Origin of the sequence: Achromobacter spanius, from assembly GCF_029637605.1 — a bacterium.
Lineage (GTDB): Bacteria > Pseudomonadota > Gammaproteobacteria > Burkholderiales > Burkholderiaceae_B > Achromobacter > Achromobacter spanius_E.
The window spans coordinates 5,478,445-5,700,697 of record NZ_CP121261.1; the positions used below are offsets into that span (position 1 = coordinate 5,478,445).

General features: G+C 63.6%; 222 protein-coding genes, 4 tRNA genes, 4 pseudogenes and 1 riboswitch (2 of these 231 running past the window's edge). Of the genes and pseudogenes, 138 read left to right on the plus strand and 92 right to left on the minus strand.

Annotated elements, in window-relative coordinates:
* From pdxH to P8T11_RS24410, 3 genes are all read right to left on the minus strand, one after another.
* Positions 1 to 613, minus strand: partial view of a pyridoxamine 5'-phosphate oxidase gene (gene pdxH, locus P8T11_RS24400; protein ID WP_268079636.1) — the 5' portion only. The gene continues 17 nt to the left of window position 1, outside the view; only the first 613 of its 630 coding nucleotides appear in the window; the start codon lies at positions 611 to 613; its stop codon lies off the left edge, out of view.
* 118 nt (positions 614 to 731) lie between these two features.
* The gene (locus P8T11_RS24405) at positions 732 to 1,394 is read right to left on the minus strand and encodes a gamma-glutamylcyclotransferase (protein WP_418910274.1); all 663 of its coding nucleotides are present in this window, start codon (positions 1,392 to 1,394) and stop codon (positions 732 to 734) included.
* A 4-nt stretch (positions 1,395 to 1,398) separates the two neighbouring features.
* Positions 1,399 to 2,607, minus strand: a complete 1,209-nt coding sequence (locus P8T11_RS24410; RefSeq protein ID WP_268079634.1) for an MFS transporter — start codon at positions 2,605 to 2,607, stop codon at positions 1,399 to 1,401.
* A gap of 384 nt (positions 2,608 to 2,991) precedes the next feature.
* On the opposite strand from P8T11_RS24410, the gene P8T11_RS24415 reads away from it, so the two are divergent.
* From P8T11_RS24415 to P8T11_RS24430, 4 genes are all read left to right on the plus strand, one after another.
* Positions 2,992 to 4,179, plus strand: coding sequence for an efflux RND transporter periplasmic adaptor subunit (locus tag P8T11_RS24415; RefSeq protein ID WP_268079633.1), 1,188 nt, complete (start codon positions 2,992 to 2,994; stop codon positions 4,177 to 4,179).
* Between the two features lies 1 nt (position 4,180).
* Complete coding sequence (locus tag P8T11_RS24420) at positions 4,181 to 6,139, plus strand: MacB family efflux pump subunit (protein WP_268079632.1); 1,959 nt, start codon at positions 4,181 to 4,183, stop codon at positions 6,137 to 6,139.
* A 5-nt stretch (positions 6,140 to 6,144) separates the two neighbouring features.
* Positions 6,145 to 7,560 (plus strand): efflux transporter outer membrane subunit, encoded by a 1,416-nt coding sequence (locus P8T11_RS24425; RefSeq protein WP_268079631.1) that lies wholly within the window; start codon positions 6,145 to 6,147, stop codon positions 7,558 to 7,560.
* A 61-nt stretch (positions 7,561 to 7,621) separates the two neighbouring features.
* Positions 7,622 to 8,461, plus strand: coding sequence for a tRNA threonylcarbamoyladenosine dehydratase (locus tag P8T11_RS24430; RefSeq protein WP_268079630.1), 840 nt, complete (start codon positions 7,622 to 7,624; stop codon positions 8,459 to 8,461).
* A 66-nt stretch (positions 8,462 to 8,527) separates the two neighbouring features.
* Here the strand turns inward: P8T11_RS24430 and P8T11_RS24435 are convergent, their stop codons facing one another.
* From P8T11_RS24435 to P8T11_RS24445, 3 genes are read right to left on the minus strand one after another with little or no spacing between them, the layout of a single operon-like run.
* Complete coding sequence (locus tag P8T11_RS24435; protein WP_268082509.1) at positions 8,528 to 8,839, minus strand: non-heme iron oxygenase ferredoxin subunit; 312 nt, start codon at positions 8,837 to 8,839, stop codon at positions 8,528 to 8,530.
* A gap of 25 nt (positions 8,840 to 8,864) precedes the next feature.
* Complete coding sequence (locus tag P8T11_RS24440) at positions 8,865 to 9,338, minus strand: aromatic-ring-hydroxylating dioxygenase subunit beta (protein ID WP_268082508.1); 474 nt, start codon at positions 9,336 to 9,338, stop codon at positions 8,865 to 8,867.
* 2 nt (positions 9,339 to 9,340) lie between these two features.
* Positions 9,341 to 10,579 carry an aromatic ring-hydroxylating dioxygenase subunit alpha gene (locus tag P8T11_RS24445; protein ID WP_268079629.1) on the minus strand — a complete coding sequence of 413 codons (1,239 nt, stop codon included), beginning with the start codon at positions 10,577 to 10,579 and terminating at the stop codon, positions 9,341 to 9,343.
* Between the two features lie 110 nt (positions 10,580 to 10,689).
* Here P8T11_RS24445 and P8T11_RS24450 point away from each other — a divergent pair, with 110 nt between their 5' ends.
* Positions 10,690 to 11,622 carry a LysR family transcriptional regulator gene (locus P8T11_RS24450; protein WP_268079628.1) on the plus strand — a complete coding sequence of 311 codons (933 nt, stop codon included), beginning with the start codon at positions 10,690 to 10,692 and terminating at the stop codon, positions 11,620 to 11,622.
* A gap of 79 nt (positions 11,623 to 11,701) precedes the next feature.
* Here the strand turns inward: P8T11_RS24450 and P8T11_RS24455 are convergent, their stop codons facing one another.
* The 3 genes from P8T11_RS24455 to uvrA form a co-directional block, all read right to left on the minus strand.
* Positions 11,702 to 12,334: an aminotransferase class IV family protein gene (locus P8T11_RS24455; protein WP_268079627.1), complete on the minus strand. Its 633-nt coding sequence runs from the start codon at positions 12,332 to 12,334 to the stop codon at positions 11,702 to 11,704.
* A 324-nt stretch (positions 12,335 to 12,658) separates the two neighbouring features.
* Positions 12,659 to 13,795 carry an aminodeoxychorismate synthase component I gene (locus P8T11_RS24460; RefSeq protein ID WP_268079626.1) on the minus strand — a complete coding sequence of 379 codons (1,137 nt, stop codon included), beginning with the start codon at positions 13,793 to 13,795 and terminating at the stop codon, positions 12,659 to 12,661.
* A gap of 5 nt (positions 13,796 to 13,800) precedes the next feature.
* Positions 13,801 to 19,587 carry an excinuclease ABC subunit UvrA gene (gene uvrA, locus P8T11_RS24465; protein WP_268079625.1) on the minus strand — a complete coding sequence of 1,929 codons (5,787 nt, stop codon included), beginning with the start codon at positions 19,585 to 19,587 and terminating at the stop codon, positions 13,801 to 13,803.
* 252 nt (positions 19,588 to 19,839) lie between these two features.
* On the opposite strand from uvrA, the gene P8T11_RS24470 reads away from it, so the two are divergent.
* From P8T11_RS24470 to P8T11_RS24485, 4 genes are all read left to right on the plus strand, one after another.
* Entirely contained in the window at positions 19,840 to 20,625 is a 786-nt protein-coding gene (locus P8T11_RS24470) for an IclR family transcriptional regulator (protein ID WP_268079624.1), read from the plus strand.
* A 22-nt stretch (positions 20,626 to 20,647) separates the two neighbouring features.
* A complete protein-coding gene (locus tag P8T11_RS24475; RefSeq protein WP_268079623.1) occupies positions 20,648 to 21,295 on the plus strand; it encodes a bifunctional 4-hydroxy-2-oxoglutarate aldolase/2-dehydro-3-deoxy-phosphogluconate aldolase in 648 nt (215 codons plus the stop codon).
* Positions 21,288 to 22,220 (plus strand): sugar kinase, encoded by a 933-nt coding sequence (locus P8T11_RS24480; RefSeq protein ID WP_268079622.1) that lies wholly within the window; start codon positions 21,288 to 21,290, stop codon positions 22,218 to 22,220. The genes P8T11_RS24475 and P8T11_RS24480 overlap by 8 nt, the downstream gene beginning before the upstream one ends.
* A gap of 188 nt (positions 22,221 to 22,408) precedes the next feature.
* Entirely contained in the window at positions 22,409 to 22,537 is a 129-nt protein-coding gene (locus P8T11_RS24485) for a hypothetical protein (RefSeq protein ID WP_006226408.1), read from the plus strand.
* Positions 22,538 to 22,621: 84 nt separating this feature from the next.
* Here the strand turns inward: P8T11_RS24485 and P8T11_RS24490 are convergent, their stop codons facing one another.
* Positions 22,622 to 23,581 carry a LysR family transcriptional regulator gene (locus tag P8T11_RS24490; protein ID WP_268079621.1) on the minus strand — a complete coding sequence of 320 codons (960 nt, stop codon included), beginning with the start codon at positions 23,579 to 23,581 and terminating at the stop codon, positions 22,622 to 22,624.
* Between the two features lie 224 nt (positions 23,582 to 23,805).
* Here P8T11_RS24490 and P8T11_RS24495 point away from each other — a divergent pair, with 224 nt between their 5' ends.
* A complete protein-coding gene (locus P8T11_RS24495) occupies positions 23,806 to 24,741 on the plus strand; it encodes a glycosyltransferase family 2 protein (RefSeq protein WP_268079620.1) in 936 nt (311 codons plus the stop codon).
* On the opposite strand, the gene P8T11_RS24500 is transcribed toward P8T11_RS24495, so the two are convergent.
* The 14 genes from P8T11_RS24500 to P8T11_RS24565 form a co-directional block, all read right to left on the minus strand.
* On the minus strand, positions 24,738 to 25,508 hold the full coding sequence (locus tag P8T11_RS24500; RefSeq protein ID WP_268079619.1) for an ABC transporter ATP-binding protein: 771 nt from the start codon (positions 25,506 to 25,508) through the stop codon (positions 24,738 to 24,740). The genes P8T11_RS24495 and P8T11_RS24500 overlap by 4 nt on opposite strands.
* Positions 25,508 to 27,301 carry a branched-chain amino acid ABC transporter ATP-binding protein/permease gene (locus tag P8T11_RS24505; RefSeq protein ID WP_264615434.1) on the minus strand — a complete coding sequence of 598 codons (1,794 nt, stop codon included), beginning with the start codon at positions 27,299 to 27,301 and terminating at the stop codon, positions 25,508 to 25,510. Before P8T11_RS24505 ends, P8T11_RS24500 begins: the two co-directional genes overlap by 1 nt.
* Entirely contained in the window at positions 27,298 to 28,338 is a 1,041-nt protein-coding gene (locus P8T11_RS24510) for a branched-chain amino acid ABC transporter permease (protein ID WP_100852972.1), read from the minus strand. The genes P8T11_RS24505 and P8T11_RS24510 overlap by 4 nt, the downstream gene beginning before the upstream one ends.
* A gap of 18 nt (positions 28,339 to 28,356) precedes the next feature.
* Positions 28,357 to 29,508 (minus strand): ABC transporter substrate-binding protein, encoded by a 1,152-nt coding sequence (locus tag P8T11_RS24515; protein ID WP_268079618.1) that lies wholly within the window; start codon positions 29,506 to 29,508, stop codon positions 28,357 to 28,359.
* A gap of 186 nt (positions 29,509 to 29,694) precedes the next feature.
* On the minus strand, positions 29,695 to 30,423 hold the full coding sequence (locus P8T11_RS24520) for an SDR family NAD(P)-dependent oxidoreductase (RefSeq protein ID WP_268079617.1): 729 nt from the start codon (positions 30,421 to 30,423) through the stop codon (positions 29,695 to 29,697).
* 35 nt (positions 30,424 to 30,458) lie between these two features.
* Positions 30,459 to 31,244, minus strand: coding sequence for a cyclase family protein (locus tag P8T11_RS24525; RefSeq protein WP_100852969.1), 786 nt, complete (start codon positions 31,242 to 31,244; stop codon positions 30,459 to 30,461).
* A gap of 58 nt (positions 31,245 to 31,302) precedes the next feature.
* Positions 31,303 to 32,544: an SDR family NAD(P)-dependent oxidoreductase gene (locus P8T11_RS24530; RefSeq protein ID WP_268079616.1), complete on the minus strand. Its 1,242-nt coding sequence runs from the start codon at positions 32,542 to 32,544 to the stop codon at positions 31,303 to 31,305.
* Positions 32,541 to 33,710 (minus strand): thiolase family protein, encoded by a 1,170-nt coding sequence (locus P8T11_RS24535; protein WP_268079615.1) that lies wholly within the window; start codon positions 33,708 to 33,710, stop codon positions 32,541 to 32,543. Before P8T11_RS24535 ends, P8T11_RS24530 begins: the two co-directional genes overlap by 4 nt.
* The gene (locus P8T11_RS24540; protein WP_268079614.1) at positions 33,707 to 35,341 is read right to left on the minus strand and encodes an AMP-binding protein; all 1,635 of its coding nucleotides are present in this window, start codon (positions 35,339 to 35,341) and stop codon (positions 33,707 to 33,709) included. Before P8T11_RS24540 ends, P8T11_RS24535 begins: the two co-directional genes overlap by 4 nt.
* A gap of 9 nt (positions 35,342 to 35,350) precedes the next feature.
* A complete protein-coding gene (locus P8T11_RS24545; protein WP_268079613.1) occupies positions 35,351 to 35,842 on the minus strand; it encodes an aromatic-ring-hydroxylating dioxygenase subunit beta in 492 nt (163 codons plus the stop codon).
* Positions 35,839 to 37,158 (minus strand): aromatic ring-hydroxylating dioxygenase subunit alpha, encoded by a 1,320-nt coding sequence (locus P8T11_RS24550; protein WP_268079612.1) that lies wholly within the window; start codon positions 37,156 to 37,158, stop codon positions 35,839 to 35,841. The genes P8T11_RS24545 and P8T11_RS24550 overlap by 4 nt, the downstream gene beginning before the upstream one ends.
* Before the next feature lie 31 nt (positions 37,159 to 37,189).
* Positions 37,190 to 38,167 carry a PDR/VanB family oxidoreductase gene (locus P8T11_RS24555; RefSeq protein WP_268079611.1) on the minus strand — a complete coding sequence of 326 codons (978 nt, stop codon included), beginning with the start codon at positions 38,165 to 38,167 and terminating at the stop codon, positions 37,190 to 37,192.
* 35 nt (positions 38,168 to 38,202) lie between these two features.
* The gene (locus P8T11_RS24560; protein WP_268079610.1) at positions 38,203 to 39,747 is read right to left on the minus strand and encodes an indolepyruvate oxidoreductase subunit beta family protein; all 1,545 of its coding nucleotides are present in this window, start codon (positions 39,745 to 39,747) and stop codon (positions 38,203 to 38,205) included.
* Positions 39,748 to 39,760: 13 nt separating this feature from the next.
* On the minus strand, positions 39,761 to 42,028 hold the full coding sequence (locus P8T11_RS24565; protein WP_268079609.1) for an indolepyruvate ferredoxin oxidoreductase subunit alpha: 2,268 nt from the start codon (positions 42,026 to 42,028) through the stop codon (positions 39,761 to 39,763).
* A gap of 369 nt (positions 42,029 to 42,397) precedes the next feature.
* Here P8T11_RS24565 and P8T11_RS24570 point away from each other — a divergent pair, with 369 nt between their 5' ends.
* The 6 genes from P8T11_RS24570 (at position 42,398) to P8T11_RS24595 (ending at position 48,618) form a co-directional block, all read left to right on the plus strand.
* On the plus strand, positions 42,398 to 42,901 hold the full coding sequence (locus P8T11_RS24570) for a MarR family winged helix-turn-helix transcriptional regulator (protein WP_268079608.1): 504 nt from the start codon (positions 42,398 to 42,400) through the stop codon (positions 42,899 to 42,901).
* 203 nt (positions 42,902 to 43,104) lie between these two features.
* Complete coding sequence (locus tag P8T11_RS24575; RefSeq protein ID WP_268079607.1) at positions 43,105 to 44,676, plus strand: ABC transporter substrate-binding protein; 1,572 nt, start codon at positions 43,105 to 43,107, stop codon at positions 44,674 to 44,676.
* Positions 44,677 to 44,740: 64 nt separating this feature from the next.
* Positions 44,741 to 45,730: an ABC transporter permease gene (locus P8T11_RS24580; protein WP_100852959.1), complete on the plus strand. Its 990-nt coding sequence runs from the start codon at positions 44,741 to 44,743 to the stop codon at positions 45,728 to 45,730.
* On the plus strand, positions 45,730 to 46,644 hold the full coding sequence (locus P8T11_RS24585) for an ABC transporter permease (protein ID WP_268079606.1): 915 nt from the start codon (positions 45,730 to 45,732) through the stop codon (positions 46,642 to 46,644). The genes P8T11_RS24580 and P8T11_RS24585 overlap by 1 nt, the downstream gene beginning before the upstream one ends.
* 7 nt (positions 46,645 to 46,651) lie before the next feature.
* Complete coding sequence (locus P8T11_RS24590; RefSeq protein ID WP_268079605.1) at positions 46,652 to 47,632, plus strand: ABC transporter ATP-binding protein; 981 nt, start codon at positions 46,652 to 46,654, stop codon at positions 47,630 to 47,632.
* Complete coding sequence (locus P8T11_RS24595; protein WP_268079604.1) at positions 47,629 to 48,618, plus strand: ABC transporter ATP-binding protein; 990 nt, start codon at positions 47,629 to 47,631, stop codon at positions 48,616 to 48,618. The genes P8T11_RS24590 and P8T11_RS24595 overlap by 4 nt, the downstream gene beginning before the upstream one ends.
* Before the next feature lie 24 nt (positions 48,619 to 48,642).
* Here P8T11_RS24595 and P8T11_RS24600 read toward each other — a convergent pair whose 3' ends face one another.
* Entirely contained in the window at positions 48,643 to 49,164 is a 522-nt protein-coding gene (locus tag P8T11_RS24600; protein ID WP_268079603.1) for a hypothetical protein, read from the minus strand.
* Between the two features lie 330 nt (positions 49,165 to 49,494).
* Here P8T11_RS24600 and P8T11_RS24605 point away from each other — a divergent pair, with 330 nt between their 5' ends.
* The 4 genes from P8T11_RS24605 (at position 49,495) to P8T11_RS24620 (ending at position 53,399) form a co-directional block, all read left to right on the plus strand.
* A complete protein-coding gene (locus P8T11_RS24605; protein ID WP_268079602.1) occupies positions 49,495 to 50,421 on the plus strand; it encodes a DMT family transporter in 927 nt (308 codons plus the stop codon).
* An 86-nt stretch (positions 50,422 to 50,507) separates the two neighbouring features.
* Positions 50,508 to 52,181 (plus strand): energy-dependent translational throttle protein EttA, encoded by a 1,674-nt coding sequence (ettA, locus tag P8T11_RS24610; RefSeq protein ID WP_268079601.1) that lies wholly within the window; start codon positions 50,508 to 50,510, stop codon positions 52,179 to 52,181.
* Positions 52,182 to 52,450: 269 nt separating this feature from the next.
* The gene (locus P8T11_RS24615; protein ID WP_268079600.1) at positions 52,451 to 52,984 is read left to right on the plus strand and encodes an isochorismatase family protein; all 534 of its coding nucleotides are present in this window, start codon (positions 52,451 to 52,453) and stop codon (positions 52,982 to 52,984) included.
* 190 nt (positions 52,985 to 53,174) lie between these two features.
* On the plus strand, positions 53,175 to 53,399 hold the full coding sequence (locus tag P8T11_RS24620; protein ID WP_268079599.1) for a glycine zipper 2TM domain-containing protein: 225 nt from the start codon (positions 53,175 to 53,177) through the stop codon (positions 53,397 to 53,399).
* A gap of 74 nt (positions 53,400 to 53,473) precedes the next feature.
* Here the strand turns inward: P8T11_RS24620 and minE are convergent, their stop codons facing one another.
* From minE to P8T11_RS24640, 4 genes are all read right to left on the minus strand, one after another.
* Positions 53,474 to 53,731 (minus strand): cell division topological specificity factor MinE, encoded by a 258-nt coding sequence (minE, locus tag P8T11_RS24625; protein ID WP_050448917.1) that lies wholly within the window; start codon positions 53,729 to 53,731, stop codon positions 53,474 to 53,476.
* 3 nt (positions 53,732 to 53,734) lie between these two features.
* A complete protein-coding gene (minD, locus tag P8T11_RS24630; RefSeq protein WP_100852948.1) occupies positions 53,735 to 54,550 on the minus strand; it encodes a septum site-determining protein MinD in 816 nt (271 codons plus the stop codon).
* 141 nt (positions 54,551 to 54,691) lie between these two features.
* Positions 54,692 to 55,582 carry a septum site-determining protein MinC gene (minC, locus tag P8T11_RS24635; protein ID WP_268079598.1) on the minus strand — a complete coding sequence of 297 codons (891 nt, stop codon included), beginning with the start codon at positions 55,580 to 55,582 and terminating at the stop codon, positions 54,692 to 54,694.
* 26 nt (positions 55,583 to 55,608) lie between these two features.
* Entirely contained in the window at positions 55,609 to 57,378 is a 1,770-nt protein-coding gene (locus tag P8T11_RS24640) for a glutamine--tRNA ligase/YqeY domain fusion protein (RefSeq protein ID WP_268079597.1), read from the minus strand.
* A gap of 136 nt (positions 57,379 to 57,514) precedes the next feature.
* Between P8T11_RS24640 and P8T11_RS24645 the strand changes: the two genes are divergently transcribed.
* Together P8T11_RS24645 and P8T11_RS24650 are read left to right on the plus strand one after the other, a co-directional pair.
* Positions 57,515 to 58,858 (plus strand): cytochrome ubiquinol oxidase subunit I, encoded by a 1,344-nt coding sequence (locus tag P8T11_RS24645; protein ID WP_268079596.1) that lies wholly within the window; start codon positions 57,515 to 57,517, stop codon positions 58,856 to 58,858.
* Positions 58,855 to 59,910, plus strand: a complete 1,056-nt coding sequence (locus P8T11_RS24650; RefSeq protein ID WP_268079595.1) for a cytochrome d ubiquinol oxidase subunit II — start codon at positions 58,855 to 58,857, stop codon at positions 59,908 to 59,910. Before P8T11_RS24645 ends, P8T11_RS24650 begins: the two co-directional genes overlap by 4 nt.
* Before the next feature lie 322 nt (positions 59,911 to 60,232).
* Here P8T11_RS24650 and recQ read toward each other — a convergent pair whose 3' ends face one another.
* Positions 60,233 to 62,062, minus strand: coding sequence for a DNA helicase RecQ (gene recQ, locus P8T11_RS24655; RefSeq protein ID WP_268079594.1), 1,830 nt, complete (start codon positions 62,060 to 62,062; stop codon positions 60,233 to 60,235).
* Positions 62,063 to 62,196: 134 nt separating this feature from the next.
* Complete coding sequence (locus P8T11_RS24660) at positions 62,197 to 63,510, minus strand: fimbrial protein (protein WP_268079593.1); 1,314 nt, start codon at positions 63,508 to 63,510, stop codon at positions 62,197 to 62,199.
* A 226-nt stretch (positions 63,511 to 63,736) separates the two neighbouring features.
* Here P8T11_RS24660 and P8T11_RS24665 point away from each other — a divergent pair, with 226 nt between their 5' ends.
* The 5 genes from P8T11_RS24665 (at position 63,737) to P8T11_RS24685 (ending at position 69,313) form a co-directional block, all read left to right on the plus strand.
* The gene (locus P8T11_RS24665; RefSeq protein WP_050448961.1) at positions 63,737 to 64,438 is read left to right on the plus strand and encodes a response regulator; all 702 of its coding nucleotides are present in this window, start codon (positions 63,737 to 63,739) and stop codon (positions 64,436 to 64,438) included.
* Complete coding sequence (locus P8T11_RS24670; RefSeq protein WP_268079592.1) at positions 64,438 to 66,048, plus strand: sensor histidine kinase; 1,611 nt, start codon at positions 64,438 to 64,440, stop codon at positions 66,046 to 66,048. Before P8T11_RS24665 ends, P8T11_RS24670 begins: the two co-directional genes overlap by 1 nt.
* Before the next feature lie 53 nt (positions 66,049 to 66,101).
* Positions 66,102 to 67,175: a Holliday junction branch migration DNA helicase RuvB gene (gene ruvB / locus P8T11_RS24675; RefSeq protein ID WP_100852941.1), complete on the plus strand. Its 1,074-nt coding sequence runs from the start codon at positions 66,102 to 66,104 to the stop codon at positions 67,173 to 67,175.
* A 97-nt stretch (positions 67,176 to 67,272) separates the two neighbouring features.
* Positions 67,273 to 68,238 carry a threo-3-hydroxy-L-aspartate ammonia-lyase gene (locus tag P8T11_RS24680; protein ID WP_268079591.1) on the plus strand — a complete coding sequence of 322 codons (966 nt, stop codon included), beginning with the start codon at positions 67,273 to 67,275 and terminating at the stop codon, positions 68,236 to 68,238.
* Between the two features lie 148 nt (positions 68,239 to 68,386).
* Positions 68,387 to 69,313, plus strand: a complete 927-nt coding sequence (locus P8T11_RS24685) for a complex I NDUFA9 subunit family protein (protein ID WP_268079590.1) — start codon at positions 68,387 to 68,389, stop codon at positions 69,311 to 69,313.
* On the opposite strand, the gene ruvA is transcribed toward P8T11_RS24685, so the two are convergent.
* The 6 genes from ruvA to P8T11_RS24715 form a co-directional block, all read right to left on the minus strand.
* Complete coding sequence (ruvA, locus tag P8T11_RS24690) at positions 69,310 to 69,882, minus strand: Holliday junction branch migration protein RuvA (RefSeq protein ID WP_268079589.1); 573 nt, start codon at positions 69,880 to 69,882, stop codon at positions 69,310 to 69,312. The genes P8T11_RS24685 and ruvA overlap by 4 nt on opposite strands.
* Before the next feature lie 140 nt (positions 69,883 to 70,022).
* Positions 70,023 to 70,571, minus strand: coding sequence for a crossover junction endodeoxyribonuclease RuvC (ruvC, locus tag P8T11_RS24695; protein WP_268079588.1), 549 nt, complete (start codon positions 70,569 to 70,571; stop codon positions 70,023 to 70,025).
* On the minus strand, positions 70,571 to 72,160 hold the full coding sequence (purH, locus tag P8T11_RS24700) for a bifunctional phosphoribosylaminoimidazolecarboxamide formyltransferase/IMP cyclohydrolase (RefSeq protein WP_268079587.1): 1,590 nt from the start codon (positions 72,158 to 72,160) through the stop codon (positions 70,571 to 70,573). Before purH ends, ruvC begins: the two co-directional genes overlap by 1 nt.
* A 105-nt stretch (positions 72,161 to 72,265) precedes the next feature.
* Complete coding sequence (locus P8T11_RS24705) at positions 72,266 to 72,505, minus strand: helix-turn-helix domain-containing protein (protein WP_006217670.1); 240 nt, start codon at positions 72,503 to 72,505, stop codon at positions 72,266 to 72,268.
* 36 nt (positions 72,506 to 72,541) lie between these two features.
* A complete protein-coding gene (dusB, locus tag P8T11_RS24710) occupies positions 72,542 to 73,567 on the minus strand; it encodes a tRNA dihydrouridine synthase DusB (protein WP_167401075.1) in 1,026 nt (341 codons plus the stop codon).
* 165 nt (positions 73,568 to 73,732) lie between these two features.
* Positions 73,733 to 74,899 (minus strand): UbiH/UbiF/VisC/COQ6 family ubiquinone biosynthesis hydroxylase, encoded by a 1,167-nt coding sequence (locus tag P8T11_RS24715; RefSeq protein WP_268079586.1) that lies wholly within the window; start codon positions 74,897 to 74,899, stop codon positions 73,733 to 73,735.
* Positions 74,900 to 74,997: 98 nt separating this feature from the next.
* On the opposite strand from P8T11_RS24715, the gene P8T11_RS24720 reads away from it, so the two are divergent.
* On the plus strand, positions 74,998 to 75,462 hold the full coding sequence (locus P8T11_RS24720) for a TM2 domain-containing protein (protein ID WP_268079585.1): 465 nt from the start codon (positions 74,998 to 75,000) through the stop codon (positions 75,460 to 75,462).
* 41 nt (positions 75,463 to 75,503) lie between these two features.
* Here P8T11_RS24720 and P8T11_RS24725 read toward each other — a convergent pair whose 3' ends face one another.
* The gene (locus P8T11_RS24725) at positions 75,504 to 76,847 is read right to left on the minus strand and encodes an aminopeptidase P N-terminal domain-containing protein (protein WP_268079584.1); all 1,344 of its coding nucleotides are present in this window, start codon (positions 76,845 to 76,847) and stop codon (positions 75,504 to 75,506) included.
* A gap of 135 nt (positions 76,848 to 76,982) precedes the next feature.
* A riboswitch (yybP-ykoY riboswitch) is annotated at positions 76,983 to 77,148 on the plus strand.
* Positions 77,149 to 77,227: 79 nt separating this feature from the next.
* Here P8T11_RS24725 and P8T11_RS24730 point away from each other — a divergent pair.
* From P8T11_RS24730 to P8T11_RS24750, 5 genes are all read left to right on the plus strand, one after another.
* A complete protein-coding gene (locus P8T11_RS24730) occupies positions 77,228 to 78,235 on the plus strand; it encodes a sodium:calcium antiporter (RefSeq protein WP_268079583.1) in 1,008 nt (335 codons plus the stop codon).
* A gap of 458 nt (positions 78,236 to 78,693) precedes the next feature.
* Positions 78,694 to 79,032, plus strand: coding sequence for a hypothetical protein (locus tag P8T11_RS24735; protein ID WP_050447311.1), 339 nt, complete (start codon positions 78,694 to 78,696; stop codon positions 79,030 to 79,032).
* Between the two features lie 433 nt (positions 79,033 to 79,465).
* The gene (gene mgtA / locus P8T11_RS24740; RefSeq protein ID WP_268079582.1) at positions 79,466 to 82,270 is read left to right on the plus strand and encodes a magnesium-translocating P-type ATPase; all 2,805 of its coding nucleotides are present in this window, start codon (positions 79,466 to 79,468) and stop codon (positions 82,268 to 82,270) included.
* A 50-nt stretch (positions 82,271 to 82,320) separates the two neighbouring features.
* Positions 82,321 to 83,427, plus strand: coding sequence for a porin (locus P8T11_RS24745; protein WP_268079581.1), 1,107 nt, complete (start codon positions 82,321 to 82,323; stop codon positions 83,425 to 83,427).
* Positions 83,428 to 83,525: 98 nt separating this feature from the next.
* On the plus strand, positions 83,526 to 84,398 hold the full coding sequence (locus tag P8T11_RS24750; RefSeq protein ID WP_127183631.1) for a cytochrome c oxidase assembly protein: 873 nt from the start codon (positions 83,526 to 83,528) through the stop codon (positions 84,396 to 84,398).
* 13 nt (positions 84,399 to 84,411) lie between these two features.
* Here the strand turns inward: P8T11_RS24750 and galU are convergent, their stop codons facing one another.
* Complete coding sequence (gene galU / locus P8T11_RS24755) at positions 84,412 to 85,263, minus strand: UTP--glucose-1-phosphate uridylyltransferase GalU (protein ID WP_100852926.1); 852 nt, start codon at positions 85,261 to 85,263, stop codon at positions 84,412 to 84,414.
* Positions 85,264 to 85,320: 57 nt separating this feature from the next.
* Here galU and P8T11_RS24760 point away from each other — a divergent pair, with 57 nt between their 5' ends.
* A complete protein-coding gene (locus P8T11_RS24760; RefSeq protein WP_326494512.1) occupies positions 85,321 to 86,844 on the plus strand; it encodes a M48 family metalloprotease in 1,524 nt (507 codons plus the stop codon).
* A gap of 43 nt (positions 86,845 to 86,887) precedes the next feature.
* Here the strand turns inward: P8T11_RS24760 and P8T11_RS24765 are convergent, their stop codons facing one another.
* From P8T11_RS24765 to P8T11_RS24775, 3 genes are read right to left on the minus strand one after another with little or no spacing between them, the layout of a single operon-like run.
* Positions 86,888 to 87,988 (minus strand): YheT family hydrolase, encoded by a 1,101-nt coding sequence (locus P8T11_RS24765; protein ID WP_268079580.1) that lies wholly within the window; start codon positions 87,986 to 87,988, stop codon positions 86,888 to 86,890.
* Positions 87,989 to 88,005: 17 nt separating this feature from the next.
* On the minus strand, positions 88,006 to 88,428 hold the full coding sequence (locus tag P8T11_RS24770; protein ID WP_268079579.1) for a YybH family protein: 423 nt from the start codon (positions 88,426 to 88,428) through the stop codon (positions 88,006 to 88,008).
* A 52-nt stretch (positions 88,429 to 88,480) separates the two neighbouring features.
* Positions 88,481 to 88,699, minus strand: coding sequence for a zinc-finger domain-containing protein (locus P8T11_RS24775; protein WP_268079578.1), 219 nt, complete (start codon positions 88,697 to 88,699; stop codon positions 88,481 to 88,483).
* Between the two features lie 313 nt (positions 88,700 to 89,012).
* Here P8T11_RS24775 and P8T11_RS24780 point away from each other — a divergent pair, with 313 nt between their 5' ends.
* The 3 genes from P8T11_RS24780 to P8T11_RS24790 all read left to right on the plus strand — a co-directional run bounded on the left by P8T11_RS24780 (position 89,013) and on the right by P8T11_RS24790 (position 91,965).
* On the plus strand, positions 89,013 to 89,762 hold the full coding sequence (locus tag P8T11_RS24780; protein ID WP_268079577.1) for an AzlC family ABC transporter permease: 750 nt from the start codon (positions 89,013 to 89,015) through the stop codon (positions 89,760 to 89,762).
* Positions 89,759 to 90,094: an AzlD domain-containing protein gene (locus P8T11_RS24785; RefSeq protein ID WP_100852923.1), complete on the plus strand. Its 336-nt coding sequence runs from the start codon at positions 89,759 to 89,761 to the stop codon at positions 90,092 to 90,094. The genes P8T11_RS24780 and P8T11_RS24785 overlap by 4 nt, the downstream gene beginning before the upstream one ends.
* 383 nt (positions 90,095 to 90,477) lie before the next feature.
* A complete protein-coding gene (locus P8T11_RS24790; RefSeq protein ID WP_268079576.1) occupies positions 90,478 to 91,965 on the plus strand; it encodes a DEAD/DEAH box helicase in 1,488 nt (495 codons plus the stop codon).
* A gap of 68 nt (positions 91,966 to 92,033) precedes the next feature.
* On the opposite strand, the gene P8T11_RS24795 is transcribed toward P8T11_RS24790, so the two are convergent.
* Positions 92,034 to 92,417 carry a thioredoxin family protein gene (locus tag P8T11_RS24795; RefSeq protein WP_268079575.1) on the minus strand — a complete coding sequence of 128 codons (384 nt, stop codon included), beginning with the start codon at positions 92,415 to 92,417 and terminating at the stop codon, positions 92,034 to 92,036.
* A gap of 63 nt (positions 92,418 to 92,480) precedes the next feature.
* Here P8T11_RS24795 and P8T11_RS24800 point away from each other — a divergent pair, with 63 nt between their 5' ends.
* The 3 genes from P8T11_RS24800 to P8T11_RS24810 all read left to right on the plus strand — a co-directional run bounded on the left by P8T11_RS24800 (position 92,481) and on the right by P8T11_RS24810 (position 95,122).
* The gene (locus P8T11_RS24800; protein WP_268079574.1) at positions 92,481 to 93,290 is read left to right on the plus strand and encodes an EI24 domain-containing protein; all 810 of its coding nucleotides are present in this window, start codon (positions 92,481 to 92,483) and stop codon (positions 93,288 to 93,290) included.
* Between the two features lie 28 nt (positions 93,291 to 93,318).
* The gene (locus tag P8T11_RS24805) at positions 93,319 to 94,134 is read left to right on the plus strand and encodes a competence/damage-inducible protein A (protein ID WP_268079573.1); all 816 of its coding nucleotides are present in this window, start codon (positions 93,319 to 93,321) and stop codon (positions 94,132 to 94,134) included.
* 124 nt (positions 94,135 to 94,258) lie between these two features.
* Positions 94,259 to 95,122 carry an IclR family transcriptional regulator gene (locus P8T11_RS24810; RefSeq protein ID WP_100852918.1) on the plus strand — a complete coding sequence of 288 codons (864 nt, stop codon included), beginning with the start codon at positions 94,259 to 94,261 and terminating at the stop codon, positions 95,120 to 95,122.
* 107 nt (positions 95,123 to 95,229) lie between these two features.
* Here P8T11_RS24810 and P8T11_RS24815 read toward each other — a convergent pair whose 3' ends face one another.
* Positions 95,230 to 96,207, minus strand: a complete 978-nt coding sequence (locus P8T11_RS24815; RefSeq protein ID WP_268079572.1) for a tripartite tricarboxylate transporter substrate binding protein BugD — start codon at positions 96,205 to 96,207, stop codon at positions 95,230 to 95,232.
* A 383-nt stretch (positions 96,208 to 96,590) separates the two neighbouring features.
* Between P8T11_RS24815 and P8T11_RS24820 the strand changes: the two genes are divergently transcribed.
* The gene (locus P8T11_RS24820; protein ID WP_268079571.1) at positions 96,591 to 97,169 is read left to right on the plus strand and encodes a phasin family protein; all 579 of its coding nucleotides are present in this window, start codon (positions 96,591 to 96,593) and stop codon (positions 97,167 to 97,169) included.
* 183 nt (positions 97,170 to 97,352) lie between these two features.
* On the opposite strand, the gene P8T11_RS24825 is transcribed toward P8T11_RS24820, so the two are convergent.
* The 5 genes from P8T11_RS24825 to P8T11_RS24845 all read right to left on the minus strand — a co-directional run bounded on the left by P8T11_RS24825 (position 97,353) and on the right by P8T11_RS24845 (position 101,530).
* Complete coding sequence (locus tag P8T11_RS24825; protein ID WP_268079570.1) at positions 97,353 to 98,396, minus strand: quinone-dependent dihydroorotate dehydrogenase; 1,044 nt, start codon at positions 98,394 to 98,396, stop codon at positions 97,353 to 97,355.
* A gap of 64 nt (positions 98,397 to 98,460) precedes the next feature.
* A complete protein-coding gene (locus P8T11_RS24830; protein WP_268079569.1) occupies positions 98,461 to 99,195 on the minus strand; it encodes an arginyltransferase in 735 nt (244 codons plus the stop codon).
* A gap of 40 nt (positions 99,196 to 99,235) precedes the next feature.
* Positions 99,236 to 100,009, minus strand: coding sequence for a leucyl/phenylalanyl-tRNA--protein transferase (aat, locus tag P8T11_RS24835; RefSeq protein WP_268079568.1), 774 nt, complete (start codon positions 100,007 to 100,009; stop codon positions 99,236 to 99,238).
* Positions 100,006 to 100,587 carry an NUDIX hydrolase gene (locus P8T11_RS24840; RefSeq protein ID WP_268079567.1) on the minus strand — a complete coding sequence of 194 codons (582 nt, stop codon included), beginning with the start codon at positions 100,585 to 100,587 and terminating at the stop codon, positions 100,006 to 100,008. Before P8T11_RS24840 ends, aat begins: the two co-directional genes overlap by 4 nt.
* A 10-nt stretch (positions 100,588 to 100,597) precedes the next feature.
* Positions 100,598 to 101,530 carry a LysR family transcriptional regulator gene (locus P8T11_RS24845; RefSeq protein WP_268079566.1) on the minus strand — a complete coding sequence of 311 codons (933 nt, stop codon included), beginning with the start codon at positions 101,528 to 101,530 and terminating at the stop codon, positions 100,598 to 100,600.
* A gap of 129 nt (positions 101,531 to 101,659) precedes the next feature.
* Between P8T11_RS24845 and P8T11_RS24850 the strand changes: the two genes are divergently transcribed.
* Complete coding sequence (locus P8T11_RS24850; RefSeq protein ID WP_050447291.1) at positions 101,660 to 102,061, plus strand: DoxX family protein; 402 nt, start codon at positions 101,660 to 101,662, stop codon at positions 102,059 to 102,061.
* Between the two features lie 21 nt (positions 102,062 to 102,082).
* Here the strand turns inward: P8T11_RS24850 and P8T11_RS24855 are convergent, their stop codons facing one another.
* Complete coding sequence (locus P8T11_RS24855) at positions 102,083 to 102,673, minus strand: DUF2946 family protein (protein ID WP_268079565.1); 591 nt, start codon at positions 102,671 to 102,673, stop codon at positions 102,083 to 102,085.
* Positions 102,674 to 102,675: 2 nt separating this feature from the next.
* The gene (locus P8T11_RS24860) at positions 102,676 to 103,035 is read right to left on the minus strand and encodes a hypothetical protein (RefSeq protein ID WP_418910273.1); all 360 of its coding nucleotides are present in this window, start codon (positions 103,033 to 103,035) and stop codon (positions 102,676 to 102,678) included.
* Between the two features lie 159 nt (positions 103,036 to 103,194).
* Here P8T11_RS24860 and P8T11_RS24865 point away from each other — a divergent pair, with 159 nt between their 5' ends.
* From P8T11_RS24865 to P8T11_RS24920, 12 genes and pseudogenes are all read left to right on the plus strand, one after another.
* Positions 103,195 to 103,965 (plus strand): IclR family transcriptional regulator, encoded by a 771-nt coding sequence (locus P8T11_RS24865; protein WP_268079564.1) that lies wholly within the window; start codon positions 103,195 to 103,197, stop codon positions 103,963 to 103,965.
* Entirely contained in the window at positions 103,958 to 105,103 is a 1,146-nt protein-coding gene (locus P8T11_RS24870; protein WP_268079563.1) for a thiolase family protein, read from the plus strand. Before P8T11_RS24865 ends, P8T11_RS24870 begins: the two co-directional genes overlap by 8 nt.
* Entirely contained in the window at positions 105,103 to 105,444 is a 342-nt protein-coding gene (locus P8T11_RS24875) for a Zn-ribbon domain-containing OB-fold protein (protein ID WP_268079562.1), read from the plus strand. The genes P8T11_RS24870 and P8T11_RS24875 overlap by 1 nt, the downstream gene beginning before the upstream one ends.
* Positions 105,445 to 105,501: 57 nt before the next feature.
* A complete protein-coding gene (locus P8T11_RS24880; protein ID WP_268079561.1) occupies positions 105,502 to 106,473 on the plus strand; it encodes a tripartite tricarboxylate transporter substrate binding protein in 972 nt (323 codons plus the stop codon).
* A gap of 37 nt (positions 106,474 to 106,510) precedes the next feature.
* Positions 106,511 to 108,658 (plus strand): acetate--CoA ligase family protein, encoded by a 2,148-nt coding sequence (locus P8T11_RS24885; protein WP_268079560.1) that lies wholly within the window; start codon positions 106,511 to 106,513, stop codon positions 108,656 to 108,658.
* 36 nt (positions 108,659 to 108,694) lie between these two features.
* Entirely contained in the window at positions 108,695 to 109,672 is a 978-nt protein-coding gene (locus P8T11_RS24890; protein WP_268079559.1) for a Bug family tripartite tricarboxylate transporter substrate binding protein, read from the plus strand.
* Between the two features lie 22 nt (positions 109,673 to 109,694).
* On the plus strand, positions 109,695 to 111,053 hold the full coding sequence (locus P8T11_RS24895) for an acyclic terpene utilization AtuA family protein (protein ID WP_268079558.1): 1,359 nt from the start codon (positions 109,695 to 109,697) through the stop codon (positions 111,051 to 111,053).
* Positions 111,054 to 111,063: 10 nt separating this feature from the next.
* A pseudogene (locus P8T11_RS24900) lies at positions 111,064 to 111,411 on the plus strand (AtuA-related protein); the annotation flags it as partial.
* An 81-nt stretch (positions 111,412 to 111,492) separates the two neighbouring features.
* Positions 111,493 to 112,254 (plus strand): SDR family NAD(P)-dependent oxidoreductase, encoded by a 762-nt coding sequence (locus P8T11_RS24905; RefSeq protein ID WP_268079557.1) that lies wholly within the window; start codon positions 111,493 to 111,495, stop codon positions 112,252 to 112,254.
* Between the two features lie 30 nt (positions 112,255 to 112,284).
* Positions 112,285 to 113,511, plus strand: coding sequence for an acyl-CoA dehydrogenase family protein (locus P8T11_RS24910; protein WP_268079556.1), 1,227 nt, complete (start codon positions 112,285 to 112,287; stop codon positions 113,509 to 113,511).
* On the plus strand, positions 113,508 to 114,584 hold the full coding sequence (locus tag P8T11_RS24915) for a phosphotransferase family protein (RefSeq protein ID WP_268079555.1): 1,077 nt from the start codon (positions 113,508 to 113,510) through the stop codon (positions 114,582 to 114,584). Before P8T11_RS24910 ends, P8T11_RS24915 begins: the two co-directional genes overlap by 4 nt.
* Before the next feature lie 9 nt (positions 114,585 to 114,593).
* On the plus strand, positions 114,594 to 116,216 hold the full coding sequence (locus P8T11_RS24920) for an acyl-CoA synthetase (RefSeq protein WP_268079554.1): 1,623 nt from the start codon (positions 114,594 to 114,596) through the stop codon (positions 116,214 to 116,216).
* Positions 116,217 to 116,424: 208 nt separating this feature from the next.
* Here P8T11_RS24920 and P8T11_RS24925 read toward each other — a convergent pair whose 3' ends face one another.
* From P8T11_RS24925 to P8T11_RS25000, 17 genes and pseudogenes are all read right to left on the minus strand, one after another.
* On the minus strand, positions 116,425 to 117,411 hold the full coding sequence (locus P8T11_RS24925; RefSeq protein ID WP_268079553.1) for a tyrosine-type recombinase/integrase: 987 nt from the start codon (positions 117,409 to 117,411) through the stop codon (positions 116,425 to 116,427).
* A gap of 56 nt (positions 117,412 to 117,467) precedes the next feature.
* Positions 117,468 to 117,566: pseudogene (locus P8T11_RS29265) on the minus strand (hypothetical protein); the annotation flags it as partial.
* A gap of 86 nt (positions 117,567 to 117,652) precedes the next feature.
* The gene (locus P8T11_RS24930; RefSeq protein WP_268079552.1) at positions 117,653 to 118,108 is read right to left on the minus strand and encodes an HAD domain-containing protein; all 456 of its coding nucleotides are present in this window, start codon (positions 118,106 to 118,108) and stop codon (positions 117,653 to 117,655) included.
* Entirely contained in the window at positions 118,105 to 118,281 is a 177-nt protein-coding gene (locus P8T11_RS24935) for a hypothetical protein (protein ID WP_268079551.1), read from the minus strand. Before P8T11_RS24935 ends, P8T11_RS24930 begins: the two co-directional genes overlap by 4 nt.
* The gene (locus tag P8T11_RS24940) at positions 118,278 to 118,550 is read right to left on the minus strand and encodes a hypothetical protein (protein WP_268079550.1); all 273 of its coding nucleotides are present in this window, start codon (positions 118,548 to 118,550) and stop codon (positions 118,278 to 118,280) included. The genes P8T11_RS24935 and P8T11_RS24940 overlap by 4 nt, the downstream gene beginning before the upstream one ends.
* Positions 118,551 to 118,847: 297 nt before the next feature.
* Positions 118,848 to 119,129 (minus strand): hypothetical protein, encoded by a 282-nt coding sequence (locus tag P8T11_RS24945; protein ID WP_268079549.1) that lies wholly within the window; start codon positions 119,127 to 119,129, stop codon positions 118,848 to 118,850.
* Between the two features lie 80 nt (positions 119,130 to 119,209).
* Positions 119,210 to 120,502, minus strand: a complete 1,293-nt coding sequence (locus tag P8T11_RS24950) for a hypothetical protein (RefSeq protein ID WP_268079548.1) — start codon at positions 120,500 to 120,502, stop codon at positions 119,210 to 119,212.
* 9 nt (positions 120,503 to 120,511) lie between these two features.
* Complete coding sequence (locus P8T11_RS24955; RefSeq protein WP_418910272.1) at positions 120,512 to 121,282, minus strand: DNA cytosine methyltransferase; 771 nt, start codon at positions 121,280 to 121,282, stop codon at positions 120,512 to 120,514.
* Positions 121,279 to 122,007: a hypothetical protein gene (locus P8T11_RS24960; protein ID WP_268079546.1), complete on the minus strand. Its 729-nt coding sequence runs from the start codon at positions 122,005 to 122,007 to the stop codon at positions 121,279 to 121,281. The genes P8T11_RS24955 and P8T11_RS24960 overlap by 4 nt, the downstream gene beginning before the upstream one ends.
* A gap of 224 nt (positions 122,008 to 122,231) precedes the next feature.
* Positions 122,232 to 122,732, minus strand: coding sequence for a single-stranded DNA-binding protein (gene ssb, locus P8T11_RS24965; RefSeq protein WP_268079545.1), 501 nt, complete (start codon positions 122,730 to 122,732; stop codon positions 122,232 to 122,234).
* Positions 122,732 to 123,403, minus strand: coding sequence for a hypothetical protein (locus P8T11_RS24970; RefSeq protein WP_268079544.1), 672 nt, complete (start codon positions 123,401 to 123,403; stop codon positions 122,732 to 122,734). Before P8T11_RS24970 ends, ssb begins: the two co-directional genes overlap by 1 nt.
* Complete coding sequence (locus P8T11_RS24975) at positions 123,396 to 124,145, minus strand: ERF family protein (protein ID WP_277549612.1); 750 nt, start codon at positions 124,143 to 124,145, stop codon at positions 123,396 to 123,398. Before P8T11_RS24975 ends, P8T11_RS24970 begins: the two co-directional genes overlap by 8 nt.
* Positions 124,146 to 124,152: 7 nt before the next feature.
* A complete protein-coding gene (locus P8T11_RS24980; protein ID WP_277549611.1) occupies positions 124,153 to 125,250 on the minus strand; it encodes a hypothetical protein in 1,098 nt (365 codons plus the stop codon).
* Between the two features lies 1 nt (position 125,251).
* Positions 125,252 to 125,425: a hypothetical protein gene (locus tag P8T11_RS24985; RefSeq protein WP_268079542.1), complete on the minus strand. Its 174-nt coding sequence runs from the start codon at positions 125,423 to 125,425 to the stop codon at positions 125,252 to 125,254.
* The gene (locus P8T11_RS24990; RefSeq protein WP_268079541.1) at positions 125,422 to 125,625 is read right to left on the minus strand and encodes a hypothetical protein; all 204 of its coding nucleotides are present in this window, start codon (positions 125,623 to 125,625) and stop codon (positions 125,422 to 125,424) included. The genes P8T11_RS24985 and P8T11_RS24990 overlap by 4 nt, the downstream gene beginning before the upstream one ends.
* 1 nt (position 125,626) lies before the next feature.
* Positions 125,627 to 125,899: a hypothetical protein gene (locus P8T11_RS24995; protein ID WP_268079540.1), complete on the minus strand. Its 273-nt coding sequence runs from the start codon at positions 125,897 to 125,899 to the stop codon at positions 125,627 to 125,629.
* A gap of 487 nt (positions 125,900 to 126,386) precedes the next feature.
* Entirely contained in the window at positions 126,387 to 126,932 is a 546-nt protein-coding gene (locus tag P8T11_RS25000; protein WP_268079539.1) for a hypothetical protein, read from the minus strand.
* Positions 126,933 to 128,397: 1,465 nt separating this feature from the next.
* On the opposite strand from P8T11_RS25000, the gene P8T11_RS25005 reads away from it, so the two are divergent.
* Positions 128,398 to 128,928, plus strand: coding sequence for a hypothetical protein (locus P8T11_RS25005; RefSeq protein ID WP_268079538.1), 531 nt, complete (start codon positions 128,398 to 128,400; stop codon positions 128,926 to 128,928).
* A gap of 41 nt (positions 128,929 to 128,969) precedes the next feature.
* Here P8T11_RS25005 and P8T11_RS25010 read toward each other — a convergent pair whose 3' ends face one another.
* Positions 128,970 to 129,908 (minus strand): hypothetical protein, encoded by a 939-nt coding sequence (locus tag P8T11_RS25010; protein ID WP_268079537.1) that lies wholly within the window; start codon positions 129,906 to 129,908, stop codon positions 128,970 to 128,972.
* A gap of 66 nt (positions 129,909 to 129,974) precedes the next feature.
* Entirely contained in the window at positions 129,975 to 131,081 is a 1,107-nt protein-coding gene (locus tag P8T11_RS25015) for a S24 family peptidase (protein ID WP_268079536.1), read from the minus strand.
* Positions 131,082 to 131,150: 69 nt separating this feature from the next.
* Here P8T11_RS25015 and P8T11_RS25020 point away from each other — a divergent pair, with 69 nt between their 5' ends.
* Positions 131,151 to 131,366, plus strand: a complete 216-nt coding sequence (locus P8T11_RS25020; protein ID WP_268079535.1) for a hypothetical protein — start codon at positions 131,151 to 131,153, stop codon at positions 131,364 to 131,366.
* Between the two features lie 2 nt (positions 131,367 to 131,368).
* Here the strand turns inward: P8T11_RS25020 and P8T11_RS25025 are convergent, their stop codons facing one another.
* Together P8T11_RS25025 and P8T11_RS25030 are read right to left on the minus strand one after the other, a co-directional pair.
* Positions 131,369 to 131,533 (minus strand): hypothetical protein, encoded by a 165-nt coding sequence (locus tag P8T11_RS25025; RefSeq protein WP_268079534.1) that lies wholly within the window; start codon positions 131,531 to 131,533, stop codon positions 131,369 to 131,371.
* The gene (locus tag P8T11_RS25030; RefSeq protein ID WP_268079533.1) at positions 131,530 to 131,688 is read right to left on the minus strand and encodes a hypothetical protein; all 159 of its coding nucleotides are present in this window, start codon (positions 131,686 to 131,688) and stop codon (positions 131,530 to 131,532) included. The genes P8T11_RS25025 and P8T11_RS25030 overlap by 4 nt, the downstream gene beginning before the upstream one ends.
* Before the next feature lie 63 nt (positions 131,689 to 131,751).
* Here P8T11_RS25030 and P8T11_RS25035 point away from each other — a divergent pair, with 63 nt between their 5' ends.
* The 11 genes from P8T11_RS25035 (at position 131,752) to P8T11_RS25085 (ending at position 136,531) form a co-directional block, all read left to right on the plus strand.
* A complete protein-coding gene (locus P8T11_RS25035) occupies positions 131,752 to 132,270 on the plus strand; it encodes a hypothetical protein (RefSeq protein WP_268079532.1) in 519 nt (172 codons plus the stop codon).
* A 2-nt stretch (positions 132,271 to 132,272) separates the two neighbouring features.
* Positions 132,273 to 132,794, plus strand: a complete 522-nt coding sequence (locus tag P8T11_RS25040; RefSeq protein WP_268079531.1) for a DUF1367 family protein — start codon at positions 132,273 to 132,275, stop codon at positions 132,792 to 132,794.
* Positions 132,791 to 133,150: a Ref family recombination enhancement nuclease gene (locus P8T11_RS25045; RefSeq protein ID WP_268079530.1), complete on the plus strand. Its 360-nt coding sequence runs from the start codon at positions 132,791 to 132,793 to the stop codon at positions 133,148 to 133,150. The genes P8T11_RS25040 and P8T11_RS25045 overlap by 4 nt, the downstream gene beginning before the upstream one ends.
* Positions 133,147 to 133,503: a GIY-YIG nuclease family protein gene (locus P8T11_RS25050; protein ID WP_268079529.1), complete on the plus strand. Its 357-nt coding sequence runs from the start codon at positions 133,147 to 133,149 to the stop codon at positions 133,501 to 133,503. The genes P8T11_RS25045 and P8T11_RS25050 overlap by 4 nt, the downstream gene beginning before the upstream one ends.
* Positions 133,490 to 134,251, plus strand: coding sequence for a YdaU family protein (locus tag P8T11_RS25055; protein WP_268079528.1), 762 nt, complete (start codon positions 133,490 to 133,492; stop codon positions 134,249 to 134,251). The genes P8T11_RS25050 and P8T11_RS25055 overlap by 14 nt, the downstream gene beginning before the upstream one ends.
* Positions 134,193 to 134,990 carry an ATP-binding protein gene (locus tag P8T11_RS25060; RefSeq protein WP_268079527.1) on the plus strand — a complete coding sequence of 266 codons (798 nt, stop codon included), beginning with the start codon at positions 134,193 to 134,195 and terminating at the stop codon, positions 134,988 to 134,990. Before P8T11_RS25055 ends, P8T11_RS25060 begins: the two co-directional genes overlap by 59 nt.
* A complete protein-coding gene (locus tag P8T11_RS25065) occupies positions 134,987 to 135,154 on the plus strand; it encodes a hypothetical protein (protein WP_268079526.1) in 168 nt (55 codons plus the stop codon). The genes P8T11_RS25060 and P8T11_RS25065 overlap by 4 nt, the downstream gene beginning before the upstream one ends.
* Complete coding sequence (locus tag P8T11_RS25070; protein WP_268079525.1) at positions 135,148 to 135,513, plus strand: endonuclease; 366 nt, start codon at positions 135,148 to 135,150, stop codon at positions 135,511 to 135,513. The genes P8T11_RS25065 and P8T11_RS25070 overlap by 7 nt, the downstream gene beginning before the upstream one ends.
* Before the next feature lie 133 nt (positions 135,514 to 135,646).
* Complete coding sequence (locus P8T11_RS25075; RefSeq protein ID WP_268079524.1) at positions 135,647 to 135,853, plus strand: hypothetical protein; 207 nt, start codon at positions 135,647 to 135,649, stop codon at positions 135,851 to 135,853.
* Entirely contained in the window at positions 135,846 to 136,238 is a 393-nt protein-coding gene (locus P8T11_RS25080) for a hypothetical protein (protein ID WP_268079523.1), read from the plus strand. The genes P8T11_RS25075 and P8T11_RS25080 overlap by 8 nt, the downstream gene beginning before the upstream one ends.
* Positions 136,235 to 136,531, plus strand: a complete 297-nt coding sequence (locus P8T11_RS25085) for a hypothetical protein (protein ID WP_268079522.1) — start codon at positions 136,235 to 136,237, stop codon at positions 136,529 to 136,531. Before P8T11_RS25080 ends, P8T11_RS25085 begins: the two co-directional genes overlap by 4 nt.
* Positions 136,532 to 136,595: 64 nt before the next feature.
* Here P8T11_RS25085 and P8T11_RS25090 read toward each other — a convergent pair whose 3' ends face one another.
* Positions 136,596 to 137,063, minus strand: coding sequence for a hypothetical protein (locus P8T11_RS25090; protein ID WP_268079521.1), 468 nt, complete (start codon positions 137,061 to 137,063; stop codon positions 136,596 to 136,598).
* An 83-nt stretch (positions 137,064 to 137,146) separates the two neighbouring features.
* Complete coding sequence (locus P8T11_RS25095; RefSeq protein WP_268079520.1) at positions 137,147 to 137,455, minus strand: hypothetical protein; 309 nt, start codon at positions 137,453 to 137,455, stop codon at positions 137,147 to 137,149.
* A 164-nt stretch (positions 137,456 to 137,619) separates the two neighbouring features.
* Between P8T11_RS25095 and P8T11_RS25100 the strand changes: the two genes are divergently transcribed.
* From P8T11_RS25100 to P8T11_RS25210, 24 genes and pseudogenes are all read left to right on the plus strand, one after another.
* Positions 137,620 to 137,919, plus strand: coding sequence for a hypothetical protein (locus P8T11_RS25100; RefSeq protein WP_268079519.1), 300 nt, complete (start codon positions 137,620 to 137,622; stop codon positions 137,917 to 137,919).
* Complete coding sequence (locus P8T11_RS25105) at positions 137,906 to 139,153, plus strand: PBSX family phage terminase large subunit (protein WP_268082505.1); 1,248 nt, start codon at positions 137,906 to 137,908, stop codon at positions 139,151 to 139,153. The genes P8T11_RS25100 and P8T11_RS25105 overlap by 14 nt, the downstream gene beginning before the upstream one ends.
* A complete protein-coding gene (locus P8T11_RS25110) occupies positions 139,154 to 139,351 on the plus strand; it encodes a hypothetical protein (protein WP_268079518.1) in 198 nt (65 codons plus the stop codon).
* 2 nt (positions 139,352 to 139,353) lie between these two features.
* Entirely contained in the window at positions 139,354 to 140,721 is a 1,368-nt protein-coding gene (locus P8T11_RS25115; RefSeq protein WP_268079517.1) for an anti-CBASS protein Acb1 family protein, read from the plus strand.
* 43 nt (positions 140,722 to 140,764) lie between these two features.
* Entirely contained in the window at positions 140,765 to 141,619 is an 855-nt protein-coding gene (locus P8T11_RS25120; protein ID WP_268079516.1) for a phage minor head protein, read from the plus strand.
* 2 nt (positions 141,620 to 141,621) lie between these two features.
* Positions 141,622 to 142,860, plus strand: a complete 1,239-nt coding sequence (locus tag P8T11_RS25125) for a hypothetical protein (RefSeq protein WP_268079515.1) — start codon at positions 141,622 to 141,624, stop codon at positions 142,858 to 142,860.
* A gap of 12 nt (positions 142,861 to 142,872) precedes the next feature.
* The gene (locus tag P8T11_RS25130; RefSeq protein WP_268079514.1) at positions 142,873 to 143,340 is read left to right on the plus strand and encodes a hypothetical protein; all 468 of its coding nucleotides are present in this window, start codon (positions 142,873 to 142,875) and stop codon (positions 143,338 to 143,340) included.
* Positions 143,341 to 143,351: 11 nt separating this feature from the next.
* Complete coding sequence (locus P8T11_RS25135) at positions 143,352 to 144,407, plus strand: major capsid protein (RefSeq protein ID WP_268079513.1); 1,056 nt, start codon at positions 143,352 to 143,354, stop codon at positions 144,405 to 144,407.
* A gap of 9 nt (positions 144,408 to 144,416) precedes the next feature.
* Positions 144,417 to 144,728, plus strand: a complete 312-nt coding sequence (locus P8T11_RS25140) for a hypothetical protein (protein WP_268079512.1) — start codon at positions 144,417 to 144,419, stop codon at positions 144,726 to 144,728.
* A 67-nt stretch (positions 144,729 to 144,795) separates the two neighbouring features.
* Positions 144,796 to 145,185 carry a DUF7370 family protein gene (locus P8T11_RS25145; protein ID WP_268079511.1) on the plus strand — a complete coding sequence of 130 codons (390 nt, stop codon included), beginning with the start codon at positions 144,796 to 144,798 and terminating at the stop codon, positions 145,183 to 145,185.
* Entirely contained in the window at positions 145,182 to 145,520 is a 339-nt protein-coding gene (locus P8T11_RS25150) for a hypothetical protein (protein ID WP_268079510.1), read from the plus strand. The genes P8T11_RS25145 and P8T11_RS25150 overlap by 4 nt, the downstream gene beginning before the upstream one ends.
* 1 nt (position 145,521) lies before the next feature.
* Entirely contained in the window at positions 145,522 to 145,959 is a 438-nt protein-coding gene (locus P8T11_RS25155) for a hypothetical protein (protein WP_268079509.1), read from the plus strand.
* Positions 145,952 to 146,320, plus strand: a complete 369-nt coding sequence (locus tag P8T11_RS25160) for a phage tail termination protein (RefSeq protein WP_268079508.1) — start codon at positions 145,952 to 145,954, stop codon at positions 146,318 to 146,320. Before P8T11_RS25155 ends, P8T11_RS25160 begins: the two co-directional genes overlap by 8 nt.
* Before the next feature lie 13 nt (positions 146,321 to 146,333).
* Positions 146,334 to 147,332, plus strand: coding sequence for a phage tail tube protein (locus P8T11_RS25165; protein ID WP_268079507.1), 999 nt, complete (start codon positions 146,334 to 146,336; stop codon positions 147,330 to 147,332).
* 3 nt (positions 147,333 to 147,335) lie between these two features.
* A complete protein-coding gene (locus P8T11_RS25170) occupies positions 147,336 to 147,965 on the plus strand; it encodes a DUF6246 family protein (protein WP_268079506.1) in 630 nt (209 codons plus the stop codon).
* 11 nt (positions 147,966 to 147,976) lie between these two features.
* Positions 147,977 to 150,937 carry a tape measure protein gene (locus P8T11_RS25175; RefSeq protein WP_268079505.1) on the plus strand — a complete coding sequence of 987 codons (2,961 nt, stop codon included), beginning with the start codon at positions 147,977 to 147,979 and terminating at the stop codon, positions 150,935 to 150,937.
* A gap of 2 nt (positions 150,938 to 150,939) precedes the next feature.
* The gene (locus tag P8T11_RS25180) at positions 150,940 to 151,401 is read left to right on the plus strand and encodes a hypothetical protein (RefSeq protein ID WP_268079504.1); all 462 of its coding nucleotides are present in this window, start codon (positions 150,940 to 150,942) and stop codon (positions 151,399 to 151,401) included.
* The gene (locus tag P8T11_RS25185; protein WP_268079503.1) at positions 151,398 to 151,880 is read left to right on the plus strand and encodes a DUF1833 family protein; all 483 of its coding nucleotides are present in this window, start codon (positions 151,398 to 151,400) and stop codon (positions 151,878 to 151,880) included. The genes P8T11_RS25180 and P8T11_RS25185 overlap by 4 nt, the downstream gene beginning before the upstream one ends.
* Positions 151,877 to 152,107: pseudogene (locus tag P8T11_RS29270) on the plus strand (hypothetical protein); the annotation flags it as partial. The gene P8T11_RS25185 and the pseudogene P8T11_RS29270, both read left to right, overlap by 4 nt.
* A 16-nt stretch (positions 152,108 to 152,123) precedes the next feature.
* Positions 152,124 to 154,925 carry a host specificity factor TipJ family phage tail protein gene (locus P8T11_RS25190; protein ID WP_268079502.1) on the plus strand — a complete coding sequence of 934 codons (2,802 nt, stop codon included), beginning with the start codon at positions 152,124 to 152,126 and terminating at the stop codon, positions 154,923 to 154,925.
* Between the two features lie 58 nt (positions 154,926 to 154,983).
* Positions 154,984 to 157,179: a glycosyl hydrolase family 28-related protein gene (locus tag P8T11_RS25195; protein ID WP_268079501.1), complete on the plus strand. Its 2,196-nt coding sequence runs from the start codon at positions 154,984 to 154,986 to the stop codon at positions 157,177 to 157,179.
* Positions 157,180 to 157,289: 110 nt separating this feature from the next.
* Complete coding sequence (locus P8T11_RS25200) at positions 157,290 to 157,577, plus strand: hypothetical protein (protein WP_268079500.1); 288 nt, start codon at positions 157,290 to 157,292, stop codon at positions 157,575 to 157,577.
* A complete protein-coding gene (locus P8T11_RS25205) occupies positions 157,574 to 158,068 on the plus strand; it encodes a lysozyme (RefSeq protein WP_268079499.1) in 495 nt (164 codons plus the stop codon). The genes P8T11_RS25200 and P8T11_RS25205 overlap by 4 nt, the downstream gene beginning before the upstream one ends.
* Positions 158,047 to 158,553, plus strand: a complete 507-nt coding sequence (locus tag P8T11_RS25210; protein WP_268079498.1) for a lysis system i-spanin subunit Rz — start codon at positions 158,047 to 158,049, stop codon at positions 158,551 to 158,553. The genes P8T11_RS25205 and P8T11_RS25210 overlap by 22 nt, the downstream gene beginning before the upstream one ends.
* 41 nt (positions 158,554 to 158,594) lie before the next feature.
* On the opposite strand, the gene P8T11_RS25215 is transcribed toward P8T11_RS25210, so the two are convergent.
* The 4 genes from P8T11_RS25215 to P8T11_RS25230 form a co-directional block, all read right to left on the minus strand.
* Positions 158,595 to 159,242 carry a CatB-related O-acetyltransferase gene (locus P8T11_RS25215; protein WP_268079497.1) on the minus strand — a complete coding sequence of 216 codons (648 nt, stop codon included), beginning with the start codon at positions 159,240 to 159,242 and terminating at the stop codon, positions 158,595 to 158,597.
* Positions 159,239 to 160,606 (minus strand): hypothetical protein, encoded by a 1,368-nt coding sequence (locus tag P8T11_RS25220; RefSeq protein ID WP_268079496.1) that lies wholly within the window; start codon positions 160,604 to 160,606, stop codon positions 159,239 to 159,241. The genes P8T11_RS25215 and P8T11_RS25220 overlap by 4 nt, the downstream gene beginning before the upstream one ends.
* An 83-nt stretch (positions 160,607 to 160,689) precedes the next feature.
* Positions 160,690 to 160,998, minus strand: coding sequence for a hypothetical protein (locus P8T11_RS25225; protein WP_268079495.1), 309 nt, complete (start codon positions 160,996 to 160,998; stop codon positions 160,690 to 160,692).
* Positions 160,999 to 161,052: 54 nt separating this feature from the next.
* Positions 161,053 to 161,742: an SOS response-associated peptidase gene (locus P8T11_RS25230; protein WP_268079494.1), complete on the minus strand. Its 690-nt coding sequence runs from the start codon at positions 161,740 to 161,742 to the stop codon at positions 161,053 to 161,055.
* Between the two features lie 79 nt (positions 161,743 to 161,821).
* Between P8T11_RS25230 and P8T11_RS25235 the strand changes: the two genes are divergently transcribed.
* Together P8T11_RS25235 and P8T11_RS25240 are read left to right on the plus strand one after the other, a co-directional pair.
* Positions 161,822 to 162,199, plus strand: a complete 378-nt coding sequence (locus P8T11_RS25235) for a hypothetical protein (protein ID WP_268079493.1) — start codon at positions 161,822 to 161,824, stop codon at positions 162,197 to 162,199.
* Positions 162,196 to 162,642: a hypothetical protein gene (locus tag P8T11_RS25240; protein ID WP_268079492.1), complete on the plus strand. Its 447-nt coding sequence runs from the start codon at positions 162,196 to 162,198 to the stop codon at positions 162,640 to 162,642. The genes P8T11_RS25235 and P8T11_RS25240 overlap by 4 nt, the downstream gene beginning before the upstream one ends.
* A 204-nt stretch (positions 162,643 to 162,846) precedes the next feature.
* Here the strand turns inward: P8T11_RS25240 and P8T11_RS25245 are convergent.
* From P8T11_RS25245 to P8T11_RS25255, 3 genes are all read right to left on the minus strand, one after another.
* A tRNA-Cys gene (locus tag P8T11_RS25245) sits at positions 162,847 to 162,920 on the minus strand.
* 55 nt (positions 162,921 to 162,975) lie between these two features.
* Positions 162,976 to 163,051: transfer RNA gene (locus tag P8T11_RS25250), tRNA-Gly, on the minus strand.
* A 143-nt stretch (positions 163,052 to 163,194) separates the two neighbouring features.
* The gene (locus P8T11_RS25255; protein ID WP_268079491.1) at positions 163,195 to 164,322 is read right to left on the minus strand and encodes a GlxA family transcriptional regulator; all 1,128 of its coding nucleotides are present in this window, start codon (positions 164,320 to 164,322) and stop codon (positions 163,195 to 163,197) included.
* Between the two features lie 291 nt (positions 164,323 to 164,613).
* Between P8T11_RS25255 and P8T11_RS25260 the strand changes: the two genes are divergently transcribed.
* The 10 genes from P8T11_RS25260 to P8T11_RS25305 all read left to right on the plus strand — a co-directional run bounded on the left by P8T11_RS25260 (position 164,614) and on the right by P8T11_RS25305 (position 176,775).
* Entirely contained in the window at positions 164,614 to 165,891 is a 1,278-nt protein-coding gene (locus P8T11_RS25260) for a serine hydroxymethyltransferase (RefSeq protein WP_277549610.1), read from the plus strand.
* Positions 165,892 to 165,916: 25 nt separating this feature from the next.
* Positions 165,917 to 166,903, plus strand: coding sequence for a dipeptidase (locus P8T11_RS25265; protein ID WP_268079490.1), 987 nt, complete (start codon positions 165,917 to 165,919; stop codon positions 166,901 to 166,903).
* 12 nt (positions 166,904 to 166,915) lie between these two features.
* Positions 166,916 to 167,437, plus strand: coding sequence for a 4-vinyl reductase (locus P8T11_RS25270; protein WP_268079489.1), 522 nt, complete (start codon positions 166,916 to 166,918; stop codon positions 167,435 to 167,437).
* Positions 167,438 to 167,445: 8 nt separating this feature from the next.
* Positions 167,446 to 169,509, plus strand: coding sequence for an NADH:flavin oxidoreductase (locus P8T11_RS25275; RefSeq protein WP_268079488.1), 2,064 nt, complete (start codon positions 167,446 to 167,448; stop codon positions 169,507 to 169,509).
* Positions 169,510 to 169,511: 2 nt separating this feature from the next.
* The gene (locus tag P8T11_RS25280; protein WP_268079487.1) at positions 169,512 to 171,410 is read left to right on the plus strand and encodes a (Fe-S)-binding protein; all 1,899 of its coding nucleotides are present in this window, start codon (positions 169,512 to 169,514) and stop codon (positions 171,408 to 171,410) included.
* A complete protein-coding gene (locus P8T11_RS25285; protein ID WP_268079486.1) occupies positions 171,410 to 172,516 on the plus strand; it encodes an electron transfer flavoprotein subunit alpha/FixB family protein in 1,107 nt (368 codons plus the stop codon). Before P8T11_RS25280 ends, P8T11_RS25285 begins: the two co-directional genes overlap by 1 nt.
* The gene (locus P8T11_RS25290; protein WP_268079485.1) at positions 172,509 to 173,270 is read left to right on the plus strand and encodes an electron transfer flavoprotein subunit beta/FixA family protein; all 762 of its coding nucleotides are present in this window, start codon (positions 172,509 to 172,511) and stop codon (positions 173,268 to 173,270) included. Before P8T11_RS25285 ends, P8T11_RS25290 begins: the two co-directional genes overlap by 8 nt.
* 9 nt (positions 173,271 to 173,279) lie before the next feature.
* Positions 173,280 to 174,557 (plus strand): aromatic ring-hydroxylating oxygenase subunit alpha, encoded by a 1,278-nt coding sequence (locus tag P8T11_RS25295; RefSeq protein WP_268079484.1) that lies wholly within the window; start codon positions 173,280 to 173,282, stop codon positions 174,555 to 174,557.
* A gap of 9 nt (positions 174,558 to 174,566) precedes the next feature.
* Positions 174,567 to 175,682, plus strand: a complete 1,116-nt coding sequence (locus P8T11_RS25300; RefSeq protein ID WP_268079483.1) for a hybrid-cluster NAD(P)-dependent oxidoreductase — start codon at positions 174,567 to 174,569, stop codon at positions 175,680 to 175,682.
* Positions 175,683 to 175,782: 100 nt separating this feature from the next.
* Positions 175,783 to 176,775: a GlxA family transcriptional regulator gene (locus P8T11_RS25305; RefSeq protein ID WP_268079482.1), complete on the plus strand. Its 993-nt coding sequence runs from the start codon at positions 175,783 to 175,785 to the stop codon at positions 176,773 to 176,775.
* 20 nt (positions 176,776 to 176,795) lie between these two features.
* Here the strand turns inward: P8T11_RS25305 and fdhA are convergent, their stop codons facing one another.
* Positions 176,796 to 177,992 carry a formaldehyde dehydrogenase, glutathione-independent gene (fdhA, locus tag P8T11_RS25310; RefSeq protein WP_268079481.1) on the minus strand — a complete coding sequence of 399 codons (1,197 nt, stop codon included), beginning with the start codon at positions 177,990 to 177,992 and terminating at the stop codon, positions 176,796 to 176,798.
* A 246-nt stretch (positions 177,993 to 178,238) separates the two neighbouring features.
* Between fdhA and P8T11_RS25315 the strand changes: the two genes are divergently transcribed.
* The 7 genes from P8T11_RS25315 to P8T11_RS25345 all read left to right on the plus strand — a co-directional run bounded on the left by P8T11_RS25315 (position 178,239) and on the right by P8T11_RS25345 (position 185,246).
* The gene (locus P8T11_RS25315) at positions 178,239 to 179,483 is read left to right on the plus strand and encodes a sarcosine oxidase subunit beta family protein (RefSeq protein WP_268079480.1); all 1,245 of its coding nucleotides are present in this window, start codon (positions 178,239 to 178,241) and stop codon (positions 179,481 to 179,483) included.
* 15 nt (positions 179,484 to 179,498) lie between these two features.
* Positions 179,499 to 179,777, plus strand: coding sequence for a sarcosine oxidase subunit delta (locus P8T11_RS25320; RefSeq protein WP_268079479.1), 279 nt, complete (start codon positions 179,499 to 179,501; stop codon positions 179,775 to 179,777).
* On the plus strand, positions 179,774 to 182,794 hold the full coding sequence (locus P8T11_RS25325) for a sarcosine oxidase subunit alpha family protein (RefSeq protein ID WP_277549609.1): 3,021 nt from the start codon (positions 179,774 to 179,776) through the stop codon (positions 182,792 to 182,794). Before P8T11_RS25320 ends, P8T11_RS25325 begins: the two co-directional genes overlap by 4 nt.
* The gene (locus P8T11_RS25330) at positions 182,784 to 183,389 is read left to right on the plus strand and encodes a sarcosine oxidase subunit gamma (RefSeq protein WP_268079478.1); all 606 of its coding nucleotides are present in this window, start codon (positions 182,784 to 182,786) and stop codon (positions 183,387 to 183,389) included. Before P8T11_RS25325 ends, P8T11_RS25330 begins: the two co-directional genes overlap by 11 nt.
* 166 nt (positions 183,390 to 183,555) lie before the next feature.
* Complete coding sequence (locus P8T11_RS25335) at positions 183,556 to 183,897, plus strand: helix-turn-helix domain-containing protein (RefSeq protein ID WP_268079477.1); 342 nt, start codon at positions 183,556 to 183,558, stop codon at positions 183,895 to 183,897.
* 33 nt (positions 183,898 to 183,930) lie between these two features.
* Positions 183,931 to 184,563, plus strand: coding sequence for a hypothetical protein (locus P8T11_RS25340; RefSeq protein ID WP_278072152.1), 633 nt, complete (start codon positions 183,931 to 183,933; stop codon positions 184,561 to 184,563).
* A gap of 23 nt (positions 184,564 to 184,586) precedes the next feature.
* Positions 184,587 to 185,246, plus strand: coding sequence for a type II toxin-antitoxin system HipA family toxin (locus P8T11_RS25345; RefSeq protein ID WP_278072153.1), 660 nt, complete (start codon positions 184,587 to 184,589; stop codon positions 185,244 to 185,246).
* A 102-nt stretch (positions 185,247 to 185,348) separates the two neighbouring features.
* On the opposite strand, the gene P8T11_RS25350 is transcribed toward P8T11_RS25345, so the two are convergent.
* Together P8T11_RS25350 and P8T11_RS25355 are read right to left on the minus strand one after the other, a co-directional pair.
* A tRNA-Gly gene (locus P8T11_RS25350) sits at positions 185,349 to 185,424 on the minus strand.
* Positions 185,425 to 185,491: 67 nt separating this feature from the next.
* Entirely contained in the window at positions 185,492 to 186,154 is a 663-nt protein-coding gene (locus tag P8T11_RS25355; protein WP_268079475.1) for a cytochrome b, read from the minus strand.
* Positions 186,155 to 186,493: 339 nt separating this feature from the next.
* Between P8T11_RS25355 and gspG the strand changes: the two genes are divergently transcribed.
* The 14 genes from gspG to P8T11_RS25425 all read left to right on the plus strand — a co-directional run bounded on the left by gspG (position 186,494) and on the right by P8T11_RS25425 (position 197,963).
* On the plus strand, positions 186,494 to 186,922 hold the full coding sequence (gene gspG, locus P8T11_RS25360) for a type II secretion system major pseudopilin GspG (protein WP_268079474.1): 429 nt from the start codon (positions 186,494 to 186,496) through the stop codon (positions 186,920 to 186,922).
* A complete protein-coding gene (locus P8T11_RS25365; protein ID WP_268079473.1) occupies positions 186,912 to 187,394 on the plus strand; it encodes a lytic transglycosylase domain-containing protein in 483 nt (160 codons plus the stop codon). The genes gspG and P8T11_RS25365 overlap by 11 nt, the downstream gene beginning before the upstream one ends.
* Position 187,395: 1 nt before the next feature.
* The gene (locus P8T11_RS25370) at positions 187,396 to 188,589 is read left to right on the plus strand and encodes a type II secretion system F family protein (RefSeq protein ID WP_268079472.1); all 1,194 of its coding nucleotides are present in this window, start codon (positions 187,396 to 187,398) and stop codon (positions 188,587 to 188,589) included.
* A 41-nt stretch (positions 188,590 to 188,630) separates the two neighbouring features.
* Positions 188,631 to 190,229 carry a GspE/PulE family protein gene (locus P8T11_RS25375; protein ID WP_268079471.1) on the plus strand — a complete coding sequence of 533 codons (1,599 nt, stop codon included), beginning with the start codon at positions 188,631 to 188,633 and terminating at the stop codon, positions 190,227 to 190,229.
* Complete coding sequence (locus P8T11_RS25380) at positions 190,210 to 190,965, plus strand: hypothetical protein (protein ID WP_268079470.1); 756 nt, start codon at positions 190,210 to 190,212, stop codon at positions 190,963 to 190,965. Before P8T11_RS25375 ends, P8T11_RS25380 begins: the two co-directional genes overlap by 20 nt.
* The gene (locus tag P8T11_RS25385) at positions 190,953 to 191,480 is read left to right on the plus strand and encodes a hypothetical protein (RefSeq protein ID WP_268079469.1); all 528 of its coding nucleotides are present in this window, start codon (positions 190,953 to 190,955) and stop codon (positions 191,478 to 191,480) included. The genes P8T11_RS25380 and P8T11_RS25385 overlap by 13 nt, the downstream gene beginning before the upstream one ends.
* Positions 191,477 to 192,049, plus strand: coding sequence for a hypothetical protein (locus P8T11_RS25390; RefSeq protein WP_268079468.1), 573 nt, complete (start codon positions 191,477 to 191,479; stop codon positions 192,047 to 192,049). The genes P8T11_RS25385 and P8T11_RS25390 overlap by 4 nt, the downstream gene beginning before the upstream one ends.
* An 11-nt stretch (positions 192,050 to 192,060) precedes the next feature.
* Positions 192,061 to 192,516 carry a hypothetical protein gene (locus tag P8T11_RS25395; protein ID WP_268079467.1) on the plus strand — a complete coding sequence of 152 codons (456 nt, stop codon included), beginning with the start codon at positions 192,061 to 192,063 and terminating at the stop codon, positions 192,514 to 192,516.
* A 49-nt stretch (positions 192,517 to 192,565) separates the two neighbouring features.
* Positions 192,566 to 194,401, plus strand: a complete 1,836-nt coding sequence (locus tag P8T11_RS25400) for a secretin N-terminal domain-containing protein (protein ID WP_268079466.1) — start codon at positions 192,566 to 192,568, stop codon at positions 194,399 to 194,401.
* 9 nt (positions 194,402 to 194,410) lie between these two features.
* Positions 194,411 to 194,887: a type II secretion system protein gene (locus P8T11_RS25405; RefSeq protein WP_268079465.1), complete on the plus strand. Its 477-nt coding sequence runs from the start codon at positions 194,411 to 194,413 to the stop codon at positions 194,885 to 194,887.
* Entirely contained in the window at positions 194,862 to 195,251 is a 390-nt protein-coding gene (locus tag P8T11_RS25410; RefSeq protein WP_268079464.1) for a type II secretion system protein, read from the plus strand. The genes P8T11_RS25405 and P8T11_RS25410 overlap by 26 nt, the downstream gene beginning before the upstream one ends.
* A 40-nt stretch (positions 195,252 to 195,291) precedes the next feature.
* Positions 195,292 to 195,714, plus strand: a complete 423-nt coding sequence (locus tag P8T11_RS25415) for a type II secretion system protein (RefSeq protein ID WP_268079463.1) — start codon at positions 195,292 to 195,294, stop codon at positions 195,712 to 195,714.
* Between the two features lie 235 nt (positions 195,715 to 195,949).
* Positions 195,950 to 196,636, plus strand: coding sequence for a response regulator transcription factor (locus tag P8T11_RS25420; protein WP_268079462.1), 687 nt, complete (start codon positions 195,950 to 195,952; stop codon positions 196,634 to 196,636).
* Between the two features lie 292 nt (positions 196,637 to 196,928).
* The gene (locus tag P8T11_RS25425; RefSeq protein ID WP_268079461.1) at positions 196,929 to 197,963 is read left to right on the plus strand and encodes a sensor histidine kinase; all 1,035 of its coding nucleotides are present in this window, start codon (positions 196,929 to 196,931) and stop codon (positions 197,961 to 197,963) included.
* Here P8T11_RS25425 and P8T11_RS25430 read toward each other — a convergent pair.
* Positions 197,947 to 198,261, minus strand: a complete 315-nt coding sequence (locus P8T11_RS25430) for a hypothetical protein (protein WP_278072154.1) — start codon at positions 198,259 to 198,261, stop codon at positions 197,947 to 197,949. The two genes, P8T11_RS25425 and P8T11_RS25430, sit on opposite strands and share 17 nt — an antisense overlap.
* Positions 198,262 to 198,292: 31 nt before the next feature.
* Here P8T11_RS25430 and P8T11_RS25435 point away from each other — a divergent pair, with 31 nt between their 5' ends.
* From P8T11_RS25435 to P8T11_RS25445, 3 genes are all read left to right on the plus strand, one after another.
* Positions 198,293 to 199,723 carry a lytic polysaccharide monooxygenase gene (locus P8T11_RS25435; protein WP_278072155.1) on the plus strand — a complete coding sequence of 477 codons (1,431 nt, stop codon included), beginning with the start codon at positions 198,293 to 198,295 and terminating at the stop codon, positions 199,721 to 199,723.
* 269 nt (positions 199,724 to 199,992) lie between these two features.
* Positions 199,993 to 201,480: a lytic polysaccharide monooxygenase gene (locus P8T11_RS25440; RefSeq protein WP_268079459.1), complete on the plus strand. Its 1,488-nt coding sequence runs from the start codon at positions 199,993 to 199,995 to the stop codon at positions 201,478 to 201,480.
* Positions 201,481 to 201,613: 133 nt separating this feature from the next.
* Positions 201,614 to 204,229: a S8 family peptidase gene (locus P8T11_RS25445; protein WP_268079458.1), complete on the plus strand. Its 2,616-nt coding sequence runs from the start codon at positions 201,614 to 201,616 to the stop codon at positions 204,227 to 204,229.
* 222 nt (positions 204,230 to 204,451) lie between these two features.
* On the opposite strand, the gene P8T11_RS25450 is transcribed toward P8T11_RS25445, so the two are convergent.
* Positions 204,452 to 204,527, minus strand: a tRNA-Gly gene (locus P8T11_RS25450).
* Positions 204,528 to 204,747: 220 nt separating this feature from the next.
* On the opposite strand from P8T11_RS25450, the gene murB reads away from it, so the two are divergent.
* Entirely contained in the window at positions 204,748 to 205,794 is a 1,047-nt protein-coding gene (murB, locus tag P8T11_RS25455) for a UDP-N-acetylmuramate dehydrogenase (protein WP_268079457.1), read from the plus strand.
* A 65-nt stretch (positions 205,795 to 205,859) separates the two neighbouring features.
* On the opposite strand, the gene dapB is transcribed toward murB, so the two are convergent.
* Positions 205,860 to 206,651, minus strand: coding sequence for a 4-hydroxy-tetrahydrodipicolinate reductase (gene dapB, locus P8T11_RS25460; RefSeq protein WP_268079456.1), 792 nt, complete (start codon positions 206,649 to 206,651; stop codon positions 205,860 to 205,862).
* A gap of 18 nt (positions 206,652 to 206,669) precedes the next feature.
* Positions 206,670 to 207,206, minus strand: a complete 537-nt coding sequence (locus P8T11_RS25465) for an outer membrane protein assembly factor BamE (protein ID WP_268079455.1) — start codon at positions 207,204 to 207,206, stop codon at positions 206,670 to 206,672.
* Positions 207,207 to 207,362: 156 nt separating this feature from the next.
* Here P8T11_RS25465 and fur point away from each other — a divergent pair, with 156 nt between their 5' ends.
* Positions 207,363 to 207,782, plus strand: coding sequence for a ferric iron uptake transcriptional regulator (fur, locus tag P8T11_RS25470; RefSeq protein WP_259252181.1), 420 nt, complete (start codon positions 207,363 to 207,365; stop codon positions 207,780 to 207,782).
* A 138-nt stretch (positions 207,783 to 207,920) separates the two neighbouring features.
* Here the strand turns inward: fur and recN are convergent, their stop codons facing one another.
* Both recN and P8T11_RS25480 read right to left on the minus strand, forming a co-directional pair.
* Entirely contained in the window at positions 207,921 to 209,582 is a 1,662-nt protein-coding gene (gene recN, locus P8T11_RS25475; protein WP_268079454.1) for a DNA repair protein RecN, read from the minus strand.
* Between the two features lie 14 nt (positions 209,583 to 209,596).
* Positions 209,597 to 210,496, minus strand: coding sequence for an NAD kinase (locus P8T11_RS25480; RefSeq protein ID WP_050447241.1), 900 nt, complete (start codon positions 210,494 to 210,496; stop codon positions 209,597 to 209,599).
* A gap of 141 nt (positions 210,497 to 210,637) precedes the next feature.
* Between P8T11_RS25480 and hrcA the strand changes: the two genes are divergently transcribed.
* The 7 genes from hrcA (at position 210,638) to dnaJ (ending at position 217,390) form a co-directional block, all read left to right on the plus strand.
* The gene (gene hrcA, locus P8T11_RS25485; protein ID WP_268079453.1) at positions 210,638 to 211,642 is read left to right on the plus strand and encodes a heat-inducible transcriptional repressor HrcA; all 1,005 of its coding nucleotides are present in this window, start codon (positions 210,638 to 210,640) and stop codon (positions 211,640 to 211,642) included.
* A 45-nt stretch (positions 211,643 to 211,687) separates the two neighbouring features.
* The gene (gene hemH, locus P8T11_RS25490; RefSeq protein WP_268079452.1) at positions 211,688 to 212,812 is read left to right on the plus strand and encodes a ferrochelatase; all 1,125 of its coding nucleotides are present in this window, start codon (positions 211,688 to 211,690) and stop codon (positions 212,810 to 212,812) included.
* A complete protein-coding gene (locus tag P8T11_RS25495; protein ID WP_268079451.1) occupies positions 212,802 to 213,038 on the plus strand; it encodes a hypothetical protein in 237 nt (78 codons plus the stop codon). The genes hemH and P8T11_RS25495 overlap by 11 nt, the downstream gene beginning before the upstream one ends.
* Before the next feature lie 123 nt (positions 213,039 to 213,161).
* Positions 213,162 to 213,719, plus strand: coding sequence for a nucleotide exchange factor GrpE (gene grpE, locus P8T11_RS25500; RefSeq protein ID WP_268079450.1), 558 nt, complete (start codon positions 213,162 to 213,164; stop codon positions 213,717 to 213,719).
* Between the two features lie 17 nt (positions 213,720 to 213,736).
* Positions 213,737 to 214,141, plus strand: a complete 405-nt coding sequence (locus tag P8T11_RS25505; RefSeq protein WP_268079449.1) for a thioredoxin family protein — start codon at positions 213,737 to 213,739, stop codon at positions 214,139 to 214,141.
* Between the two features lie 80 nt (positions 214,142 to 214,221).
* A complete protein-coding gene (gene dnaK / locus P8T11_RS25510) occupies positions 214,222 to 216,147 on the plus strand; it encodes a molecular chaperone DnaK (RefSeq protein ID WP_268079448.1) in 1,926 nt (641 codons plus the stop codon).
* Between the two features lie 109 nt (positions 216,148 to 216,256).
* On the plus strand, positions 216,257 to 217,390 hold the full coding sequence (gene dnaJ, locus P8T11_RS25515; protein WP_268079447.1) for a molecular chaperone DnaJ: 1,134 nt from the start codon (positions 216,257 to 216,259) through the stop codon (positions 217,388 to 217,390).
* A gap of 267 nt (positions 217,391 to 217,657) precedes the next feature.
* Here the strand turns inward: dnaJ and P8T11_RS25520 are convergent, their stop codons facing one another.
* Together P8T11_RS25520 and P8T11_RS25525 are read right to left on the minus strand one after the other, a co-directional pair.
* A complete protein-coding gene (locus P8T11_RS25520; RefSeq protein ID WP_268079446.1) occupies positions 217,658 to 218,047 on the minus strand; it encodes a DUF4148 domain-containing protein in 390 nt (129 codons plus the stop codon).
* A gap of 286 nt (positions 218,048 to 218,333) precedes the next feature.
* Complete coding sequence (locus P8T11_RS25525) at positions 218,334 to 221,090, minus strand: M16 family metallopeptidase (RefSeq protein ID WP_268082504.1); 2,757 nt, start codon at positions 221,088 to 221,090, stop codon at positions 218,334 to 218,336.
* A gap of 180 nt (positions 221,091 to 221,270) precedes the next feature.
* Between P8T11_RS25525 and P8T11_RS25530 the strand changes: the two are divergent.
* Together P8T11_RS25530 and P8T11_RS25535 are read left to right on the plus strand one after the other, a co-directional pair.
* Positions 221,271 to 221,788, plus strand: a pseudogene (locus tag P8T11_RS25530) (GNAT family N-acetyltransferase).
* Between the two features lie 250 nt (positions 221,789 to 222,038).
* Positions 222,039 to 222,253, plus strand: partial view of a hypothetical protein gene (locus P8T11_RS25535; RefSeq protein ID WP_268079444.1) — the 5' portion only. The gene runs 163 nt beyond the window's last position; only the first 215 of its 378 coding nucleotides appear in the window; its start codon is at positions 222,039 to 222,041; its stop codon lies beyond the right edge, outside the window.

Here is a 222,253-nt window from a genome sequence, read left to right on the forward strand (position 1 = left end):
CGATCTTCCAGGCCGAGCCGTCGGCAACATAGCGCAGACGGTCGTGCAGGCGCGAGGGCCTGCCTTGCCAGAATTCAATGGCGGTGGGCTTCAGGCGGTAACCGCCCCAGTGCGGCGGACGCGGCGGCTCTTCGCCGAAGCGTTCGCGGAATTCCTTTTCACGGGCTTCCAGCGCTTCGCGGGTAATGGGCTGGCTCTGGGGCGAGGCCCAGGCGCCGATGCGCGAACCGGCGGGGCGGCTGTGATAGTACGCATCCGATTCCTCGGGAGCGACCTTCTCCACCACGCCTTCGATGCGGACCTGGCGTTCCAGCGGCTGCCAGAAAAACAGCAGGCTGGCGCGCGGTTCGGCCAGCAGGTCCTGGCCCTTGCGGGATTCGTAGTTGGTGAAGAACGTGAAGCCGCGCTCGTCAAAGCCCTTGATCAGGACGATGCGGGCGCTGGGCTGGCCACTGGCGTCAACCGTGGCCAGGGTCATGGCGTTGGGTTCCGGCACCTTGGCGGCCAGGGCTTCGTCGAACCAGCGGGTGAATTGCTCGAACGGCGAGGCGGCGGCCTGGCTTTCCAACAGGACGTTCTTTTCGTAGCTTTGACGCAGATCGGAGACGGACATGGAGGCGTGGGATTCAGCGTGGATAACAGGGAGTTTATACCGCCCGGGCGGTCGCTCCCTTATTGACCCCGCGCAGACTCGGGCATGTTTTCCGCCTGGGGGGCGGCCAGTGACGCGCTCAGGCGCCTTCAGGCAGGGTGTGTCCGTCTTCTTCCAGCAGCCGCGCGATGGCGTCCAGCCGGGCGTCATGGATGCCGGCGGCGCGCAGCGCCTGGGCCGTCTGCACCACGTAATCGGTGCAGGGGCCGTACCGGCCGGCCGCGCGGCGCACGATGGCCAGCAGCTCGGCGTCGGGAAGTGCGCGGATGTAGGCGGGATTGTCGCGGTTCATGATGAAGACCAGCGCGCGGACGGGGCCGGCGTCGGTCGTGCAGTTGATCCAGCGAGGCAGGTAGGCGCCAGTGGACATTTCGCGTTCCCACAGCGCCGGGAAGTAGGTGGGCACCTGGCTGCCGGCCAGGCGGTAGACCACGCCCCGACACGAGCCGCCACGGTCCAGACCGAATACCAGGCCCGGGCATTCCGGCGTGCCCCGGTTCACGCGCGACCACAGACACAGCGCCCGGTGATGGCCGCGCAAGGTCGCCAGCCGGCGCTCCATGAAGTCGAAATCAGGGCGCCAGATCAGTGATCCGTACCCATATACCCAGACGTCTTCTCCGGCTTGCCAATGGCGCAGCGCGTCATCCAGCGATGCCTGCCTTTCCTCTGGTGTCCAAAGACGGAAGGGCAAGCTGGCGCCGGCGATGCCGGAGGCGGGGGGAGTGGACTGCATGGTCAAGGCTCTACGGTTTCCGGTCAGATTCGAGCGGGGGATTGCGATTGGCCCAGCCGCCGGCCATCAAGGCCAGCGCATAGGCCCAGAACAACGGGGCGACGCCAATTACCGCACCCAGCGCGCCGAAGGTCAACGGCAGGGAGACCTGCGAGCCGTTGATCAGCGCCATGCGCAAACCCACGGCTTCAGCCGCGCGCCCGGGCGGGCTGTGCTGGTGCAAGAGGGAAAGCATACTCGGTTGGCAGCACCCCAAGGCAAGCCCCAGGATGAACGACAGCACGACCAGGACGCTAACGTCGGTGAACAGCGGGTAAAGCATGAAGTCGATGGCGGCGGTAGCCATCGCCACCCGTACCAGCGTCCACGAGCGCACCCGGCGCATGATCAGCGGCAATACCAGGCGGATAACGAACGTTGCCGCCGCGAAGGACGCCAGAATGACGCCGATGGTCGTCGCGGACAACCCGATCGCCACGCCAAAGATCGGCACGACGAACAAGTGCGTGTCCCACGCCCCGGACAAAATGGTGTTGACCATCAGGATGCGGCGCAAGGCGGGAACGGCCAGCAGTTCGGTCACGCGGCGGCGCTGCGCTTCCTTGGCGCCAGATAGTTGCGAATCCACCGCCTTCAATTGGTGACGCAAGGCGTACAACCCGATGCCGGACAGGATGGGCCCCAGCGCCAGCAGGCCGAAGGCGGTGCGCGTGCCCAGGTTGTCGATGGCCAGCCCGGCGATCAGCGGCCCCGAAAATCCGGACGCGGCCAGCGCCAAGGACAGGAAGGAGAAGTTGCGCATCCGTTGCGCGGGTTCAGCATGGCCCAGCAGGTCCTGCGTGGCCACCTGGTGCAGCATGAAACCAATGCCGATACAGCAGGAAGCAATCAGCAAGGCCGTTTGAGTCTGCGAGATAAACGGCAAAGCAGTACCGATCGCCACCAATGACGTACCGATGACGAGCGGACGCACGATGCCTACCCGGTCGACCCAGCGTCCCGCGCGTACCGAAAACAGCATCGGCAGCACCGCGAACACGGCAACCAGCATGCCTACCTTGAACGTGGACAGCCCCATCTGCAGGGCCGTCAGGGATACGGTGATGCGTCCCCCTGTCAGCGCCACGTGGTTCATCATCGCCAGCAGGCACAGCAGCACCGCCCCGGAAAATTCAGGGGAACCAGAGGGCGAGGAGGGGGATCTGTTGGAGGTAGACACGGCGTTAACTGCATTCATTCTGTGCGTATCGTCCCCCTATGTCGAGGCGCGCTTTTTTTGCAGCGCCGCATAATGTTCCTGCGCGTGTTAACAAGATAGGCGCCATCTAACGGCCAAGTTGCGCGCTTACGATGCAAGATCGCGGCAGGTTGGCGGCATGATGGCGGCGAGCGCCCGGGGCGGGTTTCACGCACGGGTCGTTGACGTTGTATCGTTCACGCAACGGAACAATCCGAATGCGTGCCGCGCCGCGCCGTGCGGCCTTAGTGTTTTTTTCCCGTTTCAACCGACGACATCTCGCCGGTTGGCCATCCAGCCCGTTTAGGATGGCGTCCTGGTATCCGCAATACGGGCGGCGTGGCTCGCCCCTTATCCCCTGGTGCAATGAAAAAGTCCCGCAGTAAGTTCAAACGCTACGCAATCATCGCCGTCGTCATCCTGTTGGGGGTGCTGGGCCTGCGAGCCGCGTTCTTCTCGGCGCCGCCGCCGCCCACTTTCGCGGTGGCGGAAGTGACCCGGGCCAATCTGGAAGACAGCGTGCTGGCCAGCGGCACCATCGACGCCATCGAACTTGTCAGCGTCGGCGCCCAGGCCACAGGCCAGTTGAAGTCCTTGAAAGTGGAGCTGGGCGACCGGGTCAAGAAAGGCCAACTGGTTGCCGAGATCGACGACCTGACCCAGCAGAACGACTTGCGCAACGCCGAAGCCGCCTTGCAGACCCGGCGCGCCGAGCGGGCCGCCAAGGTCGCCATGCTGAAACAGGCCGAACTGGCGTTCAAGCGCCAGCGCCAGATGCTGGCGGCCGACGCCAGCTCCCGCGAAGCCTATGAATCCGCCGAAGCCACGCTGGGCGTGACCCGTGCCGAGATCGCGTCGCTGGACGCCCAGATCGCGCAGGCTGAAATCCAGGTGGATACGGCCAAGGTCAACCTGGGGTACACACGCATTGTTTCGCCGATTGACGGCATGGTGGTGGCGGTGGTGACCAAGGAAGGCCAGACCGTCAACTCGATCCAAAGCGCGCCCACCATCATCAAGGTGGCCCAGGTGGACACCATGACGATCAAGGCGCAGATTTCGGAAGCCGACGTTACCCGGGTCAAGCCCGGGCTGCCGGTGTACTTCACCATCCTGGGCGAACCCGACGAGCGCTATCACGCCACCTTGCGCGCCGTGGAACCCGCGCCGGACTCCATCCAGAAAGACGACGCCACCACATCGCTGACCTCGTCCAGCAGCAGCTCCACCACCGCCGCCGTGTACTACAACGGCCTGTTCGATGTGCCCAACCCCGACGAAAAGCTGCGCATCTCGATGACGGCGCAAGTGTTCATCGTGCTGGGCGAAGCCAAGGATGCCGTGGTGGTGCCGGCCTCGGCGCTGGGCAAGCGCGGTGAAGATGGCCGCTATGCAGTGCGCGTGGTCCTGCAAGACAACAAGACCGAGGTGCGCCAGGTCAAGATCGGCATGAACAACAACGTCCAGGCGCAGGTGCTGGAAGGGCTGGAGGTGGGCGACCGGGTCGTGTCGGCGGATTCCACCCCAGCCGTTGGCGCAGCGCCGGGTGCCTGACATGAGCGGTCCGCTGATCGCGCTGTCCGGGGTGCGCCGCGAGTTTCCCGCGGGCGACCAGACCATTGCCGTCCTGAAAGACGTCAACCTGACCATCGAGGCCGGCGAAATGGTCGCCATCGTGGGAGCGTCCGGTTCGGGCAAGTCCACGCTGATGAACATCCTGGGCTGCCTGGACCGCCCGACCCGGGGCGACTACCGCGTGGACGGCCGCAGCACGGGCGAGCTGGACCCGGACGAACTGGCCGAACTGCGCCGCGAGCATTTCGGCTTCATCTTCCAGCGCTATCACCTGCTGTCTGACCTTAGCGCGCAGGGCAACGTCGAAATGCCCGCCGTTTACGCCGGCAAGCGCCGCGAGGCGCGCATCGACCGCGCCGATCAGCTGTTGGAGCGGCTGGGCCTGGGCGACCGCTCGGAACACCGCCCCGGCCAGTTGTCCGGGGGCCAGCAGCAGCGCGTGAGTATCGCGCGCGCGTTGATGAACGGCGGCGACATCATCCTGGCCGACGAGCCCACTGGCGCGCTGGACACGCACACCGGCCAGGAAGTGCTGCGCATTCTGGAAGAGCTGAACGCCGCCGGGCACACCATCATCATCGTCACGCACGACATGAACGTGGCGCGCCATGCGCAACGCATCATCGAGATCAGCGACGGCGAGATCGTGGCGGACAAGCGCAACCCCGACGCCCCACACCGGGACGCCACGCGCGATGCACCGCCCGAACTGCCCAGGCGGCCCGCCTGGCAGTCGTACCTGGACCGCTGCGGCGAAGCCTTGCGCATGGCGCTGCTGTCGATGAACGCGCACCGGCTGCGCACATCGCTGACCATGCTGGGCATCATCATCGGCATTGCCGCCGTGGTGTCGGTGGTGGCGCTGGGCGAGGGCTCGCGGCGCAAGATCCTGGAAGACATCAGCGCCATCGGCACCAATACGGTGGAGGTCTTTCCCGGCAAGGATTTCGGCGACGAGAAAGCCGTGAATATCCGCACGCTGGTCGCGGCGGACGCCGATGCCCTGGCGCGCGAACCCTATGTGGACAGCGTCACGCCGGAAGTGGCCACCAGCAACACGCTGCGCTATCGCAACGTGTCGGTCAACGGATCCATACAGGGCGTGGGCGAACAGTACTTTCGCGTGCGCGCCATCAAGCTGGAACAGGGCAAGTTCTTCGACGAAACCAGCGTGGTGCGCCGGGCGCAGGAAGTGGTGATCGACGACGGCACGCGGCGGGCGCTGTTCGGCTCGCACACGGAGCCCATCGGGCAGGTCATCTTCCTGGGCTCCATGCCGGCGCGCGTGATCGGGGTGACCGCCAAGAAGGACTCGGTGTTTGGCAACAACGAGTCCCTGAACGTCTGGATTCCGTACACCACGGCCTTGTCGCGCGTACTGGGGCAGCAGCACCTGAAAAGCATCACGGTGCGTGTCAGCGACGCCACGCCGCCCGCCGCCGCCGAGAAGGCCATCGAGCGTGTGTTGATGCGCCGCCACGTGGTGAAGGATTTCTTCGTGTTCAACACGGACGCCATCCGCAAGACCATCGAACGCACCACCGCCACGATGACGCTGCTGGTGTCGCTGATTGCGCTGATCTCGCTGATGGTGGGCGGCATCGGCGTCATGAACATCATGCTGGTGTCGGTCACCGAGCGCACCCGGGAAATCGGCGTGCGGATGGCGGTGGGCGCACGGCGCAGCGACATCATGCAGCAGTTCCTGATTGAAGCCGTGCTGGTCTGCCTGATTGGCGGGGCGCTGGGCATCATTCTGTCGCTGGCCCTGGGCGTGCTGGTGTCCAAGGCCACGGGTGGCTCGTTCCAGATGATTTATTCCACGGCATCGATGGTGGCGGCATTTACGTGCTCGACGCTGATCGGTGTGCTTTTTGGCTATTTGCCGGCGCGCAACGCAGCGCGCCTGGATCCCGTCGAGGCGCTGGCCCGGGAATGAGGACAATGAAAGCGGTTTCCCTGATTCGAAAACCTGTCGCGCGGGCCTTGGCGCTGGCTTTGCCTTTGGTGCTGGCCGGCTGCGGCAGCCTGCTGCGCACCGACTACGAACCTCCGCTGACCCAGACGCCCGCCGCGTGGACCTACGGTGGAGCGGCAGGCGGACAGGCCGGCGCGCAAGCGCCTCTGGCAGACGGCGGCGCCTGGTGGCGCAATTTCAACGACCCGGTGCTGAACGGCCTGGTCGACGCCGTTCTGGCGCGCAATAACGACCTGGCGGCTGCCGCCATCCGCGTGCGCCGCGCGCAATACCAGGCGGGCCTGACCGAAGACAAGCTGATCCCGCAGCTAGGCGGCGATGCCAACGTGACGCGCAACCGCAACCTGTATGGCGACCGCGCCATCACGCGCGCCAACCAGGCCCAACTGACCGTCAGCTACGAAGTGGACCTGTGGGGCAAGCTCTCGCGCCAGCGCGACGCGGCGCAATGGGAAGCGCTGGCCACCGAGCAAGACCGCCAGTCCGCCGCCTTGTCGCTGGTGGGCACCACCGCCACGCTGTATTGGCAGACGGCCTTCATCAACCAGCGTATTGCCAGCAGCGAGGAAAGCATCGCCTACGCGCGCCGCACGCAAGACCTGGTGCGCGCGCAGTACGCCGCGGGCGGCGCGTCGGCATTGGAACTGGCTGAAGCCGAGCAGACCGTGGCCAGCCAGCAGGCGGCGCACACCTTGCTGGTGCAGCAGCGCGTGGAATACACCAATGCGTTGACGATTCTGTTCGACGGTCCTCCCGACCGCAGCATGGCCAACCCGCCCCGGCTGCCGGAATATCCGCTGCCCGAGGCTCGCGCTGGCGTGCCGGCGGACCTGCTTGGCCGCCGCCCCGACCTGCGCGCCACCGAGCTGCGCCTGCGCGAAGCGCTGGCCACCGTGGATGCCACCCGCGCCAGCTTTTATCCGCCGGTGACGCTGACGGGCGCGGTGGGCAGCGCCAGCCCCACGCTGTCGAACATGCTGCAAAACCCCGTCGCCACGCTGGGCGTGGGCCTGACGCTGCCGTTCCTGCAATGGAACCAGATGCAGCTGAACATCAAGATCTCGAAGGCCGATTACGAAGAGCGCGTCGTCAATTTCCGGCAGTCGCTGTATCAGGCCATGGCCGATGTGGAAAACGCGCTGTCGAACCGAACCCAGCTGGCCTTGCAGGCCGAGCAGCTGGCGCGGTCACTACGCGCGGCGCGCGAGGCCGAGCGCCTGTATGAGGTTCGGTATCGGGCGGGGGCGGTGTCCTTGAAAGACTGGCTGGACGCGCAGGAAAAACGGCGCACGGCCGAGATTGCCCGCGACGAGAACGGCCTGAACCGCCTGGTAAACCAGGTGACGGTGTATCGGGCGCTGGGCGGGGACGATGCGGGCTGAGATTTCGCGCTAAGGTCTCGGACTGGCGTTTCAGTTTGATGCCTGCCCTAAAATAGCCGCCATGAACTCCCCCGACCACCCAGCCCCCTCCGCCGACCTGGACCGCCGTTTCGGCGGTCTGTCCCGTTTGTATGGCCCCCAGGCGCCCGCCCGGCTTCAACAGGCGCACGTTGCCGTCGCCGGACTGGGCGGCGTGGGTTCCTGGACGGTCGAGGCCTTGGTGCGTTGCGGCGTGGGCGCGTTGACGCTGATCGACCTGGACCACATTGCCGAATCCAACGTCAACCGTCAGATCCATGCGCTGACGTCCACGCTGGGGCAGTCCAAGGTCGACGCAATGGCCGAGCGGGTCTTGGAGATCAACCCCGAATGCCGGCTGACGCGCATTGACGACTTTGTGTCGCCCGAGAACGTAGCCGAGGTGCTGCCCGGCCCCTATACCGTCATCATCGATTGCACCGACCAGGCCGAGGCCAAGATCGCGATGATTCTGCATGCGCGCGCGCTGGGCGTGCCCATGCTGCTGTGCGGCGGCGCGGGCGGCAAGACCGACCCGCTGGCCTTGCGGGCGGGCGACCTGTCTGCGGCGGTGAACGACGCCCTGCTGGCCAAGCTGCGTAACAAGCTGCGCCGCGAGCACGGCTTTCCCCGCGCGTCCGACCAGAACGGCAAGGCGCTCAAGCGCGTGCCGAAGATGGGCGTGCATGCGCTGTGGTTCGACCAGCCGGCCATTCTGCCCGACGCCTGGACCCGCCCCACCGAGGGCGAAGACGATATGGGCGCGGCGGCGCAGAGCCCCGCGCCGCAGGGTTTGTCTTGCGCCGGCTACGGGTCGGTGGTGACGGTGACCGCAGCCATGGGCATGGCGGCGGCCAACGAAGCGTTGCGAATGGCAATCTGAACGCGGGCCGCGCGGCTTGCCACGCGGTGACCACTTTGGCTGCGGCATTGATGGTCACAGCGGCCGCTACATCCCCACGAACACCATCCCGTCCTCGATCCTGACCGGGTAGGTCGCCACATTCTCGCGCAAGGGCGAACACAGCGCCCGCCCGTCGCGCACGTCGAAGCGGCCCTGATGCAGCGGGCATTCGATTTCATGGCCGGTTAAAAAGCCGTCGCACAGGCGGGCGTTGCCGTGGGTACAGAGGTTGTCGGTGGCGTAGACCTGGCCTTCCACGCCGTATAGCGCGATTTCGTGGTCGCCCACCTGCACGGCGATCACGTCGTCTTCGGGCACATCGGCATGGGCGATGGCCTTGATCCAGTGGGTAGTCATAGTCATGGCGGTGATCCTGGCTAGGCTAGATGGGGTAGATAAGCGAATTGGGCACCAGCTCGCTGTCGAAGATGCACAGCCGCGATTCAAACTTCAGGCCGTCCGGCGTGCTGCGCACCACGTCCAGGTAGCGGCCCACGTTGAACACCGTGGTGAACTGGTTGGGCTTGGTGCGAAAGACGGCGTAGTTGGCTTCGGATTCGATGCGGTCGCCTTGCACCGACAACACGCGCGGTGCGCCCACCACATGGCGCTGGTAGTAGGGGTCGTGGAAGATGGTTTCCGTGGCGCCGTAGATGCGGTCTTTCAGCATGGCGCGGCTTTCGAATGCCATGGTGGCCAAGGGGTAGCCGCGTTCGTGGTTCTCGCGGGGCAGCACCTTGTAGGTGCAGTCTTCCAGGAAGAAGTCCGGCCATTTCTCCCATTGCTCGGCGTCCAGCGCGGCGGCGTAGTCGGTGTACAGGCAGGTCAGGCGGTAGTAGAGCGGAAAGTCCAGCATCGTCATGCCTCCATCACACGGCGCCAATACGCATACATGCCGCGTATCAGCGTTTCGGTCACCATGTGGTCGGTGTTCTCGGCGGTCTTGCCGCCCAGCTCCGCCACGCTGCGATGCCAGGGCTTCTGTTCAAAACCCGATTGCGAAAACTCGATCACTTCGCCATCGTCCGCCGATACGAAGCCGGCCGGGCCGAACAGATTGGCCTGGCGCAGCCGCCGGCGCGTCATCTCGGGCGTGTCCTCGGCAAAGCCGAAGTGCGTCCAGACAAAGTCGAAGGCGTCGTGGCCCACGGGCTGGATGTGGCGGGTGGACAGCGAATTGACCTGCTGCTGGATGATCACGCTGGGAAACAGCGTCATCAGCACGGCGGTGGGTCCGTTCCACCAGGGCTCCGGCACGATGTCCAGGAAACGGTCGTCGTTCAGCGACATCTGCTCCTTGAAGCTGGACACGCCGCTGGTGACGCTGCCCTTGCCGCCCTGGCCGCGCGTGGAAATCATGGCGGCGTGGCGGAAATGGCGGTCCATCTTCAGTTCCGACCGGTTGTCCGCGCGCCACAGGCCGAAGGTGACGAACCAGGTGTGCAGCAGGCCGGGGTGATAGGGGTCCTTGATGTTCTCCTGCATCAGCTTCCAGTTGCCCGGGATGCGCTGGCGGCTGTAGCCATGGATGACCAGTTCACGGCCATCGAAGACTCGGTCGAAATAGTGCAGGATGTCTGGTCCCAGATAGTCTTCCAGCGGCTCGGCGTCGTGGTCGAACGAGGCGAACACCACGCCGTTTCGACAGGCCACCGCCAGCTTGGTCAGACCGTGGTCTTCGGTCTTGAAATCGGGCGGCATGCCGCCGTTGACCTTGCCGTCTTGTTTGACGCCGCGCCGGAAGGGCACGCCGATCAGGTTGCCTTCCAGGTCGTAATTCCATTGGTGATAGGGGCAGACGAATTCGCTGCGGTTGCCGGCGCGTTCACGGCAGAACTGCACGCCGCGATGGGCGCACACGTTTTCCACCACGCGCACCTGGCCGGACTGGTCGCGCAGCAGAATCACCGAGCGTTCGCCGACGGCGGTGCGCTTGAAGTCGCCCGGGTTGGGAATTTCAGCTTCCAGGCCGACGTAACACCAGTGCGCCCGGTAGAAGAAGCGTTCCAGCTCGCGCTGGTGCAAGGCGGCGTCGGTGTAGACGCCGAAGGGAATACGGTGGGAACCGTCGCTCTGCCAGGGCGGGTCGATGTGCATGGTTTGTCTCCTATTTTTATCGCTCCATCATCGGGCAGGCGATGAAATAAATAAATAGAATCTGGTCAATAGAAGAAATCACCAACATCAATATTGGTGGAGACAAGCGCATGAACCTGAAAGATGTGGACCTGAACCTGCTGGTCGTCTTCAACGAACTGCACAAGCATGGCCGGGTGTCGGCCGCCGCGCACAGCCTGGGTATCTCGCAACCCGGCGTCAGCAATGCGCTGAGCCGCTTGCGCAAGCTGCTGGGCGATGAATTGTTCCTGCGTACCTCGCGCGGAATGGTGCCCACGCCTTATGCCGAAGCGCTGGCGCAACCCATTGCGGATGCCTTGGGGGCGTTGCATGGCACGCTGAACGCACACGCCGTGTTCGACCCGGCGCGCAGCGAACGGGCGTTTGTGATTGGCGTGAACGATGTGGGCGAAACCTATTTCCTGCCTCGCTTGATGCGGGCGCTGGACACCGCCGCGCCGGGGGTCACGATACGCACGGTGCGCACGACCTCGATCGACGTGCGTGACGAGATGGAACGCGGCCGTATCGATCTGGCCATGGGCTTTCTACCTGGCCTGCAAAGCGGATTTTTTCAGCGCAAGCTGTTCAGCCAGCCCTATGTGTGCATCTTTCGGCGAGACCATCCGCTGGCGCGCTCGGGGGTGACGGCCAGGCAGTTTCGCGCGGCCGAGCACGTGGCGATCGTGTCCGAAGGCACGGGGCATGGGGTGGTGGACGAGGTGATTGCCCGCGCCGGCATCCGCCGCCGCTTGCGGCTGACGGTGCCGCACTTCATGGCGGTGGGGCCGGTGCTGCAAGCCACCGACATGATCGCGGTGGTGCCGCGGCGCTTTGCCGACTGCGCCTGTACGCCCTTCGGGCTGGCCACGGCGCCCTGTCCGGTGAAGATTCCGGAGTCGGTCATCAATGTGTTCTGGCATGCGCGCAACCACCGCGAGCCCGCCAATCAATGGCTGCGTCAGGTGGTGGTGGAACAGTTCGCGGATCAGGACGGGGGAGTGAGGCCTCCCGCAGCGTAACGGTGAACGCCAGGACGGGGAGTCGGGTGTGGCGCAGCGTAACGGTGAATGTCAGGACGAGGGAGTCAGGACGAGGGAGTCAGGTTTCCCGCAGCGTGACGGTGAACCAGCCGCGCAGCGCGTTGGACAGGCGGATTTCCTTGGCCTCGTGCAGGTCGGCCAGCGTCAGCACGCGCTCGCTCGCGTTGGCGGTGTCCAGCAGTTCGCCGCGTTGCACGCCGGGCAGGCAGCCACTGGCCACGGGCGGCGTGTACCAGCGGCCGTCCAGCAGCAGATAGACGTTGCTGCGGCTGCCTTCACACAGCTCGCCGCGTTCGTTCAGGTAGAGCAGATCAAAAATGTTGGGATGCGCGGGCAGCCATTCGATGGTCTTGGTGTACCAGGGCCGGTGCGTGGTCTTGTAGCGCAGCAGCGGTTCGGACGACCGCAGCGTTTCAGGCGCCAGCATCACTTCCTGCACGGCGGGCAGCGGGGGCAGCGGGGCCGTCTGGATGTGGCGGCTGCCGTCGCGGGCCACCAGCAGGCGCAGCCGGTGCGGGCCCGGCGTGACCAGGCCCATGGCCGCGATCATGATGTCGCCTTCAATGGCGCGCCCGGCCCATGCGTAACCCAGATCCTTGCAAGCCGCCTCCAGCCGCTTCAGGTGACGCGCAAGCAGCGGCACACGCTGTTCGGCATCGACCAGGATGGTCTCGATCAATTCAGGTTGCATGGGACTCTCCTGGAAAATCGCGGTTGTGGACCGCGCTCTATGCTACTACCGAGTGGTGGATCGCGGGGGCGTGGGCGTGGCGGGTCGCGGGACATGGTCGTAGGATGGGTGAAGCGCGGCACGCCCGCCCCAAGAACGCCATCGCCGATCGCGCGCAACCCATCAAGCAGCGCCGGATACATCACAGACGTTGCATGATGGGTTACGCGCGGCAGATGTTCGCGTTCTTGCGCACACCATCGCGCGCTTCACCCATCCTACGATTGCGGATCGCGGATTGCGGATTGCGGATTGCGGATTGCCGGCATGCGTCGCCCCCCCCATTCACCCCCGCAAAATCCGCGCTTTCCAATGGCATTCCTGCCATTCCTCCGCGGGGTCGGAATCATGCACGATCCCGCCGCCTACGCTATACACACCGTGGCCGTGGTCATCCAGCACCAGCGTGCGGATCGCGACGTTCAGTGAAAAATCGCCATTGGGCGCGAGCCAGCCCACGCTGCCGCAATACAGACCACGCGGGGCGGTTTCCATTTGGCGGATTCTCCGCATCGCGGCGACCTTCGGGGCGCCGGTAATCGACCCGCACGGAAACAGCGCATGCACCACCGCTTGCAACCCGGCCCCCGGCGCCTCGGCGGAGACCGTGGACGTCATGGTCCACACGGTGGGGTAGCGTTCCAATGAAAACAACGCATCCACCCTGACCGAACCCGGCTGTGCCAGGCGACCCAGGTCATTACGCAGCAAATCCACGATCATCAGGTTTTCGGCGCGGTTCTTCTCGCTGGCCAGCAAGCCCTGGCCCAGGCGCGCGTCTTCGATGGGGTCGGCATGGCGCGGCGCGGTGCCCTTCATCGGGCGGGTCGTCAGCCGCGAACCCTCACGTCGCACGAATAGTTCAGGCGAAAACGACAGCACCGTGCGCGCCCCGTCTTGAATGAACGCGCCATGCGCCACCGGATTGCGCGCGGCAATGCGTCGGTACAAGGTTGCCGGGTCGCCCTGGTATTGCAGGTCCAGCGGCTGGGTGTAGTTGACTTGATACAGTTCGCCCTCTTCGATCAGTCCGCGTATGGCGTCGATCTGGCGCACGTAGTCGGCCTCGGTCATGCGCGGCGTGGGCAGGCTGATGGCGGCGGGGGGGCTGGCCGCATCGGGCGCGTCCCAGGGCGCTTCGTCCACCTTGCGTTCGAACACCAGCGCCGTCAGCCGGGGGCGGCCGTCGTCTTGCGGGGGAGTCCAGGGGCCGGCCGGCGCGGGCAGCGTGGCTTCGGGCAGCAGCCATTCACCCAGTTCATAGTTCAGCAACAGGGCCACCCAGCGCCCCTGTTGCCGCGCGGCCTCGATGGCCGCCAGCGCGGGGGCGACGTCGGCGGCGGTGCGCGCTTCGATCCGGGAGCAAAAGCCCTCGAACCGAAACGCGCGGCCGGCCAGCCGGTCTTCAAAACGACAATCCATGCTTGCTACCGCGCTTGATGTGCCAGGAATTCCGTCAGGACGCGCCCGGTGTGGGAATGGTCGGCCAGGCTCATCACATGTTCCGGCGCGCCTTCGGCCACCAGTTGGCCGCCGCCCGTGCCGCCTTCGGGGCCCAGGTCCAGCAGCCAGTCGGCTTCGGCGATGACGTCCAGATTATGCTCGATCACCACCACTGTATTGCCGGCTTCCACCAGGCGATGCAGCACGTGGATCAGCTTTTCAACGTCGGCCATCGACAAGCCCACCGTCGGTTCGTCCAGCACGTAGAGCGTGTGCGGAATGCGCGAGGCGCGGCCGGTCTTGATCAGCCCGTCGGTCAGACGCGCCTTGGACAGTTCGGTCACCAGCTTGATGCGCTGCGCCTCGCCGCCGGACAGCGTGGGCGACGGCTGGCCCAGCGTCAGGTAACCCAGGCCCACGTCTTGCATCAATTGCAGCGGGCGATGGATTTTCGGATGCGCCGCGAAGTAGCCGATAGCGTCGTCCACTTCCATGGACAGCAGCTCGCCGGCGTTCTTGCCACGCATCTGCACGCTAAGGGTGTCGCTGTTGAAGCGCGCGCCGTTGCAGGCATCGCACGGCACTTTGACGTCGGGCAGGAAGTTCATTTCGATGGTGCGCATGCCCTGGCCTTCGCAGATGGGGCAGCGGCCGTCGCCGGTGTTGAACGAGAAGCGCGCCGCCGTCCAGCCGCGCATGCGGGCTTCGCGGGTGTCAGCGAACTGCTTGCGCACGTCGTCCCAGAAGCCCACATAGGTGGCCGGGCACGAGCGCGGCGTCTTGCCGATGGGGGTCTGGTCCACTTCCAGCACGCGGTCGATGGCTTCCCAACCCTTGATGCTTTCGCAGCCGGCCCAACCCGGCGCCTTGCCTTGGGACACAGCTTGCATCAGGTTGTCCAGCAGCACTTCGCGCGCCAGCGTGGACTTGCCGGAACCGGACACGCCGGTCACGACGCTCAAGCGGCCCACCGGAATCTTGGCGTCCACGCTGCGCAGGTTGTGCAGGCGCGCGCCACGGATCTCGATCATGGGCGTGTCGGCCTCGACCGGGCGGCGGCCTTGCAGCGGATGCGCAAGCGGCGTCTTCAGATAGCGGCCGGTGATGGATTCCGGCGCGTTCATCACGTCTTCCACCGTGCCTTGCGCCACGACCCGGCCGCCACGGATGCCCGCGCCCGGTCCGATGTCGATCACGTGCGAGGCGCGGCGGATGGTGTCGTCGTCATGTTCCACCACCACCAGCGTGTTGCCGTTGCCTTCCAGGCGCGCCAGCGCGTCCAGCAGGATGCGGTTGTCGCGCGGGTGCAGGCCGATGGTGGGCTCGTCCAGCACGTAGCACACGCCTTGCAGGTTGGAACCCAGTTGCGCGGCCAGGCGGATGCGCTGCGCTTCGCCACCGGACAGCGTGGGCGCGGCGCGGTCCAGCGCCAGGTAGTTCAGGCCCACTTCCTGCATGAAGTTCAGGCGGCCGCGGATTTCGGTGAGGATGTCGCGGGCGATCTCGCCTTCGCGGCCGCGCGCCACCAGTCCGGTGAAAAAGGTGTGCGCGTCCGACACCGGCAGCGACGCCAGTTCGGCGATGGATTTATCGCGCCAGCGCACGGCGCGCGCCACACGGTTCAGCCGCTGCCCGTCGCATTGCGTGCAGGCCTTGGCTTCGCCTTCATACCAGGCGTTCCAGGCGGTTTCCTCGCCGGTCTGTTCTTCGTCAAAGCCTTGCAATTGCAGGCCCGTGCCAAAGCAGCCCGTGCACCAACCGTGCTTGGAGTTGTACGAGAACAGGCGCGGATCGGGTTCGGGGAAGCTGGTACCGCAAGACGGGCACGCGCGCTTGACCGAAAAATGCTGCTGCTGCAAATCGCTGTTCAGCGCTTCGTGCAGCTTGTTCACCGGCCACACCACCGACATCACGCCCTGGCCGTTTTCCAGCGCGCTCTTGACGGCGGCGCGCAGGTCGGCTTCGTTGGCCGGGTCCACCACCACGTCCGCCACGGGCAGTTCAATGGTGTGTTCCTTGTAGCGGTCCAGGCGCGGCCACGGGGCCACGGGAATGAACTCGCCGTCCACGCGCAAGTGCGTATGGCCCTTGGAACCCGCCCACTTGGCCAGGTCCGTGTAATAGCCCTTGCGCGCGGTCACCAAGGGCGACAGCAGCCCGATGTGCACGCCCTTGTGGTCGCGCAGCAGGCGGGCCACGATCTGGTCCGTGTTCTGCGGCTCAACGGCCACGTTGCAATCCGGGCAGTACTGCGTGCCCAGCTTCACATAGAGCAGGCGCAGGAAATGGTGGATTTCCGTCATCGTGGCCACGGTGGACTTGCGGCCCCCACGGCTGGTGCGCTGTTCGATGGCCACGGTGGGCGGAATGCCGAAGATGGCGTCCACGTCGGGCTTGCCGGCCGGCTGCACGATGGCGCGCGCGTAGGCGTTCAGCGATTCCAGATAGCGGCGCTGGCCTTCGTTGAACAGAATGTCGAACGCCAGCGTCGACTTGCCCGAGCCGGACACGCCGGTGATCACGGTGAACTTGTCGTGCGGGATTTCAACGCTGATGTTCTTCAGGTTGTGCTCGCGCGCGTTGCGGATTTCGATCGCCATATTGCCTTGGCGACGCGCGCGCATCACGGATTGCAGCGGTGTGCCGTCGCCCGCGCCGGAGGCCTCGGTGTCGTTGTACACGGCGGAGGGTTCGGCGATGCGGGCGGTCAGGCCGGCTTGCTCGACTTCTTGCGCGTCGATGTCGCTGGTGACCACCACGTCAGCCGGCAGGATGCTGACTTCGTAGTCGCGCAACGCCGCGCCGGTGTGCGACTTGGGGTTGTCCATCAAGTCCTGCGGCGTGCCCACGCCGATCAGCAGGCCGCCGGCGTCGCCGCCTTCGGGGCCCAGGTCGATCAGCCAGTCGGCCGCGCGGATCACGTCCAGGTTGTGTTCGATGACCAGCAGCGTGTGGCCGGCGGCTAGCAGCTTGCGGAAGGCGCGCATCAGGCGAGCCACGTCGTCAAAGTGCAGGCCGGTGGTGGGTTCGTCGAACAGGAACAGGCTGCCCTTCTTGGCGACCTTGGCCGTGGAAATACCGCTGCGGGCCGCTTCGGCCAGGTGGCCGGCCAGCTTCAGGCGTTGGGCCTCGCCACCGGACAGCGTGGGCACGGGTTGCCCCAGCCGCACGTATTCCAGGCCCACGTCGGCCAGCGGCGCCAGGCCGGTCTGCACGTCGCGCAGGCCCTTGAAGAAGTCCAGCGCCTCGCTGACCGTCATGGCCAGCACTTCGTCGATGGATGCGCTCTTGCCCAGGTGTTCAACACGCACTTCCAGCACTTCGGGGCGGAAGCGCTTGCCGTCGCAATCCGGGCAACGCAGGTAGACGTCGGACAGGAACTGCATTTCGACGTGTTCGAAGCCGGTGCCGCCGCACGTGGGGCAGCGGCCGTCGCCGCCGTTGAAGCTGAATGTGCCGGCCGTGTAGGCGCGTTCGCGCGCCAGTGGGGCCTGGGCGAACAGCTTGCGGATGGCGTCAAAGGCGCCCACGTAGCTGGCGGGGTTCGAGCGCGCGGTCTTGCCAATAGGGGTCTGGTCCACCATGACCACGTCGGCAATCTGTTCGGCGCCCAAGAGGCGGTCGAACGCGCCGGGCGATTCCGACGGTTTGCCCTTTTGCTTCAACAGCGCCGGGTACAGCACGTCTTGCACCAGGGTGGACTTGCCCGAACCGGACACGCCGGTCACGCAGACCAGCCGGCCCAGCGGCAGCTCCACCGACACGTTCTTCAGGTTGTGCGCGTTGACGCCTTCCAGCAGCAGGCGCGGCGTGTTTGCCGCCACCGGCATGGGGCGCGGCGCTTCCACACGCTGGCGCCCGCCCAGGTAGTTGCCCGTTAGCGTGTCAGCCGCGCGCAGTTGCTTGGGCGTGCCGTCAAACACGATGTAGCCGCCGCGTTCGCCGGGGCCGGGGCCGATGTCGATGATGCGATCGGCCGCCACCATGACCTGCGGGTCGTGCTCGACCACCACGAGCGTGTTGCCGGCGTTGCGCAAGCGGTGCATGACTTCGACCACGCGGTGCATGTCGCGCGGGTGCAGGCCGATGGACGGCTCGTCCAGCACGAACAGCGTGTTCACCAGCGAAGTGCCCAGCGCGGTGGTCAGGTTGATGCGCTGCACTTCGCCGCCCGACAGCGTGCGGCTCTGGCGGTCCAGCGTCAAATAACCCAGGCCCACGTCGCACAGGAACTTCAGGCGCGCGCGCACCTCGGTCATGAGCAGGTCGGTGGCCGCGTCCAGCGCGCCCGAGAACGACAATTCGTCAAAGAAACGCCGCACCCGTTCAATGGGCAGCAGCATCACGTCATGGATAGACAGGCCGCCGATGTTGTTGAGTTGGTCGCGCGACCAGTTGGCGCCGACGGGCATGAAGCGCTGATAGCGACCGTCTTCGGGCGGCAGCACGGTGTCGGCTTCTTCTTTCGTGCCCAGGCGCCACAGCAGCGCGTCAGGTTTCAGGCGCGCGCCGTTGCAGGTGGGGCAGGGCGTGTAGCTGCGGTACTTGGACAGCAGCACGCGCACGTGCATCTTGTAGGCCTTGGTTTCCAGCCAGTCAAAGAAGCGCTGCACGCCGTACCACTGGTGCTTCCAGGCGTCGTTGCCTCCCTTCCAGTCGGGCGTGCCGTACAGCACCCAGCGCTTGTGTTCTTCGCTCAGGCTTTTCCAGGGCACGCCCAGCGGCACGCCCGCGCGCGGCGCGTACTTTTGCAGTTCGTCCTGGCATTCCTTGTAGGACGGCGTGGTCCACGGCTTGATGGCGCCTTCCATCAAGGTCTTGTTTTCGTCGGGGATGACCAGGCCGAAGTCGATGCCGATCACGCGGCCAAAACCCCGGCACGCTTCGCAGGCGCCCAGCGGGGAATTGAACGAGAAGCTGCTGGGCAGCGGGTCGGTGTATTCGATGTTGCAGTCGGCGCAGTGCAGGCGGTCGCTGTATTTCCAGATGTGCGCGTTGTCGCCGTCGGCGTTCACGACGTAGACGGCCAGGTGCCCGGCGCCCATGCGCAGCGCGGTGTCCAGCGCTTCCATGACGCGCTCGCGTTCCGTGCCGGCAAAGCGGAAGCGGTCCTGGATGACGTGCAGGATGCGGCGTTCTTCGCCGGCGTCCTTGGCGGCCTTGGCCTTCTTGGCGCCTTTCGCCGGCTTGGCGACGGTGGCGCGGGGCACGGCGGTTTCCTCGGCGTGCACGCGGGTATAGCCCTGCTGCTCAAGAAAGCCGCGCACTTCGTCTTCGGTGAAGTTGGCGGGCACGGCAATGGGAAAGGTCACCACCAGACGCGGGTCGCCGGCTACGGCGGCGCGTTCGGCCAGCGAGTGGTAGATGGAGTCGGGCGTATCGCGCCTGACCACCTTGCCGCAACCCCGGCAATACAGGCGGGCACCGCGCGCGAACAGCAATTTCAGGTGGTCGTTCAGCTCGGTCATTGTGCCGACTGTGCTGCGCGAGCTGCGCACCGGGTTGGTCTGGTCAATGGCGATGGCGGGCAGGATGCCTTCGATGCGGTCGACCTGCGGCTTGTCCATGCGGTCCAGGAACTGGCGCGCATAGGGCGAGAAGGTTTCCACGTAGCGCCGCTGCCCCTCGGCGTACAGCGTGTCGAACGCCAGCGAGCTTTTGCCGGATCCCGACACGCCGGTCACAACGACCAGTTCGCCGGTGGCAAGGGTAAGGTCCAGGTTCTTGAGGTTGTTCTGGCGTGCGCCAACAATGCGGATTTGGGAGCTCATGGACGGTATCGTAGCCTGAGGTAGGCGCCTGCCCGAGCGATAACCCTTCGCTGGTTCCAAGCGCGGCGATATGGAATAATTGCCTATATTGTGAGGCGTTTGTCCATAATATGGACAAGTTTAGGCAGTGTAGCTGTACAAATAAACAGTATCGCAGATTCGTCTGATATTCGTGCTGTCAGCCTTGCAAATTCTGCGGATTCTGTGGATGGCGCTTTGTCATCACGCATGGGTCTTGTTTTGGGGACGAACTTGTTGGAAACCAAGGTCGCGGGTGCCGCGGCGTTTGCGAAATTCATGGCGGTGCTGCAAGCCGTGGCCGATGCGCCCGAGCCGCCCACGGCCGCGCTGCTCGCGCGCACTTGCGGCTATCCGCGTCCCACCGTCTACCGCATCGTGGCCGCGCTTGCCGAGCAGGGCATGCTTACCGAGTCGGGCGGCGTCTATCGCCTGGGCACGCGCCTGATGTCTCTGGCCAGCCGCGCATGGTCGCAATTCGACCTGCGCGCCGCCTTGGCGCCCGACCTGCAGGCGCTGCGCGACGCCACCGGCGAAACCGTGCATCTGGCCGTGCCGGCCGGCCACGAAATGATCTATATCGACAAGCTTGAAAGCCCCGGTCCGGTGCGCATGGTGTCGCGCGTGGGCTCGTCGGTGGCCTTGCATTCCAGTGCGGTTGGCAAGGCGTATCTGGCCGCGCTGGATGAGGCCACCCGAGAACGCCTGCTGCGCGGCCTGCCGCTGCCGGCGCGCATGCCTGGCACCGTTACCAGCCTGCCTGCCTTGCGCGCCGTGCTGGACGAAGCGCGCGGCCGTGGCTACGCCATGGATGACCAGGAAAATGAACCCGGTATCGTCTGCTATGGCGTGGCGCTGTGTGACGCGGCCGGCCGGCCGGTGGCGGGCGTCAGCGTCAGCACGCTGCTGTTCCGGCGGCAGCCCGAGCCGCAATCCGCCTATATCGATCCCTTGCTGCGGCTGCGCGATGCCGCCGTGGCCAAACTTGCCGTCTTGCCGGTGTCAGCCGGCGGCGCCTGACCGTCAGCCCCAGAGGAATTCCATGACTGCATCCGCTCCCCTCGCATCCAAGCTTTCCGCCCTGCTGGCAGCCCGGGTCGTGCCCGTGCTGCGCTATACCGACGCCGCCACCGCCGCCTATGCCGCCGAAGTGGCCGTGGCGGCGGGGTGCACCACCTTGGAACTGACCTGGACGATTCCCGGGGTGACCGACCTGGTGCGCGCGCTGCGCGACAAGCACGGCCCCAACCTGTTGCTGGGCGTGGGCACGGTATTGGACGAAAACCAGGCGCGCGACGCGCTGGTGGCCGGCGCCGACTTCCTGGTGTCTCCCGCCCTGGCCACCGACATCGTCGACCTGGCCCATGCCGCCGATGCCCTGTGCCTGCTGGGCGCCTTCACGCCCACCGAAGTGCTGGCGGCTCGCCGCGCGGGCGTGGACGTGGTGAAGGTGTTTCCGGCCGACACCGGCGGCCCCAAGCATCTGGCCGCGCTCAAGTCGGTTTACCCCGACACCATCTTCTGCCCCACGGGCGGCATCACGCAGGACAACATGGGCACGTATTTCGCGGCCGGCGCCGGGCTGGTGGGCATCGGCAGCAATCTGTATGACAAGGCCGCGTTCGCCGCGCGCGACACCGCCGCCCTGGTGGCGCAAATCACCCGCACCCGCGAGGCCGCCCATGGCTGACTTCGACATCGTCGCGCTGGGCGAGCCGCTGGTTGAACTGAACCAGACTCACAAGGGCCAGCAACAGTACCTGCAAGGCTTTGGCGGCGATACGTCCAACGCCGTCATCGCGGCGGCCCGCCAGGGCGCGCGCTGCGCCTATCTGACGCGAGTCGGCAACGACGCCTTCGGCGCGCAATTCCTGGATCTGTGGAAAACCGAAGGGGTGGATACCTCGGGCGTGCAAAGCGATGACGACGCCCACACCGGCCTGTATTTCGTGCAGCACGGACCAGACGGCCACGCCTTCAGCTACCTGCGCCGGGGCTCGGCCGCCAGCCTGATGACGCCGGCGCTGCTGCAAAGCGGGCTGATCGAGCGCAGCCACTTCCTGCACGTGTCCGGCATCAGCCTGGCGATCAGCACCAATGCCTGCGACACGGTATTCGCCGCCATTGAACGGGCCCACGCCGCGCAAACGCAGGTCAGCCTGGATTCCAATCTGCGACTGCGCTTGTGGCCGGTTGATCGCGCCCGCGCCATTCTGCGCGAAACCATGCGCCAGGCCGACCTGTTCCTGCCCAGCATGGACGACATGCAGCACCTGACCGGCAACAACGACCCCGAACGCACGCTGGACTGGATCCGCGACGGCGGTGCAACCGGTGTGGTCGTGCTGAAACTGGGCAAGGACGGTTCCATCATCGACGACGGCAAGACCCGCACTCCGGTGGCGGCCCTGCGCGTGGACGCGGTGGATGCCACCGGGGCGGGCGACTGCTTCGCGGGCAGCCTGCTGGCTCGGCGCTGCCAGGGCGACAACTGGGAAGACGCGGTGCGTTACGCGAACGCCGCGGCGGCGCTGTCCACGCTGGGCTATGGCGCGGTCGACCCGCTGCCGCGTGCGGAGCAGGTTTGGGAACGGCTGAAATCCCTGGGCGGCTGAACGACGTTCAGCGGGGGAGGGGCATAGCGGGGACAGATTAAGTTCCGCCGCTGATGGTCCTTTTCCCCTGCCATTGGCGCAGCCTTTGAATTTCAGGCTAAAATGCCAAGTTATCCGAATTTTTCCGCCAGCCAGGTTTTCAGGTTGTGCGGTGACTTTACTTCCGCAAAATCAACAGGAGAATCAACATGGCTGAACGCAAACGCGTGCGTCGTAACACCCTGGAACGCCGTTGCCTGGGCAAGGCCTTCAAGCGCTTGTTCGTCAAGTCGCCCAAGGGTGTTTTCAAGATGCTGGAAAAGATCAAGCGCGTCTAATCAACGCTCCTGGTTTTGAAAAATCCCCGCAGGGCTCGCGCCTTGCGGGGATTTTTCTTTGTGGAAACGCTGGGGCGTTTCGCGTCAACCGCCCGCCGGCCCCAGCTTCGGGGTGATGAAGTCCATGAACGCGCGCGTCTTCGCGGGTTGGATGCTGGACGGGAACACCACGTAAATCGAGATCGGGTCCACGGACCAGCCCGGCAGCACCCGCTTGAGCGAGTTGCGCTTGATGATAGGGTCCAGCGCCTGGCAGTGCGGCATGCGCGTAATGGCCAGGTCCAGCCCGGCAAGCATGCCGGCGATGCTCATGTTGTTGGCCGCCAGATGGCCGTTGACCGCCACCACTTCGCTGACGGTGCCGTTGTGCAGCGTCCAGTGCGAATGGGCGTCGTCGATGGTGGTGCGCAGGCACTGGTGCTGCGTCAGTTCGCCCGGGGTCTTGGGTTCGCCGTGGCGTTCCAGGTAGCGGTCGGACGCATACAGGTAGTTGTCCAGCGACACCAGTTCCTGCACCACGGCGCCCGCCGGACGCCCGGCGCCGCCGCCATTGCCCGTGTCCATCGCGGCGCTGGAAAAGTCCGAGTCGCGGCCAAAGCGCAGCACTACGTCAAACGGCGTGCCTTGCGCGTCGGACGCGGTCATCATGCTCAGATCAAATTCACATTCCACGTCCGGGTAGCGGTCAGTGAAGTCCTTGATGGTTTCGGGCAGCAGCCAGATGGCCAGGCTGAAAGGCATGGACACGCGCAGGTTGCCCGACGGGCCGCCCGACAGCGACAGCAGTTGTTCATGCGCCAGCCGTGCTTCGTCGATCAGCCCCTGGCAGCGCTGCATATAGGCCGCGCCAGCTTCAGTCAGGTCCAGCCGGCGCGTGTTGCGGTTGATCAGCCGCAGCCCGATGGCGCGTTCCAGTTCGCTGATGCGCCGCGATAGCGTGGACGTGGGCATATCCAGCGCGCGCGCCGCCAGGCTGAAGCTCTTGCGCTTGGCAACCTCTACGAACAAGGCGATGTCATTGAGCTGGACGGTCGAAGCTTCCATAGGCATTCCGGTTTTTGGCCGCACGAGTTTACGCCACTCCCGCCCGCCTCCCCATGCAAAAAAAGCGCGAATAGCGCCCAAAAAATCCACGGGTTGACAGATTTGATTGCAAATTTGCATGCGATGGCATCGGTTCGGGTGGGCATATCCCCTACACTTCAGGCGAAAAGAAGCAGACCAAGACCGCAGCGGTGGCACGTCGATCGCAAAGGGGCATAGCAGGCATGACCGATACACCAACGTTTTTCACCGTTCTTACGCCCACCTACAACCGGGCGGGCACGCTGCACCGGGTGTATGAATCGCTTTCCCGGCAGACTTTCAGGGACTTCGAATGGGTGGTGGTGGACGACGGTTCCACCGACAACACGCACGAGTCGATTCTGGCCTGGCAGGCGCGCGCGGATTTCCCCATCCGCTATATCTGGCAGAACAACCAGCACAAGAAAACCGCCTTCAACCGGGGCGTGCGCGAAGCGCAAGGCCAGATGATCGTGGCCCTGGACAGCGATGACGAAATGCCGCCCGACGCGCTGGCCATTTTCAAACAAGCGTGGGACGCCATCCCGCCCGCGCGCCGCGAGTCCTACGTGGCCATCACGGGCCTGTGCGCGCGGCCCGATGGCAGCATCGTGGGCGACCGTTATCCGCAGGACGTGTTCGACAGCACGGCGGTGGACGTGTATTTCCGCTATCGCATCAAGGGCGAGAAATTCGGCTGTATGCGTACCGACATCCTCAGGAAGTTTCCGTTTCCCGAAGACGTCGCCGGTTTCGTGCCGGAAAGCCTGGTGTGGTGGGCGGTGGCGCGCGCGGGCTATCTCAGCCGTTTCATCAATCGCGTGGTGCGCACGTATCACGATACGCCGGGCGGCCTGTCCCAAGGCGCCGTGTCCGTGGGCAGCAACGCGCAGGGCCTGTATCTGCTGGCCTGGGACATGCTGCAGCACCACCTGGAATTCTTCCGCTACCGGCCGCGCGAATTCATCATGGCGGCCGCGCGGTACACGCGCTTTCGCCTGCACCTGAAGCACTCCGGCGTGCCCACCGCGGTGGGCGCGTACCGGCTGACCAACCCCATGGCGACCTTCATGGTGGCGGCGATGTGGCCCCTGGGCTATGCGCTGTACCGCCGCGACCGGCGCCGCGGCGTGGCTTAGGGCGCGGTGGGCGCGGCGGCAGCAGGCGCAGGCGCGGACGCGCCATGCCCCAGGCCCAGATACACCTCGACCACGCGCGGGTCCACCGCCACCTCGGCGGCGGGGCCTTCCAGCGTGACGGCGCCCGTTTCCAGCACATAGGCGTAGTCGGCCACTTGCAGCGCCGCGCGCGCGTTCTGCTCGATCAGCAATATCGACACACCCATCTCGCGCAGCCGTGCAACGATGCGGAACACTTCGCGCACAATGCGCGGCGCCAGCCCCAAGCTGGGTTCATCCAGCATCAGCAGGCGCGGCTTGGCCATCAGCGCGCGGCCCACCGCCAGCATCTGGCGTTCGCCGCCCGACAAGGTGCCAGCCAGTTGGGCATGGCGCTCTTGCAGGCGCGGAAACAGCTCATAGACTTCCGCCAGCGTTTTGTCCTGGTCACGCACTCCGCTGCGAAAGCGGTGAAAGCCGCCCAGCATCAGGTTGTCTTCCACTGTCATTTCGGCGAACAGCTCGCGCTTTTCGGGCACCAGGTTCATGCCGGCCGCCACCATTTCCTCGATCTCGGCATGTTCTTGCGGCTTGCCGCCGAAGACGATGCGGCCGGTGGACGGCAGCACGCCCATGATGGCGGACAGCAAGGTGGTCTTGCCCGCGCCATTTGGGCCGATCACGGTCACGATCTGGCCTTCGCCCACCGTCAGGCTGACGCCCGATATTGCTTCCACCTTGTCGTAGGCCACGCGCAGGTCGCGCACTTCCAGCAGATTCGCGCTCATCATTCCACTCCGCCCAGATAGGCCTCAAGTACCGCGGGGTTGTTCTGAATCTCGGCGGGCAGGCCCTCGGCGATCTTCTCGCCAAAGTCCATGACCACCACGCGGTCCACCAGGCCCATCACGAAGTCCATGTCGTGTTCAACCAGCAAGATGGCCATGCCTTCCGCGCGCAGCTTCTTCAGCAGTTCGGCCAGTTCGCATTTTTCTTGATAGCGCAGTCCGGCCGCGGGTTCGTCCAGCAGCAGGATGCAGGGGTCGGACGCCAGCGCGCGCGCAATTTCCAGGATGCGCTGTTGTCCCAGCGCCAGCGAGCCCGCCTCGTCGTGCAGGTGCTTGCCCAGCCCCACCCGTTCGACCTGGCGCGCGGCTTCGGCCAACAGGCGTGCCTCTTCGGCCCGGTCCAGGCGCCAGGCGGCCGGCAGCACGCCGCGATGGCCGCGCAGGTGCGCGCCGATGGCCACGTTTTCCAGCACGCTCATGCGGCCCAGCAAGCGCACGTGCTGGAAGGTGCGGGACAGGCCCAGCCGCGCAATCTTGCGCGCACCCGCGCCAGCCACGGACTGGCCCAGCAGCGTCACTTGCCCCGACGTGGGCGTGTCCACCCCCGAGATCTGGTTGAACATGGTGCTCTTGCCCGCGCCATTGGGGCCGATCAGCGCCAGGATTTCGCCCGCGCGTATCTCCAGGTTCATGGCGTTGTTGGCAACCAGGCCGCCGAACTTGCGCGTCACGTCCACCGCCTTCAACACCACCTCGCCCCGCGCCGGCATGGGTTTGCGCGGCAGCGGTTCGGCATTCATGTCCAGGCGGCGCACGGGTTTCTTCACGCGGATCCAGCGCGTCAACAGCGGCCACAAACCGGTACGGGCGCGGTGCAGCAGCAACACCATGCCGAAGCCGAAGACGATGACTTCAAAGTTGCCCGTCTGGCCCAGCAGTTTGGGCAGCCAGTCTTGCAGCCATTGCTTGGCCACCGTGAACACGCCCGCGCCGACCAGCGCGCCCCAGACCTGGCCCGCGCCGCCGATGACGGTCATGAACAGGTATTCGATACCCATCTGCAAGCCGAAAGGGTTGGGGTTCACGAAACGCTGCATGTGGGCGTACAGCCAGCCCGATGCGCAGGCCTGCAAGGCCGCGATGATGAAGATCACCATGCGCGAACGCGCCGTGTCCACGCCCATGGATTCCGCCATCACGCGCCCACCCTTGAGCGCGCGGATGGCGCGGCCTTCGCGCGAATCCAGCAGGTTCTGCGTGGACCAGACCGCCATCAGCAGAAAGGCCCATATCAGGTAATAGATGCTGCCGCCTTCATGCAGCGTCCAGCCGAACAGGCTGATGGCGGGAATGTCGGGAATGCCGGTGTGGCCGCCCAGCCCTTCGACGGAGCCGAAAGCAAAGTACAGCGACAAGCCCCAGGCAATGGTGCCCAGCGGCAGGAAGTGGCCGGACAGCTTGAGCGTGATGGCGCCCAGCAGATAGGCGATGACCAGCGTCAGCACCAGCCCCGCCAGCAGCGTCAGCCAGGGCGAGGCGCCCAGCCACGCCAGCCACGACGGCAGGGAGTCGGCGCGCGTGGTCAACAGCGCCGTGGTGTAGGCGCCCACGCCCACGAAGGCGGCCTGGCCGAAGCTGGTCAAGCCGCCCACGCCGGTCAGCAGCACCAGGCCCAGCGCCACCAGCGCGTACAGCCCGATGTAGTTCAGCAAAGTCACATAGAACGGCGGCAGGGCCAGCGGCCCCAGCGCCAAAAGCGCCAGGAACACGAAGAGGATGATGCGGGGATTCATTCGTCTTCTTCCTCGACGTGGTGGCTTTTTAACGAGCGCCAGAGCAGCACGGGGATGATCAGCGTGAAGACGATGATTTCCTTGTAGGCGCTGGCCCAGAACGACGAGAACGCTTCAATCAGGCCGACCAGCACCGCGCCGGCCGCGGCCAGCGGGTAGCTGACCAGGCCGCCGATGATGGCGCCCACAAAGCCCTTCAGGCTGACCATGAAGCCGGAATCGAAATACATGGTGGTGATGGGGGCGATCAGGATGCCCGACACCGTGCCGATCAGCGCAGCCAGAAAGAACGTGGCGCGGCCCGCGAAGATGGGCGAAATGCCCATCAGCCGCGCGCCCAGCCGGTTGAATGCCGCCGCCCGCAACGCCTTGCCGTACATCGATCGTTCAAAGAACTGATACAGCACGATGATCAGCAAGGCCGACACCGCCACCACCCACAGCGCCTGGCTGTTGACGTTGATGGGGCCCAGCGCCAGGCTGGCGTCGGAAAACGGCGCGGTGCGCGCGCCCTCGGCGCCGAAGGCCAAGAGCCCCAGGCCCACCAGCGCCAGGTGCACGGCAATGGACACGATCAGCAGCACCAGCGTCGAAGCCGACGCAATCGGCTGGTAGAACAGCCGGTACAACTGCGGCCCCATCGGCACCACCAGCAACAGTGTCAGCAAGGCCTGCACGGCCATTGGCAGTTGCGCCAGCGGCAGCCGGTACAGCAAGGCCGCCAGGATCAGCGGGTAGATCGCCTTGGCCGCGATGCGCCAAAGCCCACGGGACCGGCCCGGGCGCTTGGCCCGGGCCATGAGGTCGGCCACGGCTTCGGCCAGCGCGAACGCCAGCAGCAACCAGACCAGCAGCACGGGCTTGCCGGCCTGGATGGCCGCCATGGTCAGCGCGCCGAAGGCGACGAACTCGCCCTGGGGGATAAACAGCACGCGGGTAACGGTGAAGACCAGCAGGATCGACAACGCCAACAACGCATAGATCGCGCCGTTGGTGATGCCGTCCTGCCCGAGTATCAAGGCGATCTGAGCATTCATGCGAAAAGGTCCAAGCCGTTACTTCACGAGCGTCCAGTTGCCGTCCTTGACGGTGATGAGTTCGCGGCCGCGGTCATCGAAGCCGCTGTGGTCGGCGGCGCTCATGTTGTAGACGCCTTGCGTGCCCACCAGCTCCTTGGTTTGTTCCAGCGCGTCGCGCAATGCGCTGCGGAATTCCTTGGTGCCCGGCTTGCCGGCCTTTTCCGCGATGGGTACGGCCTTTTCCAACAGCAGGCCGGCGTCGTAGACGTTGGCGCCAAAGGTGGCGGGCTTGGAACCATTCAGCTTTTCGTACGCGGCGATATAGTCGGTGGCGACTTTCTTGGACGGGTTGCTGTCGGGCATTTCCGGCAGCACCAGCATCAGGCTGGCGGCCAGCACCGTGCCTTCGACCTTCTTGCCGCCCAGCTTCAGGAAGTCGGGCAAGGCCGCGCCGTGGGTTTGATAGAACTTGCCCTTGTAGCCTTGATCGAACAGCGTGGTTTGCGGCAGCACGCTGGCGGCGCCGGGGGCGGCCACCAGCACGGCGTCGGGCTTGGCGGCCAGGATCTTCAGCGCCTGGCCCGTTACCGAGCTGTCAAAGCGCAGATAGCGTTCGTTGGCGGTGATCTTGATGCCCTTGGCGGCGGCCAGGCCCGAAAAAACCTTGTACCAGTTCTCGCCATACGGGTCGTTCAGGCCGATGAATCCCACCGTCTTGATGCCGGTCTTGGCCATATGGTCGACCAGCGCGCGGGCGATGATGTCGTCGTTCTGCGTGGTCTTGAATACCCACTTCTTCTGTTCGTTCATGGGCAGCACCACGGCCGCCGTGCCCACCGGCGCCAGCATCGGCACGCCAGCTTCGGCGGCGAACTGGATCACGCCCATGGCGTTGGGCGAACCCGACGGGCCGATCAGCGCGTCCACGTTCTGTTCCGAAATCAGCTTCTTGAACGCCGTGACCGAGTTGGTGGAGTCGCTGGCGTCGTCCAGCGAGATGTATTCCACGGTCAGGTCGCCGATTTTCTTGGGCAGGAGCGGCACGCTGTTCTTCTGCGGAATGCCAACCAGCGCGGTTGGGCCGGTGGATGACGTGACGACGCCGACTTTCATTTGTGCCAGCGCGGGCAGGGCGAACAGGGCGGCAACGGCGGCGGCCGTGACCAGGGGGAGTTTCTTCGACAGCATGGCAAAACCTCCGGATAGGGAGCAGAGTGGGGGTGCAGCTGAAAAGCGGAGAAAACGGGAACAGCGTGGGGACTGCGGGAATTACTTGTTGCTTAAAATTTCTAACCTGCAAGGATCAGCACTGTAGACGGGCTCTTGGTGCTTACCTATCCGTCAAAACCCGAAGCAAGCATGGCGCAAGGCTCACTAGATGGTGATGGAGCTGACGCTGGCGCCGCCGCAAACAAACAGCGTCTGGCCGGTGACGAAGCTGTTGGCGGGGTCGGCAAAGAACATCACGGCGCGCGCCACGTCGTCGGACCGGCCCAGGCGTTTGACCGGAATGCCGTTGGCCAACTGCTTCTCGCGTTCGCTGCCGGGTTCGATCACTTCGTAGAACATGTCCGTCTGGATGGGGCCGGGCGCCACCACGTTGACCGTGATGCCATAGGGCGCCAGCTCCAGCGACCAGGTGCGCGCCATGCCGACCATGCCAGCCTTGGTGGCCGAATAGGCGGTGCGGGTGGGCAGGCCCAGCGCGCCGCGTGACGACATCATCACGATGCGGCCAAACTTGCGTTCCTGCATGCCGGGCAGCGCCGCCTGCACCAGGCTGATCGCCGCGCCCAGGTGAATCTGGGTCAGGCCGTGCAGTTCTTCCTGCGTGACTTGCGGCAGCAGATTTGGCCAGATGACGCCCGCGTTGTGGATAACGTGGCTGATGGGGAATTTGGCGGCTGCCTCCTGGCCCGCCTGCGCCGTGGCGTCGGCGTCCAGCAGGTCCACCTGCATGTTGTGCAGGCGCGGGTGGCTGAAGTCGGCGGCGCGGCGCGCCATCGAAATCACTTCATAGCCGGCATCCAGCATGCTGCGGCAGATCTCGGCGCCAATGCCGGCGCTGCCGCCGGTGACCAGCGCTACGTGTGGTTGAGTCATGCGTGTCCTTGGTTGCGTTGCCGTCTTCGACCGGCTCAGGCTTTCGGCGCCAGCGCCAGCACGCGCAGCGGGCTGCCCGAGCCGCTGCGGATCTTCAGCGGTGCCGAGAAAATCACGGCACCTGTCGGCGGCAACTGGTCCAGGTTGGTCAGGCATTGCAGGCCGTAGCGGTTGTTGCCGTGCATGTAGTAGTGGCAGGGGTAGGGCGGGTTCAGGTGGTGGGCCTGGCCGGCGTCGGTGCCGACCGATTCCGTGCCGAAGCCGTGTACGTCGCGCTCCTTGATCAGCCACGGCACCACGTCCGCGTCGGGGCCGGGCGAGTGGGCGCCGTCTTCCTGCATGTTCAGGTATTCAACGGGCTTGGCGCGCTTGGACCAGTCGGTGCGCATCAGCACCCACGAACGCGCGGGGATGCGGCCATGCTTTTCTTCCCAGGCCTTGACGAAGTCGATGGTGAGCAGGAAGTCGGGGTTGTCGCGGGCCTCGGCGGAACAGTCGATGACGCAGGCGCTGGCGATGAAGGCATCGATGGGTATGGTGTCTACCGTGTTGTCGGGCTGGTCCTTGCCGCTGACCCAGTGGGCCGGCGCGTCGAAGTGGGTGCCCGTATGTTCGGAGCACGAGAAATTGTTCCAGTACCAGGCGGGGCCACGCTCGTCATAGCGCGAGATCTCTTCCATGCGGAACGGCCAGGCCTGGCCGAACTCCGGCGGCAGCACGATGGTGGGGAATTCCGGCGTCAGCGTCTCGGTCAGGTCCACCAGGCCGATGCGGCCGGTGACGAGTTCCGTCATGAATTGGGCAAGAATGTTCTGGCTCATGCTGCGGCTCCTATTGGTTCACGGTGTGGCGATATGGCGTTGTCGGGGGCGCGGGGCATCAGCCGCCCAGTTCCCGTTCCAGTCCCTTGGGGTTGTCGGCCAGGCGCGCGCGGAATTCCTGCGCCACATCGCCCACATAGACGTCTTCGATCCCGTCTTTCAGCGCGCGCACAATCGCGGCGGCAATCGCCGCGGGTGCCACGCGGGGCGGCGGCGTGCGCTGTTCCCATTCATGGTCAACGGGGCCCGGAAATACGTTCACCACCCGCACGCCCGCGCCGCGCATTTCAGCGCGCAGGCATTGGGCCAGCGACAGCGCGGCGGCCTTCGATGCCGACCACATGCCGCGCGACGGCAGGTTCATGTGCGCATAGATGGACAGCACGTTGACCCAGGCGGTGGCGTTGTTCACGCCGTCGGCGGCGCGGCCGCACAGGGCGGGGCCGAAACTCTGCGCCAGGCGCATCAGCCCCAGCACGTTCACGTCCATGGCGTCGCGCGCGGTGTTCACGTCCTTGCGGTAGAGCAGCCCGCCTTCGCGTTCCAGGTCGGCCGTGTTCACCAGGATTTCAACCTTGCCGCCGATGGAGGCGGCAAGCCGGTCCACGGAGTCGGAGTCGGTCACGTCCAGGGCCACCGACTGCACGCGCGGGTCGGCGGCCAGCGCGTCAAAGGCGGCGTTGCGCTTCCAGGACTGCGCGTCGCCCAGGAATACCGTGGGGCAGCCCGCGTCCAGCAAGGCCCGCGCCACGGCCTGGCCCACGGCGGTCTTGCCGTCGGTGACCAGCGCGCGGCGGAATTTCGGGTCGCACGAGGTTTCGCGCAGTGTCTTGTCGTCTTCCATGTTGGGCGTGTTCCTTTCAGGCAGGGCGATCATCACGGCTTGGCCGCTGCGGTCCAGTTTCAGGGCCAGCCGCACGCGCGCGCCGTCGGCGCAATCCTGGTGCACATGCGCCACGACCGACGGGCCGGCGTCCATCACGACGGTGCCGACGCGCCAGGGCAGGCGTTCGCGGAAATACAGGTCGTTGCTGTGATGCAAGGTGGTGCTGACCAGCAGCACGCCGTTGGGGTTGGCCGGACGCCAGGGCAGGTTCTCAGACAGGCAGTGGCCGCAGACTTCGCGCGGCGGGTACTGCACCGCGCCGCAATCGGCGCAGGTTTGCAGGTCGAAGCGGCCTTCGGCGGCGGCGGCCGTCAGCCCCAGCGCCGTGCGGCTGCGCGAGCCGGGCGGCAAGGTGGGCTGGCGGGTGCGCGCAACCGGATTCTTCCGGGGCGGCTTGGCTAGCGGCTCGGTCATGCGTCGCTCCTTGCCAGGATGGCCGCGGCGGTGCACAGCCCGCGGTCGTAATTGATCATGCCGAAACCGCTGACCATGCCGATGCGGGCATCCGGAACTTGCGTGCCGCCCGCCGTGCCCGTCAATTGGCGCAGCGCCTCGACCATGCCCAGGTAGCCGCCGGCGGCGCCTGCCTGGCCCACCGACAACTGGCCGCCGTTGGTGTTGAAGGGAAAGCTTCCGTCCACGGTGAACGTGTGCTCGCGGACGAATGCCGGCGCGGCGCCTTTTTCGCAAAAGCCCAGGTCTTCAATCTGCATCAGGTTGATGACGGGGTAGTCGTCATAGGCTTGCAGGAAGTCCATGTCGGCCGGCGTGGCGTTGGCCTGGCCGTAGAGTTCGTCCACGTCCATTGTCCAGCCGCCGCGCGTCTGGATCGGGTCGTCGATCCAGGCGTTGTGGCGTTCGATGGTGGACAGGATGCGGGCGTAGGGCAGGTTCAAGGCGCGGGCCTGCTCCTCGCGCATCACCAGAAAGGCATCGGCACCCGCGCAGGGCATCACGCAGTCGAACAGATGGATGGGGTCGGTGATGACGCGCGCGTCCAGGTATTGCTGCAACGTCAGCGGCTTTTTCATCAGCGCGTGCGGGTAGCGCAGCGCGTTGTCGCGTTGAGCCACGCACAGCTTGCCGAAGTCTTCGCGCGTGGCGCCCGTCGCGCGCATGTAGTGCGCGGTCAGCAGGGCGAAGCTGGCGTTGGGGCCGCCCGCGCCATAGGGGTAGACGGCGTCCTGCGCAAAGCGCGAGAACTGGCTGACAGTGTTGCGAAACGAGTCCACGTGGTTGGTGTCGCCCGCGATGCAGGCCACGATGTTCGCGTCGCCCGCCTGCACGGCGCGGGCCGCGCGACGCAAGGCCACCACGCCGCTGGCGCCGCCCATGGGGATGTGGTCCAGCCAGCGCGGGCTCATGCCCAGGTGCTGGACCAGGCCGACGGCGGTGTCGGGCGCCAACGTGAAGCTGGACACGCACAGGCCGTCGACATCGGTCTTGGCCAAGCCGGATTGCCGGATCAACGCGCCCAGCGCGCGGCCCAGCCACCAGTGCGCGGCGTGAGTGGAATAGCGCTCGTACGGAATGGTGACGGGCAGGGCCGCCACGACGCCGTCGTATCCCAGGCGGCTCATTGGGCAGGCTCCTGGCGCTTTTTCATGGCGTTGGTGTCGATGCAGCGTGCCGTGCCGGGCAAGGTCGGCGCCAACGCCTTCATTTCGCCGCGCTGGATTTTGTTGGTGGTGGTCAGCGGCAGGCTGTCCACAAAGGCCACATAGCCGGGCGCCTTGTAATAGGCCAGTTGTTGCAGGCACCACTGCACGATGCCGCGCGCGGCCTCGGCCATGGCGGCGTTGTCAGCAGGCAGGGTTTCGGGCACGACGCAGGCCAGCACTTCATCGCCGCGCACCGGGTCGGGCACGGCGGCCACCGCCACGGCCTTGACCAGAGGATGCTGCATCAGCACGCTTTCCACTTCCACGGCCGAGATGTTTTCGCCGCTGCGGCGGATCACGTTTTTCTTGCGGTCCACGAAGCGCAGCGCGCCGTCGGCTTCGCGGCGCACGATGTCACCGGTGTGGAACCAGCCGTCCTGCCAGGCTTCATCGGTGGCGGCTTGGTCTTTCAGATAGCCGGCAAAGAAACCGTAGCGCGGGTCGTCGCCCGCGTGGCGCACCAGCAGCTCGCCGGGTTCGCCCACGGCGGCGGGCTGGCCGGCGTCGGTCACGATGCGGACCTGCACATCGTCTTCCTCGCGGCCGAAGCTGCTGGTGCCGATGTAGCGGGGTTCCTGGTTGGCAATGATGACGGCGCCCGCACCGGTCTCGGTCATGGCCCAGGCTTCCAGCAAGGGAAAGCCGAAGCGCGCTTCAAACGGCGCGTGCAGGGTGCGGTCCACGCCCGCGCCAAAGCCGAAGCGGATGGCGGGCTGCAAGTCACTGTCGGACGGCGTGGCTTTCATCAGGATGGCGGGCATCACGCCCAGGTAATGCAGCACGGTGGCGCCGGAATCGCGCACGCTGTCCCACCAGGTCTTGGGGTGGAAGCGGTCCAGCGGAATCAGGCAGCCGCCCGTCAGCACCATGGCCATGGCCGAATACGCCATGGCGTTCATGTGCACCAGCGGCAGCGGAGTCAGCATGCGTTCCTGGCCGGGGCGCAGGGCGGCCAGGCCGCCAATGCGCGCATACCAGCCGCCCGCGTGCAGGAAATAGCGGTTGGGCAGGATGCAGCCCTTGGGGCGGCCGGTGGTGCCGGACGTGTACAGCAGCGCGCATTCGCTCAGTTCGGTGGGCGTGGTGTCGGCCAGCGGCGCGGCGAAGGGCGCGGCTGGGGGCGCGTCGTCCGGGCCCATCACGCGCAAGGGGCGGCCCGCGCGCTCGGCGGCGGCCAGCAGGTCGGCGTGGCGCTTGGGCAGGGCGACGGCCAAGGCGATCTCGGAGTGGCCCGTCAGGTATTCGAGTTCGGCCGCGCGCAGGTCCGGGTTGATCGGCACGACCGACACACCCAGCGCGTTCAGCGCGAACCAGTGCAGGAAGAAGGCGGGGCGGTTTTCCAGCAGCAGCCCCACGCGATGGCCGTGGCCGTAGCCGGCTGCCGCATAGGCGGCGCGCAGCGTTTCAATGGCGTCGGCCGCGCGGCCATACGAGAGTTCGCCGGCGTCTATGCCATAGACGCCGGCTGTTTCCGGCAGGATGCACAAGAAGGGTTGTGCGCCGTAACGGGCGGCGGTGTCGCTGAAAGCCTGATGGACGGTGGTGTTCACACGCCGCTCCTACATGAACAATTGGATGTTGCCGAAGGCGGCGTCGCAGTTGACGAGGTCAACGCGCTTCAAGCGGATGCGCAGCGCACCGTCCTGTTCCACCAGGTGGTGCGTGGTCCAGCCGGCGAAGAGCGTCTGCGTGTCCTGCCGGGTTTCAACATAGTGAAAAGCGGTGCGCACTACGTGACGGCCTTCAGCGGGCGCGGCGTCAGGGTGGTCGTGCTCCACCGTGGGCGCTTGCAGCAGGTGGTGGCAGCGGCTTTTCGGCTGCTGCGAAAACGTGCGCTGGCCGGCCAGCCGTTCCACGCGCACGCGCAGCAACAGCTTGTCTTCGTACATCAGGGAAGCGTGCAGCTTCGCGTCCGTCTGGCCATGGGCCAGTGGCATCCAGTAGTAGCCGTCTTCGGTGTACAGATTCAGCCAGTCCTCAAAGCGCAGCTCGTCCAGCAGGCGCGCTTCGGCGTAAACAAAATCGATCAACTCGCGGTCGCTTGCGCTCATACCGACTCCGGTCCGGTCATGTAGCGGCCCCATGCGCGGTATTGGTTGCGCATCTGCCATTCGTTGGTGCCGTTGGTGGTGACGTTTTTCTGGCCGGCCTCATCGGGCGTAAACAGCCGGCCCACGTTGACCCAGTCACGCGCGCGCGAATTCAAGCCGTCCTGCGCGCGTTCGTACATTTCCAGGTCGTCATGGCCAACGACGGAGGTGGGCGCGTTGATCAGCCGGTTGTACATCAGCGTGCGTTCCAGCAGCAGGTCGGGCGCGCCCACCAGGCGGAACGTCCAGGATTCGACCAGCGTGCGGTCGGCGGCGATGGGCTTGAAGATGCGCAGCGTCTGGATCGGGCCTTTCACCATGATGTTGGGGAAGTACACGGTGTTGTGGCGCACGTCGCCCAGGATCTGCTTGGCGCGTTCCTCGCCGTAGGCGGCAACCATCGAATCCCAATAGCCCGGCACGCCGGAGTACGAGGCATGGATGGAGTCCGACACGCCGGTATGGCCGTGGCCGTTTTCCCAGACGCGGATGCCCATGTTCTCAAAGAATTCATAGGGCGAGATAAACGGTGCGAACAGTTCCACCGCCATGGGCTTGGGCGTGCCTTCGGGCGCCTGCTCCCACACCTTCACAGCCGTGCCGGCCGACGATTCATGCGCCACCATCGGGTGGCAGGTGTCGGTCTGGTTGTCGACCAGCATTTTCCAGTTGCAGCGGTGCATGTAGCGCAGCACGCCGCCGGCCACTTCCAGCCGGCCCTCGGGCGAGCGGTCCACCATGTTGTCCAGCGTGGACAAGGATTCGCCGAAGAAGTCCTCGAACGACTGGCCTTCCGGATTCAGGCGGCAGAACACAAAGCCGCGATGGTTCTTCACATCCTTGACGGCGGCCATGCCCTGGCTGGCTTCGCAGTTTTCCAGGCCGGTGTTCTCGTAGCCCTTCTTCAGCGGTATCGACAGCAGGCTGCCGTCGGTCTTGAACGTCCAGGCGTGATAGGGGCAGCGGAAGAACTTGCCGGTGTTGCCGCAGGCCTCGCCCGCCACCATGGTGCCCTTGTGCGGGCAGCGGTTGTGCAGCACGCGCACGGTCTTGTCGCTATGGCGCACCATCACCACGGGCTGGTTGCCGACGGTGGTGGTGATGTAGTCGCCGTTGTTCGGTACCTGGCTGTCGTGGCCGACGTAGACCCAGGTGTTGGCGTACAGGCGCTCCATTTCCAGGTCGAACAGTTCCTGGTCGATGAACAGGTCCTTGTGCACTTCCGTGTCGCGCAGCAGGGCGCGGATGGCGTCGGGGTTGTCGCGGTATTTGGCCATGGTCGCTTCCTTGTCGTCGGGGCCGGCGGCCTTACAGGTCCAGCACCAGGCGCTGCGACTTCGCGCGCGAGATGCAGATCTGGATGATCTTGCCGCTGGCCTTCTCGGTGTCCGAGAGGTAGTAGTCGCGATGGTCAGGCTCGCCTTCCAGCACGGTTGCCTGACAGACGCCGCATTCGCCGCGCTTGCAGTCGTACATGGGGTCGCAGCCTTCTTCTTCCATGACGTCGACGATGGTCTTGTCGGCGGGGATGGTCAGCGTGCGGCCGGACTGACGCAGTTCCACTTCAAAGGCTTGGTCGCCGGCTTGCGCGGCGGCGGTGACGAAGAGTTCGAAGTGAATGTGGGCTTCCGGCCAGTGGCGCGCCTTGGCACCGGCGATGACGGCGTCGATCAGGCCCTTGGGGCCGCACACGTACAAGTGCTGGCGGGGGTTGGAGGCGGCCAGCAGCGCTTGCAGGTCGAAGCGGCAGGACGGGTCGTCATCCGCGTGCACGGTCAGGCTGCTGCCCGCCAGCGCTTCGAGTTCGGGCAGGAAGGCCAGTTGGTCCTTGCTGCGGCCACAGTAGTGCAGATGAAAGTCGCGGCCGGCGGCTTTGAGCGCGGCGGCCATGGAGGCCACGGGCGTGATGCCGATGCCGCCCGCGATCAGCACCACGGGCTCGTCGCCTGCCGGCGATTCATGCAGCGGGAAATCGTTCTTGGGGCCTTCGACGTCGAGCGTGTTGCCTTCGGCCAGCGCGTGCATGTGGCGCGATCCGCCCTGGCTGGCTTCCTCCAGCCGCACACCCAGCCGGTATTCCGTGGGCTGCGCGAACTGGCCAGCATCGGGCGTCAGTTGCACCAGCGAATAGCAGCGCGGCTCGCGCAAGCCCGGCACCGTCACTTTCAGGTGCGCGCCGGGGCCGAAGGCGGGCAGGGGGCCGGCGTCTTCGCGCGCCAGGCGGAAGGATCGGATCAGCGGCGACTCTTGCCGGACTTCGCGGATGATGAGTTTCAGTGTCTGCACGGCGTTTGTCTCTATCGGTATTCGGGTCTTTTGGATCAGGCCGCCAGCTTTTCAGCCATCTGGCGTTCCATGGGGGCGCAGCTTTCGCTGGCCAGCGCGGTCTCGCGCAAGGCGCGCAACGAGGCGGCGGCGTCCGGCCGACCCACCAGTTGCTCGGCCGCCGCAAGCAGTTGGCGATACTTGCCGCCACCGCGCACATGCGTGTCGCTATAGCCCTTGACCAGGCGGCGGCAGTTGACGGTTTCAACCGCCAGCGCGTAGTCCCGTGGCGCGAGCCGGGTGATCAGGTCCAGCCATTGCCGCAAGCCTTCGGCTTCGATCTGATGGCGCAGCGTGCGGCGGCGAAAGCGGCGCATGCCGGCCAGCGAATACAGCATCAGAAAGCCGCTTAGCGTGCCGCTTTGCATCAGCCGCCCCTTGCCCAGACGGCGTTCCACAAAGCCGCCAAAGGCCTTGGAGCCTTCAAGCCAGCGGCCCAGGCTCGTGGGCATCGTGCCGCAGATTTCTTCCAGGCGCGGATGCATGTAGTCGGTGGTCATCACCAGTTGATCGGCACGCGCGCCCACTTCGCGGCGCACCCGTTCAAAGCGCGTGCCGCGTGTTTTCAGATCGGCCACCCGGATCACGTCGTCATACGCCATGGCGGTGGCCACATAGCGCGCGGCGGCACAGGTCAGCGCCCATTGCTGAGCGTCGCCGCCGTGTTGCGCATCCAGGTCGCGCAAGGCTTTCATGTGCCGCAGATAGTCGGCGGCATAGGCGGCGTCCTGGAATTCAAGCTGGCGGCGCACGCCGGCCGTCAGCATGGGCTGTGCACAGGCGGGGAAGTCGCGCTTGATGGTGTCCAGCAGCGCTTGCGTCTTCGGGCTGGCGGCGCGTTCGGGCACGTCGGCCACGGGGCGCGTCAGGTCGATGGCGGCGGGTTGGGCGGGCGCCTGATGCGCCGCGTCGAAGCCCAGCGCGAAGGCGCGCAGGCTGGCGTCCACGCCCAGGCCGGCGCGGCGCACGGTGGCTTCGAAATCTTCGCGCGTGAAGGGCAGCGCGCCGCTGCCGGCCACCGCGCCAAACAGGCTGGCGCTGATGACGCTGCCGGCGCGGTCGGCCAGGTCTTGCAAGTCAAAGCACAGGAAGCGCTTGGCGGCGGCGCGGCCGGCTTCCAGCACTTTGTTGGGGTCCGCAATGCCGTTGCCCGGCGCGGACTTTTCGCTGACGGCGTAGCTGCGATGTGATGACGACAGCAACACCGTGCGTTCCGGCGTGACCAGGCCGCGCTGGATGGCGCGGCCGCCTTCCATCAATTCGGCGGCTACGACCAGATCCACGTCGCCGGGCGTGGGCATCAAGGCCAACGCGGGCGCGCGGCCGGCGCGTGCCACGTCGGCTTCGGGCAGCAATTCCAGGTAGTAGATCGTGGCGCCGGTGCGTTGCGCCACGCCAGGCACGGAAGTCGTCTGCGCCCACCAGCCGGCGTGCTCGGCCATGTCGACGATCCAGTCGGCCAGCACGCCGCCGCCCTGGCCGCCCATGGCCAGGATGGCGATCTTGATCGGGTTGCCTTGCTGCATTGCCACCGGGTTCATGAAGGGCTAGTCCTTACAGGGCGTATTGAGCCAGCCGCGCGGCGCGGCGGCGTTGCAGGAAACCGATGACCGCGCCGCGCATGCGCGCCAGGAAGCGGTCGGTGCCGGTTGGGTTGTGCACGATGTCGGCGCGGTAGAAAGACGGGCACAGCACGGCGGCATGCGCGACTTCGCCGCAGTTGCCGCAGCCCACGCAACTGCTTTCCACGTGCGCCACGGGGTCTTCCTTCAAGGGGTCGCCACTGTCCTTGACCGACAGCGACGGGCAGCCCGACAGCCGGATACAGGCGTGGTCGCCGGTGCAGACGTCGGGGTCCACGCCAAAGCGTTCCTTCACCATGCGGCGGCCTTCCTTGACCGCCTTGTTGAACAGCGGCTTCACGCGGCGCTGCTTGTTCAGCATGCATTCCGACTGCGCGATGATGACCTTGGGACCCTTGATGTCGGTGGTCAGCGCTTCTTCCAGCGTGGCGCGTACCTTGGCCACGTCATAGGTGCGGTCCAGCGTGCGTACCCACTTCACGCCCACGCCGCGCACGGCATGGTCGATGGGGTTGTTGGTGGAGCGGTCGGGGTTGTCGGCGCGCGACGACAGAATGTCCTGCCCGCCCGTGGCCGAGGCGTAGAAGTTGTCGACGATGACGATGACGCCGTCGTACTTGTTGAAGACCGCGTTGCCGATACCGGACGACAAGCCGTTATGCCAGAAGCCGCCATCGCCCATGATGGAGATGGGCCGCTTGGCGGCGGGCACGTTGAAGGCCGCCGCGCTGGACGCGCCCAGTCCGTAGCCCATGGTGGTGGCGCCCAGGTTGAAGGGCGGCAGAATGGAAAACAGGTGGCAGCCGATGTCGCACGAAATATGGTGCTGACCCAGCGTTTCCTGCGCCAGCGTCAGCGCGGAAAAGATGGGGCGTTCGGGGCAGCCCGTACAGAAACCGGCGGGGCGTGGTGGCACCACCGACGCCAGGCCCTGCACCTGCTTGTGAAAGGTGATGGGCTGTTCGGTGGGCTTGGCGGCGGGCGGGGTTGCGGGCTTCGGCCGCGAGACTTCCGTGATTTCCAGTTGGCGGGTGGCGGCTTGTGCCTCGGCTTCGGCCTGGGCTTCAGCCTGTGCATCCACCGCCACTGCCGCATGCGTCTGCAGCGATTCGGGGCGATGGCGCTTCAAGAATTCGCGCAGGCCGTCACGCATCACCTGCGTGGTGTATTCGCCCGCCATCGGCAGCACGTCCTTGCCGGACAGATGCGTGTCGATACCCGCCTTGCGCAGCACGGCATGCAGGTTCTGTTCGATGTAATCGGGCTGGCCTTCTTCCAGCAGCAGCACGGCGCGCTTGCCACGGCAGAATTCGGTGACCTCGTCTTCGATGACGGGGTAGGTCACGTTCATGACGTAAAGCGGAATTCGGCTGTTGCCGAAGTTGTCGGCCAGGCCCAGGAGTTGCAGCGAGCGGATGACGCCGTTGTACAAGCCGCCTTGCAGGATCAGGCCGATATCGTCCTGGTCACCGTCGAAGTGCTCGTTCAGCTTGTGCTCTTTGATGTAGCGGATGGCGGCGGGCCAGCGGTCCTTGATCTTTTCCTGTTCGTGCAGGAAGGACGCGGGCGGCAGCACGATGCGGCTGGTGTCGCGCGCCGGGCTTTCCAGCGCCTGGGCCAGCGAGAACGTGGGGCGCTTGTTTTCCTTGGCGATGAAGCGGCCATGCACGTGGCAACCACGAATGCGCAGTTGCAGCATGACCGGCGTCTTGCTGGCTTCCGACAATTCAAAACCGTCTTCCACGGCCTTGACCATGCTTTCCAGGTTGGGGCGCGGGTCCAGCAGCCAGATCTGCGATTTCATGGCAAACGCATGCGAGCGTTCCTGCATGATGGACGAGCCTTCGCCGTAGTCTTCGCCCACGATGACCAGCGCGCCGCCCGTGACGCCGCCTGATGCCAGATTGGCCAGCGCGTCCGAGGCCACGTTGGTGCCCACGGTGGATTTCCACGTGACGGCACCGCGTATCGGGTACATGACGGACGCGGCCAGCGTGGCGGCGGCGGTGGCTTCCGAGGCACTGGCCTCGAAGTGCACGCCGAGTTCCTGGAGGATTTCGTTGGCGTCCGCCAGCACGTCCATCAGGTGCGAGATGGGTGAGCCCTGGTAGCCCGCCACATAGCCCACGCCCGATTGCAGCAAAGCCTTCGTGACGGCAAGTATGCCTTCGCCGCGAAACTCTTCGCCGGCGCCAATTCGCAACTGCTGGACTTCTTTCTTGAAAGACCTTTCAGCCATCTCGAACTCCTGGTTGGGCCGGTTTGCCGGTCCTCAAGCCTTGCTGCCGTGCAGCATCGTCGTGTCACGAAATTTTCGTCTTAAAAATACTTTAGGAGTCAACGTTTTAGCTGTCAACAAAAAAGATGAAATTTCATGGAAATCAAAAAATACCACGCAAAAACAAGGGTGTATATACTGGTTGTTCTCTAGCTACCTGCCGGGATTTCGTCCCTGGCATGGTGCAAAAACGGGTTGCGATTCGGGGTATACCCTGTGCTGCGCAACAGCATTGCGGCACATCATGGCGCGCGTTTGCGCCGTCGTGGTGCAATGCGCTTTCCGGCCATGGGCCGTTCACGAAATTCCGGTGCGTGGGGGCACAGCAACATGCGGTTGGACAAGCAGCGGGACACCCTTTTGACAGGTCGCGGTACGTCGGGGCCGCGTTTCGTCGACGGCTATCTGGCCTATCTGCTGGCGCAGGCCAGCCAGCGCATTTCGGCTGAATTCCATTTGCAGGTGAAGGCGGCCGGCTTGTCGGTCACGGAATGGCGGGTGTTGGCCAGCCTGGAAGGCAGCCCCGGCGAAACCATCGGCACCCTGGCGGTATTGGCCATCACCAAGCAGCCCACCTTGAGCAAGGTGGTGCAGCGCATGGAGGCCGATGGGCTGGTGGCGCGCACGGGCGTGCGGGCGGATCGCCGGCAAACGCGGGTATGCATCACCACCAAAGGCACCAACTTGATCGCGGCGTTGTGCGAGCAGGCCTTGCAGCATCAAAAGGCGGTGCTGGCGCCGTTCGGTGAAGAAAAAGCGGCGCTGCTGATCGACATGCTGGAAGTGTTGATGACCGAGCACGTGCCGCTGGAGCTGCCGATCGACGACGAGTAATGAGCGCCAGACATCCATGTCCGTGGCATCGGCGCACTCGAACGCTGTTCGATCCAATTATTTTGTTACTTGCATATACGTCCCTTAATAGTTCTTCCTCTGTGAAAAGGGGTAACGGTACGCATAAACCCTGAATTGACGGGGGTCTTGGGGCTAGGCACACTCGCGCCGGTATTCAGACTAATGTCAGGAGTTAACCCACTATGCGCCGCACTTTGATTGCTATCGCGATCGCCGCCGCCGTGGCCGTGCCCTCGATCGGGCAGGCCAAGACTTTCCGTTGGGCCGCCCAGGGCGACATTCTTACGTTCGACCCGCACTCGCAAAACGAGGGCATGACCATCGCCGCCAACAGCTACATCTACGAGCCGCTGGTGGACTACGACAAGACATTCAAGCTGGTGCCGCGCCTGGCCACGGAATGGGAACAGGTGTCGCCGACCCTGTACCGATTCAAGCTGCGCCCAGGCGTGAAGTTCCATGACGGCGCGGCCTTCACGGCCGACGACGCGGTGTTCTCGATTCACCGCGCCATGGCGCCCACCTCGAACTACAAGGCCTACACAACCGGCATCAAGGAAGCGCGCAAGGTCGACGACCTGACGATCGAGATCGAAACCTCGGCGCCCAATCCGGTGCTGCTGCGCCAGCTGACCAACGTGTTCATCATGAACAAGGCCTGGTCGGAAAAGAACAACATCGCCAAGCCGCAGGACTACGTCAACAAGGAAGAGACCTTCGGCGCGCGCAACACCAACGGCACGGGCCCGTACAAGCTGAAGACGCGCGAAGTGGACGTGCGTACCGTTTTTGAAGAAAACAAGGACTGGTGGAACAAGGCCGGTAAGGTCGGCAACGTGACCGAAGTGGTGTTCACGCCGATCAAGCAGAACGCCACCCGCACCGCCGCGCTGCTGTCGGGCGAAATCGACTTCGTGCTGGACCCCGCCGCCCAAGACCTGCAACGCCTGCGCCAGGCGCAGAAGGTGGTGGAAGGCAACGAATACCGCACCATCTACCTGGGCCTGGACCAGAAGCGTCCGGAATTGCAGTATTCCAACATCAAGGGCAAGAACCCGTTCCAGGACATCCGCGTGCGTGAAGCGCTGTATCGCGCCATCGACGTGGACGCCATCAAGCGCGCCGTGATGCGCGGCCTGTCCGCGCCCACCGGCACGATGATCGCGCCGCAGGTTCACGGCTGGGCGGAATCGGTGCACAAGCGCGTGCCCTACGATCCCGAAAAGTCCCGCGCGCTGTTGAAGGAAGCCGGCTACGACGGCACGCTCAACTTCACGCTGGACTGCCCCAACAACCGCTACATCAACGACGAAGCCATCTGTCAGGCCGTGGTCGGCATGTGGGCCAAGGTGGGCGTGAAGGCCACGATGAACGCCATGCCGCGTTCCACGTACTTCCCCAAGGTGCAGTCGTTTGACACCAGCGCCTACCTGTTCGGCTGGGGCGTGCCCACGTTCGACGCCATGTACACGCTGCAGAACCTGATCCGCACCAAGGGTGAGGGCGCCGACGGCATGTACAACCTGGGCGGCTACAGCAACAAGGAACTTGACGTCATCATCGATCGCATCAAGACCGAAACCGATCCGGCCAAGCGCGACGCCGACATCATCACCGTGCTGCAAGGGCACGCCAAGGACTTCGGCCATATCCCGCTGCATGACCAGGTCATCCCCTGGGCGATGCGCAAGAACGTCACGGTTATCCACCGTGCCGACAATCGCCTTGTTGCCGATTGGGTCAAGGTTGACTGATCCCGGCTAACCAGACGGCGCGGAGCCCACCCGGCTCCCGCCGTCTTGTTTTGGTTGTTCCCCTATGTTTGCTTTCATACTGCGTCGCCTGTTGCAGGCCGTAGCGGTGATGCTCACCGTCGCGCTACTGGCCTTTGTGCTTTTTCAATACGTCGGCGACCCTGTCACCATCATGCTGGGGCAGGACGCCACCGATGCCGAGCGCATCGAGCTGCGTGAGCGCCTGGGCCTGAACGAGCCCGCCATCGTTCAATTCGGCCATTTCGTGGCCAACGCCGCGCAAGGAAATTTCGGCATTTCCCTGCGTCAGAGCGAACCCGTTTCCACCCTGTTGAAATCCCGCTTGCCGGCCACGCTTGAGCTGTCCATGGTGGCTGCCTTGCTGGCCCTGGTGGTGGGCGTGCCGCTGGGCGTATACACCGCGCTCAAGCGCAACAGCCTGGTATCCCAGATGCTGCTGGCCGGTTCCTTGTTGGGCGTGTCGCTGCCCACTTTCCTGATCGGCATCCTGCTGATTCTGGTGTTCTCCGTGCAACTGGGCTGGCTGCCCAGCTACGGGCGAGGCGAAACCGTCGCCGTGGGCTGGTGGACGTCGGGCCTGTTCACGGCCACCGGCTGGAAGCACCTGATCCTGCCATCCATTACCTTGTCGCTATTCCAGATGACGCTGGTGCTGCGCCTGGTGCGTTCGGAAATGCTGGAAGTGCTGCGGTCGGACTACATCAAGTTCGCCCGCGCCCGAGGCTTGAAGCGCCGCGCCATCCACTTCGGCCATGCGCTGAAGAACACCATGGTGCCCGTCATTACGATTACCGGCTTGCAGTTGGGCGGCATCATCGCCTTTGCCATCGTCACGGAAACCGTGTTCCAGTGGCCGGGCATGGGCTTGCTGTTCATCCAGGCGGTGCAATTTGCCGACGTCCCGGTCATGGCCGCGTACCTGTGTTTGATCGCGCTGGTGTTCGTGGTGATCAACCTGGTCGTCGATCTTCTGTATTTCGTCGTAGACCCGCGCTTGCGTTCGGGAATGACTCGCGCCGGGGGGGCTCATTGATGCGCGCCGTACTCAAACGCTGGTGGGACAGCGACATTGCCTGGGCCTGGCGCCGGGCGCCCGTGGCCATTCTGGCGACGCTGCTGTTGGCCGTCTTGCTGATCGGCTCGTTCGGCGCCGGCTGGGTCGCGCCGCACAACCCCTTCGACCTGACCACCGTGGAACTGCTGGACGCCTTGTTGCCACCCGCCTGGGAGGACAACGGCCAGGCCAACTACCTGCTGGGCACCGACAGCCAGGGCCGCGATCTGTTCTCGGCCATTCTGTACGGCACCCGCGTATCGCTCTTGATCGGGCTGGCGTCGGTGCTGCTGTCGATGCTGATCGGCATTGTGCTGGGGCTGATATCGGGCTATGCGGGCGGACGCATCGACGCCTTCATCATGCGCGTGGCGGACGTGCAGTTGTCGTTCCCCGCCATTCTGATTGCGCTGTTGATCGATGGCGTGGCGCGGGCCGCGGTGCCGCGCGACATGCACGAGCTGATCGCGTTTCCCGTGCTGATCGGCGCCATCGCGCTGGCCGGCTGGCCCCAGTACGCACGCACGGTGCGCGGCTCCACGCTGGTGGAGAAGAACCGCGAATACGTGCAGGCGGCGCGCGTGATCGGCGTGGCCTCGCCCGTCATCATGTTCCGCCACGTGCTGCCCAACGTGCTGGGGCCCGTGCTGGTGCTGGCCACGGTGCACCTGGCCACCGCCATCATCACCGAAGCCACCCTGTCGTTCCTGGGAGTAGGGGTGCCGCCGACCGCGCCGTCGCTGGGCACGCTGATCCGTATCGGCAACGACTTCCTGTTTTCCGGCGAATGGTGGATCACCATTTTCCCGGGCGCGGCGCTGGTGCTGCTGGTGCTGTCGGTCAACCTTCTGGGTGACTGGCTGCGCGATGCGCTCAACCCGCGGCTGAATTGAGGTAACCATGAGCGCACTACTGGAAGTCCGCAACCTGCGCGTGGAATTTCCCACGCGTCGCGGCACGCTACGCGCCCTGGACGACGTGTCCTTTTCCATCCAGGCCGGCGAAGTGTTGGGCGTGGTGGGCGAATCGGGCGCGGGCAAATCGCTGACCGGCGCGTCCATCATCGGCCTCTTGGAACCCCCGGGGCGCATCGCCGCGGGTGAAATCCTGCTGGCGGGCCGCCGCATCGACAACCTGCCCGACGAGCAGATGCGCCGCGTGCGCGGCCGCGAAATCGGCGCGGTGTTCCAAGACCCGCTGACGTCCTTGAACCCGCTGTACACGGTGGGCCGGCAGTTGGCCGAAACCATCGTCACGCACCTGGACATGACGTGGTCGCAGGCGCGTAACCGCGCGGTGGAGTTGCTGGCGTCCACCGGTATCCCGGCCGCGCGCGAACGTATCGACCACTATCCGCACCAGTTCTCGGGCGGCATGCGCCAACGCGTGGTGATCGCGCTGGCGCTGGCGGCCGAGCCCAAGCTGGTGGTGGCCGACGAACCCACAACGGCGCTGGACGTGTCCATTCAGGCGCAGATCATCGAATTGCTGAAACGCCTGTGCCGCGAGCACGGCACGGCGGTGATGCTGATCACGCACGACATGGGCGTGATCGCGGAAACCGCCGACCGCGTGGCGGTGATGTACGCGGGCCGTGTGGCCGAGATCGGGCCGGTGGCGGACGTGATCCACAAACCGCGCCATCCGTATACGTCGGGGCTGATGGGGTCGATTCCGTCCATGGACGGGCATACCGAACGGCTGGTGCAGATTGACGGCAGCATGCCGCGGCTGAATGCCATTCCGCCGGGCTGTGCGTTCAACCCGCGTTGCGGCCAGCGCTTGCCGCGCTGCGCGACCGAGCGCCCCGAATTGATGCCGGCGGGCACGTCCCGCGCGGCCTGTTGGTTGCATGACGATAAAACGATGGTGGTCGCATGAGCACGCCCTTGGTGGAAGTTAAAGACGCGGCGCGCTGGTTCGATGTGTCGCCGCCCTGGCTGGAGCGCAAGCTGGCCGGCAAGCCGCGCGTGATGCTGCGCGCGGTGGACGGCGTGTCGTTCGACATCGCGCGTGGCGAAACGCTGGCGCTGGTGGGCGAATCGGGCTGTGGAAAATCCACGGTCGCGCGCATGCTCGTGGGCCTGTACGGGCTGACGCGCGGCGATATCCATTTCGACGGCCAGCCGCTGTCGCGGATGTCTGAAAAGGGCGGGCGCAACTTGCGCAAGCGCTTGCAGATGATTTTCCAGGATCCCTATGCCAGCCTGAACCCGCGTTGGCGCGTGGGCCGCATCATTGCGGAGCCGATGCTGACGCATACGCAGATGACGGCCGACGAGCGCGTGGCGCGCGTCAGCGAACTGCTCAAGCAGGTGGGCCTGGACCCGGCGGACCAGGGCCGCTATCCGCACCAGTTTTCAGGCGGCCAGCGCCAACGCATTTCGATTGCGCGGGCGCTGGCGGTAAACCCGGAATTCCTGGTGTGCGACGAGCCCACCTCGGCGCTGGACGTGTCGGTGCAGGCGCAGGTGCTGAACCTGATGAAAGACCTGCAGCGCGAGCTGGGGCTGACCTACCTGTTCATTTCGCACAACCTGGCGGTGGTGCATCACGTGGCCGACCGGGTGGGCGTGATGTACCTGGGCCGCATGGTGGAAGTGGCCCCGCGCGACGAGCTGTTCGCGCGACCCCGGCATCCGTATACGCGCATGCTGCTGGAAGCGATTCCGGACATCAACGGGGCCGGAAAGTCGCGCACGGCGGTGGCGGGGGAGGTGCCGAACCCGTTGAATCCGCCCTCAGGGTGTACGTTTCATCCGCGCTGCCCGCATGCGAATGACCGGTGCCGGGCCGAAGCGCCGGTGGCGATGCTGACGGGGGTGTCAGTCGTGGCGTGCCACGCGGTGGAGGAAGGCCGCGTGTAACGGGAGCAGCAGCCCCGACCTGTCTCAGTGGCGGGGCTCGTGCACCGAGTCATACGGCGTGTCGTCGTCCTCGTCATCTTCATCGTCTTCGTCGTCTTCCTCTTCCTGCGCGGTGGGATCCGGCTGCGGTTCCTCGGTCAGGGCGAAGGGCAGGACGTCTTCCAGATTGTCGGACCACGCGGACTCTTCGCCATCGTGGTCCAGCTTGATGAAGCGTTCGCCTTCGTTCAAGGAAATCTGCACGGCCCACAGGTAGAGGCAATCGTAGGTGTCGTCGTCGGCATGCGGCAGGCCGCCGCGGTTACCCAGCAGGCGCGAGCCCGCGCCGCCCATCTGGACGTGGGTCTGCTCTTCGTCCGCTTCGGCGCTTTCGTCCAGCGGGACACCAAACGTGACCCACTCCGTGCCTTCATCGCCCAGGATGACTTCGGCCAGCACGGGCTTGCCCAGGTAGGCGCTGAGCGCGTCGGCGGTCTTGGCCAGCATGTCCAGTTCGGATGTACTGAAATGGGTCACGGAGGCGGGGGGAGTGGCAGAGGCGGACATGAAGGGGATTCCTGGGCGCGATGAAGCCGCGACGGCACGGCAAGATACATAAAGTCAGGCGCTATTGTCGCGCGATCGGCCTTGCGTTGCATCAGACGCTTGGATGACGCGGCGTGACAAGGCTGTCAGGCCGGCGCGGGCGTGAGCCGGAAGCGTGAGCCGGAAGCGTGATTCGGGCGTAATGCCCTTCGCCTTCACCCTTGCCTTCCTTCTGGCGGTATTGCCAGGCTTGCGGCGGTATCCAGATGGCGGATGGCGGCAACACACCGTCATTCGGACTGGGCCTACACTTGCGGCCTGTTCCTATATTCCCATTACGCATCACCGCCCATGACGCGCTCCGAACCTTCCGCCATTCCTGCCCGCTATTTGCTGTTTCCGCTGCTGGCGGCCCTGATCTGGTCGGTCAATATGATCGTTACCAAGATGGCCGCCGGGGTCATTTCGCCTGCCGTCATCGGGTTTTACCGCTGGGCCCTGGCCGGCGCCGTGCTGACCCCGTTTGCCCTGCGGGGCGTGTGGACGCAGCGCAGGCTGATCTGGCCCTATCTGCCGAAATTCGCCGTGCTGGGCGGCTTGGGTATGGCGCTATACCAGGGGCTGGCCTATGTGGCCGCGTCCAGCACCACGGCCACCAACATGGGCATCATCACCGCCATGATCCCGCTCTTGACCATCGCGGTGGGCACGGTGGTGCTGCGCCAGCGGCCCACGCTGATGGCGATGCTGGGCGGCCTGGTGTCGCTGGCGGGCCTGGCGCTTCTGATCGGCGAAGGCGACCCGGCCCGCTTGCTGTCCGTGGGCGCCAACCCCGGCGACCTCTTGATGGGGCTGGCCGCGCTGGCCTATGCGCTATACGGGGTGTTGCTGCGCCGCTGGGGTTTGCCGGTGGGGCCGTGGGTGTCGCTGTATGTGCAGATCGGTTTCGGCGTGCTGTTCCAGCTGCCCGCGTTCCTGATGGCCGCGCCGTCGCCGCTGAATGCCGACAACGTGCCGCTGGTGTTGTATGCCGCGATCTTCCCGTCCCTGTTTGCGCCCTTCCTGTGGATGCAGGGCGTCAAGCACCTGGGCCCCAACCGCGCCAGCATTTTCCTGAACCTGATGCCGGTGGGCACGGTGGCCATCGCGTCTGTCTTCCTGGGCGAAAAGCCACATCTGTTCCACATCGTGGGCGGTTTGCTGGCGCTGGCGGGCGTGATGCTGGCGCAGATGCGCACGCCTCGCCTGGGCGCGCGCGCGGGCAAGGCGGCGGGTTGAACGGGCGGTTCCGTCCCTGACGCGCGCCTGTCAGGGTTCCGGCCTACAATCGACGGTTCATCAGCTTTCTTTCCCTATACGAGCCCATGGCCCAATACGTCTACACCATGAACCGCGTCGGCAAGATCGTGCCGCCCAAGCGGCAGATTTTGCGTGATATCTCGCTTTCGTTTTTTCCTGGCGCCAAGATCGGCGTGCTGGGCCTGAACGGCTCGGGCAAGTCGACGCTGCTGAAGATCATGGCTGGCGTCGATAAAGAGATCGAAGGCGAAGCCATCCCCATGCCGGGCCTGAACATCGGCTACCTGCCGCAGGAACCGCAACTGAACCCCGAGCACACGGTGCGTGAATCGGTCGAAGAGGGCCTGGGCGCCGTCGTTACCGCCAAGAAGCGCCTGGACGAGGTCTATGCCGCGTACGCAGAACCGGATGCCGACTTCGACGCGCTGGCCGCTGAGCAAGCCGACCTGGAAGCCATCATCGCCGCCGCCGCGTCCAGCGGTTCGGACGACATCGAACACCAGATGGAAATCGCCGCCGACGCACTGCGCCTGCCGCCCTGGGACGCCATCGTCGGCAACCTGTCCGGTGGTGAAAAGCGCCGCGTGGCCCTGTGCCGCCTGCTGCTGTCCAAGCCCGACATGCTGCTGCTTGACGAACCCACCAACCACTTGGACGCCGAAAGCGTGGAATGGCTGGAGCAATTCCTGCACAAGTTCTCCGGCACCGTGGTCGGCGTGACCCACGATCGCTACTTCCTGGATAACGCCGCTGAGTGGATTCTGGAACTGGACCGTGGCTACGGCATTCCCTGGAAGGGCAACTACAGCTCCTGGCTGGAACAGAAAGAAGACCGCCTGAAGCAGGAAGAGTCCTCGGAATCGGCCCGCCAGAAGACCATCAAGAAAGAACTGGAGTGGGTGCGCCAGAACCCGAAGGGCCGTCAGGCCAAGGCCAAGGCGCGTCTGGCTCGCTTCGAGGAACTGTCGTCTTACGAATACCAGAAGCGCAACGAAACCCAGGAAATCTTCATTCCGGTGGGCGAGCGCCTGGGCAACGAGGTCATCGAATTCAACAACGTCAGCAAGGCCTATGGTGACCGCCTGCTGATCGACGACCTGAGCTTCAAGATTCCGCCTGGCGCCATCGTCGGCATCATCGGCCCCAACGGCGCCGGTAAGTCCACGCTGTTCCGCATGATCGCGGGCCGCGAGCAACCGGATTCGGGCGAAGTCACCATCGGCCAGACCGTGAAGCTGGCTTATGTGGACCAGTCGCGCGATGCGCTGGAAGACAAGAAGACAGTGTTCGACGCGGTGGCCGACGGCGCCGACATCCTGACCGTGGGCAAGTTCGAAATGTCGTCGCGCGCCTATCTGGGCCGCTTCAACTTCAAGGGCGGCGACCAGAACAAGGTAGTGGGCCAACTGTCGGGCGGTGAACGTGGCCGTCTGCACATGGCCAAGACGCTGATCGCCGGCGGCAACGTGCTGCTGCTTGACGAACCGTCCAACGACCTCGACGTTGAAACGCTGCGCGCGCTGGAAGACGCCTTGCTGGAGTTCCCCGGCAGCGTCATGGTCATCAGCCACGATCGCTGGTTCCTGGACCGTATCGCCACGCACATCCTGGCATTCGAAGGCGAGTCGCAAGTGGTGTTCTTCGACGGCAACTACCAAGAGTACGAAGCCGACAAGAAGCGCCGCCTGGGCGAAGAAGGCGCCAAGCCCAAGCGCCTGCGCTACAAGGCACTGAAGTAAGCCCAAAAATCCCGGCGACGCCGGGATTTTTTTGTGGGCCTGCCTCTTGTAGGATGGGTGAAGCGCGGGCTGGCTTGCACAAAAAACCCGCCGCCCAACGCGCGCAACCCATCACGCAACCGCTGCGTTATGGCCAATCTCCCTCATGATCCACCGTCGCTTGATGGGTTGCGCGCGTTCTATATCGCATTCTTTTCTTTGTCGTATCGCGCTTCACCCATCCTACGACCTGCTGTAGATTCTAGGCATCCACTTGGGAGCCACTCATCATGCTGCTGCAAGCCTCCGATTCCACTTTGCTCATCGTCGATATGCAGGGCAGGCTGATGCCCGCGATTCACGATAACGAAGCCGTGCTGCATACCGCGCACAAGCTCGCGCAAGCCGCGCGGATACTCGATGTGCCGGTTGTCGCCACGGAACACCACGGCAAGATGCTTGGCGTTACCGTGGATCCGTTGCGTGATCTTGTGCAATCCACGTTTCAGAAAATGCACTTCTCTTCCGCGCGCGAACCTGGCTTTGAAGCCTGGTTGCCGGCGGCGCGCAAAACAATTCTGGTGGCCGGTTGCGAAGCGCATATCTGCGTGCTGCAAACGGTAATCGGCCTGGCGGACATGGGCTACCACGCGGTGCTGGTGTCGGACGCCGCGGGTTCGCGCAAGCCCTCGGATCACCATGCGGCGCTGCGCCGCGCGCGGGCGCATGGCGCAGAGATCGTCACATCGGAAATGGCGATATTCGAATGGATGCAAACTTGCGAACATCCGCGCTTTCGCGAGGTGTTACGTCTCGTCAAATAGCCGACGCGTCCTGCAACATCGTCCCTGGGGCACGCAATTATTCTCTCGCCGTTTGACACAATTCCTGGGCAAACCTAACACCGTGCGCCGCGATATTTTGAGATCCTGAAGCTTCTAAACCCATATGGGGACCGCGCGCTCGCGTCAGGTCCATGGTGCGGCCCCGGGGTACAAGAATAGGAGCCTCATCATGAAAATCGCATCTCTTTCCAAAGTCTGTGTCGCACTGGCGATGACCGCCGCCATGGCGGGCTGCTCGTCCTGGGACGGCATGAGCCATCGCCAAAAAAGCACGGTGGGCGGGGCCGCCTTGGGCGGTGTCGCGGGCGCCGTGATCACCAATGGTGGCGTCCTGGGTACGGTGGGTGGAGCGGCGATCGGTGGCGTTATCGGCGATCAGGTCGGCAAGCACTAAACGCCTGCCTCAGATGCAAAACGCCCGGCATTGCCGGGCGTTTTTTTGTGGCCGCGTGGGGCAGCCACGCCACATCACGGTTCGTTTTGCGGCATCTCGATCTTCACTTCCAACACTTCTAGTGTGTCCTGGCGTTCCAGGTGCACCTTGATGTCTTCAGGGTTGATTTTCACGTATTTTGAAATCACCGCGATAAGTTCCTGCTGCAACTGCGGCAGGTAGTCGGGCGAGTCGCCGCGGCCCCGCTCGTGGGCCAGGATGATCTGCAACCGTTCCTTTGCAACGGAAGCGGAAGTTTTCTTTTGACCAAGCAGAAACGACAGGAAGGACATTGCTTACTTGCCTCCGAACAGGCGTTTCAGGAAACCGGGCTTTTCGTAATCGGTAAAGCGCAGCGCTTTGTCTTCGCCCAGGTAGCGGGCCACCACGTCCTTGTAGGCTTCGGAGACGTCGGTCTCTTTCAAGTGAATGGCCGGCAAGCCTTGGTTCGACGCTTGCAGCACGGCTTCCGATTCGGGAATGACACCGATCAGCTTGATGCGCAGGATGTCTTCGATATCGCCCAAGGACAGCATTTCACCGTCGACCACGCGCTTGGGGTTGTAGCGCGTGAGCAGCAGGAATTCCTTGACGGGTTCACCGCCATCCACCGCGCGCTTGGACTTGGCCGCGAGGATGCCCAGGATGCGGTCGGAGTCGCGCACCGACGAAACTTCCGGGTTGGTCACGACCAGCGCGTCGTCGGCAAAATAGGCGGCCATCAGCGCACCCGTTTCGATACCAGCGGGGGAGTCGCAGATGATGTATTCGAAACCCATTTCCTTCAGGTCGTTGATGACCTTTTCCACGCCTTCCTGCGTCAGCGCATCTTTGTCGCGCGTTTGCGAGGCGGGCAGGATGAACAGGTTTTCAAGCTGCTTGTCCTTGATCAGCGCCTGGTTGAGGGTGGCTTCGCCCTGAATCACGTTGACGAAGTCGTACACCACGCGACGCTCGCAGCCCATGATGAGGTCGAGATTGCGCAGGCCGACATCGAAGTCGATGACAGCGGTCTTGTGGCCCCGCATCGCGAGGCCCGCGGAAAAACTGGCGCTCGTCGTGGTTTTACCCACGCCGCCTTTGCCGGAAGTCACCACAACAATGCGTGTCATGACGATCAAACCCTTATGTTCGAAGAAACCGCGTTATCGTAAAGCAAAAAGCCCGTGTAAGGCTTCTTACAGAATGTGTTGAGACTTGATGTTCGATGCTGAACTGCCGCGCTGGCGCGCACGCCGGCAGCGGCCACTGCTTCAGCTTTTCAAGGCTTCGATCCGCAGCGTGTCGCCATCCAGGCGCACCAGCGCCGGCTGGTTGTGCAACGTGCGGTCAAGCTTGTCTTCCACGACTCGGTACACCCCGGCCACGGCCAGCAGCTCCGCGTCCAGATGCGTCGTGAAAATGCGGGCCGATGTGTCGCCGCGCGCACCCGCCATGGCCTTGCCGCGCAAGGGGCCATAAACGTGCACATTGCCATCGGCAATGACTTCGGCGCCCTGGCTCACCATGCCGATCACGACCAGGTCGGTATGTCGCGCGTACACGCGCTGGCCCGATCGCAAGGGTTTGGTGATGACAAGTGCGGACGCCGAATGCGGCGCGGCCTGCGTGGGCGTGGCGGCCGAGGTGGTGCTGCTGGCTTCGCGCGCGGGCATGGGCTCGGCGGCGGGCTTGGCGGGCGTGTCCGTGGTGGAGGTGTCGTTTGACGTAGCGTCGGTAGCCGACGTGTCGGTGGGCGCGGGCGCGGTTTCAACGGCGGCGGCCGGCACCGACGGCACGGGCGTCGACATATCGTTGGGCGGCGCCGTATCGACGACGGGAGCAGGACGCGCGGGCGGGGTGGAAAGCTCTACCGGCGCCAGGCCGGCTTCGCGCGCGGCCACAAGGTTGGCGCCTTCGGCCACCACCCCTATCGCGGGCAGGTTGTGCGCGCGCAGCGCCGCGACTAGCGCGTTCCAATCGATGGCTTCTTCGACGCGGCTGGCGTCGATAACCACGGGTTCGTTTTCAAAGAAGCTGCCGGCGTCGGCCATGCGCTTGGCAAGGGCGGCGGCGAGCCGTTCGGGGTCCGCGCTGTGCAGAACCACCCGGATGGCATAAAGCGTGGCGCTTTTGAAGTCCAGGGCTAGGGATTCAGTGTTCATCTTGATGTCGGCTGCGTGCGGATGCCTTAGCCCTGAGCCCAGGAGTCGCGCAGGGTCACGATGCGGTTGAGCACCGGAGCGGCTTCCGTGGAGTCCTTGAGGTCGGCCGTGAAATAGCCCAGGCGCTCGAATTGCCAGGTGGCGCCCGGCGTGGCGACGGTGCCCGGCTCCAGCCAGGCCGTGACGGTCTGCTTGGAGTTCGGATTCAGGCAGGTCAGGAAGTCCTTGTCACCGCCGTCGGGACGCGCGTCGGCGAACAGGCGGTCGTACAGGTGGATCTGGGCGGCTACCGCATGGGCCGCGCTGACCCAGGTGATGTTGCCCTTGACCTTGACGCTGTCCGCGCCCGGGGTGCCGCTCTTGGTCTCGGGCAGGTATTCGGCCTGGACTTCAACGACTTCGCCCGCTTCGTTCTTGGTGAAGCCGGTGCAGCGCACCACGTAGCCGTACTTCAGGCGCACGGTGTTGCCCGGGAACAGGCGGAAATACTTCTTCGGCGCTTCCTCGCGGAAGTCGTCGCGTTCAATCCAGAGCTCGCGCGACAGCGGGAATTCACGCACGCCGGCTTCCGGATCGTGCGGGTTGCGCGGGGCGGTGCAGAGCTCGGTCTGGCCTTCCGGGTAATTGGTGATCACCAGTTTGATCGGATCCAGCACGGCCACGGAGCGGGCGGCGATGGGGTCGAGGTCGTCGCGCACGGCTTGTTCGAGCAGGCTGTAGTCGATGCGCGAATCCGACTTGGATACGGCGGTGCGGTCGCAGAACAGGCGGATCGAGGCCGGCGTGTAGCCGCGGCGGCGCAGGCCGAAGATGGTCGGCATGCGCGGGTCGTCCCAGCCGTCCACATGGCCTTCGCGCACCAGTTGCAGCAGCTTGCGCTTGCTGGTGACGACGTAGCTCAGGTTCAGGCGGGCGAATTCATATTGGTGCGGCAGCGGCTGGGCCAGCTTGCCCAGCTCGGCCAGGCGCGCCAGGATCCAGTCATAGAACGGGCGCTGGTCTTCGAATTCCAGCGTGCACACGCTGTGCGTGATGCCTTCCAGCGCGTCTTCCACCGGGTGCGCCCAACTGTACATCGGGTAGATGCACCATTGGTTGCCAGTGCGGTGGTGGGTGGCGTGGCGCACGCGGTACATGACCGGGTCGCGCAGGTTGATGTTGGGCGACGCCATGTTGATCTTCGCGCGCAGCACCAGGCTGCCGTCCGGATGCTTGCCGTCGCGCATTTCGCGCAGCAGGGCGATCGATTCCGCGGCCGGGCGGTTGCGCCAGGGCGAATCGGTGCCGGGTTCGGTCAGCGTGCCGCGGTTGGCGCGGATTTCTTCGGGGCTTTGCGCGTCGACGTAGGCGTGGCCGGCTTCGACCAGGGCTTCGGCGAATTCATACATATAGCCGAAGTAGTCGCTGGCGAAGTACAGGTTTTCCTGGCCATCGGCGGCCTTCCAGTCAAAGCCCAGCCAATGCACGGCTTCGATGATGGCGTCGACGTATTCCTGGTCTTCCTTTTCGGGGTTGGTGTCGTCAAAGCGCAGATGACAGACACCGCCGAAGTCGCGCGCCAGGCCGAAATTCACGCAGATGCTCTTGGCGTGGCCGATGTGCAGATAGCCGTTGGGCTCCGGCGGAAAGCGCGTGCGGATGCGGGCCGGATCGGCCACCCCCTGCGCCTGCGCGTCGGCCGGGCCAGGCTTGCCCGCCCAGCGTTTGCCCTGGAAGCGGTTGGCTTCGAGGTCGTCCTGGACGATGTTAAGCAGGAAATTGGATGCAGCTGGGGTCGGCGTCGTGGCGGAGGTCATTCTTGAAAGAATAGGAAAAAGCGGCGACAAAGCGTCAATTTTGCCACGTTCCGCAGCGGGGGCCTTTTTGAACCTCGTGCAACCGGTTTCAAACTGTCCCCACAGCCATGTAACTGGCTCTACACTACGGGCCATCATGGACATATCCACCCTTTCCCTGGCCCGTGCGCAGTTCGTGGCCAGCTTGAGCTTTCTGGCGCTGTTCCTGGCGGTTTCCCTGGCCCTTGCCTGGGTGCTGCTGTTTTTCAAGGTGCGCGCCCGCTGGTCCGGCCGGCCCGGCTGGACCGCCGCCTACCGCTTCTGGGTGCGCATTTTCGCCCTGGCTTTCGTCCTGACCCTGGCCGCGAGCGTGCCCGTGCTGATCCAGATCGGCAGCCTGTGGGCCGGCCTGATGGACAAGATCGGTAATGTGGCTGGCCCCTTGCTGGGCTACGGCATCCTGTCGGTGTTCATCCTGAAGTCATGCTTCCTGGGCGTGATGTTGTTTGGCCAGCGCCGCGTCTCCGATGCCGCGCACACGCTGGCGGTGCTGATGGTGGCGGTGGGCCAGTTGGTGGCGGTGTTCTGGGTGCTGGCCTTGCAATCCTGGATGCAGACGCCCGACGGCGCCATTCTTGTCGACGGGCGCTACCAGGTCTACGACTGGGCGGCCGTGGTGCTGAACCCGTCGGTGGGCTGGCGCATGGCCATGGTTGCGGTGGGGGCGGCATTGGCCGTTTCGTTCCTGATGATGGGCGTGACTGCGTTGCAGGCCTTGCGCCGCCCGCTGGGCGATGGTGAGCGCAATACGTTCAAGACGGCGCTGGTTATCGGTGTGGTGGCGGCGTTCATGCAGATTCCGGTCGCCACCGGCGCCGGTCATGTCATGGCCAAGCTGCAACCCGCCAAGGCCGCGGCGGTGGCGGGCTTCTGGCAAAGCGGCGCCGAACCGCAACTGGTGTTGTTCGGCTGGCCCGACGCGGGCGCCCACACCAATGTGTCGGACCTGACCCTCCGCAATGCGGGTGGGGCCTGGCTGCATCGCAATGCGGAAGGCACCTACGAAGGGATGGACAAATATTCCGGCATGCTGCCGCCCGTGGCCCTGACGTTCTGGTCGCTGCGCGTGGCCGTCGCCTTGGGCCTGCTGATGCTGGCTGTGGCGTGCGTGACGTTTCTGTGGACGTTCCGGCGCGGGATGGACCCGTCGACCCTGCCGGTGTGGTGGCAGCGCGTGCTGTGCGGCATGATGTTTTCGGGCGGCATCGCCGTGGTGGCGGGCTGGTGGGTATCCATCATCGGCCTGCAACCGTTCGTGGTGAATGGCACCATTACGCAATCCGAAGTGCTGGGGCAGGTGCCGGCCAGCACGGTGCTTTACGGATTGGTGGGCTATGGCCTGCTGTATGCCCTGCTACTGGCCGCGTTCACGGGCATGCTGTTCCACGCGGCGCGCTACGGCGTGGTGCCGGTGCGTAAATTGGGCGGAGGTGCGCCATGATCGCCATGCTGGCCGCGTCGCAGGGGCTCAGCCCCGAAGACCCTTCATTCTGGATGCCACTGGCCTTCATGGGGCTGTTGTTCGTGGTGATTGCCGCGGGCATGGTGCTGGATGGCTTTGACCTGGGCGTGGGCATCCTGCTGCAACTGGCGCCCGAACATGAGCGCGGCCGCATGATGTCGCTCTTGAGCCCCTGGCGCGACGCCAACGAATTCTGGTTGCTGCTGGGCATGGGCCTGTTCGCATCGGCTTTTCCTTTTGCGTGGGGCGCGGTGCTGGGCAAGCTGTACGGGCCGCTGACCTTCATGGTGCTGGGCGTGGTGCTGCGCAGCGTGTCGTTCGAATTCCGCATCCGCGCGCGCAACGAGATGAAGCCGCGCTGGATCTTCGGGTTCTGGGCCGGCTCCATCATTACGGCGTTCGGTCAGGGGATGCTGCTGGGGCGTATCGCCACCGGCTACCAATCCGACGCGGGCTATGGCTGGTTCGCGCTGTTCGTGGGCCTGTGCGCCGTGGCGGCCTACGTGCTGCTGGGCGCAACGTGGCTGGTCATGCGGGTGGATGGCGACCTTCAACGCCGCGCGGCCTACTGGGCCCGCCACGCCATCCGCTGGACGGCGGTGGGCATGGTGGCGATTGCGGTGACGCTGGGGCTGGCCAATGCGGGCATCTTCTACAAGTGGAGCAACATCGCCCACCTGAGCCTGGCCGCAACCGTGTGGGTGCTGATGCTGGCGGGGTATGTCGCGGCCGAGATGTTGCTGGCCCGCTTGCCCGGCCGGGCCGAGCGTTTCAGTTGGCTGCCGTTCGTGCTGTGCGTGGGGCTGTTCTTGCTGATGCTGAGCGGTCTGGCCTACAGCCTGTTCCCGTATCTGATCCTGGACGACATGACGCTTTGGGACGGCGCGGGCGCGCTCGGTTCGATGCGCCTGGTCATGGCTGGCGCGGTGGTGGGGGTACCGGTGGTGTTGGTGTTCAACATCCTGGCGTACCGGTCGGTTTTCGGCAAGGAACGCGCCCCGGTCCCGCTATTGCCGCCGCCATCGTATTGATATCGTCCGAACAGTAGGATGGGTGTAGCGCGAGAAGGTCGATGCAAAATCCCCGGCATCGATCGCGCGCAACCCATCATGCAACGCCCCGAATTTTTTGCAATGCGGGCTACGGTGGGGCGGCCGCCTGATGGGTTACGCGCGATTCAGGTCGGCATTCTTCTATGAGGCCTGCCGCGCTTCACCCATCCTACAATCAACGATCACGATCACGGATCACGACCGCGGATCACGGACCACGGCCACGGATGACATCCCGGACCACCCCCCCACACCGCATGACGACCCATCCACGTCCGCACACTCCGCGGAAGTCCCACCGTCACAACACCGGTCTGGCCACCCGCTGCAGAATCTCTTCGCCGTAGGCTTCCAGCTTGCGGGCGCCTACGCCGCTGATGTGGCTCAGGGCATCCATTGACTCCGGTTGGGCCAGGGCGATTTCGCGTAGCGTGGCGTCGTGGAAAATGACATAGGCGGGCACGCCGTGGCTCTTGGCGACTTCGCCGCGCCAGGCGCGTAGCGCTTCAAACACCGGTTGCAATTCAGCCGGCAGGTCAATCGCCGCCGCCTTGGGACGGCCACTGCCCGTTTTGCCCGACTTTGTCTTCTTTTCGGATTCCCGGCGCAGCATCAACTGGCGTTCGCCCTTGAGTACGGCACGGCTGCCTTCCGTCAGCGCCAGGGTGCCGAAGCCTTCGTTGTCGACGGTCAGCAAGCCTTGCGCCAGCAACTGGCGCAGCACGCCGCGCCAGGCGGTGTCGCTCAGGTCTTCGCCCACGCCGAACACGCTCAGGGTTTCATGGCCGTGCTGCTTGGTGCGGTCGGTGACCTTGCCGCGCAGGATGTCGATGATGTGGCCCGCGCCGTAGCGCTGCCCCCGTTCCTTCCACAAGCGATAGACGGCCGACAGCACTTTTTGCGCGGCCACGGTGCCGTCCCAGGCCTGCGGCGGTTCCAGGCAGACGTCGCAGTTGCCGCAGGCGGTGATCTGCTGGCCGAAGTACGCCAGCAGCCGCACCCGCCGGCATTCCACCGTTTCGCACAGGCCCAGCATGGCGTCCAGTTGCTGGCCCAGGCGTCGGCGATAGGACTCGTCGCCGGGGGATTCGTCGATCATGCGGCGCTGCTGCACCACGTCTTGCAGGCCGTAGGCCAGCCACGCCGTGGCGGGCAGGCCGTCGCGGCCGGCGCGGCCGGTTTCCTGGTAGTAGCCTTCAACGGATTTGGGCAGGTCGATGTGCGCCACGAAGCGCACGTCCGGCTTGTCGATGCCCATGCCGAAGGCAATGGTGGCCACCATGACCACGCCGTCTTCCCGCAGGAAGCGGGACTGGTTGGCCGCGCGCACCTGCGGGCTGAGGCCGGCGTGGTAGGGCATCGCGTCTATGCCCTGGTTGCACAGGAATTCGGCCGTCTCTTCGACCCGCGCCCGCGACAAGCCATACACCACGCCGGACTCGCCGTCGTGTTCGGTGCGGATCATCTCCAGCAGTTGCTTGCGCACCTCGTTCTTTTCGACGATGCGGTAGCGGATGTTGGGGCGGTCGAAGCTGGACACGAAATGCCGGGCATCGTCCAGCGACAGGCGCTGTGCGATCTCGGTGCGTGTGTCCGCCGTGGCCGTGGCGGTAAGCGCGATGCGCGGCACATCGGGCCAGCGCTCGTGCAGCATGGACAGGCCCAGGTATTCCGGCCGGAAATCATGCCCCCATTGCGACACGCAGTGCGCTTCGTCGATGGCGAACAGGGCGATGCGGCCGCGCTCAAGCAATTGCAGGCAGCGGTCGGTCAATAGCCGTTCGGGCGCGACGTAAAGCAAATCAAGTTCGCCGGCCAGGAACGCTTGTTCAACGTCGCGGGCCACGCGCCAGTCTTGCGTGGAATTCAGGAAGGCCGCGCGCACGCCAAGTTCCGTCAGGGCGTCGACCTGGTCCTGCATCAGCGCGATCAGGGGCGACACGACGATGCCGGTGCCTTCACGCACCAGGGACGGAATCTGGTAACAAAGCGATTTCCCTCCGCCCGTGGGCATGAGGACCAGCGCGTCACCACCGTCGATCACTTGTTCGACAATGGCTTGCTGGTCGCCGCGGAAGGATTCGTAACCGAAAACGCGCTGCAGGACGCCAAGGGCGCGCGCGTCAGACATGGGGGTAGGCCGGAAGCATCATGGCGGGGATTTTAAGCCGCAATTCCAGGCCGGTTCTTTTCAGGGGGATATTTCCGTCCGCCTTGCGGCCCGGCGCCCCGTGGCACCCCCGTGACCACCAGTTCACTGACTGCCTACCAGCTCAACCAGGTGCCGCGCATGAAGGTGTCCACGGGCATGCTGAGGTTGGCGCGCCATTCGTAGTTGCCCGACACAATGTCGCGGTCGGCGCCCACCGCCAGTTGCACCTTGGGCGCCACGAACATGCTGTGCGACAAACCCACGCGCTGCTCGGCAAGGGCCGAGCCTTCGCGCAGCCCCGAATAGGTGCCGCTGAAGGTGCCCCAGCCGCTGATGGGCACGCCGGCCGAGAAGGTGTTGCGCGACTGGGCGGCCGAGGCCACGCCGCCGGAATAGGTGGACAGGTCACCGAAGCCCGCGCCAATCTGTTCGTTGGTGTAGCCCAGGCTGACCATGTCCGCCACGTCCACGTTGTAGCCAAAGCGGTAGCGCCAGGCGTTGGAAGCGTCGAACGAGCTTTGCGTGGCGCCCGCCTGGAATGTGCCGTATTCGCCCGCGGCATAGGTCGTGCCCAGGCCGCGCGTGGTCAACGCGGGTGCGCTCTGCATCTGGCCTTCCAGGGTGAGCGCCGGGGTCAGCCCGTAGCGCACGGTGCCGGACCCCACCGACGCGCCATAATCCACCGCGCCCGACTGCGCGGTGGGATCCATCCGGTTCAGCTTGCCGACCGACGACGAATAGCCGAAGCTGCCTTCCGGCACCGTGGCGGCCGAGCCTGCCCAGTTGGCAATCTGCAGCCCGCCCACTGGCGCGCTGCTGCCCCAGACGGGCGCATTGGCGTTGATATTGCCCACGGTGAGCGACGGGCCGGACGTGTTCCGGTACACCCAGTTGCGGTCGCCGCCATAGCGCAGGCCGTCCTGGCCGCTGACCGACGCGAACCAGGGGCGGCTCGGGCGCGATACGCCCGAGATCACCACCACCGGCACGCGCGGGATGTCGCTGTCTTCCAAGGCGAAGGAATAGTCGGGCGTGCTGTCTTCAACAACCGCCTCGGGGGCGTTCTCGCATTCCAGCGGGATGTCTTCGCCGTTTCCTGACAGGCTGGATCCCAGTCCGGGAATCGTGGCGGAGTCCCAGCCGTCACCCACGCTGTCCTCTTCACCCCCGCGCACACTGGTGTCCATGGCCGGCTCGGCGACCAGCATCCCGCACAAGGGCGGGTCCAGCGGAACGGCGCGCGCCGCGATCGAGGGCGCGGGACGCACGGGAATCGGCTGTACCGGCGACAGCACGCCGATGCCGCGCGCCACCAGCACTGGCGCGTCCCGCGCGGGCAAGGGGGCAGAAAAGGGGGGCGCATCAACTGGGTCGGCAAGCGCGGCCGACAGCGGGCAAGCCACTCCCGCCGTCAGCGTCGCGTGCAACAACCGTTTGCGCCAGATTGCAGGGGCGACCATAAAATCAGTGTAGAGAGGGGACTTTGCCGTAGCTGTAAACGATTTTTAGTAAACCGGACCAGCGGCAAGACCAAGGGCCCCATTTTAGGGCCGATCAAGCGCGCCAACACACGCCGTACATCATGCAACAGGTCTATTTCAGTTGATTTCTTGCCCCTTGCGGTTGGACGCGCCGCGCCGCACTATGGCGTCCATGGACAATCCTCATACCAAGCTGCTGGTCGTCGACGACGACCCGGCCCTGCGTCAGTTGCTCGCCGACTACCTGAATCGGCACGGCTACGACACCTTGCTGGCGCCGGATGCCACCGATCTGTCGACGCGCATCACCCGCTATGCCCCCGACCTGCTCGTGCTGGACCGCATGCTGCCCGGCGGCGATGGGGCCGACGCCTGCCGCCGCCTGCGCGAGCAAGGCGAAGACATCCCCGTCATTCTGCTGACCGCGCGCGACGAAGCCGTGGACCGCATCATCGGCCTGGAAGCGGGCGCCGACGATTACGTCGGCAAGCCGTTTGACCCGCGTGAACTGCTGGCCCGCATCGAAGCCGTGTTGCGCCGCAAGCGCGGCCCGTCCGCCTTGACCAAGGACGCGCCGGTCACCTTCGGCCCGTTCCTGTTCGACCCGTCCACCCGGCAGTTGTCGCGCGATGGCACGGTGGTCAAGCTGACGGGCGGCGAGATCAATCTGCTGGAAGCCCTGGTGCGCAACGCGGGCAAGCCCCTGTCGCGGGAACGCCTGCTGGCGCTCGCGCGCGATGATGACGCCGGCGAACGCAACGACCGCGCCATCGACATCGCCATCCTGCGCCTGCGCCGCGTGATCGAAGACGACCCGAAACAGCCGCGCTGGATCCAGACCGTTTGGGGCATTGGCTACCGGTTCTCGCCCTGATGCGTTTTCTTGCCCGTTTCCTGGTGCCGCGCTCGTTGCGGGCGCGCTTGATTCTGCTGATCCTGGGCTCCGTCCTGCTGACGCAAGCGGCCACGTTGGTGACGGTGTCGTACTTCCGGCACAAGTTCATGGAAGACGTGGCCATCGGCTACATCGTCACCACCATCCGCACCCTGCGCGCCGCCTTGTCCGAAGTGCCCGCCGAGGACCGTGCCGATTTCGTGCGCACGGCGTCTCAGAACCAATGGCGCCTGTGGTCGCGCGTGCTGCCCGCCGAAGCCAGGCTGCAACGTTTCAATGGACGGCGTCCGCCGCCGCCCCCCCGAGCCTCGCCCCGACCGCCCCCCCCGCCGCCGTCGGACGCCCGCCCGGGCGACCGGCCGCCGCCGGATGGGCATGACGGCGAGCGCGGCGACGAGCGCGGCGATGAGCGCGGCGGCGAGCACGAGATGGGTGTCGATCAGGAAGATACCCGCACCGCCCAGCAACGCGAGGCCGACCGAGTGGCGCACGAAGAGCGCATGCGGCGCCACAACAAACCCGAGCCCGACGACATTCGCCGCGACCTCAAGGCGTTGGTGCAGTTGCTGAACGAACGGCTGAACGATGGCACCCGCGTGGCGCTGTCGCGCGGCCCCGCGCCCGAGATCTTTATCTCGCTGGCGCCCAATTCGGCCAGCGAAGACGTGCCGCGGCTGCGGGAATGGCTGGTGATTCCGCTTGAACGGCTAGACCCCCCCGTGGCCACGCCCTTCATCGCCGCCTGGCTGGGGGGACTAGGCCTGTTGCTGTTGCTGGCCGTGGGCTTCTCCTGGCACATCACGCGCCCCATCACTCGGTTGGCGGATGCCGCTGACCGCTTGGCGGCGGGGCAACCGCAGCGCGTGGAGCCTTCGGGTCCCCACGAGACCCGTGCCTTGGGCGAACGCTTCAACGCCATGCTGGACGCGCTGGCCGAATCCGACTCGGTGCGCCGCACGCTGTTGTCCGGCTTGCCGCACGACCTGAAAGGGCCGTTGTCGCGCATGTGGCTGCGGATTGAAATGGCCGACGATTCCAAGCTGAAGGAAGGCCTGCGTACCGATCTTCAAGACATGCAGCACATGGTGGACCAGTTCATCGGTTTCGTGCGCGGCACGGATCCGGCCGCCTACCGCTATGCGCCTATCGTGTTGTCCGAATGGTTGGCCGAGCGCGTTGGCGCCTGGCATGGCGCCGGTACCGACATCCACCTGAAGTCGGTGGACGACGACGCACCGCTGGTGGTGCAGGCCGACGCGGTGGCCTTGGGCCGCCTGCTGGACAACCTGATCGGCAATGCCCTGAACCACGGCGCCCCGCCGGTAAACGTCAGCCTGCGCCGCGTAGAGCGCGAGGCGGTGCTGGATGTGGCGGACCATGGTCCCGGCATCGTGCCCGAACGCCGCCAGGAGGCGCTACGCCCGTTCAGTCGGCTGGACGATGCGCGCACGCGCACCGGCAGCGTGGGGTTGGGCCTGGCGCTGGCCGAGGCCATTGCGCGCGCGCACGGCGGTTCGCTGGAGCTTCGCCAAGCCGAATCCGGCGGCCTGTGCGTGCGGGTAAGGCTGCCGCTGTCGGAAAACGCCTAGCCCCACCATACGGTACGATGCATCCTGCTTCGTCCCTTGTCGTTTTTCGCACCATGGCCATCCAGTCCGATTCCCTTTCCTCTCGTCCCGACGCCCCCCGCATTGTGGCGCCGCAGCCGGTATCGCCCAACGAGGAATCGATCGAGCGCGCCTTGCGGCCCAAGGCGCTGCAGGAATATGTAGGCCAGCAGCGTGCGCGCGAACAGCTCGAGATCTTCATCGCCGCGGCGCGCAAGCGCGGCGAAGCCCTGGACCACGTGTTGCTCTTCGGCCCGCCCGGGCTGGGCAAGACCACGCTGGCCCACATCATTGCGCACGAAATGGGCGTGCAACTGCGCCAGACTTCCGGCCCCGTGCTGGAACGCCCGGGCGACCTGGCGGCATTGCTGACCAACCTGGAAAAGAACGATGTGCTGTTCATCGACGAAATCCACCGCCTGTCGCCCGTGGTTGAAGAAATTCTGTATCCGGCGCTGGAAGATTTCCAGATCGACATCCTGATCGGCGAAGGCCCGGCCGCGCGCAGCGTCAAGCTGGACCTGCAGCCGTTCACGCTGGTGGGCGCCACCACGCGGGCGGGCATGCTGACGAACCCGCTGCGCGACCGCTTCGGCATCGTGTCGCGGCTGGAGTTCTACAACGCCACGGACCTGGGCCATATCGTGACCCGCAGCGCGGGCTTGCTCAACGCCGTCATCACGCCCGACGGCGCGGCGGAAGTGGCGCGCCGTGCACGTGGCACCCCGCGTATCGCCAACCGCTTGCTGCGTCGCGTGCGCGACTACGCCGAGGTCAAGGCCAGCGGCACCATCGACGCCGACGTCGCCGGCCGCGCGCTGGCGATGCTGGAAGTCGACCCGCAGGGCCTGGACCTGATGGACCGCAAGCTGCTGGAAGCCATCATCCACAAGTTCGATGGCGGCCCGGTGGGCGTGGACAGCCTGGCCGCGGCGATCGGCGAAGAGCGCGACACCATCGAAGACGTGATCGAGCCCTACCTGATTCAGCACGGCTATCTGCAACGCACGCCGCGTGGCCGCACCGCCACGCTGTCCACCTGGCGCCATCTGGGCCTGGCGCCTCCCGCCGGCGCGGCCACCGGCACCGGCGAGCTCTTCAACAAGTAGGCCGGGCGGATACCGGGCAGCAGCTACGGCGCAATCGGCGTGGCGGGTTTATGATCCTGGGGTTTCGACATCCCCGCGATCAAAGGACCGGATTCCCATGCTGCCCGAATTGCCTACCTATGATGACGTCGTGCGCGCCAGCGAGCGCCTGGCCGGCAACGCCCACCGCACGCCCGTCTTGACCTCGGCCACGGCCGACGCCATCAGCGGCGCGTCGATCTTCTTCAAGTGCGAGAATTTCCAGCGCATGGGCGCCTTCAAGTTCCGCGGCGGCTACAACGCCATCGCGCGCCTGACGCCCGAACAGCGCGCCGCCGGCGTGGTGACGTTTTCGTCGGGCAACCATGCGCAAGCCATTGCGCTGGCGTCCAGGCTGCAGGGCGTGTCGGCCACGATCATCATGCCGCTGGACGCCCCGGCGGCCAAGCGCGCCGCCACCGAAGGCTACGGCGGCAAGATCGTCACCTATGACCGTTACACCGAAGACCGCGAACAGATCGCGCGGCGTATCCAGGCCGAAACCGGGGCCACGCTGATTCCGCCCTACGACCATGAAGACGTGATCACGGGGCAGGGTACGGCTGCCAAGGAATTGTTCGAGGAAGTCGGCGAACTGGACTATCTGTTCGTCTGCCTGGGCGGCGGCGGGCTGTTGTCGGGATCCGCCTTGTCAGCCTTTGCGCTCAGCCCGCGCTGCCTGGTGTACGGCGTTGAGCCCGAAGCCGGCAACGACGGCCAGCAGTCGCTGCGCAAGGGTGAAATCGTCCGAATTCCCGCCCCCAAGACCTTGGCGGACGGTGCGGCCACCACCCACCTGGGCAACCTGACCTTCCCGCTCATCCAGAAATATGTGCGCGACATCGTTACGGTGTCGGATGACCAACTGGTCACCACCATGAAGTTCTTTGCCGAACGCATGAAGATGGTGGTGGAGCCCACGGGCTGCCTGGCCGCAGCCGCGGTCATGCAGAACGCGGTGCCGGTGCAAGGTGCACGGGTCGGGGTCATCATCAGCGGCGGCAACGTCGACCTTCCGGCCTACGCCAAGCTACTGGCGTCCTGACCGCCAGCATGGCAGGCGAATGACACGCGCATGACGTTCCTATGACGCGCATCAAGCGGCCCGCACGCCGGGCCGCCGATGCGTGCTTGCGGTTGTTGTCCGTGCAGGGCAGAATCGGGTCTCGATCTTGACGAACAGGGGCTGCGGCATGCGTATCCTTGTCATCGGCGGCACGGGTTTCATCGGCCGTCACCTGATTGCCCGGCTTTCCGGCGACCTGCACCAGATCATCGTGCCGACCCGCCTGTTGGCGCGCGGCAGCGAACTGCAAGTCCATCCCACCACCACGCTCATCCAGACCGACATCCATGACGATGCCGCGCTGGACGAACTGGTCACGGGTTGCGACGTGGTGGTGAACCTGGTGGGCATCCTGCACGGCAACGTCGGCAAGCCCTACGGCTCGGATTTTGCGCGCGCGCACGTACATCTGCCGCAACGCATTGCGCGGGCCTGCCAGCGCCATGGCGTCCGCCGCTTGCTGCACATCAGCGCGCTAGGCGCCGATTCGCAGGGCGACAGCATGTACCAGCGTTCCAAGGGCGATGGCGAAGCCGCCATCAAAAGCGAATTTTCATCCGGCAACGACGGCGGCTGGACCATTTTCCGTCCGTCGGTCATCTTCGGCCCGGACGACAATTTCACCAATATGTTTGCATCACTGGCTCGCTGGCTGCCGGTCTTGCCCTTGGCCGGCGCGCACTCGCGCATGCAACCGGTGTATGTGGGCGACGTGGTGGCAGCCATGGCGACGGCGCTGGGCGATACCCACACCTGCGGCAAGACGTACGAGTTGGGTGGGCCGCAGATCTACACGCTGGGCGAGATCGCCCGCTTGTGCGCCGCCTGGAGCGGTAACCCGCGGCCCGTGATTCCCGTGCCCATGGGGGTGGGGCGCATGCAGGCGCGCCTGTTCGAGTGCATGCCGGGCGAACCCCTGATGTCGCGTGACAACCTGGATTCCTTGCGCCGCGACAACATCTGCGTGGGTCCGATCGCGCCCGAATTGCATGTGGTGCCGACGGGCCTGGAGGCCGTGGCGCCACGTTATCTGCAGCGCACTACCCAGGCTTAGCGCGCCAGTGCCTTGAGCGCCTGCTTGATGCCGTCGGACACGCCCACGCCTTCGGGCAGCGTCTTCAACGCCGACAGCGATTCCTTTTCCGAATAGCCCAACGCCAGCAGCGCGTTCAGGATGTCCGACTGGTTGTCCGGCGTGGCGTGCGAGCTGGCGCCGATGTCCGCGCCAAGCTTGCCGCGCATTTCCAGCAACAGCCGTTCGGCGGTCTTCTTGCCGATGCCGGGCACGCGCGTCAGGCGACCGGTTTCCTGCAAGGTGATGGCCTGCGCAAGGTCAGCCACCGACATGCCGGACAGCACCGACAGCGCCGTGCGCGCGCCGATGCCGCTGACCTTGATCAGCTCGCGAAACGCGCTGCGTTCGCTGGCGGTGCCAAAGCCGTAAAGGATGTGCGCATCTTCACGCACCGTCAGGTGGGTATAAAGCGTGACGCGCGCGCCAGTCTCCGGCAGCGAATACAGCGTGCTCATGGACACGTCGATGTCATACCCCAAGCCGCCCACGTCCACGCAGATGGTGGGAGGCAGCTTTTCGATCAGGGTTCCGGTAATGCGTCCGATCATGGTGATGATGGCCTGGTAGCAATGGCGCGCGCGGAATGCGCGGCGAATGCGGGCATTCTATACGCGCAAGAGGCAGTGCGAGGCGGGTGGGTGACTTGTCCGCGCGCAGTACTTGAATGCCGCGCGGCACTTGGCGGGAATCAGCCGATCAAGCGGCCGTTGCGAAAGCGGGTCTTGCCGCCCATGCGCAATGCCGTGCCCAGCTGTTCCAGCTTGTCCTGCAAGGGGCCGACGTGCGCGTGGCAGATGGCGCAGGCCAGGGCGTCGGCAGAGTCGGGCGCGGGCACGCCGTCCAGCGACAGCAGATGCTGCACCATCATCTGCACCTGCTCCTTGGCGGCGCGGCCGGTGCCCACCACGGCCTTCTTGATCTGCAAGGCCGTGTACTCATGCACCGCCAGCGAACTGTCCGCCAAGGCGCACAGCGCCGCGCCCCGGGCCTGGCCCAGCAGCAGCGTGGACGCGGGGTTGGTGTTCAAAAAGACGATTTCAAGCGCGGCGACGTCGGGTTGCGTGTCGCGCGCCACTTCGCGCAGATTGTCCAGAATGACTTTCAGGCGCTCGGCCAGCGTCAGCGCCGGCGGGACCACGATGGTCCCGCTGGCCACGTAGCGCAGCCGCGAGCCCTCGGCATCGATCACACCGAAGCCGGTGCGGCGCAAGCCGGGATCGATGCCCAGGACGCGCATCAGTGGCGGAAGTGGCGGGTGCCGGTCAGCACCATGGCGATGCCGTGCTCGTCGGCCGCCGCGATGACTTCATCGTCACGCATGCTGCCGCCGGGCTGGATGACGCAGGTCGCGCCCGCCGCCACCACCACGTCCAGGCCATCGCGGAACGGGAAGAAAGCGTCCGACGCCACGGCCGAGCCTTGCAGCGTCAGGCCGGCGTTTTCCGCCTTGATCGACGCAATGCGCGCCGAGTCGATGCGGCTCATCTGGCCGGCGCCCACGCCCAAGGTCATGCCGCCGCCCACGAAGACGATGGCGTTGGACTTGACGTATTTGGCAACCTTCCAGGCGAAAGCCAGGTCGTTCATTTCCTGCTCGGTGGGCTGGCGCTTGCTGACCACCTTCAGGGCATCGCGCGGCACGTTGTAGGCGTCCGGGCTTTGCACCAGCCAGCCGCCACCCACGCGCTTGATGTCGAAGGCGTTCTGGCCCACGCCCATCGGCACTTCCAGCACGCGCACGTTCTTCTTGGCGGCCAGGATGGCCAGCGCGGCGCCGTCATAGGCCGGGGCCAGCAGCACTTCCATGAACTGGCCGCTGACGGCTTCGGCCGTGGCCGCGTCCACCGGGCGGTTGAAGGCGATGATGCCGCCGAACGCGGACGTCGGGTCGGTCTTGAACGCTTGCTGGTAGGCGCCCAGCGTGTCGGCTGCCACGGCCACGCCGCAGGGGTTGGCGTGCTTGACGATGACGCAGGCGGGCGCGTCGAAGCTGCGCGCGCATTCCCATGCGGCGTCGGCGTCGGCGATGTTGTTGTAGGACAGTTCCTTGCCCTGCAGTTGGCGGTAGTTGCCCAACAGGCCGGCCGGACGCTGCGCGTCCACATAGAAGGCGGCGGTCTGGTGGGGGTTTTCGCCATAACGCAGCGCTTGCTCTTGCTTGACCTGCAAGGTCAGCGTGCCGGGCCATTCGTTACGGGCCGGCACGGCTTCCTGGGCCGGCTCGGCTTCGGCGAGGCTGGTCAGGTAGGCGGCGATGGCACCGTCGTAGGCGGCCGTGTGGGCGTAAACCTTCGAGGCCAGCGCCAGGCGCAGGCCATAGGACGTGCTGCCGTTCTTGTCCATTTCGGTCAGCACGCGCGAATAGTCCACCGGGTCGATCACGACCGTCACGCCCCCCGCTTCGGTGCCGTGGTTCTTGGCGGCCGCGCGCAGCATGGCCGGGCCGCCGATGTCGATGTTCTCGACCGCGTCGGCAAACGTGCAATCAGGCTTGGCCACCGTTTCACGGAACGGGTACAGGTTGACCACCAGCATGTCGATGCGATCGATGCCCGCTGCCTTGATGGTGTCCATGTGCTCGGCGCTGTCGCGACGGGCCAGGAGGCCGCCGTGAATCTTGGGGTGCAGCGTCTTGACGCGGCCATCCAGGATTTCCGGCGAACCGGTGTGGGCGGCCACTTCGGTGACGGTCAGGCCGGCGTCGGCCAGCAACTTGGCGGTGCCGCCGGTTGACAGCAGGCGCACGCCACGCGCGGCCAGGGCGCGGGCAAATTCAACGATGCCGGTCTTGTCGGACACCGAAAGCAGGGCGGTTTCGATTTTCATGGTGGGGGACGGGAGTCGGGCGGTGCGCCTTTCTCGTTCAGGTCAGGATGGGAAATCGGCGTGGGAGAGGGTGGCGCCCGCCGGGGGGCCGCCCTCGCGGAAAAGCTATACCTGGATATTGTGCGCCAGCAACTTCTTGCGCAGGGTGTTGCGGGTGATGCCCAGCATTTCAGACGCGCGCGACTGGTTGCCGCCTGATCGCTCCAGCGCCACTTCAAGCACCGGGCGTTCAACGCAGCGCATCACCATGTCCCACATATCGTGGGGCTCGGATTCACCCAAGTCTTCGAAATAGCGCTCCAGGCTGGCGCGCACGCATTCTTCCAGGACATCTTTCTTGCTCATTTGAGTACAGATATTTTTATGTTGGTGTTGAGGCGGTCATGCCGCCAGCAGGGCTTCTGCGACCGGCGCCGGGTGGGGCTCGCCGTCGCGCGAGAGGGTGTCGAACCAATCCGACACCGCCCGCCACTGGTCGCGGGTATTGTCGATCAGGTTCATGCGGGCGCAGAACGAATCCGCGCCCGGCAGGCCGTCCAGGTACCAGCCGATATGCTTGCGCGCCGTGCGTACGCCGGTGTGCTCGCCATAGAAGCGGTAGTGGTCGTCGAGATGTTCAAGCAACAGCTCGCGCATTTCCCCATGGGAGGGCGGGGCCAGTGATACGCCCGTGCGCAAATAGTGATCGATTTCGCGGAAGATCCAGGGACGGCCCTGTGCCGCCCGGCCAATCATGACCGCGTCGGCGCCAGTGTAATCCAGGACGTGCTTGGCTTTTTCAGGAGAGTCGATATCTCCGTTTGCGATCACGGGGATGGTCAGCTCGGCCTTGACGGCGCGGATAGTGTCATATTCCGCCTCGCCCGTATAGAGGTCGGCGCGGGTGCGGCCGTGCAGCGTCAGGGCCGCGATGCCGGCATTTTCGGCCAGCTTGGCCACGCGCAAGGCGTTGCGGCTGTCTCGGTCCCAACCCGTGCGGGTCTTCAGGGTGACCGGCACGCCCAGCGGCGCGCAGGCCGACACCACGGCGTCCAGAATGCGGACGATCAGGTCTTCATGGCGCAGCAGCGCCGACCCCGACGCCACGTTGCACACTTTCTTGACCGGGCAACCCATGTTGATGTCGATGATGCGCGCGCCCTTGCCGGCATTGAAAACGGCGGCCTCGGCCATCATGGCGGGGTCGGCGCCCGCGATCTGGACCGAAATGGGGGCAATTTCGCCGTCGTGGTTCAGACGGCGCGACGTTTTGACGCTGTCCCACAGCTTGGGGTTGCTGGCGGCCATTTCGGACACGGCATAGCCCGCCCCCAACTTCTTGCAAAGTTGACGGAACGGACGGTCCGTCACGCCCGCCATGGGCGCGACTAGAACGTTGTTGGGAAGGGTCCACTGGCCTATGCGCATGGTCACATTTTAACCGGCTCGATCAAACCCCCATTTTTCGAGGGCGATCGCTTGGTAACAAGAAGGGAGAAATCAGGCGGATCCGGCCCCATTCCTGGGGCCGATTTCAGGGCGTACCTCAGGCCCCTTCTCAGGGCCGGATCGCGAGATCGGATGGGGGGAGGGTCAGGCGCGGAAACCTTGCAGCAGATGCTGGGCCAGCGGGGCGCGCAACGGCGAAGCCAGATCCATTCCCAGCAAGGCCAGCCCGCAGGCATGTTCCACCGGGGCCAGACCGGTCGCGAACACGCGCGGCATCAAATCAGTCAGACCCGCGGTGATGGCGCGGTCGATGTGGCGGGCCTGGGCGAACTCGGTCAACAGGGACGACGGGCTGGATTCGGGCCGGGCCAGCCAGCCGGTCAGCGTCTGGGCCAACCGGGCGGCGTCGCGCAAGCCCAGGTTCAGGCCCTGGCCGGCGACGGGATGCAGGGTCTGGGCGGCGTTGCCGATGGCGGCCACGCGCCCGTGCACCTGGGCGCGGCGGGCGGCCAGCGCCAGCGGAAAAACGTGGCGGGGCGCTTGGCTGGATAGCCGGCCCAGGCGGTCGCCAAAGGCGGCGGACAGCGCCGACGAAAACGCCGTGTTGTCCAGCCCGGCCAGTTCCTGGGCTCGTTCCGGCGCGCTGCACCAGACCACCGAATAGGCGTCCGGCGTCTGCGGATGAGGCAGCAGGGCCAGCGGGCCTTCGGAAGTAAAGCGTTCCCAGGCCCAGCCTCGGCGTGGCAGCGTGGCGTGGGCGGTCGTCAGTACGGCATGCTGGCCATAGTCGCGGCGCACGTCGGTGGCGCCCGCGCCGTCGGACTGCACGGCGATCTGGCACAGCAGGGTGTGGTCGCCTTGCGTGATGTGCACGCCGTCCGCGTCCTGGCGTTCGATCACGGCAGACGGGCCGGGCAGCACGGTGACGCCACAGGCCGCCACGCGCTCGTCCAACTTGGCGTGCAAGCCGGAATAGGCCACCACGCTGCCCAACTGCGGCACGCCGAAATCCGTGTGCTGAATGACAGTGCGGCCCAGCCGTCCGCGCTGCGACACATGGATGTTGCGGATATCAGCCGACCGCTCGGGCCAGGCCTGCAACGATTCCAGCAACACGCGGCTGCCGTGGTTCATGGCCAGCACGCGGGGATCCGCGGCAGGCACGGCGGCGGGGGTGGCCGGGGCCGGCGCGGTGCCGGAGAGCAGGGCGATGCGCGCCGGGTCCGGCGCCACACGCGCCAGCATCAGGGCCAGCACGCGGCCTACGGGGCCGGCGCCAAGAATCGCAATGTCGAAGGCGGATGCAGTCATGCCGGGATTTTAACCGTCCACTACAATCCGGCACAGCCAGCGCGGCCGGCCGCGCCTCAGCCTTTACGGTTGATCCCCACCCTTTACGGCAGATCCCCATGACGCAGGTTCAGGCTTCCCCTTCACTGTCCGCCGCACCCGCCCGACGTCCGCGCGGCAAGGTCGCCGTGGGGCTGCTGGCTTGCCTGTTCGGTTGGCTGGGCGCGCACTGGTGGTATCTGGGTCGCCGTTACGCTTGGGCGGTGACGTTGCTGGCGGCAGTCAGCCTGTTCTGTGCGTTCCGCTATTACCCGGTCTGGTACGACAACCCCGCCTTCTTTCTGTTGTTCATTCCGATGATCGACGGGTTCATTGAAAGCGCGGTGTTTTCGCTGATGTCCGACGAGAAATTCGACCGGCGCTACAACCCCGGGCAGAGCCGGCCCACGTCCACGGGCTGGGGGCCGGTGCTGGTGGCGCTGCTGGCGTGCCTGGTGGGGTCGGTGGTGTCGATGTTCGCCATCGCCATGGTGGTGGTCTACGTCTGGGTGGCCATGGGCTGGCTGGACGGCCTGGTGCTGTAGTTCCAGTCCACGCGCGGTTTCTCTCGCCCGCCCGCCCGCGCCTATTCGCGCATCAATGCTTCGATCTCGGTGGCCTCCACCGGCACGCCGCGCGTGATCAGTTCGCAGCCTTCGTCCGTGACCAGGGCATCGTCTTCCGTGCGGATACCGATGTTCCAGTAGCTTTCCGGCACGTCGTCCGCCGGACGCACGTAGATGCCCGGTTCAATCGTCAGCATCATGCCGCGTTCCAGCTTGCGCCACGGCCGATCGCCGCCTTGCGCGGGGCCGGGCTGTCGGTAGTCGCCCGCGTCATGGACGTCCAGGCCCAGCCAATGGCCGGTGCGATGCATGTAGAAGCGGCTGTAGTCGCCGGATTCCAGCACGCCATCCAGCGACCCTTTCAGTAATTTCAAATCCAGCATGCCTTGCGCCAGCACGCGCAAGGCGGCTTCGTGGCCATCATTGAACGTGCGTCCGGGGGCTGTCGCGGCCGCGGCGGCTTGCTGGGCCGCTACCGTCAGGTCATACAGCGCGCGCTGCGGGCCGCTGTAGCGTCCGTTCACGGGGAAGGTCCGGGTGATGTCGCTGGCGTAGCTGTCGACTTCGCAGCCTGCATCGATCAGGACCAGGTCCCCATCGCGCAGCACGGCTTCGCCGGCCGGGTAGTGCAGCACGCAGGCATTGGCGCCCGCGGCCACGATGCTGTTGTAGGCCACGGCTTGCGCGCCGTGGCGGCGGAATTCGTACAGCAATTCCGCTTCAAGCTCGTACTCGTGCATGCCGGGGCGGGTGACCCGCATGGCGCGCGCGTGGGCACCGGCCGATATCTTGGCGGCGCGCCGCATGGTGGCGATTTCGGTCGGGTCCTTGATCAGGCGCATTTCCGCCAACCAGGCGCGGATGTCCTGTTGGCGGGCGGGCGGCGCGTGGCCCGCGCGGCCTGCGTCGCGCGCGGCGGCCAGCCAGCGGTGCAGGCGCCCGTCACTGCGCTTGTCGCCCGCCAGCGGCGCATAAAGCGTGGGCTGGTCCTGCATCAGTTTGGGAATCAACTCCTCCAGCGCATCGATCGGATGGGCATCGTCAAAGCCGAAGTACTCGGCCGCCGCCTCGGGGCCGAACCGCTTGCCTTCCCAGATTTCATGTTCAACATGGCGCGGCCGGCAGAACAGCAATGCGCGGTCCGTGGCGCCCGCGATCAGCACCAGCCAGGCCCCGGGTTCGGTAAAGCCGGTGAGGTAGAAAAAATCGCTGTCGTGGCGGTACGGAAATTCGGCGTCGCGGTTGCGGATGGCTTCGGGGGCGGTCGGCAGGATGGCGATGCCGCCGCCATCGGCGCGCATCCGTTCCATCAGGCGTTGGCGGCGGGCGACGAACGGGGCGATGTCGGCGGAAGGCAGGCTCATGGCGGGCAGGGGCGCGAACCCCGCGAAAGATGTGGATTCGGCTTACTTTACCCCGCTATCGCGCGCAAACAACAGCGGATGCGGATCCCGCGAGCCTGGCACGGGATTCACTGGACGGCCCGATTCGCGCTGCTACAATCGCGGCTCTGTCATTGGGGAGTAGCCATCCTTTGTCCCCAAAGGAGTTAGCGTCAACAGACTTGGTGGTTCAGTGCCGCGTAGCGGTTACTAGAACTCCATGGCGCTAACGGTTTCCATGCAAGCGGCATCGCCCGCCGCATGGATCAGCCAGGCGAGACCTTTGGCCGCGTAGCGTTCACCCTAGCCGGGCGAGCCGTTGCGTCGCGCCAATTGGTTTCTGCTCGTCCGGCTGCATTCATATGTTGCTCACCCTGTTTCTGTTTTTCCTGTCCGCGGCAGTGATTTACTTCGCCTGCGAATTCTTCGTCAATGGCGTGGAATGGGTCGGACACCGCTTCCACCTGGGCGCCACCGCCACCGGCACGATTCTGGCGGCCTTTGGCACGGCGTTGCCGGAAAGCGCGGTCACCTTCATGGCGGTCGTGTTCGGCGACACCCCTGAACAGAAAGACATCGGCGTCGGCGCGGCCATGGGCGGCCCGCTGGTGTTGGCCACCTTGGCGTACGCGGTGGTGGGTATTGCCCTGTGGCGCGCGCGCCGCGGCGGCCAGCCGGAAAAAGCCAACTGTATCAACGCGGACCAGCGCCGGTTGGCCCGCGACCAGGCCTGGTTCATGGGCATCTTCCTCTTCAAGGTGGGCCTGGGCCTGCTGGCCTTTGCGTGGAAGCCCTGGTTGGGCATCCTGTTCCTGGCCACCTACGGCATGTACGTCTGGCGCGAACTCAGCCATGACGAGGCGCGCGCCGACTGCGAAGACCTTGAGCCGCTCAAGCTGCGCCCCAGCGATACCGATCCGTCCATGTTCTGGGCCGCCACGCAAACCATCCTGGCGTTGGTCGTGATTGCCGGCGCCTCGCACGTGTTCGTGAACCAGATTGAGCTGCTGGGCATCGCCATGGGTGCGTCGCCACACGTGGCCGCCTTGCTGCTGGCGCCGGTTGCCACGGAGCTGCCCGAAATCATGAATGCGCTGATCTGGGTGCGCCAAGGCAAGGAACGCCTGGCACTGGGCAATATCTCGGGCGCGATGATGATCCAGGCGACCATTCCCAGTTCCTTGGGGATCTTCATGACGCCCTGGTTGCTGGATGCACCGCTACTGGCGGCCGGCCTGTTCACCATGTTGTCGATCGGCCTGCTGTGGCTGCGCTTCCGCCGCTCAGCGATGACCGTGCCGGCACTGTCGGCCGTGGGCGGTTTCTATGCATTGTTCGCCACCTATCTGGTTTGGCATTTCTACGCCTGACGCTGGCAAGGCGAAGGTAAAAGCGGCACAAGGCTGACACGCTTCGTGCTGCTTTATCTTTTTTTGCATCGTTATGACGCTAAACCGCAAAAACCTTGTCCATCAGTGGAAACCCGCGTAAAATTCTTCCGTTATCCATCTCAGGAGCAGTCTTCGTGAATACCGATTCCGGCGAAAGTAGTCGATCTTGCATCGACATCGCTGTCTGACAGGAAACACGCAGAGCTCCATCTGCCGCATCCTGTCATACAGGTTGCGGCGTATCCCAAGCTTCGGGCTTCTACCCGGGCAATAGCGCAGGCCTTCGGCTTGCCGGGAAATTCCCCAACATAAACCGCCAGAACCGCCGCTAGTCGCAGCGTCAGCGTTCGTGCACGTCTTGTGTTCGTCCGTCATGCGCCGCGTCCGGCTGCTCGCGTACTCGCGATACCGCTCCCCATCTTGCAATGGAGGTCGTTATGCGTTTCTTCGACTTGTTCCTACGCCGCGCTGGCGTAGACCGTGCCACCGCCCTGAGCCGCCGTCGCGGCACGTCGCGTTTGACGGTCATTTGTCCGCGCGACGAACTGGGCGCCTTGCGCAAGCAGATCTGCCTGGACTTCAGCGCCGCCGGCCTGGATGTCTCGCAAGTGCAGGTCGACCAAGGCCGCGACCCGAACCTGGCGTCAGCTTGCATCACCGTCAATTGCCCGCCCGAATTGCGCGCTGAATTGATGTCGCAAGCGCGCCGCCTCAGCGCCAATCCCGCCGTTCGCCACGTGCATTTCGGCGCGCAAGCCGCCGCGATGGCCGCTTGAGAACCGCTGCTTCCTTCAGGAGAGATCATGCCCAGTGCCTTAGACCCTGACCCTCGATTGCGCCCTGTGTGTGGCGCCGGCATGCCTGTCTGACCTGTCTACTCTTCTGAGCCGACCGGCCGGACTTCATCCCGGTTCTGGCGGACTCCGCAGCAATGAATCCCCGGCCAAGGCCCCGTCTTTGACGACGGACGCGCCCTAAGGCGCCGGTCTCGATTCCCAGCTAGCTCTCTTTCCGTTTTCCGCACTCCGGCGCGACTTCAACGCGATCCGGACACCGGCAACTTTGCCCCGGTGCCTGCGCACGCCCATCAGGGGCGGCTTGACGGCTTTCAGCGTGAAAGCCGTGGCCCGCCGCTGTCCGCGTGTCAGGCCCAGGGGTGGGCGCGCCCGTGTCTCCGACAAGAAATCAAACAAGAACCGGAGCACTCCGATGTTTACCTTCCTGAAATCTTTCTTTTCGTCCGCCTCGGGCCGGCGGCGCGCAAGCCGGCATTTCCGCCGCACTCCCATTCTTGAACAGGGCGGCCAAGACGGCGCCGTGTCGACGTCTTCCGAGACCTCGCGCCGCGCCAACCGCCATATGCTGGAACGGTCTCACATGGGCCTGGATGCCTTGTTCTCGCAGCTGGCCAGCGGCAGGGGCGGCCTGTCGGAAGCCCAGGCGCAAGCGGCGCGCGAACGCCATGGCGCCAACGAGGTCGACCACGAAAAGCCGCTTTCCTGGGTTTCCCACCTGTGGCTTTCCTACCGCAATCCCTTCAACCTGCTGCTGACGGTATTGGCCGGCCTGTCGTGGCTGACCGATGTGCGCATGGCCGAGCCTGACGACAAATCGTGGACGGCGGTGGCAATCATCGGGTCCATGGTGGTGATTTCCACCGTGCTGCGCTTTGCTCAGGAATTGCGCTCGAACCGCGCGGCCGAAGCGCTGAAAGCCATGGTGCAGAACACCGCCACCGTACTGCGCGTGAACGCCGAGGCGCCGGCTGCCGGCAACGCCAGGCGATTGTTCGGCGCCCCCTTGCACGACTCGGGCTCGCATCAGATGGAAGTGCCGCTGGCCGAGCTGGTGCCGGGCGATGTGGTTCTGCTGTCCGCGGGCGACATGATTCCCGCCGACTGCCGGATCCTGAACGCCAAAGACCTGTTCGTCGCCCAAGCGGCGTTGACGGGCGAGTCGCTGCCGGTTGAAAAGCATGCCGTTCAGCGCGTAGAGACCGAAAACGCGCTCGAGCTGGAAAACATGGCGTTCATGGGCACCAACGTGGTCAGCGGATCAGGCAGCGCCTTGGTCATCGCGACGGGCGCCAATACCTATTTCGGCCAGTTGGCCGGCCGGGTGACGCAAGCCAGCCGTGCGCCGACGCAGTTTCAGCAAGGCATCAACCGCGTCAGCTGGGTGCTGATCCGCTTCATGCTGGTGATGGCGCCCATCGTGTTGCTCATCAACGGTTTCACCAAGGGAGACTGGCTGGAGGCGCTGCTGTTTGCGCTGGCCATTGCCGTGGGCTTGACGCCTGAAATGCTGCCGATGATCGTCACGGCCACGCTGGCCAAGGGCGCCTTGCGCATGTCGCGCCGTAAAGTCGTGGTCAAGCGGCTGGACGCCATCCAGAACCTGGGCGCGATGAATGTGCTGTGCACGGACAAGACCGGCACGCTGACGCAAGACCGCATCGTGCTGGAACGCCATACCGACGTCTACGGAGCCAGCAGCGACGATGTATTGGCCTACGCCTATCTGAACAGCTACTACCAGACCGGCCTGAAGAATCTGCTGGACGTGGCGGTGCTGCAGCACGCGGAGGTCAAACGCAGCCTGAACCTGGCGGCAAGGTATCGCAAGGTCGACGAAATTCCCTTTGATTTCTCGCGTCGCCGGATGTCCGTCGTGGTCAATGAAACCGAGAACGGCCGCGACCATCACGAACTGATCTGCAAGGGCGCGCTGGAAGAAATGCTGCTTGCCTGCACGCGGCTGCGCGTGGGCGACACGGTGCTTCCGTTGACGGATGCGCGGCGCGCGGATATCCGGCGCGTGACGGCGGAACTCAACCGCGATGGACTGCGCGTGATCGCGGTGGGCGTCAAGGAAATGCCGCCCACGCAGTTGACCTATGGCGTGGCGGACGAATCTGACCTGGTGCTGGTGGGCTACATGGCCTTCCTGGATCCGCCAAAAGAATCGACCGGCCCGGCCCTGGCGGCGCTGAAAGCATCGGGCATCGAGGTCAAGGTATTGACCGGTGATGTGGAGCTGGTCACGCAGAAGGTCTGCCGCGAAGTGGGTTTCGACGTGCGCCACGTCTATCTTGGCGCGGACATCGAGGCAATGGACGACGCGCAATTGGCCGTTGCCGTGCGCCGTGCCAACGTGTTCGCCCGGCTGACGCCCGCGCACAAAGAGCGCATCGTGCGCAGCCTGCGCGCGCAGGGTGATACGGTGGGCTTCATGGGCGACGGCATCAACGACGCGCCGGCCCTGCGCGCCGCCGACGTCGGCATCTCGGTGGATTCAGCGGTGGATATCTCAAAGGAAGCCGCCGACATCATCTTGCTGGAAAAGAGCCTGATGGTGCTGGAGGACGGTGTGATCGAAGGCCGCAAGACCTTCTGCAACATGCTCAAGTACCTGAAAATGACGGCCAGCTCCAACTTCGGCAACGTGTTCTCGGTCTTGGTGGCCAGCGCCTTTCTACCGTTCCTGCCGATGTTGCCGATCCATCTGCTGCTGCAGAACCTGATGTACGACATTTCACAAACGGCGATTCCGTTCGACAACGTCGACGAAGAACTGCTGAAGAAGCCGCAGCAATGGGACGCGGACGGCCTGGGGCGCTTCATGGTGTTCTTCGGTCCGATCAGCTCGCTGTTCGACATCGCGATGTTCGCCATCATGTGGTTCGTGTTCCAGGCCAACGCGCCCGAGCATCAGACGCTGTTCCAGTCCGGCTGGTTCGTGGAAGGCCTGCTGTCGCAGACTCTGATCGTGCACATGATCCGCACGCGCCGGATTCCCTTCCTGCAAAGCCGCGCGGCGTGGCCATTGCTGGCCATGACGGGAATGGTGGTGGTGCTGGGCCTGGCGCTGCCGTTCTCGCCGCTGGCTGAGTATTTCCAGTTGCAGGCCTTGCCATGGGCGTACTTCCCTTGGCTGGTGGGGGTGTTGCTGAGCTATTGCGTGCTGACGCAGTTTCTCAAGGGCATCTGGGTACGCCGCTACGGCTGGCAATAAGGCCACACCGACAGGGCGGGCGCGGGTGTCCGCCCTGATAGGAGAAGAGCATGAAAAAAGCATTTTGCACCGCCCTGATGGCGGGTCTGACCTTGCCGCCGGCGCTGGCCGCCGCGGCGGCGGTCGAAGACATCGGCCTGCAGTTGTACGGCGTGGTTGACGCCGGCGTGACGGTAACCCGGGTGTCCGGCCAAGGCAGCCGCGCCAGCGTTTTGAATGGAGGACTGACGGATTCGCTGTGGGGCCTGTCTGGCACCGAAGATCTGGGCGGCGGCTGGCGTACCCGCGTTCGCCTGGAAAGCGGCTTCGATCCGTCCAGCGGCAAGTCGGAAGATGATGGCCGCCTGTTCAACTACGCGGCCTGGGTGGGCGTGGGCAGCGACCGCTACGGCGAGGTCCGCATCGGGCGCCAATCCACCATTGGCCAGATGTACGGATCCGCGTTGGAGATCGCCTCGTGGAAGGACATGGGCATGGGCGCCACGTTCAAGGCCTCGGACAACTACCAGTTCAGCAATATGGTGAACGTTACGTCGGCGGACTGGAACGGTTTTCAAATCGGCGTCGGCTATTCCTTTGATGCCGACGACCAGAATCGTTTTCGGACCCAGCAGAACCCGCGCGCCGCCAGCGCCGGCTTAACGTTCGAAAGCGGCCCGCTGCTGGTCGTGGCCACCTGGGACCAATTGCAGCTGGCGGATTCCCCGGCAGGCAGTGGCAAACGGCCCCGTGCCGTGCAATTGGGCGCGGCGGTCGACCTGGATGGGCTCAAGGTCTCGTTGGCCTGGTCGCACCAGAAAAATGGCTACGTGGGCCTGAACGGGGGTGACCCCGACAATCCGGGCCAGGGGCTAGGGCCCGCCCCGTTTGTGCGGGGCGGCGCCATCAATGCCTGGCTGCTGGGCGCCAGCGTGCCCGTCGGCCCCGGCGCCGTGCTGGTGCAGTGGTCGCTGGCGCAACCCGACTGGCAATGGGACAACGGCATGACGGCGCGCAAGGCGCAGGTGGCGACCTTGGGCTATACCTATGCCCTGTCCGCGCGCACGACGCTCTACGGCTTTGCCGGCTATGCGTCCCACTACACGCTGGATACGCAGTTTGACCCCGCCCATTCCCACACCACGCGCGTCGGAGCGGGCGTTTCGCATCACTTCTGATCCTGCCGACCCACCGGACCACGGGCCGGCGCGGTCTACTACAATCAGCGCACGGGTTGGCGCCTGTCGCCGCCTTTGTCTTCCCCGGTGTCTTTCGGATGGCCCGCATGGATAGTCTTGAATGGCTCATACCCTGGGAGTTCTCTCCCACGCTGGTCGCTTCCTTCGTGGTGGCGATCGTGCTGTTCGTGCGTGGCCAGCGTGTGCACCATGTGACCGGGGCGCGCCGCTTCCTGTTCTGGGCCGGGCTGGTGCTGTTGTATCTGTCGCTGCACACCCGGGTGGATTACTACGCCGAGCGGATGTTCTTCATCCATCGCATCCAGCATCTGGTGCTGCATCACCTGGGCCCGCTGCTGGTGATGGCGGCCTTTCCGGGGCAAGTCATGCGCGCCGGCCTGCCGATGGCCTGGCGCATCCGCCTGCGTGATTTCCTGCGCACGCGCAGCGGCCGGGTCACGGTCGCGGTGCTGACCAATAAAATCTTCGTTCCCGCGCTGTTCGTCTTCCTGGTGCTGATCTGGCTGATTCCGTCGGTGCAGTTCTATTCCATGCTGGACTGGCGGCTGTACCGCCTGATGAACTGGTCGGTCGTGATCAGCGGCTTCATGTACTGGAACCTGATCCTGGACCGCCGCCCCGCGCCGCCCGCAGCCATGACGCCGGGCGGTCGTGTCATATCCCCCGTGCTGACCATGCTGCCGCAAATGGTGGCGGGCGCCGTCATCGCCTTCACCGAAAGCGATATCTATCCCTTGTTTGAACTGTGCGGCCGCGCCATCGCGATGTCGGCCCAAACGGACCAGACGATTGGCGGCCTGACCATGTGGATTCCCGCCGCGCTGGTCGAGGTGATCGGCTTGATGGTGGCGCTGGGCACGTTGATGCGCCTGTCCGCCAAGGGGCGGCTGCGCAAAGTGGACCGCGATGCGCGCGCCCGGGCCAAGGCGCGGGCGGCGCTATCGGGCTAGCGCGGGTTCAGGCTTATTCCGGTATCAGGCCGTGGTATTTCTTGCCCAGCGCCACGGTGGCCTGGAACATGCCAGCCTTGTTGCCGCAGTCGTAGCGCACGCCCTCGAAACGGTGGGCGAACACGGCGCGTTCGCGCATCATCGAGGCAATGCCGTCGGTCAACTGGATTTCATTGCCCGCCCCCATTTTGGTGGAGCGCAGATGGTCGAAGATGGCGGCTTCCAGTACGTAGCGGCCCACGACGGCAAGCGTCGAGGGAGCGACGTCGGGTTCCGGCTTTTCAACAATATGCGTAACGCGCTCGGTGCGGGGGTCCAGATGGGTTTCGCCGGCTCGCGTGGCCACGATGCCGTACTTGCGGGTATCGGCGCGAGGCACGTCCTGCACGCCCAGCACACTGGCGTTCTGGGCAACCGCAACATCCACCAACTGCTTCATGGCGGGCGTGTCGGCGTCGATCAGGTCATCGGCCAGCAACACGGCAAAGGGCTCGTCGCCCACGGCGGGCGCGGCCGACAGCACGGCGTGGCCCAGGCCCAGCGGGGCGGACTGGCGAATATAGAGACAATTCACATGCGCGGGTAGAATGCCCCGCACCATGGCCAACAGTTCGTGCTTGGCCTTGCTTTCCAGGTCGGATTCAAGCTCGGGGGCGGAGTCGAAGTGGTCTTCGATGGCGCGCTTGTTGCGGCCGGTCACAAAAATCAGGTCGGTAATGCCGGCGGCCACGGCCTCTTCAACGGCATATTGAATCAACGGTTTATCGACCACGGGCAGCATTTCCTTGGGCATCGCCTTGGTGGCGGGCAGGAAGCGAGTGCCCATGCCGGCGACGGGGAAAACGGCTTTACGGACGGGACGCATTGAGACCTCGTTGGGAGTATCGATGAAACATTTTAAGCTCATCGCTATCATAGGCTTATGAACCGCAGGAAAATGCCATCCATTTGCGCTATTGCGAAACGAAGCGCGATTCTCGGCCTGAGCGCCGCCTTGATCGCGCCCTCCATTCCGGTTACCGCCTGGGCGCAACCGGTGGGCCTGCCATCCATGGGCGCGGCATCCGCCGCCGAGCTCTCCCCAATGCTGGAGCGCAGCCTGGGCGAAGCCATCATGTCGCAGGGCAGGCGCGACCCCACTTATGTCGATGACCCTGAACTCAGCCAATACCTGACGACCATGGGCCGCAAGCTGGCCGCGTTTGCGCCGGGTGCCGTGCCCGAGGTGGAAATGTTCGGCGTGCGCGACCCCGAGATCAACGCCTTCGCCATGCCCGGCGGCTTCATTGGTGTGAATACCGGCTTGATTGTGTCGTCGGCCAGCGAATCCGAATTGGCCGCTGTGCTGGCGCACGAAATCGGCCACGTCGTGCAGCGCCACATTGCGCGCGGCATGACGCAGCAGAGCCAGAACAGCATGGTGATGCTGGCCAGCCTGGCGGGCGCGCTACTGGCGGCGTTGGCGGGCGGCGGCGGCAACCTGGCGATGGGTGTTGCGGCATTTGGCCAGGCGGCGGCCATCAATCGCCAGTTGGGATTTTCACGCGACGCCGAACGCGAGGCGGATCGTGCCGGCTTCCAGATGCTGACCAAGGCGGGCTATGACGCCGAAGGCATGTCGCAGATGTTCTCGCGCCTGATGAACGCCTCGCGCCTGAACGAGGGGGCGGGCGGGGGCTCGTGGGCCAGCACCCACCCGCTGTCCATCGAGCGTATGTCCGATGTGCAGAACCGCGTGCGCTCGTTGCCGCCCTCGCGCCATATTGATAGCGACGACTTCTGGTACGTGCGCGCCAAGATGCGTGTGGTGCAGGGGCGCGATGCCGTCAGCTTGCGGTCGGCCGGCCAGCAATTGCAGGATGAGTCGCGAGCGCTGTCCGGCGTACGTCAGTCGGCTGCCTACTATGGGCTGGCCTTGCAGGCGTTTCAGCGCAACAACCTGGCGGAAGCGGAGCGGCTCTGGAATCTGGCCACGGCAGGGGGGCGCAATTCCGCCCAGCTCGCCAAGCTAAGCGTCGATATCGCACTAGCTCGCAAGGACTACCCCCGCGCGCTGGAACTGGCGCAGTCGGCCACCAAGCGCTGGCCCGACCAGCGGGCGTTGGGCATTGCCTACGCCCAGGCGTTGCAAAGCAATGGCCGCCATGCCGACGCGCAAGACTATCTGCGCGCGAAGATCAAGCAATGGGGTAGCGACGAGCCTGGTCTTTATCAAATGCTGGCGCAAAGCGAAGAACGCAACGGCAGACCGGTGCAGGCGCGCCGCGACCTGGCGCGCTTTTATGTCATGACCGGCGCGTTTGCCGCCGCGGAGTCGCAATTGCAGCAGGCGCGTGGGCTGTCCACCGATTTCTACGAGCAATCGCAGATCGACGTGCAGATCAAGGAAGTGAAAGACAAGCTGGCCGAAGAGCGGCAGTTGCTGGAACGCTTCAAATCGGGCTGATGCGGCAGGCGCGCGCCTCGGCCGAGCGCCGGGCGCGTTTGTCCTACAGGCCTGTTTCGAAGAAGCGTCCCAGGCGTTGCGGCAACCAGTTCAGATGCGCGGGAAAGGCGCCCGTGGGAAATCCGGCATGCCCACCGTCACTGGGTTGGTGCAGCAAGATGACAGGCGAGCAATCTTCCGGCTTGGGCAGCGAGGCCGCTGGAATGAACGGATCGTTGCGCGCGTTGAGCACCAGCGTGGGTACCGAGATCTTGGGCAACCAGGGTTTGCTGGACGCGCGCGTCCAGTAATCCAGCGCGTTGCGAAAGCCATGCATGGGCGCGGTGTAGGTGTCATCGAATTCGCGCAGATCATGGGCGTGCGCGATACGCATCACGTCAATCGAGCCCGGAAAGCGATGCGCCTTTTCCAGCACCTTGTGCTTGAGCGTTTTCAGGAAATGGGCGGTGTACACGCGCCGGTTGAAGATGCCGGTGGATAAGGTCTTGCCGCAGGCGACCAGGTCCAACGGTACCGACACGCCGGCCGCGGCAGTCAGCCAGGGCGTGTCTTCCTGGTGTTCGCCCAGGTACTTCAGCAGCGCGTTGCCGCCCAGCGAAACGCCCACCGCGTGCCAGCGCGCATGGGGAATGCGGTCGCGCACCGTCTTCAGCAAAAAGCCGACTTCGGCGGAATCACCCGAGTAATACGCTCGGGCCAGCCGGTTGGGAACCCCGGAGCAACCGCGAAAATGCGCGATCACCACGATCCAGCCGCGCGCGCGGAAGTAGTGAGCAACGGATTGGGCATAGCGGCTGTTGCTGCCACCTTCCAAGCCGTGCAGCAGTATCAGCGCGGGCGTGTCGGGCGTTTGCGGCAGGGACTGCCAGTCGGGCGCCGTCATCCAGCGCGCCGCGGCGGTTTTGCCATTGGCGACCGGCCCCTGTCCGCTGACGGGCGCGCCATCGGCGGCCTTGTGCGGAAACAGCCCTGGGCCGGTCCAGTCAAAGTCCACGAAATCGGTGTCGGGCGTGTCTACCCGGTCGCGCACGAAGGCGATCCGATGGTATTGCGCAAACAGGGACGCGTACACCGTCTGGCTGTCGCCTCCGGGCAACCAGGAGGGAACGGGGCAGGGGGACGAATCAAGACGAGCAGCGGCCAACTAAAAATCCACCCGATTCAATGCAGCATGTCGGGTACGTCGTGCAAGTCGAGCACCCCGGCTTCCGTGGGCGCCGAAGACGAATGGTGCATGACCATGCGCCAGCCGGTTGGGCCCTTGTGGTAGATGTTCGTCGCGTAGCAGTTTGCAAACTGCATGCCTTCCCGTGTGCGTACGGCCACCTGCTCAACCAGCACGTGCACCGCGCACATCATGCTCAGCATGACCAGTGGGCGCAATGGGCGTACGTGCAGCGGGCCATTGGTCAGCACCTGTTGCCAGGATTCCTGCACCGCCGAGTGTCCGACGATGCGCAGGCCGCCAGGGTGAATGCAGATGACTTCTTCGTCGTCGGCCCACACCTGCATCATACGGACGCTATCCCCCTGTTCGAGGGCTTCGTAGAATGCGTGTTCGGCTTCTTCGGGTGTGGCAAACATGGCTGCTGTAACGGTGGCGTTGTGCGGCGGGGCGGCGTCGGCGTCGGCTTGCTTAGTGGTGGCCGTGCAGCACCGTGCCGGGCTTCAGGCGGTATTGCGCGCCACAGTAGGCGCAGCTGGCGGAGCCGGTGCGGGCCACGTCCAGGAAGACGCGGGGGTGCATGCTCCACAGCGGCGCTTTCGGGCCGGGACAGAAAACGGGCAGGTCTTCAGCGCCAACTTCAATGACTTCGTGAGCGTTGGGGACGGCGGCCGGGGCAGCAGCGGTCATGGATATTCCTGAATAAAAAACCGATAAACGGCAGGTTGGGCAATGTGTGGCCGGTCTGGGACCGGCCGCGCGAATGACGAATTAGGAACGCATCTTGCGTAGCCAGTGATGGTACTTCGGGATGCGGCCATGCACCACGGCCGATTTTGAAGTGCGCCAAAAGCCGTCACTGGCCAAGAAATTTCAGGCGCTTATTGTATCAAGCGGCGGGGTTACAATATCGGCCTATTCGCGCACCGGCGTGGTGCCATTCGGCCCACGCAACCCGTAAGAGTTCCCATGTCGTCCTGTCCGAATCGCCAGGGGTCAGCCGTTGTCCTCTGAATCCGCGTTTCCTGAAACCGAAGATCCCCGTGCGGTTCGCCAGCAACGCCTGAACGCGTTTCGCGCTGGCGTCCACGCCATCGTGCCCGCGCTGATCGCCACCGCGACGTGGGGCCTGGTGACCGGGGTGGCCATGGTCAAGTCCGGCCTGACGGAATCGATGGCGCTGGCCATGACCCTGCTGCTGTACGCGGGCTCGGCCCAATTGACCTCGCTTCCGCTGATCGCCACGGGCGCGCCGCTATGGCTGATTTTCGCGGCGGGCTTCGTCGTGAACCTGCGGTTCATCATCTTCGGCGCGGCATTGCAACCGTATTTCCGCCATCTGTCCTGGCCCAAGCGCCTGGGGCTGGGCTACTTCACCACCGATATGGGCTTCGTGCTGTTCATGCCGCGCTATGGCGATTCGGCCGAACGCGGCACGCGCGACCAACTGTGGTTCTTCCTGGGCACGATCGTGCCTGGCTGGCTGGTCTGGCAATCGTCTTCGATCGTGGGTATTTATCTGGGAACCATGGTGCCCACCGGATGGTCGCTGGATTTCGCCGCGGTGCTGGCGCTGTTGGCAATCACCGTGCCCCTGGCCAGTTCCAAGCCGATGCTGGTGTCCATGCTGGCGGCCGGGGTGGTTGCCTGGACGGGGCAGGTGCTGCCCTTGCGGCTGGGCCTGGCGGCGGCCGTCGTGGCTGGCGTGGTGGCCGGCATGTGGGCCGAACGATTCTTCAAGGCGCGCCCATGACTCTCTGGCCCTCTGAAATCTACGTCTATTCGGCCATCCTGTTGCTGGCGTTGTGCAGCGTGCTGACGCGCGCTGGCTTCATGCTGTTCGGCGACTACATTCCTTTGCCTGATGGCGTGCGTCGCGCGTTGCGCTATGCGCCCGCCGCCGCGCTGACCGCCATCGTCGTGCCTGACCTGCTGCCCTGGAAGGCGGGTCTGGGCCCGGTGTTCGACTACAAATTGGTGGCCGGTCTGGTCGCCATCCTGGTTTTTTTGCGTACCCGCAGCGCCGTGTTGGTCATTGTGGCGGGCATGCTGGTGTTGTGGGGATTACGCTGGCTAGCCGGTTGATGTCCGGCCTTCAAGCATGTTTAGTCCATCTGGTGGACACTCTGAATCGCCGGGAAGCGGGCGCGCCCATTGCCCGGCGATGCTTCGGCCCCCCGCCTGAAACCACGGTTTGACCTTGTGGTAAGGCGCCTGCGCTAAAATCCAAGTTATCCACAGCAATCCGGGCCTGGTACTGCCCTCATAAGTATCGAATCCAGAATGCGCCCGCTGGCCTGCAAGGCAGGGTGCCGATTGTGCGCGAAGCCGTATCCGCTTTGCGTCAATTTGCGTGCCGTCGCAACGCGACCACGTGTATTCAGATTGCCCCGATGCGTATGTAGTGCAGTGCATGTAGCACTCTCGTTTTGTTCTTTTTCACTGGTCCCGGTATCTGCCAAACCCTGATGACTGAATCCACTCAATCCGTAGCACCCACCGCCGATGCGCCCGCGCCGACGTTTGCCGATTTTGGACTGCACCCGTTGTTGCTGCAGTCTATCGCCGAAACCGGCTACACCATTCCGACGCCCATTCAGGCCCAAGCCATCCCTGTCGTGGTGGAAGGGCGCGACGTCATGGGCGCCGCCCAGACCGGCACCGGCAAAACCGCCGCGTTCACCGTCCCCATCCTGCATCGCCTGATGCCGTTGGCCAACGCCAGCGCGTCGCCTGCGCGGCACCCGGTGCGTGCACTGATCCTGACTCCCACGCGCGAGTTGGCGGACCAGGTGTTTGAAAGCGTCAAGCGCTACAGCAAGCAGACGCCGCTGCGTTCCGCGGTGGTGTTCGGCGGTGTGGACATTGGTCCGCAAAAAGAAGCGCTGCGCCGCGGTTGCGAAATTCTGGTGGCCACGCCCGGCCGCCTGCTGGACCACGTTGAACAAAAGAACGTGAACCTGAGCCAGGTAGGCATCCTGGTGCTGGACGAAGCGGACCGCATGCTGGACATGGGGTTCTTGCCAGATCTTGAGCGCATCATCCGCCTGTTGCCCGCGCAGCGTCAGGGCCTGCTGTTCTCGGCGACCTTCAGCAACGAAATCCGCAAGCTGGGGCGTTCGTACCTGAACCAGCCGGTCGAGATCGAAGTCGCCGCGCGCAACGCCACCGCTACAAACATCACGCAGATCGCCTACAAGATGCCCAGCGACGCCAAGCGCGCCGCGGTCGTGCATCTGGTGAAGTCACGCGGGCTGAAGCAGGTCATTGTTTTCTCGAACACCAAGATCGGCACGGCGCGGCTTGCCCGTGAACTTGAACGCGATGGCGTCAAGGCCGAATCGATCCACGGCGACAAAACGCAGGCGGACCGCATGAAGGCGCTGGAAGCTTTCAAGGCCGGCGATCTGGAAGTGCTTGTTGCCACCGACGTGGCCGCGCGCGGTCTGGACGTGGCCGGCGTGCCGTGCGTCATCAACTACGACCTGCCGTACAACGCCGAAGACTACGTGCACCGCATTGGCCGTACCGGCCGCGCGGGCGCCTCGGGCGAAGCCATCGCGCTGTTCACGCCCGACGAAGAACGGTTTTTGCTGGATATCGAAAAGCTGATCAAGCGCGAAGTGCCTCGCGGCACGCTCGACCTGCCGGCTGACGCCGTGGCGCGCAGCCACCGCCGCAGCGATGAGCGCTCGGGTTCGTCCTCGCGTGAAGGGCGTGAAGGGCGCGAAGGCGGCCGTGACAGCCGTGGTGACCGCGGCGGCCGTTCGTCGGACCGTCGTTCGGGGTACACCTCCGGTGGCTCGCGCCAGCCGGTGGACGATTTCTTCCTGAAGCCTTACGAGCCTTCGCCCTCGGCCACGCCCGCCGAAGAGCAAGCGCCCAAGAACGACAGCGGTTCGTCCTCGCCGAAGCGCCAAGTGGCGGTACTGCTGGGCGGTTCGCGCAAGAACTGACACCGGACCGCATGAAAAAACCCGCAACGCCCAAAGGCCTTGCGGGTTTTTTATCGACAGCGCGGGCGTCAGGCCGCCAGCAGCTTGGGCAAGTCGGGTAGTTCGGTGGCCACGGCAGGGCTGTCTGCGTTCACGCTTTCAAGCAGGCGTTCCAGATGCCCGATATGCGGCAGCATGGGGCCGTAGAACACCACGCGCGACCCAATCCGCACGAGCAACGTGGGAAAGTTTTCTACGTCGACATCGCCCAGTAATTCGGCGTGGTCTTCGATGTCGATCCAGGCAAAGACATGCTGCGGCAGCGCGTCGGCCAGCGCTTGCAGCTTGGGCTTGTATTGTTCGCAGGTGTCGCACCATGCCGCGCAGAAGCAGGCGACGAGCCAAGTGTCGGGGATGGTGCCAAGACGCGCGCGCAGCGCGGTCAGGTCGTTGCCAGGTACGAGTAGAGACATGTGAGCAGATCGGGGCGTGTTTGACTATCATACCCGGGATGCCCACCCCCATTTTCCGCTCCCATGACCGTTTTGCGCACTGATACCGCCACGCCCGGCAATGGCCGTTTCTCAGGCGCGGGCGGCGGCGCCGTCAGCGTCGGCCAGGCCTTCAAGCGCGCCCTGGTGTCCCAATGCCACCCAACGATGCTGTTCGCGGTGCTGCTTCCCTTCTTGATTGCGCTGGTTGGCGCGTTCCTGTTGCTGTACCTATTCTGGACGCCACTGACGGACTGGTTGCGCGCCGAGGTATCGCACTGGGACATGGTCAACCAGGCCGACGAATGGATGATCGCCATGGGCTTGTTTTCGCTCAAGATCTATCTCATTCCCGTCATTGCCGCCGCCATCCTGCTGCCCGTGTCCGGCATCCTGGGCCTGGCGATTGCCGCGGTGTTCGTGATGCCGCTGGTGCTGCGCCACGTGGGACAGCGTGAATACGCCAGCGTCACGCGGCGGGGCAAATTCTCGACGGCGGTCAGCGTGTGGAATGCCGTCTGGGTGTCGGCCGCATTCGCCGTCGGCTGGGTGCTGACGCTGCCCTTGTGGCTGGTGCCGCCCATGGCGGTCATCCTGTCGATCTTCTGGTGGGCCTTCGCGTTCTCGCGCATGATGCGCGTGGATGCCATTGTTGAACATGCCAGCCCCGAAGAGCGCAAGCTGATCCTGGATCGCAATAATCGTGGTTTCTGGACCATCGGCCTGATCTGTTCGCTGCTGAACCTCTTGCCGCCCGCCTGGATTATCCTGCCGGTGTTTTCGGCGCTGGTCTACGCCCACTACGGGCTGGACGCGCTCAAGCGCCTGCGCCAGGACAACGTCATCGACGTCTGACCTTTTTTTCTTACCTCTGGAATTGGACATGGCCGCAGAATCCGCCGCCCGTCGCATTGGCCTCATCATCGTCGGGGATGAAATCCTCTCGGGCCGCCGTCAGGACAAACATTTTTCGAAAGTTGTCGAGCTGCTCAGCGCGCGCGGCATGCAACTGGGTTGGGCCGAGTTCCTGCCGGACGACCGGGACACCCTGGCGGCAGCGTATCGGCGCAGCTTCGCCACGGGCGACGTGGTGTTTTCGTGTGGTGGCATCGGCGGCACGCCCGACGACCATACCCGTCAGGCGGCCGCGGCCGCGCTGGGCTTGCCGCTGGCGCTGCACCCCGAAGCCGAGCAGGCCATTGCTTTGCGTACCGCTGAAATGGCGGCCAAGGGGCAGGGCACGGCCGACATGAGCGCGCCGGAAAACCAGCAGCGCCTGCAGATGGGCATGTTCCCGCAAGGCTGCGAGATCGTGCCGAACCCGTACAACCGCATTCCCGGCTTTTTCATTCAGGATCACACCTTCGTGCCCGGCTTTCCCGTGATGGCCTGGCCGATGCTGGAATGGACGCTGGATACCCGTTATCGTGCGCTGCAGCATGTGCGGGTCCATGTCGAACATTCGTTCCTGGTGTTCAGCATGCCTGAATCACGCATCACACCGGCCATGGTCAGCGTGGAAAGTCGCTGGCCGGAAGTGCGCGCGTTCAGCTTGCCCAGCGTGGGCGAAGCTGGAGGCACACCCCATATTGAGCTGGGTGTGAAGGGCGATCCGGCGGGCGCCGCCGAGGCGCTTGAGTTCCTGCGCGCCGAGGTGCTGCGGCTGGGCGGAAAGCTGGCTCCGCCGGCCGCGGCGTAGGAAGCCTTGCAAAAAGCCATTGCAAAATGGCGTCGTAAATTTCACAATACGGGAAAGAACTGTTTGCTGCGTTGCCGCAAGACCGGGCTTTTTCGGTGTTGTGGCGCGAGCCTTATCTAACCCTATGCCCCGTCTTTCGACACCCCGCACTCCCTTGGACGCCGAAACCGAAGGCGCGTCCAGCCATCCCATCGCCATCCAGGTGATCGAGCGTGCCATGCGTCTGCTGGATGCACTGGCCGCGCAGCAGGATCCCGTCACGCTGAAGGAATTGTCGGCCACCACCGGCCTGCATGCGTCGACCGCGCACCGCATTCTTAACGATCTGGTCGTGGGCCGCTACGTTGAGCGCGTCGACAACGGCCTGTACCAGTTGGGCATGCGCCTGCTGGAATTGGGGTCCTTGGTGAAGGGACGCCTGAATGTCCGCGAAGCCGCCATTTCGGCCATGCGTTCCCTGCACAAGCTGACCGGGCAGACAATCAACCTGTCGGTGCAGCAGGGGGATGAAATTGTCTATATCGACCGCGCCTGGAGCGAGCGTTCCGGCATGCAGGTGGTGCGGGCCATTGGTGGCCGAGCCCCCTTGCACCTGACGTCGACCGGTAAATTGTTCCTGTCCACCGGCGATACGCGGCAGGTGCGCGCCTATGCACTGCGCACCGGCCTTGCCGGCCACACGCGCAACAGCCTGACCGACCTGGACCGCCTGGAACGGGAATTGGCGCTGGTGCGACGCCACGGCTATGCGCGCGACAACGAAGAACTTGAGCTGGGCGTGCGTTGCATCGCCGCGGGTATTTTTGATGACACCGGCAAGCTCGTGGCCGGGCTGTCGATCTCGGCGCCCGCCGAACGCTTGCAGGACGATTGGATCAAGGCGCTGGTCGACACCGCCGCCAGTATTTCGGAAGCGCTGGGTTACGAACCCTCGGTGTCCACCGGCTTCAATGGTTTGGGCATGGCTGCAGAAGCCCTGCGCCCGTAGCTGGGCTCAGGGGCCAGGCCCAGAACCAGGCGCAGGCACAAGCCCGGGTCAAGCCTATGAAAAAAGCCCCTTGCGGGGCTTTTCTCGTTATCGGCATTACCGGGGCATTACTGGGGCTGAAGACCGGCCTTCTTGAACAGCTCGGCCCATTGCGGGACTTGCTGCTTGACCTTGGCCTCAAGCGCCTGCGGGTTGGCTTCCTCGGTCAGCACCGCGGCGCCAAGCACCTTCATGCGTTCCTGGAACTTGGGGTCGGCCAGGCCGGCCTGCAGGCTCTTGACCAGCTTGTCCACCACGGGCTTGGGCGTGCCCTTCGGCACCCACATTCCGTGCCAGATACCCACTTCAAAGCCCTTGTAGCCGGATTCGTCCATGGTCGGCAGGTTGGGCAACGTGGGCACACGCTTCAGGCTGGTCACGGCGTAGGCCTTGACCTTGCCGCTGTCGATCTGTTGCGTGGTGTTGGTGGTCTGGTCGCACATCATGTCTACCTGCTTGCCCAGCAAGTCGTTCATGGCCGGGGCGGTGCCCTTGTACGGAATCGTCAGCAACTGAACGCCCAGTGCTTCAACCAGCATGGTGCCGCACAGATGGCTGGCCGCGCCGATGCCGGCGTTGGCGAGCGAGACCTTGTCCTTGTTCTTTTTGACGTAGTCGGCCAGTTCCTTGATGTTGTTGGGCGGGAAGTCCGACCGCGCGATGATGGTCATGGGCACATCGACCACCAGGCCGATGGGCTCGAAGCCCTTGAACGGATCGTAGCCAGGGTTCTTGTACAGCGAGGGCGCGGTCGTGAAGCCGGCGTGCATCAGCAGCACGGAATAGCCGTCCGGTTGGGCGCGCGCGACCTGCGTCGTGCCGATGGTGCCGCCGGCGCCGCCCTTGTTTTCGACCACGACCGTTTGCCCCAGGCTTTGGCGCATGGCTTCGGCCAGCGAGCGGGCAACGTTGTCGGTGGGGCCACCTGCGGCAAACGGCACGACCATATTGACGGGGCGGTCCGGATATTCCGCTTGGGCGGCGCCGGCCGCGAACATGGCGCTGGCCGCGAGCAGGGCCGAAAGCGTGCGGGGAATTAGGGTCATGAAGTCTCCAATTGCAGGGTTTTGCTTGCTGCGATTTAGTTATAAACCGCTGATTTATGGTTAGTTTTTTCTGTCATCAGCGTGCAAGCAGTTTAGAAAAGAATTGATACGCCGTCATGTCCGGTATTTCCCGAATCATGGGAAAAACTTGTCGTGGATCAAAGGCGTGCTAGCGCGTGCACCGTTAAAGTGCAAATACTTGTTGCATCGCACAAAAAGCGCTTGACAACAATTTTTGCCAGTCTAGAATGTGAATTGTGCAGTGCATCAAACGGGCCGGCGGTAGCTTGTAGTACCAGTTTCCGCGCACGTTTTTATCTTTCGTCGCAGACAACCAATCCTTCTTGCCGGAAAGCGTCCGGCTACCTCTAAAGGAGCATTCTATGAGCGCAATTCCGCAACAAGTCCTGGACCGTCAAAAGGCCAGCATCAACACTTTCGTGGCTGCCCAGTCGGCTGTTTTCGCTGGCTTTGAAAAGCTGGTCGAACTGAACATGAAGGTCGTGCGCGCCACGCTGGACGAAGTCGCCCAGAAGTCGCAGCAAGCCTCTGAAGTCAAGGATCCGCAGGAAGCCGCCGCGTTTGCCTCGGGCATGCTGCAGCCGGGCGCTGAAAAGGCCATGGCCTACACCAAGCACGTGTATGACATCGTTGCCGGTGTGCAAGGCAGCCTGGTCAAGCTGACCGAAGAGCAAATCGCTGAAAGCCAGCAGCAACTGAGCGAAGCCGTCGACCAACTGTCGAAGAACGCTCCGGCTGGTTCCGAAAGCGCCGTCGCCCTGATCAAGTCCTCGCTGGCCACCGCGACCAGCGCTTACGATTCCGTGACCAAGGCCGCCAAGCAGGCTGCTGAAGTTGCCGAGTCGAACCTGAATGCCGCCGCCAACGCGACCTTCAAGGCAGCAACGGATGCCGCCGATGCCGCCACCAAGGTTGCCAGCCGTAGCCGTCGCACCGCCTGAGTCCTGGCGCGCGATGCTGCGCAAATCGCAGTAATGTAGTACTGTTGAGTGACAGAGCAGAGCTGGAATTAGGGCCACCCACAGGGTGGCCCCTTTTTTTGCCTGGCGCTATGGCCGGGTGCAGTGGGAAGCACCCCGGGGATGCACTCAAGTAGCCCCTCCGGGGGCGCACCTTTTTGATGGCTAGCGTTTGGCCGTCGCGCGGACGCACTCGCCGACCAGGGCGGGACCGCGGTAGATCAGCCCTGTGTACAACTGCACGGCATCCGCGCCGGCAGCCATTTTTTCGCGTGCTTGCTGGCCCGACAGCACGCCGCCCACACCGATGATCGCCAGGCTGTCGCCCAGTTGTTCCTTCAGGCGGCGTATCACTTTCAATGACAGTTCATGCACCGGCGCGCCCGACAGGCCGCCGGCTTCTTCGGCATGCGCCTGGCCCGCGACCGCGTCGCGCGACAGCGTGGTGTTGGTGGCGATGACGCCGTCGATGCCGTGGCGCGGCAGGGTATAGGCAATGGCGTCGATCTGTTCCTGTGTCAGGTCCGGGGCAATTTTCACCGCCATGGGCACGCGGCGCTGGTGCTGGTCTTCCAAGGCCCGGCGCTTGTCGGCCAACTGCGCCAGCAGCGCCGACAGTTCGTCGCCGCTTTGCAGCGCTCGCAGGTTCTTGGTGTTGGGTGACGAAATGTTCACCGTCACGTAGTCGGCATGCGGGTACACGCCTTCCAGGCCAATCAGGTAATCGTCGGCGGCGCGCTCAATGGGCGTATCCGCGTTCTTGCCGATATTCAGGCCCAGGACGCCGCCTTGCTTGCGCCACTGGCTGCGCTGGACGTTGGCCAGAAAGGCGGGCAGGCCCTGATTATTGAACCCCAGTCGGTTGATCAGCGCATTGGCGCGCGGCAGCCGGAACATGCGCGGCTTCGGGTTGCCGGGTTGCGCGCGCGGGGTCACCGTGCCGACCTCGATAAAACCAAAGCCCAGGTTGCCCAGCGCGTCGATATAGGCGCCGTTCTTGTCCAGCCCCGCCGCCAGCCCGATCGGGTTTTCCAGTTGCATGCCCATCAGCGTGCATGGCGCCTTGGGCTGCGCATGCATCAGCTTGCGCGTGGCGCCGCATTCATACGCGCGTTGCAGGCCCGACAGCGTAACTTCGTGGGCGGTTTCCGCGTCCATGGCGAACAACGCCGGGCGGGCCAGGGGATAGGCGTGGAAGAGAATAGACATGGGGCGGAATTGTAGAGCGAATTTCGCCTGGCTTGCGGTAAACCCAGGCTGCCCGGGAATCAAGTCAAAGGGACGGATTGACCTGGTCCCGCCATTCGCCGTCGACCAGGAACTGGGCGGGATGGAAGCTGGACTTATAAGACATCTTGCGGCTTTCGGCGATCCAGTAGCCCAGATAGAGCCAGGGCAGGTTCAGCGTGCGGCATTGCTCGATCTGCCACAGGATGCTGTAGGTGCCCAGGCTGCCCTCGATGTCGGGGTCATAGAAGGTGTAGACCGACGACAGCCCGTCGTCCAGCACGTCGATGATCGACACCATCATGAGCACGCCCTCGGGGTCGCGAAATTCCACCAGGCGCGTGTTGACCCGGCTGGTCAGCAGGAACTGCGCGTACTGGGTGCGGCTGTCTTCGTCCATGCCACCGCCTGGATGCCGGCCCTGCTGATAGCGCGTGTAGAGCCGGTAATGCTCGGGCGACCAGGCGAGTTCGGCCACGAACGACTGCAGCGTTTGATGGTCGCGCCAGGCGCGCCGCTGGCTGCGGTTGGGCGCGAAGCCGGCCGTGTCCACCCGCACGGGCACGCAAGCACGGCAGTTGTCGCAATGGGGACGGTAGGTGAACAGCCCGCTGCGCCGAAACCCTTGCTCGACCAACTGCGAATAGGTGCCCGCGTTGATCAGATGGCCCGGCGCGGCAACCTGCGACCGCGCCTGGCGACCCGGCAGGTAGCTGCAAGGGTAGGGAGCGGTTGCGTAGAACTGCAGCGTGGAGAAGGGAAGTTCTTTGAGCTGGCTCATGGAGTAGTGCGCATCGCGCGGTACGACCGCGATGAGATGGCTACATATTAACGCTTAAGTCGCCGCTGGATGGGGCGGCGGGCAGCAGGCGCGCAGAGCCGTCCAGCGTGCCCCGCGCCCAGGAAATCGGCGGCTGCGCCGTGGCATGGCGGACGTACTCGAGGAACTGCGTGCGCGGGATCGGGCGGGCGCCCATGCTGGCCAGATGCTGTGTCTGCTGCTGGCAATCAATGCGATCCACGCCTTGCGCCGCCAGATAGCGCACCAGATAGGCCAGGGCGATCTTCGACGCGTTGGGCGCGCGGGTGAACATGGATTCGCCGAAGAACATGCGGCCCAGGCTGATGCCGTAAAGGCCGCCAGCCAGTTCACCGTCGATCCAGGTTTCGATGCTGTGCACATAGCCGGCCCGGTGCCAGTCCGCATACGCCTGCTGCATGGCGCCGGTGATCCAGGTGCCCGGCTGCCCCGCGCGCGGGGCCGCGCATTGCGCCATGACCTCGGAAAAGGCGGTGTCTACCCGCACCTGTACGCGCGGCTGCGCGTCATGTTCCTGGCTGGCAATCTGCCGCAGTAGCTTGCGTAGTGAATGGGAGGGCGAAAAGTCCTTGATCGCCAGCACCATGCGCGGGTCGGGACTCCACCACAGCACGGGCTCGCCTTCCGAATACCAGGGAAAGATACCGTTGGAATACGCCTGGATAAGCCGGTTGGTAGACAGGTCGGCGCCGGCCGCGAGCAGGCCGTCAGGTTCCGTCAGCGCATATTCCGCGGGCGGAAACGGAGTGTCGACGGCAAGCCAGGGAAGCTTCAACGGTGCGATTCTAGGGTGTAGTGATGGGGGACGAACGTGCCTTGCTTGCGGTCGTCGAAGTAGTGACGCAACGTGGTCGCCACGGTGCGAAACGCCAGATCGTCCCAGGGAATGTCGGCCTCGTCGTACCAGCGGGCCTCGAGGCTTTCAGGGCCGGGATCCAGTTCCGGCCCCAGCGCCTGGGCCAGATAAAACACGTGTACCTGATCGATCTGCGGCAGGTCGATCATGGTGTAGAGCTCGCCCAGGTGGATGCGCGCACCCGATTCCTCAAGCGTTTCGCGAGCCGCGCCTTGGGCCGTGCTTTCGCCCAGCTCCATGAAGCCGGCCGGCAGCGTCCAGGTGTTGTAGCGCGGTTCGATGGCGCGCCGGCACAGCAGCACGCGATTCTCCCAGACGGGCACCGTGCCAACCACCAACCGTGGGTTCTGGTAGTGGATGGCGCCGCAGTGATCGCAGATGTCGCGTTCACGGTTGTCGCCTTCCGGCACCCGGCGGTTGACGGGCGTGCCGCACTGGCTGCAGAAAAGCGAACGACGGGGAGCGGGGAAGTATTCGATGGACGATTTGGCGGTCATGGGGTCGATTCTAACGGCTGCGGCGTGGACCGGCGCGCTCTGCCGGCACCGCGGTGGGGGTGCCGCCGAAGCGTTCTTCCAGGTGCTCGACGAAGGACCTCACCTTGGGCGACAGGAAGCGGCGATGCGGGTAGATGGCATACATGGAAATCGGGGTGTGCGCGTAGTCGGTCAGCAAGGCCACCAGCCGGCCCGCGCGGATATCGTCGCCGACCAGGAACTCGGGTTGCAGAATAATGCCATGGCCTGCCAGTGACGCGGTACGCAACACGTCGCCGTTGTTGGCGCGTAACGCGGCGGTAATGCGCACCAGGTGCGTGACGCCGTCTTTCTCGAAGTGCCATTCATTGCCGGTGCTGGCGTAGGCGTAGTGCAGGCATCGGTGCTGCTTCAGGTCTTCGGGCGTCTTTGGCGTGCCATGGCGCTTCAAGTAGGCGGGCGCGGCGCAAACCCGCAATTGTTGTGGCGCCAGGGGGCGCGCCACCAGGGACGAATCCTGCAGCGGTCCGATGCGCACCGCCACGTCGTATCCGTCTTCCACCAAGTCCACCACGCGGTCGTTCAGGTCCAGGTCAATGACGACGTCGGGATAGCGTTGCAGGTACTCCGCAATGGCGGGCCCCAGATGCAGAATACCGAACGATACCGGCGCGCTGATCCGAAGGCGGCCGCTGGGGCGCTGGCCCTCGGCCTGTAGCGACAGCTCCAGATCGGCCACTTCCGCCAGGATCGGGCGCACCCGCTCGTAGAACGCGCGCCCGGCGTCCGTCATGCTGAGTTTGCGCGTGGTGCGATTCAGCAGGCGCACTCCGTACTTTTGCTCCAGATAGGCAATCTGCCGCGTCACCACGGAGCGCGCCTGGCCCATTTTGTCGGCCGCCGCCGCGAAAGAGCCCAATTCAACGACCTTGGCGTAGGTCTGCATCGCGGTGTGTGTATCCAAGATTGTTTCCTGATGAGGAACAATAATTTGCAATTCTGCAGGTTTATCTTTGTTTTTGGAATCGCAAGAATAGCGCCCTTGAAAGGATCTCCCGTGTTGGGCGATTCCCCAACCGCAGAAGGAAATGCAATGATCGATACCCGTACCGCGCCCTACGCCGCGCTGCTGCTGCGCGTGGCGCTTGGCGTCATGTTCCTGGCCCACGGCCTGACCAAGCTGCTGGTGTTCACGCTGCCCGGCACCGCGCAGTTCTTCGCCAAGATCGGGTTCGCCGGCTGGCTGGCCTACCCCGTGACGTTCTTCGAAGTGGGTGCCGGCGTGCTGTTGATTTTGGGCATCGTGCCGCGCTGGGTGGCGGCGATCGCGGTGGTGCAGTTGTTCGTGGCGTCCACCGTGCATTTTGGCAATGGCTGGGGCTTCGGCAATGCCGGGGGCGGTTGGGAATATCCGATCTTCCTGACCGTTGCGGCCGCCGTGCTGGTGCTGCTGGGTGATGGCAAGTTCGCCCTGGTCAAGAGCGGGCGCGGCTGACAGCAGGCGCGCTGGCGAATATCAGCCAGCCGGATTGGGATCAAAACCAAGCTGTCGCGCCACATCCTGCCGCGTCATCGCGCGCAATGGCGCGGCAGCGTAAACGCCGGGCCATGAGACCGAGATCGCCGCGTCAGGCGAAAGATCGGCCAAGGCCTCCAGCAGCGGAGCGCCATCCTGGGTAGATAGTTTCTCCAGCACCGCGGGCAGATCGCGGTCCAGCAGCAAGCCGGCACCTGCCTGGGTAGCCGCGTACAACTGGCCCGCATCATCCAGCCACCAGCTACTTACGGTATTGACCGGCACATCCGTGTGCGTCAGCAGGCGTTCGTTGTCGTCGCTCAAGCGAAGCACGAACGGCGCACCATCCAGACGCACGAAGACCCGCTGCGGCCCGTTCTGGAAGTACCAGCGGCCCGCATCGTCGTGTTCATAGTTACGGTTGATGAAGTCCAGGATCTGGGTATTGGTAATGGATTCGCCCGCGCCGCCTTGTCCGGCCTGGCCCTGCGGATGCAGGCGCCACCGGCCGCGCCCGTCCAGCGACAGCCAGCCATATACCGCCGGCACATTGGGCCAGCGAACGAGTGCGTCCTTTACCGATTGATCCATGTTCAGGGCCTGATGATGATGGAAGGCGGCGTGATGACAATGGCGGGCGCGGCCATCGGCACGACGACCTGGGGCTGCGCATAGTACCCCTGCCGGTAATCATCGCGGCATTTGCGCTTTTCCTGGTATTCGCCGTTGCGTTTCCATTTGCGTTCAACCTTGCACGCGCCATCCCAGTATTTTTCCTTGTACTCGCGTCCATGGCGATGGTGGTGGCGGTCGTTGTCGGCCTCGGCCGCAATCGGCGCAAGCGACAGCAGTGCCGCGGTCGACAAGGCAAGCATGGGCGAACAGGCGCGTGAATTCAGAATGCGGTGCATGGCGTCGATGGCAGTGGAAAACGGCGTCACCTTAGCAATCATTCGATTGTCAGCGCGTAGGGATGCGTAACGAGTTGCGAGAGCCCGGGCGCGGGGCGAGCAATTTTCGCTGGACGAAAATTTGTTGCGACGCAACTTTACCGGGTTCGCGGGCGTGCCTATCTTGGTGGCCATACTTAGCCAACGGGCCTTGCCGCTGCCATGCCATCCCAGGAAACGAGCCTAGTCTCCGCTACGAAAAAGGTCTGCCGCGTACTGGCCAGCCTGTCCAGCCGCCGCGTCCAGCGCTTGACCGATATTGCGCAGGCGGCGCAACTGGATGTCTCCACGGCCCTGCGCATCCTGAAGGACCTGGAAGCCGAGGGTTTCGTGGAGCGAGACCCGGTCAGCAAGCACTACATGCTGGGGCCGCAGATCTACGCCATGCACCATGCCATGGTTGACGGCCTGGATCTGCGCGGCTTGTCGCGCGCCGCGCTGATACGTCTTGCCCGCAAGTTCGGCGACACCGTCATCCTGTCCATGCCGACCGGCTGGGAATCCGTCTGCCTGGATCTGTGCTTCGGCGATTACCCGATACGCGCCAACTACCTGGATGTGGGCAGCCGCCGTCCGCTGGGCGTCGGCGCGGGCAGCCTGGCATTGTTGGCTGCCTTGGACGAGAGCGAGGCGCGCGCCGTGCTGCCGCCCGTGCATCAATGGCTGCGCAACCGCTACCCGAACTACCCGGCCCAAGTGATGGATCAGATGACGGCCCGCGCCCGCAAGCTCGGCCATTCGATGCTGCTGGACGTGGTGGTGGACAAGATGGGGGGCCTGGGCGTGGCCGTGCGCGGCCCCAGCGGGCGCGCCATTGCCGCGCTCAGCGTGGCGGCGCTTAGCGACCGCATCCAATCGCGCGAAGCGGAATTGGCCCAGGCGCTTACTGCCGAGGCGCGCGCCATCGAACGTGCGTGGATGCCTCATGCTTGATCGCCGCCACGCCTACTTGCTTGCCGCCGTCACCACGCGCTTCGGCCGCCATGAAGGGCGTTCGGCCCTGGACCTGATGGCCGAGGCCGCCAATGGCGCGCTGGCGCAAGCCGGCGTGCGGCGCGCCGATATCGACGGCGTGCTGTGCGGCTATGCCACCACCTACCCGCATTTGATGCTGGCCACGCTGCTCAGCGAAAAACTGGGCCTGGAGCCCCACTACGCCCATGGCATGCAGATGGGTGGCGCGACCGGCGCGGCCATGGTCATGCTGGCCCGCGAGCTGGTGCGCTCTGGCCGCTGCCGCCGCCTGTTGGTGGTGGCCGGCGAGAACCGGTTGACGGGGCAAGCGGTCGACGCGTCGATCCAGACCTTGGCGCAGGTCGGTGAAGCCGACACGGAGGTGCCCAACGGCGCCTCGGTGCCCGCCTACTACGCCCTGCTGGCGTCCCGCTACATGCATCAAACCGGCACCCGCCGCCAAGACCTGGCCGAGCTTGCCGTGCTGATGCGGCGCCACGCCACCGGCCACGCCTGTTCGCACCTGGTAGAGCCCATCAGCGTGGAACAGGTGATGGCGTCGCGTCCCATCGCCACGCCGCTGCATCTGCTGGACTGCTGCCCGATCTCGGACGGTGCGGTGGCCCTGGTCGTCAGCGCCGACGGCGGGCCGGTACGCGTCAGCGGCGCGGGGCAGGCGCATCGGCACCAGCACCTGTCGGCGCTGCGCGACATCCTGGACACCGGCGCCGCGCGCGCCTGGCGGCACGCGCGCATCGATGCCGGCATCGAGCCCGGCCAGGTCGATTACCTGGGCATCTACGATTCCTTCACCATCACGCTGGCCATGCTGCTTGAAGAGTTGGGCTACGCGCCGCGCGGTCGGGCCGCGCAACGGGTGCGGCGCGGCGATTTCGACGCCGCTGGCCCGCTGCCGCTCAATACGCATGGCGGACTGCTGTCCTTCGGGCATTCCGGCGTGGCCGGCGGCATGGCGCATGTTGCCGAGGCCTGGACCCAACTGGCGGGTCATGGTGGGCCGCGTCAGGCGGGCAGGCGGCGCTGTGCGTTGGTGCATGCCGATGGCGGGGTGCTATCGGCCCACGTCAGCCTGGTGCTGCAAGCGGAGGACGCCTGATGAGCGCGCACGACCCGTTGGAATTGCAGCGCTGCGAAGATTGCGGCGCCTGGTGGGCCTTGCGCCCCTATGCCTGCGCGGCCTGCGGTGGCACGTCCTTGCAGTGGCGCCACAGCGGCGGGTTGGGCGTGGTGCTGGCGCGCACCGACGTGCATCGCGCGCCCGACGAATTCTGGCGTCGGCATGTGCCCTACACGCTGGTTCTGGTGCGCCTTGAAGAAGGCGCGGTACTGATGGGCCATGCTGACACCAGCGTGGCCATAGGCCAGGAAGTCGTGGGCCGCGCGATGAGCATCGACGGCCGCGCATTGCTGGGTTTCGAGGCGCGCCGGCCGCCTTGATGCGCCGCCGGCATTTCCACACTTCGTAGAACAACACATCCGCAAGGAGGAGACAACATGCGCGCAATCGCAGCATGGCGCACGGCCCTGGCCGTGATTTCCCTGGCGGCGGCCACCGCCGCGACCGCTCAGGACTGGCCAGACAAGTCCATCACCCTCGTCGTTCCCTACCCTCCGGGAGGCCCCACCGACATCGTGGCCCGCGTCGTGGCGCAGGGCCTGGGCGATGAGCTCAAGCAAACCATCATCGTCGACAACCGTTCCGGCGCCGGCGGCAACATCGGCGCCGACATGGTCGCCAAAAGTACGCCCGACGGCTACACGCTGCTGATGGCGACGACCGCCCACGCCATCAATATGTCGCTGTTCAAGAACTTGAACTACGACACGCGCAAGAGCTTCGCGCCGCTGTCGTTGTTGACGCAAGGGCCGTTGGTGATCGTCGCCCGGCCGGACTTGCCCGCCTCCAATGTGCGCGAGCTGATTGCGCTGGCCAAGGCCACGCCCGACAAGCTCAGCTTCGCCTCGTCCGGCAACGGTCAGTCCACCCACCTGGCGGCCGAACTGTTCGACGCCATGGCCGGCGTGCGCATGGTGCATGTGCCGTACCGGGGCAGCGCGCCCGCGCTGACCGATGTCATGGGCGGACAGGCCGACGTCATGTTCGACACGATGCTGTCGTCGATGCCCTATGTGAAGGGCGGCAAGCTGAAGGCGCTGGCCATTACGGGGGCAAAGCGCTCGGCTGCCGCGCCGGATGTCCCGACGGTGGCCGAGGCCGGGCTGCCGGGTTATGAAGCCACCGCCTGGAATGGCCTGCTGGCGCCCGCCGGCACGCCCGACGCGGTGGTGCAGCGGCTTAGCGCCTCGTTGCACAAGGTGTTGGAACGTCCCGATATCAAGCAAAAGTTTGCGGCGCAGGGCTTCGCTTCCGCCTGGATGACGCCCGCCGACACGGCCCGCTTCCTGGACGCCGAGATCGGCAAATGGGCAAGCGTCGTCAAGACTTCCGGGGCGACGGTCAACTGACCGCCCGGCCACGCACCTATCCAGCTAGGGGAGTTCCATGGCTTCTGTACCTACCGGTGATGCAGGCCTTGCACGGCTGCTTGACCCGGCCTCTATCGCCATCGTTGGCGCGTCCGACAACCCGGACAAGATCGGCGGCCGACCCATTCACTACATGCGGCGCCACGGCTATGGGGGCACGCTGTACCCTATCAATCCGCAACGCGCCGAGGTCCAGGGCGAACGCGCCTGGCCCAGCCTGGCCGCCTTGCCCGTCGCGCCGGATCTGGCGATCGTGGCGGTGGCGGGAGAACAGGCCGTGCAGGCCGTGGACCAATGCGCGGAATTGGGCGTGGCCGCCGCCATCGTCATCTCGGCGGGCTTTTCGGAAACCGGGCCGGCGGGCCGCGCGCTGCAGGACGCGATGACGGCACGGGCGCGCGCGGCCGGCCTGCGCATCGTCGGGCCGAATTCACAAGGCCTGGCCAATTTCGGCAATGGCGCCATCGCCAGCTTCTCGACCATGTTCCTGGAAGTGGAGCCGCGCGACGGGCCGGTAGCGGTCATCAGCCAAAGCGGCGGCATGTGCGCCATGGTGTATGGGCTGCTGCGCCAGCGCGGCATCGGCGTGCGGCATGTGCATGCCACCGGCAACGAGGCCGACGTCTCGGTCTCGGAACTGGCCTGCGCGACGCTGCGCGACCCGGAAGTGGGCATCGTGCTGCTGTACCTGGAGTCGCTGCGCGAGGCCGGGCCGCTGGCCCAGGCCGCCGCCATGGCGCGGGCGCGCGGCGTGCCGTTGATGGTGGTCAAGGCAGGGCGGTCCGAGGCGGGCGCCCGCGCCGCCGCCTCGCATACCGGCGCCCTGGCCAACGAAGACCGGGCCGTTGATGCGTTTCTTGAGCATCACGGCATCTTGCGGGCGCGCGATCCGCAAGAGCTTGTGCGCTACGCCGAACTGGCCCTGCGCAGCCCGCTGCCGCAGGGGCCCCGGGTGGTAGTGGTCAGCAACTCAGGCGCCAGTTGCGTGCTGGCCTCGGATGCCGCCGCGGACCGGGGGCTGGACATCGCCCCCTTGAGCATTGCCACCCAGCAGGCGCTGGCCGAACGCCTGCCCGGCTTTGCCACCACCGTCAACCCCGTGGACATCACCGCGGCACTGCTGTCGAACAACGGCCTGTTTGGCCAGGTGCTGCCGGTGATAGGCGCCGACCCGGCCGCCGACATGTTCCTGTTGGACATCCCGGTGGCCGGTCGTGGCTACGACGTGGATTCGTTCGCGGTTGATGCCGCGGACTTTGCCCAGGCCGCTTCCAAGCCGGTCACCGTGGTCGCCTGGCAGGAGAACGTTGCCCAGGTTTTCCGTGCGCGGGGCCTGCCGGTGTACGCCGACGAAATGCAGGCCATGGATGCCATGGCGGCGCTGTTCCGTCTGCGCCAGCTGCGCGAACGCGGCGACGCCGCAGCGCCCGCCGCGCCGCAAGGCCAGATTGCGAGCGACCCGGCGCCCGGCGTAGCTGGCGGCTTTCTGTCCGAGGCCGAGAGCCTGGCATTGCTGGCCCAGGCCGGGCTGGCCGTTATCGAGCATGCCGTCTGTGGCAACGCCGATGAGGCGGTGGCGGCATGGCGGCGCATGGGCGCGCCGGTGGCCTTGAAGGCGTGCTCGAAGAAATTGCCGCACAAATCGGAACATGGCTTGGTGGCGCTGGGCCTGAATGATGAAGCGGCGCTGCGGACAGCGCTGTCGCAACAGGCGCAAACCCTGGCCAGCCTGGGCGTGCGCGACGGCGTCTGGCTGGTGGCGCGAATGCAGCGTGGCCTGCACGAATGCGCGCTGGGCGCGCGGATGGATCCGGTGCTGGGGCCCGTCGTCATGATCGGCAGTGGTGGCAAGTATGTTGAAGCGCTGCAGGACGTGGCGGTGCTGATGCCGCCGTTCGATGCCGATCAGGTCATCGACAAGTTGCGCGGCTTGCGCATCGGCACGCTGTTGCAGGGTGTGCGTGGCGATCCGCCCGGGGATATTCCGGCCTTGGCGGCGCAGGCCGTGGCGCTAGGCCGCTACGTGCTGTCCGCCGGGTCTCGGCTGGCGTCGATCGATATCAACCCCGTGCTGGTCGGCGCCATGGGGCAGGGGGCGGTGGCGCTGGATGCGCTTGTCGAAGTCAATGGAAGTGGCTTGCCGGCGCCAGGCCTTGCGGCCTGACTGCGACATGTCCAAAGCCCGAACCAAGGAGACCCTATGCACAAATTTGTCCTTCTGGTCGCAGCGGCGCTAGCCCTGCCGGCCACCCCCGACGCGCATGCCCAGGCCGGCAGCGATTGGCCCACGCGACCCATCACGCTGGTGGTGCCTTTTCCGCCTGGCGGTACCACCGACCTGCTGGCGCGGCTAATCGCGCGCGAGGCAAGCGCAGGCCTGGGGCAGAGCATCGTGGTGGAAAACCGGCCGGGCGCCGGCGGCGGCATCGGCGCGGCCGCGGTGGCGCGGGCCAAGCCCGATGGCTACACGCTGTTGATGGGCACGGTCGGCACGCAGGCCAGCAACCAGTTCCTGTACGCCCAGCTTCCTTACGACGCCGCACGCGATTTTGCGCCGGTCACCTTGCTGGCCAACTCGCCCAACGTGCTGCTGGTGAATCCCAAGGTTGGCGTGAACAGCGTGGCGCAACTGCTTGAGCAGGCGCGCCGCAACCCCGGCAGCCTGAACTTTGCGTCCACCAGCCTGGGCGGATCGCCCCATCTGTCGGGGGAACTCTTCAACAGCATGGCGCACGTGGATATCCGCCATGTGCCGTACAAGGGTTCGGCCCCCGCCATGACCGACTTGATCGGGGGCCAGGTGCAACTGATGTACGACAACTTGCCCTCGGCCATGGGCCAGATCAAGTCGGGCGCCGTGAAGGCCTTGGCCGTGACCACGGCGGCGCGCGTGCCGATGCTGCCGGACGTGCCCACCGTGGCGGAATCCGGGCTGCCCGGCTACGAGGTGAATGCCTGGTTCGGCCTGCTGGCGCCGGCGGGCACGCCAGCGCCGATCATCAAGCGCCTGCAAACGGTCGTGGCCGACGCGATGCAGGACAAATCGCTGCGCGGGCAGGTCGAGGCGTTGGGCGCGATTCCCGTCGCCAATACGCCGCAAGACTACGCCGCCATCATCCGCGCCGACACCGACAAATGGCGCACGGTCATACGCCAGGCCGGCATCCACGCGCAGTAGGCCGCGCAAACAGGAGGAAGACATGAAGAACAACGCGACAACGCTGCGCATCGGCTCGGGCGCCGGTTGGTGGGGCGACCGCATCGACCCGGCGCGCTGGAACGCCGAGCGTGGCGAGCTGGATTTCCTGTGCTTCGAGACCATGGCCGAAGCGACGGTCTCGGCCGCCCAGGTGCGCAAGCGCCGCGACCCCGCGTTTCCTGGTTATGACACCTGGCTGGACGACCGCATGCGTGCCGTGCTGCCGCACTGCATGAAGCGTGGCACACGTATCGTGTCCAACCAGGGGTGGATCAACCCGCGTGGCGCGGCGCAACGTATCGCCGAGCTGTGCGCCGAGGCGGGTTGGACGCACGCGCGCGTCGCGGCGGTCAGCGCCACCGACCTTAGCGCCAGCATCGCCGCGAGCGGCGCCACGATCATGGAAAGCGGCGCACCCGTGGCCTCGATCGCCGACAGCCTGATTTCGGCGGAGCCCTACGCGGGCGCCGCCGCCATTGTCCAGGCCCTGGACCAGGGCGCCGACATCGTCGTCACCGGCCGGGTGGCGGATCCGTCGCTGTTCCTGGCGCCGATGATGCATCACTTTGGATGGCGTGATGACGACTGGAGCCGGTTGGGGCAGGGCAGCGGCATCGGTCATCTGCTGGAGTGCGGCGCGCAGGTCACCGGCGGCTACTTCAGCGACCCCGGCTACAAAGACGTGCCGCAGCCGTGGAACCTGGCCTTTCCCTATGCGGATGTAGAGGCCGACGGCACCGCCGTTATCGGCAAGGTCGACGGTACCGGCGGCTGCATCGACCTGCGCACGGTGAAAGAACAGATGTTCTACGAAGTCCACGACCCGGCGCGCTACATCACGCCGGACGTGGTGGTGGATTTCACCGGCGCAAACCTGGTGCAAACCGGCCCGGACCGCGTACGGGTGAGTGGCATCGCGGGGCATCCGCGCACGTCGACGCTCAAGGTGTCGCTGGGGTGTGCCGAGGGCTATATTGGCGAAGACATGTTCTTTTTTGCCGGACCGGGCTGTCTGGACAAGGCGCGCCTGGCGGAAACCATCCTGCGCGAACGCCTGCGCATCGTGGGCCTGCGTGCCGATGCACTGCGCATCGACTTCATCGGCGTCAACGCGGTGCATGGCGCCGCGTCATCGCCCACCGCGTGCGAACCGGCCGAAGTGGCGGTCCGCATTGCCGCTCGCAGCGCCTCGCGGGCGGACGCCGAGAAGATCGGGCGCGAGGTCGACGGCATGGCGGTTTGCGGATTGGCCTCCACCGGCAAGCGCGTGCCGCACCAGGACCGGGTCCGCGAGGTCATCGGCCTGTGGTCCGCGCTGACACCGCGTGAAGCCGTGCAATGCACCATCGATTTCGTTTGAAGGAGCCGACATGCGGGTCACCTTACGTCAAATTGCGCACACACGTTCCGGCGACAAGGGCAACACCTCGAACATTGCGGTGATTGCCTACGAGCCGGATTTCTATCCCCACATCAAGCGGGCGCTCAGCGCGCAGGCGCTGCGTGCCATCTACAACGAGCAAGCGGTGCTGGGCCCGATCACGCGCTACGAGGTCGATGGCCTGGGCGTGCTGAATTTCGTGCTGGAAGGCGCGCTGGGGGGCGGGGTCTCGCGCAGCCTGGCGCTCGATAACTACGGCAAGTCCCTGGCCAGCGCCGTGCTGCGTTTTGAGCTGGACGTGCCGGACGCTTTGTTGCCGCTGTTGCGCGGGCCGGGTAAAGGCCACGGCCACGGCACCAAGGCCGCCACGTCAGCCACATCAGCCACGTCAGTTTCTCCGGACTTGGGAGCCTAGCCGATGTTTGAAGATCTGAAATCCAAAACCGCGCTGGTGACCGGCGCCTACAGCGGGCTGGGGCGCCATTTCTCGCTACGCCTGGCCGACGCGGGCGTGCGCGTGGCGCTATGCGGACGCCGCACTGAGCTGGGCCAGGAATTGGCGCGCGAAATCCGCGCCCAGGGCGGCCAGGCCTGCGTGGCGGGCATGGATGTCACGCGGCCCGACAGCGTGCAGGCGGCGTTCGAGCAGGTGGAAAGCGAACTGGGGCCGGTGGATATCGTGGTCAACAATGCCGGCGTTGCCATGACGCGCGCCGCGCTCGATATCTCGGAAACGGAATGGACGGGGCTGATCGACGTCAATCTCAACGGCGCCTGGCGTGTCGCCCAATGCGCGGCGCGCCACTTCCACGGCCGTGGCAGGCCGGGCGCGATTATCAATATCGCTTCCATCCTGGGCCAGCGCGTGGCCTCGCATGTGGCCGCCTACACCGCCGCCAAGGCCGGCCTGTTGCATCTGACCCGCGCGCTGGCGCTGGAGTGGGCGCGCCATGGTATTCGCGTCAACGCGCTGGCGCCTGGCTACATCGGCACGGACCTGAACCGCGAGTTCTTCGCCACGGAGGCCGGGGCGGCACTGATCAAGCGCATTCCGCAGCGGCGACTGGGCCGCATGGAAGACCTGGACGGCCCCTTGCTGCTGCTGGCCTCCGACGCCTCTGCCTACATGACCGGCGCCGTCATTGACGTGGACGGCGGCCATTTGACCAGTTCGCTCTGAACCGAATCCCCCTTACCCGGAGACTAGAACATGGATTTTTCCCTGCCCCCAGAACTGGACGCCACCCGCCTGCGGGTACGCGCGTTCGTCGACCGTGAACTGATTCCGCTGGAAGCCGACCGCGACAACTACGATGCCCACGAGAACATCGACGAGGCCTTGTTGGACCGCGTGCGCGCCAAGGCCCGCGAGGCAGGTCTGTGGGCCTTGCAGATGCCGCGCGAGCGAGGCGGCAAGGGGCTGCCCATGGTGGGCCTGGCCGCCTGCTACGAGGAAATGAACCGATCCATTTTTGGCCCGGCGGCCTTCAATGCCGCCGCGCCCGATGACGGCAATATGCGCGTGCTGGCGCAAGTGGCGCGGCCCGACCAGCAAGACCGCTGGCTGCAACCCATTATCGACGGCAAGGTGCGCTCGTCTTTCGTGATGACCGAGCCCAGCCCCGGCAGCGGCTCCGATCCGTCCATGATGCGTACCACCGCCACCCGCAAGGGCGATAAATGGGTCATCAACGGCCGCAAGTGGTTCATCACCGGGGCCGGCGCGGCGCAACACTTCATCCTGATCGCGCGGACCTCGGACGACACGCGCAAAGGCCTGTCCGCGTTCCTGTTCGACGCCAGTCAGCCGGGTTGGCGCATCGAGCGCCGCATACCGATCATGGGGCCCGAGGAACACGGCGGCCATTGCGAACTGGAATTCGACGGGCTTGAGATTCCCGACGAGAACCGCCTGATGAACGTGGGCGATGGCCTGAAGCTGACGCAGATCCGGCTGGGACCCGCGCGCCTTACGCATTGCATGCGCTGGCTGGGCCTGGCGCGGCGGGCCATGGAGGTGGCGGTCGACTACGTGGGCGAGCGCAGCAGCTTCGGGCAGAAGCTGGCCGACCGCGAGGGCGTCCAGTGGCTGTTGGGCGACGCCGCCATGCAGATCGAAATCGGCCGGCTGCTCACCATGCGCGCGGCGGTCAAGCTGGATCAAGGGGAGTTTGCGCGCAAGGAAATCTCCATGGCCAAGATCGTCGTATCCGAGACCCTGCATAAGGTCGTGGACACTGCCTTGCAGCTCAACGGTGCCCGTGGCTATTCGAAGGACACGCCGCTGGAATGGATCTACCGCTACGCGCGCCAGGCTCGCCTGGTGGATGGTGCGTCGGAGGTGCACAAGATGGTGCTGGCGCGCCACCTGATGGATGAGGGCGATGCATTCTGGCGCTGGGACGATGCGGATGCCCTGCGCAAGGCCTTGGTATGAGCGCGTACCCGCACTCGTCCGAGGCTGCCCCCGGTCACGCGCCCGATTGGCTGCCGGCACTGGCCGCCTACCTGTCCGAACATGGCCTGTGCGACGCGCAGAGCCTGCGTGTCCGCCCGTTGACGGGGGGGCAGTCCAACCCCACCTATTTGCTCGAGGACAAGGCCGGCGCGCGCGTGCTGCGCAAGCAGCCGCCCGGCGCGCTGTTGCCGTCCGCCCACGCCATCGACCGCGAGTACCGGGTCATGGCCGCGCTGGCGGGCACGGATGTGCCGGTTCCGCGCATGCTGCACTACTGCGCTGATGCCGACGTGCTGGGCACGCCGTTCTACCTGATGAGCTATGCGCGGGGCCGCGTCTTCATGGACCCGGCCCTGCCCGGCCTGGAACCCGCCGAACGCGGCGCCCTGTATGTCGAAACGGGCCGTGTGCTGGCGACGCTGCACGCCGTGGATCCCGCTGCCGTGGGGCTGGCGGACTATGGCCGGGCAGGGGATTTCTTCGCACGGCAAGTGGCCCGCTGGACGCGGCAGTACCGCGACACCGAGACCGCTGTCATCCCCGCCATGGACGCACTGATCGACTGGCTCCCACGGCACTTGCCCACGGACGATCAGACCCGTCTGGTGCACGGCGACTACCGAATCGACAACCTGGTGTTCGATCCCCTGGCGCCGCGTGCCATCGCGCTGCTGGATTGGGAGCTGTCCACCTTGGGCCATCCCATGGCGGACCTGGCGTACCACTGCATGTGCTGGCGGATCCCGCCGTCTCTGTGGCGGGGCATCGCGGGGCTGGACCTGGCGGCGCTTGGCATCCCCAGCGAAGCGGAGTTTGTCCGGTCGTACTGCCGCGCGCGTGGCATCGCGCCGCCGCCGAATTGGGATTTCTACCTGGCATATAGCTTCTTCCGCATCGCCGCCATCCTGCAAGGCGTCTACGCGCGCGCCTTGGCGGGCAACGCCGCCGCTGCCGATGGGAAGGAAATGGGCGCAAGGGTGGCCCCGCTGGCCGGACTCGGCTGGGACGCGGCCCAACGCGAGTCCGCGCGCCTGGCCAATTCCGCTTCCTAGGAGATTGCAATGACCGCCATTCCGTCCGACATGCCGCGCAACCCCGCCAACCACGTCGCGCTGACGCCGCTGGGCTTCCTGCAATGGGCGGCCAGCGTGTATCCGGAGCGTGCCGCCTTGTTGCACGGCGAACGCAGCCAAAGCTGGGGCGAGACCTATGGGCGCTGCCGCCAGTTGGCGGCTGCCTTGCAAGACTGGGGAGTGGGTCGCGGCGATGTCGTCGCCATCCTGGCGCCGAATGTGCCGGCGCTGTACGAGGCGCATTTCGGCATCCCGATGGCCGGCGGCGTGCTGAACGCGCTGAACACGCGGCTGGATGCGCGCGCGCTTGCCTTCATCCTGGAGCATGGGGCCGCTAAGGTGTTGCTGTACGACAGCGAGTACGCCGACCTGGTGCGTGACGTGCTGGCGTGCCTGCCCACGCCACCCAGGACAGTGCGCATCGAAGACGCCGAATATCGGGGGGCTCATGGCGAGCTGGGCGAAGCCGAGTACGAGTCCTGGCTGGCGGCACAGTCCACCGATGCGCCGTGGGACTGGCCCGAGGACGAATGGCAAAGCCTTAGCCTGAACTACACCTCGGGCACGACCGGCGATCCTAAGGGTGTGGTCTATCACCACCGGGGCGCGTACCTCAATGCCACCGGCAACGTCCTGAGCTGTGGCATGCCGCCGCACTCGGTGTATCTCTGGACCCTGCCCATGTTTCATTGCAATGGCTGGTGCTTTCCCTGGACCATGGCGGCGTTGGCCGGCACTAACGTCTGTTTGCGCCGCGTCGAGCCCGAGGCGATCTTCCAGGCGATCGAGCGCAGTCGCGTGGGCTTCTTTTGTGCGGCCCCCGTGGTGCTGAACATGCTGATCAACGCGCCCGCCGCCCTGCGGCGTCGTGCCACACACCCTGTTCAGGCCATGACCGGTGGCGCGGCCCCGCCCGCCGCGGTGATCGAAGCCATGGAACAGTTGGGCATGGGCGTGACGCACCTGTACGGTCTGACTGAAACCTATGGGCCGTCCATCAGTTGTGCCTGGCACGAGGAATGGGACGCGCTGCCGCTACAGCAGCGCGCCGCGCTGAAGGCTCGCATCGGCGTGCGCAAGGTCAACCTGGAGGCGGTGCAAGTGGTGGACGATGCCATGCGGCCGGTTCCCGCCGACGGCGCCACGCTTGGCGAGATCGTGCTGCGAGGCAATACGCTCATGAAGGGATACCTGCGCAACCCGCAAGCCACCGCCGAGGCGTTCGCCGGTGGCTGGTTCCATTCGGGCGACCTGGGGGTGGTGCATGCCGACGGCTATATCGAAATCAAGGACCGGGCCAAAGACATCATCATTTCAGGCGGCGAGAATATCTCCACCCTGGAAATCGAAAACGTCCTGTATCGGCACCCCGACGTGCTGGAAGCCGCCGTGGTGGCCCGTCCGGATGCCGTGTGGGGCGAAACACCCTGCGCTTTTGTCACGCTGAAACCGGGGTCCGTCTGCGGGGCGGAGGATGTTGTCCGGTATTGCCGCGAACACTTGGCGCGCTTCAAGGCGCCGCGCACCGTGATCTTCGGCGATCTGCCGAAGACCGCAACGGGAAAAATCCAGAAGTTTGTCCTGCGAACCCGCGCCAGCCAGCTTGGCTGATCGTGCCTACCCCCGCACCGCGCCAGAAAACAAAAAGGCCCGCATCGCTGCGAGCCTTAAAGATACTGGAGGCGCAAGCCGGAATCGAACCGACGTACACGGATTTGCAATGCTTTATTGCTGTCTAAGCATACAGCGGTTTACGGCGGCTCCCTAGGGAGGGCCCCCGCAAAATTCGCCATCTAGACCACCGAAAACACGCCGATGGTCAAATTTCCCCCACACCTTTTCGCGGCGTTTTCTGGGCGGAAATCTGCAGAAGCGCTGCCTGAAGAGAGTCGGTCGCCAGGTGCGCATAGCGCGCGGTGGAGGCGGTGGACTTGTGCCCCAGCACCTTGCCGACCGTGTACAGCGGAACCCCAGCTTGGACCATATTGCTCGCCGTGCTGTGGCGCAAGTCATGCAGCGTCAGTTCTGGGCGCCCAATCGCTGCCGCACCCTTCTTGAGCCAGATCATCAGAGAACGATAGCTGATCTTCGGGGGTAGGTGCTTGCGGGCATAGTGCGCGACTTTCCCCATTACCGGGACATTGCGCGGCTCGCCGTTCTTGGTGTCAGTCAGAACGAAGTGGTCGCCCTGCACTTTGGCCGACCAAATCTCACCCCGGCGCATCCCAGAATAGAAGGCGATGAGCAAAAGCGCCCGCGCCTGCCGGTTGCTGATCTTGCGGCACATCCTGAGCATCCAGGGCCGAGTGACGTAGCTGCGGCGTTCGTTGCTCACTTCCGGCAGGGATACATGCGATGCCGGGTCTGGGATATCCAGGCGTCGGTCTTTCCAGAGACACCGACATGCAGCCCGGATAAGAGCGATACGCTGCTTCATGGTGGCTGGCCTCCACTGTCCCGCTTCCTTTTCCTGGATATCGCGCGAAACGTCGGCCAACTCGTTCAGACGCTTGCCGGAGTAGTAGGAAGCCGCTGCGGCTAAATGTCGCGCCGCGTGCATGTGCGACTTCAATTCCTTCTTGGTTTCCAGGTAGTGCCTGACGGCGGTGTCAATGAGTGGGACGACCTTCTCAATCCCCTGGGCTATCGCATAGAGGCGGCCGCTTTCCTCCCGGTCGAACTTGTCCGCCTGGGCTTGATTCCAAGCCTTTGGAAGTAGCTTTGTAGCCCGGACTCTTCGGCCTTCAATGAGGCGGTCGAACTCATAGCGATATCGACGGCGGCTTTTATCGAAGTAGATCGACATTGCTGTTCGTACTCCTGAATGTCAATTTCATTAAACCGGATGAGTCGACCAATCCTCGTACATGGGATCGGGCCACCCGGGGCGGCGAGCTGGCGCGCTTTGCTTTGGCTGATTTGCCAACGGTTGGCCAGATCGGCAGGCGTGAGGATAGTCATATCGCCTCCAAAACGAAGCCCGCGCTAGGCGGGCTGTTTCATCCAATTCTTGCGGGTGGTTCTGAGCATCTGCTCCATAACGTCAGTCATGCTAGTAACTGCTTTGCATCCTTGTAGTTCTGGTATGTCAGGCCGATGGTCCCGTCTACCTTGATGAAGTTGGCCATTTGTTCCGGCAGCATGTCGGAGTCGTCGTCAATGATGACGTACTTCTCGACGCCAGGGTGCTCGGTTAGCCATCGCTCGATTTCAAGACCTCGGCACCCCGGTAGCTGCGGGGTGGCGCTGCTGATGGCATAACCGAGGAATGAAGCCAGTTCGGTGATGCGTTCCTGGTCCATGCCAATCCGCCACGTAGAGCTGAGAACTACGTGAGCCTCGGTTTCGGCTACGAGGCGAGCCATCAGCTTGACGGCCACCTGGTCAAACTTCTCCCAGTCACCCTCCATGTTCTTGTCCTTTGGCCATGGATACCCGCCAAATGCGACCGCCGACCTGAAGCTGTTCAACACGCCATCGATATCAAGAAATAGAACTTTCACGTTTCCTCCTTCTCCGGATTAGCCTTCACCCAAGCCCTGGCCCACCGCTCCATCAGTACGCCCGCATGCGCCCAGTTCTCGGCCTGGCGGTCGATCAAGTGGAATGCGACAGCGGGGTCGATCTTGGCCCAGTCTTTCGGGTCGCCTAGGTCGATTTCGGGGAGCATGGTCATGGGGATTCCTTGGCTGCGGCGCGCAGGGTGGCCAGATACTGATCCACCCATTCCTGATGATTGCGGACTGCGCCCGTGTTGTCTTGATTAGCTCGGATCACCGCCCCGCAAACCGACGAGGAGTCGCGCAGCAAGTCAACGGCTAGGGCGAGCGCTTTCGCCATCGCCACCAGCGCATCCCGCTCGGCTCGCGACAGGGTGACCGCTTCGCCAAACGGCTTACAGCACGTAGGCCGCTGCGCGATGGCTTCGATTTCTTCGTTCGTCATGATTGCTCCGTTAATGACGCGTTGGCGCTTCGGCTGCTCGATATATGCGCTGCCATGCCGTAAGCCCATTTGGCGCAGTAGTCGGTATGCCCGCAGGCTGATTGCTCCGCCTTTAGAACTGCTGCGATCGTCGGTACGTCCAGGCCATGCTTCTGGGCGTAATCGCGCGAAGCTGCCCATACTGCGTTCCGCTCCGCCTCCACCCACTCATCTACAGACCGCGATGGGCGGCTCAATGATTCGGCCACCAGGGCGTCATAGATCGTCCTGGCCGGCTCACTTGTCGGGCGCCAGTGATCAGCCATGTCCGCCTCCGTCCGTGCGGGGGTGCATCTTCCGATAAAGCTCGGTCAGGCGGTCCTGATTCCGGCTTTCGTCCAACACCGCCAGCTCCGCTTGCGCCTGGAGAACCAAGTCGTGCAGATCTGGCGGGACGTTATCCAGGCCACCGTCTGCCAGGCGGGTTTCACGGGCCTTAATAACTGCGTTGGCCAAGTTCTTGAGGGAGTCGCCGAACTCGCGAGCGCGCCGGTTCTCGCGCTGCAACTCTCGGTCCAGCAGGAACAGGTCGCCCTTCATCTGATCTGCTTCGTCTGGCGCAGCCGGGCACCTGCACGACGCCGGCCAGCAGCGCCAGCACTCTCCGGTGAATACGCTCATCACTCGCTGTCTCCTTTCTCGCCCGTCTGTGTAGCTGTCAAGGATTGCTTGACGACTGAAGGGGTGGGGGATAGGGCGGCGCGAGTTTCCAAGTCGGCCAATGCCGCGCGACATGCCTCGTCCGGCGTACTGCCCTGGCCGCGCGCCTGCACCTTGCGGTCAGGGTGCGTATCGACAGGGTGCGAGCAAATCCACGCCATCCACCCAGTCATGCGCGTGCGCGCCAGCTCAAAATATGCGTAGTCGTTTTGTTCCAGCAATTCGGCATGCTTGCCGATAAGCTCACGGATCGCATCCCCCGCACCCTTCGCGCAATCCAGCAGGCCACCCCCAAAGCCAATATCGGCGCGGGTTTCCGGCTGATCCGCTGTCTCTACGTGGCCACCCTTCGCGCAATCCCCGCCGTCCTTGTCAGGCTGGGCTTTCAGGGCGCGGATGCGCGCTGCTGCTTGTCTGGCCGTTCCTACCAAATACGGGTTCTCCGGCTTGGAATCTCCGGCAGCGGTGCATTCCGCTACCCGCGCCGCTTCCTCCAACGCCGCATTGCGCACTGCCAGTGCGTCAGGAATGGCCGCCGCGACAGCAGCTATGCGAGATACCGCCTCCGTATATTCATCGTCACCCGCATCGCGCACCGCCTCGCTGGCCTGGGGCGCGGCATAGAGAAACGTCCCGTCAGGCAGCGTGGGCGCATCATCATTCAGCACGGCTTCCTGCGAGAACCCGTTGCGGGCCACCCCCGAATAGTGGAAATGCCGCACACGGCCCACCGGCTTTTGCGCCTCCCCGGCTACAGGGGCGGTTGCGAGCAATTTCCCGCACCATCCGGCCGTATGGATGGACTTGGCTATCTGATACGCAACTCCCGGCGTAACGCCGCTTTGTAGCAATAAGCCGTTTAAGGCTGTGACGTTCGGAACGGGCGCGCCGTTGTCGTCTGAAGGATCCAAAGGGTCAAATACAGGGGCGCTTGCTAGGGCGGCGCGGGCGGTCTGCCACAATCGCCAGTTCGCTTCGATGCTGGGAATGGCATACCGACCGTCGTCGTGGAGCCGCGTATTCATCGGGATGGGCGAGTGCAATTGGCTCCACGCCGCCTCAAACGCCTCCCGCTCATCGCCCGCCTGCACGCCCTCCGCGCGCAGCTTGGACAGCAGGGCGGATTCGACTGCCCGCGCCTTCTTACGGTCATTTTCGGCGTGCCATCCGGTGTCGGCAGCGTGCCGGCCACATGCAGCGTTAATTTCGTCATCCGTCAGCCCAGGCTGGGCGGCGTTGTTCTGGTCGGTCATGCTGCCTCCTTAGATTCGGCTGCTGAGAAGATGGAATGCTGCTGCTGCCACTCGCGGAATCTGGCCGTTTCCAATGGCTTTAATCCGGTGTGCCCGATCGGCCAGCCCATCAGCCATTCGACCCAGTCTGGGTTCATCCGGCCAACCCCATCTGGGGTGCGATGCTTGACGACCTGACTCAGCCGGACCTGACTGAGCGTTCCGTTCTCGCCAATGTGCTTGAACGTCCCGTTTTTCGTCTCGTGCATCCGGGCCGAAACTTTCCGGTCTGACGAATCCGTTGCGCACGGCGTGGGCCACAAGCCATAGTCGGTCCCGCAAGTGCGGAGCTCCGGCATGATGCGCTCCCAACACTCCCCATTCCGCATCGAACCCCAGGCTGGCCAGGTCGCCAAGAACTCGGCCGAGCCCCCTAGAAGTGAGTACTGGGCTGTTTTCCACGAACGCGAATCGTGGTCGTACCTCGCCAATGATCCGAGCCATTTCTGACCAAAGGCCGGAGCGTTCTCCGTCGAGCCCGTCACCTTTTCCGGCAATGCTGACATCCTGGCAGGGGAAACCGCCAGACACCACGTCAACAATGCCGCGCCAAGGTCTGCCGTCAAAGGTTCGGACGTCATCCCAAACTGGGAAAGGCGAAAATGTTCGGTCGTTTTGTCGGGCCAATAGAACGCTACGGGCGTAGGCGTTGTATTCGACGGCGCAGACGGTTCGCCATCCGAGCAGGTGGCCGCCGAGAATTCCTCCACCAGCGCCTGCGAAAAGAGCCAGCTCATTCACGTAGCCTCCTTCCGCTGGGACTGCTGGGCAATGGCTTCGAACGCCGCGCCGACATGCTCGTGCCAGGCGGCTCCGTGTTTCAGGTAATGCCCGAGCAAGAAATGGATCACTGCCGCTTGCTCGTGCTCAGCCTTGTTCTTGATGGAGTGGCCGCCAGCCCTGAGCAGCGTTGCCAGCTCTGCGCACGCGAAATTGGGCCTCCCCAGTATCTCGATGAGGTCGTCATCAAGAGGCGGCAGCGCATCGCCAGCAGCGGGAGCGCGGTAGCTGGGGCCGCCAGTGAGGCCGAGCGCCTGCGCCGCTGCTGACGCAATGGACGCCAATTTTCCATTGCGGACGGCGGCCGGGGTTTCCGGGTCCATGCCGCAGTCTTCTTTCGCCGATTCCGCTGTGCGCATGATCCAGCGTAAGATCGCCTGCGTCTCATCGCCCCCATCCTCCCCCGTCGCTCCGGTGGGTATAGGGTGCGAGGTAGGGGCGGCGCTCTCTTCGTCAGGAAGATCAGATTGCGGCTTCCAGTGTGTCGGCTGAACTTCAACCTCGCGAAGCTCGTAGCGCTTTTCCTGGCCCAAGCAGTAGAACAAGCCAGCCGCATACCATTTCCCGTTGTGGCGGAATCCAGTGCCTACGGACTGATCGCCTTCCGGCCCCCAGCACAGTTCGCAGAAGAGCGGGCGCCCTTCGTTTTCGGGCGCGCTGGCTATAGGCTTCCATTCTGAGTTCATGCTCTCAGGCTCCGAAGAAGAAATTGCCTACGGCTCGCCATAGGACATAAAGGACCACGTACACGGCACTCAGGCCAGCAACGAAGCCCACAAGCCCCGCACGGATTAGCAGGCGCTCAACGAAGTCATATTCAGGTTCGGGTACGTCTCTGCTATCCATTTCGGATCTCCAGGGCAATAGAAGGGCAGCCCCGGACAGACGGCGGGGTACGGGGCTGCGGGGGTCAGAAAGGGATCAAGTCGTCGTCCATGTCGGCGAGATTCGCCGCTGGTGAGGATTGAGCAGCGGGGCCGCCGCGTTGGTTGGCGTACTCGTTGCTCTGGCTCGTCGGGCGTTGTGCCGGCGCGCGCTGCGGCTGGCGCTCAGGCGGCGCACTGTCGCCCTCGTCGCGGCCGCCCAGCATCTGCATCTGGTCGGCCACCACTTCGGTGCTGTAGCGATCGGCGCCAGTGTCCTTGTCCTGCCATTTGCGCGTCTTGAGGCGACCTTCCAGGTAGACGGAGCGGCCTTTTTTCAAGTACTCGCCGGCAATCTCGGCCAAGCGGTTGTACAAGACGACGCGGTGCCATTCGGTCTCTTCGCGCTTCTCGCCCGTGGCCTTATCCTTCCAACTGGATGTTGTGGCTACGGACATGTTGCAGATGGCCCCGCCTTCGGGGTTGTAGCGGACCTCCGGGTCTCGCCCGAGATTGCCCACCAAAATGACTTTGTTAACGCTGGCCATTACGCGGCTTCCTTGAAAAGCAGGGGGTGAACCTGATCGAACTCTTCGATGACCTGGGCGAAGTACTCGCGCGCCGCTTTGATCTTGATGATCATTTCGATCTCTTTGCCTGGGTCCCTGGTTATGGTCCAGCTCGTGAGGCGGTGGTGCTCAGGGATGTGAGAAACGATATGCATCTGCAAAGGCTCGAAGCCGATCAGTCGCTCAGGGGTATCGACCAGGGCATAGTTCACTTCCCATTCGTCGGCTTCCCATAGCCACATGTACCCGCGCATTTGCCACTCGTAGAGGCTATCCTGGCAATCGAGGACCCAGGCCGGGAATGTCTTGGCAGACCAGGACGACTTCAGATCATGCCCCCGCTTGCGCTTGGCGTCGTACAGATCGCACTCGCCGGTGACCCATTCGTTCGTGCGGCGTTCAGCGTTTTTCACCAGTGACAGGCCGCGGACGCGGTTCAGCAGGGCAATGGATTGATCTTCGACCTCAAGTCCCTTTTGAATCTCTTTGCTGGAGAATTCGAAGTCGATGCCTAGGATCTCTTGCTGAGCAAGCTCGCGAATGTAGGTCTTGGCACCGACCGACAGGATTTCGCCGGCCTTGATCGCGGCGGCGGTCGGATTGGCCATCAGCTTGCCAATGCTTGAGCAGCGAAACTTGATATCACGCATTCTTGGCTCCTTGAATTTCGGCGGCACGCGCTTGCACGAGGGATGAGAAATCGCGGAAGCCGGCCTGGTCGCGCTTCGAGCTGAATATCTTCTGCCCCTCTCGGCTTAGCGCACGCAGCACCGATTCGGTGTCAGCGGTTTTGAGCTTGTCGGCCCACTCATCCAGCAGGGCGTTTCGGTATGCCCCGACCCCGTCGGTGTCATCACTCTGCTCAGAAAGTCCAGTGATCGCCTTGAGCGTGTAGCGCTCCAAGTAGGTCTTGGTGCTGGCGCGCGCTTGGATGGCATTTTTGGCGCCGCCCGCATCCGGAGGGCCGCCCATGGACACGCTTTCTTCATGGCCGCCAACGTGACGTAGGTAGCACGTCACTTCCATCCAGTCCTTCTCGTCGCGGGTCAGCTTCCATGAAGACGACAGGCCGTGCTTGGATAGAGCAGGGGTGACCGCGTTGACGACATCGTGAAGCTCGGCGTAGGACTTGCCCTTGAGGGGTCCATCCTTCACGTCCTTGCCCTTAATGATCTTGACCGCCTCGGCCTTGAAGGCGGCAAAAGCGGTGTCATAGGCCTTCTTGGCCTCGCCCTTCTGCCAGCGGTCTTGCAGGTCCATCATCTTTTCGATCTGGTCCAGCTGGGCGCCCTGGTTCAAGGCCGCCAGCATCATGCCCATAGGCGAGTTGGCAGCCGGGCCAGTTCCAGACATTGCCACTTCCCGGGCCGGGGCTTCGATTACTTCGTTCATGGCGTCCTCAGTATGAAATTTTGATGGCGGGGATTTCCCCCTTGGCTATCAGGGTGACGGCCAACTTTGCGCATTCTTCGGTCATGCCGCCTTGTATGAAGGCCGACAGCGCGGCGCGGTTGACCTTGCCCTTGTGGGCTTTGTCGGCCTCACGACGGGCGGCTTCGGCCTCTTCCGCTGCCTTGGCGTCGGCCTGACGCTTGATTTCCGCCTGGCGCGCCGCCTCGACGGCTTGCTTTTCGCGCTCAATGGCGGCGAGGCGGTCTTGTTCGGCGCGCTGCTCGGCGGCGATCTTGTCGGCCTTGGCCTGGGCCGCTGCCTTCTCTGCCTGCTCGGCTTGCAGCTTCAGTTCAAGTTCGCGGCGATCGGCTGCGGCTTTGGCTTCCTGCTCGCGCCGGTTCACGGCTTCGCGTTCGGCCTGGGCGCGGGCGTCGGCTTCGCGCTGGGCTTGCTCGGCGGCTTCGCGGGCAATGCGCTCTTCGCGCTCCTTCTGCTCGCGGGCAGCTACCTCGGCACGCAAACGGGCCAGATCGGCCTGCTCGGCCTCGTACTTCTCGCGCGCCACCAAGCGGTCACGAAGGCCGGACAGTGCCTTATCCTTAGCTCGGGCGGCTTCCGCTTCGAATTCTTCCCATTCCGGTCCGATGGCGATGGCTTCCACGGCGGCGAGGGCGGTGCGCAGTGATTCTGCGGATTCATTGCAGTTGACGACCAGAGACGAAATGCCCTCGACTGCATCCTTGTGGCGCTGCACGCGGTCATCTTCGGCCTGCTGCCACTCCGTCAGCGGCCGGCGCACGTCGTCAGCCAGAGCGTCCAGCGTGTCACGCATGCGTTTGCGCTCGGCGTCGATCCGCTTGGGTACGTCTTTCAGGTCATCCACCAACTGCTTGCCCATGCCGTCCAGGGCCGTCTTGACCTTGCGAACCTTGAACGCCAAGCTGGCAATCGCTTCGCGGCCTTTCTTGGTCTTGAGGTCAGGCACATGCCCAGTAACTTCGGCTCGGATCTTCTCCAGCCAAGGCTCCAGGCCGCTGGGCTTGGAGTACACCGCCAGCGCGGATTCCTTCGGCGGCAATTCGGCGATTTCGGTTGTCTCGGTCATATCAGTCCTTGGATGCGTATGCCGTCGGTCGGCCGTCGTCTTTAGCGGTGAGGGTTGTTTGGGTATGCTCGTCGCGCTGCTGGCGGTCTCCGTAACCGAAGATCAGACCAACCAGCACGCCAGCAATGACCAGCGCGGCGACGGCGTTGTCGCGGTCTTTCAGGAGGCGTTTCATACGGATTGCCACTCCTCTTCGGTCAGTTCCGGGCGCGGGTCGAGGTAGCCATCAACCCTGCAGCGCTGCTGCGGCATCAGGATGGTCGGGTGGGCCTTGGGGCGCGAGATGGCGCAGCCCGGGCACCTCACGCCGAACTTGGCGCGTACCGCCTTACGGTGGTCCGTCAGCGCCTTGTAGTCGTCGATCGTCTCGCTCATATCAGCCCTCTAGCTCTATTTGCACGGCATCCAGGATCTTTCGCTGGAGCCGCGCTATCTGAGAATCGCCACTGCGCATCACCGCGCGCAGCATGTGTTCGGCGTCGTATATGTCGAGGTTGGCGAAGAACTCGACTTCCATGAGCCGTGCCGCCCACCAGTGGGCGGTATGCCCGTCAGAGTCCCAGGTTTGGGTTGACTGCATGACGACGCCTACTTCCTGCGGCGACGCCGTGAGTACTTCAAGGTGTTCATCACCGTGGAAAGTGTCCATGGCGGTCTCCGTATAAGGGGCAGCCCTCCGGCCATCCAGTCACGGCGCATCGCCGGTCACGCTCCGTGGCCACAGATTGCTGTAGGCGACTTGCTTGAACTGGTGGGGAAGGGCTGCGTAAGTCGTAAATTCACTTCTTCCAGACGTCACTGCGCCCCGGATAAAGCACCGGTTTGTCGTACCCGTTTTCGCGTGTTGAAAGTTGAGTTGTGCAGCGCGGCTAAGGCGCTACCGCAGTGACGTCTGGGGGAAGTGCTGGTTACGGTTCCAGCTCCGGCAACTACTCCGGACGATTGCTGATGGCAGCTGGGTTTGGCCCGGCCCGGCTAGCACGGTACTGCTGCCATCAAGAGAACCCGCTACAGCGGAGTAAGACTGCCTCGCCCGGTGCGAGCACTTCTAGCCGTCCCTTGCGGGTGCAACGGGTTCTCTTGATAGCGCCGCGTTTCGTGCGGCTACGGCTGCTATGCAGCACCAGGGGGAGATATCAGTGGAAGTGCACCGCACCAGAATCTGCCGCCATCTCGAAAGCGGTTCGGAACTCTTGGTAGAGCTCATAGAACCAGCCCGGTCGGCCGGGAACGCCATCATGGGCTTTCGCCCTTTCATCGAAGTCCGCGAAATCGCGGGCTAGCTTGGCGCAGATGGAGGGGCCGATAGTGCCTTCGCAGTCTGAGAAATTTATTAGCTCCGAGAATGGCCCTGTCGCGCCGCTCCAGCACCCAACGCAATGGCTATCCCAGTCGCGGCCAAACTGTTTGTATTTTCCCTTTTGGTAGCCAGCGACTCGGGCCAATTCCTCTCGCCATACGTTGTATCCCCCGTAGCCAGCGTATAGGCTCACGGCGTTTTCTGCCCAGTAAATCGCGCGATCCTCAATGTCGTCGGCGCGCCCCGGGAAATCAGGGTTCCGGTACGCTTTGAAGTCGTACTCCAGCGGTTCCCGGGTCGTCGGGTCGATGGGTTCACCATCCTCGTCAAACACCGCGTCAAGCTTCTTAATTCGCGCATAGGCGGTGACGTCTAAGCCCATCTCGTTCTCCTTGTTAATCGGTATGAATCCTGAAAGAAGCGGGCCAGACTCGAAACTGGCTATCTTTGACGTTTGCCCTGGCGGGCGGGAAGGCATGACCAGGACGTCGCAGACATCGCCCCTGCTTTATCGCAAAGGTGAGCGCTTCCATCAGCGCCGCCGCTTCTTTCAGGACTCATGTGGCTGCGCCCTTCCACGGCGCAGGGTTTATCAGTACCGAAGCAGGCGAACAATCCGCTGCCCGTGTTGGCTCGGCCTGTTGTAGTGCTTTGCAATCGCCTGATGAAACTTCAACTGTTGATGCTGCCCCCGCCGGAACTTCCGATCACGGAACAAGCGGCGTTCGGTCGAACGTGAGTTAAGTGCCATCTGTCATCTCCTTGTTCATTCGTAAGCCCGCTCTAGGAACGGGCTGGCGGATGAATTCCGGAGCAGCGCGCTACCTGGCTGTTCCCTAGCAACTGTTCGATAAATTCAAACGGTCGCGTCGGCTCCAGGTAGAGCGATGCTTCTTCAACCAGGTCATTGCCCGAGCCGCTCACGCGGTTGCGGTGATCCTGGTAGCTCCCGTCAGCCTTTCGGCTATCACTCTTCATTCAGGGGGTGGGAGGTTGAGCCCTGGGCCTATCCGCGCTTGCGCGCCATTGGCTTATTTATCTCGTGCGTTCGGGGATTTGTGATGGCGGCGCCTGTTGGCTGCTTGTTGCGCGGTGGTTGCCCACCGGCAGTTATGCGGCTCGTAGTCGCCAAATGGGTCGATTCGGTCGATCGAATGGGCTGGAGTCGGCTTCGGCCCCATGTCCCGCACGAACGCCATAAAGTCACGCCTCCACGATTCGCATACTTTGACGCCTCGGGCGCCGTAATACTGGTAAGCGGCGTGGCTTGGGTAGCAGCATCTGGCGATCATTCCTTCATAGGTGCTTCGTAGAGGATGATTCCGGACGCCACACGATCGCATCGTGGACGGAGCCCCGAGCGTCCTTCCGGGCTCGGGCCCATGGTCCTTGCAACCGCATGACGTGGACGTTCCAGACAACACATTCCATACCTGGGCGACGTGGTGGTTACCGCATCGGCAGATGAACAGCGCGAGTAGGTTGTTTCCGGACTTGCCCACATAGTCCACAAAGGTCACCAGACGGTTCCCGGGCATGGACTTGATGCGCAGATCCAGAGCAGCCCTACTCATTCGAGTAGCGAATGCCATTGGTAAATCCCTGTTTGGTTAAAGAGCGGTCTTGCTTGTCCTGCTTCCCATGCCCACCCGACTTTGTGGCGGTAACGTCCTCTCGCTGGGTACGAGGCCGAGGGCTTGTTGCGGCGCCGTGTTTGCAGCGCATGGATGAATCTTAGACGCCTAAGATTCAATGTGTCAAGAAAAACTTAGCAAACTAAGATAAATGAGCAAACGCTCCGCTAAGACGCGTGCGGCTTGCCGTCAGCTTTCGGCTACGATCAGCGAATGTTTTTCTACTCAGGGACGAAAATGGGCCGAATCAGAGTGCTCGCTTTTGCTGCGATCACCGCTTGCCTCTTTGGTGAGGTGTACGCCGAAGGCCTGGCGTTCAATCCGCAGGTGCGGCAGCTAACTCAGCAGTACGCGCGGGCCGTTGGTCAATGCCAATTACATGGCGCGAGTACGGAGGTGGGGCGCGAAGCTTGCCCGCGGGTCGACGAATACGCGAAGAAGCTCAAGGAGGCTGGATGGGAGGCGAAGGCCGCAACGGAACATTTGTTCAACGGATGTAGTCGGTTCGGTTCTGCCTATCAACTGGCGGCAATCGCGCGCGAAAACAGGCAGCCGCCCGACACTGCGCTCAAGTCGTTGAAGGCAGAGAACTGGCTACGGATCGAGGAGCCAGGGTTGAAGAGCATCATCAACACCGTTTACTTCCAGGATTGGGCCACTCGGCTTTTGCCACTGGAGCTGGCCCATAGCGTCGAGAAGGATTGCCGTTATGGCCCGGATCCACGCTGGAAGCCGCTGCAATAAAAAAGCCACCCGGAGGTGGCTACTTTCTGTCAAAGCTACACTCACTCATTGTCGAAGATGATCGGGATCTGGGACGAACCGCGTTGGTGATCCAATACCTCGAGAATTTCATAATCAATTCTGATTGAGCCGTCGACTATTTTCTGGGTCTTGCGCATGCGGACGCGCAACCGGTCCCCAGCGCTGAAGGGTTCGTTCCTCTGAACCTTCAATAGAAAACCCTTGTCCAGCACTGTGGCATAGAACGGATAGTCGCCTTCAGAGAATCGCCATTTGTTGTCTTGTCGGAACGAAACGCTCACCAGCTGAAGATTCGCTTCCACCTCAATAGGCTGAAGTTCCTCTACCACTGCGGACGGGGCCGAGAAATAGGGGCGCTCTTTTTCCGACACTTGAACGAATCGCGTGGATTGCTGCTTATCGGTCACAGCAAATTCGTCAATGCCTTCTTGGTCTAGAGGCTTCAGCACTTCGTCCAATGCCTTGCGCAAACGCGCATTACGATAAAGCTCGATAACTTGGGATTCGACGTCGACCGCAGCGCCTTCAATTGTTATGCGAACCAGCCCCGACTCCAAGCGAGTAGCTTGACGAATCGGTTGGCCTGCAAGGCGCTTCATTAGCCAAATCAAGCCCCCGCCATAGACCATTGCCTTGTCACCGTTCTCCCAAGCGAACCCGAGCCATCGGAGCATGTCCTGCGCAGACACAGCTTGGGCAGCCGAAAATAGGGCGCCTACTTGCTGTAGCAACGTTTGAACCACATCCAGCTCTATGCCAAAGCACCCGGTCTTGAAAGATGCCTTCACATTCAAGGTCACTCTTGCGCGTTTGCTGCCGTTTAGAGTTTCGTTCGCGGCCTCAACCAGGTCACCAAAAGCTAGGAGTGCAGGCGCGAGATCGTTGACGCTCATCTCGTGAGTCGCTAACGCGGGACCGTCATAGACGATGTGGAAGGCAGCCTTGCTCATATCGACCATTCTATCTTTTCCTGTTCTTATATACAGTTGTATTTTGTTATCAGGCTCTCTCAGCGATCATGAAGTTCACGACCGCACCCACTGCCCAGCCTCGTCATCCCGCAGCCTGGCGCCAGCCCAGACGATCTGACCAAGAACACGGGCAGGATGCCCATTTTCCAGAGGGATATCGGGGTAGGCTGGGTTGAACGAACGAGCGACCCACCGCCCCGTCAGCTTGTCCTTGGCCACCGTCTTGACGATCATCTTGCCGTCATAGTTGATGGCATAGACGCCGCCGCCGGCCAAGTCGCGCAGCGTCAGGTCTTCGTTCGGGACGACGAGCAGGGCGGCGCCATCTTTGATGACCGGTTCCATACTGTCGCCTTTTGCGTACACCACGCGAGCCTTTCCGGCGTCGGCGCCAACAGACCGAAGGAACGATCTACGGAACTGGATCACGCCGGTTTGAGTCTCGTCGTCGTTCTCGATTCCATCGCCCGCCGCCAACCGAACATCTGATAGTTCCGGGACCTTCTCGAACCTATCGTTTGCGGCGTGTGGCTCGCCTGGTCCAACATTAGCTACCACGCCTTCCTGCGTGCTTATCCGAAGCTTGGGCTCGCGCTCTGCTTGATGCGTCGTGCGTCCGCCTTCCCATGGAGCTGGCAACCCGGGGATCCGCATGGGGAAGGCGTCGTCGGCGTGGTCCATGTCGACCAGGCCGCCGGGTTTGTGCAAGCGCAGAGCCGCGCCAGTCGGGTTTCGCAATGGGGCGGCCGTGGGTGCAACATTGACACCAAGCTTTAGCTGGGCAATGGCCAGCGCGAGAGCTCCTTGCAGCGCGTTCAATTGAGCCGCCGGAAGCGCGCGCACGTCCTGTTCGGAAATGTCGGGGAAGGGCCATGGCGCGGGCGGCGGGCTAGCTGCAACTTGGGGGGCTCCGTCTGGGCCCTTGCGCTTTGGTCCCACTCCGTCGTACAGCCACTGCGGGTTGACGCGCAATAGTGGAGCGACCTTCATGCAGGTCGCCATATCCATGCCATTTGACCCATTAAACCAATGGGTTGCAGCCCCGGATGAAGCGTCCGCAGCCTTCCAAATGTCTGTTTTCGTTAGGCGTGGCTCGCCCGCGTCCGCGCGACGGGCCGCTTCTTCCTCGAAGGCCTGCTTAATTCTTTCCTGAAAGGTCATCTTAGGATGCTAAACAAAAATGTTCTTAGATGGCTTGCTTTTCAAGTCTTAGCCAACTAAGATTGAGCCATGAGCGACCACACTAACGATTCCGATCTCATCGACGCCTACGGCGGAACCAGCAAGGTAGCGGCCCTGTGTGGGCTTACGACCGGGGCTGTGTCCCAGTGGCGCACCAATGGCATTCCGAAGGCTTGGAAGGAAGTTTTGCGCTTGGCAAAGCCGAAGGTCTTCAAGACTTGGGACGCGAAACGCACCCGGGCCGAAGAGGCGAGGGCGGCATGACATCAATGCACCGTCGCCGATTCGCGGCCCTCACTCGCCCACGCCATGCGGTCACGCTCGGCGCACAACTCCTGAAAAAGATCCATGACCGCCTTCTCCGTCGGCGCCTCGAAGACTCGACGGGCCAAGTCCTGCGCATTGATCAACAGTTTTTCAGTTTCGCTCATTTCTGTTCGTCGCCTTTCACGTCGCCTTCCTCTACTGGCTCTGCGTGCGGCGCCTTGTCGGGAGCCTCTTGGGGCGGCTGACTGAGTCGGGTGGCATCGATGCGCGCGAAGAGGCGCGCCCCGGTCACTGGTTTGGATTCGTTGTTGTTTTCCATGTGCCGAACTTTATAGACGGCGCAGAAGTACCGAAACGTTGAAATTTTGAAGGAATCAGCCCTATGACCGCTCACTACACAAACACCCAGTGGCGCGACACGCTCTACAACACAGTGCGCAAGGCTGATGGTGGCGTTTCAGCGGCTGCGACCTTCCTCACTGAGCGGCGTGACACGTCCATTCATCCTGAGTCTCTGCGCCGGAAACTGAAAGGCGACGAGCAACTGGATGTTGATGTTGCGGTCCTGCTTACCGAGTGGCTGGAAAGAGACGTCACCACGTCTGACAAGTCCCGCGATTGGTTGCTGTCGCTCTGCGCGCAGGAAGGGCTGTTTGTTGACTTCGTTCCGCCGCCGCCGGCCAGCGGCCACCCGGACGAGCTGGCGGCCTTACAAGAAAAGCTCATGGAAGTCATGGCGAAGGTGGGCAAGATCGCCGCCGAGCTTCGTGATGCGATAGCTGATGGCGTGTTGTGCCAGAACGATGCCGACATGCTCGTACCGCTATTCCGTGCGGGCCGGGTGATCTTGCACCGTATGGAGCGCAACGTACTGCGCGCCGTGACCAAGGGTAGAGGTTGATCATGGCCGACATCACACTGGTTCGTCAGCAACCCGCCCAAGCTTCCGAACAGGAAAAGGAAGCCGCTCGACGGATGATCTTCGGCATGGTCGACGGCCTGGGTGAGCGCGGGCGCAAGCAATGGCGCCGTCTGTGGAATCAGCTTGTGCGGCTTGAGCCGGGCGAGATGCTGTCGATCACGACGCACAAAGAGCGCACGGGCTGGTACCACCGAAAGCACATGGCGTTGGAATCCGCGCTGTTCGAGGCGCAGGAGCGCTTTGAAGAGTTCGAAGCGTTCCGAGCTTGGCTCAAGACCGGCAGCGGTTTCGTTGACTGGTATCCCGGCCCGAAGGGCGGAGTGATCCCGGTGCCGCGCTCGATCAGCTATGCAAAGCTGGAGCAGGCGGACATGGAGCAATTCCACGATGACGCCGTTGCCTTCCTGCGCACTTCGCATGCCCAAAAAACTATGTGGCCGCATCTGCCGGCCGCGCGCGCCAGCGAAATGCTGGAACTCGTCTTGCAAGGATTCGGCGAATGAAAGGCCGTAACCCCTCCGCCGAACAAAAGCGATTCTGGGACCTGCTGGTCAAGAACATTGGTTGCGTGGCTTCCCGCATGGATGGCTTCTTTGATGGCCACTGTTCCATCCACCACATCGATGGACGCACGAAGCCCAACGCGCATTGGTTGGTGCTGCCACTGTCCGCTGGGAACCACCAGGACGGCACTGGTGCGCCTGGCCGCATCGCCGTCCATCCCTGGAAGGCTCGATTCGAGGCCCGCTACGGGCGTCAACGCGATCTGTTGGTCTGGTGCATTGAACAACTCCAGGCTCAAGGCTTGGATGTCCCTGACGGCGCCCTGCGTGCTGTTGGGATGCTGGAGCAAGCATGAATTATTACCCGCACCAGAAAACTGACTTCACGACCGGCACGAAGATTAGCCGGCTGCCTGCGGTCTATGCGCTGGCCACGGCCAATATGGAATTCATAAAAATTGGCAAGACGATGTCTATCAAGCAACGTCTCATCAACATTCAAAGCGGCTGCCCGTTTGAGTTGTCCCTGTGGTTGACGATACGGACACCGAAGGCGGCCGAGGTGGAGCGGGCGGCACATGGCCTGCTTGCCCATTGCCGAACGCGGGGCGAATGGTTCGCGCCCTCGGGCAAGGATCTTGATCTGATCGCCGCGTTCTTTCACGCGACCAACTTGAACGTGAGGGAGGCGGCCCGTGCACTACTTTAAACGCAACATTGGCGACTATCACAAGAAGGCCGGCCGCCTATCCATGCTTGAGCACGGTGCGTACACGCTTCTAATTGATTCGTGCTACGACCGTGAACGCTTCCCCACGATGGATGAGGCAATCGACTGGTGCTGGGCTCGTACGGACGAAGAAATAGCGGCAGTTCGGTTCGTTCTTGGGAAGTTCTTTGAGCTGGTTGAGGGGCGGTACGTGCAAGCCCGCATCCAGGAAGAAATCGACGCATATCACGCCAAGGCGTTGAAGAACAAAGAGATCGCAGAAGAGCGTGAGGCAAAGCGCCGCACGGCTCGTGAAAAGCCGTGCACGGAACGTGCACATGGCGTGAACGATTCGCCACCTAACCAAGAACCAAGAACCAAGAACCAACAACCAGATAAAGAACCACCCCCTAGCCCCCGCAAGCGGGGGAATGGATTTGATGCGTCGGCCATCGATCTGCCGAACTGGCTTGATCGCGAAGACTGGCAAGGCTGGGTTGCTGACCGAAAGGCCCGCAAGAAGCCGGTGACGCAAGAAGCGGCCAAGCTCCAGCTAAAGCAGCTTGCCGACTTACGTGCCGAAGGGCACCAGCCTAGCGCGGTGATCGCGAACAGCATCGCCAGCGGATACCAGGGGCTTTACCCGCCCCGAACTCAAACCCGAACGAAATCGAATGGAGGGACAGCGCATGGAAACTTCAGCCAGCAGGACTACCACGCCGGGGTTGCAGCCGATGGCACGTTTTAAAACCGAGCAATCCACACAGCGCTGCGAGCAGCACGGGGAATACACGGCCATAACGTACATGGGCCATACGTCCGGCTGCCCCGCTTGCATTAAGCAGCAGCAAGAGCGCGAGGCGAGCGAGGCGCATGCCAAGTGGATGCTGGAGTTGCGCCAGCGCCGCGCCAACGAATTGCTGGGCCGCGCTGCAATCCCGCCGCGGTTCGCCGACAGGACGTTGGAGAACTTCGTGCCGCATGCGGACGGACCCAAGAGGGCTCTTGCGGTGGCTAAGGGCTTCGCAGATGGCTTCGATGAATGCCTGAAGACCGGCCAGAGCATAGTTTTCTGCGGCGGCGTAGGGGCCGGGAAAACGCATCTGGCCGTTGGGGTGTGCCACGAGGTCATTAAGCAAGATCGTGTAGCCGTGTTTACGTCGGTCATCGGCGCCGTTCGATCGATCAAGGACACGTATCGGAAGGGTTCCGAGCTGACTGAGGCAGAAGCAATTCAAAACCTCGTGGAACCTGACCTTCTGGTCTTGGACGAGGTTGGTGTGCAGTTCGGCAGCGAAACCGAAAAGATGTACCTGTTCGAAGTGATTAACGGCCGATATCAGGCGCTGAAGCCCACGATCGTCATCAGCAATTTGGCTAAAGAAGCGCTAACCGAATACTTGGGCGAGCGTGTCATTGATCGCCTGCGCGAGGGTGGCGGCCGGATGGTGGTGTTCGACTGGCCCAGCTATAGGAGGCAAGCATGATGGAGTTGCCAGAACTCGGTGCGGTGCCGAACGAGCGGCGCTGGGCCCTGAGGATATTGAGGGAGAGTGAGCGGGCCGGCGGCCGGCGCTACTCGATGACCGTATTGGCCATGGCCAAGCGGGCGCTCGGGATCGGGTTGAACGTGGGGGAGGGGGCATGGTAATTGTCGACTTGCCCTGGCCGCCCAAGGAACTGAGCCCCAACCACCGCGGGCACTGGGCGCCAGTATCTAAGGCGAAGAGCGGCTATCGAACGGCTGCCAGGCTTCTTGCGCGGTCCGCCCTATCCAAGGCTGACGGTTTTAGCCAATTCAAAGCCGTCCGGCTGGCATATGAGTTCTTCCCGCCCCAGGCGCGCGCCTACGACCGCGACAACTTGGCGGCCCGCATGAAGGCAGCGACCGATGGCATTGCTGACGCTATCGGGATGAATGACCGTGGGTTCCATTTCGCGCCCGCCGAAATTCGAGAAAAAGTGAAGGGCGGAATGGTCCGGGTAACTATCGAACAGGTGACGCCATGACGATCATCGAGAAGCCCCGCGCCCGGCAGGAGGGTGATATGTGGCTGGTGTGGTGCGCAGCGGTGGGCCCCAGCCCGCGCGCAACGTTCGAGTCCGCCTATTTGGCATGGGCTCGCCGGCGTGGGTGGCTGGTATGACGGCCGATCTGCAACGGTGGGAGCTGCGCGACCCGATGCTGGTGGTGATGAGCCGTCAGCAGGCCGCTCTGAAACGATCATGCGAGGGCTGCGCGCATGCCAAGACCATCGAAACGCCCTTCATCGGTGACACGATCACGCGCTGCCTGAAGGGCAAGCCCTATGGGAAGAAGTGCAGCCGGTACGAGGTGGCCAATGGATAACAGTCTGCCGCGGTGGGTGGAGGACGAGATCCACAACTGGGCACGCGCGCAATGGGAAGGGGAGTGGCCCGGCCCTGGTCGACCGGTGCACGACGAGCCGGCCGTCTGCGCCTTCCCCGCTGAGCCAGGCCACGAGGATGACGATGAGCCCCCGCGCATCCCCGTGAACCACGACCGCGCGCGCAAGGTGAACCGGCTCTATGAGGCGTTGCCCTTGGCGGAACAGCGCGTGATCCAGGCCGAGTACACGCGCCGCAATGAGTATGGCGACCTGCCGGCGCACCTTCGCAAGGACAAGGCGTGTCGTGTGATCGGGATTCCGCTGCCGTACTACAAGGTGGCGCTGGGCAGTTTCAAGCAGCAGGTTTGGAGGATGTTCGAATGAAGTACGCACACGAAGTTATCGACCTGCTGGGCGCTTTCCCCGGGCGCCGGTTCAAGATGAGGCAGATCATCAACCACGTGGCGCCTAGAGCGGACCAGCGACAGCGCGCCGTGGTGCGTACTGGCGTGTGGCGCGTCCTGGTTGCCCTGGAGGAATCCGGGCAGATAGCCAGCACCCGCGACGAGTCGGAGAGCCGCATCCATGTTGAGTACTGGTGGGAAACCATAACATCGGCTTCTGGAAAAGCATTTCAGAAACCATCACAATACGTGCGGGAAGTTGCGCCTTTATGAAGCTGATTCCTTTTGCTTCATAAAGGGAGCTTCCGCACATCGCTGCGCCGAACAACGAATGGTTCTATTCGTTCACAACGATAATCTGCACAGAATTCGGGTCAATCCCTCCATGTTTCAAACGGGAGTCGATATCTTCGCCATCACCCGGATGGGCGTCGACCAGCGGCAGCCGATGGAGACTTGCTAGGGCGCGTTTGGCTTCAAGCAAAGTGGGCAAGTCGCGTGTCCAGCGTTCTGTTCTGGAACTGGCGTCTGGCCCCGTGTACTGAATCAGGATGGGCGGTGTTTTTTGGAAGGAAATTTCTCCCAGCCTGATTCCGCGAGCATTGCCCGCCAAGTCATAAACGTGGGCGACGAGTCCGACAGGCTCGGTCGCGATCAATACGTGGGACAACTCCAGACCAGTAGACTTGAACAACTTCTCGCTGCTGGCTTTAGTGAGCCGATAAATGGCCTCACCAATAGGTCGTGTTTCCACTGTGATTATGGCGTCGTTATAGTCCGCCAGGAATATCCAAGAATTCGCCATTTTTTCTCATGGTTGAAAGGGCGGGGCGTATAAGGATTCCCCAGCCCAATTATTTGGCGCTGCGAAGCTGCCAGGTCTGCTAGTCAATCGTCTTTTGCGTTAGCGCCAGCAATATATGAGCAGTGTTCGCAGTAGCCGCTAACGTCTTCAATATCCTCAACGGTCACGATCGCGTCGCGAAGTGATTCATACGACGCATTGTTCGGACAATCTGAGCTGGCGCACGCTTGATCCACAAATCGGCTTACCTCATCGTTGTATACGAAGAGTTGCTTGGGGGACAGTTTTTGGGTCCCGCCGTCCGCAGCAACTTTTGCTGCAATTCCAGCTGCTGTGTCGGACAGTTCACCTCGGTCGATCAAAGCTTTCAGGCATTCAGCTAAACACGTCACACTTGGCTCCTTTGCAAGATGCAGTTTCAGGCGGGTAGGCCCGAAGTTAGTAAGGCAATAGATCGTAGAATTTCAAAATGTATCATTTTCTCACTGTCGAGTGTGGCTCTTCGCAGCAGTCTTGGCGAAAAGGCGCGATATATCAAAAGTAGATAGGAATAGAAATGGCAGGCAAACCCAAGGGGCTGCCCAAGACGGGTGGGCGCTCGAAGGGCACTCCGAACCGGGCCACAGCCGATATTAAGGCGCTGGCTCAACTACATGCCATAGAAGCGGTTGCCACTCTGGCCGAGATCATGAAGGACGTCGGACATCCCCCCGCCGCACGCGTTGCAGCAGCGAAGGAGTTGATTGATCGCGGTTTCGGTAAAGCCACGCAGCCTATTGCCGGTGACCCGGGCCTACCGCCTGTGGCTCTGATGCCCACGACGATCCAATTGGTTGCCCCAGGTGACGACGGCTGAGATCCAACTTCCGCCGAAGCTGATACCTGTATTCAGTGGGCAGGCACGATACAGGGGTGCGCATGGCGGGCGGGGATCGGGGAAGACTCGCTCGTTCGCGTTGATGACTGCTGTACGTGCGTATATTTTCGCGGAGGCCGGCGCGTCTGGCGTTATCTTGTGCGGCCGCGAGTTCATGAATAGCCTGGAAGATTCCTCTATGGAGGAGGTCAAACAGGCGATTCGATCCGTGCCCTGGCTTGATGCCTACTTCGAGATTGGTGAGAAGTACGTACGGACCAAGAACCGCCGCGTTTCATACGTCTTCGCCGGTCTTCGTCACAACGTGGACAGCATTAAATCCAAGGCGCGCATCCTTATAGCCTGGGTGGATGAGGCCGAAAGCGTCAGCAAGATCGCCTGGCAGAAGCTGGCCCCCACCGTCCGCGAATCTGGCTCCGAAATCTGGATCACCTGGAACCCGGAGAAGGACGGCAGCCCCACGGATGAGCGGTTTCGCAAGAATCCGCCGACCGGCGCCAAGATTGTCGAGCTCAATTACACGGACAACCCATGGTTCCCTGCTGAACTTGAGCAGGAACGGCTGGATGACCGCGATCGGCTGGATGACCAGACATATGCCTGGATTTGGGACGGCGCGTATCGCGAGAACAGTGAAGCGCAGATCCTGGCAGGTAAGTACCGGGTCGCGGAATTTGAGTTCGACCAGTTCGATGGGCCGTATTTCGGCGTTGATTGGGGATTCTCTCAGGACCCGACAGCCGGCGTGCGGTGCGGCATTCATGACCAAAGGCTTTATATCGAGTACGAGGCCGGCAAGGTTGGCCTGGAAAACGACGACATTGCCAAGTTCATGATCGAACGTCTGCCGGGCGTCGAGCGCCACACGGTGCGCGCTGACTCAGCCAGGCCGGAGACGATCAGCCACGTAAAGAGCAACGGCAACGGCACGCGCCTGGCGCTGCCTAGAATCGTTGGCGTGGAGAAGTGGAAGGGCAGCGTTGAGGACGGCATCAGCCATCTTCGCAGCTACAAGGAAATCATCATCCATCCTCGCTGCGTCAAGACGCTGCACGAGGCCCGGACCTACAGCTACAAGGTGGACCGCCTGACTGGCGATGTTCTCACCGAGATCGTAGACAAAAACAATCACTACATAGACGCGACACGTTATGCGCTGGGGCCGCTGATCAAGCGCCGCGGCGCCGTCGGCATGCTTCTCCCAGGACGGTAAATGGCAATTTTCAAGGTCACGCAGCGCGACAGTGGCAAGTCCATGGTCGTGCGGGCGAAGTGCGTCTCGTGCGCGCGCACCGTGGCTGTCGAGAATGCCGGGGCCGAGGGTACAGCCGTCTGGCGTGATCCGGATCAATCCAGCGTTGAACTGGTGCGCCACGACGACAGGCCCGGCCTGATTCTCAAATCGGAATGAGCATGTCAGACACGAACAACAGCGACCAGCTTCAGTTGGCGGTGAATGCCGCACTGAGCCATGCGCAGATCGCCCGCGCCCGTATGGGCCTGCTGGGCGGCCAGGGGATCGACAACAAGCGGCCCCAGGCCTGGTGCGAGTACGGTTTCCCCGAAGAGATCGGGTTTGCCGACTTCTACGCGCTGTATCGCCGTGGCGGCATCGCTCACGGCGCCATAGGAAAGATCACGTCCGCGTGCTGGAAGACGAATCCTTGGGTGATCGAGGGCGACGACCAGGACAACGCGACCGATGAGACCGCTTGGGAGCGCGGCAACAAGCAGGTGTTCACGCCGAAGTTCTGGCGCTCGGTGGCCGAGGCCGACAAACGCCGTCTGGTGGGTCGTTACTCGGGCCTGTTGCTGCAAGTGCGCGACAGCGGCCGCTGGGATGAGCCCATCAAGCGCAAAGGCTCGCAACTGGTCAAGATGATCCCGACCTGGGCGGGTAGCCTCAAGCCAGCCGGGTTCAATACCAACGCCCAGGATGAGGGATACGGCACTGTCACCAAGTGGCAGTACACCGAATACGGAATGGAAGGGAGCGCCGGCCGCAAGGTGGATATTCACCCAGACCGCGTTTTCATCCTGGGCGATGCCTCATGTGACGCCATCGGCTTCCTGGAACCGGCCTACAACGCCTTCGTCAGCCTGGAAAAGGTTGAAGGTGGATCGGGCGAATCCTTCCTGAAGAACGCCTCGCGCCAACTGTCGGTCAGCTATGACAAGGACGTGGACCTAGGCAGCATCGCGCAGGCCTATGGCGTTTCGCTGGACCAGTTGCAGGCGCGCTTCAATGAGGCGGCCCGTGAGGTCAATCGCGGCAACGACGCTTTGCTGGTTACGCAGGGCGCCACGGTCAACCCGCTGGTTACCGCCGTTGCCGACCCTGGCCCGACCTACAACGTCAATCTCCAAACCGCCGGCGCCGCGCTGGATATCCCCAGCAAGATCCTGGTCGGGATGCAGACCGGCGAGCGCGCCAGTTCGGAAGACCAGAAGTACTTCAATGCACGCTGTCAGTCTCGGCGCGCCGACCTGGGTATGGAAATCCACGACCTGGTGGAGCATCTGACGCGCATCGGCGTGGTCAAGCAAATCGCCGAATACACGGTGATGTGGGACGACCTGACCGAAGCCACGCAGGCCGACAAGCTGGGCAACGCCAAGCTGATGAGCGAGATCAACCAGACCGCCCAAAGCTCAGGCGCAGAGGTGTTCACCACGGACGAAATCCGCGAGGCGGCAGGATACGACGCCAGCGACGACACCGAGCCATTGCCCGACGAAGACGAGGACGACGATGGCCCGATCACCGATCCTGCCGAGTAATGCGGCAGACCCGACAGGGGTAGATCGGCTGGAGCGGGGCGCCATGAAGGACTTTGACCGTCGCATGCGGCGGATTCGAAATGGCTACGTTGAGGCGCTTGGCCGTATTCCAGCCGAGCCGGTCGTGAACAAGAGCTACACGTTTAGGCTTGATCAGGCGCTGCTGTCGTCGATCTTCGCTGACACGGACCGCCTCGTTGACGAGATCCTGCTGGAAGGCGGGGAGCGCAACCTTTGGCTGTTTGAGTCGTATGTGGGAGTGGCGTACCAGCGCGGTACAGCGCAGGAGTTCGCCAACCTTGGCCAGCAGTCGCCGGCCTACAAGGCTGGACGTGACTCGTTGCAAGCCTTGCTCAGGTCCGAGCCATATCAGGCGCGTCTTTCTCTAGTGCGAGCGCGCCAGTTTGAAGAAATGAAAGGCCTGTCCGGGCAGGTCAAGGCGGACATGTCTCGCATCCTGTCCGACGGTATCGGCCGGGGCTTGAACCCGCGCGACATCGCCAGGAATTTGACCGAGCAGACGGGCATAGAAGCCCGCCGCGGTCACCGCATCGCGCGTACCGAGGTGCCCATGGCCCTCCGCCGCGCGCGGTGGGATGAACAGGACCAAGCCCAGGAAGACTACGGCACCCAGGCGAAGCTGATGCACATGTCCGCGCTCAGCCCAACCACGCGGCGGACGCATGCCCGCCGGCACGCGAAGCTATTCACTAGCGAAGAAACACGCGAGTGGTACGCACGCGACGCCAACGCCATCAACTGCAAGTGCAGCCAAGTATCGGTCCTGGTGGACGAGAAGGGCGAGCCCCTTGTGCCTGCGATTGTCGACCGGGCGCGCAAGAACTACCAGGTGATGAAAGACAAAGGCAACGGCCCCTGGGCCGATGACAAGGAATAGCCATGCCGATGCAGGTAAACATCCGCACGCAGGTCAACAGCAAGTCCATCCGCCGCGAGCAGCACAACGGCCGTGAGCACATCGTAATCCCGAGCTACACGATGCCGTTTGACGTGGTCATGAACGGCGGCCTGTACCCGAAGGACCAGATCGTCGCCAACTACAAGAAGCTTGAAGGCACGCTGGCCCCGCTTGGCCACCCGACCGTGAACGGCGCGTTTGTGTCCGCTTTCTCCCCGGAAGGGATCAACCTGGGGCATATCGGCGCCTGGAACCGCAATACGAAGCTGGTCGGCAACCGCGTCTACACCGAAAAGTGGGTTGACGTGGAGGTCGCACAGAACACAGAGGGTGGTCGGCGCGTGATCGAGCGCGTAGAGCAACTTGAGAAGGGAGAGGGCGAGCCGGTGCATACCAGCGTGGCCGTCTTCCTGGAGCGTGAGCCGGCCGTCAACGCCGACGGCTATGAATGGACCGCCAAGATCCACGGTATCGACCACGACGCCATCCTGCTTGACGAGCCAGGCGCCGCCACCCCCGAGCAGGGTGTGGGTCTGATGGTCAACGCTGACCAAGCCAAGCCGCTCCATGTGAATGCCGGCGCGCTGGAGGGTGAATCCTTCCGCGAGCGCGAGAACCGCATCCAGGCCGCCGCCAAGGCCCGCTTTGCCCCGGGCGCCGAGGATTACGTCTGGGTGGCCGATTTCACCGACACGCAGGCTGTCCTGGTGCGCAACGGCGGCGTCGCCGAAGTCTACGGCTATGCCACTGAAGGCGGAAAGATCATCTTCGATGACGTCGGCTCCCCCGTCGTCCGCCAGGAATCCTGGGTCACCACCGTGGTGAACAGCGTCAAACGAATTTTCAACCATCAGGCTCGGCCTGATAACACTCTGGAGGGCAATATGCCTCTGACCGCTGAAGAAAAGGCCGAGCTGACCAACGACATCAGCAAAGCCTTCGCCGCCAACCTGGCGGAACAACTCAAGCCGTTGACGGACAAGATCCAAGGCTTGGAGACCAACCACAAGGCGTTGTCCGACTCCTTGACCGCCAACGCCAAGGCCGAAGAGGCAGAAAAGCGCAAGGCCGTGGCCGCCGTGCATGGTGACATCGTCGCCAATGCGCTGTCGGGCGAGCCCTTGGACGCGATGTTCAAGGCGCTGGGCACCGCGGCGCCGATCATCAACGGCCAGGTTGCCGATTCCGGCAAGCCGCGCTTTGACGAAGTCCCGGAATAAGGAGCCCAGATCATGGCTGTGAAATGGAACAAGATTTACCGTGGCGGCGTTCATCGCACCACGCCCGAAACGCGCGAAGTGAACGCGCCGACCACGGGAACCTTTCTGCCTGGTACGGCGGTCACCATCACCTCTGCTGCGGGCGACATGACCGTCCAGAAGGGGATCACTGGTGAGCGGGACTTCTGGTACTTGATCGGCGAGCAGTTGCACGGCTCCGTCGATGACAACCAGGTCGGCGGCGGCTCGTCCATGCGCCTGTACACCCCGCGCTCGGCCGATCTGATGGCTGGCCGCTTGGTGGCCGGCGTCGCGATTGTCGATGATGTGCCCCTGACGATCAACGTCGATGGCCGCTTCGCTCTGGCCGTCACTGATGACCCGATCCATGCGTACATCGACGATCCGGCCAATGCCTTCCCCGGCACGACCCCGACCACGTCGACGCTGGACCAGTTGGTCCCGATCAAGATCCGCTAAGGAGGCCGAAAATGGCTTTTTACGTAGACAAAAAGGGCCTGGAAGCGAATTCCGGCCTCAAGAAGCAGCACCAGTTCATCGTGAACGCACGTACCGCGAACTGGGACCACGAGACCGGCCTGATGAAGGCCGCCGGCCTGGAAGTGAACGAGGCGCGCATCCCGGGAGAGGTGTGGCGTGACTTCGACACGCAGACCAAGACGCTGATGCTGTCCGATGAGGGCGGCGTGTTGCTGAACGACCTGATGCCCCTGGCGCGCAACGTCCACATCGGCAAGATCGTCAGCGAATACCGACGCTACGGCGCGGATGAGCTGGAAGTCCGGTCCAGCATCGACGGCCAGCACCGCAAGCCCGTGAACCATGTCAGCTTTGACTATGACGGCGCGATCGTTCTGGTTCATTCCACTCAAGTCGGCCGCATCTGGCGCGAGCTGGAAGGCATGCGCTCGGAAGGCTACGACGCTCTGCTGGATGACCAGGCTGCGGCCACGCGCTTCGTCCGCAAGCGCACCGTTGAGAACTTCGTCGATGGAACGCCCGACCTGACGTACAAGAACTACCAAGCCTACGGTATCAAGAACAACCCGAACACCATCGCGTTGGACTTGGGCGCCGCCGGCCTGAACGTGGATCTGACGAGCCCGACGCTGACCTTTGCCCAGGCATGGGGCGCCTTCGTCGCTGCGCTGCAAGCGCTCCAGGGCCAGGGCAACAACGCCGTTGGCAATGTCACGTTCTACATCTCGGACGAGATCTGGTTCAACCTTCTGCGTATCGCCAACCCGGGCACCAGCAACGTCGAAACCATTCTCCAGGGCCTGCAACGCATTCCCGGTGTGGCTGGCTTCAAGCGCACGGACACGGTGACCGGCAATGAATTCCTGGCCATCATCTTGTCCAGCGAATACATCCGCCCGGTCGTCGGAATGCCCGTCACCACCACGCCGATCCCGCGTGTCACGCCGATGGACGATTGGCACGTGCTGGTGTGGGGCGCCTCCGGCTTGCAAGTCAAGGCTGACTCGCAGGGCCGCAGCGGCGTGCTGTACGCCAGCGCGGCATAAGGGGGAATCATGGCGAAATCCAAGTACATCCTCCTGCGCAAGATCATCGGCGTCGGGGTGATGCTGCCCGGCGCGGTGATCGAGCTCACGCCCGACCAGGCAGCCCATCCGCTGTATCGCACGCGCGTTCGCAAGGCCGATGACGCTGTGTCCCTGGTGCCGGCCACGCCCGGAGCAAGTTCGGGTGGTGCCGATCAGGAAAAGGGCGACGTCAAGAGCCGCCTGAAAGAGCTGGGCATCAAGTACGACGGCCGGAAAAGCGCTGAAGAACTGGTTTCCCTGCTGCCCGACGGCGATCCGCTGAAGCCTGCCGCCAACTGACCGCCTACGGGCGGTTTTCTTTTGGCCCTGCCTGATGGTGGGGCCATTTCTATTTTGAGGTCTGGATATGGTGACGATCGACCAAGCCAAGCAGTATCTGGAAGGCCAGGGGATCGTCCTGCCGGATTTCGTCCTGGCTGCGCTAGTCGCCCAGGCAAACAGCATCCAGGAATGTCTGGATGAACATTACACGCCGGAAACGGCGCTTCTGATCCAGTTGTACCTGCTGAGCCTGATGGGTCTAGGGCAGGGGGATCGCTACATCAGCAGCCAGACGGCGCCCAGCGGCGCGTCGCGCTCGTTCCGGTATCAGGGATTTGCCGACCGATGGAGCGGTGCGCTGTCGCTGCTGCGCGGCCTGGACAAGTACGGGTGCGCTTCCGAGCTGATCCCACCTGACCCGACCAAGAAGGCGTTTGGGGGCATGTGGATCGCCAAGGGCGGGTGCCAAGAATGAGCGCTACCGCCAACTGGAGCTATACGAACATCGCGACGGTGCGGCCGTTCGTGTCGATCGACATGATGACCGGCGAAACGGTTTACGGCCCTGAGTTCGATATCGCCTGCACCTGGACGGCAGAAAGCAAGATGGAGCGCGAGTCGGGCGGGCAGAGTGGGGCGCGCGGGGCGGAATTCCTATCGCAGCACGTGATCTTCACCGAAGACAAGCGCCCCAAGTACCTGGATCAGATCAGCTTTGACGGTTCGAGCGGCTGGGAAGAGATCCGTTCGGTGACGAATTGGGATATGTCCTTCTTCGGCGAAGAGCCGGACCTGAAGTTGGTGACCTGACATGCCGGTCAAGGGCATCGAGCGCGTCAAGCGCGGCTTCCGTATCGCGGTCAAGGAGATCGGCGAAGGCAAGACCGAGCGCGCCGTCTACGAGACGCTATCGCAGGGCTCGGCAATGGCCGCCCAGATGACGCCGATCGACGCCAGCAACCTGGTCAATAGCCAGTACGCACCGCAGATAGAAGTGAAGGAAGGCAAGGTGTCCGGCTCGGTCGGATACACGGCTTCCTATGCGGCGGCGGTTCACGAAGCCTCCGGGAAGCTCAATGGAAAGCCTCGGGCCGACTTCGGCAGAACGCGCGCAGGCGTGGGTTTCGGAGGCGGCACAGGCAACGGCAACTATTGGGACCCCAACGCGGAGCCAGAATTCCTTACCAAGGGCTTTGATCAGATCAAGGGCGCGGTGCCGGCCATTCTAAAAAGGATTTACGGTGTTTGACGCCTTCACTGATTGGCTCAAGGCGGTCGTTGGCGACGGATACCTGTACAGCCGCGGCATGTGGATTGACAGCCCGTCCGTCAACGGCGCCTTCATCGCCTCCGTTCAACAAATGGGCGGTTCCGCACCGGATGTCGAAGACCGCGTTATCCGCTTCAAAGTGATCCTGCTAGGCCCGCGTGACGGGCGCAAGCATGTCGTCGCTGTCGAACAAACCATGGAATCACTGGCCCAGGCCGCATTAGGCGATTCGTCGCCCTGCGGCGCTGCGTCCGTGCGCGCGGTCGGCGAAGCCGTCGGCCCCGGCTACACGAGCGAGAACCGCCCCTGGTACTCGCTTGATTTTGAAGTGCTTTTATAACTGGAGGCCACTAATGGCTACTTGCAAGAACCAGAAGTATGTTGGCCGTGACGTGGTCCTGGAATACCACATCGGCTGCGGCGACCAACTGCCCGCTGAAACCGACTGGAAGCGCTTTGCCGCTCTCCGCACGAAGGAATTCACCCTGGAATGGGAAACCGCCGACACCACGGCTGACGACTCGGTCGGAGCTCTGCGCGAGAACATCGCCACCTTCCAGACGCTCAGCATTTCCGGCGACGGCACGGCCAAGGCGTCCGGGACCGGATCGGAAAACCTGATCGAAATCACCAAGCATGTCGCGCGCCCCGATGCTACTGGCGGCCAGCCTGTGGCTTGGATGCGCATGACGTTTCCGGATCTGACGTTCACGGCGTTCATGCTGGTGTCGAACATGAGCCGTAGCGCTCCGTTTGACGACGTAGTGACGTTCAGCCTGGAAGCGAGCGCCACGGGCAGCGACTATGGCCTGATTGTCGAAGACACGCCCAACCCGGACGCCGCGGATCCGACGAGCGTGGAGGTCATCCCGTCCACCCTGAGCCTGACGGTGGGTGAGTCGTTCGACGCGGAAGGCATCGTCCTGCCGGTCGGTGCGCCGCAAGGTCTGCGCTGGACGTCGTCCAACCCTGCAATGGCAACCGTCAACCAGGTTACTGGCCAGATCCTGGCGGTTTCCGCAGGCGCGGTCACGATCACCGCGGCATCCAGCGTGGCGCCGGCAGTGACCAACACGATTGCGCTGACCGTTGTGCCGTTGGTGCAAGCTATCAATGTGTCGCCCACTTCGGTATCGGTTGACGAAGGTGCGACGCAAGCCCTGACGGCCTCCGTTTCGCCGTCCGGGGCTGCTTCAGGCTTGGTGTACGAAAGCGCGGCGCCGGCCGTTGCTACCGTCAGCAATGTCGGCCTGGTCACTGGCGTGACTGAAGGCACAACCACCGTCAAGATCACCAGCGCGGCGCGCCCGTCGGTGAGCGTGACCGTTCCGGTGACCGTCACGGCGCCGTAACCCATGATCCTGACCGAAATTGGCGAAGTCGGCGTGTACGCGGGGGAACAGGTGGTGCGTCTACGCCCCTCCTTGTACGCGATGTCTCGGCTGGGAGATCCGGTCGAGATAGTCGAAACCTTCGCCACGGTCATGGGTGGGGCAGAGGATGACGCCCAGGCGAGCCGGTTGTTTCAGGCGGCTCTGGGCGTCATCTATTCATGTTCGGTTGATGACGTCGACCCGTCGTCATTGTTTGGGACTTACGAGACCACTTCCGGAGCGCTGGAATACGTGCCAGGCGTGGCTCCGGCAGAGCATGTGGTTCCCCTTGCGCGCTGCCTGTTGAAGCACGGCGTTACGGGCGCATTGCCCCCGATGCCAAGGCGGCCGGGTGACGACGAGCCAGTGTATGTGAAGGAGTTTTTGGCAAGGGACCATGTGGCCACTGCTATGGCCCATCTAGGCGTGTCGGAGCGGGACGCCTGGAATCTGACGATGACGGGGTTGGTCGGCGCATTGCGGGCTAAGTTTCCGCCGGCCGAAAGCAATGCACCTGGCGCAAGGGCGCCAACGAAAGAGGAACACAACGCCACGATGGCGTGGTTCGACAAGATCGAAGCAAAGCGAAAGGCAGCTAAAGGGGTTCACTGATGGCAGGCGGAATGAATGTCGGGTCGATCTACTACGAGGTAGAAGCCGACACGTCGAAGCTCGTCAATAGCTCCACCAACGTCGATTCGGCGCTGGACAAGATGAACAAGCGCTTTGGCCAAACGGATAAGGCGGCCAACCAGGCGCAGTTCCAAATGACCCAGACGGCTGCGGCCGTCAAGGGTTTGGGACGCGAGGCATCTGTTTCGTCGTCTGCGCTCAAGGGATTCTCTGGCGTATTGGCGGGGCTTATCTCGCTTCAAGGCGTGTCCAGCCTGATCCAGATGGCCGAGGCGTACAACGAAATGGCCGAGCGGGTCCAGATGGCCACGTCCAGCACCGCCGAATTCAACATGGTGCAGACGCGCCTGTTGGATACCGCGAACAAGACGTACCGCTCGCTGTCCGAAGCGCAAGAGGTTTTCGTGCGCACGTCGGCATCGCTTAAAGCGATGGGCTACGAAACGGAGTCGGCGCTTGATGTGACCGACTCACTTTCCTACTCGTTCGTGAAGAACGCGACGAGCGTGGATCGGGCGCGCGGCGCGACGGACGCATTCAGCAAGGTACTCAATAAAGGCAAGGTTGAAGCCGACGCCTGGGAAACGATCCTGGCGGCCATTCCCACCGTCATTGACGATGTGGCCGCCGCGTCGGGCCGTAGCGCGCAGGAAATCCGCCAGATGGGCGTCAGCGGCGAGTTGACCGCGCGCATGCTGACCGAAGGGTTGCGCAAGTCACTGGACGATAACAAGGCCGCCGCGGATGGCATGGCCACCACGGTCAAGGACGCATTCACGGCGCTGCGCAACAACCTGTCGGCCATCGTTGGCGAAGCGAACAAGTCCAGCGGCGCCACGCAACTGCTTTCCAAGGCCATGCTTGGACTCGCCAATAACCTGCAAACGGTTATCACGGGGCTGACCATTCTTGGCGCCGGCGCCCTGGCGAAATTGCTGGCCAATATGGCCGCGAGCACCATTGAGTCGGCCAAGGCCTCGCTTGCCGCGCGCGCCCAGGCCGCCGCCGCGCTGGCCGCCGCAGTTGCCAACGAGCGCGCCGCCGCTGCCGCCGCTGGCCACGCCGCCGCGCAAGTTCGGCTGGGCGGGTCACTCGCCGCATCTACCGCTGCTGCCAACGCGCACCGTGTAGCGCAGACCGCCCTTGCCGGTGCGCAGCGTGCAGCAACTGCCGCCGGATCTGGCATGCTGGCGCTGCTGGGAGGCCCGGCAGGACTTATAGGTTTGGTCGCGAGCGTGGCTACCGGCGTGCTGCTGTTCGGCGACAACGCCAAGCGCGCCGCACCCAACGTTGAAGAGTTGGCCACTGCGGTGGACAACCTCACGCAAGCGCAGCTTGAGCTTCGCCGCATCCAGGTCGGTGATGCGATTGAGCAGATTGAGAAAGAGGCGCGCGACTCGTCCCGTATGGTGTCGAGCCTGACCAAAGACATCATTGATCTGAAGAAGGCGCAGGGGCAAGGCGTCAACATCAGCGACGATGAGTTGGGTAACGCCAACAAGTCGCTAGTCGAGCAAAAGGCCAATCTTGACGAAGTCAACACGCGGCTGCAAAAGCTCTACGAATTGCAGGATAAGCTGGCCAACCAGAAGCCCCGCGAGCGCGTTGAAGGTGGCGCACCGTCCGCGCCCGCCGCCGATCCTGACGTTGCCAAGCGGCTGCAAGGCATGCGAGATGAGATCGAGCTTGCCAAGCTGACCGGGGAGGCGCGCGCACGCTTACAGGCCATCCAGAAGCTGGGCGAAAATGCAACGGCAGCAGAACGCGCCGAAGCCGAGAAGCTGGCCGCCACGCTGTATCAGCTGGAGCAGGCGCAAAAGACTGGCGGCGAAGTTACCAAAAAGTCGATCGAAGCCAACAAGGAAAACGAAAAGACCATCGATTCGCTGGCGACCGCACTGTATCAAGCGGGCCTCGCGGGCGAAGAGCTGGCCATCGCGAAGGCGAAGGCGTCATTGAACGAGTTCGCCACGCCCGAGCAAGTTGCTCAGGTTGAGGCGTTGGCGCGTGCGATCGGCAAGATTAGCGAGGCCGAGCAGAACCAGAAGCTTCTGGGCCAGGTAGATCCAATTGCCGGCGCTCAGATGGAGTTCCAGGCCCAGATCGAGAACCTCCGCAAGCTCAACGAAGCCAAGCTTCTGGAGGATCAGCGCTATCTAGAGCTGAAAGCACAGGCCGAGACTGCCTATGACGAACGGTCGCGTGTGCTGCAAGAAGAGAACTTCCGCCGTCAGTCGGGATGGAACGAGCTTCTCATGTCCAGCTTGGACCAGTTGGGCGCTACAGCAACCGATACGCTCGTCGGAATTGCGACTGGCGCTACCAACGGTGAGGATGCAGTCAAGGCACTGGCGGGCGCCATCCTGAAGCAAGGCGTTAGCGCACTCGTTCAGATGGGCTTGCAGTACGTCAAAAACCTGATCATGGGCCAGACCGCCACCGCTGCGGCGACGGCGGCCGGCACCGCGGCGGCGGCCACACTGGCTACGGCTTGGGCTATACCCGCCGCTTTCGCATCGCTCGCGTCGTTTGGCGCCAACTCCGCCCCTGCCATGGCGGGCATCGGCGCAACGGTCGGCCTGGCTGAAGGCTTGGCCCTAGTCGGCGGTGGCGGTCGACAGTATGGCGGGGGAGTAGATGCCGCGAAGATGTACCGCATCAACGAAAACGGCGCGCCCGAGGTCTTTAACGCGGCCAACGGCCAGCAATTCATGCTGCCCAACCGACGCGGCGAAGTCGTCAGCAACAAGGATGCTACGGGCGGCAGTGGCTCGATCCCTGGCGTGACGATAAATCTGATTGAGAATCGGGACCGCGCCGGCCAAGTTTCCCAAAGCCGGGATGGCGATGGCAACTTGACGGCGGACCTGTTCGTTGCCGATATACACGGCGGGGGTGAGATGTCTCAAACTCTGGAATCCACATACGGCCTTAAGCGCCAAGGTCGGTAAACATGGAAACCCTGATCGACTATCCGGCAGAGCTTCCAGCACCCCTGTGGGCTCCGAATCAATACGCGGTCACGTCGCCCAATCAGCGGACGACAATGGACTCAGGTCGCGCGCGGCAACGTCGGAAATTTAGCTCTGTACCGGTGATGCGCTCGGCCACGTGGGTTATGACGAGCGCACAAGCCCGACTGTTTGAGCTCTGGTACAAGGTGACGCTAAAAGACGGCACCGAGTGGTTCAACATCTATCTCCGGCATCCAATCGGCTATGCGGTGCGGGTGTGCCGCATTTCTGGCGTCTACAACGGCCCCATAGCGTGGGGAGCAGATCGTTGGCAGTTCTCTGCCACCTTGGAGGTGTGGGAACGTCCGCTGCTTCCAGACGAGTGGGCAATTCTGCCTAGCTTCGTGGCGAATCCTGAAATCTTTGACCTGGCGATGAACCGGGAGTGGCCGAAAGCATGAGCACCCTTGCTGAAGTCTACGCAAGTGCGCCCGCAGGCGAGTTGATCATCTCCACGCTGGAAATTAGCGTGGCCGGCCAGCCTCCGATTCGAATCTGCGATGGTTTTGAAAATCAGATCTTAGGCGTGTCGGGCTCATTCGTCCTATTCGAAGCTGGCTCTCTTTCGGTTTCGCTTCCCGCGAAGAACAACACGGGGCGTCAGACGCTGAATTTTGGTGTCGCAGGCGTATCGGCCGTCGTTGATCGCTACTTCGATCTCGCGGAAGAATCCGGGCAGCCTGTGCAGGTTGTCTACCGCGAGTACCTGGAAAGCGATAAGAGCCAGCCCGCCCGAAAGCCGTACGTCATGGAATTGCTGGGCGGCACGATTGAGGGCGACGAGGCAACTTTGAGCGCGGCATTCTTCGACCTCTTGAATTTGCGGTGGTCGAGGCAACTGTACACGGCGACCAATGCGCCAGGTATCAAATACCTATGAGCCTGCAACGTTACCTCGCCACGCGGTACGTCGCCGGCGGACGAGGTCCCACTGAATACGACTGCTGGGGGCTAACTCGCGTGGCTCGCGTGGAGTTGTTTGGCGGTGTCATGTTGCCCAGTTGTGCCGACGCCAAGCCTGGCCTGATGCCCGTCATTACGCGAGAGGTCGCACGAGTGGCGCAGGCCCATTCTTTGGTGCCAGCAGAACGACCACAGCCGGGCCATGTGGCGACCGCTTGGCATGGCCGCGTATGCGTTCATGTTGGGCTCGTTATCCGAGATCAAGACGGCGTTCTCAGGATCTTGGAAACCGACGAGCCGACCGGGCCGTGTCTCACTCGCGTTCGGCATTTCGAACAGCGATATTCAAGGGTTGTTTACTATGCGGATTGACATCTACTCTGCCCCCGAGTTGGAAACGCGGCTGGAGTCGATCGATTGGGCCGGCACGTTTGAGCAATACCTGGACGCCACGATTCCGGCCTGGCGCGACATGGAAGTTCAGCGCTTCGCGGCTTACCTTGATGGCGTCAAGTGGCCACAAGACCGGTGGGGCGAGTCGCTGGAGCCGGACGCGCTGGTGCGTGTGAACACGATCCCGATGGGCGGCCTGTTCAAGATCATTGATCCGATCTTGTCAAAGCTGCTGAACGTGTTCCGCGGCAAGCGTCCTGTGACGAATCGCGAAACGCCGGAATCGCGAAACTTGGAAGCGGCAGACGGGAAAGCCAACACCGCAAAACTTGGCAGCGTGGTAGCCGAGCCAGCCGGCCGGTATCGCCGGTTCGTGGACTATCTCACACCGCCGCGCCGGTACTTCGTGAACAAGCGAGAACAATGGCTGGTCTTTCTGGCCAACGTCGGCCCCGGAAACTACCAAATCGCCGATGCAGACGTGCGCGTCGGGTCCACACCGTTCAGCGCTTTGGGAGATGATGCCGCCTACGGGATCTATCCTCCGGGGACGAATCTGTCCGCGCAAGTGGCCGCGCAGATCTGGCATACGGTAACGGAAGTGGGTGGTACGTCGTCGGGTTCGGCCGGCCTGGAGCTTACGACGGAGCCCGCCAACCGCGTCAACACCGACCCCGCCTCATATGCGTTGAGCGGTGCCACCATCACACGCAGTGATGGCGAATACCCGAGCGGGTGGGGCGTGAGTACGGTGGTGGCTATAGAGTACGCGCGGCTCTACGACATTGCCGATCATTTCGTTGACCCGACGGAATCTGATCCGGGCTACGTGATTAGCCGCTTTACGGGCTACTTTGGCCATATCCCTAGCGTCACGGTAGGTGGTGTGCTCCAAGTGGGCGCGTTCGGGGCTAAAGTGGAATGGCGAGTTAAGACGATTGTCGCGTCTCCCGGCTCCGGAATCTATACGCTGGAATTTGAGGAAGACACGGAGATTTTCACGCCGGTTCATGTAGACGAAGGCACGGGAGTTTCCTACATTTTCGGGGCTGACATTGAGCGCACAATCGTGGCCTTTGACCCCGCAAGTATCGACGTTTCGCCGGGTACGTTCCAGGCTGGCACTGTGGCCACGCGGGTGCGATTCTCTGGCGGCGCGGTATATGGAGAGTGGACGAACGAATTCATCGCTACCCCGGACGGGGCCGTCACCAGCACGTTGGAGCTCGACGTCTTTTTCCCCAATGGGCTGTGCTTTTTGTCTGATGGCGGCGAGGTTGAAGAGCGGTCAGTCAGCACTGAATACCAGTACCGCAACGTGGCGGGCGGCCCCCGCGTGACTGTGTCGCGGACGTTCTCCGACGCCACCGTGGATCAAATTGGATTCACAGAGCAATTCGCCATTGCTCCCATGGTGCCGGCCGTTCGCATGCGCCGCGTGGGCGCGCAGTCCACCAGCACGCAGGCTCAAGATAAGTGCCAATGGTATGGCTTGAAAGCACGCATGCCGGATTATTGGGTCTATCCAGACTGGACGACCATAAGTGTGATGTTGCGCAGCGGTGGCAAGCTGGCGGCGCAGAGTGAAAACCAAATCAACGTCATCCCCGTTCGCGTACTGCCGACGCTCCTACCGGATGGCACATGGTCATCGCCCATGCCCACGCGAGACATTACGGCGTTCGCGCGCCACATCCTCCAATCGTCCGGCGTGGGTGACGAGGCTATTGACATTGAAGAATGGCTCCGCCTTGACGCCATTTGGAAAGCGCGGGGGGACACACTAGATTTCGTGTTTGATGCGACCACGGTGAAAGAAGCTCTCGATACGACCTTCGGCGCTGGCATGGCTGAATTTACATGCGGTGATGGCCTGGTTCGCCCTGTTCGAGAGGACGTGAAGCCTGTCAACGAATTCGAACAGTCATACGGTCCCTTCAACATGAAAGGGCCGTTGCGCCGCAATCGCTCCACGCATTCAGAGATCACCGATTACGACGGAGTCGATGTCGAGTTCGTGAATGCTGAAACCTGGGTGCGGGAGACTGTTCAGTGCCGTTTGCCTGGCGACCTTGGCGCCAAGGTCCAAAAGATAACTCTTGATGGGGTAACGGATCGCACCCGCGCTTGGCGCATCGGCATGCGTCGGCGGGCGGCCCTCTATTACCGCAAGAGTGACTACAGCTTTACCACAGAGCTGGACGCGCTCAACAGCGAGTACATGGGCTATGTGGGCCTGTTTGGATATGGGCGCACCGGATTGCTCGTTGGCATTGAGTCTGATGGCGCCGGCAGCGCAATTCTGGAAAGCAGCGAGCCCGTCACCTGGAACACTTCGGAAGGCCCGCATGTGGTCGCGTATCGTCGCCTCGATGGGTCATTCGCAGGGCCGTTCCCGGCGTCGGAAGGCGCGGACGAGTACCACATACGCGCCACGGTTCCCCAGCCCTGGCCGTCGATTTCACTTAGCCACGAGCCACCGCACTTGTACTTTGGCCCGCTCTCGTCGTTCTGCTTTCCCGCGCTTATTTCCGGCGTCTTGCCACGCGGCGAATTTGAGGTGGCAGTGACGGCGGTGAATTACGACCAACGGGTCTACGCATTCGACAACGATTTCCCTCCGACTTAACGATATTCCAGCATCAACCAAGGCCCCTTTCGAGGGGCCTTTTTTATTGGGTCAAAGAATGACGACTTATCGAACTGGCAATCCTCTTGGCAGCGTATCCGTGAAGGATCTGTACGACAACGCGGAGAACTTTGATTTCGCGATGAACGACCGGTTAGGCGAATACTGGCAGGACCGGCTTGGACAGCAGCGCCTCTCTTGGTATGGTGCGGAAGAGGCGATTCAGCGTTTCCTGCTGAGCTCCGGGTACCAAGATTTGGGCGACTATGCGGGCGGGATTGTGATCTCGTCCAGGAATCAGATCTTTCGCAAGGACGGCGAGCTTTGGCGCGCAGGGGCGGCCCTTGATCTTCCTTACACCACCTCAGGGGAGTGGGAGGACGAGGGTTCTTCCTTCGTATCTGTTGGAGACGCCGCTCTGCGTCAGGAGCTAGCTTCGGCATCGGTCGCCTCGAGTGGCGCAGCCCTAGTGGGATTTGTGCAAAGCGGAACCGGTGCATCCGGGCGTACTACCTTGGACAAGCTGCGCGACTGCGTTAGCGTCAAGGACTTCGGCGCGGTCGGCGATGGAGTTGCGGACGATACCGCTGCCGTGCAGAAAGCGCTGGACGCCGGCCGCCCTGCCGTCATTTTCCCGAAGGGTACTTATCGTTGGGCTGGGAACGGACCCACCGTCCGTTCCGGAACCAAGGTTATCGGGCGTGGCGCCGTCATTGTGCAGTCGAACTATGACGCCGCTGCCACCAGCTCTGTCGGCACTGAGTATTGCGGCTTGCGTGCCGAGCCGGGCTCTACCGGCATTGAGTTCAATGGGCTGGAACTGCGCGGCCCTTTCTACGGTGCCACGGTCCAACCGATCTACCGGTCCATCGGTATCAGTATTTCCGGACGCTACGATCAGTATTTCTACAACAACCCCAACTATCCCGCTAACCCGCCCACTCCGGTGTCGAGCACTTCATCCGACATTGCCGTACGAGACTGCGTAATTGAGGGCTGGGGGCAGTCCGGCGTCATCGCTGACCAGATCGATCGCTTCTCGGCGAACTTCAATCGAATCCGGCATTGTGGCCGCGATGGCATCCGGATGTACGGCTGTCGAGATTTCGACGTCACCAATAACAAGGTCGACTACATGGCTCCGGGGTTTCCCACCGAAGGGATCGCCCCGAACTACAACGTGTACGGCATCACCACCACCCGGGTCTACCACAGCACCGCAGGCGACGGATCACTGACGGATTATAGGACTTGCGCCTTTGGTCTCGTTGCGCTAAACGCGGTGAACTACTGTTCGACGTGGAAGGCGTTGGATACCCACGGTGGAACGGACATCATTTTTGCCCACAACTCAACATGGGGGGCACATATCCCTATTGGGATTGACAAAGGGGGGTTCTCTGCCGCCCAGGGGTATGCTCCTCCACGCCGAATCAAGGTGCACGGCAATAACTTCATTGCCGACCCTTCGAATGCCGCAGGTAATCGGGCGGGCATCTTCGCGGTTGCCCACGATGCGACCGAAGAGAACTTCGGTGAAGATCTGGAGCTCATCGGAAACCACATCCAGGGCTACGGTGAGCAGACCCGAGACGGCAATGTGGTGGTCAGCAACTATCGCCGAGTCGTGGTCGACGATTTCACGATCAAAGGCGGTCTACGTGCTGGCATCAACTTCCAGGGCACCGTTGAAGACTATGTGATCGGAAATGGGGTGATCCAAGACATTGGACTGACCTCGGGCGGTGCTTGTACCGGAATTAATCTCCAAGGGTCTACGCAGCGCGGTGTCGTGGATGGCGTGGTGTTCCGTAAGACTGATACCGCTGACACCATGATCGCGATTAGTTCGGCAAGCCCGAGCACGGGATACGGCGCTAAGGTCGGTGAGAATCTGTCGTTTTTCGGAAATGTCACCCCCTTCAATTCCACAGGGGCATTCATCAGGCAAGACAGCCCTTTCGTGTTGAAGCCACTGGCCTGGGGGAATGTGAACAACGGTGGTTCCGCCACCCTTGCAGCCGCTAAAGGGATCGCTTCGGTTACGCGTACCGGCATCGGCGTTGTCCGCGTAGTGCTGTCCGCTGCCGCAAGCACCACCAGCACGTTCATCCCCATGGCCATCGGCAAAGGCACATCGGGGCGACTGGTGTCGTGCGCCATCATCGACGAGGTGACCGTGGATGTAATAACGCGCGATCAGACCGGCGCTGCCGTTGATACCGCCTTCTTCTTTAGCGTGATGGGGTTCTGAATGGCCGAGAGAAACTTACTGACGCATTTGTGAAATCCCTCCATGCCCGCTTCGGTGGGCCTTTTTTTCGTCTATAGGGGACGCGATGTTGTCGCTTCAAAGGAAAGATCATGGCTGACGAACATCTGTCCGATGCGTTCATCAAGTCACTGCACGCGCGCGTCGTGCAAATGGAGCAAGACATGGCCAACAACGCGGAAGCCACCGCGCGGAATACGGACTCTATCGAGACGATCCGGCAAAACACACAGGACATCGTTGACACCTTTGCGGCGCTGTCCGGTGGGTTCAAGGTCTTGCAGGGGCTGGGCCGGCTTGCGCGCCCGATCGGGTACATCGCTACCGCGATCGCGGCCACGCTAGCTGCGGTGGCGGCTGTGAAGGGGATTTGGAAATGATCTCGGATAGTCTGAAACGCAAGATTTTAGCGGCTTCGGCCGGTGGCGCGGTTGCCATCGCGGGCGTGCTGGTCACGCACTTTGAACCAGGCAAGGTGCGCGGCAAGCCGTACATCGACCCGGTGGGCGTGCTGACCGTGTGCGATGGGCACACCGGCCCGGATATCGACCCGAAGCGGATTTACACCGACGCGGAGTGCGATGCGTGGCGCGACGCAGATCTGGCCATTGCTGACCGGGCGGTACGCCGGCTAATCACGGTGCCGCTGAATGACTGGCAGCGCGCGGCCTTGATCGACTTCACGTACAACCTGGGCGCCGGGAACTTGGCTGAGTCGACCATGCGGCGCAAGTTCAACGCGGGTGACTATGCCGGCGGCTGTGCTGAGTTGGATCGATGGGTTAAGGGGCGGCAAGGTGGTGTGCTGGTAACGCTGCCAGGCCTCGTTACGCGCAGGGAGGTGGACACATGGATCTGTCTACAGCGTTGATCGGCTGGAAGGGGTACGCCGCTGCTCTGGTGGTGGGCGCCATCGTGGCGGGCGGCGCGGCCTGGAAGGCGCAGAGCTGGCGATATGGTGCCGAGATATCCGCCATGAAGTCTGACCAGTCGGCCCTCGTCGCCGAGTCACAGCGTCAGGCGCGCGAGATTCTTGAGCGGCGCGTCGCCGAGGTCGGCCAGATCAATGAACGAAACGCCAAGGCCGAATGGGCCGCTTACGGGGGTATGCGCAATGAGCAAGTTCAGGATGACAGCCTACGGGCTGATGTTGATGCTGGGCGCCAGCGGCTGCACGTCGCTGCCACCTGCCCCGCCGCCAGCATTGGAGTGCCCAAAGCCGGAGCCAGCGCCCGCGTGGGTGATGGAGCCCGCGCCGAACTTGATCCAACTGCTCGACCGGATTATTTCTCCCTCCGGGCTGGGATCCGGCGAGTGACCGCCCAGCTTGCAGCGTGCCAGGCGCGCTTACCCTAGCGCGGCGCCAGGCGGCGGTGATGGATGCCTGGGCCGGATAATCAGGTGGAGCGGTAGTTCAACGCTTTATGAGTCCTCGCCGACTCAGGCCAGGATTCCATTTCTGCCAGCGCGGTATGGATCTGGCCAATGTCCAAATGCTGCAACAGTTCAGGATCGAACTCGTGCCACCGCAATGCGGACAGCCTGCTCCGAACCACCTCATCTTCAAACCGCCATCTGAAATGCTTTGCGGGCGACCCTAGAACGATCGAGTAGGGTTGAACATCATGGGTCACCACGGCGCCGGCGGCGATGACTGCGCCGTCTCCCACCGTGACGCCTGACATGATGTAGGCGTTATCGCCTATCCAAACATCGTGTCCGATGAGGACGCGGATCCTGCGTACCGGATCCGCGAGCTTTAGGATAGGGCCGTTGCTGTTGTTCTTGAAAAACGGGCTGGTAGACAACGCATTTAGATCGTGAACGCCCGATCCTATCGTGACATTACGACCGATAGAACAGTACCTTCCGACGATAACCGCGCTGCGCACAAAGCCGCTATTCATGTACGACTGGAACCCGAAAGCGGCGCCAGGCAAAATTTCACACTTTCCGAGATTCACGCCTTGTTCGAAACGGAATTTCGAAGGCACGTAACCTTCCAAAGCGGTGAGCCCCATTTCTACAAACTTCTGGCTCTTCATGCTGCGTCCCCGATGAATCTAGCTATCGCGCGATCAATTAGCTTCAACGTCTCGTCTTTCCCGAGAACAGTGTGGCCGCCTCGAACAGGGTGGTTGATCGAATAGAACTCGGTCAGAACCTGCGTATCTCTTAGGCTGGGAAATTCGACCATCAGTTCGCACACCCCTGAGACGAACTTAGCGAAGTGTCGTTTTAAGTGGTTCGTATCGTGGGAGTTCTGTAGATACCAGATATTGGGAATGTGCTTGTACTTCCTGAATGTTTCGAGAGCGGACCAGCGATCGGGATACAGAGTGGTGGCTTCGCTCAGGCTCTTCCCGCCGTAGCAGTATGCCAAAAGGTGATCGACCGCCGCGGCTACGTGGTAGTCCGACATATCCACTTGCGGGATCTGCACCAATGCATGCGACCCCTTCACCATCGTTGCCATCTGCATCGATGTGAATCCGCCGGCGGACGATCCGAAAAATAGGATCTTGTTTGGCTCGATGCCGCTTGAACCGGCGATATCCCGTATCAATTCTGCGGCGGTCTCCATGTAGAAATGGTCTTCCGTTCCTTGAAACCATCCGCCTTCCATCACGTCTGACAAGTACAAGGTTGGGTCGTTCAGAACCAAGCAGGAGTATGGCAGGTCGTCGACCCAGGACCAGCGATGGAAGACGGGGGGTTTAGACGCTGGCCGCGTGATAGCGGACTGCCCGAACACCACCAGCGGAACGTCATTGCCCCTGAGCCGACCATAAAACTCAAAGTCAACACCATGGCGGTTGATCGTGAATTCGGCGGACGTGTGCTTGGGCATATCCTGTGGGCGACCGAGCCGTATCTTGGGCGCGTTGTACTCTCCCTTGTCGACCGGCCCCCGCTTACCCGCCAATGCCTTCACCATTGCTGGCTGGTTTTCGATGACCTTTTCGATATGCCGAAGGATGTAAGCTCTGTGACTAGCGCCGGCCGGGAGCGATATGCGGGTCAACCTCGGATGGGAAGGCCGCATGCCGCTTTTTGGACTTAGTAGCAGAACCCGAAAATCCAGCTCCGGATAAAGCTGCTCGATGGTGGAGCTGAACGCGTCCAGGTCGTCGGTATCCGCACACTCGACTGCATCGTCAAATCCGCTCAGATACAGCAGTAAGGTGCGTCCGGGTTCAGTGGAAGGCGGGAAAAATTTTTGGACGCCTGTGATTCCAACGCGAGACTGAGAATTCGCCCACTCTGCTAAACCGTCACGGTGAGCCGGGATATCGGAAACTGCGGTTGTAATCGGCGAATACTGCAATGCCTTGAAGTACTCTGCGAGCTGCGTGTTGCGACCCAGAGCGCAAATATAGTCAAAATGCTCGGTGTGGATGATTGACATAGCGTCGACGTTTAGGCGGAATTGGATCGCCGCGAATTTGACGGAGCCGGGATTGTCTCATTTCGTTGGCATGTATGGGCCGATCAGCGCTCTATCCACTGCATCCACCACCCTTGGTAATAGCGCTTGCCGTCGATTTCTTCAAAGCCGCAGACCATCATTCCGCGGTCGGATGCGAAGGTCAGCAGCTCTGGCTGCAATAGGTCAGGAATAGGGCTTTTCCTAGTCGCGCCGAATGTGGCGAGGCTGTCCATGGTCATGACGCGCACGTACCTCTTCAAGTCATCTCGCATGATCGAGTACATGCGCACGGTGCCGGTGGTGGTGGGGCCGGGATCGCGGTCAGGGCGCTTTTCGCCCAGGCAGTGGGTGCGGGTGACGGTACAGAGCATCGTTTGCTGCCTAAATACTGGATAAAAAAACAGTATATTGCAGCAAAAACGGGGTCACTTCATCGGCGTTGCGACTAGCTTGTCGGAGGGAATGGGGACCAGGAGGTCGCGGGTCGCTTCGACCGGCGCGGTCAGCCAGTCGCCGTATGCGCCTTCCGGCAGGATGACGACCATGCGCTTTTCCTTGCCGGGCTGATGGTAGAGCCGGAACAGTGGATCGTTGTCGGCATTGATGGTCAGCATGGTGTAGCTCTCTTGCCACTGGCCGGCCTCGTCTCGGTACCGATCCCAGATGCCGGCTATGCCGAGCGGCGCACCATCCGCACGTGTGAATCTGGTCGGCACCGATTTATCGGTCTGGAACCTGGCCTTGGTTTCCTCGCGATGGTCAGGCTCGAATATCGCGTCTGCCGGGATGATGCAGTGCTGGGCACGGCGCCAGGCGTTGCCGAACGTGAACGACTTTCGCGCGGTCTCACTGCGAGCGTTGAACGTCGAAAGCTTGCCCACCTTGTCCAGCCCATCGGGCTTGGTCATGGCGCTGATGAGACCCCAGCGGCCGGCCACGGCTTCCCGCTCCGGTACAGCCTCGTCGCCCGCGTCATGCTCCACCGGTCGCCGCACGAACACGCCCTGGTAGCGCGGCCACATGTCGTACTTGCCGATCGCGGCTGTCTTGTCGCGCACGCCGAACTTCTTAAGCAGCAGCTCAGCGTCTTTCAGGGTCTGGTAGTGGCTGCACATGGATTTCCGAGAGTAGCGTTTGTGTAGATACAGCGCGTCCTCAACACGCTAACATATGCGTCTCGTTCAAGGACATCGTATGACGCACAAACTGAAAGTGTCGCTAGGCTCTCGTAACCTAATTGACACGTTGGAGTTGCTCGTTCCCCGTGGGGAAGTCGCGCATGTCGACATTGAGCTTGGCGAAGAATACACGGCTCATCCGAACTCTTCGTTTGTTCGCTTTGACATTGTGTTTGAGGAGTCAAAAGAACCTCAAACTGTCGAGTTTCGACCAGTGGGCACCCGAGTTCACATGATTCTGAAAAATTGGAATAACCCCCTGGGAACGGCTCTCAACACTCCCTTTCAACTGGTGACGACGCCGAAGGGTAGAGTTGAGTTGATGATGGCCAACTACTCGATCGGCGAAATGAACCACATGACGCTCCAATTCTGGTGGAGCGGGGTGGCGTGATGCAGGAGACCGTCGTTCGGGAATGGAATCTACCCAATGGATCAATCCCGATCAGCGGGATTTCTACCAACACAGAGAATCACCTAATCAACGTCACCGAAGATAAATTACGACTGATTTTTCGGGACGACCGGAAATCGGTTGAATCTTCGAAGGCCTGGATTCCTTCGGCTAGCGTGGCCCTAAGTCTCGTCGTGTCGATGGTCACTACCGACTTCAAGTCGATCTATGGACTTTCGGCGGACCAATGGAAAACCGCGTTCGTCATTGTCGTTGCGATCGCCATTTACAAAGCGATCTGGCAACTATGGCGAATTTTCCGCAATCCTCCGATGAATGAGTCGCAGTTTGTCGCAGCCGTCGCGGGGGCAGCAGGACAGCTGCATTCCAGCAAGTCGCCCACCGATACTCCTACGAGTTCAACTGCGAACCAGAAAGAGTGACCTGCGGGGATTCACCGTGGGACGGTTTGATTTCCTGGCCCATGCCAGTGGGTACAGGTCCAGCAGCCGCCGAGCTTTGGGGGCATAGGCTTGAAGTAGGACATAGCTGTATGAATGTACAGCTATCTGCATTCGAATGGCAGAATTTCCCCACACCGCGCCAGAAAACAAAAAGGCCCGCATCGCTGCGAGCCTTAAAGATACTGGAGGCGCAAGCCGGAATCGAACCGACGTACACGGATTTGCAATCCGCTGCATAACCACTCTGCCATTGCGCCAGCACTTGCAAGAAAAAAGGAAGCGCGGTGTTGGCCGATGCTTCCTTCTTGTATTTGGAGCGGGAGACGAGTCTCGAACTCGCGACCTCAACCTTGGCAAGGTTGCGCTCTACCAACTGAGCTACTCCCGCGTTGTACTGCTGTTGCCGTACTACCTACCACTGCTTACCTACCACTGCTGAAATTTATGAAAATTTTCAGCGGGTTTCGGTGAAGTTCGAGAAGCTTTTCTCGAAGGCCGTGTTCACCAAAGACAGCGATTATACACAGAATTTTAGGCTTGTGTAGCGCTGCGGGCGGAGCGGGAAAAAAAGGCGTTTGGGTCCAGATCCGTGCCCGGGCGGGGCCCCAACCCGGCATTCAACCCGGCATCCAACCCGGCCCCCGATCCTGGCAACCGCCCCGGGCCATGGCGATCATGGTCGAACGACTGCGGATTGCGCCGTTCCGAACTGGGGGCGGCCCCATACAGCGCACGATACGTCTTGCTGAAATGACAGGCCGACTGGAAGCCGCAGGCGGACGTGATGCTGGTGATCGACATTGGCGTCTGGCGCAGCAGTGCGCGGGCGTGCCGCAACCGCAGGCTTAGATAGTGCTGCTTGGGCGTGGTGCCCAGGTGCTCGCGGAACAAGCGTTGCAATTGACGCTGCGAAGCCCCTGACAGATGCGCCAGCTCGTCCAGCGACAAGGGCTCTTTCAGGTTGACCTCCATCAGTGCGATGACCTCGGCCAGCGCGGGATGCGCGGCGGGCATGCGCATTGACGCGGGCATGCGCTGCTTGTCCTTGTGGTCGCGTACATGTCCGATGGTGAACTGGTTGGCGATCAGGGCGACGATGCCGGCGCCGACGGATTCGCCCACCAGGTTCAACATCAGGTCCAGCGGCGCGGTGCCGCCCGTGCAGGTAATGCGGTCGCGGTCGATCACGAACAGGTCTTGCGACAAGCGGCTCTTGGGGAACTCGCGTTGCAGCGCCACCAGGTCTTCCCAGTGCGACGCGCAGGTATAGCCATTGAGCAGGCCGGCCCGCAGCAGCGTGCGGGTCCCTGTGCACAGGCTGCCCAGTGTCACATCGCGCGCGGCCAGGTGTTGCAGCCATTGCAACGTGGCGTGGTCGACGTCGGCGTTTGCGCGCGTGCCGCCGCAAACGAACACGGCGTCGGGCGGATCGGCATCGTTGAGCACGCCGGCGTGCACGGTCAGCCCGTTGCTGGCCACGACCGGCCCGGATGATGTGCTGACGACGGACCATCGGTAATAAGGCTGGCCCAGCAGATGGTTGGCCATGCGCAGCACTTCAATCGCGGTCATGAACGACAGCATGGTGAATTGCGGCAAGGGCAGGAAACCGAAGTGCCGAAGATGCTGGCGATCCGGGCTCGGCAAAGGGGCTGTCATGGCGAGGCTCCTTGGGCGGATGTAGTCGCACTGGGATGCCGGCTCGGAGGATTCGGCATGGGACCGTTGCATCGTAGGCCAGCCTTGCGCCTGTGCCCTTAGGACGAATACGAAAATTTGCAGAACATTGATGCAGGCGGCTTGCCGGCCGATGCCGATTGCACCTGTCGCAATCGGACAAGATCTGGTCCGGTTCAGATAACAGCGTCCAGGACCTTTGGGAAAGAATGCTCCACAGGGCCGGTTCATGCCGGATTTCCGAACGCCGTTGCTACCGAAGGCAGGGTCGTCATGTTCCAGTCCTCGTCGTCCTTTTTCTCCGCTCCGCTGGCCAAGCGCGACCCTGTCGTGATGGCCATGCAGGAACGCGAACTGCGCCGTCAACAGACGCAAATCGAATTGATCGCGTCTGAAAACCTGGTGTCGCGCGCCGTGATGGAAGCGCAGGGCTCGGTGTTGACCAACAAGTACGCCGAAGGCTATGTGGGCCGCCGCTTCTACGGCGGCTGTGAACACATGGACGAAGTGGAATCGCTGGCGCTGCTGCGCGTGCGCGAGCTGTTCCAGGCCGACTACGCCAACGTGCAGCCGCACTCGGGCGCGCAGGCCAACGGCGCGGTCATGCTGGCCTTGCTGGAACCCGGCGACACCGTCCTGGGCATGTCGCTGGATGCCGGTGGGCACCTGACCCACGGCGCGCGGCCCGCGATGTCGGGCCGGTGGTTCAATGCCGTGCAGTACGGCGTGCGCCAGAGCGACAGCCTGATCGACTACGACGAAGTGCGGCGCCTGGCGCTGGCGCACCGGCCCAAGCTCATCATCGCGGGCTTTTCCGCCTACCCCAGGCAACCGGACTTCGCCCGGTTTCGCCAGATTGCCGACGAAGCTGGCGCGCTGCTGATGGTGGACATGGCGCATATTGCCGGCCTGGTCGCGGCCGGCAAGCATCCAAGCCCGGTTCCGCATGCGCACGTCGTGACCTCCACCACGCACAAGACGTTGCGCGGTCCGCGAGGCGGCTTCATCCTGACCAACGATGGCGCGATCGCCAGGAAGATCAATTCCGCGGTATTTCCCGGACTGCAGGGCGGCCCGCTGATGCACGTGGTGGCCGCCAAGACCGTGGCTTTCGGCGAGGCCCTGCAATCGGACTTCAAGCGCTACATCGACCGTGTCCTGACCAATGCCCAAACTCTGGGCCACGTGCTGATGGCCGGCGGCATCGACCTGGTTTCGGGCGGTACGGACAACCACCTTCTGTTGCTGGACCTGCGTTCCAAGGGGCTTACCGGCGCCCATGTCGAGCGCACGCTGGAGCGGGCGGGCATCACCTGCAACAAGAACGGCATTCCTTTCGATACACAAAGCCCTTCAGTGACCTCCGGCATCCGCCTGGGCTCGCCGGCCGCCACGTCGCGCGGCTTTGGCGAGGACGAATTCCGCGCCATCGGGGAAATGATCGTCCACGTGATCGACATGCTGGTCACCAGCCCTGACGAGCACGAAGCCACCGAGCGGCGTATCCGAAGCGAGGTCCAGGCGCTCTGTCAGCGCCATCCCATCTACTGAGCGGCACAATCCCAGGGGGAACGGCATGACGACGCTTCATCAGAAAAGTATGGTTATCGATGGCCTGATCATCTCTAAATGGGACCGGTCGGTATTCGAAGACATGGCGCGGGGCGGGCTGACGGCGGCCAACTGCACGGTGTCGGTATGGGAAGGGTTCGAACAAACCGTCGCCAACATCGCCGCCATGAAAGCGCTGGTTCGCGCCAACAATGACTTGGTGACGTTGGTGCGCACTACCGAAGATATCCGCCAAGCCAAGCGTGACGGCAAGACGGGCATCATCCTGGGCTTTCAGAACGGCCACGCTTTCCAGGACAACCTGGGCGCGGTCGAAGCCTTTGCCGACATGGGGGTGCGCGTGATTCAGCTTTGCTACAACACCCAGAACCTGATCGGCACGGGCTGCTACGAACGCGACGGCGGCTTGTCCGGCTACGGCCGCGAAGTGGTGGCCGAGATGAACCGGGTCGGCATCATGGTGGACTTGTCCCACGTGGGCGCCACCACCTCCGAAGAGGCAATTCAGGCTTCTTCCAAGCCCGTCTGTTATTCGCACTGCCTGCCTGCTGGGCTGAAAGAACACCCGCGCAACAAGAGCGACGCGCAGTTGCGCTTTATTGCAGAGCACGGCGGCTTCATCGGCGTGACGATGTTTCCGCCCTTTCTCAAGCGCGGCGTGCAGGCCACCGTGGACGACTATGTCGAAGCCATCGGCTATGTCGTCGACCTGGTCGGCGAAGACGCAGTGGGCATCGGCACCGATTTCACGCAAGGGTATGGCCAGCCATTCTTCGATTGGCTGACGCACGATAAGGGCCGCCATCGCCGGTTGACGGACTTCGGGGCCATCCGCAACCCCGAGGGCATTCAGACGATTGGCGAATTTCCCAATCTGACCGCCGCGATGCAGCGCGCGGGCTGGAGCGAGATCCACATTCGGAAAATCCTGGGCGAGAACTGGCTGCGCGTGTTCGGCGAAGTCTGGCCCTTGGGCGTGCAGGCAGCTTAAGGAGCGACGAAGATGAATCCCCAGGTTCCGATCAACGTCAACGAGCAGACGGGCGTCTGGAGCACGGACGGCATGCCGATGCTGTATGTGCCGCGCCATTTCTTCATCAACAACCATGCGGCGATCGAAGCCGCGCTGGGGCAGGAGGCTTACGCGCGCATCCTGTATGACGCCGGCCATCGTTCCGCTTACCACTGGTGCGATCAGGAAGCGCGCGAACATCGCCTGGCCGGTCTCGCCGTCTATGAGCACTATCTGAAGCGGCTGTCCCAGCGAGGCTGGGGCTTGTTTCGTCTGACCGATGCCGATCCCACCGCGATGACCGCGCGCATCGTGTTGCGCCATTCCGCCTTCGTGCTTGGCCAAGCGCAGGCGAGCGGCAAGTGTTGCCACATGTTCGCGGGGTGGTTCGCGGGGGCCATGGATTGGCTGGCCGACCAGCACGGCGGCGCCACACGCGCGCAGTGCGCGGAAAGCCAGTGCGCCGGAGAAGGGCATGCCCATTGCGAATTCACCGTTGGCCCTGTCGCCTGAGGCCGGTCATGCGTTATCCCCATCTGTTTGCGCCATTGACGCTGAACCGGTTGGTGCTGCGCAACCGCATCGTCAGCACCGCGCACGCCGAGGTACATGCAGAACCGGGCGGCCTGCCCGGCGACCGCTACATCGCCTACTACGAGGAAAAAGCGAAGGGCGGCCTGGGCCTCGCCATCTGCGGCGGGTCCAGCCCGGTGTCGCAAGACAGTCCGCAAGGCTGGTGGCGGTCGGTCAACCTGACGACCGACCGCGTCATCGAGCCGCTGGCAAAGCTCAGCGACGCCATGCACCGCCACGGCGCCAAGGTCATGATCCAGGCGACGCACATGGGCAGGCGCTCGGCCTGGCACGGCGAACACTGGCCGCATCTGCTGTCACCTTCCGGGGTGCGCGAGCCGGTGCATAGGGGCAACGCCAAGACCATCGAAGTGGAGGAAATCGGGCGCATCATCGGCGACTTCGCCACGGCCGCCAAGCGGGTGCAGCAGGCGGGCATGGACGGCATCGAGATATCGGCCGCGCATCAGCATCTGATCGACCAATTCTGGAGCCCCCGCACCAACTTCCGCAACGACGCCTATGGGGGCAGCCTGCGCAACCGTTTGCGCTTCGGCCTGGATGTGTTGCAAGCCGTCCGCGAAGCCGTGGGCGCCGACTTCTGTGTGGGCCTGCGCATGTGCGGGGACGAATTCCACGACGACGGACTTGATCACGAAGCCTTGCGCGAGATTGCGCAGGCCATGGCCGAGACGGGGCTGATCGACTACCTGGGCGTGATCGGGTCGGGTGCGGATACGCACAATTCGCTGGCCAACTGCATGCCGCCGATGGCGCTTCCGCCCGAACCCTTTGTTCACCTGGCGGCCGGCATCAAGTCGGTGGTGCGGATTCCGGTGATGCATGCGCAAAGCATTCGCGACGCGGTGCAGGCCGAACGCTTGCTGGCCGCGGGCCACGCTGACCTGGTGGGCATGACCCGCGCGCATATCGCGGACCCGCATCTGGTCGTGAAAATCCGCGACGACCGCGAAGACGAAATCAAGCAGTGCGTAGGCGCCAATTACTGCATTGACCGGCAGTACGACGGGCTGGACGTGCTGTGCATTCAGAACGCGGCGACCGCCCGCGAGGAAACCATGCCGCACGTGGTTGCGCGTTCTCGCGGGCCCCATCGGAAAATTGTGGTGGTGGGCGCGGGGCCAGCCGGCATGGAGGCCGCGCGCGTCTGTGCCGAGCGTGGGCACGACGTGGTGCTGTTCGAGCGGGGCGCGGCCATCGGCGGCCAGATCCTGCTGGCGGCAAAGGCGCCGCAGCGCGAGCAGATGGACGGCATCGTGCGGTGGTTTGCGCTGGAACTCAAACGCCTGGGCGTGGACTGCCGGCTGGATACGTTGGCCACCGAGGACATGGTGTTGGCACAGCGTCCCGATATCGTGGTGCTGGCCACCGGCGGCTTGAGCCATGTGCACGAGCAGCCGGACTGGGGCGTTGCACGCGGCCTGGCCGTCAGTTCCTGGGACATCCTGTCGGGCGCGGTCGAGCCCGCTCGGAACGTATTGGTCTATGACGGCGTCAGCACGCATGCCGGCGCTGGCGTGGCCGACTTCCTGGCCAGCCGGGGCGCACATGTAGAAATCGTGACGCCCGACCCGAAGGTGGCCGACGACGTGGGCGGCACCACCTTCCCGATCTTCTATCGCCGCCTCTATGCGCGGCAGGTCGTGATGACGCCCAATCATTGGCTCTTGCGGGTCAGCGCCGAGGGCGACAAAAAAGTCGCGCTGCTGCGCAATGAATACACCGAAGAGCGCGAAGAGCGACTGGTCGACCAGGTTGTTATTGAAAACGGCATCACACCCAACGACGCACTCTACGGCATGCTCAAGCGCAAGTCCGCCAACGTGGGGCAGACCGACGTGCATGCGCTCTATGCGGCCGACCCGCAGCCCGCGCTTGGCCAGCCTTTGGGCGACGGCCGCTTCCTGCTCTTTCGCGTGGGTGACTGCGTGTCGATGCACAACATCCACGCCGCCATCTATGACGCATTGCGGCTGTGCAAGGATTTCTGACCATGCAACCGTTCGCCATCGCCATCACTGTGCTGTTCTGGCTGTCGCTGCTGGGTCTGGGCGTGGGCGGCTTGCGTCGGGCCGCGCTATGGCGCGTGGGCCGTCCCGCACCGGTGCGCTGGCGCGACCTGCTGTCTGTGCCCAAGCGGTACTTCGTCGATCTGCACCGCGTGGTGGCGCGCGACCCCTACATTGCCCGCACCCACGTGGCGACGGCTGGCGCGGCCGTTGCGGCGATGGCTCTGGTAGCGGTGAACTACGGCTTGGCGCTGTACGTTCCGGCTTTGGACCATGCCATCGCCGTGGCCGCACTGATCATGCTGGGTGGCCTGCTGTTCGTCTGGCATCGGCGCCGCAAACCGCCCGCGCGCTTGTCGCGCGGAGTGTGGAACCGCCTGCCCTGGATGCTGGGTGCCTTGGCGCTGGGCCTGCTCTTGCTGGGAGGGGTGTCGACGCCGTTGCTATCAGGCGCGGCGGGCGTTGCCACCGTGGCGCTGCTGGCGCTGGGCGCTTGGGAACTGACGGTAGGCGTGGCCCGTGGGGGGCCGATGAAGCACGCGCTGGCAGGCCTGCTGCATCTGGCGTTTCATCCCCGGCCAGAACGATTCGGCCACGCGCCGCCCGGCCAGAAGGCCGCTTTGCGCCCGCTGTCGCTGCTTGCCGACCCGGCGTCCGCGCCCTTGGGCGTGGGCAAGCCGGCAGCCTTCGCCTGGAACCAACTGCTGAGCTTTGACGCCTGCGTGCAGTGCGGCAAATGCGAAGCCGCCTGCCCCGCCTATGCTGCGGGCCAGCCCTTGAACCCCAAGAAGCTGATCCAGGACATGGTGGTGGGCATGGCGGGCGGATCGGACGCCGCTTACGCCGGCAGCCCGATGCCGGGCATGCCCGTGGGCGACCGCAAGGGCGGCGCCCATAGCGCCATCGTGCCGGGGCTGCTGGCCGCCCAGTCGCTGTGGGCCTGCACTACCTGCCGCGCCTGTGTGCACGAATGTCCCATGCTGATTGAACACGTCGACGCGGTCATCGACATGCGCCGCCAGCAGACGCTTGAGCATGGCGCGGTGCCGGGCACGGCGCCCTCGGTGCTGGCCAACTTGCGCGAAACCGGCTCGGCAGGGGGCCATGACCTGGGCGCGCGCTATCACTGGGCCGTGGACCTGAACGTGGCAGAGGCCCAGCCCGGCAAACCCGTGGACGTGTTGCTGATTGCCGGAGAAGGCGCGTTCGGATTGCGCTACCAGCGCAGCCTGCGAGCGCTGGTCAAGGCGATGCACGCGGGCGGGGTGGACTTTGCCGTGTTGGGCGCTTGCGAGACCGACACCGGCGACGTCGCCCGGCGCCTGGGCGATGAAGCCACCTTCCAACTGCTGGCCACCCGCCTCATGCGCACCTTGTCGCACCTGACGTTCGAACGCATCGTCACGGCCGACCCGCACATCTTGCACAGCCTGCGCAATGAATACCCCGCATTAGGCGGCCATTACCAAGTGCTGCACCACACCAGCCTGCTTGCGCAGTTGGCGGGCACGGGCCGCTTGCGGCTGAGGCCAGCCGACCACCCCGAGCCCCTGACCTACCACGACCCCTGTTATCTGGGCCGCTACAACGGTGAAACCGAGGCGCCGCGCGAGCTACTGCGTCACCTGGGCCTGACGGTCAACGAAATGGCGCGGCATGGGCTGAATGGGCGCTGCTGCGGCGGTGGCGGCGGGGCCGCGTTGACGGATATTCCGGGCGAACGGCGCATTCCCGACATCCGCATCCAGGATGCGCGCGACGTCGGCGCACACCGGGTGGTGGTCGCCTGCCCAAACTGCACGGCCATGCTGGAAGGCGTGGTCGGACCTCGGCCAGACGTGCGCGATATCGCGGAACTGGTTGCCGACGCCTTGGAGGCATGATGAGTTGCATACGCAGAGTCGACCCGCGCAGGCCCCATGCCGTAACAGAAGCGGGAATCCGGCGCGTCGTGCTGGGCGAAGGCAGCCCGCACTCTGGCCCGGTCTTGCGGCCTGATACGGCGAAAAAGCCTTTGCGTGCCGCCGAGGCACGGCGCTGCATGCTCGCCGTGGCGCACAGCGACCGTGGCCAACTGGACCCGCACGCGCGCCAGGCCGTGGCTGCCGCTGCCCTGCTGGCCGAGCGAGACACCATCGTGCATTTGCTGGTCTTCGGCGAATTCGACGGCGATGCCGGGGCACTGGGCGCGGACCGCCTCACCGTCATCACCGCGCCGCCCGCCTATGCGCCTGATGCCGAACTGGCCATGTTGTTGGCGCTGATGGAGCGTGACCGTCCGCTGCATGTCTTCCTGCCCGACAACGGCTTGCCCGACGGTGACCTGGGCCGGCGCCTGGCGGCCGCCACGGGCGATACCGCGGCGGCCCATGTGGTGGAACTGAGCGCCGACAGCGTGGCCAGCCCGTATCTGCGGGCGGGTCTGCGCCGGGCGCGCCGGGCCTTGCCGCGCATCGTGCTGCTGGCGCCAGACGCCGTCGATGACCGCTTGCCCTTCATCGGGCATGGCGAGGGCGCGCGGGTCATGCCGCTACCGATGAGCTCGGCCTACCGCGATCACGGCACCCGCACGCTACCCGCCATGGAAGTGGGCCTGGAAGAGGCGGACCTGATCGTGTCCGCGGGCAACGGCGTGCGCGACTTGTCCGGCTTTCAGGCCTTGGCCGACGCGTTGGGCGCTGCAGTGGGTGCCAGCCGCGTCGCCGTTGACGACGGGCGCTTTTCTCGGGGCCAGCAGATCGGCGCCACGGGCAAGACGGTCAGCGCCAGTGCATACCTGGCATTCGGCATCTCGGGCGCGGTGCAGCATCTGCAAGGCATCAAAGATTGCCGCCACGTCATCGCCGTCAACCTGGACGCCAGCGCGCCGCTGGTCAGGCGCGCCGATCTGAGCATCATCGACGACACCAAACGGGTGGCCGAGGCGCTGCTCGCCGAAGTCAGGCAGGCACGTGCCGCCCGTAGCAACCCCGAGGCCAGCCATGACTAAGCCGCGCATCGTGGTGCTGGTATCGGTGGGCGAACATCCCGTCAGCGGGGTAGCGCGTTCCAGCCGCAACGATGCGCTTGCGCTGGCATTGGCGCGAATGCTGGCGGGCGATGAGGTGGATGTGGTCCATGCGGGCGACCCCGCCGCCCAGGCGCTGCGCGACTACCTGGCGCTGGGCGCGGCCGTGATCGAGGCTATTGACGTTGCCCACGGCCGCGACGTGTTGCAAGCACTGGCCGAGCATGTGCGCGGCTACGACCTGGTGCTATGCGGCACGCGGGCGGAAAGTGGTGCGGGCAGCGGCCTGCTGCCTTATCTGCTGGCGCAGGCCTTGCACAGGCCGCTGTTGCCCGCTGTGCTGTCGGCAGAGATACACGCGGGCAGCGTCGTCACCCAACAATGGCTGCCCAAAGGCAGGCGGCGTGAAGTCGCCGCCACGCTGCCGGCGGTGCTGGCGGTGCACCCCCTGGCCTCGCTGGACGTGCGTCACGTCTATGCGCGGCAGCGCGCCGGCCGGATCGTGGCGCGCGAGTCAACGGCGGTGGCCGCTCCGCTTGCCCCGCTGCGGATCGAAGCGGCTCATGGGCGCCCACGCAAATTGGCGGCGCGCGAATCTCGGTCGGGCCATGCTCGGCTGTTGGCCGCCATCACGATGGAAAGCCGAGGCGGAGCCGTCATCACCGAGGGCAGCGCCATTGAGAAAGCGCAGGCGGTCATCGCCTACCTGCGCACCCACAGCCTGATCGATTACTGAGGTGGATCAATGACCATCATTCAGCCTATTCCCATTGCTCGCCCGTCCGTGGACGACTCGGTCCGCGCCCTGATCGCCCGGCGCCGCCAGGGCTACAGCCTCGAGGCCGATTTCTACCTGAGCCCAGCCATATTCGATGTGGACATGGAAGAGATATTCGGGCGCCACTGGATATTCGTGGCCGTCGAACCTGACATTCCTGAACCCGGCGACTATCTGGCGGTGGAGGTGGGGCGGCAGTCCGTCGTGCTGGTTCGCGACGACGACGGGCAGGTGCGCGCTTTCCACAACGTATGTCGCCATCGCGGCGCGCGCCTTTGCGTGCAGCCGCAGGGGGCGGTCGGCAACCTGGTGTGTTCCTACCATCAATGGACCTACACGCTGAACGGCAAGCTGGCCTATGCCGAGCACATGGGCGAAGGGTTCGACAAGAGCCTCTACAGCCTGAAGCCCGTGCGGGTCGAGAGCCTGAGCGGCCTGATCTTCATCTGCCTGAACCCGGATGCCCCCGACGACTTCGCGGTGATGCGCGACCAGGTGGAACCCTATCTGCGGCCGCACCAGATACGCGACTGCAAGGTTGCCTCGCAGATCGACATCATTGAAGACTGCAACTGGAAGCTCACCATGGAGAACAACCGCGAGTGCTATCACTGCGCGGTAAATCATCCCGAGCTGACCGTGTCGCTGTTCGAGTTCGGGTTTGGCTATCAGCCATCGCCCGCGAACGCCGAGCAAATGCAGCACTTCGACCGGATATCGGCAGAGCGTTGCCAGGAATGGGAGGCCGCTGGCCTGCCCTCGGCCGAGCTTGAAGCGCTGGATGGCTGTGTCACGGGCTACCGCGTGCGGCGGCTGCCGCTGGATCTTGCCGGTGAATCGCAGACGCTGGACGGCAACGCGGCGTCGAAGAAGTTGCTGGGCGGGTTGTCGCGGCGCGACCTGGGCGGCTTGTCGCTATGGACGCAGCCCAACGCCTGGTTCCACTTGATGAGCGACCACATCGTTGCTTTTTCGGCGCTGCCGCTCGGGCCCGAAAAGACGCTGGTGCGCACCCGTTGGCTGGTGCACAAGGACGCGGTTGAAAACGTGGACTACAACGTCGACAACCTGACTGCCGTGTGGCGTGCCACCAATGCGCAAGACCGGGCGCTGGTCGAACTTTCGCAGCAGGGGGTACGCAGCCCGGCGTATCAGCCCGGGCCTTATTCGCCTTACACCGAGAGCCTGGTCGACAAGTTCTGCAACTGGTATGTCGGCCGCCTGGCGGCACGCTACCTGGACTAAGAGGCCGCCATGCCGCACGCGCTTTTACGCATCCATCAACCGGGTTTCTGGCAGCGGCTGCCGTCGCCGTGGGACAGCAACGTCGAGGAAACCCTGCTGTGCTGCCAGGTGCGGCAAGAGACGGCCGACGTAAAAAGCTTCTTCTTCCGCTCGCGCGCCGGACATGCATTCCAGTTTTCGCCGGGCCAATTCCTGACGCTGGAGTTGGATATCGACGGCGTACCGTTGAACCGCTGCTACACGATTTCATCTCCGCCGACTCGGCCGCACACCTTGTCCATCACGGTCAAGCGCGTGCCGGGAGGCAAGGTGTCGAACTGGCTGCATGACCGCCTGGAAGTGGGGGATGCGGTGCGGGTGCTGGGGCCGGCAGGCGAGTTTTCGTCGGCCCGGCATCCCGCCCAGCGGTATCTTTTCCTGTCGGCCGGCTCCGGCATCACGCCCCTGATGTCCATGGTGCGCACCCACCGCGACCTATGCGACGACCGCGATACGGTGTTCGTGCATAGCGCCCGTACGCCGGACGATATTATTTTCAGCCGCGAGCTGGCCTTGCTGTCGGCCAGCCAGCGTCAATTTCGCGCGCACTTCGTCTGCGAATCACTGGGCCAGCACGCAGGATGGCACGGGTTGACCGGGCGCCTGAGCCTGCCGCTGCTGGAACTGATGGCGCCTGATTTCCTGCAGCGCGAAATCTTCGTTTGCGGACCCGCGCCCTACATGCTGGCGGTGCGCAACATGCTGGTGTCGACGGGCTTCGACATGGCGCGCCATCACGAAGAGAGCTTCTCGTTTGAAACGCTGTCCAAGCCCGCCGAGGCCGTCGCTGCAACCGACGCGGCGTTGGCAAGCGCGGCCGAACCCGCCTTCAGCATCCACTTCCAGAAAAGCCAGCGCACCATACAATGCGCCGCCGGTCAGCCCTTGCTGGACGCCGCCCGTGACGCGGGCCTGCGGCTGGCGGCGTCTTGTACCCAGGGCCTGTGCGGCACCTGCAAGGTGCGCTTGCTGGATGGGCGAGTGGATATGCGGCACCAGGGCGGAATCCGCCAACGCGAGATCGATCAAGGCATGGTGTTGCTGTGCTGCAGCCGTCCGTTAAGCAATTTGCTCATCGATAAATGATGGGGATCAAGATTCAATGACTACGCACCGAGCTTTCGCGCGCCTTTCCGCTGAGTCCTGGCCTAGGCTTCAGCCCGGGTTTCAGCCCGGGTTTCCGCCCGTGTCTCAATCAAATCCCGAGCCCGCGTGGCACACGGCCGGCGTGCCGCAACTGCATTTCGGATTCTTGCTGTTGCCGAAGTTCTCAATGATCGCGTTTTCCGGCGCGGTGGAAGTGCTGCGCATGGCCAACTACGTCAGTCGGCGCGAGCTGTATCGCTGGTCTGTCATGACCTTGGACGGGGCCGCGGTCGAGGCCAGCAATCACTTGCTGATCGGGCCGCTGGCGCCATCCGGAAGAGAAGACGGCTGGGACGCGGTATTCGTCTGCGGCGGTATACAGGTGCAGGACCACGTCACGGGGTCCGTCGTCAGGCTGCTTCAGGGCCTGGCCCGCCAAGGCGTGGCGTTGGGGGGAATCTGTACGGGCAGCTATGCACTGGTCAAGGCCGGCCTGATGGCGGGCTACCGCTGCGCCATGCACTGGGAAAACCTGTACGCCGTGCGCGAGGAATTTCCTTCCGTTGAGCTGACGGAGGAACTGTTTGCCATCGACCGCGACCGCCTGACAAGTTCGGGTGGCACTGCGCCTATCGACCTGATGCTGGGCATTACCGCGGAGCGCTTCGGAATGGCGCTGGCCGACGGCGTATCAGAGCAGTTCGGCCTGGATCGGATCCGGGCGTCCACGGAACCGCAGCACATTCCCATGGTCGCCAGGGTGGGGTTCAACCGAGAAGAACTGGTCAATGTGGCGCAACTGATGGAAGCGCATATCGAAGACCCGCTGACGTTCAAGCAGATTGCCGGCCAAATCGGCTTGTCGCAGCGGCAGTTGCAACGCATGTTCAAGTACTACCTGGGGATGTCGCCCATGCGCTACTACCTGTGGTTGCGGCTGCTGCGCGCCCGCGAACTATTGCTGCAGACGCGCATGACCATCATGGGCGTCACCGTAGCCTGCGGCTTTCAATCGCCTTGCCATTTCAGCAAGGCATATCGCGCCCGCTTTGGTCGTTCGCCCAGCAGCGAGCGGCGCTTCGTACGAGGCTAGGGCGCGGCGGGGTAGGGACATCAGGCGGGCAGCATGGCGTGCGGGTCAATTACGAATTTCTTCGGCGCGCCCGCGTCGAAAGCCGCATAGCCATCGGGCGCGGCGTCCAGCGTGATGACCTGAACCCCCACCACCTGCGCGATATTGATGCGGTCCCAAAGAATGGCTTGCATCAAGGCGCGGTTGTACTTCAGCACCGGTGTCTGGCCGGTGTGAAAACTATGCGCCTTGGCCCAGCCCAGTCCGAAGCGTACCGACAGGCTGCCGCGACGGGCGGCGGGGTCCTCGGCGCCCGGGTCGTCCGTGACGTACAAGCCGGGGATGCCGATGCGGCCGGCAACGCGCGTCACGTCCATCAACGCATTCAACACGGCAGCCGGTGCTTCCGACTGCGAGCCGGTGGCGCCGTGTCCGCGCGCTTCGAAGCCCACCGCGTCGATGGCGCAATCCACTTCCGGTGTGCCCAGCAGCGCCGCAATCTGTTCGCCCAGCGTGGCGTCCAGGGACAGGTCGGCCGTTTCGAAGCCGACCTTGCGAGCATGTTCAAGCCGCAAGGTGTTCATGTCGCCCACGATGACCACAGCGGCGCCCAGCAGGCGGGCGGAGGCGGCCGCCGCCATGCCCACCGGACCTGCGCCGGCCACATAAACGGTACTGCCGGGGCCGACCCCCGCGCTGACCGCGCCGTGGAATCCGGTGGGCAGGATGTCCGACAAACAGGTCAGGTCGCGGATCTTCGCCATGGCCTGGTCGCGATCCGGGAAGCGCAACAGGTTGAAGTCGGCATACGGCACCATGACGTATTCGGCTTGGCCGCCTATCCAGTCACCCATGTCCACGTAGCCGTACGCGCCGCCCGCGCGCGCCGGGTTCACGGTCAGGCAGACGCCGGTGTCCTGTTCCTTGCAGGTACGGCATCGGCCGCAGGCCACGTTGAACGGCACCGAGACCAGGTCGCCAGCCTTCAGCGTTTCAACGTCGCGGCCCACCTCGATCACTTCACCCGTGATCTCGTGCCCCAACACCAGGCCCTTCTGCGCCGTGGTGCGTCCGCGCACCATATGCTGGTCGGAACCGCAGATATTGGTGGACACCACTTTCAGGATCACGCCGTGTTCGATCTTGCGGCCACGAGGGTCCACCAGTTTCGGAAAGCTGATCGACTGCACTTCGACCCGCCCGTCGCCCACATACACCACGCCTCTGTTCGCTGCCATGTCTGCGTCTCCTTGCCGGCTGGGCCGGATGGAGGCGGGCCCGTGCCCGCCAATGGCCGATTTTGGCAAGCCGCAACGCGGGCAACGCAGCCCGGCGCGACACGAACAAGTGGGTACGCGACAGGCGGGTACGTGACAGGCGCCCGGGCCACCCGGTCATTGGCGGGATCCGGCAAGTTCCCGTCCGGCGGGGGAAGGAGCGACGTGCGCCTTCGGAGAAGAATGGGACCCTGCCTAGGAGCCACGATGAGCCGCTATTCCCTGTTCAGCCTGATCCGCAATGGGTTGTCGAACCATGACCGCTGGCCGCGCGCCTGGCGCAGCCCGGAGCCCCGACGCGTTTACGACGTCGTGGTCGTGGGCGGCGGGGGCCACGGTTTGGCTACCGCGTACTACCTGGCCAAAGAGCACGGGCTGAAGAACATCGCCGTGCTGGAAAAGGGCTGGGTGGGCGGGGGCAACACCGCTCGCAACACCACCATCGTGCGCTCCAACTACCTGTGGGATGAATCGTCCCAGTTGTACGAAAAGTCGATGCAGCTATGGGAAGGGCTGTCGCAGGCCTTGAACTACAACGTCATGTTCAGCCAGCGCGGCGTAATGAACCTGGCGCATAACCTGCAAGACGTGCGCGACACCCAACGCCGCATCACCGCCAACCGCTACAACGGCATCGATGGCGAATGGCTGACGCCGGCACAGGTCAAGGAGATCGTGCCGGCCATCAACCTGGACTGCCGCTACCCCGTGCTGGGCGCCTCGTTTCAACGCCGCGCCGGCGTGGCGCGCCATGACGCGGTGGCGTGGGGCTATGCGCGCGCGGCGGATCGGTTGGGCGTGGACATCATCGAAAATTGCCCGGTCACCGGAATTCGACGCGAAAACGGCGAGGTGTGTGGCGTGGAAACGGGCCGTGGGTACATCCAGGCCGCCAAGGTCGCCGTGGTGGCAGCGGGCCATTCCAGCGTGATCGCGGACATGGCCGGCATCCGGCTGCCATTGGAAAGCCACCCGTTGCAAGCCTTGGTGTCCGAACCGCTCAAGCCCGTGATGGACACGGTAGTGATGTCCAACGCCGTGCACGCCTACATCAGCCAGTCGGACAAGGGCGATCTGGTCATCGGCGCGGGCATCGATCAGTACGTCGGCTATGGGCAGCGCGGCAGCTTCCACCTGATAGAAAGCACGCTACAGGCCATTGTCGAGATGTTTCCCGTGTTCAGCCGGGTGCGCATGAACCGCCAATGGGGCGGCATCGTGGACGTGTCGCCCGACGCCTGCCCCATCATTTCAACAACGCCGGTCAAGGGGCTGTACTTCAACTGTGGTTGGGGCACGGGCGGCTTCAAGGCCACGCCGGGGTCCGGATGGGTTTTTGCCTATACCGTCGCCAACAATGCGCCGCACCGGCTCAATGCGCCTTTTTCACTGGCTCGCTTCCAGACCGGCCATTTGATCGACGAGCACGGCGCCGCCGCCGTCGCGCACTGATTGCGGAGCTTGATCATGCTGATGCTGACTTGTCCCTACTGCGGCCCGCGCGCCGAAACCGAGTTCACCTGTGGCGGTGAGGCCGATATCGTCCGCCCCACGGATTGCGACACGCTCACCGACGCCCAATGGGCGGACTACGCCTTCATGCGCAAGAACGTGCGAGGCCGGGCGCGCGAGCAGTGGCAGCATGCGCATGGGTGCCGACGCTGGTTTCTGGCCGAACGCGACACCATCAGCCACGAATTCCATGCGTTTCACACGTTCGAGCACGCGGCCGGAGATCGCAAATGACGCAGCCTAATCGGATTGCACGCGGCGTAAGTATCAATCCCGCGTCTTCCATCGAGTTCACCTTCAATGGCCGCACGTACTTCGGCTGCCAGGGCGATACCCTGGCCTCGGCGTTGCTGGCCAACGGCGAGCACTTTGTGGCGCGTAGTTGGAAGTACCACCGGCCGCGCGGCATCATGACGGCGGGGGTCGAAGAGCCGAACGCGCTGGTGCAGTTGGAAGAGGGCGGACACACCGTGCCCAACCCCTGCGCCACCACGATCGAACTCTACGAAGGCCTGTGCGCTACCAGCGTCAATGCCGCGCCTGACCTGGAGCGCGACCGCATGGCGGTGTTCCAGCGGCTGGGGCGCTTCATTCCCGCGGGCTTCTACTACAAGACCTTCATGTGGCCCAAGCGCTGGTGGCCCCACTACGAACGCCTGATCCGCAAAGCGGGCGGCCTGGGCCGTGCGCCCCGGCAACCCGACCCGGACCACTACGACAAGCGCTACGCGCATTGCGACGTATTGGTCGTGGGCGCGGGGCCGGCCGGCCTGGCCGCGACGATGGCAGCGGCAATGACCGGCGCCCGCGTGATGCTGGTCGATAACCAGGCAGAACTTGGGGGCAGCCTGCTGTCCAGTCCGGCATTGATCAATGGCGTGGCCAACATGGACTGGATCCGCCAGACACAGGCCGCACTGCAAGCCATGCAAGAAGTCCGCATCCTGACGCGCAGCACGGCGTTCGGCTATCACGACCAGAACCTGGTGACGGTGTCCGAACAAGTCACCGACCATCTACCCTTGTCGCAGCGTCGGGGCGTGCGCCAACGGCTATGGAAAGTGCGCGCCAAGCAAGTCGTGCTGGCAACTGGCGCGCACGAACGGCCGCTGTTGTTCGGCAATAACGACCTTCCGGGCGTCATGCTGGCGTCGGCGGTGTCGACCTATGTTCGCCGCTACGCCGTGCTGCCGGGGCGGCGGGTAGTGCTGTATACGAACAACGACGGCGCCTACCGCACCGCGCTTGATCTGCGCGAGCAAGGCGCGAACGTCACCGTGATTGATCCCCGGCCGGCCGGGCGCGGCGCGCTGCCCGATGCGGTGCGCAGCGCGGGCATCGAGGTTCGCAATGAATCGGTGGTGCTGCAGGCGCGCGGCGGGCGGCAGGTGTCCAGCGCGGTGTTGGCGTCGTATACCGCTGGCCAGGCTGGCCCGCCGAACGCCAAGCTGCCCTGCGACCTGGTGGCGGTATCGGGCGGCTGGAACCCGGCCTTGCATTTGCACGCGCAGTCGGGCGGGCAAACGCGCTGGGACGACGCCCGGGCCTGCTTTGTGCCCGAAGGCTCCCGGCAGGCGCAGGTCAGTGCGGGCGCGGCCAGCGGGGAATTTTCTCTGGCGCAGGCGCTGCATGGCGGCGCCATGGCGGGCGAACTCGCGGCAACGCGGGCAGGGCTGAACGGCGCGGGGCCGTTATCGTGGCGCACGGCCGATATCGCCGAAGACCCGCTGCTGCCGCTGTGGCAGGTAGCGAACCGGCAGTGGCCCGGACGCGGCGCCAAGCAGTTCGTTGATTTCCAGAACGACGTAACCGTGGCCGACATCCACCTGGCGGTACGCGAGGGCTATCACTCGGTCGAGCACGTGAAGCGCTATACCGCCATGGGGTTCGGTACCGACCAAGGCAAGCTGGGCAACATCAACGGTGCGGCCGTGTTGGCCGACGCGCTGGGCCAGACCATTGCGCAGACCGGCACCACCACCTACCGGCCCAACTACACCCCGGTTACCTTTGGCGCGCTGGCGGGCCGCGAGCTGGGCGACTTTTTCGACCCCATCCGTAAGACCTGCATACATGACTGGCACGTGTCCCAAGGGGCGGCGTTCGAAGATGTGGGTAACTGGAAGCGACCTTGGTATTTTCCGCTGGCGGGCGAAAGCATGCAGGCCGCCGTCGCCCGCGAGTGCCTGGCGGTGCGCAACGGCGTCGGCATGCTGGATGCCTCCACCCTGGGCAAGATCGACGTGCAAGGCCCGGATGCCGCCACCTTGCTGAACTGGGTCTACACCAATCTCTGGACCAAGCTGGAAGTCGGCAAGGGCCGCTACGGACTGATGCTGGATGAAAACGGCATGGTGTTCGACGACGGCGTCACCATGCGCCTGGGCGAACAGCATTACTTGATGAGCACCACCACCGGCGGCGCGGCGCGCGTGCTGACGTGGATGGAACGTTGGCTGCAAACGGAATGGCCGCATCTGGATGTGCATCTGACCAGCGTCACCGACCATTTCGCCACTTTCGCGGTGGCCGGTCCACGGTCGCGCGAGGTGTTGCGCGCGGTCTGCCCCGACATTGATTTCTCGAATGCGGCGTTTCCCTTCATGACCTTTCGCGAAGGCACGGTAGCGGGCGCCGGTTGGTCCACCCCGGCGCGCATCATGCGCATCAGCTTTTCGGGGGAGTTGTCCTACGAGGTCAACGTGCCCGCCAACCTGGGCCAGCGCGTGTGGAATGCGTTGATGGAAGCCGGACACGAGTACGGCATCACGCCCTACGGCACGGAAGCCATGCACGTCCTGCGCGCGGAAAAGGGCTACATCATCGTGGGGCAGGACACGGACGGGTCCGTGACGCCGCAGGACCTGGGCATGGGCGGCATGGTCGCCAAGTCCAAGGACTGCCTGGGTAAACGCTCGCTCTTGCGTGAGCACACAGCCAGCGACAAGCGCAAACAGTTTGTGGGCCTGCTGTCGCGGGACCCGGCCGTGGTGCTGCCGGAAGGCAGCCAGATCATGAACCAGGCCAGCCGCGCGCCGATAGCGCCGATCATGCCGATGGTCGGCCACATTACATCCAGCTATATGAGCCCCACCTTGAACCGTTCGATCGCGCTTGGTCTGGTGCAAGACGGCCTGCAACGCATGGGGCAGCAGGTCGAGGTGGCGTTACCCGGCGGCGGCTTTCTGCCGGCCACGATCGGCAGCCCGGTGTTCTACGACCCTGAAGGAGCACGCCAGCATGTGGACTGAAACCTATCTGGAATCGCCCCTGAAGGGGCTGGGTCCCGTTTACCGGACTGCCGAAACGGCAGACTCCCAGCGCCTGGGGCTCATTGAGCGGCCATTCCTGGACCTGGCCGTGCTGCGCGGCAACGCGCGGTCGCCGGACTTCGCGAAGGCGCTTGAACGCGCCCTGGGCACGGCGCCACCGCTGGCCCCCAATACCGTGGCGCATGGCCATCGGCATCTGTTGGCCTGGATGGGCCCGGATGAATGGTGGGTGCAATCGCTGGCGCCCGCGCGCCCCGCGTTGGAGCAAGCGTTGCGTCCGGCGCTACAGGGCTTGTCCGCCTGCGTGGTGGATGTCAGTAGCGGGTACACGGTGCTGGAATTGTCGGGCGAACACGCACGCGACGTGCTGGCAAAAGGCTGCCCGCTGGATCTGCATCCGCGCGTCTTCGGCCCCGGCCAATGCGCGCAAAGCCACTACTTCAAGGCCGGCGTCATGGTGCGCGCGCTTGATGAGGGCGGGGTGGAAGTGGTGGTGCGCCGCAGCTTCGCGGACTATGTCGGCCGCATGCTGCTGGAGGCGGGGCGGGAATTTCAGGTTGGACCGTTTGAATAAAGGAAATGCGAGGAACTCCTGTCAGCAAGTACTCACCACAAGCACTTAAAAAGTTTCATTATTGGGTTTAAGATCGTTTTTACGATCATATTGTCCATTCAAACCCCCAAACGTTAATATGCTCGTGAAAACAATTTTTATGTTTTTAATGAATTATTTCACGAGCATGAAAGTATCCCAATCTTCCGCTCTGTCCCCAGAACTTGCCCAGCAGGCGGCCCACATCGGCCAGCTTCTGGCCCGTCTACGACTTGCCCGTCACATCAAGCAGGCAGACGCCGCCATACGCGCCGGCCTGTCTCGCAACACGGCTTACCGGATCGAAAAGGGAGATCCCGGCTTGGCGTTCGGTCAGGTGCTTCGCTACCTGGATGCGATTGCGCCGGGGGCCACTCTGGCGAGCCTGTTGGCAGAGACGGACCCAGCACTCAAGGCGCTGCAGTCGCGCGAGGCGACCAAGCGTGTGCGAGGCCTGTCGGCCTCGGAACTGCAAAGCCTGGACTTTTAAGGGCCCACATCGATGGTCAAAGAGCAGCAACTCATGACTTTCGCCTTTCTGGGGGAAGGCTGGGCTCCTTGTGGTCAGCTCACGCTGACGGAGGAAGGGTCGGCGCTGCTTGCCTCGAGTTTTGCCTATGGCCTGCGGTATCTGGATCGGCCCGATGCGATCGAAGTCGATCCTGTGAGCCTAGGCATCCATGGTGAGCCGGTAAAAGGCAACAGGCTTCTTCCAGTCAATGGTTTGACGGGGTTTGGTGGTATCCGCGATGCGGCGCCAGATGCCTGGGGACGCAGAGTCATCGAAGCCAAGCTGAGGGTGCCCGCCAACAGCCTGCCGGAATCACAGTACCTGTTGCATGCGGGAAGCGACCGTGTTGGGGCATTGGATATTCGTACGGACATCCACACACCCGCGGCCGGCGCGGTAGGCAATGTCCATGCGATCGAGTACTTGATGGAAGCGGCGGAGCGCATCGAGGCAGGCTTGCCAGTTCCCGCTAGTCTTGAGCTGATCTTCGTGCAAGGCACCGCGCTGGGCGGTGCCAGGCCAAAGGCTTCCGTTCGGGATGATGCGGGGCACCTGGTTCTCGCCAAGTTTCCTAGCAAGACCGATACATTCGACGTGCCTCTCATTGAAGCTGCGTCATTGCGGTTGGCCACGGAGGCGGGCTAGATGTTCCTGTGGTGGAGACCCGTATGTTGAACGGTCGTTGGGTCATGATGATCCGCCGTTTCGACCGCTATTGGCTTGGCCGGGGAGCGGCGCCGCAGGCGGGTAGCGATCTTTCGCTGGCGCCTTCCACGAGCCGGACTGAGCGTCGGATGCCCTTTGTCAGTGGGCTGACCCTGCTGGGGTGCGACGAGTCAGAATCGCGTACTAAAGCCTACGCCGACCTGGCCGCGGGGATACGCCGGCACTGCCACCCGTCCGTCATCCGCGCCGACAACGAGGAATTGTTCAAGCGCATGGTGTTCAACATCTTTGTGAGTAATGACGACGACCACCTGCGCAACCATGGATTCATCTGGGATCCCCGATTGCCGGGCTGGCGATTAAGCCCTCTTTACGATGTGCTGCCGCGGCCCTCGCATGCCACCGAGCGTCTGCTGCATCTTGAAATCGGACCGCAAGGACGGATCGCATCGATTGACAACGCGCTGGCCGGGTGCCAACGGTTCTCGATCAGCAAGGAGCGTGCAGGCAGGTTGATCGCTCAGGTCTGGACTGTCGTGCGGGAGTGGAGGATGAGCTTCGAGCAGTATGGCGTTTGTGCACGAGAGTGCGACAAGATTGCTTCAGCGTTTCGGCATTTGGACGAGGTAAGCAGCGCCGTGACACGGCGCTATCTTCCCTGAGTTGAGCGCGAGGCTCAGAGAAGGTCCAGAAATAGAAAAAGGAGCCGAAGCTCCTTTTCTCTACACACCATGGAATCTATCGATCTCCATGGATAAAAATCCTGGAGCGGGAGACGAGTCTCGAACTCGCGACCTCAACCTTGGCAAGGTTGCGCTCTACCAACTGAGCTACTCCCGCAGGGGTATTTCTTTGCCTGCCGTACTGTCTTTCGACGTCGTTTTTTGCAAGCGAGGCGGAAGTATACCTAATTTTTTGAAAAATGCACGCCAGCCGTTTGCGTGCGTGCAGGCGCACGTGCGCGCTTGGGTTCAGTCGTGCGCGGTTCGGCAAGCCGGCGCGCCGGGCGGCGCCAGGCCATGCGCGCCAGCGTGTCGTCGCGGACGATGTAATGGTGGCCAAGCGCCGCAACGATGTGCAATGCCAGCAGGCCGTACAGCGCCCAGGTAAGCATGTTGTGAAGCCATACCGTGGTGGCGACCAGGGCGGGGTCGGCCGAGACCAGCCGGGGGAACTCCAGGCTGGTGAAGGGCACGGGCACGGCCAGGCCCTTGGCGTTGACGATGATCCAGCCCACCAGACACGACGCGAAGATGAACGCGTAGATGCACAGATGCACCGCGTGGGCGCAGGCGTCCTGCATGCAGAAGCCGTCGCCCACCGTGCGGCGGCGCGTGATGCGCACCACCGTCCGCACCAGCGTGACCACTAACAGCGCCATGCCGCAACCGATGTGCACGATCATCACCGAGCGCATGGACACGCCCGTCTGTGCCGTCAGCAGATGGCGCAATTCACCTGCAAGAACCAGGATGCTCATCAAGCTGACGCTTAGCCAATGCAGCGCGATCTGGGCTGTCGTATAGGCCGGGGTGGCCTGTGTAGCCGGGGCGGCGGGGGGGGAATGCATGGTCTTCCTTCTAGCGGGGCCAGCCTGCTCCGACTTGCAGCGGGGCCTGGCTCAAGAGGCGAGATTGAAGCGCCGCCCCTGCCGCCGCGCCATCTTCCTCAACACTTCTTAAAGCCCGTTCAGCCCCCCGCGCCACACGATTGAGGCTCTCTTTAGAAACGTTGTTGGCCTATCGCCCGCATGGAAATATGCCGGCCTGCGTAGAGATTTATCCGCCTTTGAAGCGTCCGGTCACGCCGGCGCTCGGACCCGCATCGTTCCTCACGATGCTCGCCTCTGCCCGCACTTCACTCCAGGTCGCCGCCGCGCGGTGATCGCTCAATCAGAAAAAGTGGACTCATGAAGACTCTTACCTTCCGACGCCGTCTTGGCCTGCAACAGGGCTTTACCTTGCTGGAATTGCTGGTCGTGCTGTTGATCATCGCGCTGCTGGCCGGCTATGTCGGCCCCAAGCTGTTCTCTCAGGTCGATCGTGCCAAGGTGCGAGCCACGCAGGCGCAAATGAAGACGCTGGGCGACGCCCTGACGCAATACCGCCTGGATGTGGGCAGCTATCCCACCACCGAGCAAGGCCTGGAATCCTTGGTGAAGGCGCCCCAGGGCGCGCCCAACTGGCATGGCCCGTACCTGGCCAAGGATGTGCCTGCTGATGCGTGGGGTCGTCCGTATGTCTTGAACGTGCCCGGGCGCAGCACGGATGCTGAAGTCGTTTCTTTTGGCGAGGAAGGCCGGGCGGGAGGCAGCGGTGAGCTGGTTTATGGCCTCTAAGTCGGCGGCGGCCGTGCTCGTCGGGATGACGTTGTCCACCGCCGCCGCCGCCAGTTGCTGGCAGCAATCGGGCGATCGCCATGGTGTGGACCCGCTGCTGCTGTATTCCATCGCGAAGGTGGAGTCGTCCCTGAACCCTCGCGCCATCAACAACAACACCAACGGCACCCAGGACGTCGGGCTGATGCAGATCAACAGCATCCATCTGCCCGGCCTGGCCAAGCGCGGCATCACACGCCAGCGCTTGCTGGACGAACCCTGTCTGTCCATCGACGTGGGCGCCGAAATCCTGGCGGGCTTCGTCAAGCGCTACGGCTACACCTGGCGCGCGGTCGGGGCGTACAACGCCGGCGGCGCGGCCAATCGCGAAGCGGCACGCAAGCGCTACGTGAACCGCGTGTGGCAACACTATCTGCAACTGAGCCAGGCGCGCGACGCTCGCTATCGCCAGTCGCAGCACGCGGAGCGTTGACATGAATGAATTCCGGATCCGCTTGCTCAAGCAAGGAACGCTGCGCGTGCACACCGTGCGCGCCTCCAGCGAAAACGAGGCACGCGCGCAGTTGAGCGATGCCGACGGCATGGTTCTGGACATTCAACGTTCGGCCGTGCGCCGTGGCATCAAGTCGCGCGGCAAGAAGGCCTTTTCGCTTGGGCTGCTGCTGCAAGAACTTTCCACGTTGCTGGACGCCGGACTGGCTTTGATCGAAGCGCTTGAGGCGCTAAGCGATAAGGCTGGCAAGGGCAATAAGGCGTTGCAGGCCTCGCTGGGCCAGTTGCTGCGTTCGCTGTATCAGGGCCAGCCGCTGTCCAAGGCGATGGAGGCGCAGCCCCTGGTGTATCCCGCGCTGCTGGTGGCAACCGTGGCGTCGGCCGAAGGCAGCGGGCAATTGCCGGTGGTGCTCAGGCGCTACCAGTACTACGAAACGCGCATTGAAAACATCCGCAAGAAAGTCGTGGGTGCGCTGGTGTACCCGCTGGTGGTGATTGCGGTGGGCTTTGGCATTTTGCTGTTCATGCTGTTCTTTGTCGTGCCGCGCTTTGCGGTCGTGTTCGAAAGCATGCGCACCTTGCCAGCCACGGCCGAGGCCATGTTGTGGTGGGCGCGCCTGGTGCAGTCCGACGGCCATTTGCTGGGCGCGGGCATCGGCGCAAGCCTGCTTTCCGCCGCCTTGGCGCTGCGTACGCAGACGGTGAAGGCGGCGTTGATGAATCTGTTCTGGCGGCTGCCCAAGCTGCGCGACGTGGGCAACCTGTTTGTGCTGGCGCGCTTTTATCGGACGGTGGGCTTGTTGATTGAAGGCGGCACCCCCGCGTTGCAGGCTTTTGAACTGGCCGACCGCATCCTGCCGCCCGCCTATGGCGAACGCCTGGATCTGGCGTTGCAGGAATTGCGGGCCGGACGCAGCGTGTCGGAAACCCTGGCGCGCCATGGCTTGACCACGGCGGTGGCTGAACGGCTGCTGCGCGTGGGCGAGCAAAGCGGGGACCTGGGCGGCATGTGCGAACGCATTGCGCAGTTCCACGATGGCACGCTGGACCACGCCATCGAAGTCTTTGGAAAGGTGTTCGAGCCGCTGCTGATGCTGGTTGTCGGCGGGCTGGTGGGCGCCATCGTGATCTTGCTGTACATGCCCATCTTCGAGATGGCCGGGAGTCTGGGATGAACCTAATGCACGAATTCGAAATCAGTCAGGAGGAGGGCGCAATGGAAATCACGACCGTGGCCGACGAGGCATGGTGTCTGTGGCGCGAGCGCGCAGCGGAGCTGAGCCTGTCCCTGGCCGACTATCTGGACGAGGAACTGGCGCGTCGCCCGCAACTGCTGCCGGTGCTGGCGCAGGCCTTGGGCATGGAGCCCTTGACCGCCCAGCAATGCCGCCAGGCTACGCCGCGCTTTGATGTCCTGCCGCTGGCGGACGCCATGGCGTGCCGCGTGGCGCCCTTGCAGGTGGATAACGAATTCCTGCTGGCCATGGCCGCGCCGTTCTCGCGCGATGCGCGCCTGAAGCTGCAAGCCATGCTGTCCGGCCATGCGCTGCGCTTTGCCGTGTGTCCCTCTGGCGTGGTGGATGCCTGGTTGAAACAGGCGGAAGCCACCGAACGCGTGCTGGACGGCGTGGCCGTGGACATGGCGGACGACTCGCTGGCCAAGGCGGTCGAATCGATTTCATTGGCCTCGCTGGCCAAGGACGAAAGCCCCGTGATCCGCCTGGTGAACATGACGCTCTATGACGGTCTGCAAAGCCGCGCCAGCGATATCCATCTGGAGTCGGACGAGGAAGGGCTGTTGATCCGCTATCGCATCGACGGCGTGATGCTGCGCATCCGCAAGGTGCCGGGGCAGGTCACCGCGAACCAGGTGATGTCGCGTCTGAAAGTGCTGTCCAGCCTGGACATCGCCGAAAAGCGCGTGCCGCAGGATGGCCGCTTCAAGGTGGTGCTGCAAGGGCGGGAAGTGGATTTCCGCGTGTCCATCATGCCGGGCAACCACGGTGAGAACGCCGTGTTGCGTTTGCTGGACCGCTCGCAGCGTGGCGACAAGCTGAGCCTGGATACCTTGGGCTTTCCGGCGGAAACCGCGCGCCGTATCCGTGTGCTGGCGCAATTGCCTTATGGCCTGACGCTGATCACCGGCCCCACGGGCAGCGGCAAGTCCACCACCTTGTATGGCGCCTTGTCGGAGCTGAACAGCGGCGACGAAAAGCTGATCACCATCGAAGACCCGGTGGAATACGAGATGAGCGGCATCCTGCAGATTCCGGTGAACGAGAAGAAGGGTCTGACCTTCGCTCGCGGCCTGCGATCCATCTTGCGCCACGATCCGGACACCATCCTGGTCGGCGAAATCCGCGATGCCGAAACGGCGGCCATCGCCGTGCAATCCGCGTTGACGGGTCACCGCGTGTTGTCGTCGGTACACGCCAACGATGCGTTCAGCGTGATCGACCGCTTTCTGTACATGGATGTGGAACCCGCCACGTTCCTGGAGTCGCTCAATGGGGTCGTGTCGCAGCGCCTGGTGCGGCGCTTGTGTCCGCATTGCGCGCCGCCGGGCGAGGCGCGTGCCGGCCCGGGTTGCGAGGCCTGCCGCCACACGGGGTTCCTGGGCCGCATTGCGCTGGCCGAGGTCTTGCGCCTGGATAGCCGCATGAAGACCGCGCTGCTGGACCGCTCGCCCGAGCGTCGGCAAGAGGCGCTGGCGCAGTGCGCCGATTATCAATCGATGCGCGATGCCGCCCATGAGGCGGTCGCGCACGGACTGACGACTTATCAGGAGGTTTGCCGTGCGGTCGCTATGGAATGAACAAGCCGTTCTGATCGATGCTGAACATGTCAGCCTGTTGTCGCCGACGAAGGCGGTGGACGACCGCCTGAAGTGTGGCCACGGCGGTGATCCCGCCGAGGCCGTGGCCGCCTTGCTCGCCACTTGCACGCGGCTGCGCCCGTGGTGGCGCAACCGGGTGCATGTCTGGCTGGGTTATCCGTGGACGCATACGCTGCTGCTGCCCTGGCAGCCGGGCTTGCCCGGCGGCGATAAGCACTGGTGCGGCTATGCCCAGGCCTTGCTGCGCGAACGCGGCATCACTTTGCAGACGCGCGTACGGCTGGGGCCGGCGCGCCATGGTCATGCGCGGCTGGCCGTCGCGGCGGACGCGCTGATGCTGGATGCGCTGGAAGGCAAGCTGCGTGAACAGAAGTGGACGCTGGCCGCCTGCCGCGATCTGCTGTCCGCAAGCCTGCAACGATATCACCGCCCCGCGCGCGCCGAAGGCGCGTGCCTGGTGCTGGCGGAGGCCTGCGCGGTGACGTGCCTGTGGCCTTCGGTGCAAGGGTGGGAAGACGTGATCACCTTGCAGCGTTCGCCCGGCCAGTCGCACGCCTCGGCGGTTGCCGGCGCGCAGGCGCTGTGCAACCAGCCCATCGTGCCGGAATGCAACTGGACGTCAACCTTGGCGCCGGCGGATCTGTCCTTGCCGCCGCAAGCGCGCTGGCTGGGCTTTCCCCACGCCATGTTGGGAGCGCGATCATGCCCGGTCTGAAGATGAACAAGCTCGATTTCACCAAGCGCGGCGCCACGCAGCCTTGGGCCGTCATCGTCGTGCTGCTGTTGCTGTGCGTCGCCCTGTTGAGCGCATGGCGGGAATGGGATCTGTGGGCATTGCGCGTGGAAGTCACCCGCTCCGAGAGCCAGTTGATCGAGCGGCGCATGCAGCATGAACGCGAGCAACGCCGCGTCCTGGCGCAGTCGCCGGAGGAGAAGAGGGTTGACGCAATGCTGTCCGCGCAAAGCGCCGAGGACAGGCTGCGGCCCGTCCTGCTGCGCGCCATCGAGCACGCCTGGAGCCCGCGTCTGGCCGTGATGAACCTGAAGGTCGAGGGGGCCGGCAAGGCCGTCCAGCTTGAATTGATGACGGTGGACCTTACCGAGGTGTTCGCCTTCGCTGCCCGCTTGAACGCCGAGTCAGGCTTGCGCGCCACGGTCGTTCGCCACGGCATCAAGTCGGGTGACCCCAACCTGGCCACGATGTCTACCGTGCGGGTGGAGCTGCGATGAAATCCTTTACTGAAATTCGTCGCCACCTAGCCGCGCTACGCCAGCGCGAGGCCGGTTCGCCTTTACGGTGGAATTGGCAGTGCTGGGCCGAGCGGCTCGGGCGTGGCGGGCTCCTGGCGCTGTTGGCCTTGTTGGTCTTGATTGTGCATTTCGTCGTGGTGTTGTGGCCGGAGAAGGGCGAGCTGCGACTGCGTGCCCTGGAACTGCACGCCGAGATCCATGCCTGCACCCCGCACGTCGCCCCGTCCGGCAATGACATGGACGAACTGCGCGTGCAACTGCGCCTGGACCCGGACGAACGCAAGCTGGCCGTGATGGAACAGTTGGTGCGATCGGGCTTGTTGCTGGTCGACATCCAGTATCAGGGCGAAGACACCATCCAGGGCCGGTTGCGCCGCACGTCGGTGGACATCACCGCAGTGGGTTCCTACCAGGACCTGAGCGCGGGCTTGCGCAAGCTGACCGATGAGCCGCTGCTGCGTCTGGAGTCGCTGTCCTTGGACCGGCAACGGCCCGAGAACATGCTGGTGAACGTAAAGATGCGCTTGAGCATGTTGGGGGTGGTGTGATGAAGCGATGGATGACCGCGGTGTTTGCCGCGCTGGCGCCCGGCGCCGCCTTGCTGGCCGAGCCGGCACCCGAAGTGGATCTGTTTCCGTCGCAAAGCTGGGCGTCGCTGCTGGATCGCGGCAATGCGCGGGCGCAGGACGATGCCGCCGACGCCGCCACGGCGCAAGCCGATGTCCCGGCGCTAGACCAGGCCATGCCGGCCGCGCCCGAGGGTAATGGCCCGGCCAGCGTGCCGGCTTTCATGGCCATCGGGGAATGGTCCGACACCGGTCGCCGCATCGTGGTGCTGGCGCATCAAGACGAAACCTACTTGCTGTGCCAACGCTGCGACATCGCCGGTGCGGTGTGGCCCGGCGGCATGCTGGCGTCGCAGTACCGGCTCAAGGCGTTGGAACCGCGGCGCGTGGTGCTGCTGGATCCGCAGGGTCGGGAACTGAATGTGGACTTGGCGCCGCTGGCGCAATGAGCAAGACGCTCATCGAAACGAACAATTCTTTTGGGAATGGCAAGACATCATGATTGCAAAACCTGTCGTATTGGCCGCGTTCCTCAGCCTGTTGCTGGGTGGATGCGCGGCCCCCGAATCACTCAAGCGCGCGCTGGGCGGTGAGCCCGCGTCGACCGCTGAACGCCTGGCCGCCGGCCGGGCGAAGCTGGACAAGAACCCCAACGATATCGAAGCCGGCAAGGATGTTGCGCGTGATGGCGTCGCGCTGTCGCGCGAGATCCTGCAACGGGTGCGCGTCAAGATGGAAGCGGGCGATGACGAGGCCGCGCTGCAGGACGTGCTGGAGTTGTTGACGATCACCCCCGGCAATATGCGCGCCCAACAGCTCAAGACGCAGTTGGAGCAGCGTGTGCATCTGAACGCCGAGCTGGCCGAAGCGGTCAGGCTGCAATTCGACCACCCGCGCGAGGCGCTCTACAAGGTCAACCGCATCTTGCAGGAGCAGCCGGGGTTTCCGTCGGCCGAAGCGCTGCGCGTGCAACTGCAGCGCCGCGATGTGGGCCGCCAGTCGGTCAAGCCGCGCCTGGCGGATGCACTGCGCAAGCCCGTTACGCTGAATTTCAAGGCGCAGCCCATCGTGCAGATCCTGGACACGATTTCGCTGGCCGCCGGCGTGGACTTCGTGCTGGACCCGGACGTGCAGACCAGCATGCCGGCCAGCATCATGGCTCGGCAGACCACGGCCGAAGACGCCATCAACCTGCTTCTGCGCACCAATCAGCTGGAAAAGAAAGTGCTGGATGCACACACCTTGCTGATCTATCCGTCGCGCCCGGACAAAGACAAGGAATACCGCGAGCTGATGGTGCGCGTGTTTTACCTGAACCACGCGGATGCCACGCATGTGCTGGCCGCGTTGCGGCAGATCAGCGCGCCCAAGAACGTGCATCTGGACGAACGCGCCAATGCGGTGCTGGTGCGCGACACGCCGGAAGTCATGGCGGTGGTGGAGCGCGTGGTGGCGGCGCTGGACATCGCGCAGTCCGAAGTGACGATGGACGTGCAGGTGCTGGAAGTCAACGCCAGCGACGAGCTTGAAATCGGCGTGGACTACCCCAGCGACTTGCGCTTTTCCATTCTGCCGCAGGGCGAAAACGGCAGGATCACGGTGGGCGATCTGCTGGGGCTGAACCAGGGCAAGATAGGCGTGACCAGCCGCAATGACCTGTCGGCGGCGCTGAACCTGCTGCAAAAGCGTGGCAAGACCAAGGTGTTGGCGAACCCGAAGATTCGTGTGCGCAACATGGAAAAGGCCAGCATCAAGATCGGTGAAAAGGTGCCGGTTGTGACGACGACCAATGCCAACGGCGTGGTGACGGAATCCGTGAACTACCAGGACGTGGGCCTGATCCTGCAAGTGGAACCGCGCATCAGCCTGAGTAATGAAGTCAGCGTGAAGGTCAGCATGGAAGTCAGCAACCTGAAGGGCGAGGTCAAGACGGCGGGCGGCGGCATCGTCTACCCGATGAGCACACGCAACGCGGAAACCGTGATGACGGCGCGCGACGGCGAAACCCAGGTGTTGGCCGGCCTGGTGAACCAGCAGCAAACGCGCAGCAGCAGCGGTTTGCCTGGGGTGAGCGTAATGGGCTGGCTGGGCAGCCTGTTCGGTGGCCAGAAGAAGACGGACCAGAACACCGAGATCGTGCTGCTTCTGACGCCGCATATCGAACGCTCGATGGCATTGCCGTCGGCTGCCGACAGCTACTTCCCGTCGGGCACGGAAGCGCGGGTCACCGTGATGCCGATGACCACGCAGGCACCTCCCGCCCCGGCGGAAGCACCGGCCGCGGCGGATGATGCCCCGGCGCTGGACGCGGCGCTGACCAAGCCGCCTTTCTAAGGACGGGCCATGCGGAAGCAATCGGGTTTTACGCTGATCGAGATGATGGCGGCCATGACCTTGCTGGCCCTGCTCTTGAGCGTCGCGCTGCCGTTCTCATCGCTGGTCAAGCAGCGCGCGCTGGAGCGCGAGCTACGCCAGAACCTGCACACCATGCGCGACGCAATCGACGCCTACTACCAGGCCAGCCGCGAGGGCAAGGTCGACAAGCCGCTGGACCGCAGCGGCTACCCCCCCGACCTGGAATCCCTGGTCAAGGGCGTGCAGAACAAGACCGACCCTAACGGCGGCATGCTGTATTTCCTGCGTCGCTTGCCGGCAGACCCCATGTGCGAGAACTGCGAAAACCGCTCGGCGGCCGACACCTGGGACACCCGAAGCTATGACAGTTCGGCCGACTCATTCTCATCGGGCCGTGATGTGTTCGATGTGCGTTCAAAAAGTCAACGTAGAGGTCTCAATGGCGTTCCGTACAAAGATTGGTAAGCGCCGCTGCGCCGGCTTTACGCTGATTGAGCTGATGGCGGTCATGGCTATCATCGGCGCGCTGATGTCGCTGGTGGCGCCGTCGTTCTTCAAAAGCAACGACCGCGCGCGCGAAACGGTGCTGCGTCACAACCTGCAGGCGATACGGCACGCGCTGGATGATTACCGCGCGGACCATGGCAACAATCCGGACTCGCTGGACGCCCTGGTTACCAATAAGTATCTGCGTGAATTGCCGATGGACCCCGTGACCGGCCGGCGCGACAGTTGGTTGCCACAAACGGGCGAGGCCCCGGGTGTGAGCGATGTCATCAGCGGCGCGCAGGGCAGGGGGCTGGATGGGCTGGACTATGCGCGGTGGTAAGCGACGTGCGCCCTCACGCCAGGCGGGGTTTGGCTACCTGATGGTGTTGACGCTGGTGATGGCGGTGGCGACTGGGCTGACCGCGGTGGTGCAGCCCTGGTCGATGCAGAAGCTACGCGACCAGGAAGCCGAGTTGCTGTTCGTGGGCAAGCAGTTTCAGCGCGCGCTGGCTTCCTATTATGTGTCCGGCACCGCGCCGGCCTATCCCAAAACGATGGACGCGCTGCTCAAGGACGACCGGGTATCGTTCACGCGCCGCCATTTGCGCCGCCTTTATGCCGACCCGATAACCGGCGGCACCGAGTGGGGTATCGTGAAATCACCGGACGGCGGAATCATGGGGGTATATAGCTTGTCGGAACGAAAACCCATCAAACAGGACGGGTTTGATGCGGAACTGGGCGATATGTCGGGGAAATCCAGTTATCAGGATTGGAAGTTTGTCTTCATGGGGGTTAATTAAAAAGCTGCCGGGCGATTTGTTGATAATCGCCAGATTATCTTTCGTCTTCCAGGAAAAAATGGCCGCATCTCAAGGTTTTATTTTCATATCTTGACATTTGGCTTTCCTGTTTTGGCTTTGAGAAATTTCTTATTGTTGTGTCTATCCCAGCATGAAATCATTCTGCCGGGGTATCAATGTGATTGCCGTAAAAATAAAAGTCTTCGGGAATTGCGCTTACATAAGATCGGACTCAATGATTGTCGCCATTCTTGAAGATTCACCCACTCAAGTCGAGTGGGTCACCAAACTGCTGCAAAGCCACGGCCACCAGGCATTCTCCCGCCGCGACGGCGATGGCTTCATCGCGCTGTTGCAACAACAGAAGGTTGACGTCGTACTGCTGGACTGGGAAGTGCCCGGCGCATCGGGCCTGGCCGTCTTGAAGTGGGCGCGATGCAATCTGGCGCCCTCCATGCCCATCCTGATGCTGACCCAGCGCGACGACGAAGAAAGCATCGTGCAGGCCTTGAACATGGGGGCCGACGACTATCTGCAAAAGCCGGTGCGCGAACGCGAATTGCTGGCCCGCATGAGCGCCCAGTTGCGCAAGTCGCAACGCGGCGAAGCTACGGCGTTGCAGTTCCAGGTTGGCCACTTTGCCTTCAACCTTGAAGCCAAGACGCTGACGGTGGATGGACGCCCCGTGACGCTGCCCACGCGGGAATTCGATCTGGCCACGACGTTGTTTCGCAGCCCCGGCCGCATCATCACCAAGGACGCCTTGTGCCAGCAAATCTGGGGCACCGTCGATCGCAAGTACGACGCCAGCCTGGCGACGTACGTCAGCAACCTGCGTTCGGCGTTGGGTTTGCGCTCACGCAACGGCTATGTGATCGCCACTGTGTACAACTACGGCTACCGCCTCGAACGCATGTACTGAGCCCGCGGGCGTTCGCCCTGGCTTGCCTTGTGCGTGACCATTTGCAGCAACTTTTGCTGCGCACCCAACCCCTTCCAATCGCTGTCCGCGCCTTCCAGGCGCCGCCGGTCCGACCGCGCGTTGCACGCACCGCCGACAACTTCCAAGCCTGACGATGAAATTCCTGATTTGGCCTTATGCGCGCCTGGGCGCCAGAAAAAACGATGCGCTGCTGTTCTGCAATCTGGGCATCATCTTGCTTTGCTTCGCCGTGCCCAGCGATGGGCGGCCGCTGACCGCCGCGGCGCCCGGGGTGCTGGCCGACTTCGGAATACTGGCTGGCCTGGCCTTGTTCAGTGTGATCGCCGGCCAATCAAAAATGCGCTTTCGCGCTTTAGCCTGGTTGATCGGCTTTTGGTTGTTGGCCGCGTTTGTCGTGATAACCGCACGCCGCTGGACGCCGATGGTGGCGCCGGTAGTGGGCCTTGCCTTGGCGTACATCTGCGTGATGCGGTGGCGCATGGCCACCCGCAACGCTCGCCGCGAACGTGTCTTGTCCTGCGACGTTGCATCGACGGCGCAGCTCGCCGCGCAGAACGCCAAAGCCAATTGCGCCCGCGATAACGAGGTTATGTTGCAGATGATGCATGACCTGCGTAGTCCGCTGTCGACGATCCTGGTGATGGTGGACAAACAAACCGCGGAAAGCAACGATCCGAAGCAGGAAGCCTTTGCGGAATCGGTACGGGAGCTGGTTCAGTACAGCTTGACCGTCGCCCAGGATTTCATGCATCTGTCTCGCGCCGAACGCCTGGACAAGGCCAATTTCCTGCCGGTGTCGCTGTTGGACGTCGGCCAGGAAGCGGCCGATCAAGCAATGTTGTTGGCCGAACGCAAGGGCATTGATGTGGAAGTCCGAGAGTGCGGCGAGAAGCTCTGGGTGTCGGGCGACTATTGCATGTTGCAGCGCGCTGTCATGAACCTGCTGGACAACGCGATCAAGTATTCGAAGGCGGATACGCGGATCACGTTGTGCCTGAAGCGCCAAGGCGATATGGCGCGCATCAGCGTGATTGACGAGGGCATCGGCATTGCCGAGTCCGTCATGCCGCAACTCTGCCAAGCGTTTTTCCAGGTGAATCCGGGTGCTCGGGATGGTGTGGGCGTGGGCTTGGCGCTGGTCGCAACGGTGGTTGACGCCCATGGTGGAAAGCTGGCGGTGGATTCCCGTCTGAATGAGGGAAGCGAGTTTTCACTCACATTTCCAGTGATGGCGGTGCCATGTGTTGAAACGGACCACCGAGAGCCTCGCTCTGCATTTCGATCCGGCCTTAAAGCCGCCTCATGAACAAGCGCCCTTGCGGCGCTTTTTTTCGACTGGCACGCCGAAATCTGCTGATCAATGCGCGGTGCAGCAACGGTGCAACACCTGCTTTTAATAGTGTGTTGAGAAAGGTTTTGCCGTTTTTGAGCGCCGGGAATAATGGCTTCGCTTTCACGAGAACCGTGCGATTTCCGGTTAACGGGAAGGCAAAAAACAATCCACTAAACGAAGGATATTTGATGACGAAAACCACTTTGCGCGGTGCAGCCGCCAAGCTTGCCTTGCCGGTCGCGGCGCTGACGCAGGCTGTGCTGATGGCCATGGCTCCGACGACCGCTTCGGCTCACGGTTCCATGGTTGATCCCCCCAGCCGCGAATACGGTTGCAACACGCTCGACACGCCGTGGAACAACCCCAAGCATTCGGGTTGCGGCAAGATCACCAACCTGGTGGGAAGCTGGCAGTCCAACGCCATCCTGGGCGTGCGCAGCGACCACAAGAATCACGTCCGTGACGGCCTGCTGTGCGGCGGCGGCAAGGAAAGCTGGAAGGAACTGGACGGCAACTACGATTGGCCCACCACGGTCATCACGCCGGACGCCAATGGCAATGCGCAGTTCAAGTACCTGCAGACCGCTGCCCACATCAGCTCGTACTTCAAGACCTACATCAGCAAGGACAGCTACGATCCCAAGCGCGGCCTGCGTTGGGACGATCTGGAACTGATCGGCGACACCGGCGCCCTGGAGCGTCCGCCCGCCAACTCGATCACCCCGCTGGACGTCAAGATCCCCGCCCACTTTACCGGCAAGCGCGTGATCTACAGCGTGTGGCAACGTGACCCGAACCGCGACAACGCTGAAGCGTTCTACGCGTGCTCGAACGTGGAAGTGATGCCCGCCAACGTGCAATGGCAAGCCAGCGGCGTGCTGCAAGGCGGCCAAGTCAACGCCGGCTCGAAGATGACCCTGCGCGTGTTCGACCTGAGCCGTGCCGGCGATCTGGAAAGCCATTCGATCATCGTCAAGGCCGGTGAAGAAAAGGCCGCCCAGTGGATGTACGCCCTGGCCAAGGAAGTGAACAACAAGTCGTCCGTCATCAAGGTCGGCAAGATGCAGCCCAACGGCCAAGTTGTGCCGCAGCAAAGCGATACCGAAAACCAGGTCTACGGCCTGAACAAGAAGGTGGGCTTCGCGATTGACCAGAAGGCTTCCGAGCCGGTGGATCCGCCGCCCGTCGTCATCAATGCGCCTACGGCCCAACTGACTGGCCCGGCAACGGCCAATGCGGGCGAGCGCGTTTCGCTGTCGGCCAAGGGTTCGAACAACGGTGGCGGCACCCTGAAGTTCCAGTGGACCGCTCCGGCTGGCATCACCGCTTCGGCGCTGAACCAGGCTGACCTGAGCTTCACCGCTCCGGCCCTGACGCAAGACAAGTCCTACTCGTTCACCGTCAAGGTCACGAACGAAAAGGGTTCGTCGAGCAAGACGCACTCCGTGCTGGTCAAGAAGCAGGCACAAACCGGCGGCGGCACTGACGGTGGCAACACCGGCGGTAACGAAGGCGGCAACGGTGGTACCGATGGCGGTAACGGCGGCCAGACCGGCCAGTACCCGGCCTACAAGGAAGGCACCACGTACGCAGCTGGCGACAAGGTCACCAACGGCGGCAAGGTCTACGAGTGCAAGATCTGGCCCGTGACCGCATGGTGCAGCGCTTCGCCGTTGCACTACGCTCCCGGCAAGGGCCTGGCTTGGCAGCAAGCTTGGGACCTGGTGAAGTAATTCCTTCACAGTTCTCGGTTTTTGTTGAACCCCTAAAAAATCCGCGTGAATAACGCGGAAAAATGAAGTTCCTGGTCCCTCGTGCGAAAGCGCGGGGGATTTTTTTTGCCGCGAGATTATTTTCTTAATAAGTGTGGGGAAAGTGCTTTAAGGAATTGTTTATCAACTTTGATTGCTCATGAACTTCCGGCCGAGAATGAATTCACCTTGTCCTGCGTGCTGCATGGAAGGTGATTTATTCAACCTCACTCTGAAGTGTTTATAAAAAAATGGCGAAATTCAAATTAACTCTGCTGGGCGGCCTGGTACTGGCGGCCGTATCCGGTTCGGTTCTGGCTCACGGCACCATGTCGCATCCGAAGGCGCGCATCCTGCATTGCCACGCAGGCAGTCAGAGCGAAGGTTGCACCGCATTCAAGGCGCAGGGCGGCAGCGTGTACGACTGGCGTGAAGTCTGGCAAAAGCCGGGGGGCGAAAAGACCGTTGCCACCACGCCGGGCGATCGCCTGTGCGACGGCGGCACCAAGGCATCGCATCGTGGCCTGAACGCGCTGGCCCAATGGCCCATTACCACGCTCAAGCCGGATGCCAACGGTAACGTCACGCTGAAGTGGAACCACACCGTGGCCCACCGCACGAAGTCGCTGCAATTCTTCATCACGAAGATGCCGTATGACTCGACCAAGCCGCTGCAATTTTCCGACTTCGAAAAGTTCTGCGAACAGCGCGACTTCACGCCGGCCGTCGCGGGCGAAGGCCGTGATCAGGAATACAGCTGCACGTTGCCCGCGGGCAAGACGGGCCGCCACCTGATCATGAGCGTCTGGAACACCAACCACGTTGGTGATGGCGTCACGTCGGGCGAGTCCTATCGCGCGTGCGGCGACGTGAACATCGAAGGTGTCAGCAACGTCATCAAGCCGTCGGATATCGGCGCGCTGTACTCCATTGGCGAAACCAAGGTGGGTGAAACGCTGGTCTGGCGTCTGGCCGACCCCAAGCGCAACGGCGAATACCTGGAACAACTGCGCGTGCCGCTGGACGAGAACGCCGTGCAAGGCGAGCGCTGGACGCAAGTGTTGGGCAATGCCGTCAACGGCTCGTCCAAGCGCGTGCGTGTCGGCCAACTGGGCGCCGATGGCAAGACCGTGACGCCGATCGTGGGCGTGGACAAGTCGCACGTCTATTCGATGGACGGCAACAAGTACCACTTCGTGGTCACCAAGGAAGCGGCAGATATCAAGCCGGATCCCGTGATCATCCCGCCGGTGTCGAGCATCACCGGCCCGGTCAATGTGCAAGCGGGCCAGAAGGTGACGTTGTCGGGTTCGGCGTCGACCGGTACCGATCTGAAGTTCTCTTGGACGGTGCCGGCCGGCATCAGCGCCGCGGTGAAGGATCAGCCCACGCTGAGCTTCGTGGCGCCGACGCTGACGAAGGATCAGCAGTACTCGTTCATGCTGACGACCCGCAACGACAAGGGCGCGTCCGATGTGTCGCACGTGGTGACAGTCAAGGGCAAGCCGGTTGTTGATGAAGGCGGCAATGGTGGCACGGGCGGTACCGGTGGCACTGGCGATACGCCGCCCGCCTACAAGGCTGGCACGGCCTACAAGGCGCATGAGCGCGTGACGAACCTGGGCAAGGTCTACGAGTGCAAACCGTGGCCCTACACCAACTGGTGCGGCCAGTCGCCGTTCCACTACGAGCCCGGTAAGGGCGGCTATTGGACCCAGGCCTGGACCCTGGTGAAGTAAGCCGCCGTTGTTGATGCGGGCCAAGGGCAATGCGCCTTGGTCCGTGTTGGACGCCAGCCCCCTCTCTGTGATGGGAGGTGGGCTTTCTTTTTGTGTTGTTGGATCCGCCGTCAAGGCGGATCGCTGAATAGCCATGAAAAACAAAATACAATTATCGATGCTTGCGCTGGTGCTTGGCACGGCGTTTACGGCCCCTGGGCATGCGGCGTCAGCCGACGATCCCCGGCCGATATATGTGCGTCTGAAAGCCGAAGCCCCCAATCCGGCCCAGCGCACCGCGCCGACGCCGGAGGTGGCCAACGCGATGGACGCGCTGGCTCGCCTGACCCCGGGCATGGAGCCGTTGGTGCCTCTGTCGCCAATGCTGCGCAATCAGGAGGATATTGCCGCGTTGGAACGGCATAACCTGACGCGGTATTACAAGATTTCGGCCGAGATGATGCGCGGCCGCGACGCGGAACTGCTCGTCAAGCAGTTGCTGGAAAATCCGCTGGTGGAAAGCGCGCAGATCGAGCCCGCGCCGATGTCGATGGGCGAGGGCCTGGAGGCCGAGCCCGTCATGGCGGTTACGCGCGCCGCGCCTGACTACACCAAGTGCGAAGGCAATCTTGCGCCGACCTGCCAGAACTATATGCAGCCGCCCACGCCTGGCTATTGGCCGCTGGGTGGCGTCAACGCCTTCGAGGCGCAGCGCCTGACCGGCCACTTTGGCGAAAACGTGCGCTTGATTTCCAACGAGATCGGCCACTGGGACTTCGATCACATCGACCTGCCCAAGCCTTTCCTGCACCACGGCAGCTATGTGCAGAAGCCCGACTCGCACGACACCATGTCGGCGGGCATCATGTTCGGCCAGAACAATGGCTATGGCGTGACGGGCATCGTGCCTTTAGCGCAGGCAGGCTATACCAAGTACAGCCCCAGCGGCATGATCGACCTGCGCAATGTGCTGCAGGCTGGCGACGTGGTGCAGATCGGCGTGCAATACAAATTCAGCAATGGCTGCGGGCCGACCACGGCTTGCTTCCTGCCGGTGGAGCACGTGGATGTGGTGTACGACGCCATTTCTTATTTGACCCAGGAAAAGGGCGTACACGTTGTCCTGGCGGCAGCCAACGGAAGCGCGAACCTGGATGATCCCTATCACCGTGGGCGCTATGACCGTACCAAGCACGATTCGGGCGCCATTTATGTGGGCGCGGCCGACCCGTCCTCGGGCAAGATTGCCTACTTTTCGGAGTACGGCAGCCGAGTGGATACCTTCAGTTGGGGCGGTCGGGTAACGACCACGGATTGGAAGGACGGACAGAACAACCTGTACACAACCGCGTTCAGCGGTACGTCGTCGGCCAACCCGATCATCGCGGGCAGCGTCGCGTGGTTGCAGAGCCTGGCGCGCGAACGTGGCCTGGGCAACATCCCGCCCAAGGTCATGCGGCAGATTCTGGTGGACAGCGGCAACCCCCTGCCTAAGGTTGATCCGGCCCGCCCCATCGGTGTGCAACCCGATCTGGTGCGCGCGGCGGAACTGCTGGGCGGCGACAGCATTGGCGGCCAAGCGCCGCAAGCGCATGTCGCGGGGTCGGCGCAAGCCAATGCAGGCGACAAGGTGGTGCTGTCGGCGACTGAATCGACGGGCAAGGACCTGACCTACGCGTGGAGCAGCCAGCCTGCGCTGAAGTTTGTCGAGCAGGGCGTCAAGGGCAGCTTCATCGCGCCGGAAAGCGCGAAGGACATCGCTTACCGCATCACGCTGAAAGTGACCGACTCGAAAGGACGCAGTGCATCGACGCATCATGGCGTGCTAGTCAAGGCGAAGGCCGCTGGCGTGTGCGCCAACGTGCCCGCATGGGATGCCCGCAAGGTGTACAACGTGCCGAATGAGGCGGTGTCGTACAACGGCAAGGTTTATCACCAGAACTACTGGAACGTGGATGCCGCGCCGGACAAGAACTCGGCCCAGTACGGCAAGCCGTGGAAAATGCCCGAAGCCTGCAACCTGGAGCCGGCACCCGTGCCGCTTCCGGTTGCGCGTATCAGCGGCCCGACCGAAGTCAAGGCGTTGCAAGCCGCCACGTTGTCGGCCACCGGTTCCACGGGCCAGGGCCTGAAGTATGTGTGGACGAGCATGGATGACATCGCTTTGCAGGGCAACGGCGCAACCGTCACGTTCTATGGCCCGCCGCTGGGCCAGGACCGTAACCTGACGTTCAAGCTTGCCGTGACCGACGATCGCGGCCGTACCGCCACCGCCAGCCATGTGGTCAAAGCCAAGGCGAAGGAAGTGGTGCCTGAAGTGATTGCGCCGCAAGCCAAGCTGAGCGGCCCTGCCACGGTCAAGAGCGGCGAGCGCGTCGTCTTGTCGGGCAAGGGGTCCACCGGTACGGACCTGCGCTACCGCTGGACCGTGCCCGCGGGCATTTCCGCCGGTGCGCTGGACCAGGCGGACATCAGCTTCCTCGCGCCGTCCAGCGCCAAGGACACGCCTTACCGCTTTACGTTGACGGTCAGCAACTCGCGCGGCGAAGTCCAGGCCAGCCATACCGTGACGGTGTTGGCGAAGCCTGCCGTGGGTGGATATCCGCAGTACAAGGCGGGCACGATCTACAAAGCGGGCGACAAGGTCGTGAACGTGGGCAAGACGTTTGAATGCAAGATATTCCCCTACAGCGGCTGGTGCAGCCAGTCGCCTTCGCACTATGCACCCGGTACGGGTTCGCATTGGCGCGATGCGTGGATTCAACGTTAAGTCTTCCAACGGCCAAGCCTGACGCGATTGCCGCGTGAAGCACCGCAGCCCCTGCCGGTTTTCTGGCGGGGGCTGTTTTTTTTGGGGAAGGGGAGGGGGCTTGCGCGCGAACACGAGTTCGCGGCGGAAATGCAAAAAGGGCCGGACAACGTGTGTCGGGCCCTTCTTGGTGATTTTCAGTGCTTATGAACGCTTGGTTCTTGAACGCTGCAAATCTGAATTTGGAGCGGGAGACGAGTCTCGAACTCGCGACCTCAACCTTGGCAAGGTTGCGCTCTACCAACTGAGCTACTCCCGCATGGGTTCCGTTATGTACAAACTGGTACTGCTCAGAACCTGTTTCTTATTCACTCTGATCAACTTGGTTATCGATCAGAAGGCGCGCATCTTACATGATTTTTTTGAGCTTGTCATTTGAGTTTGGTACTTGGCCGAACCAATGGCCAGTGGGCTAAACCCAAACACTCAATCAAGTAATATGAGCGAAGACCGAAACTATAGCATAACCCGTAGCACCAATGTCAACACACTCTGCTATCGAAACGGCGCCAAACGCGCTGACTCCCGTTGCCCAAGACCTGAACCCGCTGAATACGCTGGGATTGGCGTCGCGAGCCGAAGCATTCGTGTCGCTGGACGACGTGTCCCAACTGCCGGCCTTGACCGATCTGGCGCGGCACGCGGATAGTCTGCTGGTGCTGGGCGGCGGCAGCAATCTGGTGTTGCCCGAGCGCGTTCCCGGGCTGGTGGCCAAGGTGGCGTTCAAGGGCGTGCGCCTGTTGCAGGACCGGTCGGACGCCTGGCTGGTTGAAGCGGCGGGCGGGGAAAACTGGCACGGCTTTGTTGAGCAATGTGTGGCGCAAGGTTGGGATGGGCTGGAAAACCTGGCGCTGATTCCGGGCACGGTCGGCGCGGCGCCGGTACAGAACATTGGTGCGTACGGCGTTGAGTTTGAAGAACGGTTCCATAGCCTGACCGCCTGGGATGTCCCGGCGGGGCGCTTCGTTGAGATGGGGCCGTCCGACTGCCGTTTTTCCTATCGCGACAGCGCTTTCAAGCACGACGCGCCGGGCCGCTGGATCATCGTCAGCGTGCGCTTCGCCTTGCCGCGGCCCTGGCGCCCCGTGCTGGGCTATCCCGACCTGCAACGCCACGAACGGCTTGCCCAGGGCGCGCCCACCGCGCGAGGCGTTTTCGATGCGGTCTGCGAAATTCGCCGCGCGAAGTTGCCGGATCCTGCCGTGACCGGCAACGCCGGCAGCTTTTTCAAGAACCCCATTGTTGAGGCCGATGTGCGCGACAGCCTGGCCCAGCAGTTCCCGGGCTTGGTGTCCTATGCGCAACCAGACGGCCGCTACAAGCTGGCGGCGGGCTGGCTGATCGACCAATGCGGTTGGAAAGGGCAGGCGCTGGGCGCGGCCGGCGTGCATGACCGGCAAGCGCTGGTGCTGGTGAACCGAGGCGGCGCCACGGCTGCCGACATCATGGCGCTGGCGCAGGCGATTCAAGCGTCGGTGCAGGCGCGCTACGGCGTCAGGCTGGAGCCTGAGCCGGTGGTGGTGTAGGGCAATTCGGCGCGCGCATGAAAAAAGGATCCCGCGGGATCCTTTTTTGTTGGAAGGGCGTGGGCTTAGAGGCCCAGTACGGATTGCATGTCGTACAGGCCGTTGTGCTTGTCTTCCAGGAAGCGGGCAGCGCGCAGCGCGCCTTCCGCGTAGGTGGCGCGGCTGCCCGAGCGATGCGTGATTTCAATGCGCTCGCCGATGCCGCAGAACGACACAGTATGGTCGCCGACGATGTCGCCACCCCGCAGGACCGAGAAGCCGATGGTGCCGGGCTTGCGCACGCCGGTGTCACCATGGCGGCTCCAAGTCGCCACGTCGGGTAGCGCCACGTCCCAGGCGGATGCGATGGTCTCGCCCATTTTCAGCGCGGTGCCCGAGGGCGCGTCGACCTTGTTGCGGTGGTGTGCTTCGAAGACTTCGACGTCGTAGCCGGAATTCAGGATGCGGGCCGCCATGTCCAGCAGCTTGAGCGTGGCGTTGACGCCCACGCTCATGTTGGGCGCGAACACGATGGCGATTTTTTGCGCGGCCACTTCGATGGCGGCGCGGCCGTTGTCGTCGAACCCGGTGGTGCCGATGACGGCACGCGTGCCGTGCTTCACGCAGGCTTGCAGATGCTCGAGCGTGCCTTCGGGCCGCGTGAAATCGATCAGGCAATCGGCATTGGCCAGCGCGTCGAGATCATCGGTGATGAGCACGCCGGTCTGCTGGCCCAGCGGGGCGCCCGCGTCCTGGCCCAGCGCGGTCGACCCCTTGCGGTCCAGCGCAACCGCCAATTGCAGGCCGTTGGACTTGAGAATGGCGTCGATCAGCATCTGGCCCATACGGCCGCTTGCGCCGGCAATTGCAATACGCATGAAGAAAATCCTTGGAAATTACCGGAGCGGCTCGGGCGCGTTGCCGGGCTGGCCGGGGTACTGGTTCAGCGGGCTGACGGGGGCGTCGGCATCGCGCTTTTCCAGATCTTGCTCTTGGTTGATACGGGCTTCGTCCTGATCCAGGCGTTCGTCCGCCTTTTCGTCGGCGGTGCTGCTGGGCGTGTTCAGTTGATAGGGCTGCAGGTCGGGCTGCTTGTCGCCTTCCCAGCGGGTCAGGCGGTCGTTTTCGAACCAGACCGTGAACTTGCGTTCACGCGCTTCGCCGTAGCCGGGCTTGTAATAGTAGGGGTAGTCCCAGCGGTTGGCGTGCAACACGCTGGTAAGCGTGGGGCTGCCCAGCGCAAAGCGGACTTGCTCTCGCGTCATGCCGGGCTGCAACAGCGCGACCTGTTCCTGGGTAATCCAGTTGCCTTGCTGGACACCGGCTTTGTAGGGGAAGCCCCACTTGTCCCCCGAGCAACCGGCAAGGGCGATGGCCAGGGCGGCAACGGCCAATCCGGTCTTCAGCGAGCGGGAGGGAATTCGTGCAATCATGGACACTACGCGCCCCTATTATTTGGAAGCAAACAAAACCGTTATCATAAAGGTTTCATAAGGATAGTTCCGCGAGGCGGCATGAAATCAGGTGAGCCGGCTCGCGGTGCACCCTTGAACCTGCCCATGCCTACGCGGACGGAGAGCGATTACACCATGAGCGACCAAAGCGAACTGAAGAACATGGGTTTGAAGGCGACATTTCCGCGCCTGAAAATTCTTGATATTTTCCGGAAATCCGACCTGCGCCACCTCAGCGCCGAAGATGTTTACCGCGCCCTGATCGGCGAAAACGTCGAAATCGGCCTGGCGACGGTCTACCGCGTGCTGACGCAGTTTGAACAGGCAGGCATCCTGGCTCGCAGCCAGTTCGACAGCGGCAAGGCTGTCTTCGAACTGAACGACGGCGACCACCACGATCACCTGATCTGCACGAATTGCGGCACGGTGGTCGAGTTCTCGGATCCGGACATCGAAAAGCGCCAGCAAAAGATCGCCAAGGACAACGGTTTCGCGCTGGAAAGCCACGCGATGGTGTTGTACGGCGTGTGCAGCACGTGCTTGAAAGGGCGCTAAACCGCTAGCGTCCGCCCCACGGTCTGTGGCCGCGCTCGCTGCGGGCCAGTGAGATCAAAAGCCCCTTTTAACGGAAGGGGCTTTTTTTATGTGCGTGCGACGTGCGTTTTGTACGGGTGAACCACGGCCCGCGTGGTCTCAGGCCGTCGGCTGGCCGAAGCCTTCCAACATTTCGCGGGCGTGTTCGCGAGTGGTCGCGGTGAGCTTGATGCCCCCCAGCATGCGGGCGATTTCCTCGACACGCGCCGCGGCGTCCAGCTCTTCGATGCTGGAGCGCGTGGTGCCGCGCGATTCGGCCTTGCTGACCAGGAACTGGTTATTGCCGCAAGCCGCCACCTGGGGCAGGTGGGTCACGCACAGCACTTGATGGCGTTCGCCCAGTTCGCGCAAGAGTTTGCCCACGGCTTCGGCCACCGCGCCGCCCACACCGCTGTCGACTTCGTCGAAGATCAACGTGGGCACGCGCGCCGCGCGGCTGGCAATGACGGACAGCGCCAGGGAAATGCGCGACAACTCGCCGCCCGAAGCCACTTTGGACAAGGGACGCGGCGTGGTGCCCGCGTGGCCGGCCACCAGGAATTCCACCTGCTCGTTGCCGTGCGCGGACGGCGTGCCAGGCGTCAGCGTCGGCTCGAACTTGCCCCCTTGCATGGCCAGCGTCTGCATCGCCCGCGTCACCTGCTTGCCGAGGTCTTTGGCCACCTTGCGGCGGGCGGTCGTGAGCTTGGCCGCGGCTGCGTCGTACTGCGCCTGGGCGGCAGTCGACTGGGCGCGCAGCGCGTCGATGTCGCCCGCTGCTTGCAGCGCAGCCAGTTCGGCATGCAGGGAATCGCGCAGTTCGCACAGCGCGTCGGGCTCGACACGGAATTTCCGTGCGGTTTCAAACACCAGGCCCAGGCGCGCTTCCACGTCGGCCAACCGCTTCGGGTCGAGGTCGACGCGGCTGACGTAGTTGTTCAAGTCGGACACGGCTTCGCTGATGGCGATGCGGGCGGACTCCAGCTCGTCGTACACCCCTTGCAGGCCGGGGTCGTGCCGCAGCATTTGCTGAATGCGGTGATTGGCGGCGGTGACGCGGTGGTGCGCGGAATCGCCTTCGCCGTCCAGCCCTTCCAGGATTTGAGAGGCGCCATCCAGCAGTGACTGGGAATGCGACAGGCGCGTGTGCTCGGATTGCAGCGCGTCCCATTCGTCCGGCCCCAGCGCCAATTGGTCAAGCTCATCAACCTGCCATTGCAGGCGGTCGCGCTCGTTCGCCAGGCTGGCGGCGTCTTTTTCGGCGGCTTCCAATTGGCGCGCCAGCGCGCGCCATTGCTTCCAGGCCTGGCCCACGGCCTGGCGCAGATCGCCATGGCCGCCGTGGGCGTCAAGCAGATCGCGTTGGGCGTCGGGGCGCATCAGGCTTTGATGGGCGTGTTGGCCGTGGATGTCGACCAGGCTGTCGCCCAGCTCGCGCAATTGCCCCACGGTGGCCGGCGTGCCGTTGATATAGGCACGGCTGCGGCCTTGCGCATCGATGACACGGCGCAGCGAGAGCTCGTCGTCAGCGTCTATCTCGCGTTCGGCCAGCCAGGCGTGCAGTGACTTGGGGGTATCGAACACCGCGGTGATGTCGGCGCGCGGCGCGCCTTCGCGCAGCATGCTGGCGTCGCCGCGTTCACCAAGCGTCAACGCCAGCGCGTCCACCAGGATGGATTTGCCGGCGCCGGTCTCGCCGGAGAACACGGTAAAGCCCGAACCGAAATGGATTTCGGTTTGCTCAACAATGACGAAGTCGCGGATATGCAGGGTGCGCAGCATGTCGGGGGCGCTTACTACTCTACGTTGTCGGTGGCTTGGGGCATCAGGTTCCAGTGCAGCTTGCGGCGCAGGGTGGAAAAGAAGCTGTAGCCCTCGGGATGCACGAAGCGGATGGTATGCGGCGCGCGCTGCACGACGATACGGTCGCCGGGTTGCAGGTCCGACCAGGTCTGCATGTCGAAATGCACGCTGGCGCCGACTTCCACGCGGCCCATGGCGGTAAGCGTCATGTTCAGCACCCCGGTGTCGGGAATGACGATGGGGCGGTTCGACAGCGTTTGCGGCGCCACCGGCACCAGCACCATGGCGTTCAAGCCGGGGTGCAGGATGGGGCCGTTGGCAGACAATGCGTACGCCGTGGAGCCGGTGGGCGTGGCGATGATCAGGCCGTCGGCGCGCTGCGTGTACATGAAAGCGCCGTCCAGTTCGACACGCACTTCAATCATGCCGCCGCGTCCGGCGCGGTTCAGCACGACGTCGTTGAGTGCCGATGCCGAATACATTTTTTGGTCGCCGCGCCATACGCTGCCTTCGAGCAGCATGCGTTCTTCAATCTGGAAGCTGCCTTCCAGCACGCGGGCCAGGGCGCCGTGCGCGTCCTGCAAGGGAATATCGGTAATGAAGCCCAACCGCCCATGGTTGATGCCCACCAGCGGTACGCCGTAGGGCGCCAGATGCCGGCCCGCGCCCAGCACGGTGCCGTCGCCGCCCATCACGACGGCCAGCGATGCATTCTGGCCAATCTCTTCAAGGGTAGCCACCGGGTATTCGGTCAGGCCCGTGTTGCGGGCGGTGTCCGCATCGATGAGCACCTGCCTGCCCGCTTGCGTCAGCGCGTGCGCAAGGGCTCTCAGCGGGGTGTCCAGGCCGGTGTCCTGGTATCTGCCGATCAGGGCGACGGTAGGAAAGTGCATGGATGCGGGCGTATCAAAAAGGCGGGACCCGGAGGTCAAAATCTACCCGGAATGGGCGGATTAGCCGATTATATGGGGCCGCATATCGGCTTGCGGGACAAAAATCGCCTTAATTGGAAAAGATTCCCTAAAATACCTGCTATGGATGACCGCGCACGCGCACTACTGAAAGCGTTGATAGAACGCTACATCGCCGATGGGCAGCCTGTCGGCTCGCGGACGCTATCGAAAGTTTTCGATTTGTCCCCAGCCACCATCCGCAATGTCATGGCGGATCTGGAAGAGCTGGGGCTGATCCATAGCCCGCACACCTCCGCCGGCCGCGTTCCCACGCCGCGGGGCTATCGCATGTTCGTCGATTCCCTGCTGGCTGTTCAGCAATATCAATTACAGCCTCACAATTTGGGTGAGATGCTCTCCGCCGCGGAACCCACCCGCGCCGTCAATGCCGCCGCCGCCTTGCTGTCGAACCTGACGCAGTTCGCCGGCGTGGTGTTGACGCCCAAGCGCGCCCAGGTGTTTCGCCAGATCGAATTCATTCGTCTGTCCGACAAGCGCGTGCTGCTGATCATCGTCACGCCCGACGGCGACGTCCAGAACCGCATTCTCTTCGTACAGCGCGACTACGCCGAAGCCGAATTGCTGGAAGCCGGCAATTTCTTCAACATGCACTTCGCGGGCAAGTCCTTCAACGCGGTGCGCCAGACGCTTTCCACGGAACTGGCGCAACTGCGCGAAGACATCTCGCGCCTGATGCAGGCGGCAGTCGAGGCCAGCGCCGAAGCCGCCGAAGACGGCGACGCCATGGTCATTTCCGGCGAGCGCAAGCTGCTGGACGTGACCGACATTGCGTCCGACATGGACCGCCTGCGCAAGATGTTCTCGTTGTTCGAAAAAAAGACCGATCTGCTTCAACTGCTGGACGTGTCCAGCCGCGCGCAAGGCGTGCAGATCTATATCGGCGGCGATTCGCAATTGGTGCCGATGGAAGAGGTGTCGGTCATCACGGCGCCTTATGGCGTGGACGGCAAGGTGGTGGGCACGCTGGGAGTCATCGGCCCAACCCGCATGGCGTACGAGCGCGTGATTCCGATTGTGGACATTACGGCTCGCTTGCTGTCCAACGCGCTCAGCCACAATCAGTAGTTCCATTCAAAGCTGCATCCTCCTCGCGGAGGAAGGGGAGTTTTTGTGTTTCTTCGCCTGTTCAAGTATCTGTGGCCTGAACGCTACCTGCCGGAAACCGAGCAGGACGACCCTTTCAACGAAGACCCGCCCGCACGCGCGCCGAGCAAGGTCGGGGTGCTGCTGGTCAACCTTGGCACGCCGGATACCCCGGACATACCAGGCATCCGTAAATACCTGGGCGAATTCCTGTCCGACCCCCGCGTCATTGAAATTCCCCGCTATCTCTGGAAGCCCATTCTGCATGGGTTGGTACTGACCCTGCGTCCCAAGAAGCTCGCGCCGCGCTATGCCGGTGTCTGGCTGAAGGACGGCTCGCCGCTTATGGTTTACAGCCGGCGGCAGGCGGACGGCGTGCGCGCCGCGCTCGAAGTGGCGGGCATCGACGCCGTGGTCGAATTGGGCATGCGTTACGGCAACCCGTCCATTCCGGACGCGATCTCCCGTCTGCGCGCGGCCGGTTGCGAGCGCATCCTGACCGTGCCGCTGTACCCGCAGTACGCCGCCAGCACCACGGCCACCGTGGTGGACGCCGTCACCCGGCATGCCGCGCGCCTGCGCGACCAGCCCGAATTGCGCTTCACCAAACGGTTCCACCAAGAGCCGCTCTGGCTGGACCCGTTGGCTGCCCGCATCGAATCCTTCTGGCGCGAACACGGCAAGCCGCAGAAGCTGGTCATGAGCTTCCACGGTTTGCCGCGTTATTCCATTGAGTTGGGCGATCCTTATTACCGAGATTGCATGGAATCGGCGCGCCTGCTGTCGCAGCGCCTGTCCCTGCCGCGTGAGCAGATTGAAGTGACCTTCCAAAGCCGCTTCGGCACTGCCCGGTGGCTCGAACCCTATACCGAGCCCACGCTGAAGGCCTTGGCCGCATCGGGGGTGACCGAGGTGGATGTGGTGTGCCCGGGATTTGTGGCAGACTGTCTGGAAACCCTGGAAGAGATCAGCCTGGAATGCCGCGACGCCTTTATCGAGGCAGGCGGCAAGCAGTTCCGTTATATCCCCGCGCTGAACGACGACCCTGCGTGGATCGCCGGTTTGGCCTCCCTGGTGGAACGGAACTTGCAGGGTTGGCCGTTGAAGATCCAGGCCAACACGGACTTGAAGGAGAAGGCGCATGCACCATGATCCCAAGAGCGGCAAGGATGTAAAAAAGGGGACGGTTGCGACCCCGGTGGACGAGGATCAGGTCGAGCACGACCTGGACGAAGCGCTGGCGGAAACCTTCCCGGCCAGTGACCCTATCGCGATCCGTCCGGAACCGGACGAAGATGATACGCAGGTGGACCGCGCACTTAAGGAAAGCTTTCCTGCCAGCGACCCGGTTGCCCCGGCGCAGCCCCACAAAAAGTAAGCGGCCAAGCCCGCCCGGTCCAGGGCGGGCGCCGTCAGGGAATATTTCGCTTTCCCGGGCTTGAAATAGGGGTATTGGCCCCCATTCATGTCTGCGAAAGCCATTCTTTTTGGAGGATTCCCCATGACGGCACCCCACGAGCCTGCAGATCAGACGCCCGAAGTCGGCCAAAATGCCGACGCGGCACCCGCCGCCCAGGACGCCGTAGAGGCCGAGCTGAACGAGTTGCGCGCCCAGTTGGACGCCGCCCAGGCTACCGTCAATGAGCAGCACGACCAGCTTCTGCGTGTGCAAGCCGAAGCTGAAAACGTGCGCCGCCGCGCCCAGGAAGAAGTGTCCAAGGCGCGCAAATTCGGCATCGAATCGTTTGCCGAGAGCCTGGTTCCGGTGAAAGACAGCCTGGAAGCCGCGTTGGCCCAGCCCGACCAGACCGTTCAGACCTTGCGCGAAGGCGTCGAAGTGACCCTGAAGCAGTTGTCCGCCGCGTTCGAGCGCAACATGCTGAAAGACATCGCGCCGGCCCAGGGCGACAAGTTCGACCCGCACCTGCATCAGGCAATTTCGTCCATTCCCCATGAGCAGCCCGCCAATACCGTGGTGCAGTTGCTGCAAAAGGGCTACGTCATTGCCGACCGCACGTTGCGCCCGGCGCTGGTGGTTGTGTCGGCCGGTCAAGGCTGAACCGCACCCCGCGCGCCATGACCGACCCCCGCTTTGACCCGGCTCAAGTCTTCCAGGTGTTCGGCATGCGTCATGTCGACACCGCGGGATTCGACGCCGCCGTGGTCCAGGCGCCGGGAAAGGATCTGCGTTGCGTGTTTTTGTGGGGGCAGGATTGCTATAACTGCAATCTTTTCAAGCAGGCGGCGCTGCTGCACCAGGAAAGCTTGCTGAACCTGGGCTTGACCTGGTTCGAGGCAGATGTTTACGCCGACGAACCCCTGGGACGCCGCTTTTCGCTGCATGGCGTCCCCACTTTTGTGCTGTATCGGGCCGGAAAACGGTTGGGGCGCATCACCGGTTGGCCCGGATTGCCCCAATTCACGGCGGCGATCCAGCGCTTGCAGGATCCGATTGCGGAAAATTCAAGCCAGACGTCTTGAAAACCCTGCGAGCAACCCCAGTTATGTGGGGACAAGAAGTTTTCCTCTATTTTCATAGATTCAATTCAAGGTAACCCACCATGAGCAAGATTATTGGCATTGACCTGGGCACGACCAACAGCTGCGTAGCTGTCATGGACGGCGGGCAGGTCAAAATCATTGAAAACGCGGAAGGCACTCGCACCACCCCCTCGATCGTCGCCTACATGGACGACGGCGAGACGCTGGTCGGCGCGCCTGCCAAGCGTCAGGCCGTGACCAACCCGCGCAACACGCTGTACGCGGTGAAGCGCCTGATCGGCCGCAAGTTCGAAGAAAAGGCCGTGCAAAAGGACATCGACCTGATGCCCTACACCATTACCCGCGCCGACAACGGCGACGCCTGGGTGGAAGTGCGCGGCAAGAAGATGGCGCCTCCCCAAGTGTCGGCCGACGTGCTGCGCAAGATGAAGAAGACCGCCGAGGACTATCTGGGCGAAGAAGTGACCGAGGCCGTCATCACCGTGCCCGCCTACTTCAACGACAGCCAGCGCCAGGCCACCAAGGACGCTGGCCGTATCGCCGGCCTGGAAGTCAAGCGCATCATCAACGAACCCACCGCGGCTGCGTTGGCGTTCGGCCTGGACAAGACCGAAAAGGGCGACCGCAAGATCGCCGTCTATGACTTGGGTGGCGGCACGTTCGACGTGTCCATCATCGAAATCGCAGACGTCGACGGCGAAAAGCAGTTTGAAGTGCTGTCGACCAACGGCGACACCTTCCTGGGCGGCGAAGACTTCGACCAGCGCATCATTGACTACATCATTTCCGAGTTCAAGAAAGAACAAGGCGTGGATCTGTCCAAGGACGTGCTGGCCCTGCAACGCCTGAAGGAAGCGGCTGAAAAGGCCAAGATCGAACTGTCTTCGGCGCAGCAAACCGAAATCAACCTGCCGTACATCACGGCGGACGCCTCGGGCCCGAAGCACCTGAACCTGAAGATTTCTCGCGCCAAGCTGGAAGCGCTGGTCGAAGAACTGATCGAACGCACGATCGAACCCTGCCGCGTCGCCATCAAGGACGCCGGCGTTAAGGTTTCTGACATCGACGACGTGATCCTGGTCGGCGGCATGACCCGCATGCCCAAGGTTCAGGAAAAGGTGAAGGAATTCTTCGGCAAGGAACCGCGCAAGGACGTGAACCCTGACGAAGCCGTCGCTGCTGGCGCCGCCATTCAAGGTTCCGTGCTGTCGGGCGACCGCAAGGACGTGCTGCTGCTGGACGTGACGCCGCTGTCGCTGGGTATCGAAACCCTGGGCGGCGTCATGACGAAGATGATCCAGAAGAACACGACGATCCCGACCCGGTTCTCGCAAACCTTCTCGACCGCTGACGACAACCAGCCGGCCGTGACGATCAAGGTGTTCCAGGGCGAACGCGAAATCGCCGCGGGCAACAAGGCGCTGGGCGAGTTCAACCTTGAAGGGATCCCGCCGTCGCCGCGCGGCATGCCGCAGATCGAAGTCACGTTCGACATCGACGCCAACGGCATCCTGCACGTGTCCGCGAAAGACAAGGGCACCGGCAAGGAAAACAAGATCACCATCAAGGCCAACTCGGGTCTGTCGGAAGACGAGATCCAGCGCATGGTCAAGGATGCCGAGGCCAATGCCGAGGAAGATCACCGCGTTGCCGAGCTGGCTCAGTCGCGCAATCAGGCCGACGCGCTGGTGCACGCTACCCGCAAGTCGTTGACCGAGTACGGCGAAAAGCTTGAAGCTTCCGAAAAGGAAAGCATCGAGGCAGCCATCAAGGACCTGGAAGACACGCTGAAGGAAGGCGACAAGGCCGCGATCGACGCCAAGGTGGAAGCCCTGTCGACCGCATCGCAGAAGCTGGGCGAAAAGATGTACGCCGATATGCAGGCGCAACAAGCCGCCGGCCAGCAGCAAGCGGCCGATAACGCGAAGCCGGTGGACGACAACGTCGTTGACGCCGACTTCAAGGAAGTCAAGCGCGACCAATAATGGCCGGGCGCTGACCAGCCTCTGCCGCCCGGTAGCCGGAGAAATCCGCCTACCGGGCGTACTCATTCTGTAGCACTGAAAAGATGGCTCTTTTTTGAGCCCACGGATCATGGCAAAACGCGACTATTACGAAGTTCTGGGCGTGGCAAAGAACGCCTCGGACGACGAACTCAAGAAGGCCTATCGAAAGCTGGCCATGAAATATCATCCGGACCGCAATCCGGACAGCAAAGAAGCCGAAGAGAAGTTCAAGGAAGCCAAGGAAGCCTACGAGGTCCTGGGCGATGATCAGAAGCGTGCCGCGTATGACCGCTACGGCCATGCGGGCGTGGACCCCAATGCCGCCGGCATGGGCGGGGCGGGGATGGGCGGCGGCTTTGCCGACGCCTTCGGCGATATTTTCGGCGAGATCTTTGGCGGCGCTGGCGGCGGTGGCCGTCGCGGCGGCGGCCCGCAGGTGTACCGTGGCGCCGACCTGAAGTACGCGCTGGAAATCACGTTGGAACAGGCCGCGGCCGGGTTCGACACCGAAATCCGCGTACCAAGCTGGGAACACTGCGACACCTGCCATGGCTCTGGCGCCAAGGCCGGCACGTCGCCGAAGACCTGCCGCACTTGCGGGGGATCGGGCGCGGTGCGCATGCAGCAGGGTTTTTTCAGCGTGCAGCAAACCTGCCCCACCTGCCACGGCAACGGCAAGGAAATCACCGATCCGTGCCCGGCGTGTGACGGCGTGGGACGCATTCGCCGCAACAAGACACTGCAGGTGAAGATTCCGGCCGGGATTGACGACGGCATGCGCATCCGCTCCAGCGGCAATGGCGAACCGGGCATCAACGGCGGCCCTCCGGGCGACTTGTATGTGGAAATCCACATCAAGCAGCACAAGATCTTCCAGCGCGACGGCGACGACCTGCATTGCGAACTGACTATTCCGTTCACCACGGCGGCATTGGGCGGCGAATTGCAAGTGCCGACGTTGGGCGGCAAGGCCGAGATCTCGATTCCCGAGGGCACGCAGTCGGGTAAAACCTTCCGGTTGCGCGGCAAGGGTATTCGCGGCGTGCGGGGCAGCTATCCGGGCGATCTGTACTGCCACGTGGTGGTGGAAACGCCGGTGCGCCTGAGCGAGGATCAAAAGAGCATCCTGCGCCAGTTCGAGACGTCGCTGAACGACGGGGGCGACCGCCACTCGCCGCAAAGCAAGTCCTGGACGGATCGGGTGAAGGAGTTCTTCAGCTGATAGGGCTGAGGGATGGGAAAAAGCCGCGAATTTGGTCGCGGCTTTTTTTTGGGTTCTTGCGGGGGATTTTTGGGTTCTTGCGGGGGATTTTTGTGGGGTTGGGGGCTGCTTGATGGGTTGCGCGCGATGGGGGGGTGGGGTTCTTGCAGGGAGCGGTGCGCGCTTCACCCATCCTACATGCCGTGGTGAAGCCGGTCGGCGAAATGCCGAAAAAACCGGTCCCAGGCCATGATGCCGCCTGAGACCGGCCGGGCTACAGCAAGCAGCTCACCGGGTGATCGGCGGGTAGTCGAGCTCGCCGAACGTATATTGGCCGCTGGCCTTGGCTTGGGCCAGTTCTTGCTGGACGTCGGCGCGGGTCTTCACGCTGGCCGGCGCGGCAATGGCGGGCGGGTATTCCAGTTCACCGAAGGTGTATTCGCCGCTGATTTTGGCTTGCTGCAACTGGGTGCGCACTTCGTCAGCGCTCAGGCTGGCGGCTTGGGGCAGGGCGGGCGGGTAGTCCAGTTCGCCGAACGTGTATTGGCCGCTGGCCTTGGCTTGCTGCAATTCGGTCACGACCTGGTCGCGGGTCTTGGTTTGTTCAGTGCCGGCGGCTTGGGCGCCAACGCCAACCAAAGCCAGGGATAGCAACAGGGTGGTGGTTAGGGTTTTCATGATTGAGACCTCCGTGTCATCTTGGATGGGAGCGAATCCAGCGGCCTGCCGTTGTGGTTCGTTGTTTGTTCCCGATGACTGAATTCTGCGCGTTCTCGAACCTGGGATAAACCCTTAATACCTGAAAACATCTTTCCAAATAGTCGAGTAATCCGTTCTATTTTGGAAAATTTCCCCGTTTTCCGTAGGGTTGTGCCAGTTAAACCGCCCGAACCCGGCGAGCTTCACTTCCGCTGATGCAAAAAAAACCCCTGCGCCGGGCAGGGGTTTGTGGGGCGGGCAGTGCTCAGGGCGTGGCTTTCTTTGTGAAGTCGCCCGCGACGGCGGTGCTGAATCCGTCGGCACGCAAGTACTTGCGCAGCGCGGCATTGACCGCGTCGGGCGTCAAGGCGGAGATCTTCTTGTCCATCTCGGCTGACCACTCAAACGTGCGGCCACGCTGCAGGTAGTCAAGCCAGGTGCTGGCCAGGATGTCGTCTTGCGCGCGAGCCAGATTGCGGTAGTTCAGCAGCGCGTTGATGCCGTCCTGCACTTCCTTGTCGGAAAAGCCGTCCTTCAGCACACGCGCCAGTTCCTCGTTGATGGCCTTTTCCAGGCGTTCGCGATTCTGGGGGGCGTAAATGGCGTACATGGTCCAACTGGCGCTGGGTTCGAACGACGAGACCGACAGCGAGCTGCGCACGTTGTAGGACAGGCCCTCGGTTTCGCGCACGCGGTTCCACAAGCGTGACGTTTCCGACGCACCGAACAGGTAGTTGGCCAGATACAGGGCCGCGTAGTCCGCGTCCGTGTCTTGCAGCTTCAATGGCATGCGCGACACGTAGAAGGCGTTGGCCTTGTCGGGCGTGTTGATGTCGAACTGCTGGGCGGGAATGTCGCGATAGGGGTTGGGCACGCGGGTGTAGGCGGGCGCCTTCTTCCAGCCGGCCAAGCCTGCGGTGATGGCCTTTTCAACAGCCTGGGGCTCGAAGTCGCCGACGGCGGAATACTCGATCGTGCCGGCGCCGTAGAACTTGGCGTGGAACTTGGCGAGGGCGTCGCGGTTCAGACCACGCACGCTGGCCAAGGACTCTTCAAACGTCGGCACATAGCGCAGGTCGTCAGCGGGCCACGGATTGTCCTGGCGGGCCAGGGTGCGTCCGGCCAAGGCCGTGGGTTCGGTCATGGCGTTCTGGATGGAGGTTTCAAGCTGGCGCTGGTATTCATCCAGCTGTTCCTTGGGGAAGTTGGCGTTGCGCACGATGTCCAGTGCCAGCGCGGTCAGCTCGGGCAGGTTCTCGCCCTTGGTCGACATGGCGATTTTCAGCGTCGTGCCGCCGCCGCTGAAGCCCAGTTCGGCTTGCAGCTTGTCCAGGCGATCCTGGATTTCCTGGCGCGACAGCTTGGCCGTGCCACGGATCAGCAGATCCGCCGCGGCGCTCGAGTTCACGCGCTGGCCAAGCAGGTCTTTTTCATTGCCGAACTGAATCAGCATCTGCGCCTGCACGCGGCTACCGCGCGTGGCCTTGGGCAACAGCGCCAACTGAACTGGCCCGTTGGCAAGTTCCAGTGTCTTTCTTTGCGTCAGCTTGTCGATGTTTGCGGGCGTGGGGTCAAACGCGGATGCCGCCTTGAAGTCGGGGTCACCCTTGTAGTCCTTGAAGACGGCAGTCAGGTCCACGCGCTGCGTTTGCGGCGCACGCTGCGGCTTTTCCGTGGGAATGTAGCGGCCTTCAATGCGGTTGCTTTGCAGCAGATAGGTGGTTGCGGCTTGCTGGACTTCGGCCAGGGTGGCCTTGCGGGCGCGGTCGCGCTGCAGGAAGAACAAGCGCCAGTCACCCGCGGCGATGGCTTCGGACAAGGCCACGCCAACCTGCTCGGGGTCGCTGTAGGTTTGTTCCCAGGCGGTCAGCCACTTGCTGCGCGCACGGTCCAGTTCCTGTTGCGTGAAAGGCGTCTTGCCCAGCGATTCCAGCGTGCCGGTCAGCGTCTTCATGGCGGCGTCCAGGTCTTTGCCCGGCGGCAATTGCGCGCCGAACATCGCCAGGCCGGGATCGCGGTTTTCCATGGTGAAGCCGAACACGCCCGAGGCCATCTTCGTGGCGACCAGCGCGTGATAAAGGCGGCCCGACGGCGTATCCGACAGGATGACGGTGGCCAGGTCCAGCGGCACGAAATCGGGGCTGCCGGCGGCGGGGATGTGGTACATGGCGGCCACCAGCGGGGTGCCGCCGGTACGGCGCAAGGTGACCGAACGTTCGCCGTCCTGCACCGGTTCCACGGTGTACTCGGGCGGCAACTTGCGGTCGGGCTTGGGCAGCTTGCCGAGGGTTTGCTGGATGTCGGCCAGGGTGGCCTGGGGGTCGAACTTGCCGGCCACGATCAGCACGGCGTTATCGGGCTGGTAGTACTCGTGATAGAAGGCGCGAAGCTGGCCGATGTCCACGTTTTCAACGTCGGAGCGGGCGCCGATGGTGTTCTTGCCGTAGCTGTGCCACTGGAAGGCGGCCGCTTGCATTTTTTGCATCAGGATGCGCGACGGGCTGTTCTCGCCGCTTTCCATTTCATTGCGGACCACGGTCATTTCCGAGTCCAGGTCTTCCTTGGCGATCAGGGAATTGACCATGGCGTCCGCTTGCCAGCCCAGGTACCACTTTAGGGTGTCGGGGTTGGCGGCGAAACTGGCGAAGTAGTTGGTGCGGTCGCTGGAAGTGGACCCGTTGGCCTGCAGGCCGCGGCGCGAAAACTCGCCCATGGCGTTGCGCGTGGTGGAAGTGCCCTTGAACAGCATGTGTTCCAGCAAGTGGGCCATGCCGGTCTGGCCGTAGTTCTCGTTGCGCGAGCCGACCAGGTAAGTCATGTTGACCGTGGTGGACGGCTTGGATTCGTCCGGTACCAACAGCACCCTGAGGCCATTGGCCAAGCGGTATTCAGTGATGCCTTCAACCGAGGCGGCCTCCGAGACGCCGGCCGGAAGTTCGGCGGCGCCGGCCTGAAAGGCCAGGAAGGAGGAGAACAGCAGCGCACCCAATGGGCGCGGCAGCTTCGACAGGGACAGGCGCATGGCAAACAATTCCTTTCGCATGGCAGAATCCGTTGGAGTGTATACGTTGGCAATGGTTCAGGCGCTGCGAGCCTGAGACGCAATACAAGGAAGTGCGACATGTCGTTATCGCTGGAAGTAGAAACATCGCGACTGGTGCTGCGGCAATGGCGCGCGGATGATCGCCAGCCGTTCGCGGAAATGAACGCGGATCCGCGCGTGACCGAGTTCCTGTTGCCGCTGTCGGCGCAGGAAAGCGATGCGTTGGCCGAACGGCTGGCGGCGGGTATTGATGAGCACGGCTGGGGGTTCTGGGCCGTTGAAGCGCCGGGCGTGGCGCCTTTCATCGGCTTCGTGGGTATCAAGCCCATGCCTGCGATGCTGCCGTTTGCGCCGGGCATCGAGGTGGGCTGGCGGCTGGCGCAGCCGTTTTGGGGCGTGGCTATGCCAGCGAAGCCGCCGAAGCAGCGTTGCGTGTCGGGTTTGAACAGATCAGGCTGGATGAAATCGTGGCGTTCACGGCGGTGGGCAACCAGCGATCGCGCGCGGTGATGGCGCGCCTGGGCATGCAGGCCGATGCCGGCACGTTCGATCATCCGGCGTTGCCCCAGGCCCACCCGCTGCGTGAGCATGTGCTTTATCGACTGCGCCGCGAGCATTGGCAAGGCCGCAATAACGGTGACGTAGAGCCAGGCGGCATGCCGGTTGCGGCGGCATAAGGCGCGCAAAGCAGCGCCATCAGAGGGTGTTGCGCTGCAATATCCTTCGTGTACAAGGCAAATTTGAGGTGATTCCGCTTGCGGGTGTAAGCTTTTCCGAACGTAGTAGCTGTTGCCGACGGGATGCGCGACAGCCGTCTACCCGGCTTCCCGTCCAACGCCAGACGCCGCCGCACGCGCGGCGCCGGTGCTTGTCGTTCGCGCCTTCGCTGCCGGCATCCTGTCGGCGCATTTTTCGGAGGAACGACCCATGCTGACCGAAATCGTCACGCGTGCTCTGTCCCAATTGACCGGTAGCGCCTTGAGCGGCGACGGAATCAAAGGGCAGTTTCAGTACGCCTATGCCAGTGATGACGGCCAATTCGTGGCCATACTGACCCATGATATGACCACCTATGTGGTGGACCTGAACGCACAACGATACTTCGCGGAATGCGGCGGTTCGCCCCGTGGGTTTGCCGGACA

Excerpts from the sequence above, each read along its gene's own strand:
- P8T11_RS24415 (WP_268079633.1), top strand. The coding sequence starts at position 2,992 with ATGAAAAAGTCCCGCAGTAAGTTCAAACGCTACGCAATCATCGCCGTC.
- P8T11_RS24420 (WP_268079632.1), top strand. The coding sequence starts at position 4,181 with ATGAGCGGTCCGCTGATCGCGCTGTCCGGGGTGCGCCGCGAGTTTCCC.
- P8T11_RS24425 (WP_268079631.1), top strand. The coding sequence starts at position 6,145 with ATGAAAGCGGTTTCCCTGATTCGAAAACCTGTCGCGCGGGCCTTGGCG.
- P8T11_RS24430 (WP_268079630.1), top strand. The coding sequence starts at position 7,622 with ATGAACTCCCCCGACCACCCAGCCCCCTCCGCCGACCTGGACCGCCGT.
- P8T11_RS24435 (WP_268082509.1), bottom strand. The coding sequence starts at position 8,839 with ATGACTACCCACTGGATCAAGGCCATCGCCCATGCCGATGTGCCCGAA.
- P8T11_RS24440 (WP_268082508.1), bottom strand. The coding sequence starts at position 9,338 with ATGCTGGACTTTCCGCTCTACTACCGCCTGACCTGCCTGTACACCGAC.
- P8T11_RS24445 (WP_268079629.1), bottom strand. The coding sequence starts at position 10,579 with ATGCACATCGACCCGCCCTGGCAGAGCGACGGTTCCCACCGTATTCCC.
- P8T11_RS24450 (WP_268079628.1), top strand. The coding sequence starts at position 10,690 with ATGAACCTGAAAGATGTGGACCTGAACCTGCTGGTCGTCTTCAACGAA.
- P8T11_RS24455 (WP_268079627.1), bottom strand. The coding sequence starts at position 12,334 with ATGCAACCTGAATTGATCGAGACCATCCTGGTCGATGCCGAACAGCGT.
- P8T11_RS24460 (WP_268079626.1), bottom strand. The coding sequence starts at position 13,795 with ATGGATTGTCGTTTTGAAGACCGGCTGGCCGGCCGCGCGTTTCGGTTC.
- uvrA (WP_268079625.1), bottom strand. The coding sequence starts at position 19,587 with ATGAGCTCCCAAATCCGCATTGTTGGCGCACGCCAGAACAACCTCAAG.
- P8T11_RS24475 (WP_268079623.1), top strand. The coding sequence starts at position 20,648 with ATGACTGCATCCGCTCCCCTCGCATCCAAGCTTTCCGCCCTGCTGGCA.
- P8T11_RS24480 (WP_268079622.1), top strand. The coding sequence starts at position 21,288 with ATGGCTGACTTCGACATCGTCGCGCTGGGCGAGCCGCTGGTTGAACTG.
- P8T11_RS24485 (WP_006226408.1), top strand. The coding sequence starts at position 22,409 with ATGGCTGAACGCAAACGCGTGCGTCGTAACACCCTGGAACGCCGTTGC.
- P8T11_RS24490 (WP_268079621.1), bottom strand. The coding sequence starts at position 23,581 with ATGGAAGCTTCGACCGTCCAGCTCAATGACATCGCCTTGTTCGTAGAG.
- P8T11_RS24495 (WP_268079620.1), top strand. The coding sequence starts at position 23,806 with ATGACCGATACACCAACGTTTTTCACCGTTCTTACGCCCACCTACAAC.
- P8T11_RS24500 (WP_268079619.1), bottom strand. The coding sequence starts at position 25,508 with ATGAGCGCGAATCTGCTGGAAGTGCGCGACCTGCGCGTGGCCTACGAC.
- P8T11_RS24505 (WP_264615434.1), bottom strand. The coding sequence starts at position 27,301 with ATGAATCCCCGCATCATCCTCTTCGTGTTCCTGGCGCTTTTGGCGCTG.
- P8T11_RS24510 (WP_100852972.1), bottom strand. The coding sequence starts at position 28,338 with ATGAATGCTCAGATCGCCTTGATACTCGGGCAGGACGGCATCACCAAC.
- P8T11_RS24515 (WP_268079618.1), bottom strand. The coding sequence starts at position 29,508 with ATGCTGTCGAAGAAACTCCCCCTGGTCACGGCCGCCGCCGTTGCCGCC.
- P8T11_RS24520 (WP_268079617.1), bottom strand. The coding sequence starts at position 30,423 with ATGACTCAACCACACGTAGCGCTGGTCACCGGCGGCAGCGCCGGCATT.
- P8T11_RS24525 (WP_100852969.1), bottom strand. The coding sequence starts at position 31,244 with ATGAGCCAGAACATTCTTGCCCAATTCATGACGGAACTCGTCACCGGC.
- P8T11_RS24530 (WP_268079616.1), bottom strand. The coding sequence starts at position 32,544 with ATGACCGAGCCGCTAGCCAAGCCGCCCCGGAAGAATCCGGTTGCGCGC.
- P8T11_RS24535 (WP_268079615.1), bottom strand. The coding sequence starts at position 33,710 with ATGAGCCGCCTGGGATACGACGGCGTCGTGGCGGCCCTGCCCGTCACC.
- P8T11_RS24545 (WP_268079613.1), bottom strand. The coding sequence starts at position 35,842 with ATGAGCGCAAGCGACCGCGAGTTGATCGATTTTGTTTACGCCGAAGCG.
- P8T11_RS24550 (WP_268079612.1), bottom strand. The coding sequence starts at position 37,158 with ATGGCCAAATACCGCGACAACCCCGACGCCATCCGCGCCCTGCTGCGC.
- P8T11_RS24560 (WP_268079610.1), bottom strand. The coding sequence starts at position 39,747 with ATGAACCCGGTGGCAATGCAGCAAGGCAACCCGATCAAGATCGCCATC.
- P8T11_RS24565 (WP_268079609.1), bottom strand. The coding sequence starts at position 42,028 with ATGGCTGAAAGGTCTTTCAAGAAAGAAGTCCAGCAGTTGCGAATTGGC.
- P8T11_RS24570 (WP_268079608.1), top strand. The coding sequence starts at position 42,398 with ATGCGGTTGGACAAGCAGCGGGACACCCTTTTGACAGGTCGCGGTACG.
- P8T11_RS24575 (WP_268079607.1), top strand. The coding sequence starts at position 43,105 with ATGCGCCGCACTTTGATTGCTATCGCGATCGCCGCCGCCGTGGCCGTG.
- P8T11_RS24580 (WP_100852959.1), top strand. The coding sequence starts at position 44,741 with ATGTTTGCTTTCATACTGCGTCGCCTGTTGCAGGCCGTAGCGGTGATG.
- P8T11_RS24585 (WP_268079606.1), top strand. The coding sequence starts at position 45,730 with ATGCGCGCCGTACTCAAACGCTGGTGGGACAGCGACATTGCCTGGGCC.
- P8T11_RS24590 (WP_268079605.1), top strand. The coding sequence starts at position 46,652 with ATGAGCGCACTACTGGAAGTCCGCAACCTGCGCGTGGAATTTCCCACG.
- P8T11_RS24595 (WP_268079604.1), top strand. The coding sequence starts at position 47,629 with ATGAGCACGCCCTTGGTGGAAGTTAAAGACGCGGCGCGCTGGTTCGAT.
- P8T11_RS24600 (WP_268079603.1), bottom strand. The coding sequence starts at position 49,164 with ATGTCCGCCTCTGCCACTCCCCCCGCCTCCGTGACCCATTTCAGTACA.
- P8T11_RS24605 (WP_268079602.1), top strand. The coding sequence starts at position 49,495 with ATGACGCGCTCCGAACCTTCCGCCATTCCTGCCCGCTATTTGCTGTTT.
- ettA (WP_268079601.1), top strand. The coding sequence starts at position 50,508 with ATGGCCCAATACGTCTACACCATGAACCGCGTCGGCAAGATCGTGCCG.
- P8T11_RS24615 (WP_268079600.1), top strand. The coding sequence starts at position 52,451 with ATGCTGCTGCAAGCCTCCGATTCCACTTTGCTCATCGTCGATATGCAG.
- P8T11_RS24620 (WP_268079599.1), top strand. The coding sequence starts at position 53,175 with ATGAAAATCGCATCTCTTTCCAAAGTCTGTGTCGCACTGGCGATGACC.
- minE (WP_050448917.1), bottom strand. The coding sequence starts at position 53,731 with ATGTCCTTCCTGTCGTTTCTGCTTGGTCAAAAGAAAACTTCCGCTTCC.
- minD (WP_100852948.1), bottom strand. The coding sequence starts at position 54,550 with ATGACACGCATTGTTGTGGTGACTTCCGGCAAAGGCGGCGTGGGTAAA.
- minC (WP_268079598.1), bottom strand. The coding sequence starts at position 55,582 with ATGAACACTGAATCCCTAGCCCTGGACTTCAAAAGCGCCACGCTTTAT.
- P8T11_RS24640 (WP_268079597.1), bottom strand. The coding sequence starts at position 57,378 with ATGACCTCCGCCACGACGCCGACCCCAGCTGCATCCAATTTCCTGCTT.
- P8T11_RS24645 (WP_268079596.1), top strand. The coding sequence starts at position 57,515 with ATGGACATATCCACCCTTTCCCTGGCCCGTGCGCAGTTCGTGGCCAGC.
- P8T11_RS24650 (WP_268079595.1), top strand. The coding sequence starts at position 58,855 with ATGATCGCCATGCTGGCCGCGTCGCAGGGGCTCAGCCCCGAAGACCCT.
- recQ (WP_268079594.1), bottom strand. The coding sequence starts at position 62,062 with ATGTCTGACGCGCGCGCCCTTGGCGTCCTGCAGCGCGTTTTCGGTTAC.
- P8T11_RS24665 (WP_050448961.1), top strand. The coding sequence starts at position 63,737 with ATGGACAATCCTCATACCAAGCTGCTGGTCGTCGACGACGACCCGGCC.
- P8T11_RS24670 (WP_268079592.1), top strand. The coding sequence starts at position 64,438 with ATGCGTTTTCTTGCCCGTTTCCTGGTGCCGCGCTCGTTGCGGGCGCGC.
- ruvB (WP_100852941.1), top strand. The coding sequence starts at position 66,102 with ATGGCCATCCAGTCCGATTCCCTTTCCTCTCGTCCCGACGCCCCCCGC.
- P8T11_RS24680 (WP_268079591.1), top strand. The coding sequence starts at position 67,273 with ATGCTGCCCGAATTGCCTACCTATGATGACGTCGTGCGCGCCAGCGAG.
- P8T11_RS24685 (WP_268079590.1), top strand. The coding sequence starts at position 68,387 with ATGCGTATCCTTGTCATCGGCGGCACGGGTTTCATCGGCCGTCACCTG.
- ruvA (WP_268079589.1), bottom strand. The coding sequence starts at position 69,882 with ATGATCGGACGCATTACCGGAACCCTGATCGAAAAGCTGCCTCCCACC.
- ruvC (WP_268079588.1), bottom strand. The coding sequence starts at position 70,571 with ATGCGCGTCCTGGGCATCGATCCCGGCTTGCGCCGCACCGGCTTCGGT.
- purH (WP_268079587.1), bottom strand. The coding sequence starts at position 72,160 with ATGAAAATCGAAACCGCCCTGCTTTCGGTGTCCGACAAGACCGGCATC.
- P8T11_RS24705 (WP_006217670.1), bottom strand. The coding sequence starts at position 72,505 with ATGAGCAAGAAAGATGTCCTGGAAGAATGCGTGCGCGCCAGCCTGGAG.
- dusB (WP_167401075.1), bottom strand. The coding sequence starts at position 73,567 with ATGCGCATAGGCCAGTGGACCCTTCCCAACAACGTTCTAGTCGCGCCC.
- P8T11_RS24715 (WP_268079586.1), bottom strand. The coding sequence starts at position 74,899 with ATGACTGCATCCGCCTTCGACATTGCGATTCTTGGCGCCGGCCCCGTA.
- P8T11_RS24720 (WP_268079585.1), top strand. The coding sequence starts at position 74,998 with ATGACGCAGGTTCAGGCTTCCCCTTCACTGTCCGCCGCACCCGCCCGA.
- P8T11_RS24725 (WP_268079584.1), bottom strand. The coding sequence starts at position 76,847 with ATGAGCCTGCCTTCCGCCGACATCGCCCCGTTCGTCGCCCGCCGCCAA.
- P8T11_RS24730 (WP_268079583.1), top strand. The coding sequence starts at position 77,228 with ATGTTGCTCACCCTGTTTCTGTTTTTCCTGTCCGCGGCAGTGATTTAC.
- P8T11_RS24735 (WP_050447311.1), top strand. The coding sequence starts at position 78,694 with ATGCGTTTCTTCGACTTGTTCCTACGCCGCGCTGGCGTAGACCGTGCC.
- mgtA (WP_268079582.1), top strand. The coding sequence starts at position 79,466 with ATGTTTACCTTCCTGAAATCTTTCTTTTCGTCCGCCTCGGGCCGGCGG.
- P8T11_RS24745 (WP_268079581.1), top strand. The coding sequence starts at position 82,321 with ATGAAAAAAGCATTTTGCACCGCCCTGATGGCGGGTCTGACCTTGCCG.
- P8T11_RS24750 (WP_127183631.1), top strand. The coding sequence starts at position 83,526 with ATGGCCCGCATGGATAGTCTTGAATGGCTCATACCCTGGGAGTTCTCT.
- galU (WP_100852926.1), bottom strand. The coding sequence starts at position 85,263 with ATGCGTCCCGTCCGTAAAGCCGTTTTCCCCGTCGCCGGCATGGGCACT.
- P8T11_RS24760 (WP_326494512.1), top strand. The coding sequence starts at position 85,321 with ATGAACCGCAGGAAAATGCCATCCATTTGCGCTATTGCGAAACGAAGC.
- P8T11_RS24770 (WP_268079579.1), bottom strand. The coding sequence starts at position 88,428 with ATGTTTGCCACACCCGAAGAAGCCGAACACGCATTCTACGAAGCCCTC.
- P8T11_RS24775 (WP_268079578.1), bottom strand. The coding sequence starts at position 88,699 with ATGACCGCTGCTGCCCCGGCCGCCGTCCCCAACGCTCACGAAGTCATT.
- P8T11_RS24785 (WP_100852923.1), top strand. The coding sequence starts at position 89,759 with ATGACTCTCTGGCCCTCTGAAATCTACGTCTATTCGGCCATCCTGTTG.
- P8T11_RS24790 (WP_268079576.1), top strand. The coding sequence starts at position 90,478 with ATGACTGAATCCACTCAATCCGTAGCACCCACCGCCGATGCGCCCGCG.
- P8T11_RS24795 (WP_268079575.1), bottom strand. The coding sequence starts at position 92,417 with ATGTCTCTACTCGTACCTGGCAACGACCTGACCGCGCTGCGCGCGCGT.
- P8T11_RS24800 (WP_268079574.1), top strand. The coding sequence starts at position 92,481 with ATGACCGTTTTGCGCACTGATACCGCCACGCCCGGCAATGGCCGTTTC.
- P8T11_RS24805 (WP_268079573.1), top strand. The coding sequence starts at position 93,319 with ATGGCCGCAGAATCCGCCGCCCGTCGCATTGGCCTCATCATCGTCGGG.
- P8T11_RS24810 (WP_100852918.1), top strand. The coding sequence starts at position 94,259 with ATGCCCCGTCTTTCGACACCCCGCACTCCCTTGGACGCCGAAACCGAA.
- P8T11_RS24815 (WP_268079572.1), bottom strand. The coding sequence starts at position 96,207 with ATGACCCTAATTCCCCGCACGCTTTCGGCCCTGCTCGCGGCCAGCGCC.
- P8T11_RS24820 (WP_268079571.1), top strand. The coding sequence starts at position 96,591 with ATGAGCGCAATTCCGCAACAAGTCCTGGACCGTCAAAAGGCCAGCATC.
- P8T11_RS24825 (WP_268079570.1), bottom strand. The coding sequence starts at position 98,396 with ATGTCTATTCTCTTCCACGCCTATCCCCTGGCCCGCCCGGCGTTGTTC.
- P8T11_RS24830 (WP_268079569.1), bottom strand. The coding sequence starts at position 99,195 with ATGAGCCAGCTCAAAGAACTTCCCTTCTCCACGCTGCAGTTCTACGCA.
- P8T11_RS24840 (WP_268079567.1), bottom strand. The coding sequence starts at position 100,587 with ATGACCGCCAAATCGTCCATCGAATACTTCCCCGCTCCCCGTCGTTCG.
- P8T11_RS24850 (WP_050447291.1), top strand. The coding sequence starts at position 101,660 with ATGATCGATACCCGTACCGCGCCCTACGCCGCGCTGCTGCTGCGCGTG.
- P8T11_RS24855 (WP_268079565.1), bottom strand. The coding sequence starts at position 102,673 with ATGGATCAATCGGTAAAGGACGCACTCGTTCGCTGGCCCAATGTGCCG.
- P8T11_RS24860 (WP_418910273.1), bottom strand. The coding sequence starts at position 103,035 with ATGATTGCTAAGGTGACGCCGTTTTCCACTGCCATCGACGCCATGCAC.
- P8T11_RS24865 (WP_268079564.1), top strand. The coding sequence starts at position 103,195 with ATGCCATCCCAGGAAACGAGCCTAGTCTCCGCTACGAAAAAGGTCTGC.
- P8T11_RS24870 (WP_268079563.1), top strand. The coding sequence starts at position 103,958 with ATGCTTGATCGCCGCCACGCCTACTTGCTTGCCGCCGTCACCACGCGC.
- P8T11_RS24875 (WP_268079562.1), top strand. The coding sequence starts at position 105,103 with ATGAGCGCGCACGACCCGTTGGAATTGCAGCGCTGCGAAGATTGCGGC.
- P8T11_RS24880 (WP_268079561.1), top strand. The coding sequence starts at position 105,502 with ATGCGCGCAATCGCAGCATGGCGCACGGCCCTGGCCGTGATTTCCCTG.
- P8T11_RS24885 (WP_268079560.1), top strand. The coding sequence starts at position 106,511 with ATGGCTTCTGTACCTACCGGTGATGCAGGCCTTGCACGGCTGCTTGAC.
- P8T11_RS24890 (WP_268079559.1), top strand. The coding sequence starts at position 108,695 with ATGCACAAATTTGTCCTTCTGGTCGCAGCGGCGCTAGCCCTGCCGGCC.
- P8T11_RS24895 (WP_268079558.1), top strand. The coding sequence starts at position 109,695 with ATGAAGAACAACGCGACAACGCTGCGCATCGGCTCGGGCGCCGGTTGG.
- P8T11_RS24905 (WP_268079557.1), top strand. The coding sequence starts at position 111,493 with ATGTTTGAAGATCTGAAATCCAAAACCGCGCTGGTGACCGGCGCCTAC.
- P8T11_RS24910 (WP_268079556.1), top strand. The coding sequence starts at position 112,285 with ATGGATTTTTCCCTGCCCCCAGAACTGGACGCCACCCGCCTGCGGGTA.
- P8T11_RS24915 (WP_268079555.1), top strand. The coding sequence starts at position 113,508 with ATGAGCGCGTACCCGCACTCGTCCGAGGCTGCCCCCGGTCACGCGCCC.
- P8T11_RS24920 (WP_268079554.1), top strand. The coding sequence starts at position 114,594 with ATGACCGCCATTCCGTCCGACATGCCGCGCAACCCCGCCAACCACGTC.
- P8T11_RS24925 (WP_268079553.1), bottom strand. The coding sequence starts at position 117,411 with ATGTCGATCTACTTCGATAAAAGCCGCCGTCGATATCGCTATGAGTTC.
- P8T11_RS24935 (WP_268079551.1), bottom strand. The coding sequence starts at position 118,281 with ATGACCATGCTCCCCGAAATCGACCTAGGCGACCCGAAAGACTGGGCC.
- P8T11_RS24940 (WP_268079550.1), bottom strand. The coding sequence starts at position 118,550 with ATGACGAACGAAGAAATCGAAGCCATCGCGCAGCGGCCTACGTGCTGT.
- P8T11_RS24945 (WP_268079549.1), bottom strand. The coding sequence starts at position 119,129 with ATGAAGGGCGACCTGTTCCTGCTGGACCGAGAGTTGCAGCGCGAGAAC.
- P8T11_RS24950 (WP_268079548.1), bottom strand. The coding sequence starts at position 120,502 with ATGACCGACCAGAACAACGCCGCCCAGCCTGGGCTGACGGATGACGAA.
- P8T11_RS24960 (WP_268079546.1), bottom strand. The coding sequence starts at position 122,007 with ATGAACTCAGAATGGAAGCCTATAGCCAGCGCGCCCGAAAACGAAGGG.
- ssb (WP_268079545.1), bottom strand. The coding sequence starts at position 122,732 with ATGGCCAGCGTTAACAAAGTCATTTTGGTGGGCAATCTCGGGCGAGAC.
- P8T11_RS24970 (WP_268079544.1), bottom strand. The coding sequence starts at position 123,403 with ATGCGTGATATCAAGTTTCGCTGCTCAAGCATTGGCAAGCTGATGGCC.
- P8T11_RS24975 (WP_277549612.1), bottom strand. The coding sequence starts at position 124,145 with ATGAACGAAGTAATCGAAGCCCCGGCCCGGGAAGTGGCAATGTCTGGA.
- P8T11_RS24980 (WP_277549611.1), bottom strand. The coding sequence starts at position 125,250 with ATGACCGAGACAACCGAAATCGCCGAATTGCCGCCGAAGGAATCCGCG.
- P8T11_RS24985 (WP_268079542.1), bottom strand. The coding sequence starts at position 125,425 with ATGAAACGCCTCCTGAAAGACCGCGACAACGCCGTCGCCGCGCTGGTC.
- P8T11_RS24990 (WP_268079541.1), bottom strand. The coding sequence starts at position 125,625 with ATGAGCGAGACGATCGACGACTACAAGGCGCTGACGGACCACCGTAAG.
- P8T11_RS24995 (WP_268079540.1), bottom strand. The coding sequence starts at position 125,899 with ATGGACACTTTCCACGGTGATGAACACCTTGAAGTACTCACGGCGTCG.
- P8T11_RS25000 (WP_268079539.1), bottom strand. The coding sequence starts at position 126,932 with ATGGGCTTAGACGTCACCGCCTATGCGCGAATTAAGAAGCTTGACGCG.
- P8T11_RS25005 (WP_268079538.1), top strand. The coding sequence starts at position 128,398 with ATGTTTTTCTACTCAGGGACGAAAATGGGCCGAATCAGAGTGCTCGCT.
- P8T11_RS25010 (WP_268079537.1), bottom strand. The coding sequence starts at position 129,908 with ATGGTCGATATGAGCAAGGCTGCCTTCCACATCGTCTATGACGGTCCC.
- P8T11_RS25015 (WP_268079536.1), bottom strand. The coding sequence starts at position 131,081 with ATGACCTTTCAGGAAAGAATTAAGCAGGCCTTCGAGGAAGAAGCGGCC.
- P8T11_RS25020 (WP_268079535.1), top strand. The coding sequence starts at position 131,151 with ATGAGCGACCACACTAACGATTCCGATCTCATCGACGCCTACGGCGGA.
- P8T11_RS25025 (WP_268079534.1), bottom strand. The coding sequence starts at position 131,533 with ATGAGCGAAACTGAAAAACTGTTGATCAATGCGCAGGACTTGGCCCGT.
- P8T11_RS25030 (WP_268079533.1), bottom strand. The coding sequence starts at position 131,688 with ATGGAAAACAACAACGAATCCAAACCAGTGACCGGGGCGCGCCTCTTC.
- P8T11_RS25035 (WP_268079532.1), top strand. The coding sequence starts at position 131,752 with ATGACCGCTCACTACACAAACACCCAGTGGCGCGACACGCTCTACAAC.
- P8T11_RS25040 (WP_268079531.1), top strand. The coding sequence starts at position 132,273 with ATGGCCGACATCACACTGGTTCGTCAGCAACCCGCCCAAGCTTCCGAA.
- P8T11_RS25045 (WP_268079530.1), top strand. The coding sequence starts at position 132,791 with ATGAAAGGCCGTAACCCCTCCGCCGAACAAAAGCGATTCTGGGACCTG.
- P8T11_RS25050 (WP_268079529.1), top strand. The coding sequence starts at position 133,147 with ATGAATTATTACCCGCACCAGAAAACTGACTTCACGACCGGCACGAAG.
- P8T11_RS25060 (WP_268079527.1), top strand. The coding sequence starts at position 134,193 with ATGGAAACTTCAGCCAGCAGGACTACCACGCCGGGGTTGCAGCCGATG.
- P8T11_RS25065 (WP_268079526.1), top strand. The coding sequence starts at position 134,987 with ATGATGGAGTTGCCAGAACTCGGTGCGGTGCCGAACGAGCGGCGCTGG.
- P8T11_RS25070 (WP_268079525.1), top strand. The coding sequence starts at position 135,148 with ATGGTAATTGTCGACTTGCCCTGGCCGCCCAAGGAACTGAGCCCCAAC.
- P8T11_RS25075 (WP_268079524.1), top strand. The coding sequence starts at position 135,647 with ATGACGGCCGATCTGCAACGGTGGGAGCTGCGCGACCCGATGCTGGTG.
- P8T11_RS25080 (WP_268079523.1), top strand. The coding sequence starts at position 135,846 with ATGGATAACAGTCTGCCGCGGTGGGTGGAGGACGAGATCCACAACTGG.
- P8T11_RS25085 (WP_268079522.1), top strand. The coding sequence starts at position 136,235 with ATGAAGTACGCACACGAAGTTATCGACCTGCTGGGCGCTTTCCCCGGG.
- P8T11_RS25090 (WP_268079521.1), bottom strand. The coding sequence starts at position 137,063 with ATGGCGAATTCTTGGATATTCCTGGCGGACTATAACGACGCCATAATC.
- P8T11_RS25100 (WP_268079519.1), top strand. The coding sequence starts at position 137,620 with ATGGCAGGCAAACCCAAGGGGCTGCCCAAGACGGGTGGGCGCTCGAAG.
- P8T11_RS25110 (WP_268079518.1), top strand. The coding sequence starts at position 139,154 with ATGGCAATTTTCAAGGTCACGCAGCGCGACAGTGGCAAGTCCATGGTC.
- P8T11_RS25115 (WP_268079517.1), top strand. The coding sequence starts at position 139,354 with ATGTCAGACACGAACAACAGCGACCAGCTTCAGTTGGCGGTGAATGCC.
- P8T11_RS25120 (WP_268079516.1), top strand. The coding sequence starts at position 140,765 with ATGAAGGACTTTGACCGTCGCATGCGGCGGATTCGAAATGGCTACGTT.
- P8T11_RS25125 (WP_268079515.1), top strand. The coding sequence starts at position 141,622 with ATGCCGATGCAGGTAAACATCCGCACGCAGGTCAACAGCAAGTCCATC.
- P8T11_RS25130 (WP_268079514.1), top strand. The coding sequence starts at position 142,873 with ATGGCTGTGAAATGGAACAAGATTTACCGTGGCGGCGTTCATCGCACC.
- P8T11_RS25135 (WP_268079513.1), top strand. The coding sequence starts at position 143,352 with ATGGCTTTTTACGTAGACAAAAAGGGCCTGGAAGCGAATTCCGGCCTC.
- P8T11_RS25140 (WP_268079512.1), top strand. The coding sequence starts at position 144,417 with ATGGCGAAATCCAAGTACATCCTCCTGCGCAAGATCATCGGCGTCGGG.
- P8T11_RS25145 (WP_268079511.1), top strand. The coding sequence starts at position 144,796 with ATGGTGACGATCGACCAAGCCAAGCAGTATCTGGAAGGCCAGGGGATC.
- P8T11_RS25150 (WP_268079510.1), top strand. The coding sequence starts at position 145,182 with ATGAGCGCTACCGCCAACTGGAGCTATACGAACATCGCGACGGTGCGG.
- P8T11_RS25155 (WP_268079509.1), top strand. The coding sequence starts at position 145,522 with ATGCCGGTCAAGGGCATCGAGCGCGTCAAGCGCGGCTTCCGTATCGCG.
- P8T11_RS25165 (WP_268079507.1), top strand. The coding sequence starts at position 146,334 with ATGGCTACTTGCAAGAACCAGAAGTATGTTGGCCGTGACGTGGTCCTG.
- P8T11_RS25170 (WP_268079506.1), top strand. The coding sequence starts at position 147,336 with ATGATCCTGACCGAAATTGGCGAAGTCGGCGTGTACGCGGGGGAACAG.
- P8T11_RS25175 (WP_268079505.1), top strand. The coding sequence starts at position 147,977 with ATGAATGTCGGGTCGATCTACTACGAGGTAGAAGCCGACACGTCGAAG.
- P8T11_RS25180 (WP_268079504.1), top strand. The coding sequence starts at position 150,940 with ATGGAAACCCTGATCGACTATCCGGCAGAGCTTCCAGCACCCCTGTGG.
- P8T11_RS25185 (WP_268079503.1), top strand. The coding sequence starts at position 151,398 with ATGAGCACCCTTGCTGAAGTCTACGCAAGTGCGCCCGCAGGCGAGTTG.
- P8T11_RS25190 (WP_268079502.1), top strand. The coding sequence starts at position 152,124 with ATGGCCGCGTATGCGTTCATGTTGGGCTCGTTATCCGAGATCAAGACG.
- P8T11_RS25195 (WP_268079501.1), top strand. The coding sequence starts at position 154,984 with ATGACGACTTATCGAACTGGCAATCCTCTTGGCAGCGTATCCGTGAAG.
- P8T11_RS25200 (WP_268079500.1), top strand. The coding sequence starts at position 157,290 with ATGGCTGACGAACATCTGTCCGATGCGTTCATCAAGTCACTGCACGCG.
- P8T11_RS25205 (WP_268079499.1), top strand. The coding sequence starts at position 157,574 with ATGATCTCGGATAGTCTGAAACGCAAGATTTTAGCGGCTTCGGCCGGT.
- P8T11_RS25210 (WP_268079498.1), top strand. The coding sequence starts at position 158,047 with ATGGATCTGTCTACAGCGTTGATCGGCTGGAAGGGGTACGCCGCTGCT.
- P8T11_RS25215 (WP_268079497.1), bottom strand. The coding sequence starts at position 159,242 with ATGAAGAGCCAGAAGTTTGTAGAAATGGGGCTCACCGCTTTGGAAGGT.
- P8T11_RS25220 (WP_268079496.1), bottom strand. The coding sequence starts at position 160,606 with ATGTCAATCATCCACACCGAGCATTTTGACTATATTTGCGCTCTGGGT.
- P8T11_RS25225 (WP_268079495.1), bottom strand. The coding sequence starts at position 160,998 with ATGCTCTGTACCGTCACCCGCACCCACTGCCTGGGCGAAAAGCGCCCT.
- P8T11_RS25230 (WP_268079494.1), bottom strand. The coding sequence starts at position 161,742 with ATGTGCAGCCACTACCAGACCCTGAAAGACGCTGAGCTGCTGCTTAAG.
- P8T11_RS25235 (WP_268079493.1), top strand. The coding sequence starts at position 161,822 with ATGACGCACAAACTGAAAGTGTCGCTAGGCTCTCGTAACCTAATTGAC.
- P8T11_RS25255 (WP_268079491.1), bottom strand. The coding sequence starts at position 164,322 with ATGACAGCCCCTTTGCCGAGCCCGGATCGCCAGCATCTTCGGCACTTC.
- P8T11_RS25260 (WP_277549610.1), top strand. The coding sequence starts at position 164,614 with ATGTTCCAGTCCTCGTCGTCCTTTTTCTCCGCTCCGCTGGCCAAGCGC.
- P8T11_RS25265 (WP_268079490.1), top strand. The coding sequence starts at position 165,917 with ATGACGACGCTTCATCAGAAAAGTATGGTTATCGATGGCCTGATCATC.
- P8T11_RS25270 (WP_268079489.1), top strand. The coding sequence starts at position 166,916 with ATGAATCCCCAGGTTCCGATCAACGTCAACGAGCAGACGGGCGTCTGG.
- P8T11_RS25275 (WP_268079488.1), top strand. The coding sequence starts at position 167,446 with ATGCGTTATCCCCATCTGTTTGCGCCATTGACGCTGAACCGGTTGGTG.
- P8T11_RS25280 (WP_268079487.1), top strand. The coding sequence starts at position 169,512 with ATGCAACCGTTCGCCATCGCCATCACTGTGCTGTTCTGGCTGTCGCTG.
- P8T11_RS25285 (WP_268079486.1), top strand. The coding sequence starts at position 171,410 with ATGAGTTGCATACGCAGAGTCGACCCGCGCAGGCCCCATGCCGTAACA.
- P8T11_RS25290 (WP_268079485.1), top strand. The coding sequence starts at position 172,509 with ATGACTAAGCCGCGCATCGTGGTGCTGGTATCGGTGGGCGAACATCCC.
- P8T11_RS25295 (WP_268079484.1), top strand. The coding sequence starts at position 173,280 with ATGACCATCATTCAGCCTATTCCCATTGCTCGCCCGTCCGTGGACGAC.
- P8T11_RS25300 (WP_268079483.1), top strand. The coding sequence starts at position 174,567 with ATGCCGCACGCGCTTTTACGCATCCATCAACCGGGTTTCTGGCAGCGG.
- fdhA (WP_268079481.1), bottom strand. The coding sequence starts at position 177,992 with ATGGCAGCGAACAGAGGCGTGGTGTATGTGGGCGACGGGCGGGTCGAA.
- P8T11_RS25315 (WP_268079480.1), top strand. The coding sequence starts at position 178,239 with ATGAGCCGCTATTCCCTGTTCAGCCTGATCCGCAATGGGTTGTCGAAC.
- P8T11_RS25320 (WP_268079479.1), top strand. The coding sequence starts at position 179,499 with ATGCTGATGCTGACTTGTCCCTACTGCGGCCCGCGCGCCGAAACCGAG.
- P8T11_RS25325 (WP_277549609.1), top strand. The coding sequence starts at position 179,774 with ATGACGCAGCCTAATCGGATTGCACGCGGCGTAAGTATCAATCCCGCG.
- P8T11_RS25330 (WP_268079478.1), top strand. The coding sequence starts at position 182,784 with ATGTGGACTGAAACCTATCTGGAATCGCCCCTGAAGGGGCTGGGTCCC.
- P8T11_RS25335 (WP_268079477.1), top strand. The coding sequence starts at position 183,556 with ATGAAAGTATCCCAATCTTCCGCTCTGTCCCCAGAACTTGCCCAGCAG.
- P8T11_RS25340 (WP_278072152.1), top strand. The coding sequence starts at position 183,931 with ATGACTTTCGCCTTTCTGGGGGAAGGCTGGGCTCCTTGTGGTCAGCTC.
- P8T11_RS25345 (WP_278072153.1), top strand. The coding sequence starts at position 184,587 with ATGTTGAACGGTCGTTGGGTCATGATGATCCGCCGTTTCGACCGCTAT.
- P8T11_RS25355 (WP_268079475.1), bottom strand. The coding sequence starts at position 186,154 with ATGCATTCCCCCCCCGCCGCCCCGGCTACACAGGCCACCCCGGCCTAT.
- gspG (WP_268079474.1), top strand. The coding sequence starts at position 186,494 with ATGAAGACTCTTACCTTCCGACGCCGTCTTGGCCTGCAACAGGGCTTT.
- P8T11_RS25365 (WP_268079473.1), top strand. The coding sequence starts at position 186,912 with ATGGCCTCTAAGTCGGCGGCGGCCGTGCTCGTCGGGATGACGTTGTCC.
- P8T11_RS25370 (WP_268079472.1), top strand. The coding sequence starts at position 187,396 with ATGAATGAATTCCGGATCCGCTTGCTCAAGCAAGGAACGCTGCGCGTG.
- P8T11_RS25375 (WP_268079471.1), top strand. The coding sequence starts at position 188,631 with ATGGAAATCACGACCGTGGCCGACGAGGCATGGTGTCTGTGGCGCGAG.
- P8T11_RS25385 (WP_268079469.1), top strand. The coding sequence starts at position 190,953 with ATGCCCGGTCTGAAGATGAACAAGCTCGATTTCACCAAGCGCGGCGCC.
- P8T11_RS25390 (WP_268079468.1), top strand. The coding sequence starts at position 191,477 with ATGAAATCCTTTACTGAAATTCGTCGCCACCTAGCCGCGCTACGCCAG.
- P8T11_RS25395 (WP_268079467.1), top strand. The coding sequence starts at position 192,061 with ATGACCGCGGTGTTTGCCGCGCTGGCGCCCGGCGCCGCCTTGCTGGCC.
- P8T11_RS25400 (WP_268079466.1), top strand. The coding sequence starts at position 192,566 with ATGATTGCAAAACCTGTCGTATTGGCCGCGTTCCTCAGCCTGTTGCTG.
- P8T11_RS25405 (WP_268079465.1), top strand. The coding sequence starts at position 194,411 with ATGCGGAAGCAATCGGGTTTTACGCTGATCGAGATGATGGCGGCCATG.
- P8T11_RS25410 (WP_268079464.1), top strand. The coding sequence starts at position 194,862 with ATGGCGTTCCGTACAAAGATTGGTAAGCGCCGCTGCGCCGGCTTTACG.
- P8T11_RS25415 (WP_268079463.1), top strand. The coding sequence starts at position 195,292 with ATGGTGTTGACGCTGGTGATGGCGGTGGCGACTGGGCTGACCGCGGTG.
- P8T11_RS25420 (WP_268079462.1), top strand. The coding sequence starts at position 195,950 with ATGATTGTCGCCATTCTTGAAGATTCACCCACTCAAGTCGAGTGGGTC.
- P8T11_RS25430 (WP_278072154.1), bottom strand. The coding sequence starts at position 198,261 with ATGGCCATCAGCACAGCCTGCGTCAGCGCCGCGACCGGCAAGGCAAGC.
- P8T11_RS25435 (WP_278072155.1), top strand. The coding sequence starts at position 198,293 with ATGGTTGATCCCCCCAGCCGCGAATACGGTTGCAACACGCTCGACACG.
- P8T11_RS25440 (WP_268079459.1), top strand. The coding sequence starts at position 199,993 with ATGGCGAAATTCAAATTAACTCTGCTGGGCGGCCTGGTACTGGCGGCC.
- P8T11_RS25445 (WP_268079458.1), top strand. The coding sequence starts at position 201,614 with ATGAAAAACAAAATACAATTATCGATGCTTGCGCTGGTGCTTGGCACG.
- murB (WP_268079457.1), top strand. The coding sequence starts at position 204,748 with ATGTCAACACACTCTGCTATCGAAACGGCGCCAAACGCGCTGACTCCC.
- dapB (WP_268079456.1), bottom strand. The coding sequence starts at position 206,651 with ATGCGTATTGCAATTGCCGGCGCAAGCGGCCGTATGGGCCAGATGCTG.
- P8T11_RS25465 (WP_268079455.1), bottom strand. The coding sequence starts at position 207,206 with ATGATTGCACGAATTCCCTCCCGCTCGCTGAAGACCGGATTGGCCGTT.
- fur (WP_259252181.1), top strand. The coding sequence starts at position 207,363 with ATGAGCGACCAAAGCGAACTGAAGAACATGGGTTTGAAGGCGACATTT.
- recN (WP_268079454.1), bottom strand. The coding sequence starts at position 209,582 with ATGCTGCGCACCCTGCATATCCGCGACTTCGTCATTGTTGAGCAAACC.
- P8T11_RS25480 (WP_050447241.1), bottom strand. The coding sequence starts at position 210,496 with ATGCACTTTCCTACCGTCGCCCTGATCGGCAGATACCAGGACACCGGC.
- hrcA (WP_268079453.1), top strand. The coding sequence starts at position 210,638 with ATGGATGACCGCGCACGCGCACTACTGAAAGCGTTGATAGAACGCTAC.
- P8T11_RS25495 (WP_268079451.1), top strand. The coding sequence starts at position 212,802 with ATGCACCATGATCCCAAGAGCGGCAAGGATGTAAAAAAGGGGACGGTT.
- grpE (WP_268079450.1), top strand. The coding sequence starts at position 213,162 with ATGACGGCACCCCACGAGCCTGCAGATCAGACGCCCGAAGTCGGCCAA.
- P8T11_RS25505 (WP_268079449.1), top strand. The coding sequence starts at position 213,737 with ATGACCGACCCCCGCTTTGACCCGGCTCAAGTCTTCCAGGTGTTCGGC.
- dnaK (WP_268079448.1), top strand. The coding sequence starts at position 214,222 with ATGAGCAAGATTATTGGCATTGACCTGGGCACGACCAACAGCTGCGTA.
- dnaJ (WP_268079447.1), top strand. The coding sequence starts at position 216,257 with ATGGCAAAACGCGACTATTACGAAGTTCTGGGCGTGGCAAAGAACGCC.
- P8T11_RS25520 (WP_268079446.1), bottom strand. The coding sequence starts at position 218,047 with ATGAAAACCCTAACCACCACCCTGTTGCTATCCCTGGCTTTGGTTGGC.
- P8T11_RS25525 (WP_268082504.1), bottom strand. The coding sequence starts at position 221,090 with ATGCGCCTGTCCCTGTCGAAGCTGCCGCGCCCATTGGGTGCGCTGCTG.